Annotated in this window: 149 protein-coding genes and 2 pseudogenes; 96 read left to right on the forward strand and 55 right to left on the reverse strand. The window is 65.8% G+C overall.

The window, feature by feature from the left end; all coding sequences use genetic code 11:
- Positions 1 to 71 precede the first annotated feature (71 nt).
- Positions 72 to 1001 carry a LysR substrate-binding domain-containing protein gene (locus ACV229_RS24145; RefSeq protein WP_448085618.1) on the reverse strand — a complete coding sequence of 310 codons (930 nt, stop codon included), beginning with the start codon at positions 999 to 1001 and terminating at the stop codon, positions 72 to 74.
- Positions 1002 to 1206: 205 nt separating this feature from the next.
- Between ACV229_RS24145 and ACV229_RS24150 the strand changes: the two genes are divergently transcribed.
- From ACV229_RS24150 to ACV229_RS24170, 5 genes are all read left to right on the forward strand, one after another.
- Entirely contained in the window at positions 1207 to 2646 is a 1440-nt protein-coding gene (locus ACV229_RS24150) for an amidase family protein (protein ID WP_448085619.1), read from the forward strand.
- Positions 2647 to 2650: 4 nt separating this feature from the next.
- A complete protein-coding gene (locus ACV229_RS24155; protein ID WP_448085620.1) occupies positions 2651 to 2860 on the forward strand; it encodes a DUF3311 domain-containing protein in 210 nt (69 codons plus the stop codon).
- A 16-nt stretch (positions 2861 to 2876) separates the two neighbouring features.
- Entirely contained in the window at positions 2877 to 4268 is a 1392-nt protein-coding gene (locus ACV229_RS24160; protein WP_448085621.1) for a sodium:solute symporter family protein, read from the forward strand.
- 355 nt (positions 4269 to 4623) lie between these two features.
- Complete coding sequence (locus ACV229_RS24165) at positions 4624 to 5058, forward strand: GNAT family N-acetyltransferase (RefSeq protein ID WP_448085622.1); 435 nt, start codon at positions 4624 to 4626, stop codon at positions 5056 to 5058.
- Between the two features lie 146 nt (positions 5059 to 5204).
- The gene (locus ACV229_RS24170) at positions 5205 to 5672 is read left to right on the forward strand and encodes a YaiI/YqxD family protein (RefSeq protein ID WP_448085623.1); all 468 of its coding nucleotides are present in this window, start codon (positions 5205 to 5207) and stop codon (positions 5670 to 5672) included.
- A 158-nt stretch (positions 5673 to 5830) separates the two neighbouring features.
- Here ACV229_RS24170 and infA read toward each other — a convergent pair whose 3' ends face one another.
- Positions 5831 to 6097 (reverse strand): translation initiation factor IF-1, encoded by a 267-nt coding sequence (infA, locus tag ACV229_RS24175; RefSeq protein ID WP_448085624.1) that lies wholly within the window; start codon positions 6095 to 6097, stop codon positions 5831 to 5833.
- Positions 6098 to 6556: 459 nt separating this feature from the next.
- Positions 6557 to 6760, reverse strand: coding sequence for a cold-shock protein (locus ACV229_RS24180; RefSeq protein WP_448079959.1), 204 nt, complete (start codon positions 6758 to 6760; stop codon positions 6557 to 6559).
- A gap of 52 nt (positions 6761 to 6812) precedes the next feature.
- Here ACV229_RS24180 and ACV229_RS24185 point away from each other — a divergent pair, with 52 nt between their 5' ends.
- Complete coding sequence (locus ACV229_RS24185) at positions 6813 to 7115, forward strand: hypothetical protein (protein WP_448085625.1); 303 nt, start codon at positions 6813 to 6815, stop codon at positions 7113 to 7115.
- Here the strand turns inward: ACV229_RS24185 and ACV229_RS24190 are convergent.
- The 3 genes from ACV229_RS24190 to ACV229_RS24200 all read right to left on the reverse strand — a co-directional run bounded on the left by ACV229_RS24190 (position 7079) and on the right by ACV229_RS24200 (position 10660).
- Complete coding sequence (locus ACV229_RS24190; protein WP_448085626.1) at positions 7079 to 8563, reverse strand: aldehyde dehydrogenase family protein; 1485 nt, start codon at positions 8561 to 8563, stop codon at positions 7079 to 7081. The genes ACV229_RS24185 and ACV229_RS24190 overlap by 37 nt on opposite strands.
- A gap of 23 nt (positions 8564 to 8586) precedes the next feature.
- The gene (gene speB / locus ACV229_RS24195) at positions 8587 to 9537 is read right to left on the reverse strand and encodes an agmatinase (RefSeq protein ID WP_448085627.1); all 951 of its coding nucleotides are present in this window, start codon (positions 9535 to 9537) and stop codon (positions 8587 to 8589) included.
- Positions 9538 to 9784: 247 nt separating this feature from the next.
- On the reverse strand, positions 9785 to 10660 hold the full coding sequence (locus tag ACV229_RS24200) for a helix-turn-helix transcriptional regulator (protein ID WP_448085628.1): 876 nt from the start codon (positions 10658 to 10660) through the stop codon (positions 9785 to 9787).
- A gap of 188 nt (positions 10661 to 10848) precedes the next feature.
- On the opposite strand from ACV229_RS24200, the gene ACV229_RS24205 reads away from it, so the two are divergent.
- The 4 genes from ACV229_RS24205 to ACV229_RS24220 all read left to right on the forward strand — a co-directional run bounded on the left by ACV229_RS24205 (position 10849) and on the right by ACV229_RS24220 (position 14216).
- Positions 10849 to 11193 carry a cupin domain-containing protein gene (locus ACV229_RS24205; RefSeq protein ID WP_448085629.1) on the forward strand — a complete coding sequence of 115 codons (345 nt, stop codon included), beginning with the start codon at positions 10849 to 10851 and terminating at the stop codon, positions 11191 to 11193.
- A 201-nt stretch (positions 11194 to 11394) separates the two neighbouring features.
- Complete coding sequence (locus ACV229_RS24210) at positions 11395 to 12849, forward strand: NAD(P)/FAD-dependent oxidoreductase (protein WP_448085630.1); 1455 nt, start codon at positions 11395 to 11397, stop codon at positions 12847 to 12849.
- Between the two features lie 154 nt (positions 12850 to 13003).
- Positions 13004 to 13168, forward strand: a complete 165-nt coding sequence (locus ACV229_RS24215; protein WP_448085631.1) for a hypothetical protein — start codon at positions 13004 to 13006, stop codon at positions 13166 to 13168.
- A 127-nt stretch (positions 13169 to 13295) separates the two neighbouring features.
- Positions 13296 to 14216, forward strand: coding sequence for a LysR family transcriptional regulator (locus tag ACV229_RS24220; protein WP_448085761.1), 921 nt, complete (start codon positions 13296 to 13298; stop codon positions 14214 to 14216).
- Between the two features lie 235 nt (positions 14217 to 14451).
- Here the strand turns inward: ACV229_RS24220 and ACV229_RS24225 are convergent, their stop codons facing one another.
- On the reverse strand, positions 14452 to 15288 hold the full coding sequence (locus ACV229_RS24225) for a helix-turn-helix transcriptional regulator (protein ID WP_448085632.1): 837 nt from the start codon (positions 15286 to 15288) through the stop codon (positions 14452 to 14454).
- 321 nt (positions 15289 to 15609) lie between these two features.
- Here ACV229_RS24225 and ACV229_RS24230 point away from each other — a divergent pair, with 321 nt between their 5' ends.
- From ACV229_RS24230 to ACV229_RS24245, 4 genes are all read left to right on the forward strand, one after another.
- On the forward strand, positions 15610 to 17367 hold the full coding sequence (locus ACV229_RS24230) for an amidohydrolase (RefSeq protein ID WP_448085633.1): 1758 nt from the start codon (positions 15610 to 15612) through the stop codon (positions 17365 to 17367).
- A 202-nt stretch (positions 17368 to 17569) separates the two neighbouring features.
- Positions 17570 to 18688, forward strand: a complete 1119-nt coding sequence (locus ACV229_RS24235) for a polyamine ABC transporter substrate-binding protein (protein WP_448085634.1) — start codon at positions 17570 to 17572, stop codon at positions 18686 to 18688.
- Between the two features lie 87 nt (positions 18689 to 18775).
- Positions 18776 to 20365, forward strand: a complete 1590-nt coding sequence (locus tag ACV229_RS24240; protein ID WP_448085635.1) for a DUF3138 family protein — start codon at positions 18776 to 18778, stop codon at positions 20363 to 20365.
- Between the two features lie 172 nt (positions 20366 to 20537).
- On the forward strand, positions 20538 to 21614 hold the full coding sequence (locus ACV229_RS24245) for a C45 family autoproteolytic acyltransferase/hydolase (protein WP_448085636.1): 1077 nt from the start codon (positions 20538 to 20540) through the stop codon (positions 21612 to 21614).
- A 219-nt stretch (positions 21615 to 21833) separates the two neighbouring features.
- On the opposite strand, the gene ACV229_RS24250 is transcribed toward ACV229_RS24245, so the two are convergent.
- A complete protein-coding gene (locus ACV229_RS24250; RefSeq protein ID WP_448085637.1) occupies positions 21834 to 23219 on the reverse strand; it encodes an MFS transporter in 1386 nt (461 codons plus the stop codon).
- A gap of 313 nt (positions 23220 to 23532) precedes the next feature.
- The gene (locus ACV229_RS24255) at positions 23533 to 23874 is read right to left on the reverse strand and encodes a winged helix-turn-helix transcriptional regulator (RefSeq protein ID WP_448085762.1); all 342 of its coding nucleotides are present in this window, start codon (positions 23872 to 23874) and stop codon (positions 23533 to 23535) included.
- Between the two features lie 137 nt (positions 23875 to 24011).
- Between ACV229_RS24255 and gstA the strand changes: the two genes are divergently transcribed.
- Positions 24012 to 24644 carry a glutathione transferase GstA gene (gene gstA / locus ACV229_RS24260; RefSeq protein WP_448085638.1) on the forward strand — a complete coding sequence of 211 codons (633 nt, stop codon included), beginning with the start codon at positions 24012 to 24014 and terminating at the stop codon, positions 24642 to 24644.
- Positions 24645 to 24757: 113 nt separating this feature from the next.
- Here gstA and ACV229_RS24265 read toward each other — a convergent pair whose 3' ends face one another.
- From ACV229_RS24265 to ACV229_RS24275, 3 genes are all read right to left on the reverse strand, one after another.
- Complete coding sequence (locus ACV229_RS24265; RefSeq protein ID WP_448085639.1) at positions 24758 to 25789, reverse strand: 4-hydroxyphenylpyruvate dioxygenase family protein; 1032 nt, start codon at positions 25787 to 25789, stop codon at positions 24758 to 24760.
- Positions 25790 to 25925: 136 nt separating this feature from the next.
- On the reverse strand, positions 25926 to 26342 hold the full coding sequence (locus ACV229_RS24270; RefSeq protein WP_448085640.1) for a RidA family protein: 417 nt from the start codon (positions 26340 to 26342) through the stop codon (positions 25926 to 25928).
- 100 nt (positions 26343 to 26442) lie between these two features.
- Positions 26443 to 27426 (reverse strand): Crp/Fnr family transcriptional regulator, encoded by a 984-nt coding sequence (locus ACV229_RS24275; RefSeq protein WP_448085641.1) that lies wholly within the window; start codon positions 27424 to 27426, stop codon positions 26443 to 26445.
- On the opposite strand from ACV229_RS24275, the gene ACV229_RS24280 reads away from it, so the two are divergent.
- The 10 genes from ACV229_RS24280 to ACV229_RS24325 all read left to right on the forward strand — a co-directional run bounded on the left by ACV229_RS24280 (position 27308) and on the right by ACV229_RS24325 (position 38658).
- Positions 27308 to 27682, forward strand: a complete 375-nt coding sequence (locus ACV229_RS24280; protein ID WP_448085642.1) for a hypothetical protein — start codon at positions 27308 to 27310, stop codon at positions 27680 to 27682. The genes ACV229_RS24275 and ACV229_RS24280 overlap by 119 nt on opposite strands.
- A 93-nt stretch (positions 27683 to 27775) precedes the next feature.
- A complete protein-coding gene (locus ACV229_RS24285) occupies positions 27776 to 29068 on the forward strand; it encodes a TolC family protein (protein WP_448085643.1) in 1293 nt (430 codons plus the stop codon).
- 11 nt (positions 29069 to 29079) lie between these two features.
- Positions 29080 to 30615: an efflux RND transporter periplasmic adaptor subunit gene (locus tag ACV229_RS24290; protein WP_448085644.1), complete on the forward strand. Its 1536-nt coding sequence runs from the start codon at positions 29080 to 29082 to the stop codon at positions 30613 to 30615.
- The gene (locus ACV229_RS24295; protein ID WP_448085645.1) at positions 30612 to 33818 is read left to right on the forward strand and encodes an efflux RND transporter permease subunit; all 3207 of its coding nucleotides are present in this window, start codon (positions 30612 to 30614) and stop codon (positions 33816 to 33818) included. Before ACV229_RS24290 ends, ACV229_RS24295 begins: the two co-directional genes overlap by 4 nt.
- Positions 33815 to 34177 carry a copper-binding protein gene (locus ACV229_RS24300; RefSeq protein WP_448085646.1) on the forward strand — a complete coding sequence of 121 codons (363 nt, stop codon included), beginning with the start codon at positions 33815 to 33817 and terminating at the stop codon, positions 34175 to 34177. The genes ACV229_RS24295 and ACV229_RS24300 overlap by 4 nt, the downstream gene beginning before the upstream one ends.
- Before the next feature lie 184 nt (positions 34178 to 34361).
- Positions 34362 to 36329 carry a phosphatase PAP2 family protein gene (locus tag ACV229_RS24305; protein WP_448085647.1) on the forward strand — a complete coding sequence of 656 codons (1968 nt, stop codon included), beginning with the start codon at positions 34362 to 34364 and terminating at the stop codon, positions 36327 to 36329.
- A gap of 283 nt (positions 36330 to 36612) precedes the next feature.
- Positions 36613 to 36948 carry an ArsR/SmtB family transcription factor gene (locus ACV229_RS24310; protein ID WP_448085648.1) on the forward strand — a complete coding sequence of 112 codons (336 nt, stop codon included), beginning with the start codon at positions 36613 to 36615 and terminating at the stop codon, positions 36946 to 36948.
- The gene (locus ACV229_RS24315) at positions 36945 to 37415 is read left to right on the forward strand and encodes an ArsI/CadI family heavy metal resistance metalloenzyme (protein ID WP_448085649.1); all 471 of its coding nucleotides are present in this window, start codon (positions 36945 to 36947) and stop codon (positions 37413 to 37415) included. The genes ACV229_RS24310 and ACV229_RS24315 overlap by 4 nt, the downstream gene beginning before the upstream one ends.
- Positions 37412 to 37912, forward strand: a complete 501-nt coding sequence (locus ACV229_RS24320) for an arsenate reductase ArsC (RefSeq protein WP_448085650.1) — start codon at positions 37412 to 37414, stop codon at positions 37910 to 37912. The genes ACV229_RS24315 and ACV229_RS24320 overlap by 4 nt, the downstream gene beginning before the upstream one ends.
- Entirely contained in the window at positions 37909 to 38658 is a 750-nt protein-coding gene (locus ACV229_RS24325) for an aquaporin (RefSeq protein WP_448085651.1), read from the forward strand. The genes ACV229_RS24320 and ACV229_RS24325 overlap by 4 nt, the downstream gene beginning before the upstream one ends.
- A 92-nt stretch (positions 38659 to 38750) precedes the next feature.
- Here ACV229_RS24325 and ACV229_RS24330 read toward each other — a convergent pair whose 3' ends face one another.
- The 3 genes from ACV229_RS24330 to ACV229_RS24340 are packed head-to-tail and all read right to left on the reverse strand — an operon-like array spanning position 38751 to position 42455.
- On the reverse strand, positions 38751 to 40097 hold the full coding sequence (locus ACV229_RS24330) for a sigma-54-dependent transcriptional regulator (RefSeq protein WP_448085652.1): 1347 nt from the start codon (positions 40095 to 40097) through the stop codon (positions 38751 to 38753).
- 14 nt (positions 40098 to 40111) lie between these two features.
- Positions 40112 to 41566 (reverse strand): ATP-binding protein, encoded by a 1455-nt coding sequence (locus ACV229_RS24335; RefSeq protein WP_448085653.1) that lies wholly within the window; start codon positions 41564 to 41566, stop codon positions 40112 to 40114.
- 10 nt (positions 41567 to 41576) lie between these two features.
- On the reverse strand, positions 41577 to 42455 hold the full coding sequence (locus ACV229_RS24340; protein WP_448085654.1) for a PhnD/SsuA/transferrin family substrate-binding protein: 879 nt from the start codon (positions 42453 to 42455) through the stop codon (positions 41577 to 41579).
- 175 nt (positions 42456 to 42630) lie between these two features.
- Here ACV229_RS24340 and ACV229_RS24345 point away from each other — a divergent pair, with 175 nt between their 5' ends.
- The 4 genes from ACV229_RS24345 (at position 42631) to ACV229_RS24360 (ending at position 47073) form a co-directional block, all read left to right on the forward strand.
- On the forward strand, positions 42631 to 43155 hold the full coding sequence (locus ACV229_RS24345; protein ID WP_448085655.1) for an arsenate reductase (azurin) small subunit: 525 nt from the start codon (positions 42631 to 42633) through the stop codon (positions 43153 to 43155).
- 16 nt (positions 43156 to 43171) lie between these two features.
- Entirely contained in the window at positions 43172 to 45649 is a 2478-nt protein-coding gene (locus ACV229_RS24350) for an arsenate reductase (azurin) large subunit (protein ID WP_448085656.1), read from the forward strand.
- A 78-nt stretch (positions 45650 to 45727) separates the two neighbouring features.
- Entirely contained in the window at positions 45728 to 46855 is a 1128-nt protein-coding gene (moaA, locus tag ACV229_RS24355) for a GTP 3',8-cyclase MoaA (protein WP_448085657.1), read from the forward strand.
- Positions 46855 to 47073 carry a helix-turn-helix domain-containing protein gene (locus tag ACV229_RS24360; RefSeq protein ID WP_448085658.1) on the forward strand — a complete coding sequence of 73 codons (219 nt, stop codon included), beginning with the start codon at positions 46855 to 46857 and terminating at the stop codon, positions 47071 to 47073. The genes moaA and ACV229_RS24360 overlap by 1 nt, the downstream gene beginning before the upstream one ends.
- A gap of 91 nt (positions 47074 to 47164) precedes the next feature.
- Here ACV229_RS24360 and ACV229_RS24365 read toward each other — a convergent pair whose 3' ends face one another.
- From ACV229_RS24365 to ACV229_RS24385, 5 genes are all read right to left on the reverse strand, one after another.
- Positions 47165 to 47641 carry a YbaK/prolyl-tRNA synthetase associated domain-containing protein gene (locus ACV229_RS24365; protein WP_448085659.1) on the reverse strand — a complete coding sequence of 159 codons (477 nt, stop codon included), beginning with the start codon at positions 47639 to 47641 and terminating at the stop codon, positions 47165 to 47167.
- Positions 47642 to 47728: 87 nt separating this feature from the next.
- A complete protein-coding gene (locus ACV229_RS24370) occupies positions 47729 to 48697 on the reverse strand; it encodes a threo-3-hydroxy-L-aspartate ammonia-lyase (RefSeq protein ID WP_448085660.1) in 969 nt (322 codons plus the stop codon).
- A gap of 25 nt (positions 48698 to 48722) precedes the next feature.
- Positions 48723 to 49694 carry an ornithine cyclodeaminase family protein gene (locus tag ACV229_RS24375; RefSeq protein ID WP_448085661.1) on the reverse strand — a complete coding sequence of 324 codons (972 nt, stop codon included), beginning with the start codon at positions 49692 to 49694 and terminating at the stop codon, positions 48723 to 48725.
- A gap of 118 nt (positions 49695 to 49812) precedes the next feature.
- The gene (locus ACV229_RS24380; RefSeq protein WP_448085662.1) at positions 49813 to 51144 is read right to left on the reverse strand and encodes a dicarboxylate/amino acid:cation symporter; all 1332 of its coding nucleotides are present in this window, start codon (positions 51142 to 51144) and stop codon (positions 49813 to 49815) included.
- Between the two features lie 29 nt (positions 51145 to 51173).
- Positions 51174 to 51584, reverse strand: coding sequence for a RidA family protein (locus tag ACV229_RS24385; protein WP_448085663.1), 411 nt, complete (start codon positions 51582 to 51584; stop codon positions 51174 to 51176).
- A gap of 380 nt (positions 51585 to 51964) precedes the next feature.
- Here ACV229_RS24385 and ACV229_RS24390 point away from each other — a divergent pair, with 380 nt between their 5' ends.
- The gene (locus ACV229_RS24390; protein ID WP_448085664.1) at positions 51965 to 52597 is read left to right on the forward strand and encodes a helix-turn-helix transcriptional regulator; all 633 of its coding nucleotides are present in this window, start codon (positions 51965 to 51967) and stop codon (positions 52595 to 52597) included.
- Positions 52598 to 52644: 47 nt separating this feature from the next.
- On the opposite strand, the gene ACV229_RS24395 is transcribed toward ACV229_RS24390, so the two are convergent.
- The 5 genes from ACV229_RS24395 to ACV229_RS24415 form a co-directional block, all read right to left on the reverse strand.
- Positions 52645 to 53775, reverse strand: coding sequence for a DSD1 family PLP-dependent enzyme (locus ACV229_RS24395; RefSeq protein WP_448085665.1), 1131 nt, complete (start codon positions 53773 to 53775; stop codon positions 52645 to 52647).
- 128 nt (positions 53776 to 53903) lie between these two features.
- Complete coding sequence (locus tag ACV229_RS24400; protein WP_448085666.1) at positions 53904 to 54830, reverse strand: LysR family transcriptional regulator; 927 nt, start codon at positions 54828 to 54830, stop codon at positions 53904 to 53906.
- 190 nt (positions 54831 to 55020) lie between these two features.
- On the reverse strand, positions 55021 to 55713 hold the full coding sequence (locus ACV229_RS24405) for a DUF4336 domain-containing protein (RefSeq protein WP_448085667.1): 693 nt from the start codon (positions 55711 to 55713) through the stop codon (positions 55021 to 55023).
- Between the two features lie 281 nt (positions 55714 to 55994).
- The gene (locus tag ACV229_RS24410) at positions 55995 to 56396 is read right to left on the reverse strand and encodes an FKBP-type peptidyl-prolyl cis-trans isomerase (RefSeq protein ID WP_448085763.1); all 402 of its coding nucleotides are present in this window, start codon (positions 56394 to 56396) and stop codon (positions 55995 to 55997) included.
- A gap of 171 nt (positions 56397 to 56567) precedes the next feature.
- On the reverse strand, positions 56568 to 57152 hold the full coding sequence (locus ACV229_RS24415) for a TetR/AcrR family transcriptional regulator (RefSeq protein ID WP_448085668.1): 585 nt from the start codon (positions 57150 to 57152) through the stop codon (positions 56568 to 56570).
- 241 nt (positions 57153 to 57393) lie between these two features.
- On the opposite strand from ACV229_RS24415, the gene ACV229_RS24420 reads away from it, so the two are divergent.
- From ACV229_RS24420 to ACV229_RS24445, 6 genes are all read left to right on the forward strand, one after another.
- Positions 57394 to 58056 carry a DUF3313 domain-containing protein gene (locus tag ACV229_RS24420; protein WP_448085669.1) on the forward strand — a complete coding sequence of 221 codons (663 nt, stop codon included), beginning with the start codon at positions 57394 to 57396 and terminating at the stop codon, positions 58054 to 58056.
- 123 nt (positions 58057 to 58179) lie between these two features.
- Positions 58180 to 58398, forward strand: a complete 219-nt coding sequence (locus tag ACV229_RS24425; protein ID WP_448085670.1) for a hypothetical protein — start codon at positions 58180 to 58182, stop codon at positions 58396 to 58398.
- 222 nt (positions 58399 to 58620) lie between these two features.
- The gene (locus ACV229_RS24430) at positions 58621 to 60081 is read left to right on the forward strand and encodes a PqiB family protein (protein ID WP_448085671.1); all 1461 of its coding nucleotides are present in this window, start codon (positions 58621 to 58623) and stop codon (positions 60079 to 60081) included.
- A gap of 794 nt (positions 60082 to 60875) precedes the next feature.
- Complete coding sequence (locus tag ACV229_RS24435) at positions 60876 to 61775, forward strand: dienelactone hydrolase family protein (RefSeq protein WP_448085672.1); 900 nt, start codon at positions 60876 to 60878, stop codon at positions 61773 to 61775.
- Positions 61776 to 61916: 141 nt separating this feature from the next.
- The gene (locus tag ACV229_RS24440; protein ID WP_448085673.1) at positions 61917 to 62456 is read left to right on the forward strand and encodes a hypothetical protein; all 540 of its coding nucleotides are present in this window, start codon (positions 61917 to 61919) and stop codon (positions 62454 to 62456) included.
- Between the two features lie 185 nt (positions 62457 to 62641).
- A complete protein-coding gene (locus ACV229_RS24445; RefSeq protein ID WP_448085674.1) occupies positions 62642 to 63472 on the forward strand; it encodes a class I SAM-dependent methyltransferase in 831 nt (276 codons plus the stop codon).
- A 7-nt stretch (positions 63473 to 63479) separates the two neighbouring features.
- Here ACV229_RS24445 and ACV229_RS24450 read toward each other — a convergent pair whose 3' ends face one another.
- The 6 genes from ACV229_RS24450 to glmS form a co-directional block, all read right to left on the reverse strand.
- Positions 63480 to 63611, reverse strand: a complete 132-nt coding sequence (locus ACV229_RS24450) for a hypothetical protein (RefSeq protein ID WP_448085675.1) — start codon at positions 63609 to 63611, stop codon at positions 63480 to 63482.
- Complete coding sequence (locus ACV229_RS24455) at positions 63608 to 64159, reverse strand: hypothetical protein (protein WP_448085676.1); 552 nt, start codon at positions 64157 to 64159, stop codon at positions 63608 to 63610. Before ACV229_RS24455 ends, ACV229_RS24450 begins: the two co-directional genes overlap by 4 nt.
- 178 nt (positions 64160 to 64337) lie before the next feature.
- Entirely contained in the window at positions 64338 to 65507 is a 1170-nt protein-coding gene (locus ACV229_RS24460) for a Vgb family protein (protein WP_448085677.1), read from the reverse strand.
- Positions 65508 to 65608: 101 nt separating this feature from the next.
- Positions 65609 to 66382: a hypothetical protein gene (locus tag ACV229_RS24465; RefSeq protein WP_448085678.1), complete on the reverse strand. Its 774-nt coding sequence runs from the start codon at positions 66380 to 66382 to the stop codon at positions 65609 to 65611.
- Complete coding sequence (locus ACV229_RS24470) at positions 66379 to 66576, reverse strand: hypothetical protein (RefSeq protein ID WP_448085679.1); 198 nt, start codon at positions 66574 to 66576, stop codon at positions 66379 to 66381. Before ACV229_RS24470 ends, ACV229_RS24465 begins: the two co-directional genes overlap by 4 nt.
- A gap of 1049 nt (positions 66577 to 67625) precedes the next feature.
- Entirely contained in the window at positions 67626 to 69455 is a 1830-nt protein-coding gene (glmS, locus tag ACV229_RS24475; protein WP_448085680.1) for a glutamine--fructose-6-phosphate transaminase (isomerizing), read from the reverse strand.
- 156 nt (positions 69456 to 69611) lie between these two features.
- Here glmS and ACV229_RS24480 point away from each other — a divergent pair, with 156 nt between their 5' ends.
- On the forward strand, positions 69612 to 70103 hold the full coding sequence (locus tag ACV229_RS24480; protein WP_448085681.1) for an Lrp/AsnC family transcriptional regulator: 492 nt from the start codon (positions 69612 to 69614) through the stop codon (positions 70101 to 70103).
- A 27-nt stretch (positions 70104 to 70130) separates the two neighbouring features.
- Here ACV229_RS24480 and ACV229_RS24485 read toward each other — a convergent pair whose 3' ends face one another.
- A complete protein-coding gene (locus ACV229_RS24485; protein ID WP_448085682.1) occupies positions 70131 to 70658 on the reverse strand; it encodes a methylated-DNA--[protein]-cysteine S-methyltransferase in 528 nt (175 codons plus the stop codon).
- Positions 70659 to 71062: 404 nt separating this feature from the next.
- Here ACV229_RS24485 and ACV229_RS24490 point away from each other — a divergent pair, with 404 nt between their 5' ends.
- Complete coding sequence (locus tag ACV229_RS24490) at positions 71063 to 72352, forward strand: MFS transporter (RefSeq protein WP_448085683.1); 1290 nt, start codon at positions 71063 to 71065, stop codon at positions 72350 to 72352.
- 88 nt (positions 72353 to 72440) lie between these two features.
- Here ACV229_RS24490 and ACV229_RS24495 read toward each other — a convergent pair whose 3' ends face one another.
- Positions 72441 to 73490, reverse strand: coding sequence for a LacI family DNA-binding transcriptional regulator (locus tag ACV229_RS24495; protein WP_448085684.1), 1050 nt, complete (start codon positions 73488 to 73490; stop codon positions 72441 to 72443).
- Between the two features lie 125 nt (positions 73491 to 73615).
- Between ACV229_RS24495 and ACV229_RS24500 the strand changes: the two genes are divergently transcribed.
- Positions 73616 to 74449 (forward strand): NAD-dependent epimerase/dehydratase family protein, encoded by an 834-nt coding sequence (locus ACV229_RS24500; protein WP_448085685.1) that lies wholly within the window; start codon positions 73616 to 73618, stop codon positions 74447 to 74449.
- Between the two features lie 89 nt (positions 74450 to 74538).
- Here ACV229_RS24500 and ACV229_RS24505 read toward each other — a convergent pair whose 3' ends face one another.
- Together ACV229_RS24505 and ACV229_RS24510 are read right to left on the reverse strand one after the other, a co-directional pair.
- Positions 74539 to 75747, reverse strand: a complete 1209-nt coding sequence (locus ACV229_RS24505; RefSeq protein WP_448085686.1) for a glycosyltransferase family 87 protein — start codon at positions 75745 to 75747, stop codon at positions 74539 to 74541.
- A 212-nt stretch (positions 75748 to 75959) separates the two neighbouring features.
- Positions 75960 to 76136, reverse strand: a pseudogene (locus ACV229_RS24510) (NADP-dependent glyceraldehyde-3-phosphate dehydrogenase); the annotation flags it as partial.
- A gap of 426 nt (positions 76137 to 76562) precedes the next feature.
- Here ACV229_RS24510 and ACV229_RS24515 point away from each other — a divergent pair.
- Positions 76563 to 77447 carry an endo alpha-1,4 polygalactosaminidase gene (locus tag ACV229_RS24515; protein WP_448085687.1) on the forward strand — a complete coding sequence of 295 codons (885 nt, stop codon included), beginning with the start codon at positions 76563 to 76565 and terminating at the stop codon, positions 77445 to 77447.
- Between the two features lie 88 nt (positions 77448 to 77535).
- Here the strand turns inward: ACV229_RS24515 and ACV229_RS24520 are convergent, their stop codons facing one another.
- Positions 77536 to 79164 (reverse strand): NADP-dependent glyceraldehyde-3-phosphate dehydrogenase, encoded by a 1629-nt coding sequence (locus ACV229_RS24520; RefSeq protein WP_448085688.1) that lies wholly within the window; start codon positions 79162 to 79164, stop codon positions 77536 to 77538.
- A 597-nt stretch (positions 79165 to 79761) separates the two neighbouring features.
- Here ACV229_RS24520 and tsx point away from each other — a divergent pair.
- The 6 genes from tsx to ACV229_RS24550 are packed head-to-tail and all read left to right on the forward strand — an operon-like array spanning position 79762 to position 85831.
- Positions 79762 to 80676: a nucleoside-specific channel-forming protein Tsx gene (tsx, locus tag ACV229_RS24525; protein WP_448085689.1), complete on the forward strand. Its 915-nt coding sequence runs from the start codon at positions 79762 to 79764 to the stop codon at positions 80674 to 80676.
- Between the two features lie 51 nt (positions 80677 to 80727).
- Complete coding sequence (locus ACV229_RS24530) at positions 80728 to 82002, forward strand: NupC/NupG family nucleoside CNT transporter (RefSeq protein ID WP_448085690.1); 1275 nt, start codon at positions 80728 to 80730, stop codon at positions 82000 to 82002.
- A gap of 12 nt (positions 82003 to 82014) precedes the next feature.
- Entirely contained in the window at positions 82015 to 82803 is a 789-nt protein-coding gene (deoC, locus tag ACV229_RS24535; RefSeq protein ID WP_448085691.1) for a deoxyribose-phosphate aldolase, read from the forward strand.
- Positions 82804 to 82814: 11 nt separating this feature from the next.
- Positions 82815 to 84134 carry a thymidine phosphorylase gene (deoA, locus tag ACV229_RS24540; RefSeq protein WP_448085692.1) on the forward strand — a complete coding sequence of 440 codons (1320 nt, stop codon included), beginning with the start codon at positions 82815 to 82817 and terminating at the stop codon, positions 84132 to 84134.
- Between the two features lie 15 nt (positions 84135 to 84149).
- Entirely contained in the window at positions 84150 to 85400 is a 1251-nt protein-coding gene (locus tag ACV229_RS24545) for a phosphopentomutase (RefSeq protein WP_448085693.1), read from the forward strand.
- 38 nt (positions 85401 to 85438) lie between these two features.
- Positions 85439 to 85831, forward strand: a complete 393-nt coding sequence (locus ACV229_RS24550) for a cytidine deaminase (RefSeq protein ID WP_448085694.1) — start codon at positions 85439 to 85441, stop codon at positions 85829 to 85831.
- A 78-nt stretch (positions 85832 to 85909) separates the two neighbouring features.
- Here ACV229_RS24550 and ACV229_RS24555 read toward each other — a convergent pair whose 3' ends face one another.
- The 3 genes from ACV229_RS24555 to ACV229_RS24565 all read right to left on the reverse strand — a co-directional run bounded on the left by ACV229_RS24555 (position 85910) and on the right by ACV229_RS24565 (position 88069).
- The gene (locus ACV229_RS24555; protein ID WP_448085695.1) at positions 85910 to 86635 is read right to left on the reverse strand and encodes a DeoR/GlpR family DNA-binding transcription regulator; all 726 of its coding nucleotides are present in this window, start codon (positions 86633 to 86635) and stop codon (positions 85910 to 85912) included.
- 61 nt (positions 86636 to 86696) lie between these two features.
- Positions 86697 to 87131 carry a hypothetical protein gene (locus ACV229_RS24560; protein ID WP_448085696.1) on the reverse strand — a complete coding sequence of 145 codons (435 nt, stop codon included), beginning with the start codon at positions 87129 to 87131 and terminating at the stop codon, positions 86697 to 86699.
- The gene (locus ACV229_RS24565; RefSeq protein WP_448085697.1) at positions 87128 to 88069 is read right to left on the reverse strand and encodes a LysR family transcriptional regulator; all 942 of its coding nucleotides are present in this window, start codon (positions 88067 to 88069) and stop codon (positions 87128 to 87130) included. The genes ACV229_RS24560 and ACV229_RS24565 overlap by 4 nt, the downstream gene beginning before the upstream one ends.
- A 227-nt stretch (positions 88070 to 88296) precedes the next feature.
- Between ACV229_RS24565 and ACV229_RS24570 the strand changes: the two genes are divergently transcribed.
- From ACV229_RS24570 to ACV229_RS24600, 7 genes are all read left to right on the forward strand, one after another.
- Positions 88297 to 89325 (forward strand): 2-oxoadipate dioxygenase/decarboxylase family protein, encoded by a 1029-nt coding sequence (locus tag ACV229_RS24570; protein ID WP_448085764.1) that lies wholly within the window; start codon positions 88297 to 88299, stop codon positions 89323 to 89325.
- A gap of 2 nt (positions 89326 to 89327) precedes the next feature.
- On the forward strand, positions 89328 to 92246 hold the full coding sequence (locus ACV229_RS24575) for an FAD-binding and (Fe-S)-binding domain-containing protein (RefSeq protein WP_448085698.1): 2919 nt from the start codon (positions 89328 to 89330) through the stop codon (positions 92244 to 92246).
- Between the two features lie 279 nt (positions 92247 to 92525).
- On the forward strand, positions 92526 to 93677 hold the full coding sequence (locus ACV229_RS24580) for a branched-chain amino acid ABC transporter substrate-binding protein (RefSeq protein WP_448085699.1): 1152 nt from the start codon (positions 92526 to 92528) through the stop codon (positions 93675 to 93677).
- Positions 93678 to 93984: 307 nt separating this feature from the next.
- Positions 93985 to 95157 carry an NAD(P)/FAD-dependent oxidoreductase gene (locus ACV229_RS24585; protein WP_448085700.1) on the forward strand — a complete coding sequence of 391 codons (1173 nt, stop codon included), beginning with the start codon at positions 93985 to 93987 and terminating at the stop codon, positions 95155 to 95157.
- Between the two features lie 305 nt (positions 95158 to 95462).
- Positions 95463 to 96662, forward strand: a complete 1200-nt coding sequence (locus ACV229_RS24590; RefSeq protein WP_448085701.1) for an aminotransferase-like domain-containing protein — start codon at positions 95463 to 95465, stop codon at positions 96660 to 96662.
- A gap of 12 nt (positions 96663 to 96674) precedes the next feature.
- A complete protein-coding gene (locus ACV229_RS24595; RefSeq protein ID WP_448085702.1) occupies positions 96675 to 96863 on the forward strand; it encodes a hypothetical protein in 189 nt (62 codons plus the stop codon).
- A 74-nt stretch (positions 96864 to 96937) separates the two neighbouring features.
- The gene (locus ACV229_RS24600) at positions 96938 to 97534 is read left to right on the forward strand and encodes a pyridoxamine 5'-phosphate oxidase family protein (RefSeq protein ID WP_448085703.1); all 597 of its coding nucleotides are present in this window, start codon (positions 96938 to 96940) and stop codon (positions 97532 to 97534) included.
- Positions 97535 to 97576: 42 nt separating this feature from the next.
- On the opposite strand, the gene gcvA is transcribed toward ACV229_RS24600, so the two are convergent.
- Complete coding sequence (gene gcvA / locus ACV229_RS24605) at positions 97577 to 98473, reverse strand: transcriptional regulator GcvA (RefSeq protein ID WP_448085704.1); 897 nt, start codon at positions 98471 to 98473, stop codon at positions 97577 to 97579.
- Positions 98474 to 98608: 135 nt separating this feature from the next.
- On the opposite strand from gcvA, the gene ACV229_RS24610 reads away from it, so the two are divergent.
- Positions 98609 to 99313 carry an SDR family oxidoreductase gene (locus ACV229_RS24610; protein ID WP_448085705.1) on the forward strand — a complete coding sequence of 235 codons (705 nt, stop codon included), beginning with the start codon at positions 98609 to 98611 and terminating at the stop codon, positions 99311 to 99313.
- Between the two features lie 126 nt (positions 99314 to 99439).
- On the opposite strand, the gene ACV229_RS24615 is transcribed toward ACV229_RS24610, so the two are convergent.
- From ACV229_RS24615 to ACV229_RS24625, 3 genes are read right to left on the reverse strand one after another with little or no spacing between them, the layout of a single operon-like run.
- Positions 99440 to 100045 carry a disulfide bond formation protein B gene (locus tag ACV229_RS24615; protein ID WP_448085706.1) on the reverse strand — a complete coding sequence of 202 codons (606 nt, stop codon included), beginning with the start codon at positions 100043 to 100045 and terminating at the stop codon, positions 99440 to 99442.
- A 12-nt stretch (positions 100046 to 100057) separates the two neighbouring features.
- Positions 100058 to 100234, reverse strand: a complete 177-nt coding sequence (locus ACV229_RS24620; protein ID WP_448085707.1) for a DUF5993 family protein — start codon at positions 100232 to 100234, stop codon at positions 100058 to 100060.
- 12 nt (positions 100235 to 100246) lie between these two features.
- On the reverse strand, positions 100247 to 101371 hold the full coding sequence (locus tag ACV229_RS24625) for a TDT family transporter (RefSeq protein WP_448085708.1): 1125 nt from the start codon (positions 101369 to 101371) through the stop codon (positions 100247 to 100249).
- A 121-nt stretch (positions 101372 to 101492) separates the two neighbouring features.
- Here ACV229_RS24625 and ACV229_RS24630 point away from each other — a divergent pair, with 121 nt between their 5' ends.
- Positions 101493 to 102371, forward strand: a complete 879-nt coding sequence (locus tag ACV229_RS24630; protein ID WP_448085709.1) for a LysR family transcriptional regulator — start codon at positions 101493 to 101495, stop codon at positions 102369 to 102371.
- Between the two features lie 86 nt (positions 102372 to 102457).
- Here the strand turns inward: ACV229_RS24630 and ACV229_RS24635 are convergent, their stop codons facing one another.
- Complete coding sequence (locus ACV229_RS24635) at positions 102458 to 102709, reverse strand: DUF4148 domain-containing protein (protein WP_448085710.1); 252 nt, start codon at positions 102707 to 102709, stop codon at positions 102458 to 102460.
- 679 nt (positions 102710 to 103388) lie between these two features.
- On the opposite strand from ACV229_RS24635, the gene ACV229_RS24640 reads away from it, so the two are divergent.
- Entirely contained in the window at positions 103389 to 104444 is a 1056-nt protein-coding gene (locus tag ACV229_RS24640) for an alpha/beta fold hydrolase (RefSeq protein WP_448085711.1), read from the forward strand.
- The gene (locus ACV229_RS24645; RefSeq protein ID WP_448085712.1) at positions 104444 to 105004 is read left to right on the forward strand and encodes a cytochrome P460 family protein; all 561 of its coding nucleotides are present in this window, start codon (positions 104444 to 104446) and stop codon (positions 105002 to 105004) included. Before ACV229_RS24640 ends, ACV229_RS24645 begins: the two co-directional genes overlap by 1 nt.
- Before the next feature lie 390 nt (positions 105005 to 105394).
- On the opposite strand, the gene ACV229_RS24650 is transcribed toward ACV229_RS24645, so the two are convergent.
- The gene (locus ACV229_RS24650) at positions 105395 to 106243 is read right to left on the reverse strand and encodes a LysR family transcriptional regulator (protein ID WP_448085713.1); all 849 of its coding nucleotides are present in this window, start codon (positions 106241 to 106243) and stop codon (positions 105395 to 105397) included.
- 93 nt (positions 106244 to 106336) lie between these two features.
- Between ACV229_RS24650 and ACV229_RS24655 the strand changes: the two genes are divergently transcribed.
- The 7 genes from ACV229_RS24655 to ACV229_RS24685 all read left to right on the forward strand — a co-directional run bounded on the left by ACV229_RS24655 (position 106337) and on the right by ACV229_RS24685 (position 112811).
- Entirely contained in the window at positions 106337 to 106720 is a 384-nt protein-coding gene (locus tag ACV229_RS24655) for a tautomerase family protein (RefSeq protein ID WP_448085714.1), read from the forward strand.
- Positions 106721 to 107419: 699 nt separating this feature from the next.
- Positions 107420 to 107746: a DUF4148 domain-containing protein gene (locus ACV229_RS24660; protein ID WP_448085715.1), complete on the forward strand. Its 327-nt coding sequence runs from the start codon at positions 107420 to 107422 to the stop codon at positions 107744 to 107746.
- An 81-nt stretch (positions 107747 to 107827) separates the two neighbouring features.
- On the forward strand, positions 107828 to 108619 hold the full coding sequence (locus tag ACV229_RS24665; protein ID WP_448085716.1) for an alpha/beta fold hydrolase: 792 nt from the start codon (positions 107828 to 107830) through the stop codon (positions 108617 to 108619).
- Between the two features lie 204 nt (positions 108620 to 108823).
- Positions 108824 to 109753, forward strand: coding sequence for a TauD/TfdA dioxygenase family protein (locus ACV229_RS24670; RefSeq protein ID WP_448085717.1), 930 nt, complete (start codon positions 108824 to 108826; stop codon positions 109751 to 109753).
- Between the two features lie 58 nt (positions 109754 to 109811).
- Entirely contained in the window at positions 109812 to 110867 is a 1056-nt protein-coding gene (locus tag ACV229_RS24675) for an ABC transporter substrate-binding protein (RefSeq protein ID WP_448085718.1), read from the forward strand.
- 136 nt (positions 110868 to 111003) lie between these two features.
- Positions 111004 to 111927: an ABC transporter ATP-binding protein gene (locus ACV229_RS24680; RefSeq protein ID WP_448085719.1), complete on the forward strand. Its 924-nt coding sequence runs from the start codon at positions 111004 to 111006 to the stop codon at positions 111925 to 111927.
- Positions 111924 to 112811 carry an ABC transporter permease gene (locus ACV229_RS24685; protein ID WP_448085720.1) on the forward strand — a complete coding sequence of 296 codons (888 nt, stop codon included), beginning with the start codon at positions 111924 to 111926 and terminating at the stop codon, positions 112809 to 112811. Before ACV229_RS24680 ends, ACV229_RS24685 begins: the two co-directional genes overlap by 4 nt.
- 169 nt (positions 112812 to 112980) lie before the next feature.
- Here ACV229_RS24685 and ACV229_RS24690 read toward each other — a convergent pair whose 3' ends face one another.
- Positions 112981 to 113649 carry a TetR/AcrR family transcriptional regulator gene (locus tag ACV229_RS24690; protein ID WP_448085721.1) on the reverse strand — a complete coding sequence of 223 codons (669 nt, stop codon included), beginning with the start codon at positions 113647 to 113649 and terminating at the stop codon, positions 112981 to 112983.
- A 96-nt stretch (positions 113650 to 113745) separates the two neighbouring features.
- Here ACV229_RS24690 and ACV229_RS24695 point away from each other — a divergent pair, with 96 nt between their 5' ends.
- The 3 genes from ACV229_RS24695 (at position 113746) to ACV229_RS24705 (ending at position 116570) form a co-directional block, all read left to right on the forward strand.
- Entirely contained in the window at positions 113746 to 114762 is a 1017-nt protein-coding gene (locus ACV229_RS24695; RefSeq protein ID WP_448085722.1) for a zinc-binding dehydrogenase, read from the forward strand.
- A 155-nt stretch (positions 114763 to 114917) separates the two neighbouring features.
- Positions 114918 to 115895, forward strand: coding sequence for a zinc-dependent alcohol dehydrogenase family protein (locus ACV229_RS24700; RefSeq protein ID WP_448085723.1), 978 nt, complete (start codon positions 114918 to 114920; stop codon positions 115893 to 115895).
- Positions 115896 to 115970: 75 nt separating this feature from the next.
- Positions 115971 to 116570 (forward strand): NADPH-dependent F420 reductase, encoded by a 600-nt coding sequence (locus tag ACV229_RS24705; protein ID WP_448085724.1) that lies wholly within the window; start codon positions 115971 to 115973, stop codon positions 116568 to 116570.
- Positions 116571 to 116640: 70 nt separating this feature from the next.
- On the opposite strand, the gene ACV229_RS24710 is transcribed toward ACV229_RS24705, so the two are convergent.
- The gene (locus ACV229_RS24710) at positions 116641 to 117594 is read right to left on the reverse strand and encodes a LysR substrate-binding domain-containing protein (protein WP_448085725.1); all 954 of its coding nucleotides are present in this window, start codon (positions 117592 to 117594) and stop codon (positions 116641 to 116643) included.
- A gap of 136 nt (positions 117595 to 117730) precedes the next feature.
- On the opposite strand from ACV229_RS24710, the gene ACV229_RS24715 reads away from it, so the two are divergent.
- The 3 genes from ACV229_RS24715 (at position 117731) to ACV229_RS24725 (ending at position 121138) form a co-directional block, all read left to right on the forward strand.
- Entirely contained in the window at positions 117731 to 118912 is a 1182-nt protein-coding gene (locus ACV229_RS24715; RefSeq protein WP_448085726.1) for a M20 aminoacylase family protein, read from the forward strand.
- Positions 118913 to 119005: 93 nt separating this feature from the next.
- The gene (locus ACV229_RS24720; protein ID WP_448085765.1) at positions 119006 to 119788 is read left to right on the forward strand and encodes an ABC transporter substrate-binding protein; all 783 of its coding nucleotides are present in this window, start codon (positions 119006 to 119008) and stop codon (positions 119786 to 119788) included.
- A 153-nt stretch (positions 119789 to 119941) separates the two neighbouring features.
- Positions 119942 to 121138: a porin gene (locus tag ACV229_RS24725; RefSeq protein WP_448085727.1), complete on the forward strand. Its 1197-nt coding sequence runs from the start codon at positions 119942 to 119944 to the stop codon at positions 121136 to 121138.
- 160 nt (positions 121139 to 121298) lie between these two features.
- Here the strand turns inward: ACV229_RS24725 and ACV229_RS24730 are convergent, their stop codons facing one another.
- Positions 121299 to 122231, reverse strand: coding sequence for a LysR family transcriptional regulator (locus tag ACV229_RS24730; RefSeq protein WP_448085728.1), 933 nt, complete (start codon positions 122229 to 122231; stop codon positions 121299 to 121301).
- 205 nt (positions 122232 to 122436) lie between these two features.
- On the opposite strand from ACV229_RS24730, the gene ACV229_RS24735 reads away from it, so the two are divergent.
- From ACV229_RS24735 to pdeR, 4 genes are all read left to right on the forward strand, one after another.
- Entirely contained in the window at positions 122437 to 123210 is a 774-nt protein-coding gene (locus ACV229_RS24735) for a putative hydro-lyase (RefSeq protein WP_448085729.1), read from the forward strand.
- Positions 123211 to 123393: 183 nt separating this feature from the next.
- The gene (locus tag ACV229_RS24740) at positions 123394 to 124692 is read left to right on the forward strand and encodes an MFS transporter (RefSeq protein WP_448085730.1); all 1299 of its coding nucleotides are present in this window, start codon (positions 123394 to 123396) and stop codon (positions 124690 to 124692) included.
- Positions 124693 to 124919: 227 nt separating this feature from the next.
- A complete protein-coding gene (locus ACV229_RS24745) occupies positions 124920 to 128558 on the forward strand; it encodes a hydantoinase B/oxoprolinase family protein (protein ID WP_448085731.1) in 3639 nt (1212 codons plus the stop codon).
- Positions 128559 to 129410: 852 nt separating this feature from the next.
- Complete coding sequence (gene pdeR, locus ACV229_RS24750; protein ID WP_448085732.1) at positions 129411 to 131414, forward strand: cyclic di-GMP phosphodiesterase; 2004 nt, start codon at positions 129411 to 129413, stop codon at positions 131412 to 131414.
- 42 nt (positions 131415 to 131456) lie between these two features.
- Here the strand turns inward: pdeR and ACV229_RS24755 are convergent, their stop codons facing one another.
- Positions 131457 to 132323, reverse strand: a complete 867-nt coding sequence (locus ACV229_RS24755; protein ID WP_448085733.1) for a crotonase/enoyl-CoA hydratase family protein — start codon at positions 132321 to 132323, stop codon at positions 131457 to 131459.
- A 30-nt stretch (positions 132324 to 132353) separates the two neighbouring features.
- On the opposite strand from ACV229_RS24755, the gene ACV229_RS24760 reads away from it, so the two are divergent.
- The 17 genes and pseudogenes from ACV229_RS24760 to ACV229_RS24840 all read left to right on the forward strand — a co-directional run bounded on the left by ACV229_RS24760 (position 132354) and on the right by ACV229_RS24840 (position 156381).
- Complete coding sequence (locus ACV229_RS24760) at positions 132354 to 132821, forward strand: hypothetical protein (protein WP_448085734.1); 468 nt, start codon at positions 132354 to 132356, stop codon at positions 132819 to 132821.
- Between the two features lie 703 nt (positions 132822 to 133524).
- On the forward strand, positions 133525 to 134250 hold the full coding sequence (locus ACV229_RS24765; protein ID WP_448085735.1) for a response regulator: 726 nt from the start codon (positions 133525 to 133527) through the stop codon (positions 134248 to 134250).
- Between the two features lie 4 nt (positions 134251 to 134254).
- Entirely contained in the window at positions 134255 to 136864 is a 2610-nt protein-coding gene (locus tag ACV229_RS24770; RefSeq protein ID WP_448085736.1) for an ATP-binding protein, read from the forward strand.
- A gap of 154 nt (positions 136865 to 137018) precedes the next feature.
- Complete coding sequence (locus ACV229_RS24775; RefSeq protein WP_448085737.1) at positions 137019 to 138296, forward strand: ABC transporter substrate-binding protein; 1278 nt, start codon at positions 137019 to 137021, stop codon at positions 138294 to 138296.
- Between the two features lie 78 nt (positions 138297 to 138374).
- Positions 138375 to 139331: a carbohydrate ABC transporter permease gene (locus tag ACV229_RS24780; RefSeq protein WP_448085738.1), complete on the forward strand. Its 957-nt coding sequence runs from the start codon at positions 138375 to 138377 to the stop codon at positions 139329 to 139331.
- A gap of 1 nt (position 139332) precedes the next feature.
- Positions 139333 to 140163, forward strand: coding sequence for a carbohydrate ABC transporter permease (locus ACV229_RS24785; protein WP_448085739.1), 831 nt, complete (start codon positions 139333 to 139335; stop codon positions 140161 to 140163).
- A gap of 311 nt (positions 140164 to 140474) precedes the next feature.
- Positions 140475 to 141620: an ABC transporter ATP-binding protein gene (locus tag ACV229_RS24790; RefSeq protein ID WP_448085740.1), complete on the forward strand. Its 1146-nt coding sequence runs from the start codon at positions 140475 to 140477 to the stop codon at positions 141618 to 141620.
- 94 nt (positions 141621 to 141714) lie between these two features.
- On the forward strand, positions 141715 to 142524 hold the full coding sequence (locus tag ACV229_RS24795; RefSeq protein ID WP_448085741.1) for a ThuA domain-containing protein: 810 nt from the start codon (positions 141715 to 141717) through the stop codon (positions 142522 to 142524).
- Complete coding sequence (locus ACV229_RS24800; protein WP_448085742.1) at positions 142521 to 143669, forward strand: Gfo/Idh/MocA family protein; 1149 nt, start codon at positions 142521 to 142523, stop codon at positions 143667 to 143669. Before ACV229_RS24795 ends, ACV229_RS24800 begins: the two co-directional genes overlap by 4 nt.
- A gap of 148 nt (positions 143670 to 143817) precedes the next feature.
- Positions 143818 to 145236 carry a carbohydrate porin gene (locus ACV229_RS24805; RefSeq protein ID WP_448085743.1) on the forward strand — a complete coding sequence of 473 codons (1419 nt, stop codon included), beginning with the start codon at positions 143818 to 143820 and terminating at the stop codon, positions 145234 to 145236.
- Positions 145224 to 146165 (forward strand): aldo/keto reductase, encoded by a 942-nt coding sequence (locus ACV229_RS24810; RefSeq protein WP_448085744.1) that lies wholly within the window; start codon positions 145224 to 145226, stop codon positions 146163 to 146165. Before ACV229_RS24805 ends, ACV229_RS24810 begins: the two co-directional genes overlap by 13 nt.
- Before the next feature lie 39 nt (positions 146166 to 146204).
- Positions 146205 to 147356, forward strand: a pseudogene (locus ACV229_RS24815) (glucokinase); the annotation flags it as partial.
- Between the two features lie 347 nt (positions 147357 to 147703).
- Positions 147704 to 150157 carry a nitrite reductase large subunit NirB gene (gene nirB / locus ACV229_RS24820; protein ID WP_448085745.1) on the forward strand — a complete coding sequence of 818 codons (2454 nt, stop codon included), beginning with the start codon at positions 147704 to 147706 and terminating at the stop codon, positions 150155 to 150157.
- Between the two features lie 29 nt (positions 150158 to 150186).
- A complete protein-coding gene (locus tag ACV229_RS24825; RefSeq protein ID WP_448085746.1) occupies positions 150187 to 150594 on the forward strand; it encodes a nitrite reductase (NAD(P)H) small subunit in 408 nt (135 codons plus the stop codon).
- A complete protein-coding gene (locus ACV229_RS24830; protein WP_448085747.1) occupies positions 150591 to 153440 on the forward strand; it encodes a nitrate reductase in 2850 nt (949 codons plus the stop codon). Before ACV229_RS24825 ends, ACV229_RS24830 begins: the two co-directional genes overlap by 4 nt.
- A gap of 340 nt (positions 153441 to 153780) precedes the next feature.
- Positions 153781 to 155754: an APC family permease gene (locus ACV229_RS24835; protein ID WP_448085748.1), complete on the forward strand. Its 1974-nt coding sequence runs from the start codon at positions 153781 to 153783 to the stop codon at positions 155752 to 155754.
- A gap of 306 nt (positions 155755 to 156060) precedes the next feature.
- Complete coding sequence (locus tag ACV229_RS24840) at positions 156061 to 156381, forward strand: DUF1840 domain-containing protein (RefSeq protein WP_448085749.1); 321 nt, start codon at positions 156061 to 156063, stop codon at positions 156379 to 156381.
- 306 nt (positions 156382 to 156687) lie between these two features.
- On the opposite strand, the gene ACV229_RS24845 is transcribed toward ACV229_RS24840, so the two are convergent.
- The 3 genes from ACV229_RS24845 to ACV229_RS24855 form a co-directional block, all read right to left on the reverse strand.
- Positions 156688 to 156846, reverse strand: a complete 159-nt coding sequence (locus tag ACV229_RS24845; protein WP_448085750.1) for a hypothetical protein — start codon at positions 156844 to 156846, stop codon at positions 156688 to 156690.
- A 71-nt stretch (positions 156847 to 156917) separates the two neighbouring features.
- Positions 156918 to 157193: a hypothetical protein gene (locus tag ACV229_RS24850; RefSeq protein ID WP_448085751.1), complete on the reverse strand. Its 276-nt coding sequence runs from the start codon at positions 157191 to 157193 to the stop codon at positions 156918 to 156920.
- Positions 157194 to 157385: 192 nt separating this feature from the next.
- A complete protein-coding gene (locus ACV229_RS24855; RefSeq protein ID WP_448085752.1) occupies positions 157386 to 157571 on the reverse strand; it encodes a hypothetical protein in 186 nt (61 codons plus the stop codon).
- A gap of 223 nt (positions 157572 to 157794) precedes the next feature.
- On the opposite strand from ACV229_RS24855, the gene ACV229_RS24860 reads away from it, so the two are divergent.
- On the forward strand, positions 157795 to 159786 hold the full coding sequence (locus ACV229_RS24860; protein ID WP_448085753.1) for a DUF3857 domain-containing transglutaminase family protein: 1992 nt from the start codon (positions 157795 to 157797) through the stop codon (positions 159784 to 159786).
- A 44-nt stretch (positions 159787 to 159830) separates the two neighbouring features.
- Entirely contained in the window at positions 159831 to 159998 is a 168-nt protein-coding gene (locus ACV229_RS24865) for a hypothetical protein (RefSeq protein ID WP_448085754.1), read from the forward strand.
- Positions 159999 to 160139: 141 nt separating this feature from the next.
- On the opposite strand, the gene ACV229_RS24870 is transcribed toward ACV229_RS24865, so the two are convergent.
- On the reverse strand, positions 160140 to 161210 hold the full coding sequence (locus ACV229_RS24870) for an AraC family transcriptional regulator (protein WP_448085755.1): 1071 nt from the start codon (positions 161208 to 161210) through the stop codon (positions 160140 to 160142).
- 58 nt (positions 161211 to 161268) lie between these two features.
- Between ACV229_RS24870 and ACV229_RS24875 the strand changes: the two genes are divergently transcribed.
- On the forward strand, positions 161269 to 162480 hold the full coding sequence (locus tag ACV229_RS24875) for an MFS transporter (RefSeq protein WP_448085756.1): 1212 nt from the start codon (positions 161269 to 161271) through the stop codon (positions 162478 to 162480).
- A 36-nt stretch (positions 162481 to 162516) separates the two neighbouring features.
- Here the strand turns inward: ACV229_RS24875 and ACV229_RS24880 are convergent, their stop codons facing one another.
- On the reverse strand, positions 162517 to 163428 hold the full coding sequence (locus ACV229_RS24880; RefSeq protein ID WP_448085757.1) for a LysR family transcriptional regulator: 912 nt from the start codon (positions 163426 to 163428) through the stop codon (positions 162517 to 162519).
- A gap of 103 nt (positions 163429 to 163531) precedes the next feature.
- On the opposite strand from ACV229_RS24880, the gene ACV229_RS24885 reads away from it, so the two are divergent.
- On the forward strand, positions 163532 to 164266 hold the full coding sequence (locus tag ACV229_RS24885; protein ID WP_448085758.1) for an SDR family oxidoreductase: 735 nt from the start codon (positions 163532 to 163534) through the stop codon (positions 164264 to 164266).
- Between the two features lie 23 nt (positions 164267 to 164289).
- On the opposite strand, the gene ACV229_RS24890 is transcribed toward ACV229_RS24885, so the two are convergent.
- Entirely contained in the window at positions 164290 to 165144 is an 855-nt protein-coding gene (locus tag ACV229_RS24890) for a helix-turn-helix transcriptional regulator (RefSeq protein WP_448085759.1), read from the reverse strand.
- A gap of 240 nt (positions 165145 to 165384) precedes the next feature.
- Here ACV229_RS24890 and ACV229_RS24895 point away from each other — a divergent pair, with 240 nt between their 5' ends.
- Positions 165385 to 166506 carry a polyamine ABC transporter substrate-binding protein gene (locus ACV229_RS24895; protein ID WP_448085760.1) on the forward strand — a complete coding sequence of 374 codons (1122 nt, stop codon included), beginning with the start codon at positions 165385 to 165387 and terminating at the stop codon, positions 166504 to 166506.
- Positions 166507 to 166619 lie beyond the last annotated feature (113 nt).

Here is a 166619-nt window from a genome sequence, read left to right on the forward strand (position 1 = left end):
GTTGAGACGGACACGCTCGTTGCCGGAGCGTGATGCAAACCGGGCGGCGGGCACGCAGCGTGCCCGCCGCTTCAGTTCCCGAATTCCTGTCTGAACAGCTCGACCAGCGTTTCAGCGGCGATTGACAGCGGCGCATCGCGCAGCCTGAGAATGCCGAGCGTCAGCGACGGGAACGCCATGCGCAGCGGTATCCGGCACGCTTGAGCCGCATAGGGCTCGACGTCGAGCATGGCGGCCGGACACGACAGCAGCGCATCGCTCCGGGTCATCAGGTTCCAGCCGACGCCAAACGTATTGACCCTGACGACGGACGACGGCAGCGCATGCCGGGTTCTTCGCAGATGTTCGAGCAGGTTGCTGTGCTGGCTGCCTGGCGACAGGTTCATCACCCACGTACAGTCGACGAGTTGATCCCATTCGGTGGCCATCTCCAGGGGATGCCCGCGCCGGCACGCCACCACGATCTCCACGTTCTTCAGCGGCTCGAAATGGAACTCGCTTCCGATTTCACTTTCTACCAGCGCGGCCACTGCAAAGTCGATCGAGCCATCGCGCACCGCGTGCAGGATATGCGGCATCATCCCGTCGTCGACCGTGAGCCTCGCCAGCGGCATGCGCTTGCGAAAGCGCTCGATCACGGCGGGCAGCTCGCTGATGAACACGATCGGCGTCACCGCGATTGATACGTGTCCATGCTTGCCGCCGAGAATCTGCCGGATATCCTGGCGAGCAAGCGCCAGTTGTGCATGGGCGAGCCGTGCACGCACGGTAAGCTGCTGACCGCACTCCGTTAGCGTGACGCCGCGCGTGCTGCGCGATATCAGCGGCGCCTCCAGATCCTGCTCCAGTTCGCGGATCGCCTTGGTGATCGCCGCCTGGCTCAAGTGAAGATGACGTGCGGCGCCGCGAATGCTGCCGGTTTCAACCAGCGCAAGCCACGCTCTCAAGTGGTGATCCTTCATGTCCCCTTCCACGTGTCTGAATGCCGGCGCGCACTGCATGGCATTGCCGCCGACCGGACACCCTGTCGTTTGCCTCCGATTCTATCCGCATGTCCGGCCCGGCGGCGCTGACAACTACGGGTTGTCTTCGCCGAAAAGCGTTCGTCTTATGCGATCGAAACTGTCCGGTTAGGCTTCCTTCAACGCGAACCCGGCTGGGCATGCGCGGCAATCCATTGCGATGAAGAACAAGGAGGAGTCGAACGTGGAACAGCAATTGTGGCGCCTGAGCGCGACCGACATGACGGCGCTCGTCGCGCGCCGCGACGTGTCTTCGAAAGAACTCGTGCAGAGCTGCCTTCAGCGGCTCGAGGATGTCAATCCGCGGATCAACGCCATCGTCGATGTGCTCGCCGACTGCGCGCTGTCGGCCGCCGCGGCAGCCGACGATGCGATTGCGCGACACGAGCCGGTCGGCCCGCTGCATGGTGTGCCTGTCACCGTGAAGGTCAACGTCGACATGGCGGGTTTCGCGACGACCAACGGCGTGAAAGCCTTCAGGGATCTCGTCGCGCGCGAGGACAGCCCCGTGGTGTCGAATCTGCGCAAGGCCGGCGCTATCATCATCGGACGCAACAACGCACCGGCGTTCTCGTATCGCTGGTTCACCGACAACGACCTGTATGGCCGCACATTGAATCCGTGGCGTCCGGAGCTGACGCCGGGCGGCTCCAGCGGTGGCGCTGCTGCGGCCGTTGCGGCAGGCATCGGGCCGATCGCGCACGGCAACGATCTTGGCGGATCGATCCGCTACCCGGCCTACGCGTGCGGCGTTGCAGGGCTGCGACCGACGACCGGACGTGTGCCGGCTTACAACCCGACACAGTCGCATGATCGGACGCTCGCCGTCCAGCTCGCGTCGGTTCAGGGGCCGCTCGCGCGCACGGTCGGCGACCTGCGTCTCGCGTTGTCGGCGATGGCCGCGGATGATCCGCGCGACGCGTGGTGGATGCCCGTCGCGCCGGCTGGCGCCACCGCGCCGTTTCCGACGCGCGTTGCCGTATGCGCGTCGCTTCCGGGCGTGCCGACCGACGGCGCAGTGACCGATGCGGTGTGTCAGGCCGCGCGCTGGCTCGAAGACGCAGGATGCGTGGTGGCGGAGGTCGCGCCGCCGAGGCTGAACGAGGCGCGCGAACTGTGGCTGGCCCTCGTCACCAGCGAAGCAGCGGGCGGATTGGGCAAGACGATCGAAACGCAAGGCGACCCGGCGATTCGCACCGCGTTCGCGAGCCAGCGCCGCCTCGCGGCACCGCTCGACATGGCAGGCTACATCAACGGTCTCGCGCAACGCACGGGACTGCTGCGCGAATGGCAGGCTTTTTTCCAGCAATATCCGTTGCTTCTGATGCCCGTTTCGTGCCAGCGTCCGTTTGCGATCGACGAGGATCAGCAGGGAGACGGCGCGTTCCGGCGCATCCTCGACGCGCAAGGCCCATTGCTTGCGACGGCGCTCCTCGGCCTGCCGGGGCTCTCCGTGCCGACCGGCATCCGCGACGGTGTGCCGACCGGTGTTCAGATTGTCGCGGGCCGGTTCCACGAGGCGCTGTGTCTCGCAGCCGGCGAAGCGATCGAAGCGCGCGCGGGCATCTGCACGCCGATCGATCCGGTCGGCGTGATCGACGCGGCAGCGCAGGAGACGCGATAAGCCCATGGTCAAGTTCCTGATCGGCCTCGCCGTGCCTTATCTCGGCGTGCTGGGCTTGCTGCCCTGGGTCTCCTCCGTCGATGCCTACGTGTTCGGCGTGCCTTTCGTCTATGCGTGGATGTTCACGTGGTTCGTTCTGACGTCCGCGTGCCTGTTCGTCTGCTGGCGCTGTTTCGACAAACCGGCGGCCGAAGCGGCCCGGCTCGAAGTCTGATTTCGCGGAGGCACACATGTCGACAGTTGTATTCGTGGGATTCGTCATCCTGTCGTTCTGCCTTGCGCTTTACTCGCGCCGGGGCGTGGGCAAACAGAGCGTGCACGACTTCTTCGTCGCATCGAGGCAATTCGGCGCGTTTCTCGTCTTCTTCCTGGCGGCGGGCGAGATCTACAGCGTCGCAACGATGGTCGGCTTCGCGGGCGGCATCTATGCGAAAGGGCCAACCTACGGCATCTGGTTTCTCGGCTACATCCTGCTCGCGTATCCGCTGGGCTACTTTCTGGGGCCGAAGATCTGGGAAGCGGGGCAGCGCTTCAACGCGATTACGCTCGCGGACCTGTTCGGCGGCCATTTCCGCAGCCGCTCGACCGAGCTCGTCGTCGCGCTGTCGTCAATCGTGTTTCTGCTGCCGATGGCCCAATTGCAGTTCACGGGCCTCGTTGCCGCATTTCGCGGGATCGGCTGGCAATTCGAGCCGCTGCACATGGTGCTGATCGCCGGCGTGTTCGCGTTCGCCTACATCATGATCGCCGGGATCCGTTCGTCGGCCTACGTGGCGGTGTTGAAGGACATCCTGATGGTCCTGGCGATCGTGGCAACGGGCCTGGCAGTGGCCGGACACGTCGGCGTCAAGGGGATTTTCCACGCGGCAAGCCTGCGCGTCGGCAACCAGATGAACGCAGAACAACTGCGCTTCGCGATGAGCACGATCATGCTGCAGTCGCTCGGCTTCCTCGCGATGCCATTCGGCGTGCAGATGTTCTTCACCGCGAAAAGCGCCGACACGATCCGGCGCTCGCAGATCGCGATGCCGCTCTACATGCTGATGTATCCGTTCCTCGTCATCGCCGCGTATTACGCGATCAGCCAGAACGTACACCTGCGCTCGCCGAACGAGGCATTCTTCGTCGCGGCGAATGCGCTGCTGCCGTCGTGGCTTATCGGGCTCGTTGCGGCTGCCGCCGCGCTCTCCGGCTTGCTCGTGCTGACCAGCATGTGTCTCGCAATCGGGCCGATCGTGAGCCGCAACCTGCTGCCTTCGCTTCCGGCACAGCGGCAGACCGGCGCGGCGAAGATCGTCATCGTCGTCTATCTCGCGGTGTCGATCGTGATGACGTCTGCGATGCCCACCCTGATGCTGACGCTGATCAACGTCACGTACTACGGCGTCGCCCAGTTCTTCCCGGGCTTGATCGCGGTGCTGTTCTCGCTGCGCATCCGGCCGCTGGCAGTGACGGCAGGCATGCTTGTCGGACAAGGCCTCGCGCTGATGTTGTATCTCGGCAAGTTCCAGCTCGGCGGCATCAATCTGGGGCTGCCCTGTCTGGCCGTCAACGTCGCCTCTGTCGCGGCGATCCATTACCTGCTCGGCGCAGCCACGCCACGCGCGTTGGTGTCGCGGTAGGTGCGCCGGCGTCGGCGTGTCCGATTGATCGGCAGTTGTCACCTCGTCGACGGCGCGTCGCGGCCCTTCGTAGCTCGGCCTGTCGATCTGCCGGGCCGGACACTGACAGCGGCCGGCTCCGCCTGCCTGAACAAGCGCACGTTACTTTATGCGAGCATCGGCACCGCGCGGAACGAAGGACGCAGTTCGCTCGGCGTGAACAGTTACGCGTCCGTCGGTCAACCAGGCCACAGTCAGCTCGGCGTCTCGGTCGGTATCGATCAAAAGTTCTGAGCGGACTGGCATGGCAGAATAGCCGGGCTGAACAAAGGCGGGCCCGACGGCCCGGCAATCTGTCGTTTACTTGCGCACTTACATGACCGCTCATTCCGACATCGAAATCCGGCTGACCGCCGTCGGGCAGCCGACCGCCCGAGACCTCATCAGCAGCAAGCTCAACGACTACAACAACGCGATTACCAACCAGCCCGACAACACGGCGCTCGACGTCTACGTGACCGACCCGAAGACCGGGGAAGTGCTGGGCGGGCTGGTCGGTCGCACGTCGCTGGGGCTGTTCTTCGTCGATCTGCTGTACGTGCCCGAATCGCTGCGCAAGGACGGTCTCGGCAGCCGGCTGCTGCATGCGGCCGAAGCGGAGGCGAAGCAGCGCGGTTGCGCGCGCGCCGTGCTCTACACGATCTCGTTCCAGGCGCCCGCGTTCTACGAGAAGCACGGCTATCGCGTGTTCGGCGAAGTGCCGTGCGAGCCATCCGGGGCCGCGCGCGTGTTCATGGTGAAAGAACTCTGAGTGCCGGCGAAAGCGGGATGACGCGCACTGGCGGACCTTCGCGCGCGAATCCGCGCGGCGGCTTTCGGTAGTGTCGTCCTGAGCCGCGGCAAGACCGCCGACGCCGCTGGTATATGATCGTCTTTTAACGCAGCGGAATTGCCTTCATGCAAGTACTGGTCGACGCAGACGCCTGTCCCGCCGTCATCAAGGACATCCTGTTTCGGGCCGCACGTCGTGCCGAAATACCGGTGACGCTGGTTGCGAACCAATATTTGCGTACGCCGCCGTCCCCGTTCATCCGGTCGATCCAGGTGCCGGCGGGTTTCGACGTGGCAGATGCGCGCATCGTCGAGCTGGCCGAGTCAGGCGATCTCGTGATTACCGCCGACATCCCGCTCGCCGCCGCGGTACTCGACAAGGGCGCACATGTGCTCGATCCGCGCGGAAGCTGGTTTTCACGAGAAAACATCAAGGAACGACTGTCGGTGCGCGACATGATGGATCAACTGCGCAGTGCCGGCATCGATACGGGTGGTCCGCCACCCTTCAGCGCGCGCGACGGCAAGGCATTTGCGGGCCAGCTCGATCGCTTTCTCGCGCGTCACGGCACGCCGCGTCGCGGAGCGGATTGATATTCGTCGTCGTTCGTACGCATTGGCGCGCTACCCGATGCAGCAACTCGCGCCGCCAAAGCCGCGAGGACGGGTCGCGGCTTTGGCGGCGCTCGCCACGCAGGCGCCGTCTGCGATCATCGCGGGCGACGACCTTCTGGCGTACGTTCCGCGTACGCTTAACGGCGGCGCATGGCGGTGCGCGGCATCCCGCCAGTGGCACGCTCGTCCTTGTGCCGGAAGTTGATGCGTCCTTTCGACAGATCGTAGACCGACAACTCCAGCGTGACGCGGTCACCCGCGAGAATGCGAATGTGATTCTTGCGCATGCGGCCCGATGCGTAGGCGTTCACCACCACGCCGTTCTCGAGCGTGACACGGTATTTGCTGTCCGGCAGCACTTCGTCGACGACCCCGTCGAGTTCCAGCAACTCTTCCTTTGCCAAATCAATTCCTCCAGTGAGCGTAATGCCGCGTCAATGCAGGCTGTCGGCACATGCCGCCGATCACTGCATCGCTTCTACGCGGGGTGATGTTGCAACTTGTGGATGTCCGGCGCATTTCACACATGTGACGCATGCGGATCTGCGCGAACAACCCGGGCCAGCAAGCAACGACGCACTCAGGGCACCGTAACCTGGCGATCCGATACGGCTTCAGGTTTTCCGGGATGCATGCCCGATCGACGTGCGCGATGCGTGCGCGTGGTTCGCAGCCTGTCGGCAGGAACCTGATGTCGAACAAGCAACAAACACCGGCTGAGCCATTGACACCACGCCTTCAGCCTGCGGGGCAGGAAAGCATGGATGCAAGAAAAGAAAGCGGGCACGCGTGGCGTATGACTGCCACGGTTCGAGGCGAGAGAATCGCGCCGCCCCGGGCGGGGCGGGCGCGATCCGGAAACGTTACAGCGGCGTAATGTTCGAAGCCTGGAGACCTTTCGGGCCGCGCTTCGTTTCGTAGCTGACCTTCTGGCCTTCGGCGAGCGTCTTGAAGCCCGTGCCGCGCACTTCGGAGAAGTGTGCGAACAGGTCGTCACCGCCCTTGTCCGGCGTAATGAAGCCAAAGCCCTTGGTGTCGTTGAACCACTTGACGGTACCGGTTTCCACTAGATATTCCTTAAACAGACAAATAAGAGACACGCCCTCGAAAAAAGGGCGAATGAAGAATCAAGAAGGAGAGACCAACGAGAGCCGCGAGTGGCGGCAAAGGATGAGCAATCGTGCGTCTTGGATGCTTTGGCTGCCGACCATACGCGATGTGCGGTGTTTTGTCAAGGAAATGCTCGAACAAGCGGGCCCGAACGGGCTGCCTCCAGGCTTTTTCTGCCGTCTCGTTATGGAGGTCGTACCCCGTCAGCATGATGCGCGTCGGCGCCGCGCTGTCACGCGCGGCGCCGCTGGCGGCTTGCTGCGCGAAGCCGACGATCAACCGATCGCCCGCATCGCGTGGCGCAACTCCTGATAGCTGCGCAGCCCGGCCATGCCGAGCTCGCGCCCGATCCCGCTGAGCCCGAACCCGCCCCAGCACACGTGCGGATAGATGAGCTGCGGCGCGTTGATCCACACGAGCCCCGCGCGTACGCGCGCCTGGAATTGCTTCGCGATCTCCGCATCGCGCGTGACGACGGTCGCGACGAGCCCGTAGCGCGTGTCGTTCGCGAGCGCGATCGCCTCGTCGTCGGTGCGGAACGATTTCACGCTCGCGACCGGGCCGAACACTTCATCGGTCCACAGCACGTTGTCGGCGGCCGGCTCGGCGATCACGACGGGGGCCATGAAGTAGCCGTCGCCGCCCGCATCCACGACGCGGCCGCTGAACGCCACCTGCGCACCGCTGTCGATGCCTTGCTGCAGCAGCGCCTCGACGCGCGTGCGCTGCGCGGCCGAGATCAGCGGCCCCATCGCGACCTGCGCCGTGTCCGGCGGCGCGACGACGAGCGCGCGCACCGCCGTCTCGAACGCGGCCATGAAGCTCCGATACAGGCTGTCGTGCACGAGAATGCGCGCGGTGGCCGAACACATCTGGCCCGCGTTCGTGAACGCGCCGGCCACGGCGAGCGGGACGGCGACATCGAGATCGGCGTCGTCGCGCACGATCAGTGCCGACTTGCCGCCGAGCTCGAGCGTCACGCGCTTCATCTCGTCGGCCGCGGTGCGCATCACCTTCTTGCCGGCGGCGGTGCTGCCGGTAAACGAGATCTTGTCGATCAGCGGATGCGCGGTCAGCGCCGCGCCGACGTCGGCGCCGCCGTTCACGATGTTCACCACGCCGTCCGGCACGCCGGCCTCGGCGACGATGTCGATCAGCGCATGTTCGGCGAGCGACGTCAGCTCCGACGGCTTGAGCACGACCGTGCAGCCGGCTGCGAGCGCCGGCGCGAGCTTCCATGCGGTCGTGACCATCGGGAAGTTCCACGGCACGATCAGCGCGGCGACGCCGACCGGATCGTGGAAGCGCTCGGCCGTGACCGTGTCGCTCGGCAGCGCGACGGGTTCGGCCGCGAACGCCGCCGCGTCGTCGCACAGCGCCGCGTAGTACGCGAACGTCGCGGCGACGTCGCCGACATCGGCGTCGGCCTCGAACGGCGGCTTGCCGCTGACCTGCATCTGCAGCGCCGCGAGTCGCGCGCGGTCGGCTTCGACCAGTTCGGCGATCTTCGCGAGGATCTTGCCGCGCGCGGCGGGCGGCGTGTCGCGCCAGCCGGCGAACGCGTCGCGCGCGGCGCGTACCGCGCTGTCGACCTGCGCGACGGACGCGAATTCCTGCCAGCCGATCGTGGCGCCGGTCGACGCGTCGTGAAGTGGCGCGCCGACGTGGCCGGCGTGCGCATGCACGTGCCGGCCGGCGACGCGGGCGGCCGGCAGCACGAGCGTCGTGTCGGCGGCGTGTGAAAGCGGTGCGGTGGACATGAGTGTGATCCTGTCGGTCGGGTTCAACGGTAGGCGACGCCCGGCATCACGCAGAGCATCTCGAACGCGAGGTTCGCGCCGACGAGCGCGGTCGTGCCGACCGGGTCGTAAGGCGGCGACACTTCGACGAGATCCGCGCCGACGATATTGAGGCCCTTCATGCCGCGCACGATCTCGAGGCCCTGCTGCACGGTCAGCCCGCCGACTTCCGGCGTGCCGGTGCCCGGCGCGAACGACGGATCGAGGCCGTCGATGTCGAAGCTCAGATAGACGGGCGTATCGCCGACGCGCTCGCGCACCTGCGCCATCAGCGGCGCGAGCGACGTGTTCCAGCATTCTTCCGCCTGCACGACGGTGAAGCCCTGCTGGCGGCACCAGTCGAAATCGTCCGCGTGATAGCCAGTGCCGCGCAGGCCGATCTGCGTGACCTTGTCGCACTGAAGCAGGCCGTCCTCCACCGCGCGGCGGAACGGTGTGCCGTGCGCGATCTTCTCGCCGAACATCGTGTCGTTCACGTCCGCGTGCGCATCGACGTGCACGACGGCGACCTTGCCGTACTTGCGGTGCAGCGCGCGCAGGATCGGCCACGCGATCGTGTGGTCGCCGCCGAGCGTGATCGGCCGGCAGCCGTTCGCGACGATCGCGTCGTAGGCCTCCTCGATGCGGCGCACCGAGTCCTTCAGGTCGTACGGGTTGGTCGCGACGTCGCCGATGTCGGCCACCTGCAGCGAATCGAACGGCGCAGCGCGCGTCGCCATGTTGTACGGGCGCAGCAGCACGGACTCCGACCGGATCTGGCGCGGGCCGAAGCGCGAGCCGGAGCGGTTCGACGTGCCGAGATCGAGCGGCACGCCGACGAAGCAGACGTCGAGCCCGTCGGTCGTCGTGGCCTGCGGCAGGCGCATCATCGTGGCGATGCCGCCGAAGCGCGGCATCTCGTTGCCGCCCATCGGCTGATTGAATTCGCGGTGCATCGGGGCCGTCTCCTCTGTCTGGTGAAAAGCGATCGGCCGATGGTAGAGGAGAACCCGCGCGCGAAGATTTTGAAGTCGCAACGTTTACATCGACGGGTCTCGATGCAAGCCGATGCGTCGCGACCGTCTGCCGATCCGGCCCGCGGCGGGATTCGTCCGGCGCCTTGGTGCGGCTGGTCGCGGCTTGCCGTGGCTTGCCGTGGCGATGCGCGGCGATGTGCTGCGCCGCTGCGGCCGACGGCGCGGCTCAGCCCGTGATCGACGCGCCCACGATCGGGTCGATTGCGACCGGGCCCGGCGCGGCGCTGCCCCATGCGGCGAGTTCGCGCTTCGTGCGCACGCCGAGCTTCGCGAATGCGCGCTTCACATACGACTCGGCCGACGCAACGCGCACGCCGAGGATGCCGGCCGCCTCGGGCACGGTCTTGCCGGACAGCAGGTGCTTGCAGGTTTCGTATTCGCGCTTCGACAGGTGGATCCCGTCGGCCGCGAGCCGCGCGTCGAACAGCGCGAGCGGATGGGTATCCGGCATCGGATGGGCGACGCGCCGCGCGGCGGTGGTCGATGCATGCAGCTCGAGCAGCGGGAACAGGAAGTCGCTGACGCTGCGAAAGCGGTTCATCTCGGCCAGCGTGAACGGCGGCTGGTCGCGTCCGCGCTCGATCGCGATCGAATGCTGCGAGTAGCGGGTGCCGCGCGCGAGCACGCATTCGTGTGCGATCCGCACGTCGTCGAACAGGCGCTGACGGAATTCGCCGGGCGGGATCGCCGCGATGTCGCGCACGACGAGCAGCGTGCCCGTCTTGCCGCGCAGGTCCGCGAACAGCGGGTCGCTGTCGAGGAAGCGCTCGTAGTAGAGCGTCATCACGTCCGAGATCTCTGCCGATTCAGTGCCGATGCCGCTGCTGCCGATCCATTCGCAGCGGTAGCCGGTCGGCATCGACACGTCGACGCGCGAGCGCTCGACGTGCGCGACGGCGAGCGGAATCACCTGGTTCAGCAACTGGGTCAGCCGCGGCACGAAATGCGGCGTGCCGACGGTTTCGATCAGGTCGCCCAACGACTTGAACGACACGTTGCAGGTGTCGTTGTCGCGATGAAAGGGGTTCACGTTGAGCAGCATGCGGTTCCCCGGGGTGAAAAGCCCGGGGATTGTAGCGTTCGCGACGGCACGCGTCTGTCAGGGGAAATACCGCCATGCACCGCCCGATCCGGAAAACGCCGCTTGTCCCCCCTGAAGGGGGGCATACCGGGGCAGCGCAAATGCGTAACTTTGTCTCTGCTTCTTCAATCACGAGACGAAAGATTCAGATGACTAAATTGATCAAGGACATCCTGCCGCTCGGCGCGAACGTGGGCGAATTCACGAAGCTGGACTTCGGCATGGACGAAAGCGACTGGCGCGCGGCGGAAGGCAAGAGCGGCAACTACATCATCGGCTGGTGGGAAGGCAAGGTCGGCTCGGTGGACTTCCCGGAGACCGCCGCCGACGAAGCCGTGTGGCTCGTCGAGGGCCGGATCGCGCTGACCGACGTCGAGGGTAACCGCAAGGAATTCGCGCCGGGCCAGGGCTACCTGCTGCCGGCCGGTTTCGCGGGCCGCTGGGAAACGATCGAGGACGCGAAGAAGTTCTACGTGCTGCTCGAAAAGGCGTGATGCCCGCGATCGCCGCCGCGGTGATGTCGTCCGTGTGACGCGCGCCCGGCGACGGTTGCGCATTCGATCCTTTGCAAGCGAAGTCTGTCGTGCCGCGCCCGGCAGGACTCGCCCGTTCATGCGGTGCGGGATGCGTCGATGCTGCGTATCGACGCATCCCGCAGTGCAGGCGCCGGGATGCAATGTGTGATGGTTGAGATCATGAAAATGGAAGTGCAGGAAGCGAAACAGACGGCACCGGCCCGCGCGACGCGTGGTGCGCCGGTCGCATTGAGCGTCGAAAAGGCGCTCGCCGACACGAAGCTGTTCCCGTACTGGCTCGACAACCCGGCCGCGCCGGCGGCCGAGCCGGAACTCGTCGGCGACACGACGGCCGACCTGCTGATCATTGGCGGCGGCTTCACGGGGCTGTGGTCGGCGGTGCAGGCGAAGGAGCAGATGCCGCACCTGAACGTGGTGCTGATCGAAGCGGGCAAGGTCGCGCACGGCGCGTCGGGCCGCGCGGGCGGCATCATCTCGACGTCGGTGATGCATGGCCTGCCGAACGCGGTGCGCGTGTTTCCGAACGACATCGCGCAGCTCGAGGAATTCGGTCATCACAATCTCGACGGCTTCGAGGAGACGCTGAAGCGCTACGACATCGATGCCGACATCGAATGGAACGGCGAGATGACGGTCGCGGTCGACCCCGACCACGTCGCGCACCTGCGCGGCGACTACGACCTGCACCGCCAATACGGACACGACGTCGTGCTGCTGAACGGCGACGAGACGCGCGCGCAGCTCGATTCGCCGCTGTTCGCGGGCGCGCTGTGGTCGCGCAACCGCAGCGGCATCGTGCATCCGGCGAAGCTCGCGTGGGGGCTGAAGCGCGCGGCGCTGTCGCTCGGCGTGCGGCTCTACGAGCACACGCCGCTCACGACGGTCACCGACGAAGGCGACACCGTGCGCGTGACGACGCCGAAGGGCAGCGTGCGCGCGCCGCGCGTCGTGTTCGGCAGCGGCACCGCGAAGGTCGGGATTCCCGACATCAACCGCCGCGTGATGCAGGTGCGCGACCACGTGCTCGCGACCGAGCCGCTCACCGGCGAGCAGCTCGCGCGGATCGGCTGGAAGAACCGCCAGGGCATCTACGACACGCGCACGCAGCTCAACTATTTCCGCCTGACGAAGCGCAACAACATCATCTTCGGCGGTCTCGTCAGCTATCACTTCGACGGTCATCCGGATCCGCACCAGGATGGCCAGCGCGACACCTACCACCGGCTCGCGCAGGCGTTCTACCGCACGTTCCCGCAATTGAGCGACGTGCGCTTCTCGCACGCGTGGGGCGGCCCGATCGACTACTGCTCGCGCGGCTCGGTGTTCGCGAAGCGCTATCTCGGCGGCAAGGCGGTGTTCGTCGCCGGCTACACGGGGTTCGGCGTCGCCGCGAGCCGGTTCGGCGCGTTCATGGGGCTCAACATCCTGTTCGATCGCGACAGCCCCGAACGCAAGCTCGACATCGCGAACCAGAGCCCGAGCTACATCCCGCCCGAGCCGATGCGCTGGGTCGCCGCGAAGATCACGTTCCATGCGTTCGACGGCGCGGATGAAGAAGGCGGCTGGAAGCGCGCGTGGATCAACGGCATCAAGGGGATGGGTTTCCCGATGTAATGCGTGCGGTGGCCTGGGCCGGGCCGCCGCGAGAGAAGATGGAGGAGACTGCCCGCACGACGGGCAGCGAGAGTAGGTCGGCTCGGGCAGCCTGAACGGCATCGCGCTGCGCTACCTGTCGTACTCGCGCGCGCCGGAGCGCAACCTCGGCACGATGCTGATGGGGCAGGTGCTGTGGAGCATGCTGCTGCTCGCATACGTGTTCCCGGCGCTCAGCGCCGCATGGGGCGCGCGGGGCGCGCTCGCGTTCCTCTGCTACGGGCGGCTGCGGCCCGCGGCGTTCGGCGTCGCCCCCGCGCTCGCGGCAACACCTGAATGACGGATGCGGCGCGCGCCGATGCCGATGGCGGCGCGCGGCCGAACGGTTTCATCGGCGGCGGCAGCCGGCGGTGCGCGCAGCAAGCGCGCCGGGCCCGCAAACGCGCGGATGCGCAGTGGCAGTCAGCATGTTCTCGAATACGACCGATCTCGATCTCCGGCTCATCCGGGTGTTTCTCGCCGTCGTCGACGCACGCGGCATTACCGCCGCCGAAGCGTCGCTCGGCGTGCGGCAGTCGACGATCAGCACGCAGCTCTCCGCGCTCGAGGCGCGCGTCGGCTTCAAGCTCTGCGAGCGCGGACGCGGCGGCTTTCGCCTGACGTCGAAGGGCGAGCGCTTCGCGGCGACCGCGCGCACGCTCGTGACGGCGACGTCCGAGTTCGTCGCGCGCGTGCGCGACATCGACCGCAAGCTGGTCGGCACGTTGTCGATCGGCCTGATCGGCCAGGCGCCGCTCGTCGAGAACGCGCGCGTCGCGGAGGCGATCGGCGCGTTCCGCAAGCGCGACCAGGCCGTGCGCTTCGCGATGAAGGTCGCGTCGCCGCAGGAGCTCGAGGAAAGCCTCGTCAACAACCAGCTCGATCTCGCGATCGGCTATTTCTGGCATCGCGTGCCGGGGCTCCTGTACACGCCCCTCTTCACCGAACGACAGGTGATCTACTGCGGGCGCGGGCATCCGCTGTTTCACGCGTCGCGTCCGGTCACGGCCGACGACCTGCAGGCGTACGACTGGGTGTGGCGCACCTACCCGGTGCCGGAGGAGCAATGCCCGCTGCCCGAGCGGCACGTGACCGCGAGCGCGGACAGCATCGAGGCGGCGACGATCCTGATCCTGTCGGGCGGGCATCTCGGCTACCTGCCCGCGCATCATGCGGAGCCGTTCGAGCAGCGCGGCCTCGTGCGGGCGGTCGGCCGCGACACGTTCGGCTTCGACGTGCCGCTGCATCTCGCGATGAAGCGCAGCGCGACCGACAAGCCGATCGTCGACGCGTTCTGCGAGGACCTGCTGCGCGCGTTCAATATCAAGGCGGTGCTGCAAGCCGCGTAGTGCGGCAACGAAGGCTGCGACGAAGGGCTGCGACGAAGGCTGCAACGAAGGGCTGCGACGAAGGCTGCAACGAAGGGCTGCGACGAAGGCTGCAACGAAAGGCTGCAACGAAAGGCTGCGACGAAAGGCTGCAACGAAAAGCTGCGACGAAGGGCAGCAGCGAAGGGCTCGAACAAAGGGCTGCAGCGGAGGGCTGCTACGCAGCGCGGCGCGTTGCGCGTGCGCCCGCCGCCCGTCAGCCGTCGACCAGCACCCAGTCGAACAGCTCGCGGCGCGTGCGCACGCCGAGCTTCGCGAACGCGCGCTTCACATACGACTCGGCGGTCGACAGCTTCACATCGAGCTGTTGCGCCGCTTCGGGCACCGAGCGCCCGCACAGCAGCAGCTGGCAGATGTCGTGTTCGCGGCGCGACAGCCGCACGCCCTGCCGCTCGAGCCGCGCATCGAAACCCGCATGCGATGCGGCAGTCGTCGACACCGACGCAATCCGGCGCGCCGCGCACGTGCGCGCGTGCAGCTCGAACATCGGGAACAGCAGGCCGACCATCTGCCGGAGGTGAAACAGCTCGTCGGTGCTGAACGCAGCCTGCCCGCCGACGCGCGCGAGCCCGAGCGCGTACTGGACGTGCGCGTTGCCGTGCACGAGCACGCATTCCTGCGCGATGCCCGGTTCGTCGAAGATCCGGCGGCGGAAATCGCTTTCCGCGAGGCCGTCGATATGGCGCTGCACGAGCAGCGTGCCGGCCTTGCCGCGCAGCGGCGCGAACAGCGGATCGGCGTGGCAGTAGTCCTGGTAGTAGAGGTCCATCACGCGCAGCGTGTCCGCCACGTAGCGCGTACTGCCGCTGCCGCTTCCGAGCCATTCGACGAGAAAGCCCGATGCGCTGTCCGTGCTCGCGCGCCAGCGCTCGAGATGCACGGCGTCCGCGGCGATGCTGTCGTTGACGAACGCGGCGACCGCGCCGACGAAGCCGGTCGTGCCGACCGACTGGATCGTGGCGCCGAGCATGTCGGGACGGATGCCGATCAGGTACTGGCCGGAGCCGGCCGGGTCGGGTTGGAGGAGTCGCATGGTCGAGGGCAGACGGACGGAAAACGGGGTGACATTACGCGAGTCGCGCGTGCGCGTCAGCCGGGAATTTACCGGATACGGCCGTGTCGCTGCGGCCAGAAGCTGTTTACCTATGGAACGCGCATGCGTTGTCACGAGAGAGCGGCCACTCGCGCGGCGCGTGACGCTGCGAATACGCTTGTCGCTGCTGGCAGAGGGGGCGCATGAAATCGCGGCGAGCCCCTGCATTGGGGGGGCAGACCCGTCGCATTCGTCTGTCTATAGTCGAAAGCACTTCGAAACTTCGACACCTCGATACCTCTGTACAGAAAGGGACCCGGCATGCAGATTCAATCCACTGGCGGCACCGCGGCGCACGCGGATGTCGTCCTGACCAACGCGAAGATCTACACCGTCGATGCGCACCGGCCGTGGGCGCAGGCGATCGCCGTGCGCGACGGGCGGATCGTGTTCGTCGGCGATACGGCGGCCGTGCAGGCGCATGTCGGCGAGAATACGAAAGTCGTCGACGCGGGCGGCAGGCTCGTGCTGCCGGGCTTCGTCGAGTCGCACTGGCACTTCGAGACGACCGCGTTCGCGTACCAGGCGTTCGTGAACTACGAGGATCCGCAGCAGGTGCTCGCCGCGCTGCGCGACTACGTCGCGTCGCATCCGGACGAGCCGGCGATCACCGGGATGGGCTGGATCCAGGCGACGATTCCGCCCGCGATGCTGCGCAAGGAAACGCTCGATGCGATCTGCGCGGATCGCCCGGTATGCCTGCTGTCCACCGATTTCCATTCGATGTGGGTGAACTCGAAGGCGCTGGAGATTGCCGGCATCGATGCGTCGACGCCGCCCGTGCAGGAGGGCGCGAGCTGGTTCGACAAGGATCCCGTCACGGGCGAGCCGACCGGCCTCGTCGTCGACGGCGCCGCGTATTCGCTGCTGATGCAGCGCCTGAGCGCGGCCGGCCTGCTGCCGACCGGCATCGACCTGTACCTGAAGTCGATTCCGCCGTGGCAGAACAAGCTCTGCGCGGCCGGGGTGACGACGGTGTTCGACGCGGGCTTCTTCGACGCGAGCGGCGACCAGTCGCTGCTGTTCGAGACGCTGCAGACGATGGAGCGCGCGGGCGACCTGAAGCTGCGCGTGGTCGGCAGCGTCGCGGTGATCGGCGAGATCGACGATCCGGTCGGCACGCTCGTCCGGTATCGCGCGCAATACGACTCGCCGCTCGTGAAGGCGCGCGCGCTGAAGCTGTTCCTCGACGGCACCGAGGCGAACCACACCGCGTACCTGCTCGAACCGTACGCGGACCGCCCCGACACCTGCGGCGCGCCGACGATGCCGGCCGCCACGTTCAACCGCTATCTCGTCGAAGCCGATCGCGCGAATGCGAACGTGATGGTGCATTGCGTCGGCGACGCGGCCGTGCGGATGGCGCTCGACGGCTTCGAGCAGGTCAACCGGTCGAACCCGCCGCGCGACCGCCGCCATGTGATCACGCACGCGTTCCTCACGCATCCGGACGACATCCCGCGCTTCCGCCGCGCAGGCGTGATGGCGAACACGCAACTCCAGTGGGGCGTGGTCGACGCGTATACGGAGCAGCTGCGCGACCATTACGGCCATGAACGCTGGAGCAACATGTACAAGTTCCGCACGTTCCTCGACGAAGGCGTGACGGTGTCGATCGGCATGGACGGCCTCGCGTGCCAGTGCCGCTGCCAGCACAAGCCGCTCGAGCATATCGAGTCGGGCCACACGCGGCAGCTCGCGGGCGAGCCGCACGCGCCGGTGTTCCCGGACATCGCCGAGCGTCTCAGCATCCCGCAGCTGATCGCCGCCTATACGATCCACGGTGCTTACCAGCTCGGGATGGAGCACGAGATCGGCTCGCTGACGGTCGGCAAGCGCGCGGACCTCGTCGTGCTCGAGAACGACCTGTTCGAAGTCGGCCAGTACGACATCGGCCGCATCGACGTCGCGCTGACGATGATGGACGGTGGCGTCACGCACGTCGGCGCGGCGTTTGCCGAGCAGGCAGCTATTGTCGCTATTGCCGATATCACGGCGGCTGCGCACGTGGCAGCCTGACGGCATCATGACCCATTCTTTCGTGTTCCTTTCTGTTTTTCCGTGTGTCCGTGCATCGCGCTTGGGCATGCGGCGCCGATTCTGCGGCGTGTCCCCCTATTGGCAGGGCAGACCGGCCGATTTCCTCTGGCTAAATTTTCCAGACCGAAACAACGTGCCGTTCGCCACGAGCGGCCGATGACATCCACGGAGGAAACCCGAAATGGCAGGGGATTGGAAGAAGCAACTGAAGACCGCATGCGCGGCGCTCGCGCTCGGCGGTGTCGCATGGTTCGGCGCGCCGGCCGCGCGGGCGGCCGACCAGGTCGTCAACGTGTACAACTGGGGCAACTCGATCGGCAAGGACACGGTCGCGAACTTCGAGAAGGCGACGGGCATCAAGGTCGTCTACCAGGAGTTCGACTCGAACGAGACGCTGCAGGCGAAGCTGCTGTCGGGCACGTCGGGCTACGACGTCGTCGTGCCGTCCGACATCTTCTGGGCGCGCCAGATTCAGGCGGGCATCTTCCGCAAGATCGACAAGAGCCAGGTGCCGAACTACGGGCTGCTCGATCCGGAGATCATGAAGGCGCTCGCGAAGGACGATCCGGGCAACCAGTTCGGCATTCCGTGGACGTGGGGCACCGACGGGCTCGGGATGAACGTCGAGAAGGTCAAGGCGGCGCTCGGCAACGACGCGCCGACCGACAGCTGGTCGCTGCTGTTCGACCCGAAGTACGCGCAGAAGCTCAAGCACTGCGGGATCTCGGTGCTCGATTCGCCGGTTGACGTGTTCGGGATGGCGTTCGTCTACATGAAGAAGGATCCGAACACGACGAACCCCGCTGACTACCAGGCCGCGTACGAGCTGCTGAAGACCGTCCGGCCGTACATCACGCAGTTCAACTCGAGCAGCTACATCAACGACCTCGCGGGCGGCGACATCTGCCTCGCGCTCGGCTGGTCGGGCGACGTGAACTCGGCGCGCATCGCGGCGGCCGGCGCGCACAAGCCGTATCACATCAAGTACGTGATTCCGAGCGAAGGCAGCGCGCTGTGGTTCGACATGATGGCGATCCCGAAGGACGCGCCGCATCCTGACGCCGCGCTCAAGTTCGTCAACTTCGTACTGTCCGAGAAGGAGAGCGCGAACCTGACCAACGACACGTCGTATGCGTCCGCGGTGCCGTCGTCGAAGCGCCTCGTGCGCGCCGAAGTGACGAGCGATCCGGCCGTGTTCCCGCCCGCCGACGTGATCCGCAAGCTGAGCCTCAGCAAGCCGATTCCCCCCGATCTGATGCGGCTCCAGAACCGTCTCTGGACCAAGCTGAAGACCGACTAAGCCCGCCCGATTCCCCGAACTTCCTTTGCGTGCCCCGCCGCCCCCGGCGGCGGGCAGGGGCGCGCTCGTCCCTACGACCACCTCGACATGAAAATCAGACACATGACGGCGCTGTGCGTGCTCGCGTTCGAAGCCGCGTCGGCATTCGCGCACGAACCCCGGCAGACCACGGACGCGAGCAGGATGAAGGCGATGGCGGCGCAGATCGCCGCGCTGCAGCAGCAGGTGAACGAACTGCGCGCGAGCATCGTCGCATCGAAGGCGCCGGCGGCGGGCACGACTGCCGCTGCCGGTTCGGGCACGGCACAGATCGGCTCCGTGAGCACCGCGGCGGGCGTCGCTTCCTCGTCGGCGTCAGACGCAGCGCCCGCGTTCTCGAACGACGACCTGCAGCAGATGCGCGAGCAGATCGCGAACGCGTCGCTGAAGGTCGACACGCTGCAGGAAGCGGCGACGACCGGGCCGCTCGCGGGCCTGAGCATCACGGGCTACGTCGATCCGCTATACGTGTACAACCGCGCGCAGCACACGTCCGGGTTCCAGTTCCTGAACCACGATCCGGGTGCGTACGACTACTACAACAGCACGATCGGCGACGTCTATCTCGACATCAAGAAGACCTTCGGCGTCGGCCCGATGGCGCCGTCGGCCGAGATCGTGATCCAGCCGAACCGCGGCTTCGGCAACGTGTTCAGCAACGCGCACGGCGGCGTCGGCAACAACATCGTCACGCAGGCGCTGGTGACGGTGCCGCTCAGCACGACGAAGACGTTCGAGGTCGGGATGATGCCGAGCCTCGCCGGCTACGAGGTGCAGCCGTCGAACCAGATGCTGACGCTCACGCACGGGCTGCTGTACGACTTCAGCGAGCCCGGCAACCTGATCGGCGTCGGCCTCAAGGGTTCGAACGCCGCGCAGACGCGCTTCTGGCAGGTGGTCGTCGGCAACGAAGTGCTGCGCACCGCCGGCGCGATCGCGAATGCGGCGAACAACACGACGAAGACCAACTGGACGCCGACGATCACCGCGCGCTTCGACAACGCGACGTCGACCGCGTACGACTTCGGCATCTCCGGCATGCTCGGCCGGCAGACGCTGTTCTCGCCGTGCGCGCAGGCGGGCGGCTACGGCTACCAGTGCAATGCGTCGTCGCCGTTCGGACTCTACAAGTACGTCGAGGCCGACATGACGTACACGCACGACAAGACGCAGATCAACGCGCAGGTCGACTACGGCGAGCTGCAGAAGGGCGCGTGGAACGGCGGCACCGCGCGGTGGTACGGGATGTCGCTGCTCGGGCATACGAAGTGGACGTCGTCGTGGGTCGGCCGGATGGGCGCGACGCTGCGCTTCGACTACCTGAACGACACCGCGAACGGCGGCGGCGGGACCAACATCCAGTACGGGCTCGCGGGCGGCAACCCGTCGGTGAACGGAACGAGCGGCTTCGGCATCGATCCGGCGTGCTTCCGGAGCTCGGCGACCAACGGCACCGAGTGCAAGGGCGCGCAGCGCTATGCGATCACGGCGGACCTGCTGTTCTATCCGACGCAGCAGATCACCGTGAAGCTCGAGTATCGCCACGACGCGGCGAATCATCCGGTGTTCCTGAAGAGCAACGGCGACTACTCGCGCAGCAACGATCTCGCCGGCATGCAGTTCATCTACTCGTTCTGATCGTTCTGACGCCGTTGCCGGACGGCGTGCGGGCGCGGCCGGCGGCGGCATGCCGGCCTGCGTCTGGCCGGCGGCCGGCATCGGCGCGTACCGCCGCGCCGCGCGCGGCATGCTCCGGTCGGGCACGAAACGACGTCAACCCCGACCGTCATTCAATACAGGAGTTTCAAACGTGAAGTTGCACACCTTCGTGACCGACACCGCCGATCCACGCGCGCGCGGCCGCCAGATCGGCGAACGCTTTGCGGACGAGATCCGGCAGACGGTCGCGCTCTACCTCGACTTTTTCCCGAAGCTCGGCATCGATCCGCGGCGCGTTCGCACGATCGGGGAAGGCAGCCTCGCATCGCTCGACGCGTGGTGTCCGGACCTTGCAGACGAAGTCCACGCGATCGCGGACGGCGCCGCGCTGCCGCGCTGGCAGCTCGCGAGCCTGAACGCGCGTACCGAGATTCTCGCGACCGCGCCCGCGTCCGCCGAAGGCGAATGCACGACGACCGTCTACGCGCCGGCCGGCCCGCACGCGCCGCGCACGCTGCAGACCTGGGACTGGCACGACAGCCTCGCGCCGCAGGGGCTGCTGCTGAAGCTCGCGACGCGGCGCGGACATACCGTCAAGCTGTTCTCCGAATTCGGGATGCTCGCGAAGCTCGGCGTGAACAGCGCAGGGCTCGGGCTGCACTTCAACATCCTGCATCACGCCAGCGACAACGACAGCGCCGGCGTGCCGGTGCATGCGATCGCGCGGCGGATTCTCGAAGAAGCGACCACCGTGCGCGAAGCGATCGAGCTCGCGCGCAGCACGCGCGTGAGCGCGTCGACGGTGCTGACTGTGTTCTCGCGGCACGACGCGAATCCGCGCGCGGCGAGCATCGAGATGAGCCCGGCCGGCGTCGGCATTGTCGTGCCGCGACCGGACGGCTGGCTGCTGCATACGAACCACTTCCTCGACCGCGCGCTGAGCGCCGGCGAATGCATGCCCGACAGCTCGACGACGCGCGAACGCTTCGCGCACCTGAACGACGTCGTGACGGGGATGACGGGCGCCGACGTGCGCGCGCGCGCCGAAGCGATGTGCGGCGCGGCCGGCGACCAGGCGGTGGTGTGCTTCCACCCGGACATGACGATGCCCGATACCGAGCGCTGGGAAACGCTGCTGACGGTCGGAATCGATACCGACGGCTGCGCGCTCGACTACATCGCGGGGAATCCGCACGATCTCGCGCGGGACGGTTTCCGGCGGTTCTGACGCGGGTGGGCTGGTGATGGCGATGTGCCGCCGCAAGCAATGCGGCAGCACATCGGGACGAGGCGGCAACGAGGCGGCAACGAGGCGGCGACAAGGCTGCCACAAGGCGGCCACAAGGCGGCCACAAGGCGGCTACACGGCGGCTACACGGCGGCGAGGCATCAACGAGGTAACAACGAAGCACCAATGAGGCGAGGACGCGTGCGCCGCCCGCGCCGCTTACGCGTCGATACGCTCGACCTTGCCGACGAGCAGCACGTAGGACAGGCTGCCGGCGAATGCCATCGCGGCGATATACGTGATCGCGCGCGAGAAGTCCGCGCCATTGACGAGCAGCCCGATCACGATCGGCGTCGCGATCGCGGCGAGGTTGCCGATCAGGTTGAACATGCCGCCGGTGAGGCCAATCAGGCGCGCAGGAGCAAGCCCCGACACGAGCGACCACGTGATCGACGCGAAGCCGTTGCCGAAGAACGCGATCGTCATGAACGCGATCACCCAGCCGGTCGAGCTCACGTAGTTCGCGCCGATGATGCTGGTCGAGATCAGCAGGCCCGAGATGATCGGAAGTTTGCGCGCGAACGCTTGCGACGCGCCGCGGCGGATCAGCCAGTCCGACAGGAAGCCGGAACACAGCACGCCGACGAACGCGGCGAGGAACGGCAGCGACGCGAGAAAGCCGGACTTGATGAAGTCCATTCCACGGTACTTGACGAGATAGGTCGGGAACCACGTCAGGAAGAACCACAGCGTCGAATTGAGCGCGAACTGGCCGAGATAGACGCCCCACAGCTTGCGTTGGCTCAGCACGAGGCCGAGGTCGCGCCACGTCGACGTCGCACGTTCGCTGCGGGCAGAGATGCGGTCGTCGAGATCGACGAGCCCGCCGCCGTCGCGGATCAGGCCGATTTCCGCCGCGTTGACGCCGCGCATCGCGCGCGGTTCGCGATAGAGCGCATACCAGATCGCGGCCCACGCGATGCCCGCGAGCCCCGTCGCGACGAACACCATGTGCCAGCCGAGATGCACTTGCAGCCACGCGAGGACCGGCGTCAGGAACGCGAGGCCGACAAACTGTCCTGACGTGTAGCAGCCGATCGCGGTCGCGCGTTCGCGGGTCGGGAACCACGTCGTGACGACGCGATTGTTGATCGGATATGCAGGCGCTTCGAGCGCGCCGACCGCAAGCCGCAGCACGATCAAGCCGACGAACGAGCCGGCGAGACCGAGCAGCAGCGTCGCGGCGGACCACAGCACGAGCGCGGCCGCATAGAGCACGCGCGGCGACACCTTGTCGACGAGCCAGCCGCCGGGAATCTGCATCAGCGCATAGGTCCAGCCGAACGCCGAGAAGACGAGGCCCGCATGCACGGCATCGATGTTCAGTTCGCGAAACAGCTCGGGCGCGGCGATCGACAGGTTGCTGCGGTCAAGATAGTTGATCACGACGGTGATGAACAGCAGCGCGAGGATCAGCATCCGCTTACGGGTGGGCGGCGCGGTTGTCGAGCGGGTTGCGGTGGTTGCGATGCCGTCGGGTGCGGCGGTGTGCGCGTGCCGTTCTTCCGGCGGCGCGACGCGTGTGCGTGACGCGAGGTTGGCCACTTGTCGTCTCCAGATATTTTGATGCGCAGCCGGGAGCCGGACGGTGTCCGGTTCCCGGCGGCATGCGATGTCGTGGAGCGAACGTTAGAGCCGTGGGCTCGCGAGCGTCAACATCTGGATAGGCATCCCTATAAATGGGATGAAGACGTTTCAATATTTGGGAATGGCCGTGTGCGGCGATCGGACGATCCTGTTGAAGACGTGCGTGACCGATGATGCGTTGCCGCCGCCGCCGCCGCCGCCGCCGCCGCCGCCGCCGCCGCCGCAGGACGCCGGACGCTGTGCTATCCGGCGGTCGTGCGCGCCATCGTCATCAGCCATCCGCGCATGCCGTTTCGGCATCGCGCGCCTTCAACCACAGACCGAACTCGCGCATGACTTCGACGACAGGTCTCATCCGGTTGCCGTCTTCGGTCAGGTCGTACTCGACCTTGACCGGCACCTCCGGGTGCACGGTGCGTCGCACCAGTCCGGCATCTTCCAGCGCGCGCAGGTCGAGCGTCAGCATCCGCTGCGAGATGCCGGGCACGTCGCGGCGCAGGTCGCTGAAGCGCTTCGGTCCGTCCAGCAGGTAGGACACCAGCAGCAGCCGCCAGCGGCCGCCGAGCAGGCGCATCGCTTCTTCGACGGAACATCCGGTCGCACTCGTTTTCATTCGTTCAGGCTGGGTCGGTAATGTTTTTGTGACTACGGCACAAACTACTGCCGTCTTTTCTTTGGCGCTTCGATGCGTAATATTAGCGCCCGCGTCGCGACGAATCGAAAAACGGACCTCGAAACCCAAGGAAAGTCATGAAGCTCTATCACGCCCCCGGAAGCTGCTCGCAGGCCATTCGAATCGTGCTGCGCGAACTGGAACTGGACGCGCAGATCGTCAACGTCGATGCGCGCAAGCACCTGATCGAAGACGGGCGAAGCTATTACGACGTCGCCGAACTCGGTTACGTGCCGCTGCTGGAACTGGACGACGGCACGCTGCTGAGGGAAGGCCCCGTCATCGCGCAGTATCTCGCCGATCGGCGGCCGGAAAGGGAACTGGCGCCGGCCCACGGCACGATCGAACGTTATCGGTTGCTGGAATGGCTCAATTTCCTGACGGCCGAGATCCACAAGGGCTTCATTCCGCTGCTCTACGCGGTGCAGGCCGGCAAGTATGTCGACCCGGCGCGCACGAAGCTCGACAGCCGCTATGCATGGATCGACCGGCAACTGGCCGGGCGGACGTTCGTGATGGGCGATGCGTTCAGCATCGCGGACGCGTATCTGTTCGCATTGACCGGATGGGGAAAGGCGGCGTGGATGCGATCGGTCTACCACGCGGACATCGATCTCGGCGCGTACGCGCATCTGCGGGCATGGTACGAACGCGTGCGAGCGCGGCCGTCGGTTCGGCATGTGCTCGCCGCGGACGGCTTGCTGGGCTAGCGCGTGCCGCTTCCGTGCCCGCTCCACCGCCTGCATCCGCGCGATCGGGCCGGCCGGAAGCGGCCCGGCGCGCGCGAGCGCAACGCGGGGGAAGGGGCGGGCGCCGTCGACCGCTACCGCACGGCGCCGCGTTCCTGCTGGTCCTTCTCCTGCGATTCGAACAGCGCCTTGAAATTGCCTTCGCCGAATCCGTCTTCGCCGCGACGTTCGATGATCTCGAAGAACACGGGGCCGATCTGGCGCCTGGTGAAGCGCTGCAGCAGGATGCGCTGCGGACCTTTGCCATCGACGAGAATGCCGCGCGTCGCCAGGCGATCCACATCGAGGCCGTGGCCGGGAAGGCGTGCGTCGATGCCGCTGTAGTAGTTCGGCGAAGGCGCTGCCATGAACGCGATGCCGGCGTGCGTGAGTGCGTCGATCGTCGCTTCGATGTCCGACGACAGCAGCGCGATGTGCTGGATGCCTTCGCCGCCGTAATCGCGAATGAACTCGTCGTTCTGGTTGAGCACGCCGGGCTTGTCGTGGGCGGCCGCCGCGACCGGAATCGACACGCGTCCGCACGGACTCACCATCGAGCGTGCGCGCATGCCGGACATGTGACCCTTGACTTCGAGGTACTGCCTTTCCGCAAAGCCGAAATTGTCCCGGTAGAAATCCGCCCAGCGGTCGAGATTGTCGGGGCGGACGATGTTCGACGTGTGATCGACGGCGACGATGCTGGCGTCGCCCGCCGGCACGTCGCGTTCGTCGACCGGCAAGTCGAATGCCTCGCGAACATCCGTGTCGACGAAATACACGAGACTCTCCCCGATACCCAGGATGGTCGGGGTATCGATGACGAATGCGCCTTCACTGTCGGGCGATGCGGCGCGCGCGCCACCGGCGAGCGCCTGGGCTTGCGCGGCGCGCGCGTCGTCGACCCGAATGCCGATCGCTCGCACCGATGCGCCGTGCCGCGCCTCGAACGAATTCGGATTGCCGTTGACGACGAACGTCGCCGCGCGTTGCGTCATCAGGTACATGCCGTGCGCGGACCGGCCGCGCACGCGAAAGCCGAGGCGCTCGAAAAGCTCGACGAGTTCGGCAGGCTTCGACGAAACGAATTCGACGAATGCGAATCCGTCCGTTTTTACTCGGGTATTCATATCAGATGTCCTAAATACAGGCGTGCCATTGCATCAAGGAACGGGCTCGTTACTGCACGCAAATGCCCGTCCGACGATGCACACACCCGATCCGTGGATCGCCGTCCCCGGGGGCCGGCGTTGAAGCGGGGCGCGTCTACGCCGTGCGTGTTGCCGCGACGACCTTGATCTCGACGGCGAACTCGGGGCGAGCCAATGCCGCGACACCGAGAATCGTCCACGCAGGAAAGTCCGAGCGGATGTACTGCTCCTTCACTGCGCGGAAGTCCGCCAGTTGCGAACCGACATCGACGTGATAGGACACGAGTTCGACGACGTCCGAGAAATCAAGATCGAGATGCGCGAGGATGGCTTCGATCCGCTTGAAGGCCATGTCGATCTGCTCGTTCGGCGACTCGGGAATCGAGCCGTCGGCGCGCAGGCCGACTTGTCCGGCAATGAACACGAGGCCGTTGGCCGTGACGGCGGGCGAATACTGGAACAGGTCGAAAACGCGGTTGCCGCCAAACGTTGGGTCGTCTTCCGGGAGACGCAATCGTTCGATGTTGCTCATGACTTTTCCTTGTCGTGACGTAGCGGGTTTGCGGCGGGATTGCCGATGTACCGGACTCTACTGAACGCGACGACGGAAGTCTGTATATGCGTTTACCAAGTCAGCCGAGAAGTTTCGAGGGGTCGATCACCCAGATGCGGCGCTGTTTGATCTCGATCGCGCCGACGTCCGTCAACCGCTTCAGCGCGCGGGTGACGGTGACGCGCGTCGCCCCGGTCATCGCCGCAATCTGTTCGTGCGTCAGGGCGATCGTGATGAGCGTGCGGCCTTCGTGCTTTTCTCCATACAGGTCGGAGAGGCGTCCGAGCAGTTCGCCGATCCGCATTTCCGGCTTCGGAAGCGCCAGATACTGGATGCGCGACGCCAGGATCCGCTGCTTGAGCGCGATCACGCGCATCAGCGAAATCGCCAGTTCCGGGCATGACGGGATGGCGCCGGTGATGACCCGGATATCGAACTCGAGCAGCTCCGAGTCTTCGACCGCCACGGCGGTCGCGATGCGCGGATAGCCGTCGACGGCCGGGCTTTCTCCGAACATCGACCAGCGGCCCATCACTTCGAGAATGAACTCGGTGCCGTCGTTCTGGATGATGGAGACCTGCACGCGGCCCGACAGCAGGAAGTAGAAAGTCTGACCCAGCTCGCCTTGCCGGTAGATCGTCGCGCCTTTGCCGATCTTCCTGCGGCGGCCGAGATGCGCGGCGCGTATCCACGTGCCGGCCGTGGCATCGTCCATGTGCCAAGTCTCGGTCGTGAGCGTGTCGTGTTTTTTCATCGGTCGTTCCTTTGTGCCGGAGCATGACTCGCGCCGGCCTGCGCAAACCGGCGCATGTTCCGGAAGCGGATTGCCATACGGTTGTAAGCGTTCGCCGCGCCGATTGCAATCGTGAGAACCACGTGTGCCTGCTCGTCGGACACCGTATACGCATCGCGATGACTCGAAAAGCCGCGCTATAATTTCGTGCATGAAACTGCTTCGGACCATCTTCGTCTTGCTGCTTTGCGCGGTGCTGCCCCTCAGCGGGCTGGCAGCCAGCGGCCTGACCGGTGAATGTCCGATGCAGCAGCCGATGGCCATGACCATGGGCGCGGACACCGGCATGTCAGCCGACATGGCCGGTTGCGATTCGATGAAATCGTCGTCCACCGATAAAGCCAAGGGCAAGGGTGCGTTCTGCAAGGTAACGGCCCAATGCCAGTTCGGCAGTCTCTACCATCCGGCAGCCAGGGCCGACGTCAGCCGTCCGCTGGCGCTCGCTCGACCCGTCGTCTTCCATTACGTCCAGTCCGTTCCGGTCCGCGACCCGAACGGGTTGTGGCGACCTCCGCGCCTTATCTAACCCCGATCCGACAGGTTCACCGCTGCCGCGGTGAGATTCGTCCTTTTGCCAGGACGTGGAATCCCTATGGGGTTCCGACGTTGGGGTTAGACCATGTCATTCACTTTTTGCGCGCCGCTCGGCCGGCGTGCACGTTGGCGCGCGCGTACGCTTTTCGTCGCGCTCGCATTCGCGGGCGTCGCTCGCGCCCAGCAAGCCCCCTTCACGCTCGACGCTGCGCTGCAGTCCGCGAGCGACCACTCCGCATCGATGCAGGCGGCGCAAGCGTCCGTGCGTGCCAGCTCGGAGGCCGCGGTCAAGGCAGGACAGCTGCCTGACCCGATGCTCAAGGCCGGCATCGACAACCTGCCGGTGAACGGGTCGCAGCGGCTCACGATCGGTCAGGACTTCATGACGATGCGGCGCATCGGCATCGAACAGGAATGGGTATCCGGCGACAAGCGGCGGCTGCGCTCGGCGCTCGCCGACGAAATGGTCGGGCGTGAGCGCGCCGGCTACCTCGTGCAGCTCGCGAACGTGCGCCAGCAAACCGCGAGCGCGTGGCTGAACGCCGTGTATGCGAAACAGGCACTCGCGCTGCAGCAGTCGCTGCTCGACCACATGCGCCACGAGCTGGCTGCGACGAAGGCATCGTATCGCGGCGTCAGCGCGAGCGCGGCCGACGTCGTGCAGGCGCAGGCGATGCTCGCGCAGACGCAAGACCAGGTGCTCAAGGCGCAACAGACTTACCAGACCGCGCTCATCGGGTTGTCACGCTGGACGGCCGTCCCCGTGTCCGACGTGACCGGCGAACCGCCGGCGCCCGAGTCGTTCGTGTCGTCGCTCCCGCCGGATGAACTGCGCCTGTCGCAGCCGACGCTCGTGGCCGCAGCGGACGACATCGCGGTGGCCGAAGCCGATACCGCGGTCGCCAACAGCGAGCGCAGCCCGAACTGGACGTGGGAGGTCGCGTACCAGCAACGCGGCGGGGCGTACTCGAACATGGTGTCGGTCGGCGTCTCCATTCCGTTGCCGCTGAACCGGAAAAACCGTCAGAACCGCGACGTCGCCGAGAAAGCGGAACTCGCGACGAAGGCGCGGCTGATGTACGAGGACGCGCTGCGACAGGTTCAGGCCGACATCCGCGCGCAATCCGCCACCCTGGCGAGCGGGCGTGAACGCATCGCCAATCTGGGCCAGTCGTTGCTGCCCGCCGCGGACCAGCGCGTGCAGCTCGCGAATGCCGCCTATCGCGCGGGTAGCGGCTCGCTCGCGGACACGTTCGCGGCCCGCCGCGCGCAACTGGAAGCCCGACTGCAGGTGCTCGACCTCAAACGCGACGTGTCGCAGACCTGGGCGCAGCTTGAATATCAGGTCGTGCCGTCGACGGTGGCCGCCGCTCAGTGAAGGAGAACAACATGACCAGGAAACCACTGGTGCGCGCGGCATTGGCACTGTTCGCCGGTGCGGTGCTGCTCGGCGCCGGATACTTCGCGGGAACGCGCAACGCGGCGACAAGCGCTGCGGCAGCGCCAGCCGTCGCGGCTTCGTCAGGCGACAGGATCGACCCCAAGACCGGCAGGAAGGTGCTGTACTGGCACGACCCGATGGTGCCGAACCAGCATTTCGACAAGCCCGGCAAGTCGCCTTTCATGGACATGCAGCTGGAGCCCGTCTACGCGGATGAAGGCGGCGGTTCCTCCGGTATCCGGATCGACCCGGGCCTGCAACAGAATCTCGGCATTCGCTATGCGACCGTGCGTCGGCAGGACACGGCGGGCGGATTTGACGCCGTCGGCACGACGCAGTTCGATGAGTCGCGCACCGACGTCGTACAGTCGCGCGTGACCGGCTATATCGACCGGCTGTATGCAAGCGCACCCATGCAACGCGTCGCGAAAGGCGCCCCGATCGCGTCGCTGTTCGTTCCGGACTGGCTCGCGCCACAGGAGGAGTACCTCGCGCTCAAGCGTGGCGGCATGGACGGGAGCCTGCTCGATGCATCGCGTGCGCGGATGCGGGCGCTATCGATCCCCGACGGCATGATCGGCGCGCTGGACCGGACCGGAAAAGCACAAACGCACATTGTGCTCACCGCACCCGAAGCGGGCGTCGTCAGTGAACTGAATGTCCGGGATGGCGCAATGGTCACGCCGGGACAGACGCTCGCGAAAATCTCGGGCCTGTCGACGCTCTGGCTGATCGTCGAGATTCCGGAAGCGCTTGCGCTGAATGCGAAACCCGGCATGACGGTCGACGCGACGTTCTCGGGCGACCCGACGCGGCATTTCACCGGGCGAATTCGCGAGATCCTGCCGGGCATCAGCACGACGAGCCGCACGCTTCAGGCGCGCCTGGAAATCGACAACGCCGCGCTTCAGCTGACGCCGGGCATGCTGATGCGCGTGCGCGTCGGCGGGCAGAAGGCCGTGTCGCGGCTGCTGGTGCCGTCGGAAGCGGTCATCACGACCGGCAAGCGCTCGGTCGTCATCGTGAAGAACGGCGACGGTCGCCTTCAGCCGGCGTTGGTGATGGTCGGCAACGATGTCGGCGACGAAACCGAGGTGCTGAGCGGGCTGCGCGACGGCGACACGGTCGTCGCGTCAGGCCAGTTCCTGATCGATTCCGAAGCGAGCCTCAAGTCCGTTCTGCCGAAGCTGGAGGGTGTCACTGGCGCAACTGCAACCGCAATCGCGCCGGCGTCCGCGCCTGCTGCCGCCGCGCAGACCTACGAGACCACGGGCAAGGTCGAGAAAGTGACTGCCGCGGACATCACGCTGTCGCATCAACCGGTTCTTGCACTTGGTTGGGGCGCGATGACGATGACGTTCAACAAGCCGGCGCCCGATGCTTTTCCGGACGTGAAGTCCGGACAGACGGTGCACTTCGTCTTCAGGCAGACAGATGACGGCTACCAGTTGACGGGTGTCGAACCGGTCGGAGGTGGCCAATGATTGCGCACCTCATACGCTGGTCCATTCGCAACCGGTTCATGGTGTTGCTCATGACCGTCCTCGTCGCGGCGTGGGGTATCCACTCGCTCAAGGAGACGCCGCTCGACGCGCTGCCGGACCTGTCGGATACCCAGGTCATCATCAAGGCGTCGTATCCGGGCAAGGCGCCGCAGGTGATCGAGGACCAGGTCACGTATCCGCTGACGACGACGTTGCTCGGCGTACCCGGCGCGAAAACGATCCGCGCGTACTCGTCGTTCGGCGACGCGTTCGTCTATGTGCTGTTCGACGACAAGACCGACCAGTACTGGGCGCGTTCGCGCGTGCTCGAATACCTGAACCAGGTGCAGAGCCGGCTGCCGCAAGGTGCGACGGTGTCGCTCGGACCGGACGCCACCGGCGTGGGCTGGGTGTACGAGTACGCGCTCGTCGATCGCACCGGTCGGCACGATCTCGGGCAACTGCGCGCACTGAACGACTGGTTTCTCAGGTTCGAGCTGAAGTCCGTGCCGGACGTGTCGGAAGTGGCGAGCATCGGCGGCATGGTTCGCCAGTACCAGGTGGTGCTGGATCCGGACAAGCTGCGCGCCTACGGCGTCACGCAGGCGACGGTGGCCGACGCGCTCGGCAAGGCCAACCAGGCATCCGGCGGCTCGGTCGTCGAGCTGGCGGAGTCCGAGTACATGGTGCGGTCGTCCGGCTATCTGCGCTCGCTCGACGACTTCCGGAACATCGTGCTGCGCACGAACGACGCGGGCACGCCGGTGCTGCTCGGCGACGTCGCGCGCATCCAGATCGGCCCGGAGATGCGGCGCGGCATCGCGGAGCTGAACGGGCAGGGCGAAGTGGCCGGCGGCGTCGTCGTCATGCGGTCGGGCAAGAACGCGCTGACCACCATCGACGCGGTGAAGGCCAGGCTCGCCGACCTGAAGCGCTCGCTGCCGCCCGGCGTCGAGGTCGTCACGACCTACGACCGTTCGCAGCTCATCGAACGCGCGGTGGACAACCTGAAGGACAAGCTCATCGAGGAGTTCGTCATCGTGGGGCTCGTCTGCGTGGTGTTCCTGTTCCACTTGCGCAGTGCGTTCGTCGCGATCCTGTCGCTGCCGCTCGGCGTGCTGGCCGCCTTCATCGTGATGCGCTACCAGGGCGTGAACGCGAACCTGATGTCGCTGGGCGGCATCGCGATCGCGATCGGCGCGATGATCGACGCGGCCATCGTGATGATCGAGAACGCGCACAAGCACCTGGAGGCGTACGAGCACGCGCACCCGGACGTGCCGATGACCGGTGCGCAACGGTGGGAACTCATCGCGACGTCGGCGGCGGAGGTCGGGCCGGCGCTGTTCTTCTCGCTGCTGATCATCACGCTGTCGTTCGTTCCGGTGTTTTCGCTCGAAGGACAGGAAGGCAAGCTGTTCTCCCCGCTCGCGTTCACGAAGACGTACACGATCGCCGCGGCGGCGGGCCTGTCGGTGACGCTCGTGCCGGTGCTGATGGGGTATCTCGTGCGTGGCCGCATCCCGCACGAGGATGCGAACCCGATCAACCGCGTGCTGATTCGCGTGTACCGGCCGCTGCTCGATGCGACACTCGAACGCCCGTGGGCCGCGATCGGCATCGCCGCCGTTGCGCTCGTGCTGACGCTCGTGCCGTTGTCCCGGCTCGGCGGCGAGTTCATGCCGCCGCTCGACGAGGGCGACCTGCTGTACATGCCGACGGCGCTTCCGGGCATCTCGGCCGAGAAGGCATCGGAACTGCTGCAGCAGACCGACCGGCTGATCAAGACGGTGCCGGAAGTGGCGACGGTGTTCGGCAAATCCGGGCGCGCGGATACGGCGACGGACCCGGCGCCGCTCGAGATGTTCGAGACCACGATCCGCTTCAAGCCGCGCAGCCAGTGGCGGCCGGGCATGACCCCGGAGAAGCTCGTCGACGAGCTCGACCGGACCGTGAAGGTGCCCGGCTTGTCGAATGTCTGGGTGCCGCCGATCCGCAACCGGCTCGACATGCTGTCCACCGGCATCAAGACGCCGGTCGGCGTCAAGATTTCCGGGCCCGACCTGACGCAGATCGACCGCATCGCGACGCAGGTCGAAGCGGCGGTGAAGCACGTGCCCGGCGTGACGTCGGCGCTGGCGGAGCGGCTGAACGGCGGCCGCTACATCGACGTCGACATCGACCGGCTCGCGGCTTCGCGGTATGGCCTGTCGGTGGCCGACATCCAGTCGGTCGTCACGTCGGCCGTGGGGGGCGAGAACGTCGGGGAGGTGATTGCGGGACGCGAGCGTTTCCCGATCAACATCCGCTACCCGCGCGAAGTGCGCGATTCGCTCGAGAAGCTGCGGCAACTGCCGGTCGTGACGGACCGTGGCGCGCAGCTCCGGCTCGGCGACGTCGCGCACATCACGATCGCCGACGGCCCGCCGATGATTCGCAGCGAGAACGCGCGGCTGGCCGGTTACGTGTACGTCGATATCCGCGACACGGACCTGCAATCGGCGGTCCGCGCGATGCAGAAGGCCGTTGCGCAGCAGGTCGCGCTGCCGCCCGGCTATTCGATTGCGTGGTCCGGACAGTTCGAGTACCTGGAGCGCGCGGCGGCGACGCTGCGCACGGTCGTGCCCGTGACGCTCGTCGTCATCTTCGTGCTGCTGTTCCTGACCTTCGATTCGGCGGCCGATGCGCTGCTGCTGATGTCGACGGTGCCGTTCGCGCTCGTCGGCGGCTTCTGGCTCATCTGGCTGCTCGGCCACGCGGTGTCCGTCGCGACGTCCGTCGGTTTCATTGCGCTTGCCGGCGTCGCGGCCGAATTCGGCGTCGTGATGCTGCTGTACCTGAAAGGCGCGCTGAACCGCAGGCTCGACGCCGGTGAACCGCTCACGGAAGCGTTGCTGCTCGACGCGATCCGCGAAGGCGCCGTGTTGCGCGTCCGGCCGAAGGCGATGACGGTGGCCGTCGTGCTGGCCGGCCTCATCCCCATCATGGTCGGGCATGGCGCCGGTTCAGAAGTCATGCAGCGCATCGCCGCGCCGATGGTCGGCGGAATGGTGACGGCGCCGCTCCTGTCGATGTTCGTGATCCCCGCAGCGTGGTTACTGCTTCAGCGCCGCCGCGCGCGAAGGGCAAGCCACGTGCGGACGTCTGATGCAGTTCCTTCCGGCATGAAAGTGCCTTCAACCCAACCAGGAGAATTTCAATGAAGAAGCTTTTTGTTATGGCTGCCGCCGTTTGCACGATGGGTGTGCTTGCCGCACCGGCGTTCGCCGATGACGACATGGCCGGCATGGACATGTCCGGCATGAAGATGTCGGGCATGTCGTCGGCAACGTCGAATTCGGCGCTGACGGATGCCGAGGTGAAGAAGATCGACAGCGCAAGCGGCATGGTCACGCTGAAGCACGGCGCGCTCGGGAACGTCGGGATGCCGCCGATGACGATGGCGTTCAAGGCCAGGGACGCGGCGATGGTCAAGCAGGTTCACGAGGGCGACAAGGTCAAGGTCAGGATCGAGCGCGTGAACGGCACGCTTACCATCGTGAAGCTGGTGAAGCAGTCGTGATGGTGGATTGAGCGGCGGGCGGGCCGGTCAGGGTGACTGGCTCGCTCGTGGCTGCTTGCGCTTGCAACGTCCCGATTCAATCGTGCTTTGTGCTTACCGAAACTTTCTTAATTCTTTCCCGTATCTTTCACAAACTAACCATATCGTACGCGCTTTCTTGACAACTCGTAGGGAATACCAAGTCATGTCAGCGCATCGCCGGATCACCCCTCACACGCTCGCCGTTGCCGTTTCCGTTTCGTTCCTCGTCGCCGCATGTGGCGGCGACAACGTCAGCAGCAACGAGCCACCGTCCATCGTCGCCCAGATTCCCGCGGCGCCCGCTGATCCGGGCTTCGTCGACAGCGCGCCGGTGCAGGCGTCGGTGCCCGCGTTCGTCGACAACGCGGCGACCAACCAGCGCGGCGATGCACGCTACGCGACGATGAGCACGAACGCCGGCGTGCGTGTGCTGAGTGGCTTTCGCGCGTTGTGGCAGCCGCTCACCGATCTCGTCGACGCCGGCGTGAGCGCCCCCGCGGTGGGCAGCTTCCCGGCGATCACGCCGTCGCTGTGGACCGGCCTGCCGAACGACGGCACGCCGGGCGGCACCGCGCTCAACCCGACAGTGCTGAACGCGAATGTCCAGTATGTGGTCAACGCGACCACGCAGCGCACCGCGGCGCAGGCCGATGCCGCGTACTACGACGATCGCCGCGGCAAGGGGTACAGCGTGTCGGACGGCATGGGCCCGCTGACGAACGTGTGGCGCAGCGCCGCGCAGCAGACGACGAGCATCACCTCGGTGCCCGCCGATGCCACGACGAAGCTCTACAACGACACGGGCAACAACACGGGCGTCGGCGGGAGCGCGAATGCGCAGTTCGGTCCCGTCGTCGATTTCATCAACACGATGGGGAATAACGGCTCGACCGAGCCGGCGAAGCGTTTCTACAAATATGCGCGACCGTATCGTTGGAGCACGAGCGTCGTCGTCGCGCCGACGCTCGTGCCGGCCGAGAGCTCTGCGCCCGCCACCGACGGCGGCTTCCCGAGCGGTCACTCGGCCGAGGGGATGCGCGATGCGCTCGCGATGGCGTACGTGCTGCCAGAGCGCTTCCAGGAGATGCTCAGCCGCGGGCTCGAGCTTGGCGAGAACCGCATTCTCGCCGGCATGCATTCGCCGCTCGACGTGATCGGCGGACGGGTGCTCGCCGAGGCGGTGGTCGCGGCGAACCTCGTCGATGCGACGAACGCGACGCTGAAGCAGACGGCATTCAAGCAGGCACATGTGACGCTGTACGCGCTGACGAACACGACGGCAACGACATTCCCCGCCGCCGCGCATGCCGGCACGACGGCGACCGACCGCTTCGCCGACTACGCGACCAACAAGGCCAACTACGCGCGCCGGCTGACGTTCGGCTTTGCACCGATCGGCACGACGACCACCGGCGCGGTCGTGCCGAAGGGCGCGGAAGTGCTGCTCGAAACGCGGCTGCCGTACCTGAGCGCGGACCAGCGGCGTGTCGTGCTGAAGACGACCGCGCTTGCGTCCGGGTATCCGGTGCTCGACGATGCCGAAGGCTGGGGGCGGCTGAACCTGTTCGCAGCCGCCGACGGCTACGGGGTCTTCACGGGCAACGTCAGCGTGACGATGGACGCGTCGCAGGGCGGATTCAACGCGGCCGATACGTGGCGCAACGACGTCGGCGGCGACGGCAAGCTGACGTTTGCCGGCACGGGCACGTTGACGCTCGCGGGCGCGAACAGCTATCGCGGCGGCACCGAGGTTCGCGGCGGGACGCTCGGCGCGGGGTCGGCGCAGGCATTCGGGGCGGGTGACGTGTATGTCAGCGGCGGCACAGTCGCGATCAAGGCGGCGGCGCGCACGAATATCAACGGCAAATACACGCAGTTGAAGAGCGGCACGCTCGAACTCGATCGCGGTGCGGGCGATGCCGGACGGCTCGCGATCGCCGGCCTGACGACGTTGTCCGGCGGCACGCTGCACGTCACGTTCGCGGCGGGCGCCGTGCCGAAGGTCGGCGACGTCGTGTCGCTCATCGACAGCAGCCAGCTGCAAGGGCGCTTCGATTCGGTTGTCGTGGACGGGTTCAAGGCGACCGCGCTTTACAGCGCGTCGGGCGTTGCGATTCGTATCGACGGCTGATACACGTTGTGCTCGTGAGGGCGAGATCGTAGCGGCATGCGGACTGCCTGGTCGAATTGGCTGAGCGACCAGGCGGTCCGGGCAAGGAAGGCGCCGTTGTTCTTCGGCGCACGCTCATTCACGTGCGGCACCGCCGTTTCGTCCAGATTTGTTACTCCACCATCGCAGCGGTGCGTGTTGAATGTGCCGCCAGCGCGCCACTCCGCGCTATGGAGCACGTGAAGCGCATGCATCATTTCAATGATTCTTGAAATGTTGAAGTGGCGGCACTATCATGCATGTCATGGACTCGAACATCGCTGTTCGCTCGCTCGCCGCCCTTGCTCACGAATCAAGGCTTGCCGTGTTTCGCTTGCTCGTGGCTGCAGGCCCCAATGGCCTGCCTGCGGGAGAAATAGCGCAACAGCTGAACGTTTCACCATCAAGCCTTTCGTTTCATCTGAAAGATTTGTCTCATGCCGAACTCGTGTCCGCACGCCAGGAAGGGCGCTACGTGTTCTATTCGGCGAACTTCGACTCGATGAACGGCCTCATCGGGTTCCTGACCGAAAACTGCTGTGCGGGCGCATCCTGTGCGGTTGTCGAGGCCGCAAAGCCTTGCTGTGGAGAGGAATCGTGAAACGCATGCACGTACACGTGTCCGTCGAAAATCTCGAGGACAGTATTCGGTTCTACTCTGCGCTGTTCAATGAGCAACCGGTCGTGACGAAGGTCGACTACGCGAAGTGGATGCTCGATGACCCGCGCGTCAATTTCGCCATTTCGCAGCGCGGGCTGCAGGTCGGCGTGGACCACCTTGGCATCCAGGTGGAATCGGAAGAGGAACTGGCCGAAATGAATGCGCGTCTCGACGCGGCGGCGCTTCCGAAGGACGCACAGATCGGCACAGCGTGCTGCTACGCCAGATCCGACAAGTACTGGACCGTCGACCCGCAGGGCGTCGCCTGGGAGACATACCACACGCTGGACACCATACCGACTTTCGGCGAGTCACGCGGCGATTCACGCGCGAACCCCGACGACGATACGACGAGCGCGTGCTGTGCATCCGCGACCGCAACCGGCGCGTTCCGGAGCCGGTCATGAGCGAGCGAACGTACAACGTGCTGTTTCTCTGCACGGGAAACTCTGCACGAAGCATACTCGCCGAAGTTCAATTGAACGCATTGGGCGGTGGCCGCTTCCGGGGCTACTCGGCTGGCAGCCACCCCAAGGGTGAAATCAACCCGTTGACGCTGCAGCTAATCCAGCAGATGCGGCTTCCCACGGACGGACTCCGAAGCAAGTCGTGGGACGAGTTCGCCGTCCCTGGCGCGCCGGTGATGGATTTCGTCTTCACGGTGTGCGACAAAGCCGCCGGCGAACAATGCCCGGTGTGGCCAGGACAACCCGTCACTGCACACTGGGGTGTTCCCGACCCGGCAACTGTCGAGGGCTCTGACGACACCAGGATGCGTGCATTCAAGGATGTCGCGGCGACATTGCGCAAACGCATCGAACTCTTCAAGAGCCTGCCGCTTTCGTCTCTGGACCGCCTTGCTCTCAAGAAGGCGGTCACTGATATCGGGAAAGCATCGCCATGAGGTTGCGTCGCGCTTTTGTCGGGGAATTCTTTGGCTCTGCGTTGCTGCTCGCGACGGTCGTCGGATCGGGCATCATGGGCGAACGCCTTGCCGGCGGCAACGTGGCAATCGCACTGCTCGCGAATACGCTCGCGACGGGAGCGGGTCTCGTGGCGCTCATCGCGACCTTTATCGATATTTCGGGCGCACACTTCAATCCGTTGGTCACGCTTGCCGAGGTCTGCCTCGGCAAGTTGCGGTGGAAGCACGCGGTAGCCTATATCGCCGCGCAAGCCTTGGGGGCAATTGCCGGCGTGATAGCCGCACACGGAATGTTCGACCTGCCGCTCATCGAGGCGTCCCGTCACGTTCGCACCGGTGCGTCGCAATGGTGGAGTGAGGTGGTCGCTTCGTTCGGTTTGCTCATGGTCATTCTGAACGTTGCGAAACGCCGGATGGAATTCATTCCTGTAGCGGTCGGCAGCTATATCACGGCGGCATACTGGTTCACGGCATCGACTTCATTCGCCAATCCGACGGTCGCGATCGCTCGTGCGCTCACCGACACCTTTGCGGGCATCCGGCCAGTTGACGTGCCCGGGTTCGTCGTCAGTGAACTGGTCGGTGCTGCGCTTGCAGTCATCCTGTTCCGTTGGCTGGAGTACTCGCATCAACCGGCGGAGAGCATACCCGATCGTGGCGAGAAGAATGATGCAACCGCCAAGGCTCCAGGCTTGCACGTGGACACTGCCGACGAGCGGCGATAGCACCAATCCATGCGGTGTCGGCCGTGCTTGCTGAATCGGGTCGCAAGCATGTCGTCATGGACACGCATGCAATGCTTCACACAATGCTGATGCTATTTCGCCGCATCGGCGTGAGATTCGGCCGCAATCGCATGCCTGCGCATTTTTTCCCAAAGGCTTTTCCTCGAAATACCAAGCGCATGGGCCGTTTCCGAAATGCGCCCTTGATGTTGCAATAGCGCCGCCCGGATGAACGCGCTCTCGCAAGCGGCCATATAGCCGTCCAGCGTGGCATCCATGTTCGTCGCTACCGACTGAGTACTGTCTTCTTCGAAGATGTCGGTCGAGAAAAGCATGTTCCGGGGGCAAACGATGCAGGCACGCTCAAGCCGGTTCAGCAGTTCCCTCACGTTGCCAGGCCATCCGTACGTGGCAAGCCGTGCCTCTGCAGACGGATGAAAAAGCTTGGTTGGCTCGCCAAGCTGGCTGCCGATTTCGCGCACAAACCGGTGTGCAAGCCAGAGTACGTCGTCGGGTCTGTCGCGCAGCGCGGGAACACGCAGTTGCAGGATGTTGATGCGATAGAACAGGTCTTCACGGAAATGTCCCGCCCCGACAAGCTCCGCGAGGTCGCGATTGGCCGCGCAGATCAACCTGAAGTTGGTTTCGATCTCCCTTTCTCCGCCGACTCTCGTGATGCGACGCTCCTGAAGTGCCCGCAGCAGTTTCACCTGCATCGGCAGGGGCAGCTCGCCTATCTCATCCAGAAACAGCGTCCCCCCCTCGGCCTGTTCGAAGTACCCCTTCTTCTGCCGCTCCGCTCCGGTAAACGCGCCCCGCTCATGCCCGAAGAACTCGGACTCGAGAAGGGTCTCGGGAACGGCACCACAATTGACGGCGATGAACGGTAACGGCTCCCCTGGTGCGTGACGATGGATGAATCGTGCGAGAACCTCCTTGCCGACACCCGATTCACCGGTAATCAGGATTGCCTTTGCCCGTCCGGCGACTCTCGGGACCAGTTCGGCGAGACGACGCATCGCTTCAGATACGCCCAATTCGCTTTGTGGCGGAATGGCCTGCTCGGGGATGCCGGCGCCGGTCAGAAGACGCACCTTTTCAACCAATGCACCAATATCGAACGGCTTCGTGACATAGTCGGCAGCGCCTCGCTTGAGCAGCGATACGGCGGTATCGACCGACGCGTAGGCGGTGATGAACACGAACGGCGGCGTGGACACACGCGTTGCGGTCAAGCGCGAAAAGAGGTCTTCACCCGAAATGTCCGGCAATCGGATGTCGCTGATGACAGCCTGATAGGGGCGCGCGTGAAGCGCATTGAACGCGGATTCGCCTTCCGTATGCCAGTCGACGTCGAACCCTTCGAGACGGAAGCGGTCTGCCAATGACTCTCCCATGATGGGATCATCTTCGACGACACAGATGAGCGCTTTCGACATTGCCGTCTCCCACGTCACGCGGTTACGGGCAGCAGGACGACAAAGCAGGTTCGTCCTGGCTCGCTATCGACAGAAATCGTACCGTCGAGCTGGCGGACAATCTGATAACTGACCCACAGGCCGAGCCCATACGGCCGCCGTCCTTCAGCCATCCTCGCCGCCGAAAATGGCTCGAACAGATGCTCCATGACCGCACCGGAAATGTATTGGCCTGTGTTCGATATCGTGATTTGAAGTCCGGCCTGCAGTTCTTCCACGCGGCAGTCGACCCGACCGCCATCCTCGACTGCCTCGGCAGCATTGAGCAACAGATTGAGTACAAGCTGTCGCACGAGGTGAGCGGGCAATTCAACGACCTGCACGACGCGCACGTCCCAGTGAAAACTGGCCATCTTCACATGCAGCTGGGGCGCTATCAGCATTCTCAAATCCTGCCAGTCTGACGGAGTCATCGCCGGAGAATCCAGGTGCGCTTCAAACAGCAAGGCTCCGACGATCGACCGGATTTGGCCGAGCCCTCGCTCGAGCAGGCCGAGCGTCTTCTTCGTTTGCGCATCGGGCTTGCTATGTGTCTTCAATGTGTCGATGGCATTCAGCATGCCGCCCAGCGGATTGTTGATTTCGTGGGCAATGCCTGCTGCAACGCGTCCAACGGCCGCGAGACGCTCGGAGACCAACACTTCGCGCTCGAGTGCTTGCTTCTGCCCAAGTTCCAGCAACATCGTCTGGAATTGGCGTCCCAGTTGCCCTATCTCGTCGTTCCCCTGAACCGTGATACCGGCTCCAACCGACCCTGGCGGCTCTTTGCCGATCCGGGCCATGGCGCTGCTGAGTCGAAGCAACGGTTTGGCCATCCGGTCACCCCATAGCCATCCTAACGGAATGAGAAGCAGCAATGCGGGACCCGTTGCCAACGCCAGTTTGACGAGTGCGGACTTCACGCGGCTATAGACGACACTGGCGTCGTAGACCAGTACCACGTAGCCGAGACGGCTCCCATCGTCGGAATTCACCGGCATACCTGCAGTGATATCCCGTGGGTCGAGCAGTGCCGGAAAGTCGAAATAGAACGGGACGCCGCCATCGGCGAGATTCGCGATTGCCGTGCCATACAATGCCGGAAGCTTCGCAACCACTGTCTGGACTCGCTCCTTCCGGGGAGAGGTCGACGCGTACACCCGCTTGTTACCGTCGAAGAGGATGATTTCCTTCAAGGGATTCGAGGGTTCACGAACTGCCACCGGCGTTCGAATCACTTCGAAAGCTCGCCACAAATCATCCTTGACCATCGGGTCACGAACTGAAAGCGTGAGTACACGGCATAGATTTTCGGCACTGCTCTTCAGGTCGTTCTTTGCGTCCGTTACCGCAAGACTGATCAGCGCGACCGTGACGACGAACTCCGTCAACAGGATGACCGCGCTCAACGCCAGCGGAATCTTGTAGCGATAGCTGAGGCGGGAAAACATGCCGAGCACCCTAGACCGGACCGGTCGCCAGAATGGCGACCAAGTGCCGGATACCGTCGAACACATGGTCATTGCCCGCCACAAAGCCGTCGAGATTCAATCGACTCAGGACGTCGCGCCCACCGGGCTGGTCCTTCATGCCGAGCAACGCGTGCCTGACACGCCGAAATGACGCTTCATCGAGCGAGCTGCGCGCCACAATCGGCGGAAAGCCATACTGGGGGGACCGCCACGCCACCCGCACATCGCGCGTGCGTTCGGGATATTGCTTCTCTATGGTGTCGTAGACGTAACCATCGATCTCACCCGCATCAGCGAGACCGGAACTTACCGCATCGACTACCTTCCGGTGCGCGAATGTGAAGAAGGCCTTTTTGAAGAACAGGCTCGGCCTCGCACCGGACCGAATCAGCTCGGTGACCGGAACGAGATAGCCGGAATTTGATTGCGGGTCGCTGAAGGCGAACACGCGGTCCCTGAGTTGCGTGATGTGCGTCGTAAGACTGTCGGACTTCGGAACAATCAAGTACGAGCGATAGAGCGGCTGGCCCCGGTAGTTCGGTATGGCCATGAGCCGCATGGTGAGCGTGTTCGTGACGTATGGAAAACCGCACACCCATGCGACATCAACTTCATTTGCCGCAAGCAGTTCATCGATCTCACGATAGCTGTTGCGTTGCACAAACCGGACGTCGGTGCCGCATGAATTCTCCAGCTCACGACTCCATTGGCCCAGCAAGCCGATTTCGTTATCGAGAAATACGGCGGTTGTGCCGAACGCAAGTGACGGGTTCCTGGCGCCCGCTGAGAGCCGGACGGGCGAAAGAAAAGGCATGCTCATCGCGAAGCGCAGGATTCGCCGTCGACCGATGTTACGAATGGGTGACATAACGGTTCACTCCTTTCCGCAAACCGTTACCGGACGGTAATCGCATTCGGCATCTCTGCACCATCTGTACCAGCCCCACACGCGCCCGACCTGTCGCGCAGTGGCTTGGCATACGTCTTGCCGCTCAATTGATGCTAACGACAACACGAGCAAGATTCAAGCAAAGGAGGGGGCCATGTCTGACCTGAAAATCCGCCGCCGCACGTTCCTGAAAATCGGCGGTGGCTCGATTGCCGCAACTGCCGCGTCCGCATGGGTTCCACGAGCCGCCTCCGCTGCGAACCCGGTCGACACGAGCAGAACGAAACTTCCATACCCGACTCGACCCGTGTCACTCATCGGAAGAATGGCGTTGAACACGCCGGTCTCGTTTACGTATCCGGATGCCGCGTCGCCATGCACTGCCATCAAGCTCGGCAGTCCCGTGCCGGGGGGCGTTGGCCCGGATGGAGACATCGTGGCCTTCAGTTCCATGTGTACGCACATGGGATGCCCCGTTGTGTACGAGCCCGCAACGAAGATTTTCAAGTGTCCGTGCCATTTCAGCATGTTCGATGCGGAGAAAGCCGGACAGATGATTGCGGGACAAGCCACGGAAAATCTGCCACGCGTCCGCCTGCATTACGACGCAAAGACAGGGATGGTGTCTGCAGTCGGCGTGGACGGCCTGATATACGGCCGCCAGGCCAACATACTCTGAGTTCGAGGAGCTGAAAATGGCTACCGACAAGGACCGCATCGTGCTACCGCCGGTCACGGCCCAGCGAACCAACATGACCTGCCACTTCTGCATCGTTGGCTGCGGCTATCACGTGTTCAAGTGGCCGGAAAACCAGGAAGGCGGGCGGGCGCCAAATCAGAATGCGCTCGGCGTCGATTTCCGCAAGCAGGTGCCGCCGCTTACGCTGATCATGACGCCCGCGATGGAAAATGTCGTCACTGACCGCGACGGCTCCCGTCACACCATCATGATCGTCCCGGACAAGGGTTGCGTCGTGAACAGCGGCCTGAGTTCGACCCGTGGCGGCAAAATGGCGACGTACATGTACGCGCCGGACGGACTGACCAAGGAGCGCCTCGCGAATCCGCGCATCTATCTGAGTGACCAATGGGTCGACACGAACTGGGATCAGGCAATGGCGTTTTACGCCGGGCTGATGAAGAAGGTGCTCGACAAGGATGGTCCGAGCGGCATCGTGTTTTCTGCATTCGACCACGGCGGTGCAGGTGGTGGATTCGAAAATACCTGGGGCAGCGGCAAATTGATGTTCACGGCGCTTCAAACGCCGATGGTACGCATCCACAACCGGCCTGCCTACAATTCCGAGTGCCACGCCACCCGCGAGATGGGTATCGGCGAACTGAACAACTCTTACGAGGACGCCGAACTGGCCGATGTCATCTGGTCCATTGGCGCCAACTCGTACGAAACGCAGACGAACTATTTCCTGAACCACTGGATTCCCAATCTCACGGGTGCGACCGCCGACAAGAAAAAGAAGCGGTTCCCGGGAGAAGCGACGCCAAGGACGAAGGTGATATTCGTCGACCCGAGGCGCACGCCGACGATTGCGATTGCCGAGCAGGTCACCGGCAAGGATAACGTTCTGCACCTCGACATCCAGCCGGGGACCGATATCGCGCTGTTCAACGGCATTTTCACGTACGTGGTCGAGCAAGGATGGATTGACCGCGACTTCATCGCCGCTCATACGAACGGATTCGATGACGCCGTGAAAGCGAACAGGCTGTCTCTGGACGAATGCAGCAAGATTACCGGCGTGCCGGTCGAGAAGATCAGGACGGCAGCCGAATGGTCGTACAAGCCGAAGGCGCCGGGTCAGATGCCAAGAACGATGCACACCTACGAAAAGGGCATTATCTGGGGCAACGACAATTACCTGATTCAGTCGTCGCTTGTCGATATCGTCCTTGCGACCCACAACGTCGGCCGGCGCGGCACGGGCTGCGTTCGCATGGGAGGCCATCAGGAAGGCTATACGAGGCCCCCCTATCCCGGGAACACCAAGATATACATCGACCAGGAACTGATCCACGGCAAGGGCCGAATGATGACCTGGTGGGGATGCAACAACTTCCAGACAAGCAATAACGCGCAAGGGCTGAGGGAGGTCGTGCTTCGCCGCTCGCAGATCGTCAAGGAGGCGATGCAGAAGGCACGCGGCGCGACCAGCGAGCAGATGGTTGACGTGGTGTATGACGCGACAACCAAAGGCGGCCTGTTCGTCGCAAGCATCAACATCTATCCGACCAAGCTCGACGAAGCCGCCCATCTGCTTCTGCCCGCCACGCACCCGGGTGAAATGAACCTGACGTCGATGAACGGTGAACGCCGCATGCGTCTGTCCGAACGGTTCATGGACCCGCCGGGAACGGCGTTGCCGGACTGCCTGATTGCGGCCCGTATCGCCAACGCATTGCGCGACATGTATCGCAAGGAGGGCAACGCCAGGATGGCTTCCCGGTTTGAAGGTTTCGACTGGAAATCCGAGGAAGACGCGTTCAACGACGGATTCCGTCGCGCCGGGCAACCGGGTGTCGAGAAAATCGACAGCCAGGGCGGCAATACCGGCAACCTGGTGACCTACGAGCGACTCAGGGCAATGGGCAACAATGGGGTGCAATTGCCGGCAAAGGCGTGGGAGGGCGGCAAACTGGTCGGCACTGAAATGCTGTACATGGACAACAAATTCGATACGGCGGACGGCAAGGCGCAGTTCAAGCCGTCGCCATGGCCGGGGCTGCCGAAGACGGTGGCCGACCAGAAAGCCAAATATCGGTTCTGGATCAATAACGGCCGCACGAACGAGGTATGGCAGACGGTCTATCACGACCGGTATAACGACTTCGTCCGGATGCGCGACCCGATGGCCTACATCGAAATCAATCCGGCGGACGCGCAAGAACTCGGAATCGGCGCCGGGGATATCGTCGAGGTCTACAACGATTTCGGGTCCACTTTTGCGATGGCTTATCCGGCAGCCGAGCTGAAGCACGACCAGACCTTCATGGTGTTCGGCCACGTCAACGGAATCCAGGACAACGTCACGACGACCTGGACGGACCGGAACATCGTCCCGTACTACAAGGGCACGTGGGCGAACATCCGTCGCGTCGGCACGATGGAAGACTACAAGAGGACGGTCACCTTCAAGAGCCGTCGGTACACGTAAGTGACAGCGGCCGGCATCTTGCCGGCCGCGCGCCCTTCCCGAAACTGGCGTCGGTCTGGGCACCGGAGTTGATAGACGATGAAGTCATTCCATCTGGCACGCGTCATCCCGCTCGTGGAAGTCGGTTCCACAGACACGGTCGTCAGTGCCATCAGCGCTCCGGAAACCGTCCAGGCCGCGTCGCCTGTCCGGGATACGCGACTGCGACCGCTACGAGACCTTCGCATATCGGTCACCGACCGATGCAACTTCCGCTGCGTCTATTGCATGCCGAAGGAAGTGTTCGGTAGCGACTATCCATTCCTTCCCCGGCAAGCGCTATTGAGCTTCGAGGAAATTGAAAGGGTCGCACGCGTGTTCGTCGATCTTGGTGTCGAGAAAATTCGCCTGACAGGTGGCGAGCCGTTGTTGAGGAAGGACCTTGAAATCCTCGTCGAAAGGCTTGCCCGCTTACGCACTGCTGATGGCGAGGATGTCGAGCTTACCCTCACAACCAACGGTTCGCTGCTCGGTCGCAAGTCACAGTCGCTGCGCGACGCGGGACTCAGGCGAATTACCGTCAGCCTCGACGCGCTGGATGAAGCGGTGTTTCAAAGCATGAATGGAGTCGGCTTCTCGGCCGCGTCGGTTCTGGATGGAATCGCAGCTGCGCAACGTGCTGGTCTTTCACCCGTAAAGGTCAACATGGTGGTGAAGCGCGGCGTGAACGACACGCAAATTCTGCCGATGGCCGACCATTTCCGCGGCACGAGTGTGGTCGTGCGATTCATCGAGTTCATGGATGTCGGCATGACCAACGGCTGGAACATGGATTCGGTCGTGCCCTCGTCCGAAGTCGTTGCGGTCATTAATGACGTGTTTCCACTCGCACCCTTGGGGCGTGACAAGTATTCCGATACATCGCTGCGCTACAGATATACGGATGGACAGGGAGAGATCGGTGTCATCTCGAGCGTTACGCAGCCCTTCTGTGGCGGCTGTACGCGAATGCGGCTGTCGGCGGACGGTCAGCTGTTTACCTGTCTGTTTGCATCGCACGGCCTGGACCTCCGGGCCCCGCTGCGCAGCGGGGCGTCGGACGATGTGTTGAGCCGGCTCATCGCCGTCCTGTGGGCAAGAAGGGCCGACCATTATTCGGAACTACGCAGCGGACGCAACGCTGCCGATGGCGAGGCCCGAGTCGAAATGTCGTTTATCGGCGGCTAGTGTCCCGTTCCGTTTATGTGGGGGTGACGCCGAAGTGGGTGATCTGCCGCTACCGCCTGCATGAAGCAGCCGACAAGCTCGCCGGCGGCGAGCCGATCGACCTGGCGGAGCTGGCCCACGCGCTCGGCTATTTCGACCAGGCGCATTTCATGCGCGACTTCCGCAAGCGGGTGGGCAAGGCGCCGGCCGCGTACCGTCGCGATGACAATCAGGGTTGATGCCGTGATTCCACGCCGCCATGCATGTCGGGCTGACCGCGCCGATGCCCGAAATTGAGCGCCGTGGTTGCGCGGCAAGCGGATGCTTTGCCTACGCGCATAACGGCTGAAGGAGCGGACGTGCAATCCGCACGTAGTCGGCCGAGCTCAGGACGATGGACTTGTCGAGGCGAGCGGCGTTGAACGCGATTTCGTCAAAGCCGGCCACCAGATCCGGGTCGACGATCAGCTTGATATTCGCAGAGAACGAGAACGGAGGGATGGCCCCGATAACGCACCCCGTCTCGTGTTGTGCTTCTTCCGCAGAGGCGAGTGTGGCCTTCTTGAACCCGGCTGCGGCCGCGACCTTCTTGAAGTCCAGCTTCCTGTCCCCGGGGAGGATGGCGAGAATCAACGCCTGCCCGTCATCTTTGCTCTTGCAGAGCATGGCTTTTGCGCCTTGCCCCGGCGACGTCCCTCGAATAGCCGCTACGAGGTCGGACCGCCCCTCGGCAGGGTGTTCGATAACCCGATACGCGGCCTTCTCACGCTCGAGCAATGCGACCAGCTTTTCGTATATGGATGACATGGTGTTCGGTTACTCCGACGTCTCTCAGGTCGCGTCACAAAGACTGCCGCCCAGCGCCGACGCTGCGCATGGACGGCGAGTGGAAGCTCAAGCCGCCACCAGGGCGCAGAACCGCTCGAGGTCGATATTGCCCCCGCTGATGATGATGCCGACGCGCTTGCCTTTGAGCGAGTCCTTCAAATTCAGTGCAGCGGCCAGTCCGAGGCACCCGGTCGGCTCGACGACCATCTTCATGCGCGTCGCGAAGAACTTCATCGCGTTCACCAGATCGGTATCCGGCGCCGTGAGGATGTCGTTGACGTCGCGCTTGATGATGCCGAACGTGTAGTTCCCGAGGTGCTGGGTCTGCGCGCCGTCGGCAATGGTCCTGGGCGTATCGATATGGACGATCGTCCCGCTGCGCAGCGACTGCTGTCCATCGTTCCCGGCTTCCGGTTCGACGCCGTACAGCACGCATTGCGGCGCGAGTGCCCGAGTCGACAGCGCAGTACCCGACAGCAGTCCACCGCCGCCCAACGGCACAAACAGATAGTCGAGCGCGCCCACTTCCTCGAACAGCTCCTTCGCGGCAGTACCTTGTCCGGCGAGCACGTCCGGGTGGTCGTAGGGCGGAATCAACGTGAGGCCCTGTTCGTCCGCGAGACGGCGGCCAATGGCTTCGCGATCCTCGGTATAGCGGTCGTAAATGACGACGTTGGCGCCATACCCCTTCGTTGCTGAGACCTTCGCTGCGGGGGCGTCATGCGGCATGACGATCGTTGCCGGCATGCCCAGGATCTTCGCGGACAGGGCAATCCCCTGGGCATGGTTCCCGGACGAGAAGGCAACGACGCCGGCCGTGCGCCGTTCCGGCGAAAACTTCGAAAGCGCGTTGAACGCGCCGCGAAACTTGAAGGCGCCCATGCGCTGAAAATTCTCGCACTTGAGGAACACCTCCGCGCCGACAAGCTCGTTCAGCGTGCGCGACGTGTGAACCGGGGTGCGATTTGCGATGCCGTCGATGCGTGTTGCCGCTGCCTCGACATCGGCATAGGTCGGATATTCAAAATCGGTCATGTGAGACTCGCTAGTCAGATGTGATTCACCAAGGCCATGGAACGGAGATTCCGGCTCCGTCCTCGATGGCCCGCTCGTACAGGAAGCGCGCGACCGTCAAGTCCTGGAGCGCGAGCCCGGTCATATCGAACACCGTGACATCGCTCGAGGCACGGTCGATCGACGCCGTTCCAGCCAGCAGGTCGCCAATCTCGGTACATGGCAGCGCCGGGGCCCATTGACACTCTCCAATGCTGCGCGCCTGGTCCTGGTCGTCCACGAAAATGCGTGCACGTTCCAGCACGCCCGCCGGAAGTTCGCGCTTGCCCGCAGTGTCGGCGCCCACGCAGGTCAGATGGGTGCCGGGTTGAACCGCATCGGCGTCGAACAGTGCGCCCGCGCCCGGCGTTGCAGTGATGACGACATCGCTGCAGGCGACGGCATCGTGACGGTCTCGGGCCACACCGATGATGCATCGGTCCTTGAAGGACGATTCGAACGCAGGCTCCGGCTCTCCAGCGACATTCACGTATTGCACCGTGCACCGTCGCGGCAGTTGCTTCAGCGCGTATTCGAGCTGGACGCGCGCCTGCACGCCCGTGCCGAAAATGCAGATCCTGGTGCTGTCGGGGCGCGCGAGCAGTTGCAGTCCCAAGCCGCCAGCCGCACCTGTCCGCGCGGTGGTAATCGCATTGCCGTCCATGATGCAGAGGGGGCGGCCCGTGTGAGGGTCGAACAAGGCGACGGTTGCCTGGTGAGGCTCGCCGCCTAGGTCTCGGTTTCCTGGCCAGAATCCGGCTGCTTTGAAACCGAGAAGGTCCTGACTTGCGACGTCGCCGGACTTGATTCCGAATACGCCGCCCGTATGCAGCTTCTCGCGGACCACCGGAAAAACCCGCCCGGCCCTTCGACTGTGCAACACAAAGGCTTCGCGAACCGCAGCCATGACTTGCTCGGCTTGAAGGGCAGGCTCGACCGCATTCCGGTCGAGGAGAAGGAGTTGGGCGTCTGTCGGCATCTTCAGGTAAGCCTGTCTGGCTCCGTGCCAGTCGAGAGATGTTGATATTTTGTCTAACTGTGGACAAATAGTCAATGGCTAGGCGCCGTGGCGTGACGCGTACCGCGCCCACGAACGATCAAGACGAGCGAGCATGGCCATATCCGGACACGGAGGGCGTCTCCGCGCCCCGTCCGGCCGAGGCAGCCACCGTTTGCTCATCCTCCTCCTTCGTGCCGGCAGCAGACAGTTCGCCCTCCCACTTTGCCACCACGGCGCTCGCAATGCTGTTGCCGAACACGTTGGTGGCAGTTCGCCCCATGTCCAGAATCTGGTCGATACCCATCACCAGCAGCAATCCGGCCTCGGGAAGCTTGAACATCGGCAAGACTGCAGCAACCACGACCAGCGACCCCCTGGGGACAGCGGCCATGCCTTTGCTGCTCACCATCAGGATGAGAAGCATCGTAATCTGGGTGCCGACAGGCATATGCACCCCGAATGCTTGCGCGATGAAAATCGCTGCAAACGCCTGGTAGACCATGGAGCCGTCAAGGTTGAAGGAATATCCAAGAGGCAGGACGAAGCCGACGAGACGCTTGCGGACACCGAATCGCTGAAGCACTTCCATCAGCACCGGATAGGCGGCCTCACTGCTCGCCGTCGAGAATGCAATCATCATGGGCTCGCGCACGGCCTTCAGCAGTTCCGGCATGCGGCGACCGAGAACGGCCCGACCAGCGAAGTAAAGAACGGTCCACAACGCGAACAGCGCGACGTAGAACCATCCAATGAGCTTGCCGTAGGTCACGATAACGCCAAGGCCTTGCACGGTGATCACGCCCGCGATGGCGGCGAAGATGCCGACCGGCGCGAAAGCCATCACGGCGTTTGTGGCGCGCAGCATGACGTCCATGAGGCCGTCGATCGAGCGCTTCAGGAACTCGCCAGCGGCACCGGGCACCTTGCCCAGCGCAATGCCGAAGAACAGCGAGAAGACCAGGATCTGCATGATCTGGTTTTCCGCCATGGCCTCGGCGATGCTGCTCGGGAACATGTGGGTGACGAAGTCCTTGAAGTTCAGTGCAGTCGTTTTCAGGTTGGTCGCAGCATCCGCCGCCGGCAAGGGCATGTTGAGATGCGCACCCGGCTGCGCAAGGTTGACGAACAGCAAGCCGATGCTCAGGGACAGCAGTGAGGCGACGACGAACCAGCCGATGGCCTTCGCGCCGATTCGTCCGATGGCCTTTCCGCTTTCCATGCTGGAAATGCCCGAGACCAGCGTCGCGAAAACCAATGGCGCGATAATCATTTTGACCATGCGCAGGAATATCGTCGTCGCTACGCCGAAGTTGCCGGCGATAGACTTGGCGGCAGCTTCGTCAGCCGCGTATTGATGGCAGGCATAGCCAACCACTACGCCGAGGACCATGCTGAGCATGATCCAGCGGGAAAGGTTCCACTTTTTCATGATGGTGTCTGTTCCGGTGTCTGTGGGTGTCAGTGAGCGGGTGCCAACGCGATGGCTTCCACTTCGACGGCGGCGCCGTAGTGCAAGGAGGCCGACTCCGCGACGGCGCGGGCTGGTTTGTGAGCGCCAAGCCACTCCGCATACAGTTTGTTGAATAGCGGCCAATGCGCGATGTTCGACACGAACACTCGAACCTGCACCAGGGTGTCGCGCGTTGTGCCGGCAGCTTCCAGGCACGCGTCAACGTTGCGCAAGACCTGTCTGGTTTGCGCCTCGAACGGCAGGCCGCTCAGCGGCTTTCCTTTCTCATCAATCGGCAACTGTCCGGATACGAAGACGAAGCCGTTCGCAACGCTGACGTGAGCGTAGTGGCCGGCCGGCGGAGCGATGTCAGAGGCATTCGTACACGTGAGGCGCGCAGCCTGGTCTTGAGTGGACATTCGATTTCCCGAGTTAAGCGCAGTCGTCTCGAAAGACATTGGTGAATGGGGAGTACTAAAGGCGAGTTGCAAGGAAGGCACCCCGCCGTGCGACGGACCTCAGTACGTTGCGCTGAAAGCCTTCTGCACGTCCAGCAGCGCCGCGAAGAATCCTCGCAGCACGACGGTCGGGCGTACATTCGTCACTTTCATGGGATGGCTCCTTGCAGTGGTGTGTTTCCTGACCGCGCGCCGCGGCCCGGAAGGGGACGCTGTGCCGACGCATGGTCTGGATTAATTATCTAACATTGGATAATTAGTAAAATTCGGGAAATCACGAGTTCCCACTCGCTGCGCAAAGAACCTATACAATGTGACCAAATGTAGATGAAGAGTCCAACATGGCTAAGGGAAGACTGACCGGCGAACAGCAGACGATTCTTGAGCAGGTCAAGCAAATCGCGGCGGGGCTGGGCGAGACATTGGCGCCTTTTACGGAGGTGGTGGTTCACGACCTTCGCTCGCCGAAGCACGCCATTCTCGCGATCCACAACAACCTGTCCGGGCGCGAGGTCGGCGACCCTGCTACGGAACTCGGCCTGGCTCGAATTGCGGACGACAACTACCCGCAAGTTCTCGCGAACTACGCGAACCGGTTCAGCGACGGGCGCCAGGCCAAAAGCACGTCAATCGGAATCAAGGATTCGGAAGGGCATTACTTCGCGGCGCTCTGCCTGAACGTCGACGTGACGCTGTTCCGCAGCATCACCACACTGCTGGAACAGTTCTCGGTTCCCAATGGAGATGTGCTCAAGGAATCGCTGGACCCGTCCACCGCTGACTCGCTTCGCGATCGGATCGACCGGTTTGCGGTCAATCTGGCGACTACGCCGCAGGCGCTTCGTACTGACCAGCGCAGGGCGCTGATGCAGGCGCTCAAGGAAGAGGGATATCTGGACTTGCGGCGGTCGATGGAGACGATTGCGCAGCACCTGGGCGTGTCACGCGCAACCGTGTACAACGACGCCAGGTAACGGCGAATGCCGCGTGCCGCGGCATTCGTCCCGGCTCGGGATTCCGCTTACCACCCGTAGAATCGCGGCCAGGTCCGTACGGCGCCGTCATCGCCTACAGCGTGATACTCAGGATGTTGCGCGCCGGTGGCACACGCGTGGTTCGGCAGAATTCGCAGGCGGGTTCCGATGGGAAACGTCTTCGCGATGTCTGCGTCGGGCGTGCCCAGATGCGATACGATTCCGTGCTCCTGGTTGGCTGCGCTCACGACGTATTCTCCGAGCACCTCGCCGTCTTCGGAGCATACCTGTCCGTAGCCGAAATCCCGGGCCTGACGTTGCGTTCCCCTGTCCCGGCTCATGGCCATCCAGCCCGCGTCGATAATCGCCCAGCCTTTCTCTTCCTGATGTCCGATGACGGTGGTCAGCACCGAGAGCGCGATGTCGGAAAGGTCGCAAACGCCGACGTTGTGCATGACGAGGTCGAACATCACGTACACGCCGGCCCGAACTTCAGTGACACCCTCGAGGTTTTCTGCCGAGAGTGCAGTGGGCGTCGACCCGATGCTCACGACGGGGCAAGGCAACCGGGCAGCCCTGAGGCGCTCGGCGGCTCGCACGGCGCGGCTGCGCTCTTGCTCGGCCATCTTCACCAAAGCTTCCCTGGTGTTGTATTCGTAGCTGGAGCCGGCGTGAGCCAGCACACCGCCCAGTATCATTCCGCCGTCGACGAGTGCGCGGCCCACGTCGATCAACAGGTCGTCCTCCGGCTGGATACCCGAGCGATGACCGTCGACGTCGACCTCGATCCAGACCTCGAAGCGCTCGTCCTGCTCGCGTCCGAAGTCGGCAATTGCGTTCGCGGCCTGCAGGCTGTCCGCGACAATCTTCAGGTCGCAGCCCTGCCGGCGAAGCGCAAGCGCCTGGCCCAGCTTGGTGGGCGCCATGCCGACAGCGTAGACAATGTCTCGGACACCGCCGGCGAAGAACTGCTCGGCCTCCTTGAGCGTCGAGACCGTGACGCCTTGCGCGCCTGCCGCGATTTGTGCGTCGACGACATGCTTGCATTTGGTCGTCTTGACGTGTGGACGGAAATTGACCCCATGCCTGTCCAGATGCGCTTGCATACGGTCGATGTTATGACGCATGCGCTCGACATCAATCAATGCGGCCGGGGTGTTGAGAGTCTGAATGCTCATGATGCGTTGCCTCGATGTGTTACCGACGCGAACACTGTAGGCCCGACGATTGCCGATGTGTTTAATGCGTATCTAATCCATCATTAAGCGTGGTTTAATCGGCAGAATTGCCCGAGCACGGGGACGGCTCATGCCTTGCTTCGCCACGGTGGCGGGCTGAGGAACTGCGTCGCGGCTTCGAGAAAGATCCGTTGTCGGACGGACCTGCCGGTTCGTGACGGCAGAAGCGCCGTCACCGGCGCGGATGGCAAGCGCCAGTCAGGCAGCAACCTGACGAGCTTGCCGTCCGCCAGCAACTGTGCAACGTCCCACTCGGAGCGTTCCACGATCCCGAGCCCGGCCATTGCCCATTCCGTGATGACGGTGCCGTCATTGGAGGAAAGGGGGCCCGTGACGCGGATGACAGCGGAGCGTCGAGGGTCGCTTTCACCGTCGCGCGCTTGCGAGAAGCGCCATCGCGGTACGTCCTCGTCGTTCTCCCGCAGGCATATGCAGTTGTAGCGTGCCAGGTCGGACGGATGATTCAGTTCTTTTATGCGACGTGCGTACGCCGGGCTCGCACACAGGAATCGCTCGTTGGGTGCCAGCGGATACCCGACCCAGGATGAGGACTTGAGGTTGCCAACGTGCACGACGACGTCGGCCCCCGACGCATTGGCCAATGGGCTCTCCGACAGTTGCAGCGCTATTTCAAGTCTCGGATGAGCACGCTGCACTTCGCGCACTATCTGAGAGACGTACTTTCGCCCGAAGCCGAAAGGGGCGACAACGCGAAGCTTGCCTTGCACCTCGCCGTGGTCCCCTGAAATTTGGGTCGGCAGTGCCTCCACCCGTTCGAGAATATCAAGGGCTTCCTGGTACAGTCGCTGCCCTTCGTCAGTCAGGGAAATTCCCCTCGACTGCCGCACGGCGAGCCTTACGCTCAATCGCTCTTCCATTCGCTGCAGGCGAATCGTGACAGCAGGCGGGGTGAGATCGAGCAATCGCGCGGCAGATGCCAATGAACGCGACGCCCCTATGGCACGAACGAGGCGAAGGTCTTCCAGATCGAGCATTTTGCGTTCCTTAATGCTGGCTTCGCCTGGCATTAAACATCACATTACGCTGCGAATCCATATCGGTGCGCTTCCGCGATACGCGCAGCGCGCGTCGACGTCGACCGACTTGCCAGGGCGACAGCAGACACCAGGTTGCAGAGAATGGAGAACACGCGCCATTCCTTGATATCCGTCTTTGTCGGCACACTCAAAGCCAGGCCATTCCTTGCCGGACCGAGTCGTGTGCGTTCTCGGTCAGCGGATCGCCGTGGGCAAGCACCACACGCTCGAAAGGCCATTCCAGCAGTTTGTCGACGCATGTCCGGGCAAGCTGTCTGTCCCGATAGACCACGCGCAGCAACGGATGCCAGCCGACGCGCCCGAGGACGCCGCCGATGCGCAGGTAGTTTCGCGTCAGCCAGTGCGGCGACTGCCGGAAGTTCTCGACGAGGTCGCAGGCAATCAGCGTGCGTGTCGCCGGGTGGTAGAACACCGTCTCACCCAGCATGCAGCCTTCGATCGTCAGCAACTCCAGGTCGCCTCGCCACTCCGGGTGCGGTGCATCCGTCAGCATCGCGCTGAAGCGCAGATCCTTGCGCTTGCGTTGCAGGCCGGCCGGGCCGTGCAGCAACGCTTGCGGATAGGCCGCTGCGGCCTGGGCCGCATACAGGTGATGAAACAGGTTCGGGCAGACGATGTGCGCGACTTCCCCGAGCGCATCGATCTCGGACCGCAGCCCGCTCTCCAGCGGCACCGGCGAATGAAGCAGCAGCCTGCCGGACGACAGCCGGATGACGGTCATCCGCGTGCCGATATGCAGGCCTATGAAAGAATGAGGGACCGATACGGTCCAGATATCCTTCGCAAATGAATCAAGTCCGGACATCGCCGAATCCGACAATGTTTGAGTTGCAAACATTGTCGACCGTGCCATTGAATACCGTCAAAGGAGTAGAAACCCCGGGAATCAGGAGGCGGGCTACCGGCGAGCGACGAGACCGATATCGAGACGCGGGCCTAAGCCGCCATTGCATGCTCGATGCATGCGTTTCCCGACATTGGGCGGTGAAGCCAGGCTGTCCGTGAAATCAGGCGCGGCAATCGCAGAGACGCGCTCGCGAGCACGAGCGCGTTCCCGAAACATTCACCGTCGGAATTTTTGCGTGTTCGGAGCGGGCAGCCTTACTTGACGATATCGACCAGTTCGACTTCGAAGTTCAGCGTGCTATTCGGAGGAATGGGGCCGACGGTCCGGTCGCCGTATGCCGTTTCCGGCGGGCAAGTGAGCTTGGCCTTGCCGCCGACGCCCAGCTTCTGCACGCCTTGGGTCCAGCACGGGATGACTCGGTTGAGCGGGAAGGTGGCGACGTCACCGTGCTTGGCCGAGTTGTCGAACTCCGTTCCGTCGGCAAGCGTGCCTCGATAGCGGACCTTGACGACGTCGCTCGCGCTCGGGTGCGGGCCGCTTCCCTGCCGTGTGATTTCCACTTTGACGCCCGACGGCAGCGTTTCGACGGTTCCGGCTGCGTGCGCTGCCGAAGCACAAATCGCCAGGACACTGACTGCAAGCAATGACTTTTTCATACGTTCTCCCTCGTTGACAATGGAAATCGACGTTTTGCACGGTCGTCGGTCGAGGCCAGTTTCGGCGTCACGCTCATTGAAAAATTCATCGATGTCGCAGAAGTTTCCAGCCTCGATGTCTGCCGTTCGACAACTGCGATGTGGTTGCCCGGCAGAATGCCACACGCTATCTCATTTCCGCGGCTTCCGCTTGACTGTCGGGCTCTTCCAGCTGTCGTCATCCAGCAGGCGAGCAAACAGTCGATCCTGCATGGCGTCGCTCAACGGCGTCAAACCAAGCAGCACGTTGAACGCAATGCCGCTGGCTGCGAAGTAACGCAGCAGCGACAACTCGATGTCGTTCGACTCTTTCTCCAGTGCCTTCAGCCTGTCGGCATCGGCGACCTTCCTGCCTTCCAGCAAATCCGGACTTTCGATGATCGCCGCCAGCACAGCCCGTGCGACCGAATTCGGCTGATTGATGGCCTCCCGATAGATGGCGATCTGCGAGGAAAGAGTCGGTTCGGCCTTCGACGCGCCCTCGTTGAGCAGGTAATCGCGTCCAATCTGCTCGAATTGCTGCTGCTGGAATTCGAGCAGCGCCTTGAGCACGCCTTGCTTGGTGCGGAACTGGTGCAGCAGACCGCCCTTGCTGATACCGCTCTCGCGTGACAGCGAGTCGAATGTCAGGCCGCCGACACCGTCGCGGGCAAGGATGCCGAGTGCGGCGTCGATCGCCTTCTTGCGGGAAATTTCTGAGCGGGTCTGGTTGTCCATGGACTGATCGTGATGGCGTCGCGGTCGGGCGCTGACGCGTCGTGACGGTGGCAGGAGGGCGGCGCGAGCCCACAGGCGGGGCCCGGGCTGCAGATCGCGAATTGTACATGGTCGGTCATTCCATAAAAACAAACCGGGTAGACGGTTTACATCCGGGGAGGGCGGTGCTACGCTTCGGCCACGTCAAACCTCTCGACATTTCACCCACGGTGGCGCCAGGCACCTTTTCAAGGAACCCGACATGTTCAGGACCCCATTCATTCCTTTTTTCGTCTCGAGCGCCACGGTGCTCACATTGACGGCGTGCGCCGGTGTGCAACCCGTTGCGTATTCCGGTCTTGCATCGTCGTCGCAGCTCGCGCAGAACCAGGCCAGCGACGCCGCAAAGGTGCCGTACCGGTACGCAGCGCAAGTGGCCTGGTCGACATATCGGCAGGTCATTGTCGATCCGGTCGTCATCTACGCTGGCCAGGACAATCAGTTCGGCGACTTGAAGGCCGAGGACAAGGCCGCGCTTGCCGACTACATGCACAAGACGTTCACTGAAAAGCTCGCGAAGCGCTTTCAGGTTGCTTCGCAGCCGTCGCCCGCGGCGCTGCGGGTCCGGCTCACGCTCACAGGTGCTGAGAGGACGACGGCGGTGGTCGGGCAAGCCATGCACTTCGACATCGCCGGCAACCTCTATAACGGCGTGCAGGCCATTCGGGGCGGCAAGGGTGCGTTCAGCGGCTCGGTCACGTATGCGGTCGAGGTCTACGACAGCGCGAGCGGCCGGCTTCTGAATGCATACGTGACGAAGCAATACCCGAACGCGATGAATCTGCCCGCGGCATTCGGCTCCCTGAGCGCAGCCAGGACAGGAATCGACAAGGGCGCGGATGCGCTCGTCAGCCAGCTGCAATGACCGTCAGGCACGTGACGATGCGCGCTGCATCCACGCACGGGTTTGCGACGCATGTCATGCAAGAGGCGAATCGCCATTCAGCCGGATCGTCAAGCCGGTCGCAACCGCCAGGGAGCCGGAAACATGCGGGAAATTGCACATCTTGTTCTGAACACGCCACCACCGCTGATGGTTTCGATCGTGTTCGTCGCGGCCTATCTGGTGATCGGGATCCCCGCTCACGTCATCCGGGGTGCGGTAGCGCGGGATGTGTTCGGCACCATGGCCGGCGTGTTTGCTGCGCTCTTCTATCTGACCATCGTGCTGGGGTTCCAGGCCGACATCCAGGACTTCTCCCGTTGAATTCGCGAGCGACTTCGACAGGCGCATGCAAGCGATGGAAATCGTGCGTTCAGAACCCGGGTAATGAAGCAGTCCGCACGTTGCGGGGAGGGGGCATGAAGCCACGCATCGTGGGGGATGTAGCGGCATGACGTGCGACATCATGCGCCAACTGAGGCAGCATCGGATACGCGTCATTCGGATCGTGAAAGGCATCCGCGACCTCGTCACCGGGAAACTATAGTGTCGGGTGCGCGCTGGCTGCTGGCCGCATGTTGTGCTCCGCTTGCAGCGCTGCTCGTCGTCCTGGGGATCGAAGCGGGGATGCCATCGGAAGCGGATGTGACGGTCGGTTTCGTCAGCGCCGAGGGTCTCATGCCGGGCAGCACCCTCGTGCGCTACCGGGGTGTCGAGATCGGCAGACTGACCGCCTTGAACATGTCGGCCGACAGGACCCGAGTGCTGGCCTCCGTCAGGCTCGACACCGCTGCGAATCGCTTTACGACCTGCGACACGAGGTTCTGGATCGTGCGCCCGAGCATTGACCTGACCGGCATATCTCGCCTCGACACTGCATTCTCGGGTTCGTATATCGGCGCCGACATAGGGCGCGCGTCCCGGCGATGTCGCGTCTTCGACGGGCGCGAGACACCCCCCCTCGTGCTGCACGACTCCAACGGTACGCGATTCGCCCTTCACGCCGCTTCAATGGGTTCGTTGGCGGCGGGGGCGCCCGTCTACTTCAAGCAGATGCGAGTCGGGAGCGTGCTCGACACATCGGTGTCGGCAACGGGAGACGGTGTCGATATCAGCGTCTGGATTGGTTCGCCGTTCGACCGCTACATTATGGCGAACACGCGTTGGTGGCATGCGAGCGGCATCGACGCACGGTTCGATTCCGGCGGCTTCAGGACGGACATCGCGTCGCTGTCGGCGGTTTGGGCCGGCGGTGTTGCGTTCGAGTCTCCGGTTCCGGTGGGCGATGTGTCACGCGGATTGCCGCGTCGAGCACCGTTCACGCTGTTCGCTACCCGAGACGACGCGCTGCGTCGGGCAGACGATGGTCCGGCCGCATCGGTTCGCATGCGGTTCGCTGCGTCGGCTCAAGGTTTGTCCGTCGGTGCTCCCGTCGACTTTCATGGCGTTGAAATCGGCGAGGTCAGTGCAGTCGCAGTCGAATTCGATCTGGCTCTTCAGCGCACGGACATGATCGTTACGCTCGATCTGTACCCTGCACGACTTGGCGAAACCTACCGGCGTGCATTGGGTAGCGGTGACAGCGCGGCGGGCCGGAATCTGTTGCACGAACTGGTTGCACAAGGGTTGCGCGGCCAGTTGCGCATCGGAAACCAGCTGACCGCGCAGCGCTACATCGCACTCGATTTCTTTCCGCATGCGGCGCCGGTCAGTATCGATACCAATCGTGCACTGATCGAACTGCCCACTGTGCCGAATACGCTGGAAACACTGCGGGAGCAGGCCGTCAACATAGGCGACAAGATCGGCCGTCTTCCGCTTGACGAAATCGGGCGCCGTTTCGACGAGACATCGCGGTCAGCCGATTCGTTGTTTCGACAGGTCGATAGCGAGTTGGCGCCGGATGCGGGGTCTGCGCTGACGGCCGCAGAGCGGTCGTTTCGTCTCGCGATAGAGGCGCTGCCGAAGGGTGTGCAAGACAATTCATCGAGTCGTGAGGCTCGCTGAGTTGCCCCGGCTCCGATGAAATTGCATGGCGACATCGATCCGGGTCCGTGGCGCTGGAATCGGGTATGCCGAGGCTTTCTCGTCCGGACCGAGCCCGGTCACTGACTGGGCTCATGTCAACGCTGCCGCATCCGGTCATCGCAATCGAGAGCACGATTGCCTAAGTCGGTAAGGCTCTCCTCAGGCGCGCGCCCCAGCCCTCCATGGTGAGCACCGACCTGGTTCAACGCATGCTTCGAGTTGGCCGTGGGCCGTACCACGATATTTTGAAATGGGCACTCCATGTCGGCATGTTGCTTCGGCCGATTCATTGACTGATGCGAGAGACGTGCCTGAGCTGGTCAGGTTTGGCGTGGTTCAGTTGGAGGATGCGAAAGGAGCCGAAAGCGCAAAAATCGTTTCTCTTTTGAAACATGAATCCGCGCCATGCCAATAGAACTTGCAGGGCTTATCGGTTGATTTCGACAACTGCTTCAACGCTTCACGACCGTCTACGTCGAATCGTGCTGCGCATGTGCTGACAAGGTGCAAGACGACTGACACATGCGTTGGCAACTGCCTGAAGCGATGCGCTCGATTCGGCATGCCGTCGTGTTCACCAATGTCAAAGCACGTTGTAGTTGGCAACGGATGCACTACGCTACGAACAGGAGGGTTGCGAGCAATACGTGCGTAAAAGGGACTCCGCCATGCTTACCCGTGAAAGCTGTTGCACAAGCTTGCGCTATCTACTTCTTATCGTGATCTACGTGGTCGCTGCCTTGTGGTCTCCCACGTACGCGCAGGTCGCACGCATGGAAGTTATCCCCTTTGAATCGCTCACGCTGACAGACCAGGAGTTCCTGGCTGGCCGCGAGGACGGCAAGCCCGTGACCATCGCCGGTGAACTGCGCCTGCCGCGCGCCGGTGACGAGCGATTCCCGCTGGTCATTCTGCTGCATGGTTCGTGCGGCGCCTGTGGCTATGTGGTCGATTGGGAGCGGGAATTTCTTGCAATGGGCGTTGCCACCTTCGTCATTGACAGTTTTACGGGACGCGGCATCGCCAATACGAACGATGACCAGGGTCAGCTCGGTCGGCTCGCGCAAGCCGAGGACGCGTACCGCGCGCTCGCACGGTTGGCCAAGCATCCCAGAATCGACCCGAGCCGAATCATGGTGATGGGGTTCTCCAGAGGCGGCCACACCGCGCTCTATGCGAGCCTCACGCGGTTTCAGCGGATGCATGCCGCGGCATCGGGGTCCCATTTCGCCGCCTACATCGCTTTCTACCCGGGCTGTAACTACAGATACCGCGACGACGAAGACATCGGGACACAGCCCGTGCGTGTGTTTCAGGGTACTGCCGACAACTACACCTCGATTGGTCCGTGCCGAGCATACGTTGAACGGCTGAAAGCCAAGGGAAAAGACATTCGGCTTGTCGAGTATCCCGGAGCCGGTCACGTTTTCGACGGGCGAGCATTCAATCCGCCGCGCGTCATGCCGCATGCGCAATCGATGCGGAACTGTCGGTGGGTGGAGGAAGATGACGGGCAATTTTTCAACGCCGATTCCAAGCAGCCATTCTCGTACAACGACCCCTGTATCGAACGTGGTGCGACCATTGCATACGACGAGAAGGCGGCGATGGAAGCGAGAAAGGCCGTGGCGGAGTTCGTTGCGGCGACGCTCAAGCCGGCACGCGCGCCATAGTGCTACCACTTGACCCGCCACGAGAAGAACTGCCCGATACGCCTGCGCAACGGCTGTGGCACATAACTAGCGTCGCGTGGCAATGCTGGCGAACTCGCATGAAATTCCGGCAACACGCCCGGAATTTGATAGGGGAAGGGAATGGGACACTTGCAGAAACTGGCGGCAGTGTTCGGGGTGCTCGCAGCCTGCTGCCTATCGGCGAGCTGGCCGACCCTGGCGAAGCCGTTTACTGCCGAGCTCCGATTTGATGTCAAGAAAGGCGAGCCCGGTCTGCCGAACGAATACACAAAGCTGGAGTTTGCCGACGGCAGCAATCGCTATGTTGCGCTGGTGCGTCGTTCGGGCAAGGTGGTAAGCGAGGGAGCGCTTCATGGCGCGACAGTGCAGGAATGGGGATTCCACGAGGTGACGTTGGGCCCGGATACCAATGGTCGAGGAACAGGTTACCTCGTCATCACTGGCGGCCCTGGTGACATCCTGTACCTGAAGACGCGGCTGCGACAAGTCTCGTTGCCAGGAAAAGCGGACGAGGCACGCTCAGTCTTCAATGGTCTCTGGGAAGTCAGCGGGGCAACAGGAAAATTCAAAGGCCTGCAGGGTGCCGGCACACTTCGAATTAACCCGCTGTCTGAAAAGGAGCGTCAATGGATTTTGGAGGGCGAGCTAAGTGAGCCGTAACCTTTAGAGAACGCGGCGCAACTATCCGAAGGGGTCGCAAGGTCGCGCGACAGCTTGGAGGCGTGAGCGAGGTTGAGGGGGCGGTCGCGCCTGCTGCCCGTACGTCTCTACCTTGACCACGCCGTCGAACAAGGGCTCGTAGTCGCAGCCGTCGTGTGACGGCTATCTCAATCTCGAAGGCCATCATGGACCAAGACGAATTCACGACATTTGAGCACGAGGGCTGGGAGCACGTCGTCGCGCGCTATCAGGACGACTTTGAACGACTGACCGTCCAGGCTGATATTCCACTGCTCGACGCTCTCGGTGTGAGCGACGGCACACGGTTTCTTGATGTCGCCACGGGTCCCGGATGGCTCGCGGCGGCGGCCGCCTCCCGTGGCGCGACCGTCACCGGCGTGGACTTCTCGGCGGCCATGATTGCGCAGGCGCGGCGCCGCTATCCGGGCATCGAGTTTCAGGAGGGGAGCGCCGAGGCCTTGCCGTTCGCCGACGAGAGGTTTGATGCCATCGGCATCAGCTTCGGGATGCTGCACTTTGCGGATCCCGACAAGGCGCTCTCGGAAGCGTATCGCGTGCTCCGCTTCGGCGGAAAGCTCGCCTTCACGGTGTGGGCGGTACCCGAGCGGGCCGTCGGGCTCGGCATGATACTCGAGGCGGTCGGCGCGCACGGTACGCTGGACGTGCCGATTCCGCCGGGGCCGCCATTCTTTCGCTTCAGTGATGCTGACGAATCGTCGCGGGCGCTACGCGACGCGGGTTTTTCGGACCCGGACGTTCGCGAGGTCAGCCAGACCTGGCATATTGCTCTCCCCGAAACGCCTTTTGATTTGCTGAAGCGCTGTACGGTACGTACGGCCGCCATCCTGAACGCGCAAACGCCTGAGGCACTCGCCAGGATTCAGGCCGCGGTGGCCGAGCGCGCCGCCCCTTATCGGCTGGGGGATGAACTCCAGATTCCGATGCCCTGTGTCCTTGCTTCGGCAACAAAGCGCCAAGATGAGCGACACGCATGAGGTGCAATTACCGGGGATCGAGGCGCTTCGACACGAAGTGGTCGCGTTCGACGAGGTCTTGCAGCGTCGACATCGACCCGCTCCAGTACATGCCGGTGCAGCCCGCACCCCGCCGCACCGAGCGTGTAGCGCCGCTCAATCCTTGTCGAACCAGTACTCGCCTTCGGTCTTCGATTCGTTGTAACCCTTGGCAGGGTCGACTATGGTCGTGTAGTGCAGCACGCCGCGAATTCCGCGAAACTTTCCGGTGCCTCCGGTGAGGAGAAGATTGCCTACGACGTTTCTTCTTCCCTCTGACTTGCCTCCGGCGGCTTGCGCCGTGGCCTCGAGCTTCCCAAAAATCTTGTCGCCGTTTTCCAGGTTGAAAACGTAGTACGACAATACCCCCCCATTCCCGCTCACCCAATCACTCCCGCCTCGCACCCAGGAATCTTTCACCGGGACGCCAGCAAACACGGGCGGGTCCTTGGGGTACGTGCGATGAATTTCGTATGTACGTAACTGGTGGCCCGGAATGTCCCCTACGTCGAGTGTGAGTTGTTGCGTGTATTGCGTATTCTGCGCAGGCGTTTGAAAAGTCAGCGTGTTTTTCTGCTGAGCCCAGCCTTGCGGAGTCGCCAGCGACAACGTAACAACGGCGGTGAACGCTAATATGACGTGGGCCGTGAAGGGGGTTGCGGTTTTCATCGAGTGCCTCCATTTGGAGTGCTATTAAATCTTGAGTGCAGGGTTCTGCTTCGTCAGGTCATCATGGGTGAGGCTCGGAAGCAGCAAGTCAAAGTAATGCAGCCGTACCCCTCGCTTTCCAACTTTGCAAGGTACCGAGACTCACCCTGGTGAACGATGCGCAACGCGCCCGTCGCATTCAGTCTTCGTTGTAGTTGAGCGTCGCGGGGTCGCTGTTTCTAAAGATCGGGTACCACGGCTGTATGAGCGTGCCGCCATCGGCGTGGGTCGGGACGATGACGTCGCAGGCCTTGGTCGCCGGGTTGCAGCGCCGCAACTGACCAGTCGTCTGGGGCTCATTGCCGGTGATGGGGATATACAGATTGCCACCCGGCCCGAAAATGATGGCCTGCGCATACGCCCTGTTGGTGTGCGGCTTGGATAACACGAGTTCGTCGAGAAGATGGCCGTGGCTGTCAAGCTTGAGGATTTTATCGGTGTCGCTTGCGTCGCTCACATTGCGAAAGCTGGTCACCCACAAATTGCCTACGCTGTCGAACACCAGACCCTCAGGGCGGTGCAAATCGGGGATCTTGGAGTTGGACGCGAACACATCAACGAATGCGTTGGTGCGTGGGTTGAAACGCAAGACGTAGCCAATGAGCGGTGTGTTCGCGTCGGTTGCGAGCGGGCAGCCCCTCGCAGAGACATACAGCAGACCGTCAGGTCCGAAGACGACGCCGCGCGGATAGAACGCCGCCGGGAAATTATGTCGGTCGAGATTGCCTAGAAAGTCGCCCTTATCGCTGTATTTCTTGACGTCGCCTTGATTGTCACAAGTATTGGCCCGGGTACCGTCATCGGCGACGTAGAAGGCGCGGTCCGGTCCTCCGCGCACGATGCCGCGCGGCGCGAAGGGGGCATTCGGGTCACCCGAGGCGACTAAGGGGGCGAGCGGTTTTCCGGTCGTGCCGTCAAAGCGCAAAATCTCGCCGGGGATATTGGTTTGTGAATTCTGGTTGACGACGACGAGCTGACCGTCCGTAAATATCATCCCCTTGGGCCCGTTCAGCCCGGCACTTCCCGATGCAACGAAGGGGGCAGGTTTCGTGGTCGCATTCGAGACATCGAGTTGCTTGACCGAGTTGTCCCCGCCGTCGCCGACGAACAGTGACTGCGCTTGCGAGGCTTGGGTGAGCGACAGCGCACCTAACCCCAACGCTGCGGACAACAGCGCTGACCGCATTACACGACGACAAATTGACCGGCGTTTTGCCTGCAGGAAGCCGGAGTGTGAAGAGATGAGATTTCTTGCAATCATTTTGGTGCCTCCATTTGATAGGGTGCCTGCTGAAATCAACACTTCCATCACTTCTTGTATGTTGTCGGTCGTGTAATCGGGTAAGGCCACAGCGCCGCCGCCGGAGCCTTCCCTGAAGAACCGTACCGTATCGCAATCACGTCTCAGCGCTATTTCACCGTGAGGTAGTAGAGGTTGTTGATTCCGCCCGGACCGCCGGCGGAAAAACTCAGGGTATGCTGGCCCACTCGCAATGGCTTGATTGCAATCCAAAAGCCATCCGACACGGAAATCGGTGTGCCGCCGGGGGGAGAATTGATGTTCGAATAAAAGACAAAGTTGCTGATCGGCACAGGTGTCGCGAAAGAGAAAACAGGCGATTCAAAACGGAAATGGTCCAAAAAATTAATGCTTACGCCGTCAAGTGAGACATTCATAGTGCTGGATTTTGGAAAAGCTCTTTTCGAACCGGATGCCGGTGCGAACCCCTGGAACAACTGGAACACCGCCGCACGGAGATCGGCACCGCTGGGATTGTTCAGGACGGCCTCGCTCGGGTTGTTGGCAATTTCGAGATTGGAGAGTTCGGCATTAATGACGGGAAATAGAATCGGGCTCCCCGCCGGCACGGTGCAATATCGAATGACGGGCGACGACGTTGGCGCGAAAACGCCCGCCAGGAAGTAAACGGGCCCGGCGGGCTGGCTGCCGTCAGACAGGTTGCCGTTATGACACGCGTTATCAGGGGTGTTGGCCGAAAACGGGTGATTGGGACCCGCAGGGATTTGGAAATAGAATTGCCACCAGGCGACTGACCATTCGCCGTAGGTGTTGCCAAGAATAAGCTCATCCGGCGCGTAGATATGGCTGTCGAACGTTTGCGCATGGGTGATTGGATTGGCGCATAGTAGGGCGAGTGCCAATGCAATTCTGCGTGCCTTCATGATGTAGCCTCCTGATTACTCGTGTGTGGACAGTCGCGCACCGGCTTGGCAGAAATTGTCTGGATAACTGACGACTTCGCTTCGCGTTGGCTACGGATGCGAACCAACAGCGCAACGCATGCGATGCGCGTGCGAATGACCAACGACATCAAAATCAACTGAGCTAACAGCGAGCGGTGGTTCTTGCTGTTCACCCCTTTGCTCCTTGTCAGAATTCGAGGCGCGCGACGTCAAACAGAAACGAACCGCCGTGCCTCGCAAGTGGACGGCATTGAGTTCACCCCAGGTGACCGAAAAGCGGCGAAAAGAAGGACTGTGGATTGAAGTACTTTTGTCTGGGCAGTCCGTCGGTTCACGCATGCGCAGCTGGGGCGACGCGCGAACTGGTGTAGGGCTCGTGGCTGTCGGAATCGCGAGCGGGCACACAGAGGACCAATGTGGTCTCGGGTGCGCGGACAGCATCGTCAAGCATGCGAGGAGCGTGCCGAGCGGCGGGGCCGCTTCAGTGGCCTCGCGCCCGCGCACGTTGAGCTAGCTGCACTGCACCAAAGCGAGCCAAAACGTTGCATGCGTGATACGCACAGCGGCGCATGGCGCACGCCGAACCGTCATGCGGCCCGGCCGTTCCGTGTGCGAGCGACGCTCGATGACAGAGACGGTCTCCACATTGAAAGCAAAAACCCGGCGCGGTTGCGGAGTTGACGGGGGCCCGTAAGCCCGCGGGGCGGCCCCAGTCTCGAGAGGACACGCAAAGTAACGCGTGGTAACGATTGGTAATGGCGCGTAATAAATTGATTCACTCGTGATACGCACCCATTGACGCATCAGAGGCGTGATTGCGTGTCGGTAGTAGAGTCTCCCAGGACAGCCCCTCCTTGCCCTCATCCGCACGAGTGAGGACCTGCTCCGGTAGCGCGCGCTTAAGCGAGCAGCAAGAACCTCCATACGTAGACGGGGCGGCAAATCAACGCCGGGCAGCGTTCAGGAGATGCATCGCAGGAGTAGTTGGGCCGTCGGCACGACGAGCCGCGCCTCGCGAAAGAATTGAAGTGCTGCCGCAAACTTCAGGTAGCTCGCCCCCGCTTCGGGGGGGGGGCGTCATCGATTGATTTCGTTTGCGCCTCGTTCCGCAAGGCTCATCAGCCCCGACTCTTTCGCCCCGACTCTTCCGCGTAAACAAGACTTTTGCGACCGGCGTATACGAAACGAATTGACGTCTACACCGCGCCGCAACCCCCACCCGTTATTCCACCGTCACCGATTTCGCAAGATTCCTCGGCTTGTCAATATCCGTCCCCCGCGCAATCGCCGCGTGATACGCCAGCAACTGCATCGGGATCGTATGCAGGATCGGCGACAACGGTCCGTAGTACTCATTGAGCCGAATGACATCGATCCCCGCACCCGGCGACAGCCCGCAATCGACATCCGCAAACACGAACAGCCTGCCATTGCGCGCACTGACTTCATGCATGTTCGACCGCAGCTTCTCCAGCAGCGCATCGTTCGGCGCCACCGCAATGACGGGCATCTCATTGCTCACGAGCGCCAGCGGCCCATGCTTCAGCTCGCCGGCCGGATACGCCTCCGCGTGGATGTACGAAATCTCCTTCATCTTCAGCGCGCCTTCGAGCGCGATCGGGTAGTGCATCCCGCGCCCGAGGAACAGCATGTTCTCGCGGCGCGCGAGCTGCTCGGACCACGCGATGATCTGCGGCTCGAGCGCGAGCACCTTCGACATCGCGTCCGGCAGGTGACGCAGCGCACGAAGATGATGCTTCTCGTCATCGTCGCCGAGCCGGCCGCGCACTTGTGCGAGCGCGAGCGCCAGCAGGAACAGCGCGACCAGTTGCGTGGTGAACGCCTTCGTCGACGCGACGCCGATCTCGATGCCCGCACGCGTCACGAACTGCAGCGCGCATTCGCGCATCAGCGCGCTCGTCGAGACGTTGCAGACCGCGAGCGTGTGACGCATGCCGAGCTGCTTGGCGACATGCACGGCGCCCAGCACGTCGGCCGTCTCGCCGCTTTGCGACACCGCGACGACGAGTGTTTTCGGATTCGGCACGCTGTCGCGATAGCGGAACTCGCTGGCGATCTCGACGCTCACCGGGAGCCTCGCGATGCTCTCGATCCAGTACTTCGCGGTCAGCGCCGCGTGATAGCTGCCGCCGCACGCGAGCAGCAGCACGGAGTCGACGTCGTTGAACACGCGCCACGCGGCATCGCCGAACAGCTCCGGCATGATCGACGTGACGTCGAGCAGCGTATCGGCCACCGCCTGCGGCTGCTCGAAGATCTCCTTCTGCATGTAGTAGCGGTACGAGCCGAGATCGGCCGCGCCGCTGTGCGCGGCCACGCGCTGCACGGGGCGCTCGACGCGCCGGCCGTCGGCGTCGACGATCCAGAAGCGATGCAGCTGGATGTCGGCGACGTCGCCGTTCTCCAGGTACGCGATCCGGTCGGTGATGCCCGACAGCGCGATCGCGTCGGACGCGAGGAAGTTCTCGCCGCCGCCGACGCCGACGACGAGCGGCATGCCGTCGCGCGCGCCGACGATGCGGTGCGGCTCGTCGCGGCACATTACGGCGATCGCGTAGCTGCCGCGCAGCCGCGCGACCGCGCGCCGAACCGCGTCGAACAGGTCGCCGTCGTACAGATGATCGATCAGGTGCGCGATCGCCTCGCTGTCGGTCTGGCTCGCGAACACGTAGCCGTGCGCTTCGAGCTCCGCGCGCAGCGCGTCGCAGTTCTCGATGATGCCGTTGTGCGACAGCGCGATGCGCGCGTTGTCGTCGCCGGGCGAGAAGTGCGGATGCGCGTTGTGCGTGACGGGCGCGCCGTGCGTCGCCCAGCGCGTATGGGCAATGCCCGTGTAGCCCGACAGCGCGTGCACGGCAATCTCGCGCTGCAGGTTCGCGACGCGGTCGACGCTGCGCGCCCGCGCAAGCGCCCGGTCGCGGTACACGACGACGCCGCACGAGTCGTAGCCGCGGTATTCGAGCCGCTTCAGGCCGTCAACGAGGTTCGGCAGGATGTCCCGCTGGGCTACCGCCCCGACGATTCCACACATATCGCGCTCCCTGGAAGGTGCTGTTTCGATCAGTGATAGCGATGGTATGGGCGGTGCGATGGAATTAAATTTCAAAAATCGTCGACTATTGAAATTGATGTGTGGCGACGTATCATGTTGAAATTAAATTTCACACATGACTGACCGGAGGCGCCCTTGGCGAGCGTGACCCTCGACGATCTCGACCTGCGCATCCTCGCGATCCTGCAAGCGGACGCGTCGGTGTCGAACCTGGAACTCGCGGAGCGCGCGCTGTCGTCGCCGCCGACCTGCATGCGCCGCGTGCGCCGGCTGCGGGAGGCGGGCGTGATCCGCCGGCAGGTCGCGATCCTCGATCAGCAGATGATCGGCTCGGCCGTCACGGCGATCATCGAGATCAGCCTCGACCGGCAGACCGCCGAAGACTACGACGCGTTCGAGGCCTACGTGTGCGCCGAACCGGCGGTCACGCAGTGCTATCGCGTGTCGCCGGGGCCGGACTTCGTCGTGCTCGCCGATCTCGCGGACGTCGCCGAATACGACGTGTTCGCGCGGCGGCTCTTTACCGGTGCATCGAACGTGCGGAACGTGCGCACGTTTTTCTCGACGCATCGCGCGAAGTTCGAGGCGAATGCGCCGGTTGCGCATGCGCTGCGCAACCGGGGGTGACGTCCGAATTCGGCGACAGCCCGCGCGTCACAGCGCCAGTGTGTGCTGGGCCGGATCGTGCCGGCCGCCCGCATGTCCCGCGCCTTCGAGCGCCAGCAGCGCACGCTTCCTGTCGATCCCGCCCGCATAGCCCGTGAGGCTCCCCGTCGCACCGACGATGCGATGACACGGCACCATGATCGACACCGGATTGCGGCCGACCGCGCCGCCGACCGCGCGCGCAGCGCTCACGGGCAGGCCGACGCGCTGCGTCAGCTCGCCGTACGACATGAGCGTGCCGAACGGAATCGACAGCAGTTCCTTCCACACGCGCTGCTGGAATTCGGTGCCCCTCAGATGCAGCGGCACCGAGAACGTCGTGCGCGCACCCGCGAAATATTCGGCGATCTGTTCCTGCGACTTGCGCGCGACCGGTGACGCCGGCCGCTCGCCGCTCGCGACGCTCATCGACGGGAAATACTTCTGTCCGACGAAGAAGAGACCGGTCAGGCAATCGTCTTCGATGCGCATCACGATGTCGCCCAGCGGGCTTGCAATCAGGTGGCCGGGTGTCATTGCAGGTATCCGGGGTCGAGGTTCATGCCGCGACTGTAAACCATCGCGGCGGCGGATTCCGGCCGGATTCGGACACGAGTCCCGACAACTGCCCTGACGGCGGCGCGCCGCTTGCGCAGACCGGCCGGCGCTGGCCAGCTGGCCTCGCCCGGCAAGTAAAAAAACGATTAACCCCGCTAACCGGATAGGTCATCTCTTTTTCCTGTCCTTTTAGAGATGACTCATCGAAATCCCGCACTGGTCAGACGTCCGAAAACTCCCTATTCTTTGAAAAACGTTTTCCAAACCAATTGGCGGGATGCGGCGCGGCAGGCAACGCGCGGCGGCGCCTCCCGCCCCGGTGCTCGTCGCCGGCGACACACAGCGTGCGGTGCGACGAGCGACGCCGCGCAACGGAGACATTCATGCAATCTGCCGTCGTCGGCGTCGCGCGCGTCGCGAGCCGCTACCGCTGGGCCGTTTGTGGGCTGCTGTTCTTTGCGACCGTCATCAACTACATGGACCGGCAGATTCTCGGCCTGCTCGCGCCGATGCTCCAGCACGACATCGGCTGGAACCAGATCCAGTACGGCCGCATCGTGATGGCGTTTTCCGCGTTCTATGCGATTGGCCTGCTGTGCTTCGGCCGCGTGGTGGACTGGCTCGGCTCGCGCGTGTCGTATGCGCTCGCGATGCTGTTCTGGAGCATCGCCGCGATGCTGCATGCGGTGGTGGGATCGGTGATGGGCTTCGCGGTCGTGCGTGCGCTGCTCGGCATCGGCGAGGGCGGCAATTTCCCGGCCGCGATCAAGACGACGGCCGAGTGGTTTCCGCGCCGCGAGCGCGCACTCGCGACCGGCATCTTCAATTCGGGCTCGAACATCGGCGCGGTGTTCGCGCCGGCGATCATTCCGGCGATCGCGGTCGCGTACGGCTGGCGCGCGGCATTCGTGATCATCGGCGCGATCGGCTTCGTGTGGCTCGCCGTGTGGCTCGTGTTCTACAAGCCCGCCGATCCGAAGGCGCTCGCGCAGGAATTCGACGAGCCGCGCGACGAAGTGGAAGCGCTCGACGCCGCCAACGCGAACGCGGGTTCGCCGGGCTGGGGCATGCTGATCCGCAAGCGCGAAACGTGGGCGTTCCTGATCGGCAAGTTCCTGACCGACCCGGTCTGGTGGTTCTACCTGTTCTGGCTGCCGAAGTGGCTGAACGAATCGCGCGGGATGGACATGCAGCACATCGGCATGCCGCTGGTCGTCATCTATGCGCTGACGACGGTCGGCAGCATCGGCGGTGGCTGGATCTCGTCGACGATGCTGCGTTCCGGCTGGAGCCTGAACGCCGCGCGCAAGACCGCGATGCTGATCTGCGCATGCTGCGTGCTGCCGATCGCGTTCGTGTCGCAGGTGCAGAACCTGTGGATTGCGGTGCTGATCGTCGGTCTCGCGGCCGCCGCGCACCAGGGCTGGTCGGCGAACCTGTTCACGACCGCGTCGGACCTGTTTCCGCGCCGCGCGGTGGGGGCGGTGGTCGGCATCGGCGGGATGGCCGGCTCGATCGGCGGCGTGCTGTTCTCCGAAGTGATCGGCCAGGTGCTGCAGCGCACGGGCCACTACTGGGTGCTGTTCGCGATCGGCGCGCTCGCGTACCTGCTCGCGCTCGCGGTCATGCATGTGCTCACGCCGCGGATGAAGCCGGCGAAGCTCGATGCGTGATTGCATCAGCCGCAGCGGCCGAGCCAGCCGTACCGGCCACTGCGGCGGCGCGCATCCGTGCGGGCGGCGGTGCCGCCCGCCGTCGCGCTCACGTGCAGGCGGCCGTCGATGCGCGGACGATCAGCCGCGGTTCGAACGTCGAATAGCTGGCGTCGGTGTGGCCCGCGAGCGAGTCGATCAGCTTCTGCATCGCGAGCTCGCCCATCTTCTCGCTCTGGATGTCGACGGTGGTCAGCGCGGGTGCCGCGTATTCGCCGTACGGCACGTTGTCGATGCCCGCGACCGATACGTCCTGCGGCAGCCTGAAACCGAGCGACGCGGCTTCCTTCATGAAGCCGAGCGCGATCAGGTCGTTGTAGCAGATCACCGCCTGCGGGCGCTGCGGCCCGAGCATCACGCGCGAGCATGCGCGCTCGCCGGCTTCGGCGGTCGGCGCGTGCGCATCGTGCACGTCGAGCGTGAGCCCCGCTTCGGCGAGGCAGTCGCGCGCGCCCTGGATGCGTTCGTCGTTGATGCGCGCCTGCCCGAAGCCGAGATAGGCGATGCGCCGGTGGCCGAGATTGAGCAGGTGGCGCGCGAGCATGTAGGTGGCCATCCGGCTGTCGATGCCGACGCCCGGAATCGGCAGGTCCGGGCTGTGCCGCAGCAGCACGAGCGGCTTGTGGAGGTCCAGCATCCACCGCACCTCGTCGTCGGGCAGGCGGGAGCTGACGATCAGCCCGTCGACGCGCGGCGCGAGCGCCTCGATCAGCGTGCGCTCGCGCGCCTGGCTCTCTTCGGTGTCGACCAGCAGCAGCGTGTAGTCGTGCTGCAGCGCGATGCGGTTCGCGCCTTTCACGATGTTCGTGAAGTGCGGGTTGCTGATGTCGAGGATCACGAGGCCGATGGTGCGCGTGCGCCCCGTGATCATCGAGCGCGCGAGCGGGTTCGACCGGTAGCCGAGCTTGTCGATCGCGGCCTTGAGCCGCGCCTCGACCGACGGCGAGAAGCGCTGCGCGCCGTTGACGAATTTCGACACCGTCGCGACCGACACGCCGGCTTCGGCAGCGACGTCGCGGATCGTCGTGGAAACTTTTTTCATGCGAAGGGTAACGTTTTCTTCCGGTAGCACCGGATTGTGGCAGAAAAAGGTTGGCATGCGGCGCGGCGCCGGGTTAGGGAAACACCGGGGGCAAGTCGACGCGGCGTCGATTGACGTCGTATCGGTGTCGACGCTATAGTAGGAAAACGTTTTCCATCCCAGGCAAGATTCAAGGAGACTCAATGAACGCGTCAACTACTGGAGCGCGCAAGCCTTTCGGGCGCCTGCTGCTGACGGGGGCGGCCGGCAATCTCGGCCGCCAGGTGCGCGGCGCGCTCGCGAACTGGGCCGACGTCGTGCGCGTCAGCGATATCGAGGCGGTGGGCGAAGCGGCGGCGCACGAGGAAACCCGCGTCGTCGATCTCGCGGACCGGCAGGCGGTGATGGCACTGGTCGACGGTGTCGACGCGATCGTGCATCTCGGCGGCATCTCGGTCGACGCGCCGTTCGACGACCTGCTCGAAGCGAACATCCGCGGCACGTACAACCTGTACGAGGCGGCGCGCAAGCACGGCGTCAAGCGGATCGTGTTCGCGAGCTCGAACCACGCGATCGGCTTTCATCCGGTGACGGAAGTGCTCGATGCCGACTCGCCGCAGCGTCCGGACAGCCTGTACGGCGTAACGAAGTGCTTCGGCGAGGCGCTGTCGCGCTACTACTACGATCGCTTCGGGATCGAGACGGTGTGCCTGCGGATCGGCTCGTCGTTCGAGGCGCCGAAGAATCCGCGCATGCTCGTCACCTACCTCAGCTATCGCGACTTCATCGAGCTGGTGCGCTGCTCGCTGTTCACGAACCGGGTCGGGCACGCGATTGCGTATGGCATGTCGGACAACCCCGTGAAGTGGTGGGACAACACGAAGGCCGGCTTCCTCGGCTTCCGTCCGAAGGACAGCTCCGAGCGGTTCGCCGAGCAGTTCCCGGCTTCCGCGCCGACTGCGGACTACGACGATCCGGCGCAACGCTTCCAGGGCGGCGGATTCGTTGTCGGCGAGCCGATGGAGCGCCGCGAGTAGGCGCGGCGGACGATTCGGGGCGCGTGGAAACGTTCGCGGGTGGCGAAGCCGTGTCGTTGACGGTCACGTCCCGGGGGGCCGGGCAACCGCTACGACGCGGGGGTTGCGCGACGCACGTCAATGTCGGCCGGCGCGCCGGCCTCGGCGCGGCGCACGATGAACCACAGCAACGCGATCAGCACCGGAGGTCCGATCTGGATCGGCAGCAGGTTGCCGATCGGCGCCATCACCATCGGCAGCACCCACGCGGCCAGCAGCGTCTCGCGTTCGCGGTGCTGCCAGCCGTTGCGCAATCCGGCCAATGCCAGCCACGCGATCGGAAACGCGAGCCACGCGAGGTCGTAGTCGTAGACGTACGGGCTGATCAGGAACGTGGCCGTCATCAGCGATGCACCGCGCAGCGCCGGATCGGCGGAGCGCCGCCACACGCGCCAGACGACGCAGGTTGTGCCGAGCGCGACAACGGCGTGCACGACGTATGCACCGGTGACCGGCACGCCGGCCATGCGGGCGAGTGCAAACACGGTCGGCATCTTGGCCCACGGCAGCGCGCCCGTTTCCACAAATGTGCGGGCCTGCTGGACGCTCGCGAAGAACGCCTTCAACGTGCCGATTCCGAGCGCGGCGGTGCCGGCTGCGGTGACGGCGATGGCGGTTGCCGCGGCGGCGGCGCTGGCCAGCCATGCGCGCTCGGCGAGCAACGCGACTGGAAACAACAGGGCCAGGTGAGGCTTGATCGCGAGCAGCCCGACGAACACGCCCGCGACAATCGGGCGGCGCTCGAGATGCAGCAGCGCGGCGCCGGCCAGTGCGGCGGTGAGGAATGCATTCTGGCCGTGGAGCAGGTTGGACCACAGCCCGGGAAAGGCCGCGACGCACCAGAGCGCCGTGCGATTTCGGCCGATCACGCGCAGCAGCACGAACACATACGCTGCCAGCGTCGTGCCGATGAACACGCAGTAGGAGAGCAGATACGGCATCAGCGCCAGCGGCAGGACGACCAGGTAGAACGCGGGAGGGTAGAACCACGCGAGAACGCTGCTTGTGCCCGGTACGGCGACCTTCGCGGACTCGACCAGCAGCCGGATGTCGTATGCGTCCAGCGCATGGCCGGCGAGCGCGAGGCGCGATGCTGCCCAGAACGCGATGAAGTCGTAGCCGAGCGGCTTGCCTTTCGGGTCGACGAGATGCTTCGACATCGAAAACCACGTGACGCAGAGGATCCCGAGCATCAACAGGACGATGCGCGGATAAACCTTGACGCGCTCCGCATTCAGCCAGTGTTCGCCGGATTTCATCAAGGGCTCCCCGCGTCCCGGTCTGCGCCGGCGTCGTCGCGCGCGGCTGATGACAGGCATCTTAGTTCAGGCCGACGGCAGACGATAGACAGGAAAGACCGCATGCGTCGGGAAGGCGTAAGCCGGGAGCCGGCAGGCAAGAAAAATCCGCTGCATGCGCATGCAGCGGATTGCGTGTTGTCAAGAGCGGCTCGCCGCGCACGCCGTCCGCGTCAAAAAATGAATCCGGTGTTCGCGAACTTCGAATGGTGATCCGACACGATCGCGTCGAGCAGGTGCTTGCTGCTGTCGGTCTGCTTCGCGGCGACCATCGAGCGGATCGAGAACGCGCGCGGATCTGTGCCGGGTCCGAACCGAAGATGCCGGCGTGCTGCATTGGGTCCGACGTCGTTACGTGGATGACGGTCAGATGACGGTCGGACAAGCCAAGCGAAAGCCGGCCGGCAGACTCGAAAATCGGCTTGTCATTCAACGATGCGCCACCTAGGATAAACGCATCAAATTCCGATAAAGCGATGACGTCACGGATCATGGCGTCATCGCACACACTTCAAGCACACGATCTTGACGTGCAATCCGTCGCCGGACCGTCGCGACGGACCTTCCCTTCCTCGCGTTGCCCGCGGCCGAATCGTGCCGGTTCGGTTGTGTCGCACGCCCCATGATTGCCGTATCGACGATGTCCGGGGGCGTCACCAACCATCCTGATGTGGATGTGCGCGGGCGCCCGTTCCGAATCGGCTGAACAGGGCTACCTGCGCGATCCGCATTGAATCACGTGCATCGACTCAAGCGCATTGAGACAGGTGAAGCCCATGAACAGGAAACTCGCATTTGCGAAGGTCCAGTCCGTCGCCGTGTTGTTTGGCGCGGCGTTGGCGTTGGGACTGGCGTCACACCCGGCAGCGGGCGCCGGCTGGCCGCCCATTCTTGATCCGAATCCGGCGGTTCAGCCGCCGAAATGGGATTGGCAGCTCGCATCGCCGATCACGATCAATCCCGACACGACGATCCGGATCTATGACATCGACATGTTCAACAACGAGCAAAGCGGCGCCGTGCAGGCTTTGCACGGCAATGGGTACAAGGTGATCTGCTACGTGGATGTCGGCTCGTGGGAGAACTGGCGCGACGACGCCGGCCAGTTCCCCGCCAGCATTCTCGGCGCAACGTATTCGGGCTTCCCGGACGAGCAGTGGCTCGACGTGCGCGACGTCAATCCGGCGAAATCGCAGACGGGCATGGCGCTCGCGACGATACTCGGCGCGCGCTTCGACCGCGCGAAGAATATGGGGTGTGACGCGATCGAGCCCGACAATATCGACGGCTACGACACGACCGCGCACGAATCGAGCGGCTTCCCGCTGACCTACGATGACCAGCTCTATTTCAACCTGTGGGTTGCCGGCGAGGCGCAAAAACGCGGCATGCTGGTCGGGCTCAAGAACGACATCAACCAGGCGCAGGACTCGCAGATCGTCAACGCATTCGATTTCGTGGTCAGCGAGCAGTGCTTCGAGTATGGTGAATGCGGTTTCTTCTCCAGCTTCCTCGCGCTGAACAAGCCGGTGTTCGAAGCGGAGTACGACCTCGACCTGACGCAGTTCTGCCCGGATGCCAAGGCGAGCAGGATCAGCGCGATCAAGAAGAACAACTCGCTCGACGCAGTACGGCAGGATTGCAGCGCGTACTACCACTAGCGTGCGGGGGCACCGCGAAGAAAAAAATCCGCTGCACGCATGTGCAGCGGATTTCGTGCCGGCGCGGCCGCATGCGCCGGCCACCGCCTCAGAAAATGAAGCCGGTATTCACGAACTTCGAATGGTGATCCGACACGATCGCGTCGAGCAGGTGCTTGCTGCTGTCGGTCTGCTTCGCGGCCACCATCGAGCGGATCGAGAACGCGCGCAGCGCATCGCTGACCGACAGCGTGCCTTCGGCCGAATCCTTGCGGCCGGCGAACGGGAACACGTCGGGCCCGCGCTGGCACTGGCAGTTGATGTTCACGCGGCACACCTGGTTCACGAGCGGATCGACGAGCGCGCCGATCTGCGCCGGATCGGAACCAAAAATGCTGACCTGCTGCCCGTGGTCCGACGTCGTCACGTAATCGAGCGCGGTCTCGACGTCGTCGAACGGCGCGACCGGAATGATCGGACCGAACTGTTCCTCGCGGTACAGCTTCATCCCTTCCGTCACCGGATACACGACGGCCGGATAGAACAGCGTCTTGCTGAACACACCGCCCGATTCGTTGACGACCTGCGCGCCGTGCGCCTTCGCGTCGTCGATCGCGTCGGTCATGTACGCGGTGCGATGCATGCCGGGCAGCGGCGTGATGCCGACGCCTTTCTCCCACGGCATGCCGATCTTCATCTTCGCGAGCGCTTCCGTGAAGCGCTTCAGGAACGCGTCGACGATCGACCGGTGCACGAGCAGCATCTTCAGCGCGGTACAGCGCTGGCCGTTGAACGATAGCGCGCCCAGCAGGCACTCCTTCACGGTCAGGTCGAGATCGGCGTCCGGCAGCACGATCGCCGCGTTCTTCGCGTCGAGGCCGAGAATCGCGCGCAGCCGGTGCGACTTCGGGTGCTGCTTCTTCAGGTGATCGGCGACCTTGCTCGACCCGATCAGCGCGAGCACGTTGATCTTGCCCGACGCGAGCATGTGCGGCACGACCACCGCGCCCGGCGCGTAGATCGTGTTGATCACGCCCTTCGGGAATGCGTCGCGGAACGCTTCGAGCAGCGGCTCGAACAGCAGCGTGCCGTACTGAGGCGGCTTGAACACGACGGTGTTGCCCATCAGCAGCGCGGGGATCAGCGTCGCAAACGTTTCGTTCAGCGGATAGTTGTACGGCCCCATGCACAGCACGACGCCGAGCGGCGTGCGGCGGATCTGGCCGATCGTGCCTTCGGCGATCACGAAGCGCGAGTTCGTGTTGTCGAGCTCCTTCAGCGCGTCGATCGTCTGCAGCATGTAGGTGACGGTGCGGTCGAACTCCTTCTGCGAATCCGCGAGGCTCTTGCCGATCTCCCACATGATCAGGTTCACGACCAGCTCGCGCTGCGCAACCATCCGCTTGATGAAGTCCTGCATGCACGCGATGCGCTGCTCGACTTTCATCGTCGGCCACTCGCCGCGGCCGGCATCGTACGCGCGCACCGCGGCGTCGAGCGCCGCGTCGCTTTCCGGCTCACCCATCACCGGGTAGCTGCCGATCTCGAGCTGCTCGACGCTGCCGTCGGGCTGCCGCACGCAGACGGGCGACAGCACCGTCTTGGTCGCGCCGTCCCACGGTTTCAGTTCGCCGTCCACGAGCGACACGCGCTGGTGGATCGGGGCTTTCAGCCGGACGTCGGCGGGGATGTCTTCGAGGGCGGGAAAGAGCTGCTGCAGGGCGGCGGAATCGGGCATGACGGTCTCGTTTGACGGGGTGTCCTGGATGGACGGGCGACGCGGAATCCTCGGCTGGGCGATCCTCGATCCTGAATCGTCATGATGACGCGCACGCGACGAAGCGTCACGCGGAGGCATCAGCGAAACGGCGAATGGAACCAGTTCCATTAAAAGACAACACCGGAGTGAATGCAAGACGCGAATGACAGGATCGAAACACGGGCAGCCGAATCGGGCCCGGCTGCTGCGTGCAACCGAATCACTGCGCAAGGCCAATGCGCGGGTATTCCCTGTATATCCGCCGGTTCGTGAAATTTGTTAATGTTACGAACATAACAAATAGTGTTAATTACATCTCAAGTCGATGAGATGTAATCAACAACCTGGACGCATGTCAGGCGGACGCTCGAACGTATCCGGCACGACACCGCCCCGGAGGGCCACGGTACGAAGGGTTGCGACCGGTCCCCGAGCGCGTGGTGCGTGCGGCGCTGCCGGCACGGGCCGTTACTTACCGTGAAGGGAAGCACAACCTTGGACCCAATCAGGAGACCGTCGCGCGAAGCGGTGCGTGCGGTGCGCGCATGTCGTTCGCGTAGCTCGCGTCGTTTCGGCGTGGCCGGCATCGCGGCCGTCGTTGCATTGAGCGTGTCGCCGGCCCGCGCGGACACGCTCGCCGAAACCGGCGAAACGCCGCCCGGCGTCACGGGCACAGCCACGCTCGAGCGCCCCGCAACCGGCACGCGGTATCTGTCGGACTGGCTGCACCAGAGCATCGCGATCGTCGGTTCGAAGAACATCCGCTTCGGCCCGTACCGCACCAACGACCTGTATCTCGAATACGAGTACTTCGGCAGGAAAGGCCCGTTCGACCTGTACGGCTATGTCGACGTCCCGCGCGCATTCGGCGTCGGCAACGGCTACGACACCGGCGTGACCAACAAGGGCTCGCCGCTTTTCAGCGAGCAGGAGCCGCGTGTGTCGATCGACCACCTGCTGGGCCGCAGCCTCGGCTTCGGCCCGTTCAAGGAGTGGTATGCGGCGTTTGACTGGATCTACGACCAGGGGCATAGCGTCGCCGGCCGCCAGAACACGCTGTATGCGGGAATCGGCACGGACATCGCGACGCCGCTGCCGGTCTACCTGTCGGCGAATCTCTATGTGCGCCGGCAGTGGGAAAACTACGGCGCGGCGAACGCGAACAGCTGGGACGGCTATCGCGCGCAGATGAAGGCCGTGTACCCGATCGGCACGTTCGGCGGCGGGCACCTGACCTTCGTCAGCTTCTTCAATTACGACTTCGGCTCGCGCCTCGCCGAAGAGACCGGCGGCAACACGCGCAGCGACACCGCATTCGTGTCGACCAACGTGCTGATCTACGAATTCGATCGATGGCGCTTCTGGACCGCCGCGCGCTATTTCCACAACGGCGGCCAATGGAACGGCACCGGGCTGAATTTTGGCAACGGAAGCTTTGAAAACCGTTCGACCGGCTGGGGCTACTACGCCAGCATCGGCTACCGGTTCTGACTCAGGGCCTGTCATTGGCATGAACAGGCCCAAATCCTTCGAGGACTCAACGTGGATATTCTGCGCAGTGTGTGCGGCATTCTGGTACTGCTCGTCGTCGGTTACTGCCTGTCGATGAACCGGCGCGCGGTGAAGCCGCGCACCGTGATCGCGGCGCTCGCGACGCAGCTCGTGGTCGGCGCATTCGTGCTGTTCGTGCCGATCGGGCGTCACGTGCTCGCGTCGATCGCATACGGCGTGAACGGCGTGCTCGACATGGGCAAGCACGGGCTGATGTTCCTGTTCGGCGGCCTGGTCGGCGACAAGATGTTCACGCTGTTCGGCGCGGAAGGGTTCGCGTTCGGCCTGCGCGTGTTGCCGATGATCATCTTCGTGACGTCGCTGATCGCCGTGCTGTACTACATCGGCGTGATGAAATGGGTGATCGCGATCGTCGGCAGCGGGCTCGCGAAGCTGCTGGGCGTGAGCCGCATCGAAGCGTGCTCCGCGGTCGCGACGATCTTCCTCGGGCAAAGCGAGATGCCCGCGTTCGTGAAGCCGTTCGTGCGCCGCCTCAGCGGGCCGGAGATCTTCGCCGTGATGTCGAGCGGGATGGCGTCCGTCGCCGGATCCGTGCTCGCGGGCTATGCGGGCCTAGGCGTCAGGATGGAATATCTGCTCGCCGCGTCGTTCATGGCGATTCCGGGCGGGCTGCTGTTCGGCAAGATGCTGTGTCCGTCGGTGGAAGCGAGCCACGTGGAAATCGGCTCGCTCGAATTCGACGAGAAGCGCCCGGCGAACGTGATCGAGGCCGGTGCGTCGGGCGCGAGCGTCGGCCTGAAGATCGCGGTCAATGTCGGCACGATGCTGGTCGCGTTCATCGGCCTCATCGCGCTGCTCAACGCCGGCGTCGGCGTCGTGGCGGGCTGGCTCGGCTTCGCGAACGTGACGCTGCAGTCGTTGCTCGGCTCGCTGTTCGCGCCGCTCGCGTGGATGATCGGCGTGCCGTGGCAGGATGCGTCGGTCGCGGGCAATTTCATCGGGCAGAAGCTGATCCTGAATGAGTTCGTCGCGTACAGCGGGCTGTCGCCTTACCTGCAGGACAGCGCGCACGTCGCGGCGGCGGGGCTGCAGGTGCTGACGCCGAAGACGATCGCGATCGTGTCGTTCGCGCTGTGCGGCTTCGCGAATTTTTCGTCGATCGCGATCCTGACGGGCGGCTTTACCGCGGTCGCGCCCGAACTGCGCGGCGACGTCGCACGCTATGGCCTGCGCGCGCTCGCGGCCGCGACGCTGTCGAACCTGATGAGCGCGACGATTGCCGGGCTGTTTCTTTCCCTTACCTGACAAGGCTGCTTGATGACTCACGCATTGACCCGTAACCCGCTTGCCGAGGCAGCGCTGAAAGCGTTGCATCTGATCGATCTCACGGCGCTCAACGACGACGACACGGACGCGTCGATCGACGCGCTCGCCGCGTCGGCCGACACGCCGGTCGGCACGCCGGCCGCGTTGTGCGTGTACCCGCGCTTCGTCGCGACCGCGCGCGCGGCGCTGGCCACGCGCGGACTTGCACTGCCGGTCGCGACCGTGACGAACTTTCCGGGCGGCGCGGCCGACCCCGACGCAGCCGCGCGCGAGACCGCCGACGCGGTCGCGCTGGGCGCCGACGAAGTCGACGTCGTGTTTCCGTATCGCGCGCTGCTCGCGGGCGATGCGCGCGTCGGCCGCGAGCTGGTTGCGTCATGCCGCGTCGCGGCGGGCGATAAGTGCCTGAAGGTGATCCTGGAAACCGGCGAGCTGAAGGATCCGGCGCTGATCCGCCAGGCGAGCGAAATCGCGATCGACGCGGGTGCGGATTTCATCAAGACGTCGACCGGCAAGGTCGCGGTCAACGCGACGCTCGAAGCGGCTGAAGCGATGCTCGCGACGATTCGCGATGCCGGGCGCGCGGTCGGTTTCAAGGCGGCGGGCGGCGTGCGTTCCGTGCACGAGGCCGCCGCGTACCTGGCGCTCGCGGAACGCGAGCTGGGCGCGGGCTACACGGTGCCCGCGACGTTCCGCTTCGGCGCGTCGAGCCTGCTCGGCAGCCTGCTCGCGACGCTCGGCCACGGCGCGGCCGCGGCGCGGCCGGCCACTTCTTACTGACTGGAGGGCACATGTTTCTGCCGCAGGAATTCATTCGCAAGGTGCGCGACCGCCTGCCGCTGGACGGCGGCGAGATCTCGCAATTCGTCGATGGCGTCACGACCGGGCAGGTCACCGAAGGCCAGATCGCGGCATTCGCGATGGCCGTCTATTTCAACGAGCTGCCGCTCGACGCGCGGGTTGCGCTGACCCGTGCGCAACGCGATTCCGGCGACGTGCTCGACTGGCGCGCGATGAACCTCAACGGGCCGGTGGTCGACAAGCACTCGACCGGCGGCGTCGGCGACCTGACCTCGCTGCTGCTCGGGCCGATGGTGGCCGCGTGCGGCGGCTACGTGCCGATGATTTCGGGGCGCGGCCTCGGTCACACCGGTGGCACGCTCGACAAGCTCGAGTCGATTCCCGGTTACGACGTCGCGCCCGAGCCCGACGCGTTCCGCCGCGTGGTGAAGGACGTGGGCGTCGCGATCATCGGCCAGACCGCGCGGCTCGCGCCCGCCGACAAGCGGATCTATGCGGTGCGGGACGTCACGGCGACGGTCGAGTCGATCTCGATGATCACCGCGTCGATCCTGTCGAAGAAGCTCGCGGCGGGGCTCGACGGGCTCGCGATGGACGTGAAGGCCGGGTCGGGCGCGTTCATGCCGACCTACGAGAAATCGGTCGAGCTGGCGCGCAGCATCGTCGACGTCGGCAACGGCGCGGGCATGAAGACCACCGCGACGCTGACCGACATGAGCCAGTCGCTGGCGCCGTGCGCAGGCAACGCGCTCGAGATCCGCTGCGCGATCGATTACCTGACCGGCGCGGCGCGCCCCGCGCGGCTGCACGAGGTGACGATGGCACTTGCCGCGCAGATGCTGCTGATCGGCGGGCTCGCGGCGAACGAAGCCGATGCGCGGGCCCGCTTGCAGGCGTCGCTCGAATCCGGGCAGGCGGCCGAGCGGTTCGCGCGGATGGTGACGGCGCTGGGCGGCCCGGCCGATCTGCTCGAACGGCCGCAACAGCATCTGGCCGCCGCCGACGTGATCGTACCGGTGAGCGCGCCGCGTGCCGGCCGGGTCGAACGCGTCGATGCGCGCGCGCTCGGGATTGCCGTCGTCGGCCTCGGCGGCGGGCGAATGAAGACGACCGACACGCTCGACTATGCGGTCGGCCTGTCCGGGCTGGTCGAGCTCGGCGAGCACGTGGCGGAGGGGCAGCCGCTCGCCGTCGTGCACGCGAGCAGCCGCGAGGCCGCGGAGCGTGCGGCGGCCGACGTGCGGCGCGCGTACGGGATCGGCGACGAGGTGGGTGCGTTGCCGCCGACCATTCACGCGTTGCTCGATTGAGCGCAGGAGGTTCGTATGCGCGCAATCGTGCTGGTGATGGACTCGCTCGGGATCGGCGCGGCGCCTGACGCCGCGCGCTTCGGCGATACAGGTTCGAATACGTTCGGCCACATCGCCGAGCAGTGCGCGCTCGGCGCGTGCGATATCGACGGCCACGACGGCCACGACGGCCGACGGGGCCCGTTACGGGTGCCGCAGCTCGAACGCCTGGGGCTCGCGCTGGCGAGCGAGCTGGCGACGGGCACGCTGCCCGCCGGGATGTCGGCCGAGCCCGAACTGACCGGCGCTTACGGCGCGGCACGCGAGGAGTCGTCGGGCAAGGACACGCCGTCCGGACACTGGGAGCTGGCCGGTGTGCCGGTCCGGTTCGACTGGGGCTATTTTCCGCGGGCCGACGCATCGTTTCCGCCCGAATTGCTCGACACGCTGGTGCGCCGTGCGGGCTTGCCCGGCTATCTCGGCAATTGCCATGCGTCCGGCACCGACATCATCGCGGCGCTGGGCGACGAACACGTCGCGACCGGCAAGCCGATCTTCTATACGTCCGCCGATTCGGTGTTCCAGATTGCGTGCCACGAAACGGCCTTCGGGCTCGACCGGCTGTATCGCCTCTGCGAGATCGCGCGCGAGGAGGTCGATCGCTACAACATCTGCCGCGTGATCGCGCGGCCGTTCATCGGCGAGCGTTCGGCGGATTTCAGGCGCACCGGCAACCGGCGCGACCTCGCGGTGCCGCCGCCCGCGCCGACCGTGCTCGAAAAGCTCGCGGCGGCGGGCGGCCACGTGATCGCGATCGGCAAGATTTCCGACATCTATGCGGGCGTCGGCGTGACGCGCAAGATCAAGGCGGACGGCCTCGCCGGCCTGTGGGACGCGACGCTCGACGCGGTGCGCGACGCGCCCGATGTCAGTCTGGTGATGACGAACTTCGTCGATTTCGACCAGCTCTATGGACATCGCCGCAATGTCGCGGGCTATGCGGCGGAACTGGAGCGCTTCGACGCGCGGCTGCCGGAGCTTTATGCGTTGCTGCGCGACGACGACGTGCTGATCCTGACCGCAGACCACGGTTGTGATCCGACCTGGCCGGGCACCAATCACACGCGCGAACACGTGCCGCTGCTCGCGTACGGTCCGCGGATCGCGCCGGGAAGTCTCGGTGTGCGTGCATCGTTCGCGGATCTCGGGCAGAGTCTTGCGAACTGGTTCGGGCTGGAGGCGTTTGCAGACGGCACCGCGTTTCTCGACGCGCGTGCCGCGCGATGAACGTGCGCCGGCAGGTTTCGTGAAAACAGGATGAGAACATGGAAACACAGGCATTGATCGACGCGGCGAAGGCCGCGCGCGAAAAAGCGTATGCGCCGTATTCGCGCTTCAAGGTCGGCGCGGCGCTGCGCACAAAGGACGGCAAGGTCTTCCACGGCTGCAATGTCGAGAACGCGTCGTATGGCCTCTGCAATTGCGCGGAACGCACGGCTATGTTCGCGGCCATTGCGGCGGGGTATCGCCCCGGCGATTTTTCGGCGATCGCGGTCGTCGGGGAGACGGAAGGCCCGATCGCGCCGTGCGGCGCGTGCCGGCAGGTGATGATCGAACTCGGCACGCCGTCGCTCGACGTGGTGCTGGCAAACCTCACGGGCGACGTGCGCGTGACGCGTGCGGATGCGTTGCTGCCGGACGCGTTCTATCTGGAGTAACTGGAGTAACAGCGAGCGACGGTGCGGCGCGCAGTCGCCGCATCCCGTGCGGCACCCGGTGCCGCATTCCATGTCGCGTCAGGTGCGCGACCGCACGGTCTGTCCCTGCTCGGTGATGATCGAATCGAAATCGCCGAGCTGCGAAAAGCGCACCGCCTTGACGACCCCGAACTTGCTGGAGTCGACGACCAGATGTCGTTCGACCGCGCTGTCCATCGCGGCCTGCTTGATCGCGACTTCATGGAAATTCCAGCACGTGACGCCGCGCGTGTCGTCGACGCCGCCCGCCGACACGAACGCCTTGTTGATCCCCATCCGGCGCAGCATGTCGAGGCTCTCGTCGCCGGAAAACGAATCGGACGACGGCACATAGACGCCGCCGAGCAGGATCATCCGCACATTGGGCTTGCGGCGCAGGATTTCAGCGACGTTCAGCGAGTAGCAGACCACGGTCACGTGCAGGTCGGCGGGAATCAGCCGCGCGAGCGTCGTGAGCGTGCTGCCGCAATCGATGAAGATCGTCTCGTTCTCGACGATCAGCCTGGCGGCGATCGCGGAGGCTTCCGCCTTGGCCTGCGCGAAGTGATCCTTTTCCAGTTCGAGCGAGTAGCCGGCGCTGTTTTGCACGTCGGTCGCGCTGACGATGTAGCCGCGCAGGTAGGTGAACTGATCCGGGCTCGCTGCGATGTCGCGGCGCACCGTCATTTCCGACACGCCGAGCAGGGCAGCCGCGTCGCGCAGGTGCATCACGTTGCGTTGTGCGAGTGCGTCGGCGAGCGTGCGCAGACGTTCTGATTTCTGCATGGAAGTCCCGGAGGGCGGTGGCGCGGGCGGATGTGAGGCTTTGTGCACTGCAATGGTGAAATTATAACAACACGAACGCGCCGCGCCGATGCGCGGCCGGCGTCCGATCGCGCCTGAAAGACAATCGAAGGCTGCGCCGGCGATGGCGGAATTGCACCGGATCGGCTTCGACGAAACCGTGCGCAAACGTTTCACTTGCGCCGGATTGAGCAGATAATGGCAGCACGCGAAAGCGTTTAAAAAGAACCAATAGAGCCTGAGAGATTACGAGGCGCAGTAGAAAAAGAAGAAATAAAACAGCCACGACGCCGGTACGGGTTCTGGCTGCCGGTGCGCCGGGCCGGGGTTGCCCGGTTCGGCGCGCGCCGGACGCGCATCCGCTTCCCTGCGACATTCGACGTCTTCCCCGTGCTTCCGGGGCGCGATTCGATGCGTGCGTGCGTTTCGCGATCCAGCACGAACCCGGCACGCCGATCGAGCCGCTGCCGCGCGTCATTCGACGTCTTCGTCGTCCTCGTCGAAGTCTTCATCACGCCCCGGCGACGCATACGCGCTCGCCTGCTCGAGCAGCCACGCGCGGAACAGCTCCAGCGGCTTGCTGTGGCTGAATTCCGTCGGATACACGAGGTAGTACGCGGAATCCTCGACCGTCGCCGCGTCGAACGGCACGATCAGGCCGAGATGCTGCAGCTGTTCCTCGACGAAGAACTTCGGCACGAGCGCGATGCCGAGCCCGGCCGAGGCGGCGCTGATCAGCATTGTATGCAGTTCGTAGCGCACACCCTGCATCGTGCGGGTGTCCTCGACGCCGAGCGCCTCGAACCACTGCGCCCATGCGCCCGGCCGCGTCGTCGAGTGCAGCAGCGGGTACGCGAGCAGGTCCTGCGGCGCCTTCACGGGCCCGTCGAGCAGCGCCGGCGAGCAGATCGGCACGACTTCCTCGCCGAACAGGTAATCGGACGACGTGCCGGGCCAGGTCGGCTTGCCGTAGTGGATCGCCGCTTCGAAGTGGGTGCCCTCGAACGAGAACAGGTCGGTGCGGCTGCCCATGTTGACACGCACGTCGGGCGTGCGGTCATAGAAGCTCTTGATGCGCGGGATCAGCCAGTGCGACGCGAAGGTCGGCAGCACCGCGAGCTCCAGGTAGCCGCCGCCGCTGCCGTGCGCGATGATCGACAGCGTGTCGCGGTCGAGCGACTCGAGCGCGCGCCGCACCTGCGTGCCGTACAGCTTGCCGGCGCGGGTCAGCACCACGCGCTGCTTGACGCGCGCGAACAGCCGCACGCCGAGGCTCGCTTCGAGTGTCGCGATTTGCCGCGACACCGCGCTTTCGGTCAGGAACAGCTCCTTGGCCGCGTGCGTGAAGCTCTCGTGGCGCGACGCGGCTTCGAAGGCCACGAGCGCGCCCATGTTCGGGATCTTGAATTTACGCATGAGGGTCGATTCGTCAGACGAACGGGCCGGCGCCGGACGGGGCGGCGCACCGGGCAAACAATCGTCGATAGTTCCAAAAACTCATTACGTGTCAATTTAATCTCGCTTTACGCCCGCCTGCAACCCTTTGAATAATGCATCCCACGCAAGGTCAGGCGTCCAACGGGCGGCTGGCCGACGAGTTGCCGGCACCGCTTGCCGGCCGGTCCCCCCGACGAGAACCCATGATGCGCAATCCGAATATCGAGAGCTTGCTGACGAAGCTGCTGGGACAGGCGAAAACCGACGCCCTGTTTGCCACCCTGAACATGCCGGCCATCCTCGACGAGTGGGAAGACGGTGTCGTGACGCGCGCGGAAATCGCGCAGGCGATGAACATGGCGCTGTTCGAAGGGCTGCTCGAACGTTCGGAGAACGGCCGCGCGTACACGGCCGATGCGATCGGCAACGGCGGCTCGGTGTATTTCGATCACGGCGCGCTGCGCACGGTGCGCTGGCCGCACACCGGCGCCCTGCCGCCGGGCGAAGCCGCGTTCACGCGCATCCTGCGCCCGCTCGGCTTCCGCCTGAACGGCCGCTATCCGCTCGACAAGCTCGGCATGACGGGCCGCGCATACGCGCACGAGGACGCGCCCGACGAGATCGCGCAGTTCTTCGTCAGCGAGCTGCATCCGGAACGCTTCTCGAAGGAATTCCAGCAGGCGGTGACGAACGTCGTGAGCTCGTCGCGCGATCCGCTGAGCCCGGCCGCCGTCGCGCTGCTGTGGGAAATCGAGCGCGAAGGCTGGCTGTCGCTCGACGCCGCGCACGCGCTGCTGCCGGAGATCGTCGGCGCATTCGCGCGCCAGCACGACGTGCCGGGCGAACTCGACTACGAGACGCTGCTGCTCGAATCCGCGGAAATGGCGTGGATCGCGACCGAAGGCAACGCGTTCAATCACGCGACCGACCGCGTCGCCGACGTGTTCAAGCTGTCCGACGACGAGAAGGCGAAGGGCCGGCCGATGAAGCCGGAAGTCGAGCGTTCGCGCTCGGGCCGCGTGTTCCAGACCGCGTATCGCGCGGACGTCGTCGAGCGCGAGTTCCGCACGCGCGACGGCGCGATCGCGAAGCGCAACGTGCCCGGCTCGTTCTACGAGTTCATCACGCGCAAGCGCACGTTCGACCAGGCGCAGCGCCGCTGGGTGACCGACCTGCGCTTCGATGCCGGCAACGCGCAGGGCATCTTCAAGATGACCGCGAACGCCGCGAAGTAACCGTGAAGCGCGCGACTCCGATCGAAGTCGGGCAGGAACTGCTCGACACGCTTGCCGCCGACCTGCGCACCGCCGTGCGCGGCGAGGTGCGTTTCGATGCCGGCTCGAAGGCGCTCTATGCGTCCGACGCGTCGAACTACCGGCAGGTGCCGCTCGGCGTCGTGGTGCCGGCCGGCGCGGACGATCTCGCCGCGGCGCTCGGCGTGTGCCGGCGCTACGACGTGCCGTTCCTCACGCGCGGCGGCGGCACGTCGCAGAACGGGCAGTGCGTGAACGTCGCGGTCGTCGCCGATACGAGCAAATATTTCAACCGCGTCGTATCGGTCGATCCGGACGCGAAGACCGCGATCGTCGAGCCGGGCGTCGTCTGCGACACGCTGCGCGACGCGGCCGAGGCGCACGGGCTGACGTTCGCGCCGGACCCGGCGACGCACAGCCGCTGCACGCTCGGCGGGATGATCGCGAACAACTCGTGCGGCGCGCATTCGATGATGGCCGGCAAGACGGTCGAGAACGTCGAGGCGCTCGAAATCCTCACGTACGACGGCGCGCGCTTCTGGGTCGGCCCGACCCCTGAGCACGAGCTCGACGCGATCATCGCGGCGGGCGGCCGGCGCGGCGAGATCTACCGCCAGCTGCGCGACCTGCGCGATCGCTACGCGGACCGCATCCGCAACGAGTTTCCGCAGATCAAGCGGCGCGTGTCCGGCTTCAACCTCGACCAGCTGCTGCCGGAGAACGGCTTCAACGTCGCGCGCGCGCTGGTCGGCACCGAAGGCACGTGCGCGGTCACATTGCAGGCGAAGGTGCGGCTCGTGCACAGCCCGGCGTGCCGCGTGCTGCTCGTGCTCGGCTTCACCGACATCTTCACCGCGGCGGACGCGGTGCCGCATTACAACCGCTTCTCGCCGATCGCGATCGAGGGCCTCGACCGTGCGATCATCCGCGGCCTGCAGGCGCGCGGGTTGAAGGCGGACGAAATCGCGCTGCTGCCGCCGGGCGACGCGTGGGTCGTGCTGGAGTTCGGCGCGGACACCGTCGACGCGGCGCTCGCGCAGGCGCGCGACGCGGAAGCGCATTTCAATGGCGGCGGCGCGGGGCCCGACGTGAGCGGCTTCGTCGTGGCCGACAAGGCGAAGCAGCAGAAGATCTGGTCGATCCGCGAAACCGGCGCGTCGGCCGTCGCGCTGTCGGTCGATCCGTCGAAGCCCGATCCGATCGCGGGCTGGGAAGATGCGGCCGTCGATCCGCTGCGGCTCGGCGATTACCTGCGCGCGTTCCAGGCGCTCGTCGACCGCTACGGCTACGAGACCTGCCTGTACGGCCATTTCGGCGACGGCTGCGTGCATGCGCGGATCACGTTCGACCTGCGCAGCGCGACCGGCGTGCAGATCTGGCGCGGCTTCCTGCGCGAAGCGGCGCAACTCGTCGTCGACTTCGGCGGCTCGCTGTCCGGCGAGCATGGTGACGGCCAGGCGAAGGCCGAGTTCCTGCCGATCATGTACGGCCCCGAGCTGATGCAGGCGATGGCCGAGTTCAAGGCGATCTGGGATCCGGCGAACCGGCTGAATCCGGGCAAGGTGATCAACGCGTACCGCGCCGACGAGAACCTGCGCCTCGGCCCCGCTTACAAGCCCGTGACGCTGCAGACGAAGCTGACGTTCGCGAGCCCCGAAGGCGACGGGATGCAGCGCGCGATCGAGCGCTGCATCGGCATGGGCAAGTGCCGTTCGCTCGACGGCGGCACGATGTGCCCGAGCTATCGCGCGACGCGCGAGGAGAGGTTCTCGACGCGCGGCCGTGCGCACCTGTTCTGGGAGATGCTGCAGGGCGACGTGATCAAGGACGGCTGGAACAGCCCCGAGGTCAAGGAGGCGCTCGATGCGTGTCTCGCATGCAAGGGCTGCAAGTCCGATTGCCCGACGCATACCGACATGGCGTCGTACAAGGCGGAATTCCTGTCGCACTACTACGAAACCCATCGCCGGCCGCGGCAGGCGATGTTCATGGGGAGGATCGGACAATGGGCACCGCTGGCGAGCCGTTTTCCTCGGCTTATGAATTTTATGACCTCGACCCCGCCCTTGGCGCGTATCGGCAAGTGGATCGCGGGCGTCGCGCCGCAGCGGGCGCTGCCGACGTTCGCGCCGCGCCCGTTCCGCGCGATGGCGAAGCGGCGCGGGATCGGGCAGCGCACGGGCATGGCGCCGGCCCGCAAGAAGGTCATTCTGTGGGTTGATACGTTCAACGAGCATTTCTCGCCCGACATCGCGGGCGCGGCGGTCGACGTGCTGACCGCGCTCGGCTTCGACGTGACGTTGCCGGAGAAGCGCCTGTGCTGCGGCCGGCCGCTCTACGACTACGGGCTGCTCGACGAAGCGCGCGCGCTGCTGCGCACCGCGGTCGACGAACTCGCCGGCGAGATCGGCGCGGGCGTGCCGGTCGTCGGGCTGGAGCCCGGCTGCCTGTCGGTGTTCAAGGACGAGCTGCTGAAGCAGTTGCCCGACGAGCCGCTCGCGAAGCGTCTCGCCGCGCAGACGTTCCTGTTCTCCGATTTCGTCGCGCAGGCGGATTTCGCGTGGCCGACGCTCGATGCGGACGTGATCGTCCACGGGCATTGCCACCAGAAATCGCTGTTCGGGATGAAGGGCGAGACCGCGCTGCTCGACAAGCTCGGCGTGCGCTGGAAGCTGCTCGATACGGGCTGCTGCGGGATGGCCGGGTCGTTCGGGTTCAATGACGAGCACTACGACCTGTCGATGAAGATCGGTGAAGGCAAGCTGCTGCCGCTGGTGCGGCAGGCGAGCAAGGACGCGATCGTCGTCACCAACGGCTTCAGCTGCCGCGAGCAGATCGAGCAGGGCGCGGGCCGCACGCCGCTGCATATCGCGCAGTTGGCGAAGCGGGCGCTCGGCGTGTGATGCGGGTGGGCCGGCGGCGCGCATGCGCCGGTCTGCTCGCCCACCGGAACTTGATGACTATTGCTCACAACATTGTTCCGATAATTCGTTTGCTGCGCGGGTATTGGCTACCCACAATCCTTTCACCTCTTTCGCGGTGAAAGGTTCTTCGGAGACGGAACCCCGGCCGCCGCGGCCGCTACGGTGCGCCGGGCGGCACGTGCGCAGGCCGGCGCGACGGAGGTTGCCGGTGCGCGATCCGCGCGCCGCATCCCGACCCACAGACCAAAGGAATGCCCGATGAAATTCCGAATTCGCGCGCTGTCCGGCGCGGCGCTGGCCGCAGCGATTCTCGCGCTCCCGACGAGCGCGGCCCTTGCGCAGGAGACGGTCGTCAAGGTCGGCGTCGCCGGTCCGCTGACCGGTAGCGGCGCCGCCTACGGCAAGGACATCGAGAACGGCGTGCGGATGGCGGTCGACGAGGCGAACGCGACGCATCCGACGATCGGCGGCAAGCCGGTCAAGTTCGTCGTCGCGTCGCAGGACGACCAGAGCGATCCGCGCGCGGGCGTGCAGGCCGCGCAGCAACTGACGGACGCGCAGGTCGCGGTCGTGATCGGCCACTTCAATTCGGGCACGACGCTGCCGGCGTCGAAGATCTACGCGAAGGCGGGCATTCCGATGATCACGCCGTCCGCGACCAATCCCGACATCACGCGCGCGGGCCTCGGCACCGTGTACCGCGTGATCGCGACCGATACGCAGAACGCCGGCAACGCGGGCGCGTATGCGGCGACGGTCACGAAGGCGAAGCGGATCGCGATCATCGACGACCGCACCGCCTTCGGCCAGGGCGAAGCCGACGAGTTCGAGAAGGCCGTGAAGGCGAACGGCGGCACGATCGTCGCGCGCGAATTCACAAACGACAAGGCGGTCGACTTCAGCGCGCAGCTCACGAAGATCAAGAGCGTGAACGCCGATCTCGTGTTCTTCGGCGGCCTCGACGCGCAGGCCGCGATGCTCGTCAAGCGGATGCGCCAGCTCGGCATCCGTGCGCAGTTCCTGGCCGGCGGCGGCGTGATGAACGCGAACTTCATCAAGCTCGCCGGCAATGCGGCCGAAGGCGCGTCGGTGTGGGAATACGGAATGCCGCTGTCGCGGCTCGACAAGGGCAAGCTGTTCGAGACGAAGTTCAGGCAGAAGTACGGCGTCGACATGCTCGCGTATGCGCCGTTCGCGTACGACGCGACGTGGATCGCGATCAACGCGATGCAGAAGGCGAACTCGGTGAAGCCCGCGGACTTCAACGGCGCGCTGAAAAGCACGCGCTACGACGGCATCACGGGCACGATCGCGTTCACGAGCACGGGCGACCTGAAGAACCCGAGTTCGACGCTGTATGAGGTGAAGAGCGCCGCGTGGCAGCCGGTGACGACGAAGTCGGCCGACTGAAGTCGTGCGGCCGGTTGCGGCACGCTGCGCTTCCGGCGAGCGGCGAGCGGCTGTCGCGCGTGTCCGACGCGGATCTACAGCACGAGGCTTTCGCGTGGAGGCCGTCCGTGCTGAAATACCCTGACGCGTCAGGTGCGATTGCGGCGAGCCATACGGTCGCGCCGTTCACGCGGGAGATCGGTTCCGGTTTCGACGCCGGCCTCGAACCAAGCGGACGGTCCGCGCAGCGGACCCGACGCCGGGCGGTGAAGATTTTGATCGGTTGCGGCCGGCGTGTCGCGCCAACCCTTGCAATCTGGAGTCAGTCGTGAGTTCTCAAGTCGTAATCGTCGGCGGCGGCGTCATCGGCAGCTCGATCGCCTATTTCCTGCGCGCATCCGACCCGACGGTCGCCGTGACCGTGATCGAACGCGATCCGACCTATGCGAGATCGTCGTCGGCGCTGTCGGCCGCGTCGATCCGCCAGCAGTTCTCGACGCCGCTGTCGATCCAGATGTCGCTGTTCGGCATCGATTTCCTGCGCACGATCGGCGAGCGGCTCGAAGTGGACGGCACGCGGCCGTCGATCGACCTGCACGAAGGCGGCTACCTGTTTCTCGCGACGCCGGCAGGCGAGGCGACGCTGCGCGAGAACCACGCGCTGCAGACGCGCCTCGGCGCGAACATCAGCCTGATGGACCGCGATGCGCTGCGCGTGAAATTCCCGTGGCTGAACGTCGACGATCTCGTCGCGGGCGCGTACGGCGTGAGCGGCGAAGGCTGGTTCGACGGCTACGGTCTCGTGCAGGCGCTGCGCAAGAAGGCGCAGTCGCTCGGCGCACGCTACGTGTCGGCGGACGTGACCGGCGTCGTGCGCGACGGCCGCAAGGTCACGCACGTCGTCACGGGTGACGGCGAACGCTACGCGTGCGACACGCTCGTCAACGCGGCCGGCGCGTGGGCACGCCCGCTGTCCGCGATGATGGGCATCGACATTCCCGTGCACGCGCGGCGCCGCAGCATCTTCAACGTGTCGTCGCCGGCGAAGCTGACGGCCTGCCCGCTGCTGATCGATCCGACGGGCGTGTATTTCCGGCCGGAAGGCAATACGTATATCTGCGGCACGTCGCCGAGCCCGGACAGGGACCCGGACGACCTGCCGCTCGACGAGGTCGATCACGCGCTGTTCGACGACGTGATCTGGCCGACGCTCGCGCATCGCGTGCCGGAATTCGAGGCGCTGCGCGTCGAGAACTGCTGGTCCGGCTACTACGAATACAACGTGTTCGATCACAACGCGATCATCGGCTATCACCCGGACCTCGACAATTGCGTGTTCGCGAACGGCTACAGCGGGCACGGACTCCAGCAGGGACCCGCGACCGGACGCGGCGTCAGCGAGCTGATCCTCGGCGGGCGTTATGCGACGCTCGACCTGTCGTCGCTCGGTTGGGCGCGCGTGCTCGAGAATCGGCCGATCGTCGAAAAGAACGTCGTGTAGTTGAGACGGCGTAGCCGTTCCGTGTGGTGGACGGCTTTCTCCTTGTGTCTCACCGATTGGCCCGACTTCGTCGGGCCTTTTTTCTTTGACGTCTCCGCAGCATGCCGTCGCGTGATCGCGCCGGTTAATGACCAAACCGCAAGACCTAGTGCATAGATATCGTTTGCGGCGGCGTTAATGGCTGTCGACAATCAGGGCTTGAACTCGCCGTCGGCGCGCGGGAAGCGCGCACCGACGGCCGGCACGCCGGCGGCCAGCGCGGCCAACACCGCAGCCGCCACCTTCGCCCCTCAGCCCACGATCACATGTACGCGTTCACACCTTCGTTCCAGCATCCCACCGGCTCGCCGATCCGCGAGCTGTTCAAGTATCTCGGCGAGCCCGGCATGATTTCCTTCGCGGGCGGCTACCCCGCGAGCGACCTGTTCGACGTCGACGGCCTGGACGCCGCGGCCGCGCGCGCGTACGCGCAGCCGACCCGCTGCCTGCAGTACGGCCCGACCGACGGCCTCGCGGAACTGAAGAACGCGCTGATCGCGCTGATGGCGCGCCGCGGCGTTGCGTGCACGCTCCCCGAACTGCTCGTCACGACCGGCTCGCAGCAGGGCCTCGATCTGCTGCTGCGCGTGATGGTCGCGCCGGGCGACGTCGTGCTGACCGAACAACCGGCGTATCCGGCGACGCTGCAGGCGATGCGCCTGCAGCAGGCGCGCATCGTCACGATTCCGGTGGATGGCGACGGCCTCGATGTCGACCGCCTCGACGCATTGCTCGCGTCGGGTGCGATCGCGCAGCCGAAGCTGCTGTACACGGTGCCGACGTTCGCGAACCCGACCGGCGCGACGCTCACGCGCGAGCGCCGCCTGAAGCTGCTGCGCCTCGCGGTGCGCCACCGTTTCCTGATCGTCGAGGACGATCCGTACGGCGACCTGCGCTTTGCGGGCGAAGCGGTGCCGTCGATGCTCGCGCTCGCCGCCGAAGTGGACGGCGCGCGCGACTGGATCGTGCATTTCGCGAGCCTGTCGAAGATCGTCGCGCCGGGCCTGCGCGTCGGCTGGACGATCGCGCCCGCCGAAATCGCGCGGCGCTGCGTGATTGCGAAGCAGACGGTCGATCTGTGCAGCACGCCGTGGACGCAGGCGGCGGCCGCCGAATATCTCGCCGACGGCGCGCTCGAACGCCATCTGCCGCGCATCACCGACGCGTACAAGCGCAAATGCGATGCGATGTGCGATGCGCTGCGCGACGGGCTCGGCGACGCGATCGAGTTCCATCGCCCCGAAGGCGGCATGTTCGTGTGGGCGCGGATCGGCGCGGTATCGTCGGCGCAACTGCTGCAGCACGCGATCGCGAACAAGATCGTATTCGTTCCCGGCAACGCGTTCTTCGCGGACAACGTCGACGACGCATCGCTGCGCCTGTCGTTCGCCGCACCGGACGTCGACGCGATCCGGGAAGGCGTCGCGCGCCTCGCGCGCGCGTATGGTGCGGCGCTGGCCGCTTGAGGAGACACCACGATGAACATGACCGTCAACGAAACCGCATGGATCGATGAAGCGCCGGGCATGGCCGACATCCGGCCGATCGCGCATCTGTCGTCGCAGATCAGCGCAGGCCCGCAATACGTCGCCGACGTGCTCGGGCGGCTGGGCGCGGCCCCGGCCGATTCCGGCGACGCGGCGTCGGCCGTGCTCGGCTACAACTGACGGCAGCCGCGTCGAAGCCGGAACAGGTAAGCTTGCACGACCGACACCACGCATCGCGCAGCAACGCACCCATCATGTCCGACCCCGGCTTCGAATCGATCGAACACACGTACACCCGGCTCTGGGCCTGCCTCGAGTCGGGCGTCAGCGTGAAGCGTTCGCCGTTCACGATGCTGCAGGCCGCAACGCTCGGTCTCGACGGCGCGCCGAAAGTGCGGACGGTCGTGCTGCGCGCCGTGCGCCGCGCGGACCGCGTGCTGTCGTTTCACACCGATGTGCGCTCGGAGAAGGTCGCGGAGATTCGCCGCGATCCGCGCGTCGCGCTCGTCGGCGTCGATCTCGATGGCCTCGTGCAGATCCGCATCGAAGGCATCGCGTCGATCTGTACCGACGAAGCGGAACGGCGCGCGGTCTGGCAATCGAGCCGCCCGCACACGCTGCTGCTGTATCGCGCGCCGCTGCCGCCGGGCACGCCGGTCGCGTCGCCTGCCGATGCGCATCCTCCGTCCGGCGCAACCGTCGATCCGACGGACGACGGCTATGCAAATTTCTGCCTGCTCCACGTCAAGGCGACGCGGCTCGACTGGCTCGAGCTTGCGCCGTCCGGGCACCGCCGCGCGGTGTTCGACCTGAGCGATGACGGCTACGACGGTCGGTGGATCGCGCCTTGACGTAAGGCCGCCCGTCAGCGCCGCTGCGCAAGTGCGCGCGCATCACGGCTGCCCGTCCAGCTCCGCCTGCCCGATCAACCAGTCGCGCATCATCGCGAGCTCGTCATCGTCGCGCCGTTCGCCCGGATACACGAGATAGAACCCGACCGCCAGCGCAAGCGCGACGTCGAACGGCTTGCACAGCCGTCCGGCGGCGATGTCGTGCTCGACGAGCGGATCGGCCGCAAGCGCGATGCCCTGGCCGGCGACGGCCGCATCGATCGCAAGCGACGTCTGGTTGAAGCGCAGTCCCTTGTGCGGATCGACGTCGACGGGCTCCGGCAACGCGGCGAGAAAATCCGGCCACAGATCGTGCGCGTCATGCAGCAGCACGTGGCCGGCCAGCGCGTGCGGCGCCGCCGGCGCGCTCAGCAACGCCGGGCTGCACACAGCGCTGACGTCGAGCGGAAACAGCGGATGCGCGGCGAGGCCCTTGCCGAACGGCGGCTTGCCGAACCGGATCGCGAGATCGACGCCGTCGTGACGGAACGTCGCAAGCTGCTGGTCGGCGATCACGCGCACGTCGATATCGGGGTGCGCATCGGTGAAGCGCGCGAGCCGCGGGATCAGCCATTTCGACGCGAACGACGGCGTCGTGCTGATCGTCAGCGTCGCGCGCCGTTTCACGAGCTTGTCGGTCGCATCGGCGATCGCGTGCAGCGCGCGCTGCACGTCGGAAAAATACGCGGCGCCGTCGTGCGTCAGCGCGAGGCCGCGCGGCAGCCGCTCGAACAGCTTCAGGCCGAGCACGTCCTCGAGATGCCGCACCTGCTGCGCGACCGCGCCCTGCGTAACGCCGATCTCGTCCGCGGCGGCGCGGAAGTTCAAATGCCGCGCGGACACCTCGAACGCACGAAGCGCATTGAGCGGCGGCAGGCGGGAAGGGCGGCGGATCGGCATTGCAAGACAGTAGAAAATCTATTGGTGGAAGGCAGAAATACTGGTTCGACAGCGAGGGTCGACGCGCACTACATTACACCAGTGCGCGGCCGACAGGCGGACGCGCGATTGTTTGAATCGGACGAGGAGCACATCGTGACTGTAGAAAAAGTGGCGCTGATCACGGCGGCGGGCAAGGGCATGGGCGCGGCGATTGCGCGGGAACTGGCGGCGACCGGCTATCGGGTCGCGCTGATGTCGCCGTCGGGCAGCGCGGTTGCGCTCGGCGAGGAACTGGGCGGGTTCGGCATCCAGGGTTCCGTGACCGACGACGCCGACATCGAGCGCCTGGTGAGCGAAACGATGGCGCGCTATGGCCGGATCGACGCGGTCGTCAACAATACCGGCCACCCGCCGAAGGGCGACCTGCTGTCGATCACCGACGAGAGCTGGCACGGTGCGCTGGACCTGATCCTGCTGAACGTCGCGCGCGTGATGCGCCGCGTGACGCCGATCTTCCAGGCGCAGGGCGGCGGCGCAGCGGTGAACATCTCGAGCTACGCGGCCGATGCGCCGGAGCAGGCGATGCCCGTGTCGTCGACGCTGCGCGCGGCGCTGGGCGCGTGGACGCGTCTGTATGCGGAACGCTATGCGGCGGAGAACATCCGGATGAACGCGGTGCTGCCGGGCTTCATCGACAGCTGGCCGGAAACGCCGGAGATCGTCGCGCGCATTCCGGCGGGCCGCTTCGGCAAGACCGGGGAGATCGCGAAGACGGTCGCGTTCCTGCTGTCCGACGGCGCGGGCTACATCACCGGGCAGAACATCCGCGTTGACGGCGCGATCGTGAAGGCGCTCTGAGGGCCGATCCGGCAGGCGGCCGCGCCGGGCTGCCTGCCGTCGAGAACCGTTTCCTCACGGGACGCTGCGATACCGTGTTGACGTGTGTCGTGAACCGGATGCCATCGGCGCAATACCCGATAGTCGTTATCGACAGCTCGTCGAACCAGGAATGGCGGGCGATTCCGGATCGCCGCAGTACAGCAAGTGGTAGTGCTGCGGATCGCTATAGAGGGCGTGGAAGCCTGTCTCGACAAACACCGATATCAGGTTCGCGATCACCAGGGCCGCGAACAGCCAGACTGCGAGCTTGACGAATGGTGACCGACCCGCTTCGCCGGACCGCGGCGCACCGACGTGGATCGCCTGCAGGCGCGTCCGGAAGGCGAGCATCAGCACGCAATAGATGAGGCTTGCGGTCAGTGCGACATAGGACGCGGTGTACATGTGCATTCCCAGAATCGCACCGCCATAGGGCGGCGTGCCGGGCAGCACGTGCAGGAACATCTGCGTCAGCCCGATCAGGCTGCCGACCAGGGCGCCGACTGCGCTCAGCGCATAGTTGGCAGGTGAAGGATTGCGGCTCCACACGTTCGACAGCAATCCCGCGCCGACCAGCATGAACGCGACCCGCTGGAGATTGCAGAGCGAACACGGCAGCTCACCGTGCGCCAACTGGAAATAGAACGCGACGAGCAGCACTGCATTGACGCCGTATAGCGCCAACAAATCGATCAGGCGATTGGCTTTCATTCTTTTGACCTCTTACCAGGACCCGTAGGTGGCGAACTGCGGAATGTGATGCGACCCGTGATGAATGGCCCATACCGCGACCAGCAGCGTGGTCAGCCACCAGGTCGCACTCGCTGCTCTGTCGCGCCCGAACAAGGACAGCAGGAGCGCGACGGCGGCGGACAGAAATGGAATAAACCCGATGAACATGATCTACCTCGATTAATTTGAAATTGTCGCCAGGCAAGGCGCATGGAACAGGCCGCCGTGCAGCATTCCTCGGCACGTCCGCACGATCACCATGGCCCACAATCCGCCGAGCAACATCGCGAGCGCCGTGCCGAATACGGCGAATCCACCAAAATCGGTCGCGTGGTACAGGCTCAGCGACGCGGCGGTATAAACTCCCAGCGGAAATGTGAAACCCCACCAGCCGAGATTGAATGGCAGTCCTTCGCGGCAATAGCGCATCGTGAAGAGCGCGGCGCAGGCAAGCCACCAGAGACCGGCGCCCCAAATCAGGAGCGCGCCGGCAATGCCGAAGTCCTGCGCCAGCACCGCCACGCTGGCCAAAGGCGTACCGGCGAATGCGACAGGCGCGGCCTGACCGAGTGTCAGCAGGCCGAGCGCCCCGGTACCGATCGGGCCGAGCGTCAGCCAGCTCGACGGACCGAGGTCGCGGTGCGGCAATTTGTGGATGACGAGCCGGAAGAACACGATCGTCAGGATCGCGAACGCGAGCGGTACCGAGATCGCCCACAGCACGTACCCCGCGCCGATCAGCAGACGGGCCTGCGCGCCAACGAAATGCGGCGCGAGGGTGGCCGCGCTCGATGCCGCCACTTCCGGTGCGACGATCGGCAGCAGCAGGACCGCGGTCACGCGCTCGAACGCATGTCCCTGCTCGGTGAACATCATGAACGGCACGCCGATCGCGACGACGACCGACAGCAGCGCATCGAAGCACCACAACGCGTATGCGAGCGCGTTGGCCTCGGCATGCCCGCCTGCGAACAGGACGATGCCGTTGATGATCGGCACGAGGCCCATCGGCACCGCGCCGAGAAACATCGACTGGACCGGATGGTGCAGTAGCGGCCGGATCGTTTCGGGGAACCGGATCGCTCGGGCTGTCAACATCGCCGCAAAGGCGAGATACAGCACGATGTCGATGGCCCACAACGCCGACGCCAGCGCGCGTTGTCCGCCGAAGTGCAACGGCAGCGCGGCGAGCACCAGCGACACGATGCCGTTTCCCATCGTCACCGCAAACCAGTTCGGCGTGAATTGCCTGACTTTTTCGGAAAGGCCACGCGGCGCGTGTGCCGTCAAGTTCATCTTGGTCATTGAAATCTCCCGTGTCGAGGAACTGTTTGACTCGATTCTAGGGAGCGGCTTTGTATAATAAAAATACATCGTTTAGATACTTCCTATATCACTGGAATATACGTCGATGAACTTCACCCACTTGGCCGCGTTCTACGCGGTCGTCGAAACCGGCAGCGTCACCGCAGCATCGGAAAGACTGCACGTCAGTCAGCCCGCGCTTACACGAGAGATTCGGGAACTCGAGGAACGGCTGGGCACGACGCTGTTCGACCGCATGCCGCGCGGCATGCGGCCCACGGAAGCGGGCCGGCTCCTCGCCGAATATGCGGCGCAGATTTTTTCGTTGGCCAATGTGGCCGAGGCGGCAGTCAGCGAGTTCGCGGGCCTCGCGAGAGGTCAGCTCGGCATCGGTTCGAGCCGGACGATCGGCGTGTATCTGCTGCCGGCCGTGTTGAACGAATTCCGCACGCGCTATCCGGGCATCACGGTCGATCTCAGGATTTCGAACAGCGAGAACATCGAAAGCGCCGTCCTCGCAAACGAGCGCCAGATCGGCATGATCGAAGGGCCTTACGACAACACGGCATTCGATGCCGCCGTCATCGGCCGGGACGCACTGATAGCGGTCGCTGCGCCGACTCACCCGCTGGCCCGCAAACGTCAATTGACCGCCGATGCAATCGGAACAGCCGAGCTCGTCATGCGGGAACCCGGTTCGGGAACGCGAACGGTCGTCGAGCAAGCCTATGCGCAGCAGGGTTTGACGCTGGCGCCGAAGCTGTCGGTCGGCAGCGCCGAGGCGATCAAGCAGCTGGTGCGGCTCGGCAACGCGATCGCCTGGGTCTCGCGCAGCACCGTGACCGAGGAACTCTCGTCCGGCGCGCTTGTACAACTGCCCGTCAAGGACCTGAAGATCGAGCGCAATCTCTGCATGATCTGGCGAAAGGGGGGCAGCTTGAGCCCGAGCGCGCGCGCGTTTCGCGAACTCGCCACGGACTTGTTCAAGCGTAAGCGGTGACGGTAGACGGCATCGCGCGAGGCAAGTCGCGGCGCACGCTGCGTGCTGACTCGGGATGTCCCGGCGCGGTTCGCCCGCGCTTGCCGTCAACGACCGGCCTGGACCGCGTCACGCCGCTGCGCGGCGGCCTGCGCCGCGACCCTCGCTTCGGCCGCCTGGATGTCGTCCGGGTAGTGCGGGTCGTCGCCTGCCGCGGGCTGGTAGCCTGCCTGCTCGAGGCGCACCAGGTCGGCAACGACGTCGGCACGGGTCAAGGGGGCTGAAGTCGTTTGCGCGTAGCTTGCGGTGGCACCTGTCAGCGCGGCGGCAGCCAGCGCGAAACAAATGAGCGATTTCATTTTCTTCTCCTGAAAGCGTAAAAAATGGGCGCGCGCGGGTTTGCGCGCTGCTGGCCCGACTGTCGGCTCAACTGCCGAAAATTCCTCAGAAACCACTGGGCCCGATGCACGGCGCCTGCCCCCTTTCATGGTGGCCGGCGTTCGCACGATCTCGCGGGGGCGCTTCGACGGCGCGATCTCCGAGAATGAAACGCCGGCGAAGAGTCGCGTATTAATATCGGTATCCTTAATAAAGACGAGCGGAGATGGAACGATCCATCGAGTCCGAACGCGTCGATCAAGCAATGGGCACGTTGATCACGTCGCTGATCTGGAACACCGTGAATCGCGTCAGCGGGTCAAGGTCGATATCCTAGGCGGAGGATACGAAGATGAAAAATATATAGCTGGCATTGGTTGCATGCGTTTTTGATATATGAATATCAACGCGGCTGCACGGTATCGAGAGGAAACGCCCCCGGACGGCGTCGTTTTACGCGGAAATTTGAATCGCTGTGTATCGCAGTGAAATACAGATACGTTGAGATACAAAGCATTCGGCCGGGTCGGATATAAAGCCGGTGACGGATTTCGCGAGACGGCGCGGTTCACCGGCGCCGTGTTCGCGAACAGCAGTTCCCGCGCGCTCGCGCCGTTGCAGCGGGCACTTTCCTCAGCGATCCACAATGGAGAACGAGTCATGCCTGATTCCGTGAACACCCGACGCCGCCTGCTCCTGGGCACGACGCTGGCCGGCCTGAGCCTGGTCGACCTCGGCTTCGGCAACCTTGCGCGCGCCCAGTCGGCGCCCGACGCACCGGCGGCGAAGCGCGCGGCTGGCGGCGCGTCGTTCGGCGCCTCGTTTGGCGAAATTCGCCAGATCGACGCGGGCGTGCTCAACGTCGGGTATGCGGACGTGGGACCGAAGGACGGCCCCGTCGTGTTCCTGCTGCACGGCTGGCCGTACGACATCCACAGCTACGCCGAGGTCGCGCCGCTGCTCGCGGCCGCCGGCTATCGCGTGATCGTGCCGTACCTGCGCGGCTACGGCTCGACGACGTTCCGCTCGGCCAACACGTTGCGCAACGGCCAGCAGGCCGTGACGGCGGTCGACATCGTCGCGCTGATGGATGCGCTGAAGATCGACCGCGCGGTGTTCGGCGGCTACGACTGGGGCGCGCGCACGGCCGACATCATCGCGGCGCTGTGGCCGCAGCGCGTGAAGGCGCTGGTGTCGGTGAGCGGCTACCTGATCGGCAGCCAGGAGGCGAACCGCAAGCCGCTGCCGCCGCAGGCCGAATTGCAGTGGTGGTATCAGTTCTATTTCACGACCGAGCGCGGTGCGCTCGGCTACGCGCAGAACCGCGACGCGTTCAACAAGCTGATCTGGCAGCTTGCATCGCCGAAGTGGCAGTTCGACGACGCGACCTACGCGCGCACGGCGGCGTCGTTCCAGAACCCCGACCACGTGGCCGTCGTGATCCACAACTACCGCTGGCGTCTCGGGCTCGCGAAGGGCGACGCGCAATACGACGACATCGAGCGGCGTCTCGCCGCCGGGCCGGCGATCACGGTGCCGACGATCACGATGGAAGGCGACGCGAACGGCGCGCCGCATCCGGAACCGGCTGCGTACGCGAAGAAGTTCACGGGCAAGTACCAGCATCGCACGATCAGCGGCGGCATCGGGCACAACCTGCCGCAGGAGGCGCCGCAGGCGTTCGCCGATGCGATCCTGCAGGTCGAGCATCTGTGATGCGGACAGGAAGCAGTATTGGGCGTCGCGGCCCGGCTCTTGGCCCGCATCGTGGCCCGCTTCGTGCGTTCGTCGCGGGCGCGCTGCTGCTCGGCGCGCTGGCGGCGGGCGGCCCGGCCGTGTGCGCGGAACCGGCGCAGCCGGCCGCGTCGCCGATCTACGGCGTGACGATCCCGCCCGGGTACCGGAAATGGGAAATGGTCGCGCCGGCCGAGGAAGCCGCGCCGCTCGACGAGCTGCGCGTGGTGCTCGGCAATCCGGTCGCGATCCGCGCGCTCGAGCAGGCGACGCTGCCGTTTCCGGATGGCACGATCCTCGTCAAGCTCGCGTACAAGCGCAAGCAGTCCGATGAGTTTTCGTCGGCGACGGTGCCCGGGCAGGCGACGACCGTGCAGGTGATGGTGAAGGACTCGCGCCGCTACGCGGCAACCGGCGGATGGGGTTTCGGACGCTTCATCAACGGTGTGCCGGCGGACCTTGACCAGCATCAGACCTGCTTCGCGTGCCATCAGGCACGCGTGAAGAACCATGACTTCGTGTTCACACGGCTCGCACCATGACGTGAAGCGTGAGCGAGCGAATGGCGTGCCGTGTTTGGCATGCTTTTTTGAGGGGCTTCGTGGGTTTCCGTGGCTGTTGTTTACCGACTCGAAGCGGACGACTGAAGGCTATGACCGCTTACTTGCGAGAAGCGGACAAATTGATCCGCCGAACCGCACGGAGTCTGTCGAAGAGGAGATACGAGCGCTTAAAAGGACCTTCCCCGATCAAACATACATGCCGATGCGCTGGCTCGTGTCGACATCGAAGCCGTGGGGCGGCGACATCCAATACATCGGTGATCGGACCTTGCGTGACTCGGGCGGCACGCTTCGACGCGAAGAAGGCGTGCCCTGGAGGCCGAAGCCGCTTCATGGAGCGAAGAGGTTCTGACCTTGTCCACATCACGCTCACATTTCTTGCAATGCGGCCAACGACCCGAGGTGCGAAGTCATTCGGCCCCCCGCAAGCCCGGAGGCACTGCCGCCCTGTCGTCGCTCTACGATTGAGTAGGCGATTTCCGGCAGTCGAGGCAGAGCTGTGCCGCTCAGCGCCGGAAGCCCGAGTCCGGCCTCCGTGCGGCACGTGATGCCCAAACCAGCCTCGACCGCTGCGCGCAACCCGTCGAGGCTCGGCGTCGTGAGCGCCATGCGCCAAGGGCAACCAGCGTCATCCAGCACCCGTTGCGCCGCGTGGAGGAACGGGCAAGGAGGTGCGATGCCGACCAGCGATACGACCTCACTGTTCAACAGGTCGGCATTGCCGAACCATTGCATCGGGAGGCGGATCACGACGTTTCCGCCGAATGGCTCGCCAGCGCACAGCGCGACGTCTATGCGGTCCTCGCTCATCGCCTGCAACAGTTCCGCAGTGCTGCCGATAACGATCGCAAATGCGGCGTCAGGGGTGGCCGCCCGGACATCGGCGAGCGTTGGGCGGAGCACAGTCGCCACGAAGTCCTGAACGACGCCGATCCGAACGGGCGCTACTGCGTTCGGTGCGAGCTCTGTGCGTGCGGCATCGATGCGACCGAGAATCGCGCGCGCATGCGGCAGCAGCAGGCCGCCAAAGCCGTTCAAGCGGAGCGCCCGGCCATCCCGATCGAATAGTGGCTGCCGAACGATTTCCTCGAGCCGCGAGATTTGCAGGCTCACTGCCGACTCACTGCGGGCGATGCGTTTGGCTGCAGCGGCCAATGAGCCGCAATCGACCACGGCGACGAAAGTGCGGAGCAGAGGTGAAGGGAGATCCGAAATCATGAGAAAAACTCAATTCTGATGTCGAAAAGATTGCAAGTATACTTTCGATTTTCTCAATTACGATTCGAACTCCAACAACCATGGAGTTCGAAAATGCCTTTCGCCAAACTGACGCTGTCGATCAATCCTTCACCCGTCGACGCACATCGCCTTTCCAGCGAGCTGACGGAACTGATTGCAAGCGAACTTGGAAAGCGCCGCGAACTCACGTCTGTGCTTATCGACGTTCCGTCCGACTATCTGTGGACGATTGGCGGCAGCCGTCGGCACATTGCTGCACATCTCGAAGTTTGCGTGACCGCAGGGACCAACTCGGAACAGGAAAAGCGGACCTTCATCGCAAGTGCGATGGCGCTCCTTCGCCGAACGTTCGCGGACCTGGACCCCGCGACTTATATCGTCGTGAACGAGATCACGGCGACTGATTGGGGTTACGACGGAATGAGTCAGGCGGATCGAGCGCGGCAGAAGACGTAAGCGGGCCTCGATTTGACGATCGCAATCCCGAAGCGCGCCTCGCGTTCTTCCCGGATTCCCATGGTCGTCGTACGGCGGGATGAATGCGGGCCGAGGCTGGGTGATTGGCGAACAGTCCGCTGTCAGGCGCGCAATTCATGGCGGAAGGCCCAGGCTCGCCAATTGCTGCGGCAGGGGTGATCAGTATGGCGTCAATCATGATCGACTCGTCCGTTGAATCAACGCGAGCCAGTTGAGCGCGTATAACCCGTGGCACTCCTGTTGCTCCTCGTGAAAGATCGATCGGCAGAAAGAACCCCCGACCTGTCTTCAACGAAAAGCCGTCATTGGCTTGCAACCCCGCGGACGACCGAAACTGCCCGAACGCCGACGGTCGCCCCGCGTGCCCCGGTAAACCTCGATGAACCTCTTTTGCGCGGTTTCGGGATGCGGTGCAGCGGGGCATGTGTGCTGTATGTCGGCCGCATGACGCGGGCGCCGGCGCCTGAGCGACAGTCGAAGAGAGGGCGGCACAGCATCACTCGATTTTGTATCCCACTGTATCTGCGGCCACCCGGGAAACATTGACATGCGCTGGCCCCTGTTGCGGAAACATGCGCGATACGTTGCCGGGTTCTACTGTCGACACGCAAGCTGATCTGCTAACCGATATCGAATCGGAAGCCGAACGATCTGCTTGCCAACCTCAGGAGAACGCTCATGAACACCGCCCGAATCCTCGCCGCAGCCGTGCTTGCCATTGCGCCCGCCTTGTCCTTCGCCGATGCCGGACACGGCCTCACGCGCGCCGACGTGCGCGCCGAACTGGCCCGGCTGGAGCAGGCCGGCTACAACCCGGCCCGCAGCGAACCGCACTATCCGGACGACGTTGTCGCCGCCGAGCAGCAGGTCGCACGTGCCGACCAGAACGGCCCGTCGAAATCGGACGGCGACAACATGGCCGGCATGTCCGCGCAGGACCGCCATCACGACGAGATGCCGGCGCGCTCGGGACGCAGTGCCGACGACCTCTATGCGCATTCGTGATCCGTTGCCGCGCCGTCGCCGCGTTCGGACGGCGACGGCGCGGCACACCATCTGTACAACACGACACCAAGGAGCTTCGAGATGATTCGTTTGATGAAACGGGTTCTGGTATCCGCGGCGGTACTGGGTGGGCTGCTGGGCGCAGTCGCCGCGCATGCCGCGCCGCAGGACGACCTGAACGGCACCAATGTCGTCCTCGTGCACGGCGCGTTCGCCGACGGTTCGAGCTGGAACCGCGTGATTCCGCTGCTCGAGGCGCGCGGGCTGCACGTCGTGTCCGTGCAGAACCCGCTCAGTTCGCTCGCGGACGACGTGGCCGCCACGCGGCGCGCGATCGACCAGCAGCAGGGCCCGGTCGTACTGGTCGGTCATTCGTGGGCCGGCGTCGTGATCAGCGATGCCGGCAACGACGACAAGGTGAAATCGCTCGTCTATGTCGCGGCGTTCGCGCCCGACAACGGCCAGTCGATCGCCGACGTCACGCAGGGGCTGCCGCCGCCGGCGTGGGCGGGCGAGCTGCGCAAGGATGCGGGCGGCTTCACGCGGCTGTCGGACAAGGCGATCGCGGAGGACTTCGCGCCCGATCTGCCGGCGGCGCAGCAGCACATCGTCGCGGCGACGCAGGGGCCGTGGTACGGCGGCTGCATCGCGGACAAGGTCGCGCAGGCCGCGTGGCACGCGAAGCCGTCGTCCTTCGTCGTCACGACGCAGGACCGGATGATCGATCCGAGGCTGCAGCAGGCGATGGCCACGCGGATCGGTGCGACGGTGACGCGCGTGGACGGCAGCCACGTCGCGATGCTGAGCCAGCCGAAGGCGGTGGCCGATGCGATCATCGCGGCCGCGGTGCGCGCGAAGCAGGATGCGCAGTGAGCGAACGCGGCGCCGTGGCCGGAGCTTTTTCCATCGATCGCGCGACAACCCGAGGTCTCGGCGAAGCCGGGACGGCCGCTGCCGTATGCAGCAGTAGTCGTCCTTATCGCTTCAGCAGATAAAAGTATCGAATATGCTTCGTTGACGGGCCGCGACGCGCGATCGTAGATTCGCGTTTTCATCGCACTCGACGGGGCCTGCTTCGTGACCATCATTGCTACCCACACTGCTGCGGACAGGCCGTCCGTCCGGATCGCCGCACCGTCGCCGGATGCCGAGCCGCAGCACTTCGAGATTCGCGCTTTCGATGGGCCGCTGGGCGCCGAGGTGATCGGTCTCGACCTGTCGAAGCCGCTCGGCGGCGCCGACTTCGCACGCATCCACCGCGCGCATCTCGACCATCACGTGCTCGTGTTCCGCGACCAGCGCATCACGCCGGAGCAGCACATCGCGTTCAGCCGCCGCTTCGGTCCGCTGCAGATCCACGTGCTGCACCAGTTCGCGCTGGCCGGGCATCCGGAAGTGCTGGTCGTGTCGAACATCGTCGAGAACGGCAAGCCGATCGGGCTCGGCGACGCCGGCCACTTCTGGCATTCCGACCTGTCGTACAAGGAGAAGCCGAGTCTCGGCTCGCTGCTGCACGCGCAGGAACTGCCGTCCGAAGGCGGCGACACGCTGTTCGCGAACATGCATCTCGCGTGGGAGACGCTGCCCGCGCATCTGCGGCGCGCAGTCGAAGGCCGGCGTGCCGAGCACACGTATCTCGCGCGCTATGCGGAACTGCAGGCGCGCAGCCCGTGGCGGCCGAACCTGTCGGCCGAGCAGATCGCACAGGTGAAGCCGGTCGTGCATCCGGTCGTGCGCACGCACCCGCAGACGGGGCGCCGCGCGCTGTTCGTCAGCGAGCACTTCACGACGCGCATCGTCGGCCTGCCCGAAGACGAAAGCCGCGCGCTGCTCGACGCGCTGTTCGCGCACAGCGTGCGCGACGACCATCTGTACCGGCACGCGTGGCGCGACCGCGACCTCGTGTTCTGGGACAACCGCTCGTTGATGCACCTGGCGGCCGGTACGCCGGATCACCTGCGCCGCAAGCTGTATCGCACGACGATCGAAGGCGACGCGCCGTTCTGACCGGCGCGCCGCTTCATTGCCTGCACGCCCGCTTTCCCCTTTTCCGACCGGAGTTCCGATGTCGTTTTCGATTCGCGCGGCGCTCGCCCGCACGACGTTGTCCGCACGCCGTGCGGTCGTCACCACGCTTGCCGCGGCGATCGCCGTCGCGGGTCTCGGGGCCGCGCGGCCCGCGCTCGCCGAAGGGCAGCTCCGCATCGCCGAGCAGTTCGGCGTCGTCTACCTGATGCTGAACGTCGCGCGCGACCAGCAGCTGATCGAGAAGGAAGGACGCAAGGCCGGCCTCGACATCAAGGTCGACTGGGTGCGCCTGTCGGGCGGCGCGGCCGTGAACGACGCGCTGCTGTCGGGCGCGGTCGACATCGCGGGCGCGGGCGTCGGCCCGCTGCTGACGGTCTGGGACCGCACGCACGACCGGCAGAACGTGAAGGGCGTCGCGTCGCTCGGCAACCTGCCGTACTACCTTGTCAGCAACAATCCGAACGTGAAGACGATCGCCGACTTCACCGCGAAGGACCGCATCGCGGTGCCGGCCGTCGGCGTGTCCGTGCAGTCGCGCGTGCTGCAATACGCGGCCGCGAAGCAGTGGGGCGACAACGCGTATGCGAAGCTCGACGGTCTCACGCAGGCGATTCCGCACCCCGACGCGACGGCCGCGATTCTCGCGAACGGCAGCGTGATCACCGCCCACTTCGGCAATCCGCCGTTCCAGGAGCAGGAGCTGGCGGGCAATCCGAACGCGCACGTCGTGCTGAATTCGTACGACGTGCTGGGCGGCCCGAGCTCGGCGACCGTGCTCTATGCGACCGAGAAATTCCGCATCGAGAACCCGAAAACCTATCGCGCGTTCGTCGCGGCACTCGCGGAAGCCGCGCGCGTGATCGCGGCCGACCCCGAGCGCGCGGCGGACGCCTACATCCGCGTGAACGGCTCGAAGATCGACCGCGCGCTGCTGCTGACGCTCGTGCGCAATCCTCAGGTGCAGTTCAGGACCGCGCCGCAGAACACGTTCAAGCTCGCGCAGTTCATGTATCGGATCGGCGCGATCCGCAACGAGCCGAAGTCGTGGCGCGACTACTTCTTCGACGATCCCGCGACGGCGGGCGGAAGCTGAACGCCGGCCCATCGGCGGCCGTTCGAGCAGCGCAATCGACACTTATGCGCCGCAATGGTTTGAATATGCGCAATGATTGGTTGGTGCGTGTTCGGGCTGACCGTATGGTGACGTTTTGCTTGCAGGAATCCTTATCGTGAACGTCACCACGTCCAGAAGCTGGGCGCTGCCGGCCGCGGCGCGTCAGGGCGCGTTGCCCGTTACGCGGGCTGCGGCCGAAGCGCCTGACGCCGACGTCCGGCCGTCGCCGAACGTTGCCGCTTTCTCCGCGCCCAGCGAGTGCCTGCTCGCGATCGACCGCGTCAGTCTCGAGTATCGAAGCCAGGCGCGCATCGTCCGCGCGACGAATCAGGTGAGCTTCGACGTCTACGGCGGCGACCGCTTCGTGCTGCTCGGGCCGTCGGGTTGCGGCAAGTCGACGCTGCTGAAGGCGATCGCGGGCTTCATCGAACCCGTGTCCGGCACGATCTCGCTCGGTGGCGAACCGGTGCGCGGCCCCGGCGCCGATCGCGTCGTCGTGTTCCAGGAGTTCGACCAGCTTCCGCCGTGGAAGACGGTCGCCGAGAACGTCGCGTTCCCGCTGCGCGTCGCGCAGAAGCTGCCGCGTGCGCAAGCGCGCGAGCGTGCGCTGCACTACCTCGACAAGGTCGGGCTGGCCGCGTTCGCCGATGCGTATCCGCATACGCTGTCGGGCGGCATGAAGCAGCGCGTCGCGATCGCACGTGCGCTCGCGATGCAGCCGCGCGTGCTGCTGATGGACGAACCGTTCGCGGCGCTCGACGCGCTGACGCGCCGCAAGATGCAGGAAGAGCTGCTGCGGCTGTGGGACGACGTGCGGTTCACGCTGCTGTTCGTCACGCATTCGATCGAGGAGGCGCTCGTCGTCGGCAACCGGATCCTGCTGCTGTCACCGCATCCGGGCCGCGTGCGCGCGGAGCTCAACAGCCACGACTATTCACAGGACAGCCTCGGCCGCGCCGATTTCCGCGACAGCGTCGCGCGCATTCACCGGCTGCTGTTCGAGACGGACGCGGCACGGGAACAGGAGGCCGCACGATGAGCACGCCGCATCAGGTCTTGCCGCCGCTGCCACCGGTGCGCGCCGAATACGAACTGCCGCTCGAAGCGCCGGCAGAGGCCGAGCGCGCCGCGCCCGTGCCGTTCGCGCGTCGTGTGCTGGACGCCGGGTGGTTCCGCCGTACGCTGATTGCGTTGGTACTGATCGCCGCATGGGAGATCACTGCGCGGCTCGTCGCGAACGATCTGCTCGTGCCGACGTTCGGCGCGACACTTGTCGCGTTCGTACAGGGCATTGCGTCGGGCGAACTGCTCGTGAAGACCGGTATCTCGATGTCGGTGCTGCTGCGCGGGTATGCGCTCGGCGTCGTGCTCGCGTTCGCGCTGACGTCGATCGCGGTGTCGACGCGCTTCGGCCGCGACTTGCTGTCGATGCTGACGTCGATGTTCAATCCGCTGCCGTCGATCGCGCTGTTGCCGATCGCATTGCTGTGGTTCGGCCTCGGCACCGGCAGCCTGCTGTTCGTGCTCGTGCACGCGGTGCTGTGGCCGCTCGCGCTGAACATGTACACGGGTTTTCTTGGCGTGCCCGCGACGCTGAAGATGGCCGGCCGCAACTACGGGCTCACGGGGCTGCGCCTGGTCGCGCTGATCCTCGTGCCGGCCGCACTGCCGTCGATTCTTGCGGGCCTGCGCGTCGGCTGGGCGTTTGCGTGGCGCACGCTGATCGCCGCCGAGCTCGTGTTCGGCGCGAGCGCCGGGCAGGGCGGGCTTGGCTGGTACATCTTCCAGAACCGCAACGAGCTGTATACGGATCGCGTGTTTGCGGGGCTCGCGGCCGTGATCGTGATCGGGCTGCTGGTCGAACATCTGGTGTTCGATACGCTCGAGCGGCTGACCGTGCGGCGGTGGGGGATTCAGCACTGAACGCGTGGAAGGGTTGCGTAGCGTCGGCGCTGGCTTGATCAGGCGTCGGGTTACGCAAACGCATTCAGACTCTCCACGGCGTCTTGGGTTGAACCGGAGATTCTTGACGATCGGCCCGGGCTGGCGCTTTTCGGCCGAGGCGCCGGACCCATCCCCGCAGCCCGGCCTGTCAGACAACGCGAGTCCCCCGGGGCCTTGCAGATCTTGCCCGACCCTTTGGAGCCGGCCATGCCTGCATGGCGACATCCGCGATCGCCTTCAGCTTTTGCGGCCCGCCTCCGTCTCGTGCCTGGACGGCCATTCCGCGGGTCACGGCGCTGTAGAAGGCAGCAAGCGCGGGCACGTCGGTGTCCGGCGGCAAGTCGCCGTCTTCGACCCCCTTGCGCAACCGCTGCGCCATCATCTCTTCGGCGTTTGCGCGGTGCCCGGCCATCGTCTGACGAATGGACGCGAGATCGGGGGGCACGTGAGTGCCGGCCAGCGAGATCATGCAGCCCGATGGATGGCTGTTTCGCGTGAATTCCGCGACGGTTGCCTCGAGCAGCTTCTCGAATGCCTCCCGCGTGTCGGCCGTGCCGAACAGCCTGCCGGCGAACCAGACTTCGGACAGGCTCAGGTAGGCGTCGGTCGCTTCGTTGTAGAGCTGCTCCTTGCTGCCGAACGCGTTATAGAAACTCGAGGGACTGATCCCCATCGCCTGGATCAACTGGTCGAACGAGGTGCCTTCGTATCCCTGCTCCCAGAAGAGCTTCATCGCCCGGTCCAGCGCTTCCGCACGATCAAAGGTCGAGGGCCTGCCGCGGCCGCGCCGGGCTGGCGTATCTTTTTTTGTAGTCATGGCTCCAAAAATAATTGACAGGCTGTAGAGACGATCCTATTCTGCCATAACGGAGCGATCGCTCCAATAATCAAGTCCTTGCAGAAGGAGTTCGTGATGCAGCGAATTGTTCACACCCGCCATGGCGAGCCCGCCGAGGTGCTCACGCTGGACGCATTTTCCGACGCCCCTCCGCTCGTGGGCGGAGGGGCGCTTGTGCGTGTGTCTGCCGCACCGGTTCATCCGGGCGACTTGCTGGGTATTGCCGCTTCCCCGGCCTTCGGGGCGGCTCCCGCGATCCCGAGGGGAGGTCGAGTGCCCGGCGTCGAGGGTGTCGGCGTGGTCGAAGCGCTGGCCGCCGACATCGCCCCTTCGCACCGGATCCAGGTCGGCACACGGGTGGCTTTCTTTCCCGTCAACGGCGCCTGGAGCGCCAGGATCGCCGCGCCTGTCCAGTCGCTGATACCCGTGCCCGATGAAGTGAGCGACGAGGTCGCCGCGCAGATGCTGGTCAACACGTTGACTGCACGCGTCGCGATGCGGGCCGGTCACAATGCGTTGCCTGAAGACAAGCGCGAAGATGTCACGGTGATTCAGACAGCGGCCAATTCCGCCGTCGGAAAGCTGCTCACGCATCTGCTCGTCGAAGCGGGCGTCAATCCGATCCTGCTCGTCGGCTCCGCTGCGAGTGCGCAAGCGCTCAAGACTGCTCGCCCCAACCTTTCCGTCATCGTCACGGAGAACCAAGGCTGGAGGGACGAGCTTCGCGATGCGGTGGCGAACAAGTCCGTCTACGTGGCGTTCGATGGCGTCGGCGGCGCGCTGTTGCCCGACGTCGCGAGCTTCCTCGCTCGCGGTGGAACGATCGTCAGCTACGGCTCCCTGGGCGGTGCTGCGACGGACATTCGCGCCATCGCCCCGCGCGCGCTGACCATCAAGGGGGTGTCGCTGTTCAACTGGCAATTCGAACCTGCGGCGGTGCGCGATGCAGACGTCGCCAAGGCGCTCGAGCTCGCACGCAACTTCCCGAACCTTTTCCCCGTAGCGGAACGCTATCAGGCGACCGACTACCTCGAAGCGCTCGAACATGCGCACCGCAGGGGAAGGACCGGCACGGTGCTGCTGACGTTCTAGCGCTACGCATGCTGCGAGTGCGAGGCGCCCCTCGTCATGACGGGCGGCTCGGTAACGTTCACCCCGGCTTTTTGCACGATTTCGAAACGCGCCTCGAGTGCGGAAGCATCGCCTCCCGGCTCTCCAGCCAAGCATCTCATGAAAGGACGCAAGCCATGCGTGCCATCCAGAACACCGCTTTCGGCGACCCCGTCGAGACGCTGAAACTCGTTGACCTTCCGGAACCGGCCGACCCCGGCCCGGATGAAGTCCTGATCGCGATGGAGTATGCCCCCATCAACGGCAATGACCTGGCCGTCATCACCAATCGCTTCGCCTATTCGACGCCGTTGCCCTCGATCGTGGGCAACGAAGGCGTCGGGCGAGTCCTGCAGGTCGGCTCGGATGTCTCGAACGTGAAGGTCGGCGACCGCGTGTTGCCCTCGCTTTATGCGTTGACCTGGCGCGAGCGCCTGACGATCCCGGCCAAGGGGCTGACTGCGCTGCCTGCCAACGTCGATCCGCATCAACTGGCCATGTTGCGCATCAATCCTCCGACGGCCGTCCTTCTGCTCGAGCGCTTCGTCGACCTCAATGAAGGCGACTGGGTCGTGCAGAACGCGGCCAACTCCGGTATTGGCCGCACCGTGATCGCGCTGGCGAAGAAGCGCGGCTTGCGGACCGTCAACTTCGTCCGTCGCCCGGAACTGGTCAAGGAACTGGAACAAGCGGGCGGGGACGTCGTTCTCGTCGATGAGCCAGGTGCCATCGACAAGGCCAGGGCCGCGGTCGGTCCGGGCAACGTCCGTCTGGCCATCGACGGCCTGAGCGGTTCGGCTGCGGCGCGCCTGATCGACGTGCTGTCGCAAAACGGAACGCTGGTGAGCTATGCATTCACGAGCGGCGAGACGGTCACGCCGCTCAAGGTCGTGGACCTGCATCTGCGCGGCATCGTCGTGCGCGGCATATACATCGACCTTCCCGAATACCAGCCGTATATCGCGGACGCAATCAACGCGTCTGCTGACCTGATGGCGCGCGGCGAGCTTGACCTGCCGGTGGCCGCCGTCTATCCGCTTGCGGACTACCAGGAGGCCGTCGCGCACGCAATCCAGGGTGGCAAGGTGCTGCTCGACTTGCGCGCATCGAACTGACCTGGCCGTTCTCGCAAGTGCCGTGCTCGCGGACGAGCATGGCTTCGTTCACTTACGTTGCCGCCGAGGTGCGAAATGAAGATTGGTTTTATCGGAGCCGGTGCTGTCGCGCAGTCGATCGCCAGCAGCGCCATTCAAGCAGGACACGAAGTTGTCTTCAGCGCTCGTCGCGGGCCGCAGGCATTGGGCGATATCGTGGCCGGACTCGGTCCGAAGGCGTCGGCCGACACGGTCGAGGAAGTGGCCCGGCTCGAACTGGTCATGCTCGCCGTTCCATGGCTTCAAGTGCCGTCGGCCCTGGACGGGTTGCCCCAATGGGCAGGTCGCATTCTGGTGGATACCACCAACCCCTTTGTGCAACTCGAGCCGGAGCTCGTTCTTGCGGACCTCGGGGGCACCGGCGCCAGCGAGATCGTCGCGGCACACGCGCCAGGGGCGCGCGTCGTCAAGGCGTTCAATGCCATCCGCATGGAGCACTACGACAAAGGCCCGAAGTTTCATGACGGAAAGCGCGTGATCTTCGTCTCCGGTGACGACAACGACGCAAAGGCAGTGGTGATCGGACTCGTCAACGATTTTGGCTACGCACCCGTTGATCTTGGCGGTCTGGTTTCGGGCGGTCGCATGCAGCAGGCGGGTGGTCCGATTGCTGGCCGCGATTGGGTCGTCGCGTAGAACACTTCGAACGGCGGAAACGGGGCGGCAAGCGCCGCCCCATCTCCCCGCAAATCCGCAGAGATTCGCGTCAGATCAACAGCGTCAGCGTGCGGAACAGCGCAAGGTCCTCCTTGCGCGCCGAGCGCGCATGCCGCCGGATCACCTGCAGCAGGCAGTCGATGAAGCAGCGCGCCGCGTCGCTCAGCGTGCTGCTGCGGCGCGTGACGATGCCGAGGTCGCGCGGCTCGAACGTCTCCTTCAGCGCGAGCACGCGCATCCGCTCGCCGGACGGCGGCACGGCGGCGAGGATCGTCGGGCACCACGTGCACATGTCGGCCTGTTCGAGCATTGTCTGCAGCATCGCGACCGATTGCGCGCGGACGATGCGCCGCTCGTCGATCTGCGCGCCGTGCTGCGTGAACAGGTAATCGACGAGCGCGGCCTGGCCGTCGGCCGTGAAGTTCAGCACCCAGTCCTGGTCGAGCAGGTCGTGGATCGAGCGGGCGCGCTCGCGCGGGTGGCCCGCGCGCACCATCACCGACGTCTCGTAGGTCAGCACCGGCTCGCACGCGAACTCCTGCGCGGCGGCGCCCGGCTGCACCTGCCCGAGCGCGAAATCCATGCTGCCGTCGCGCAGCAGCGGTTGCGTGACGGCCATCAATCCTTCATACAGTTCGAGGCGCACGTCGGGCATCCGCTCGCGGAACAGCAGGACCGTCTCGGCGAGAAACGTCAGCGTGAGCCACGGCGTGACGCCGACGCTCAGGCGTCCCTCGACGCGGCCGCGCATTTTCGCGAGATCGCTCTGCGCGTGTTCGAGTTGCTTGAGCACGAGCTTCGCGTGCGTGAGCAGCGCCCGGCCGTAGTCGGTGAAGCCGATCCCTTCCGGCGCGCGCACAAGCAGCGGCAGGCGCTCGCTCGCCTCCAGTTCGCGCAGCGCCCGCGTGACGGCCGCCTGCGACAGCCCGAGCGCGCGCGCCGCGCCGCGAATGCTCCCCGCTTCCGCGCTCGCGACGAGCGCCTGCAGCTGATGCAGCTTCATGGTGACAAACCCGACAACGAAAGGTTGTCATCATAACGAAACCGGGGCTGTTCCAGCGGATTTTTGCCGCATACGATCCTTCCACGATTCGCCGTCCCGGCGATCGGCAGAGCAACGGAATCGAGGAGTGTCGGTGGTGGGTCCGGAACGTATTTATCCCGAAATGGCGGCGATCGAAGCGGAAATGACTGCGCTGCGCCACCGGCTGCACGCGCATCCGGAGCTCGGCTTCGACGAGCACGCGACGAGCGACCTGGTGGCCGGATGCCTGACAACGTGGGGTTATCGGGTGACGCGCGGTCTCGGCGGCACGGGCGTGGTCGGCACGCTGACGCGCGGCGCCGGGCGCCGGCTCGGCCTGCGCGCCGACATGGACGCGCTGCCGATCCGCGAGACGACCGGGCTGCCGTACGCGAGCCGGATCGACGGCGTGATGCATGCATGCGGCCACGACGGCCATACGGCGATGCTGCTGGCCGCCGCGCGCTGCATCGCCGAGCGGGCGCGCTTCAGCGGCACGCTGAACCTGGTTTTCCAGCCGGCCGAGGAAGGGCTCGGCGGCGCGAAGCGGATGATCGACGACGGCCTGTTCACGCAGTTCCCGTGCGACGCGGTGTTCGCGATGCACAACGTGCCGGGCCTGCCGGCTGGCAAGATCGGCTTCTGCGACGGCGCGTTCATGGCGTCGGCCGACGAGGTGCGCGTGCGCGTGACGGGCCGCGGCGGGCATGGCGCGGTGCCGCATGCGACGGTCGATCCGGTCGTCGTCTGCGCGTCGATCGTGATGGCGCTGCAGACGATCGTGTCGCGCAACGTGAACCCGCAGGATCTCGCGATCATCACGGCCGGGTCGATCCATGCAGGCACCGCGTCGAACGTGATTCCGCCGCACGCGGACCTCGAGCTCAGCGTGCGCGCGCTGTCGCCCGACGTGCGCGCGCTGCTCGAGCGGCGCATCCGCGAAACGGTCGCGGGGCAGGCGGCGAGCTACGGCGCGACGGCCGAGATCGACTATCGCCATGCGTATCCGGTGCTCGTCAATCACGCGGCCGAGACGGCGTTCGCGCGGCAGGTCGCGCACGACTGGGGCGGCGACGATGCCGTCATCGACCATCTGCAGCCGATCGCGGCGAGCGAGGACTTCGCGTTCATGCTGAACGCGTGCCCGGGCAGCTATCTGTCGATCGGCAATGGCGATGGCAATGGCAATGGCGCTGCCGGATGCGCGCTGCACAACCCCGGCTACGACTTCAACGACGCGTGCCTGCCGATCGGCGCGAGCTATTGGGTCGCGCTGGCGGAACGGTTTCTCCGCTGACGCGCGGCGCGCGCAGCGGACGGGGGCGGCGCCGGATGCCGCGACGATTTCGGTTGACACGGGTTCACATCAGTTCACACAAGGAGACACATGATGAAACAGTGGATGGCGGCGCTCGCGGTGGCGCTGGCGGCAGGATCGGCGCATGCCGGCGACTGGACGGGCAAGGAGATTCGTCTCGCGGTCGACCCGACCTATCCGCCGCTCGAATACAAGCTGCCGGACGGCACGCTGACCGGCTTCGGCATCGACATCACGAATGCGCTGTGCGCGGAGCTGCATGCGCGCTGCGTGTGGGTCGAGACGAGCTTCGACGGGATGATTCCCGGCCTGCTCGCGCGCAAGTTCGACGTGATCGCGTCGTCGATGACGATCACGCCGAAGCGGGAGCAGCAGATCGCGTTCACGAACCGGATCTCGAACGCCCCCGCGCGTCTCGTCGTGCGCAAGGGCTCGCCGCTGCTGCCGACCGCCGAATCGCTGAAGGGCAAGCGCGTCGGCGTCGAGCAGGGCTCCGCGCAGGCTGACTACGCGATCGCGAACTGGCAGCGCGCCGGCGTGCAGATCGTGTCGTACCAGAACCAGGACCAGGTGTACTCGGATCTCGTGACGGGCCGGCTCGATGCGGCGTTCCAGGCGTCGATCGCGGCCAGCGACGGGTTCCTGAAGAAGCCGCAGGGCAAGGACTACATGTTCGCCGGCGCGCCGATCGACGACGTGAAGTATTTCGGCCAAGGCGACGGCCTCGGGCTGCGCAAGCAGGATGCCGACCTGCGCGAAGCGTTCAACCATGCGCTCGCGGCGATCCTCGCGAACGGCACGTACGCGCGCATCAACAACAAGTATTTCGACTTCGACATCTACGGCGCGAAGTGAGCGGCGGTCCTGCGCGCCCGTCGTGGCGTGCACGGAGCGACGAGGCGCGCGGCAGGTGGCACGTCGCAGCGGAAAACGGAAAAGCGGTCGCGCAAACGGCGGCCGGCGCGCCGGGAAATGCCGGTGCAGGACATAATCACTAAGGACCACATAATGAATTGGAGATCGATTCGACTCGTCGTGCCGGCACTGTGCGCGGCGCCCGTGTTCGCGTTCGCGCAGAGCAACGTCACGCTGTACGGCCTCATCGACGCGGGCATCGACTATACGAACAACGTCGGCGGCCACAGCGCGTGGCAGATGGCGAGCGGATTCGCGCAGGGCAGCCGCTGGGGGCTGAAGGGCAGCGAGGATCTGGGCGGCGGCTACAGCGCGGTGTTCCAGCTCGAGAACGGCTTCAACGTGAACAACGGCACGCTCGCGCAGGGCGGCCGCGAGTTCGGCCGGCAGGCGTACGTGGGTCTCGCCAGCACGCGCTTCGGCACGCTCACGCTCGGCCGGCAATACGATGCGGTGGTCGACTACCTCGCGCCGACGACCGCGAACGGCAGCTGGGGCGTCTATCCGTTCTCGCATCCGCTCGACAACGACAACACCGGCAATACGTTCCGCGTGAACAACACGGTCAAGTATGCGAGCCCGGATTTCTCAGGGTTCTCGTTCGGCGGCACGTACAGCTTCAGCAACGACACGAACTTCGCGAACAACCGCCAATGGAGCGTCGGCGCGCAGTATGAGAACGGCGGGCTGCTCGTCGGCGCCGCGTTCCTGAACGCGAACAACCCGGGCGCGAAGTCGGGCGGCGCGATCGCGGGCTCGGGATCGGGATCGGTCGGAGCCGACGCGAACTTCGTGTCGTCGCGGTTGCGGATCTTCGGCGCGGGCATCAACTACACGGCCGGGCCCGCAACGGTCGGGTTCGCGTACACGAACAGCAACATCAGCCGCCCGAGCGCGAACGTCGGCTACCTGTTCGGCGACGAGACGATCCAGCCGGTGACGGGGCCGCTCGCAGGCGGGACCGTGACCGCGCTGAAGTACCAGAACTTCGAGGTGAACGGCAAATACCAGTTCACGCCCGCGTTCTTCGTCGGCGCGCAGTACGTGTACACGCTCGCGCACTACGATGCGACGACGGGCAACGTGAAGCCGAAGATCCATTCGATCGGGCTGATGGCCGACTACAACCTGTCGAAGCGCACCGATGTCTACCTGATGGGCGCATACCAGAAGGTCGCGGGCGACGCAACCGGCTCGTCGCTCGATCAGGCGCTCATCCCGGGCGCGGCGGACCTGTCGTCGACGTCGAAGCAGCTGATGGTCCACGCGGGGATCCGGCACAGGTTCTGAGCGAGCGATGCCGCCCGACGTCAGGCGGGTGGCGCGCGCGGGCGGCAGATGCGGCGCGACGATCCCTGTCGTCGCGCGTCAGCACATATTCCCGCACCTCACCAGCATGTGGCGATTCCGACTTTGGGTGCTGCGCGGGCGCAGACAAGATCGCTTTCCATCACAGCGCCTCGACGAGCCGCCGGTTGCTCTTTTCGCAATACTCGTGACACGCGGCGCGTGCCGCGATCGACGCGCCGTGCACGAAGCGCGGCGCGTCGGCCCGCCGCGACATCGACACGACGATCGACGGCGGCGACGGCTGCAGCGGCAGCTCGACCACTTCGCCGCTTTCGATCAGCGCATCGACGAACAGCCGCGGAATCGCGGCGACGCCGAACCCGTCGCGCACGAGCTGCACGATCACCGAGATCGACGGCGAGCCCGTGATGCGCGTATCCGACAGCGGCACGCCATGCGCGTGCGCGAGCGTGCGGACGATGTCCTCGAGCGCGCGATGCGGCGCGGTGCCGCGCCCGAACGTCAGGATCGGCTGGCGCAGCACCTGCCGCGCGAGCCCCGTGCGCGTGTTCGGCAGCAGGCCCGCGCGCGCGATCCAGCGCACCGGGTAATTCGCGAGCGCATCGCAGACGACCGACGCCTCGTCGCTGCCCTCGACGCGGATGATCAGGTCGAGCTCGCCCGCCATCAGGCGGCGCTGCAGCACGACGCTGACATCGACGGTCAGGTCGATCTCGAGCTGCGGACAGTCGGCCGCGAGGCGCCGCATGTAGTGCGGCAGCCAGCTATGCACGACGGTCTCGATCACGCCGAGCCGCAGCTTGCCGCGCAGCGCGCTTTCGCCGGACGCGGCGGCCTGCAGCTGCTGCGTCGCCTCGACGACGGCCTTCGCGTAGCCGAGCAGGTATTCGCCGTTCGGCGTCAGGCGGAATTCGCGGCTGTCGCGATCGACGAGCACGGTCCGCAATTCGTCCTCGAGCACCTTCACCCGCTGTGAAATGGCGGCCGGCGTCGCGTGCAGCGCCGCCGCCGTCGTGCGGAAGTTGCGGAGCTTGGCGAGCGTGACGAAGGTCTCGAGAAAACGCGTGTTCATGGCGATCGGCAAGGCAATGGGCGCGCAGATTGCCTCGCTGAAAAAATGAACGGGAGTGGGGAAAACCCGGCTTCTTGTTAAGGAACTCTATACACTGGCCGTAAAAAAACTCGTTGGCGGCAATTTTTTTTCTTTCCTATCCTTCGCCGTATCCGATGAGCCAACAGCGTCATCGCACCGACACCCTGATACGCCACCGACCATCATGACGCCTTCCGAATTCCGCCAGTCCGTGCGCCGCGGCGCGTTCCGCGGCCCGACCGCCGGCCATTGCGGCCCGTACGCGCAAGCGAACCTCGCGATCCTGCCCGATGCGTACGCGCACGATTTCCTGCGCTTTTGTCAGGCGAATCCGAAGGCGTGCCCGCTGCTCGCCGTCGGCGAACCGGGCGACTTCCGCGTCGACGCGCTCGGCCGCGACATCGACATCCGCACCGACGTGCCGCGCTACAACGTGTATCGCGACGGCCGGCTCGCCGAGCAGGTCGACTCGCTCCACCCGCTGTGGCAGGACGATTTCGTCGTATTTGCGATCGGCTGTTCGTTCTCGTTCGAGGACATGCTGGCGCGCGAGGGCATCGGGCTGCGCCACGTCGAGGAAGGGCGTAACGTGCCGATGTACCGGACGTCGATTCCGAACCGCCGCGCCGGCATCTTCGGCGGCAACCTCGTCGTGTCGATGCGGCCGATGCGCGGCGCCGACGCGATCCGCGCGGTGCAGATCACGAGCCGTTTTCCGGGCGTGCATGGCGCGCCGATCCATATCGGCCACCCGCAGGAACTGGGGATCGACGATCTCGGCGCGCCCGAATTCGGCGACGCGGTGACGATCCGCGACGGCGAGCTGCCGGTGTTCTGGGCGTGCGGCGTCACGCCGCAAACCGCGCTGATGGATGCGAAGCTGCCGCTCGCGATCGCGCATGCGCCGGGCCACATGCTGATGACCGACATCACGAACGCATCGCTCGCGGTGTTTTGACCTGCGGGGCGGCCAGCTTCGCGCAGCAGCGGCCGCCGCGTTCCCGATTCCGTCACGGCGGCGCGGCCGCCGTGACTGTACACCATCCGCCTGCCCGGAGGGCGACGCCCATCCGCGTCCCGGCATCCGGCGGCACATGACGATACGACGGTTCTTCCGGCGCACTTCGACAGGAGCGACATGATGGACAGCAAGACCCTGACGGCATCCGCCGCCGACCCCGCGGACGGCGAGCGTGGCGGACTCTTCTCGTGGTATGCGGATGCGGGGCCGCGCGAGCGCCGCGCGTTCTGGAGCTGCAAGGTCGGCTACATGCTCGACGGGATGGACACGCAGATGCTGTCGTTCGTGATCCCGACGCTCGTCGCGACGTGGGGCATCTCGCTCGCGGACGCGGGCTTCATCGGCACGCTGACGCTGCTCGCGTCCGCGCTCGGCGGCTGGATCGCCGGGATCCTGTCGGACCGGATCGGCCGCGTGCGCACGCTGCAGCTCACCGTGCTGTGGTTCGCGGTGTTCACCGGCCTCTGCGGGCTCGCGCAGAGCTATCACCAGCTGCTCGCCGCCCGCGCGCTGATGGGCTTCGGCTTCGGCGGCGAATGGACGGCCGGCGCGGTGCTGATCGGCGAGGTGATCCGCGCGCGCGACCGCGGCAAGGCGGTCGGCCTCGTGCAGTCGGGCTGGGCGATCGGCTGGGGGCTGTCGGCGCTGCTCTATGCGTTGCTGTTCTCGGTGCTGTCCCCAGAATATGCATGGCGCGGGCTGTTCCTCGTCGGCCTGCTGCCGGCGCTGCTCGTCGTCGTGATTCGCCGCTACGTGAAGGAGCCGGACGTCTACGAGAAGGAGAAGGCCGTGCAGGCGGACGTCAGCGACACGCCGCGCCTCACCGAGATCTTCGCGCCGAAGCTGCTGTCGACGACGTTGCGCGCGGCGCTGCTGACGACCGGCGCGCAGGGCGGCTACTACGCGATCACGACGTGGCTGCCGACCTTCCTGAAGACCGAGCGTCACCTGACCGTGATGGGCACCGGCGGCTACCTCGCGACGATCATCGTCGGCTCGTGGGTCGGCTACCTGGCGAGCGCGTACCTGACCGACCGCCTCGGCCGCAAGCCGAACTTCATCGTGTTCGCGCTTGGCTCGATGGTGATCGCGTTCGCGTACACGTCGCTGAACCTGACCAATGCGTCGATGCTGTGGCTCGGCTTCCCGCTCGGCTTCTTCGCGTCGGGCATCTTCTCCGGGATGGGCGCGTTCCTGACCGAGCTGTTCCCGACCCGCGTGCGCGGCTCCGGCCAGGGCTTTTGCTACAACGTCGGCCGCGCGGTCGGTGCGCTGTTCCCGTTCCTGATCGGCGCGCTGTCGAAGCACTATGGCCTCGGCGCGAGCATCGGGATCTTCGCGGTCGCCGCGTACGGCGTGTTGATCGTCGCGGCGCTGACGCTGCCCGAGACGCGCGGCCGCGAACTCGACGCGGCGTAAGCGCCGGCCGATCCCTCCACGGATTTCCGGCGCGGCGACGCTGCGATTGAATGCGGTAACCAAGCGCAGCGATTGAACGCAGCAGCCAGGCGCAGCGATTCAACGCCGCCCAAGCGCCGCGCGAGCGAAATCCGATTTCCGATTCGATACGCATGATGCCGCGCGGCGTTCGCGCTGCGCGGCCGGCGTTCGCCTTTCCGATTCAACGACGCAGTGATTCCATCGCCATGACGACTCGACACATTCCTTCCGTTCCCTCCGACGCGCAACGCTGGCAGTTCTGGATCGACCGCGGCGGCACGTTCACCGACATCGTCGCGCGCCGGCCCGACGGCTCCCTGACCACGCACAAGCTGCTGTCCGAGAACCCCGAGCAGTATCGCGACGCAGCGGTCGCGGGCATCCGTCACCTGCTCGGCCTCGCGGCCGGCGAGCCGATCACGCCCGAGCGCGTCGAGATGGTGAAGATGGGCACGACGGTCGCGACCAACGCGCTGCTCGAGCGCAAGGGCGAACGCACCGCGCTCGCGACGACGCGCGGCTTTCGCGACGTGCTGCGGATCGCGTACCAGAACCGGCCGCGCCTGTTCGATCTCGACATCGCGCTGCCCGAGGCGCTGTACGAGACGGTCGTCGAGATCGACGAACGCGTCGGCGCGCATGGCGACGTGGTCGAGCCGCTCGATCTTGCGTCAGCGGAAACGGTGCTGCGGCAGGTGTTCGACGCGGGCATCCGCGCGCTCGCGATCGTGCTGATCCACGGCTACCGCTACACCGCGCACGAACGTGCGCTTGCCGATCTCGCGCGCCGCATCGGCTTCACGCAGGTGTCGGTGTCGCACGAAGTGTCGCCGCTGATGAAGATGGTGTCGCGCGGCGACACGACCGTCGTCGATGCGTACCTGTCGCCGATCCTGCGCCGCTATGTCGAGCAGGTCGCGCGCGAGATGCCGGGCGTGAACCTGCAGTTCATGCAGAGCAACGGCGGGCTGACGCGCGCCGACACGTTCCAGGGCAAGGACGCGATCCTGTCGGGCCCGGCGGGCGGCATCGTCGGGATGGTGCGCGCGGCGCGCGCCGCGGGCTTCGGTCACGTGATCGGCTTCGACATGGGCGGCACGTCGACGGACGTGTCGCATTTCAACGGCGAATTCGAGCGCGTGTTCGAGACGCAGGTGGCCGGCGTGCGGATGCGCGCGCCGATGATGAGCATCCACACGGTCGCCGCGGGCGGCGGCTCGGTGCTGGGCTTCGACGGCGCGCGGCTGCGCGTCGGGCCCGAGTCGGCGGGCGCGAACCCGGGGCCGGCCGCATACCGGCGCGGCGGGCCGCTGACGGTGACCGACTGCAACGTGATGCTCGGCAAGATCCAGCCCGACTACTTCCCGCGCGTGTTCGGCCCGCATGCGGACGAACCGCTCGACCGCGACGGCGTCGTCGCGAAGTTCGAGGCGCTTGCCGACGAGATCCATGCGGCGACCGGGCGGCGCGAGACGCCGGAGACGCTCGCCGAAGGCTTCCTCGAGATCGCGATCGGCAGCATGGCGAACGCGATCAAGAAGATTTCCGTGCAGCGCGGCCACGACGTGTCGCGCTACGTGCTGACGACGTTCGGCGGCGCGGGCGGCCAGCATGCGTGCGGCGTCGCCGACGCGCTCGGGATGACGCAGGTGTTCGCGCATCCGCTCGCGGGCGTGCTGTCCGCATACGGGATGGGTCTCGCCGACCAGACCGCGATGCGCGAGCGCGCGGTCGAGGTGGTGCTGTCCGATGCGTCGCTGGCGACGCTGAACGCGGCGCTCGACCGCCTGGCCGACGAGGCGGTCGGCGCGCTGCTCGAGCAGCGCGTGCCGCCGGAGCGGATCGCGACCGAGCGCCGCGTGCACCTGCGCTACCAGGGCACCGATTCGGCGCTCGCGGTGCCGGCCGGCAGTGTCGACGCGATGCAGCAGGCGTTCGAAGCCGCATACCGGCAGCGCTACGCGTTCCTGATGCCCGGCACGCCGCTCGTCGCGGAGCTCGCGTCCGTCGAGGCGATCGGCCGGTCCGACGCGCCGGTCGACGTCGCGCCGCTCGCGCCGCGTGAAGCCGGCGCGCCGCAAGCCGACACCGCCGTGCGGTTCCATTCGGGTGGCCAATGGCACGACGCGGGCCTCTACGTGCGCGACACGCTGCTGGCAGGCGACACGATCGACGGCCCGGCGATCGTCGCCGAAAAGAACGGCACGACTGTCGTCGAGCCCGGCTGGCGCGCGGAAATGTCCGTGCAGGGCAACCTCGTGATGACGCGCATGACGCCGCTGCCGACGCGCCGCTCGCTCGGCACCGAAGCGGACCCCGTGCGGCTCGAGATCTTCAACAACCTGTTCATGTCGATCGCCGAGCAGATGGGCCTGCGGCTGCAGAACACCGCGTACTCGGTGAACATCAAGGAGCGGCTCGACTTCTCGTGCGCGATCTTCGACGGCCACGGCAACCTGATCGCGAATGCGCCGCACATGCCCGTGCACCTCGGGTCGATGGGCGAGAGCATCCGCACGGTGCTCGAACGCAACCGCGGGCGGATGCGCGACGGCGACGTGTTCATGCTGAACGATCCGTACCACGGCGGCACGCACCTGCCGGATGTGACGGTCATCACGCCGGTGTTCGCGGATGGCTCGGACGAGCCGCTGTTCTACGTCGGCTCGCGCGGCCACCATGCGGACATCGGCGGCACGACGCCGGGCTCGATGCCGCCCGATTCGACGCACATCGACGAAGAGGGCGTGCTGATCGACAACTGGCAGCTCGTGTCGGCCGGCGTGCTGCGCGATGCCGACACGCGCGCATTGCTCGCGTCGGGCCGCCATCCGGCGCGCAACGTCGAGCAGAACATGGCCGACCTGCGCGCGCAGATCGCCGCGAACCAGAAGGGCGTCGACGAGCTGCGCCGGATGGTCGCGCAGTTCGGCCGCGACGTCGTGCTCGCGTTCATGCGGCACGTGCAGGACAACGCGGAAGAAGCAGTGCGGCGCGTGATCGGCGCGCTGCAGGACGGCGACTACCGCTATCCGCTCGACAACGGCGCCGAGATTCGCGTCGCGATCCGCGTCGATCGCGCGGCCCGCGGCGCGACGATCGATTTCACGGGCACGTCCGCGCAGCTCGACAACAACTTCAACGCGCCGAAGGCCGTGTGCATGGCGGCGGTGCTGTACGTGTTCCGCACGCTCGTCGGCGACGACATCCCGCTGAACGCGGGCTGCCTGAAGCCGCTGACGGTGATCGTGCCCGAGCGCTCGATGCTGAACCCCGTGTATCCGGCGGCGGTCGTGTCGGGCAACGTCGAGACGTCGTCGGCGATCACCAATGCGCTGTACGGCGCACTCGGCCGCGTCGCGTCGAGCCAGGGGACGATGAACAACTTCACGTTCGGCAACGCGCAGGTCCAGTACTACGAGACGATCGCGGGCGGCAGCGGCGCGGGCGACGGCTTCGCGGGCGTCGACGCGGTGCAGACCCACATGACGAACTCGCGGCTGACCGATCCCGAGGTGCTCGAATGGCGCTATCCGGTGCGGCTCGATTCGCACCGCATCCGCGCGGGCTCGGGCGGCGGCGGGCGCTGGCGCGGCGGCAACGGCGCGATCCGCCGGATCCGCTTCCTCGAGCCGATGACCGCGTCGATCCTGTCGAACAACCGCATCCATGCGCCGTTCGGCGCGGCGGGCGGCGACGCGGGCGCGCTTGGCCGCAACACGATCGAGCGCGCGGACGGCACCGTCGTGACGCTCGACCACATCGGCCGCGCGCAGATGGCGCCGGGCGACGTGTTCGTCGTCGAGACGCCGGGGGGCGGCGGGTTCGGGACCGTCGCCGGCTGACCGGACGACACGCTGCACGCGCGCTGAACGCGCCCGGCTCGCGAACGACGCGGCCGGGCGCGTTTGCGTTTCGACGCGGCTTCGGTCCTGGTCTCGGCCCCGGCACCGGCCCGGATCGGATCGGATCGGATCGGATCGGATTCAATGCGCGAAGAATGTGCGCATGCGCACTGAATGACGCGTGTGGCTCATTCAATGTGACGATTGGAAAGACTTGTCGGTCCGATTATTTTCGCAACGGGATTGCCATGAACGCGTCGATGACGGCGGTGATGCCGCAATTGCGGTAAATCCCATCCCGGTAATTGGGATGACGACATGAAGCCGCAAAAAATGCCTGTCAAAAACGCGCATTGCGGATACGGGAATGCAATATTTTCCTGATGTCGAATTCGGGAGGTGATCTGGCCCTGACCTCAGTATCCGCCAATCAATCCCTTCCATCATGGGCGGAAGGCCGCCGGAACAGGGTTCGAGCCCGGCTGGGCGCGCGGGTGCCAGGGACCGTTTCCATCGTGTCCCGTGCGCTCGGGCACGCCCTTTTTCGACGAATCTGCCGGGAAAATGCAATATCGGTCAACGGCCCAATTGCTTGACACCCATTTGAAATTGTGTGTGCATTTCGCGTCCTTCATTTGATAAGATGAGCCATCATTCTTCTGTGGGAATCCGGGCGCGACATGCATCAGACATGCGCGAACGCCGGATCGGAGCAGTCGGGCACGAAAGCGGGGCGAGGAACGTCATTTCTGCACGACCGGACGTCCGGGAACGCGATGGCGCGTCCGGGCATGCGGCCGGAAGCATGCGCCTCCGTCTACACTTAGCGGTTTTTTTGGTCGGGGCTCGTCCATGGATGACGAAAACGAAAGCGCGGTAATCGAGCTGCACTTCGGCACGCGCAGTCCGTGCTGGCGCCTGGGCAGCGACAGCAATGCGCTCGAGCTGGCCGCCGTGCGCGGCCTGACCAACGTCAGCGTCGCACTGAGCGCCGAGCAGGCCGCGCGGATTCGCGCGCTCACCGGCGTGACCTCCCACCTCGTGCTCGAGATATCGCTGTTCGGCGAGCCGGTCAGCCTCCATCTCGTCGGCAAGAAACTCAGCACGACCGACTGGGCCGGCACCGCGTGCGCGTATTCGGACGCCGTGTCCGTCGCGGAGGACCTGTCGCACGGCCTCGCGTTCGCGGAGCAGGTGGTGTCCGAGGTCAATTCGCTCGTCGTGATCCTCGACCGCAACGGCATGGTGCAGCGCTTCAACCGGCTGTGCGAGGAAGTCACCGGCAAGCGCGAGGTCGACGTGATCGGGCGCAGCGCATTCGAGCTGTTCATGAGCGCGGACCAGGGCGCGCAGTCGCGCACCAACATCACCGGTTTCTTCGCGAGCAACAAGCCGTTCTCGGTCGAGCGCTACATCAACACGGTCAACGGACCGCGCCTCTTCGAGTTCCGCAACAAGTTCGTGCAGAGCGGCAGCGGCGTCGACGAGCAGTTCCTGATCTGCTCGGGCATCGACATCACCGAGGAGCGCAACGCGCAGCATCGTCTCACCGAACTCGCGAACACCGACGTGCTGACCGGGCTGCCGAACCGCCATGCGATCAGCGAACGGATCAAGACCGTGCTCGATGCCGGCGGCGACGACACGCTGCGCCAGGTCGGCATCCTGTTCCTCGATCTCGACAACTTCAAGCGCGTCAACGACCACTACGGCCATATCACCGGCGACCGGCTGCTGAAGGACGTGTCCACGATCATCAGCGACTGCCTGCCGCAAGGCGCGACGCTTGCGCGTCTCGGCGGCGACGAATTCCTCGTGCTGTTCGAGCACGGCTCGCGTCCGCTGCTGGAGGCGACCGCGCAGATCATCCTCGACCGGCTGCGCACGCCGATCCATCTCGGGCTGATGGAGGTGTACACGAGCTGCTCGATCGGCATCGCGATGTTTCCGCAGCACGGCGACACGCTCGAAACGCTGATCCGCAGTGCGGACACCGCGATGTATGTCGCGAAGGAAGCCGGCAAGCACACGTATCGCGTGTTCACGCTGGAGATGAACCAGAAGGTCGCGAAGTACATGTGGCTCGACACGAACCTGCGCAAGTCGCTCGAGGAAGAGCAGTTCGTGCTGCATTATCAGCCGGTCGTCGACATCGCGACGGGCGACGTGCACAGCGTCGAGGCGCTGGTCCGCTGGCAGTCGCCGGACCGCGGGCTCGTCGCGCCGGTGGAATTCATCCAGTTCGCCGAGGAGTCCGGCCTGATCGCGCCGCTCGGCCGCTGGGTGATGCGCACCGCGGCAGCGCAGGCCGCCGCATGGAAGGCGATGGGGCTCACGACGCGCATCGCGGTCAACGTGTCGGCGCGGCAATTGCAGGACATGAACGTCGTGCGCCAGTTCGCGACGATACTCGAGGATGAGGGGCTGAAGCCGGGCCTGCTCGACATCGAGCTGACCGAGAGCTGCTTCATCGAGGATGAAGGCTCGGCGATCAGCCTGATCAAGCAGTTCCGCCATCTCGGCGCCGAGATTCATCTCGACGATTTCGGCACCGGCTATTCGTCGCTGTCGCAGCTGTCGCGACTGCCGCTCGATTCGATCAAGCTCGACCGCAGCTTCATCACCGGCATCGACCGCAATCCGCGTTCGCAGGCGCTCGTGAGTTCCGTGGTGTCGCTCGCGCGGGCGCTGAATTTCTCGGTGGTCGCCGAAGGCGTCGAGACGCGCGCCGAGGCTGAGTTCCTCAAGCAGATCGACGTCGACCAGGCGCAGGGCTATTACTACGCGCGTCCGATGGCCGCGCACGCGTTCGAGGCATGGCTCACGGAAAAAAGAAAGTTCAGGCTCATCGCCTGAACTTTCCGGTCATGCGGGGCCGTCAGGCTGCGACGGCACGCATCAGGTCACCGTGCGCAGCTTCGACACGCGACGGTTCTGCAGCATCACGAGGCGTTCCATGAACGCGAGATCCTTCGTCTCGATCGTGAACGCCGCGCGCACCCACTCCTCGGTGATGTCCATCAGCTCGGCGCGCGTGAGCGGGAACACGCGCTGACGCGCGCGCAGCATCGCGCGCACGCCGTTCAGCTTCGGCCGCAGCACGTCGATGAACGTGCGCGTCGCGAGATACGCGTCGCCGGGTTCGAACGTCTGCTCGACGAGCCCGTGATCCTCATACCATTCGGCGACGTGCGGCTCGCCGCTCGCGATCAGGTCCTCCGCGACGCGCCGGTGCGCCTTGCGCGCGACGAGCGAGTAGCCACCCATCCCCGGGAACAGGTTGAACGCGATCTCGGGGAAGCCGAGTTTCACGCCTTTCTGCGCGAGCACGTAATGATGCGCGAGCGCGGCTTCGAAGCCGCCGCCGAGCGCGCTGCCCTCGACCATTGCGATCGAGACCGCGCCGGTGCCGAAGCCCGTGTAGATCTCATAGACGCCGTCGATGCACGAGCGCGCGTAGGCCATCAGCTGATCGCGCCTGCCGCTGCGGATCGCGTCGACGAAAAAGCTCAGGTCGCCGCCGACGTTGAACAGCTCGGGCACGAGCGAACCCGTCACCCAGAAGTCGAACGTCAGTCCCGAATCGCGCGCGATGCGCGCGAGCTGGATGATCTCGGTGACGAGCTGCTGGTTGAAGCACGGCCTCGGTTCGGAGCGAAGCATCATCCACATGACGTTGCGGCCCTCTTCATAGAACGCTTTCAGTTGCGTCATTTCGCCAGCTTCGTAAAACGGCCGGCATGCGGGGTGTGATTGGAGTTGCATGGATGGGTCCTCGATTTAAGAGTGGTTTGCTTGGGTAAAACCGTCGCGCACCTGATCCATGCGAATGCAAAACGGCCGCATGGCCCCGGGTCGCGCGGCACCGCCATTGTTGCGCGCACAAACTCGGCCGATGTGTGGAATGGATCACCTGATTGCGCGGCCCGCGTGCGCGTGACGGACGCGATTTCCGGTGCAAGCGGTCGCGCCGGCACGCGAAATCGGCGCAATGCCGAAGAGCGCTTGACGGCGGATTTCGCGACGGAATTGCACGAATCGCAGCGACGCAAACGTTTTGTCTGTGGAATGAGCAAGATGGCCCGGACGCTCGCGCAACACGCGGGTTCCGGCGTGGATCGCCGCGCGGGTTGCGGGCCGATGCCGGTCATTCGCACGCGAATTTTTTTTGCGGAACCGGCAATGCCGGCAACGCAGCGGGACTCGCGTTACGGCGGAATTCCGGCGGACCGCAATAGCGTGACCATGCGAATGGCGCGGTAATGCCGGATTCGGCGTTGGCAATCTCAACGTCTCGTTGGCAATGCACGGCAGATTTCGTTTGTGATGCAGACGAAACGCGCATTCGACGCAATGCGGCGTGTGACCTGCGCATGTGGAGACATGCCTGCTCGGTGAAATCGTTTCGACAGCAGATCGCATGCTTGGCTGCCCCGCGATGCGTTGGCGCCGATGTGCATGCCGCTCGCGTGGCTTTCATCGTGCCGTCGTCGGCGAATCGTTCCGGGGCGACGCGATGACATGCGCCGCGCGCCGCGGCTCCATGCTGCCGAACGCCGAACGCCGAACGCCGAACGCCGAACGCCGAACGCCGAACGCTGAACGCTGAACGCCGAACGCCGAACGCCGAACGCCGAACGCCGAACGCGTGCCGGCAGGCCGACGCCGAATCGACACGTCTGCCGGATACCGCTGCCGCGCGCAGGCCATTGACGCGACGTCGCGCATTCCCGGCGGAATTTTTCGGCGTTAGAATCGCGCGCGCGATTTTTGCGGCGCCCGGCCTTCCTCCGCACGGCCCGCACTCGCCGGCCTTGCCAGGGTCGGCCGGTATCGGCCACCATTCGATTCCGGCGCGACTGCAATTGCCGACCGCAGTCGGCCTCGCACGGATATAAAATGCCCGCCCGCACCCGGCGTCCGACCACCGGATCGGCGCGCGCGGCAGGCTTGGAGGAGAACACGCATGTCAGAAAAACATCGGATCCTGGTACTGGACGACGATCCGGAGGTGCGCACCTGGCTGAAGGGCGTGCTGGAGGAGGCGGGCTTCGACGTATCGGCGGCCGACAGCGCCGCTCAGATGCAGCAGCAACTGGCGGCCGCGCCACACGCGCTCGTCATTCTCGACCTGAAGCTGCGCGGCGAGGACGGCCTGACGGTCGCGCGCGAACTGCGGCGGCGCTCCGACGTGTCGATCATCATGATCAGCGGCCTCGGCGACGAGACGGACCGCGTGCTCGGCCTCGAGACCGCGGCCGACGATTTCGTCACGAAGCCGTTTTCGGGGCGCGAACTGATCGCGCGGGTGCGCGCGCAGCTGCGGCGCACGACCGAGCTGTCGATGCCGCGTCCCGCGTCGAACGGGGGCGGACCGCGCTTCTGCTTCGACGGCTGGACGTTGGACCTCGCCGCGCGCACGCTGACGCACAACGGCAACGGACCGTGCGCGCTGACGCAGGGCGAGTTCGAGCTGCTCGCCGCGATGGTGCAGCAGCCGTCGCGGGTCTGGTCGCGCGACCAGCTGCTCGAACACACGCGCGGCTTCGGGATCGACGTGTACGACCGCACGATCGACGTGCTGATCCTGCGCCTGCGCCGCAAGATCGAACCGAACCCCGAGCAGCCGACCTATATCCGCACGCAGCGCGGCGTCGGCTATGTGTTCGCGGTGCCGGTCGTGCGCGTGTGACGCGATGCGCACCACGTTCAGGCTGTTGCCGCCCTGGAGTGTCCGGGCCAAGCTGATCGCGACGTTCCTGCTGCTGTTCGGCATTACGCTCGCGGTCGTGGTGGTCGGCGTGCTCGGCATGCGCGCGAACCAGAACGCGCTCGACGAATACGAGGCGAACGTCGTGCCGGAGATCGCCCGCGCGCTCGAGCTGTCGGACAAGGTCGCGCAGCTCGCCGCGGTCGCGCCGAGCATGATGCTGACCGATTCGCCGGACCTGCTGCACAGCGATACCGAGCTGCTGCGCGGCCTGCTCGGCGACATCCGGCGGCTGTCGCCGGGCTTCGGCATGCCAACCGGACCGGCGACAAAGGCCGGCGAGCGGCTCGCGGTGATCGACGATCTCGACGCGGTCGACCAGGATCTCGCGCGGCTCCTGATCGTGTCGGGCCGGCAGCGGCAGCTCAAGGAAGAGCTGGGCGCGCTGCGTGCCGCGAACGACCGCCTCGGCGACGGCATCGCGCGCGAAAAAGGCCTGATCGCCCGGCAGGCGCCGACGCTGCTCGAAATCTGGGCACGCAACGCCGGCGCGTTGCAGGCGGCGAACGCGGCGGAGCTCGGCAGCGCGGAAAGCGACAACGAGGCGCTGTGGCTGCGCGTGCGCGAACGCGGCGAGGATCGGCTGCAGCCGGCGCTCGCCGACGCGCTGCAGCAGCTCGACGGCGGCGCGCGCAGCGTGTTCGCGGTGCGCCGCGAGTTCCTGTCGAGCGAAGCGCAGACCGGCTATCTCGTCACGCTGCTGCGCGGCCACGCGGACCACCTGAGCGGCAAGTCCGCGCGCTATGTGGAGCGGCTGCGGCAGATCGCCGGCGAACGCAGCGACAAGGTGCGCAAGGTCGCGGTCTCCAGCCAGTCGGGCCTGCTGCTGCTGGCGTTCGCGGGTGTCGCGGTCGCGCTGCTCGGCGTCGCGTACGCGAGCCGCATCCTGCACAAGCTGCAGGCGATGACGCGCGTGATGGCGCGCCTCGCGAAAGGCGTGACGTCGGACCGAATGCCGTCGACGCACCGGCCGGACGAAATCGGCGAGCTCGCGCGCGCGTTCGAGGTGTTCCGCACGAACCTGATCGAGAAGGAGCAGCTGACACACGGGCTCGAGTCGCAGCGCCGGCTGCAGGAATCGGTGCTGAACTCGATGAACGACGGCGTGTCCGTCCACGATACGCACGGCAGCCTGATCGCGTGGAACCCGACCTTCGCGACGCTGCTCGGCATCGATGCCGCCGCGCTGCATGCGGGCCTGCCGCTCGCGGCGCTGCGGCGCGCGGTCGCTCCGCCCGCGCGCTGGCGCCAGGTGTCGCGCGAGACCGCGACCCGCACGTCGGACGGCGCGCGCATCGCCGCGTCGGCCGAGCTGCACCTGCGCGACCAGCGAACCCTCGAATTCCACTGCCAGCCGCTCCCGGACGGCGGCTGGGTCGCGGTCTGCCGCGACCTGACGAGCCGGCGCGCGGTCGAGGCGGAACTGCGCCAGGCGCAGAAGATGGACGTGCTCGGCCAGCTGACGGGCGGCGTCGCGCACGATTTCAACAACTTCCTCGTCGCGATACTCGGCAACCTGGAGCTGTTGCTGCCGCGGCTCGACGGCCAGCACGACGCGCAGACGATGGCCGAGCGGGCGCGCCGCGCGGCCGAACGCGCGTCGCGGCTCACGCGGCGGCTGCTCGCGTTCGCGCGGCGCCAGCCGCTGCAGGCCGAGCGCGTGTCGGTGCGGGCGATGCTCGCGGAGATGCTCGACCTCGTCGAATACTCGGCGGGACAGCGGGTCACGGTCGTGCTGGAACCGGCTGCCGACACGATGTGGGTGAACGTCGACCGCGGGCAGCTCGAGAACGCGATCCTCAACCTGACGCTCAACAGCGCCGCGGCGATGCCGGATGGCGGCACGCTCACGCTGGCCGCCCGCCTTGCACCGGCGCCGGCGCAGGACGGCGCGGCCGCGCCCCGGGCGGTCGTGCTGAGCGTGACCGACACCGGCTGCGGGATCTCGCCCGTGCTGCTCGACAAGGTGATCGAGCCGTTCTTCACGACCAAGGCGGCCGGCGAGGGCAGCGGGCTCGGGCTCAGCAGCGTCTACGGGTTCGTGCGCCAGAGCGGCGGCGATCTGCGGATCCACAGCGACGTCGGGCGCGGCACTTGCGTCGAGCTGTGGCTGCCGGAGAGCGCGCCGCCCGAGCGCCGCGGCGCGCCGGCTGCCGCGATTGCGCCGCCCGCGGCCCGCCCGGCCGGCGCGCGCGTGCTCGTCGTCGACGACGATCCCGAGGTGCGCGACACGGCGCTCAGCCAGTTCGCGGCGCTCGGCGCGCACGCCGACGCGGTGCCGAGCGGCGAAGCGGCGCTGCACTGGCTGGCCGAGCACGGCCCCGTCACGCTCGTGCTGTCGGACATCTCGCTCGGCGCGGGCGGCAGCGGCATTGCGTTCGCCGCGCGGCTCGCCGAGCGCTGGCCCGCCCAGCGCGTCGCGCTGACCTCGGGCCTGCCGCCCGAAGTCCATCAGGCCCACCCCGACTGGCGAGCGGACCTGCCGTTCGTGCCGAAGCCGTTCGATCTGGCGGCGCTCGCCGCGCTGCTGGGCTGACGCCAATTGTTTCGATTGTTAATGGCGCGTCGCATTTCCGAAATTTTCGATTAACGGGACTGGAGTCTCATACACCCACGGCACCCGGTGACGCACTCGCGGCACCGAGGGGCACGATTCGAAAGACAGCTCTGCATGGGACTGGAGACACCCGATGATGAAGATCAAGACAGGTTTGCTGACGATGGCGCTCGCGATGACGGCTGCAACGGCCGCCACGGCAAGCGCCGCAACGCTGCGGATCGCGTGCGGCGCGGCCGGCGTCGATCAGGACATTTGCCAGGTTTCGGCGAAGCGCTGGGCCGAGAAGACCGGCAACGAGGTCGAGTTCATCAGCATGCCGAACAACTCGAGTGAAACGCTGGCGCTGTACCAGCAGTTGCTCGGCAGCGGCTCGGACAAGATCGACGTGATGCAGATCGACACCGTCTGGCCGGGCATCCTCGCGAATCACCTGATCGACCTGAAGCCGTACAGCAAAGGACTGGAAAACCAGTCGTTCCCGAGCATCGTCGCGAACGACACGGTGAACGGCAAGCTCGTCGCGATGCCGTGGTTCATCGACACGGGCCTGCTGTACTACCGCAAGGACCTGCTCGACAAATACCGCATGAAGGTGCCCGCGACGTGGGACGAGCTCGATGCCGCCGCGCGCAAGATCCAGGCGAGCGAGCGCGCCGCCGGCAACGAGAAGGTCTGGGGCTACGTGTGGCAGGGGCGTGCGTATGAAGGGCTCACCTGCGACGCGCTCGAATGGATCGCGAGCCACAACGGCGGCACGGTGGTCGACGACAAGGGCCGCGTGACGATCGACAACCCGGGCGCGGCCAAGGCGCTCGAACAGTCCGCGAAATGGGTCGGCACGATCAGCCCGAAGGCGGTGCTGAACTACGGCGAGGAAGAGTCGCGCGGCGTATTCCAGGCCGGCAACGCGGTATTCATGCGCAACTGGCCGTATGCGTGGGCGATCGCGAACCGCGCCGGCAGCCCGATCAAGGGCAAGGTCGGCATCGCGCCGCTGCCGAAGGGCGGCGCCGACGGCCGTCCGGCCGCCGCGCTCGGCGGCTGGCAGCTCGCGGTGTCGCGCTACTCGCCGAACCCGAAGCTCGCCGCCGATCTCGTGATGTACCTGTCGAGCGCGGAAGTGCAGAAGATGCGCGCGGTGCAGGGTTCGTACAACCCGACGATGCCGGCGCTCTACCACGACAAGGACATCCTGCAGGCGAACCCGTTCATGGCCGACCTGCTGCCGACCTTCAGCACGGCCGTCGCGCGGCCGTCGACGGTCACCGGCGCGAAGTACAACCAGGTCAGCAACCAGTTCTGGAACGCCGCACACGACGTGTTGTCGGGCAGCGATACGGCGTCGGGCGCACTCGCGCGCCTTGCCGCGTCGCTGAACCGGCTCGCGCCGGGCGGCGTGTGGCATTGAGCGCGACGCTTCACGATTGATCGACCGGGCCGCGCGCTGCAACGTAACGTTACGCGCCGGCCCCGCAGGAGACATCGCATGAGAACCGGAAGCATCCAGATCGATAGCAGTCCTTCATTTGTGGCGGCGCCAGCTCGCGCTGGTTCCGGGATCGCGCAAGCGCGCCGCCGCCAGGCGTGGCTGCTGGTCGCGCCGGCGCTGCTCGCGCTGGTGGCGATCGCCGGCTGGCCGCTGTTGCGCACCGCGTGGTTCAGCCTGACCGATGCGCAGCTGTCCGACCTGTCGCAGCGCCATTTCGTCGGCCTCGGCAACTATCTCGGTGCGGCGGGCGTGCTGCGCGACCCGGCGTGGTGGCAGGCGGTCGGCAATACGGTGCTGTTCGCCGTCGTGTCCGTCGTGCTCGAAACGGCGGCGGGCCTCGGCGTCGCGCTGCTGCTCGACGTGCCGTCGCGGCTGCGCACGCTGCTGCGCGCCGCGGTGCTCGTGCCGTGGGCGATTCCGACCGTCGTGTCCGCGAAGATCTGGAGCTGGATGCTCAACGACCAGTTCGGGATCGTCAACGCGATGCTGATGTCGATCGGCGCGATCCACGAGCCGCTCGCGTTCACCGCCGATGCGCAGCTCGTATTCCCGACGATCGTGCTCGTCGACGTCTGGAAGACGACGCCGTTCATGGCGCTGCTGATGCTCGCCGCGCTGCAGACCGTGCCGCGCGACTGCTACGAGGCCGCGTGCGTCGACGGCGTGCCGCGCTGGCGCGTGTTCCGCTCGGTGACGCTGCCGCTGATCCTGCCGGGCGTGCTGGTCGCGATGATCTTCCGGTCGCTCGACGCGCTGCGCGTGTTCGACCTGATCTACGTAATGACGTCGAACAGCCGGGTCACGAAAAGCATGTCGGTCTATGTGCGCGAGCAGCTGATCGACTTCCAGCAGGTGGGGTTCGGGTCGGCATCCGCGATGCTGCTGTTCTTGACGATCGTGCTGTTCACGGTCGGCTACATGGCGGTCAGCCGCCGCCGGATGCAGGAGGCATGACATGAAGAAGCATCCGCTCGAGATCGCGATCCACGGGCTGCTGTCGGCGCTCGTGCTGGTGATCGCGCTGTTCCCGTTCGTCTACATGATCGGCACGTCGATCAAGCACGGCGACGCGCTGTTCGAAACGTCGCTGTTCCCCGCGAGCCCGTCGCTCGACAACTACCGGCAGCTGTTCCGCGACCAGCCGTTCGGCGCGTACCTGCTGAACTCGGCGTTCGTCGCGGGCGGCGCGGTCGCGCTGTCGCTCGCGGTGTCGGTGCTCGCCGCGTATGCGCTCGGCCGCGTGTCGTTCCGCGGGCGCGGCGTGCTGATGATGTGCATCCTCGGCGTGTCGATGTTCCCGCAGGTCGCGATCCTGTCGGGCCTGTTCGAGCTCGTTCGCGCGCTCGGCCTGTACGACCATCTCGGCGCGCTCGTGCTGTCGGACCTGGTCTTCACGCTGCCGTTCACGATCTGGATCCTCGTCACGTTCATGCGCGAGCTGCCGCGCGAGCTGGAAGAAGCGGCGCTCGTCGACGGCGTCGGCGTGTTCACGCTGATCTTCCGGATCTTCCTGCCGCTGCTGCGGCCGGCGCTCGCGGCGACGTCGCTGCTCGCGTTCGTGTCGGCGTGGAACGAGTTCCTGTTCGCGCTCACGTTCACGATTTCGTCGGAGCAGCGCACGGTGCCGGTCGCGATCACGATGATTTCCGGCGCAAGCAGCTTCGAGCTGCCGTGGGGAACGATCATGGCCGCGTCGGTGATCGTCACGGTGCCGCTCGTGCTGCTCGTGATGGTGTTCCAGCGGCATATCGTGTCCGGCCTCACGGCCGGCGCAGTCAAGGGTTAGGGCCTGTTCCCGCTAATAACGGGCTTGCGCTGGCCGCCAGAAGGGCCGAGCGCAAGGAATGGGACGCAGCGAATACCGGGCGTATTCGCAAGGAGCATGACGCGGCGATCGGCCCTTCTGGCGGCCAGCCCCAAGAAAGATTTTTTTTAGTTACGGGAACGTGCCTTGCCGGCCGTATTGCGGCGTCGCGCGTCGCTTGTTTGGCTCGGCCAAACGGCGCTCCTTGCTCCTTGCACTACGACCGGCAAGGCACGTTCGCAAGCCCGTTATTAGCGGGAACAGGCCCTATACGCATTCGCAGGAGCAAGAGCATGAGTCAGATCAAGTTGAACGGTCTCCACAAGCAGTTCGGCGCGACCGCCATCCTCAGCGACGTGAATCTCACGATCGAACCCGGCGAGTTCTGCGTGTTCATCGGTCCGTCGGGCTGTGGCAAGTCGACGCTGCTGCGGATCGTCGCCGGGCTCGAGGAGCAGAGCGCCGGCGACGTGTGGATCGACGGCCGCTGCGTGAACACGCTCGCGCCCGCGAAGCGCGACATCGCGATGGTGTTCCAGAGCTACGCGCTGTATCCGCACATGTCCGTCTACGAAAACATGGCGTTCGGGCTGCGTCACCTGCGCTTGCCGAAGGACGAGATCGACCGGCGGGTGCGGCAAGCGTCGGAGTCGTTGCGTCTCGGCGAACTGCTCGAGCGCAAGCCCGGCGCGCTGTCCGGCGGCCAGCGGCAGCGCGTCGCGATCGGCCGCGCGATCGTGCGCAAGCCGAAGGTGTTCCTGTTCGACGAGCCGTTGTCGAACCTCGACGCCGCGCTGCGCGTGAAGACGCGCGTCGAGATCGCGAAGCTGCATCGCAGCCTCGACAGCACCAGCATGATCTACGTGACGCACGACCAGGTCGAGGCGATGACGCTCGCGGACAAGATCGTGCTGCTGCGGCCGCTCGAAGGGCGCAGCGGAATCGCGAGCATCGCGCAGATCGGCACGCCGCTCGACCTCTATCACCGGCCGGCAAGCCAGTTCGTCGCCGGCTTCATCGGGTCGCCCGCGATGAACTTCCTGCCGGCGACCGTCGCGACTGTCGCGTCGCCCGGCAGTGGCGAAGTCCGCGTGCTGGCCCGCGAGCACGCGCTGGGCGCGCACGTGTCCGGCGACGGCCTCGAAGCAGGCAGCAGCGTGACGCTCGGCATCCGGCCCGAGCACGTGCGGGTCGGCACCGGCAGCGTGACCGGCGAAGTCGCGCACGTCGAGCAGATGGGTGAACACACCTATCTGTACCTCGATACGCCGCTTTGCGCGCAGCCGATCGTCGCGAAGACCGATGCCGCCGGCGCGCGGATCGGCGAGCGCGTGCGTGTCGAGCTGCCGGCCGGCGCGCTGCATCTGTTTCACCCGGACGGTCGGGCGGCCGCGCGGATGCCGCGCGACGCCGCGATGCCGGCGCTCGCGACTGCCTGAGCGCGGCGAATCGGTCTACCGGTCTACAGGTTTCAGGCGGCCGCGGCGCACGGCCGCTGTCGAATCGGCGCCAAATCATCGATAAAGGATAGTCATGCTAAACAAGAAGCTTTCAGTGATCGTCTGGAACGAGTTCGAGCACGAGCGCGAAAACGCAGGCGTGCGCGCGATCTACCCGGACGGCATTCACCAGGTGATCGCGAGCGCGCTGGCCGAAACGCCGGCGCTCGGCCACGGCGCGCTGCCGCTCGAGATCGGCACCGCGACGCTCGACCAGCCCGAGCACGGGCTCAGCGAAGCGCGGCTCGCCGCGTGCGACGTGCTGGTCTGGTGGGGGCACAAGGCGCACGCGAAGGTCTCCGACGAGATCGTCGAGCGCGTGCAGCGCCGCGTGCTCGAGGGCATGGGGCTGATCGTGCTGCATTCCGGGCACTTCTCGAAGATCTTCCGCCGCCTGCTCGGCACGAACTGCTCGCTGAAGTGGCGCGAGGCGGCCGAGAAGGAGCGGCTGTGGGTCGTCGAACCGTCGCATCCGATCGCGGCCGGGCTCGGCGAGTACTTCGAGCTGCAGCACGAGGAGATGTACGGCGAGCGCTTCGACATCCCGCAACCGGACAGCACGGTCTTCATCTCGTGGTTCGAGGGCGGCGAGGTGTTCCGTTCGGGCTGCTGCTGGGAGCGCGGCCACGGCCGGATCTTCTATTTCCGTCCCGGTCACGAAGCGTATCCGACCTATCACGACCGCAACGTGCAGCGCGTGATCGCGAACGCGGTGCAGTGGGCCGCACCGCGCGTGAACCTCGCCGACCGCTGCCCGAACTCGCCGCCGCTCGAGACGCTCAGCGAGAAGAGCCAGCAGTTCGCGCACGTCGGCATCCAGCAAAGCGCAGGAGATATCGCATGAACGACGACTACAAGGTGGAGCTGCCGGAAGCGGCGGCGGTTGCACGCGGCCGGCGCCTGCGCGTCGGCGTGATCGGGCTCGGGATCGGCCGCAAGCATATCGAAGGCTGGCGCGAGCATCCGGACGTCGACGTGGTCGCGATTGCGGACCCCGATGCGAAGCGGCTCGCGAAGGTCGGCGACGCGTTCGACATCGATGCGCGCTACGCGTCGGCCGATGAAATGCTCGTCGCCGAGAAGCTCGACGTCGTCAGCGTGTGCACGCCGAATAAGTTCCATCGCGAGCTGACGCTCGCCGCGTTCGACGCCGGCTGCCACGTGCTGTGCGAGAAGCCGATGGCGCTGAATGCGGACGAGGGGCGCGACATGCTGATCGCCGCGCAGCGCGCCGGCAAGCGGCTGATGATCAATTTCTCGTACCGCTTCAGCGCGCAGTCGCGTGCACTGAAGGCGCAGGTCGACGGCGGGGTGTTCGGCGACTTCTATTTCGGCCGCACGATGTGGCACCGCAGGCGCGGGATGCCCGGCTTCGGCGGCTGGTTCGGCACGAAGGCGCTCGCGGGCGGCGGGCCGCTGATCGATCTCGGCGTGCACCGGCTCGACCTCGCACTGTGGCTGATGGGGTATCCGAAGCCCGTGTGGGTGATGGGCAGCACGTACGACCCGATCGCGCGCGAGCTCGCGACGCGCGCGGGCAAGACGTTCGACGTCGAGGATCTCGCGGCCGCGTTGATCCGCTTCGACAACGGCGCGACGCTCGCGCTCGAGGCGTCGTGGGCGACCAACATCCAGGAAGCGGAGCTGATGGAGACGCGCCTGCTCGGCACGCGCGCAGGGCTGCTGCAGAAGAACCTGAACGAAGGCTACACGTTCGACGCGCACATCTTCATCGAGCAGAACGGCGCGCAGTTCGACATGCGCCTGAACCCGCCCGCGGACGGCGCGCATTCGGCGATGTACGACTACGCGGAAGCGATTCTGTGCGACGTCCCGCATCCGGCGCCGGGCGAGGAAGGGCTGATCGTGATGGAGATCCTCGACGCGATCTATGCGAGCGCGGCCGCGGGCGAGCCGATCCGTATCCACGCGCCGGGGCCGTCGGCTGCCGCCGCGGCGCCGGTGCTCGATCTCGACGTCGCCGACTGACGTCGCGGGCTGACTTCGCACGGGGCCGGCGCGCGGATCGTCCACCGCGCCGGCCCGTCAGCAACATGACGGACGACGCAGCACACACACCAATTCGATGACGCCGCGCATCGCACGCGGCGCACTGACAACGTTTGGAGACACGTTCATGATCGACGAAGCAGGCCGCGCCGCGCGCGGTCCGGTACGCACCCCGTTCAGGCTCACGCGGCTCGCCGCTGCTTTCTCGCTGGCCGTCGCGTCGGCCGCGCTGCACGCGGCGCCGGATCCGGCAACGACGGTCGCCGCGGACAATGCGCCGGGGGGCCTCTCGCAGGCCACCGGCGTCGTGCCGGCCGACACGAGCCCCGCCAACGTGGTGACGCCGACGCCGTCGTCGGCCTGGAACCAGTTGACGCCGTGGACCCAGTTCCACGGCTATCTGCGGGCCGGTGTCGGCACGAGCGACGGCCATTCGCAGGCCTGCTTCCAGTTGCCGGGGGCGCAGAGCAAATACCGGCTCGGCAACGAATGCCAGGTCTACAGCGAGCTGGAGATCGACCAGACGCTGTACAAGTTCTCGAACGGCATGCAGCTGTCGGCGGTCGGCATGGCGAGCCTCGTCAACGATCTCGACCGCACGCCGACCTTCGACGGCAATCACGGAAGGGTTCGCCTGCCGCAGTCGTACGTACAGCTCACGAACTTTCCGGGGCTCGACGACATGCGGATCTGGTTCGGGCGCATCTACTACCGGCGCAATGACGTCCACATGAACGACTTCTACTACTGGAACCCGAGCGGCCTCGGCGCGGGCGTCGAGAACGTGCCGATCGGCGGCGGCCTGAAGCTCAGCTATGCGCTGTTCCGCGAGGACTACATCGACCAGCCGAACTACGCGACGCGCCACGACCTGCAGCTGTCCGGCGTGCATCCGAACCCCGGCGGCGAACTGCAGTTCGGGCTGTCGTACATCCCGGCCCGCGCGCCGGTGCTGAACGGGAACGGCGTGCTGCAGGACGCGCACAGCGGCTGGTCGTTCACGGTCCAGCACGTGCAGACCAACCTGCTCGGCGGCAAGAACAAGCTCGCGTTCCAGTATGGCGTCGGCCCGGGCACGGGCCTCGGCTACACGGGGACGCTGACCAACGACAACCGCTACAAGAGCTTTCGCGTGCTCGATGCGTTCGACTGGCAGGCGACGCAGAACTTCAGCGGCCAGGTGGTCGGCATCTACGAGCGCGACATCGCGCCGTCCGGCGGCTCGCAGACGTGGGTGTCGATGGGCGTGCGGCCCGTGTATGCGTTCACGCAGCATGTGAAGCTGCAGGGCGACCTCGGGCATGACCGCGTGACGCCGTCCGGCGGCCCGACGCGCACGCTGTTGAAGGCGAGCGTCGCGCTGACGCTCGCGATGGACCGGTCGTTCTGGTCGCGGCCCGAGTTCCGCGTGTTCTATACGTACGCGCGCTGGAACCAGGCGGCGCAGGACGCGGCGGCGCCCGGCGATCCGCTGTCGACGACGGGCATTTTCGGAACCTCGCGCTCGGGCTCGACGGTCGGTGCGCAAGTCGAATGGTGGTGGTGAGCGACATGACGGAACGCTGTACGACGATCTCGACCGGAAGCGATGCGCTCGTGTTGTCGCGCATCGTGTTCGGGATGTGGCGCATCGCCGACTGGCGGCTGTCGCGCGGCGAGCGCCGCGCGTTGATCGAGGCGGCGCTCGAACTCGGCGTGACGAGCTTTGATCATGCGGACATCTACGGCGACTACACGGCCGAGCGGCTGTTCGGCGAGGTGCTGGCGGATGCGCCGCACCTGCGCGAGCGGATGCAGCTCGTGACGAAGTGCGGGATCCGGCTCGTGTCCGCGCAACGGCCCGAGCACCGGATCAAGCACTACGACACGCGGGCGGCGCATATCGTTGCGTCGGTCGAGCAGTCGCTGCGCGCGCTGCATGCCGACCGGCTCGACCTGCTGTTGCTGCATCGCCCCGACCCGCTGATGGATGCGGACGAAGTCGCCGAGACATTCGCGGCGCTGCGGCGCGACGGCAAGGTGAGAGCATTCGGGATATCGAACTTTACGCCGGCGCAGGCGGCGCTGCTGCAGGACCGGATGGCCGCGCACGGGATGGCGCTCGCGACGAACCAGGTCGAATGCTCGCTGCTGCATCTCGCGCCGCTCGACGACGGCACGTTCGACCAGGCGCAGCGCTGGCGCTGCCCGCCGATGCTGTGGTCGCCGCTCGCGGGCGGGCGCGTGCTCACCGACGCGTCGCCCGCCGCGACGCGCGTGCGCGCCCGCGCCGAACGGATCGGCGGCGCGCTCGGCGTGCCCGCGACGACGGTGCTGTTCGCATGGCTGCTCGCGCTGCCGTGCCGGCCGCTGCCGATCGTCGGCTCGAGCCGGATCGCGGCGCTGCGCGAGGCCGTGGCGGCGACGCGCGTCACGCTCGAACGCGAACACTGGTTCGAGCTGCTGCACGCGGCGCGGGGCGCGGACGTGCCCTGAACGACGCAATCGACACACGATGACAACCTGGGAGAACCGATGAGCGAAGCGACCCTCAACGATCATCCGGTCGCACGGCATGCGGTGCGACCGGTGCACGCCGGCGGCCCCCGCCTGCTGGCGGACATCGGCGGCACGCATGCGCGCTTCGCGCTGGAAACCGCGCGCGGCGAGATCGGCGGCGTGCGCGTCTATCGATGCGGCGACCATGCGGGCGTGGCCGACGCGGTGCGAGCGTATCTGCGTGACGTGGGCGCGGTGGACGACGAGGGCGGGCCGGGCGGCACGCGGGTCCGGCATGCGGCGTTCGCGATCGCCAATCCGGTCGACGGCGATACGGTCAGCATGACCAACCACGACTGGCGCTTCTCGATCGATGCGACGCGCCGTGCGCTCGGCTTCGACACGCTGCACGTGGTCAACGACTTCACGGCGCTCGCGATGGCCGTCCCGCATCTGTCCGCGGACGAGCGGCGGCAAGTGGGCGGCGGCCACGCGGCGCCCGGCGGAACGATCGGCGTGCTCGGCCCGGGAACCGGGCTCGGCGTGTCGGCGCTCGTGCGGGCCGGAGGCGCGGGAGGTGCGGGAGGTGCCGGAGGCGCGGGAGGTGCGGTAGGTGCGGGAGGTGCGGGAGGTGCGGGAGGCGCGGGAGGTGCGGGAGGCGCGGGAGGCGCGGGAGGCGCGGGAGGCGCGTGGTTGCCGCTGTCCGGCGAGGGCGGGCACGTGTCGTTCGCGCCGGCCGACGCGCGCGACGACGATGTGCTGCGGTACGCGCGCACGCGCTGGCCGCACGTGTCGTTCGAGCGGCTTGCGGCCGGCCCCGGCATCGCGGTGATTCACGCGGCGCTCGCCGCGCGCGACGGCATCGACACGGCCGGCGCCGACACGGCCGCGATCATCGAGCGAGCGCTCGCCGGCGACGCGCGCTGCGTCGCGACCCTCGACTGCTTCTGCGGGATGCTCGGCACGTTCGCGGGCAACCTCGCGCTGACGCTCGGCGCGACCGGCGGCATCTATATAGGCGGGGGTGTCGTGCCGCGCCTCGGCGCGCTGTTCGACGCGTCGCCGTTTCGCGCGCGCTTCGACGCGAAAGGCCGCTTCACCGGCTATCTCGCACGGATTCCGACGTTCGTGATTACCGCGCCGCATCCGGCGTTTACCGGCGTGTCGAGGCTGCTCGCCCGCGCGCTGGGCGAAGGCGGCTGATACGACGGGCTGGCCACCGCGCACCTGCGCGACGGCATGCGATCGGCCCGCGCATTGTTCGGACGATAGGCGCCGTTTGCGCGCTTCGTTGCGCACGGCGTCGTCACCGCCATGCACCACGCCGTTGCACCGAGCGGGCATCCGCACCCGACCCCGTGCACCGGGTTGTGCTGTATTGCACCAATTTCATCCGCGCCGCGCGTGAATCCGGTGCGCCCGGTCGCGCCGGCGCCGCGCCGCATGGCGACCTGCAATATGTGGCACGCCGTTTGCTTTTTTGTCTGCTTGACACGCAGGGCAACCTGCACGCTCAGGGTCAGGGAGACATCGGAATGCGGAAGATGAAGCTGGTGATGGTCGGCAACGGGATGGCGGGCGTGCGCACGCTCGAAGAGCTGTTCAAGCTGGCCCCTGATCTGTACGACGTGACGGTGTTCGGCGCCGAGCCGCATCCGAACTACAACCGGATCCTGCTGTCGCCGGTGCTGGCCGGCGAGCAGACGCTCGAACAGATCGTGCTGAACGACTACGCGTGGTACGAGGAACACGGCGTCAGGCTGCTGACCGGCAAGAAGGTCGTGAAGATCGATCGCGTGCGCCGGATCGTGATCGCCGACGACGGCACCGAGGCGCCGTACGACCGCCTGCTGCTCGCGACGGGCTCGAATCCGTTCATGCTGCCGATTCCGGGGATCAACCTCGGCGGCGTGCTCGGCTATCGCGACATCGCCGATACGCAGGCGATGATCGACGCGTCGTCACGCTACCGTCACGCGGCCGTGATCGGCGGCGGCCTGCTCGGCCTCGAAGCCGCGAACGGGCTGAAGGTGCGCGGGATGGACGTGACCGTCATTCACCTCGCGCCGACGCTGCTCGAACGCCAGCTCGACGCGACCGCGGGCGAGCTGCTGCGCCATTCGCTCGAGGCGCGCGGCCTGAAATTCCTGATGTCGAAGCAGACCGCCGCGCTGGAAGGCGACGGCGCGGATGGCGGCGGCCGCGTGCGCGCGGTGCGCTTCGCCGACGGCGATACGCTCGAGGCCGATCTTGTCGTGATGGCGGTCGGCATCCGGCCGAACACCGAGCTCGCCGAAAGCACGGGCCTCTACTGCAATCGCGGGATCGTCGTGAACGACACGATGCAGACCTACGATCCGCGCATCTACGCGGTCGGCGAATGCGTGAGCCATCGCGGGATTGCCTACGGGCTCGTCGCGCCGCTGTTCGAGCAGGCGAAGGTCGCGGCGAATCATCTGGCGGAATTCGGCATCGGCCGCTACGCCGGCTCGGTCACGTCGACGAAGCTGAAGGTGACGGGCATCGACCTCTATTCCGCCGGCGATTTCCTCGGCGGCGAAGGCACCGAGGACATCACGCTGTCCGATCCGCTCGCGGGTGTCTACAAGAAGATCGTCATCAAGGAAGACAGGATCGTCGGCGCATGCCTGTACGGCGACACCGCCGACGGCGCGTGGTACTTCAAGCTGCTGCGCGAGGGGCGCAACATCTCGGACATCCGCGATACGCTGATGTTCGGCGAGACGAGCCTCGGCGACACCGGGCACAGCGGCGTCACGCACGCCGCCGCGATGCCCGACACCGCCGAGGTATGCGGCTGCAACGGCGTCTGCAAGGGCACGATCGTCGGCGCAATCAAGGCGAAGGGGCTCTTCACGCTGGAGGACGTGCGCAAGCACACGAAGGCGTCCGCGTCGTGCGGGTCGTGCACGGGCCTCGTCGAGCAGATCTTGATGTCGACGCTCGGCGGCGACTATTCGGCGTCGCCGAAGGCGAAGCCCGTGTGCGGCTGCACCGATCGCACGCATTCGGAAGTGCGCGCCGCGATCCGCGAGCACAAGCTGCTGTCGGTGCCCGCCGCGATGCACTTCCTCGAATGGCGCACGCCGAACGGCTGTGCGACGTGCCGTCCGGCGCTCAACTACTACTGCATCAGCACGTGGCCGCACGATGCGAAGGACGATCCGCAGTCGCGCTTCATCAACGAGCGCGCGCACGCGAACATCCAGAAGGACGGCACCTATTCGGTCGTGCCGCGCATGTGGGGCGGCGTGACGACCGCGGACGAGCTGCGCCGCATCGCCGACGTCGTCGACAAGTACGCGATTCCGACCGTGAAGGTCACGGGCGGGCAGCGCATCGACCTGCTCGGCGTGAAGAAGGAGGATCTGCCGGGCGTCTGGAAGGATCTCGGGATGCCGAGCGGGCACGCGTACGCGAAGGCGCTGCGCACGGTGAAGACCTGCGTCGGCTCCGAATGGTGCCGCTTCGGCACGCAGGACTCGACGCTGATGGGCCAGCAGCTCGAGCGTGCACTGTGGCGCATGTATGCGCCGCACAAGGTCAAGCTCGCGGTGTCCGGCTGCCCGCGCAATTGCGCGGAATCGGGCATCAAGGACGTCGGCGTGATCGGCGTCGATTCGGGCTGGGAAATCTACGTCGGCGGCAACGGCGGCATCAAGACCGAAGTCGCGCAGTTCTTCTGCAAGGTGAAGACGCACGACGAAGTGCTCGAATACGCGGGCGCGTTCCTGCAGCTTTATCGCGAGGAAGGCTGGTACCTGGAGCGCACCGTGCATTACCTCGAACGCGTCGGCCTCGACTACGTGAAGGCGCGCGTGCTCGACGACGCCGACAACCGCCGTGCGCTGTGGGAACGCCTGCAGTTCGCGCTGAAGGACGAACCCGACCCGTGGCACGACACCGAGAACGCGCAGGTCGACCTGCGCCAGTTCACGCCGATCGCGGTCGAACCGGCCGGCCACTGAAGCCGGCGCAATAGCCAGGAATCCATACGATGTCCACTCTCGAACCCGACTGGATCGCGGTCTGCCGGATCGACGACATTCCCCCGCTCGGCGCACGCGTCGTCAAGCGGGCCGAGGGCGCGCCCGTCGCGCTGTTCCGCACCGCGGGCGACCGCGTGTTCGCGCTGCTCGACCGCTGCCCGCATCGCGGCGGCCCGCTGTCGCAGGGGATCGTGCACGGCGAACAGGTGACCTGCCCGCTGCACGGCTTCAACGTTGCGTTCGGCAATGGCTGCGCACTGCCGCCGGACGACGGCTGTACGCCCGTGTTCAGCGTCGCGTGCGACGGCGGCGCGGTGCATCTCAAGCGCAGCGAACTCGTGTCGCTCGCCGTCGGCGATGACGCGGCCGATGCATCCGGCGCGCCCGCGTGCGCCGAACCGGGACACGCTGCATGACGGGAGCGGCAGCGACACTCGACGGGCGACCCGAAGCGGACTTGCGCGAAACGCGTTCGACGTGCTGCTATTGCGGCGTCGGCTGCGGCGTGATCATCCAGACGCGTGCGGAAGCCGACGGACGGCACGCGATCGTCGGCGTGCGCGGCGACCCCGATCATCCGGCGAACTTCGGCCGGCTGTGCTCGAAGGGCAGCACGCTGCACCTGACGGCCGCGCCCGAGCGCTATGCGCAGACGCGCGCCGCGCATCCGGAACTGCGGCTGTCGCGCGATGCGGCGCGCACGCGCGTGTCGTGGGACGACGCGCTCGACCACGTCGCGGCGCGCTTCGCGCGCATCGTCGAGCAGCACGGCCGCGATGCGGTCGGCATCTACATTTCGGGCCAGCTGCTGACCGAGGACTATTACGTCTTTAACAAGCTCGCGAAAGGGCTGATCGGCACCAACAACATCGATTCGAATTCGCGGCTGTGCATGAGCTCGGCCGTGGTCGGCTACAAGAAGTCGCTCGGCGCGGATGCGCCGCCGTGCAGCTACGACGATCTCGATCATGCGGGCACGGTGCTGATCGCCGGCGCGAACCCGGCGTTCGCGCATCCGATCCTGTACCGCCGGCTCGAAGCCGCGCGCGAGCGCAATCCGGCGATGAAGGTGATCGTCGCCGATCCGCGCCGCACCGACTCCGCGAGCGACGCGACGCTGCACCTCGCGCTGCAGCCCGGCACCGACGTCGCGCTGTTCAACGCGATGCTGCACGTGCTGGTGTGGGACGGCGCGGTCGATCGCGCCTTCATCGACGCGCATACGAACGGCTTCGACGCGGTGCGCGACAGCGTGCGCGAATGGTCGCCGGCGGTGGCAGCGCAGGTGTGCGGCCTGCGGGCCGACGACATCGTGAAGGCCGCGCGCTGGTTCGCCGACGGCCCGTCGCTGTCGCTGTACTGCCAGGGGCTGAACCAGTCGGCGGACGGCACGCACAAGAACGTCGCGCTGATCAACCTGCACCTCGCGACCGGACAGATCGGCAAGCCCGGCGCGGGCCCGTTCTCGCTGACCGGCCAGCCGAACGCGATGGGCGGCCGCGAAGTGGGCGGGATGGCGACGCTCGGATCCGCGCACCGCGACCTCGCGAATCCGGACGATCGCGCGGAAATCGCGCGGCTGTGGGGCGTCGACGACGTGCCCGCGCAGCCGGGCCTGACTGCGGTCGAGATGTTCGATCGGCTCGCCGAAGGCGACCTGAAAGCCGTGTGGATCGTCTGCACGAACCCCGCGCATTCGCTGCCGAACCAGGCGGCCGTGCGTGCGGGGCTCGCCCGCGCGGAATTCGTCGTGCTGCAGGACGCGTATGCGCACACCGGCACGGCGCCGTACGCGGACGTGCTGCTGCCCGCCGCGACGTGGGGCGAGAAGGACGGCACCGTGACCAATTCGGAGCGGCGCATCTCGCGCGTGCGCGCGGCCGTCGAACCGTATGGCGACGCGCGCGCTGACTGGCGGATCGCCGCCGACATCGGCCGCCGGCTCGAGGCGCGGCTTGCGCCCGGCCGCCCGACGCTGTTCCCGTACCCGGACGCGGAAGCGGTCTGGAACGAGCATCGCGCGACGACGGCCGGACGCGACTGCGACATCGGCGGGCTGTCGTGGCCGCTGCTCGCCAGCGACGGCCCGCAACAGTGGCCGTTCCCGGCAGGCGCGGCGCGCGGCGCCGATCGCCTGTATGCGGACGGGCGGTTCCCGACCGCCGACGGCCGTGCGCGCTTCATCGCGACGCCTTACCAGACGGTCGCGGAAGCCGTCGATTCGCGTTATCGCTTCGCACTGACGACCGGCCGGCTGCGCGACCAGTGGCACGGCTGCAGTCGCACGGGCAGCGTGCCGAAGCTCTTTGCGCATGCGCCGGCGCCGACCGTCGACCTGAATCCCGGCGACTGCGCGCGGCTCGACGTCGGGCCGCACGATTTCGTGCACCTGACGTCGCGCCGCGGCAGCATGCTGCTGCCCGCGCGCGCCGACGACGCGATCGCGCCCGGCCAGGCGTTCACGCCGATGCACTGGGGCGACGAGTTCGTGTCCGGGGTAGCGGGAAACCGCGTCGGCGCGGGCGTGAACACGGTGACGTCGCCTGCGCTCGATCCGTCGTCGCGCCAGCCGGAACTGAAGCATGCGGCGATCAAGCTGCTGAAGGCCGACCTGCCGTGGCGCTGGCTGATCGCCGTGCGCCTGCCGGCCGACGAACTGCTTGGGCGGCAACGGCAATTGCGCACGCTGTTCGCGCGGTTTCCGTATGCGAGCTGCGTGCCGTTCGGCACCGACGCGTACAGCGGGCTCGCATGGCGTGCGGCCGCCTACGAGCCGGCGCCGGCCGAACTGCAGCGCGAGATCGAGGCGCTGCTCGGCCTGCCCGAGCAGTCGGCCGACGTGATGAGCTACGGCGACGCGCGGCGCGGCACGGGCCGCCGCATCCGCATCGTCGACGGCGCGCTGACCGCGTTCTCGGTGTCGGGCGCGGCCGGCGCGACCGAGGACAGCGCCGCCGTGTTGCGCGATTACGTCGACAGCGGCGCCGGCGTCGGCGCGATCGGGCGGATGCTGCTGTTCGCGGGCCGGGTGCCGCTGCAGGCCGCGCCCGCGCGCGGCCGTGCGGTGTGCAACTGTGTCGGCGTCAGCGAGCGCGACATCCGGACCGCGCTCGCGGCCGCGCCCGCGGCCGCGACCCCGGCGGAGCGGCTCGCCGGGCTGCAGACGCAGCTCAAATGCGGGACGCAGTGCGGTTCGTGCGTACCCGAGCTGCGGCGCATGATCGCCGAGACCACCGCCGCGGCGGCGCCCGCCGCGATGTGACCAGTGCGCGCCGGCCGGCGCGCACGCCCTTCCTTTGGCATGCGAACGGCCGCCGCCCGGCGGCGGGCTTCGGGCGCGCGCACCGTCGTGCGCCTGACCGATGCGTCCGCATCTTCTTGCGTCGTGTCATCGCCGCGTCACGTCGCATCCGAACGATGCGATGCACCGTGACGTGCGGCCGATCGTGTTGTAGTCGAGCTGTCTGCGTGATGTCGGTGTTTTGAAAGAGATCCGCGCATACCCGACATGGCACTATGGAATACGCCGACTGGCGGCCGTCCCGGAACTCATTTACCTTTTATTGATGTGATGGCGGCGCATTGCGCGATCGGGAGGGAACATGACCGCACTCCAGAAGGTGTGGCAGCTGCTCGTCGGAAAACCGCTCGACCCGATGGATCCGCGCACGCGCCACGCGATCGCGGTGACGCCGCTGCTCGCGTGGGTCGGACTGGGCGCCGACGGCCTGTCGTCGTCGTGCTACGGCCCGGAAGAAGCGTTCCTCGCGCTTGGCCAGCACCATCCCCTTGGTCTGTTCCTCGCGCTCGCGACCGCCGCGACGGTGTTCATCATCGCGCTCGGCTACAACCAGGTGATCGAACTGTTCCCGACCGGCGGCGGCGGCTACCGCGTCGCGACCGCGCTGCTCGGGCCGAAGCCGGGGCTCGTGTCCGGCGCGGCGCTGCTGGTCGACTACGTGCTGACGGTCGCGACGTCGCTCGCGAGCGGCGTCGACGCGTTCTTCAGCCTGCTGCCCGTCAGCGCGCAGGCGTTCAAGCTGACGACCGAGGTCGTGCTGATCCTGATGATGACGGGGCTCAATTTCCGCGGCATGCGCGAATCGATCATGGTGCTGCTGCCGATCTTTCTCGGCTTCGTCGTGCTGCACTTCGCGCTGATCGTGTACGGCGTCGCGGTGCATGGCGACCATCTCGCGTCGGTCGTGCCCGACGCGGTGCACGAGGCGCACGGGATGTCGCAGTCGCTCGGCACGTTCGTGATGCTCGCGCTGCTGATGCGCGCGTTCTCGCTCGGCGGCGGTACGTACACGGGCCTCGAGGCGGTGTCGAACAACGTGAACATGCTCGCGGAACCGCGTGTGCCGAGCGGCAAGGTGACGATGTGGTACATGGCGACGTCGCTCGCGTTCACCGCGGGCGGGATCATCCTGCTGTACATGCTGTGGCACGCGAAGCCGGTCGAAGGGCAGACGCTCAACGCGGTCGTGTTCGGCAGCGTGATCGACCACATGGGCCTCGGTTCGTCGTTCGCGCGCAATGCGCTGCTCGCGGCCGTGCTCGCGTTGGAGGCGGGGCTGCTGCTGGTCGGCGCGCAGACCGGCTTTCTCGACGGCCCGGCGGTGCTGTCGAACATGGCGTCGGACTCGTGGGTGCCGCGCCACTTCCGCGACCTGTCGACGCGGCTCGTGCGGCAGAACGGGATCATCGTCGTCGGGCTGTCGAGCCTGCTGATCCTGCTGTGGACGCACGGCAACGTCGACGTGCTGGTCGTGCTGTACAGCATCAACGTGTTCCTCACGTTCAGCATGTCGCTGCTCGGCATGAGCACGTACTGGTGGCGCCAGCGTCGCAAGGACAGCAGCTGGTACAAGCATTTCTTCCTGACCACGCTCGGACTGCTCGTGACGTCGACCGTGCTCGTGATCACGCTGATCGAGAAGTTCACGGCCGGCGGCTGGCTGACGGTGCTCGTGACGAGCGCGGTGATCGCGCTGTGCTTCATGATCAACCGCCACTACGCGTACACGCGCGCGCAGCTCGCGAAGGAGGATGCGCTGTTCTCCGGTGCGCCGCCGATCGTCGACGAGGCGAAGGCCCCTGGCAAGCCCGATCCGTCGCAGCCGACCGCGGTGCTGCTGGTCGGCAAGCATCGCGGCGCGAGCATGCATGCGCTGCTGTGGGTCAACCGGCTGTTTCCCGGGCACTTCCGCAACGTGATCTTCCTCGCGGTCGGGGAGGTCGACGCGAAGGCATACGACGGGCACGAGCACCTCGAACGATTGCGGCACACGATCACCGAGGCCCTCGACTACTACGTCGCGCATTGCCGGCGCAACGGCATCGCGGCCGACTACCGGATCGCGTTCGGCACGAATCCGGTGATCGAGTTCATGAACCTGACGTCCGCGACGCTCGAGGCGTTCCCGAACAGCGTGTGTTTCGCGAGCAAGCTGATCTTCCGGCGCGTGAATTTCCTGACGGCGTGGCTGCACAATCAGACGCCGGTCGAGCTGCAGGCACGCCTGCATGTGGAAGGCAAGCAGATGGTGCTGCTGCCGATGAATGTCGGGTAGCGGGGCGGATGCTGTCGTCCGGTGCCGACTCGCCGACGCGCCGACGCGCCGAGTCCCGGGGCCGCGCACTTGAATACATCACAACGTGATATAAAATCAAAACAGGCCTTCGGGCCGTTCGAACACGATACCGGCGACGAACCGGGCGACGCTTGAAGCGCACCTTGCCGGGCGAATGCCGGGCCCAAGAGGGCCGGACCGCGCCGCGGCCTCGTGACGGGACGGCTGGAGGGCCTCGCCGCAACCGGTGGTCACGAACGCGGGCGCGGCATCCGGCATCCACGACAACGACACAAGGAACGAGCGATGATGGTGACGTTTCGTTCACCCGCTTCCCCCGCCATCGTGATGCTGCCCGATCTCGCGCAGTATCTGCTTGGGCTGGTCGGCAAGGGGCTCGACGTCAGGGGCGTGATCCTTCCCGACGACCTGCCGGCCGCCATCGCGCGCCTCGAACAGGCAATCCGGGAAGAAGACGCCCGCGAGCATGCGCATGAGCGTTCGACGCAGATGCTGCACGCGGACGAGCAACCGCTGCCGGGCGGGCTCGCGCAACGGGCATGGCCGCTGCTGGACATGATGCGCGAGGCCAGCAGGCAAGGGTGGCATGTGATGTGGGGCGTATAGGCAGCATAGGCCGCACGCGTGCACCGATACGCGTCCAGGTAGGAATGCACGGGGCACCGCGAGAATCGAACCTCCACCTCGAAGGCCGACGGTCCGTCGTCAAGTTGCGCGGCAACCGCCGGCCGTTCTTTATGCCGGCGGCATTCGTGAATCTTGCTAGCGCTGCGAGCGACGCAGATCGTTCTGCATTCCGGATCGTCGTGACGGACGCAATGCGCAGTGCGCGCGAGGGCCGCACGTGCCGGCGCCGAATCCGTGCAGACGTGACGTATCCGGCGCGAGATTGGCGAGATGCCGACGACCGGCTCACGGATGACGATGCGTGCGCGAGCGATGCGGCCGCCGCACAGGCTTGTGGTGCACCCTGTTGCGCAGCCGGTCGCGGCCATTCCGTCCGATGAAGAACAGCAGCGCCAGCGCCAGGATCGCGACAAGCACGACGGTCTGCACGATGCCGTGTTCCATGTTGCCTCCGGCAGGAATGGCTGACGAACCGGCAGCGCGTATGCCGCAAGCGCGCGATGCGGCGGCCGGGGTCAGCCCGCCGGCACGTCGGTGCCGGCGAGTGTCGTATCGATGAAGCGCTTGGCCAGCGCGATCGAGATCTTCAGCGCGTCCCTGTCGCTGCGGAACACGTGGTGTTTCGGGTCGAGCAGATGCGCTTCGTGACGCCCGCCGGCGTCGCGCCAGCGGACGACGGCCAGCGGCTGGTACAGCGCCCCGAGTTCGAGGCCTTCGCCTGCCACCGGATCGATCAATGCGCTCGCGCAGATCTCGCAATGCTGATAGATCAAGCGTAACGGTGCTTCCATTCTAGGTGCTCCTGCACGGCGCGGCGGTAACGGCGGCGTGCCGACGGTGCCCGCATGCGCGCGGACGCCGGGTGGTCGACGGACGCTTTCGTCGGAAGAATCGACAAGGCGCCAGGCGTCCCGGTCGATCGGGATCTCGCGTCGCGCGGGCGATGCTACCCCGCAGGGAACGGGGCCGCGCCGCAATTCGCGTCAGGACATCATCGGCAGCGCTTCGATCAGCGCGATACCGATCAGCGCGCCGATCGCGGCGCCGACCAGCTTCGGATGCCAGCGTTCCAGATGCAGCGCCGTCAGCAGTGCGCCGAACAGGATGATGCCCAGCAGCGCGAACGCGATGACCAGATAGCCGATTTCGAAGTCGTTGTTGATGAGCATGACGCCTCCTTGCCCGCTGCGGACGTGTCGTTTCCGACGATCCATCGGGCGTGCACGGTGAGCGAGGCCTGTCCGAATTATATATCACGACATGATATAAATCGCGACACCGGACAATCCCTCGGTCGTGCCGCGCGGCGGTGTCGGGCGCCGGGCGGACCGACGATCCGGCACGCGCGGGCGTCGCTTGACGGGTGCGGGTACGTCACACACACTGGCCTGCATGGGGACGGCATGGCGCGGTTCCCGTGCACGGCATGCCGACGCGAACCGCGCGAAGAGGATCGATGTGGCGCGTTTTAATTTCAGGCTGATCGGTTGCGCGCTGGCGTGCGCGGCGGCGTGCTGCGCAAGCGCGTCCGCGGCACCGTCCGGCGCCGATGCCGAGGCCAACATCAGCGACGAAGCGCCGGCCACGCTCGAAAGCGACGTGCACGTGTTCGTGATCCAGCACGACGGCTCGCTCGACGAGCACGACGACGCGACGCTGCGCGCGAACACCGCGAGCGGGATCGACGCGATCGCGCAGCGCTACGTGTGGTACGACAAGGACCTCGAGAAGGTCGAGCTCACCGCGGCCGAGACGATCGATCCGGACGGCGTCGCGCATCCGGCCGGCCCCGACGCGATCCGCGACGTGCAGGAGCCGCGCTCCGCCGGCGCACCGACGTTCCAGGACGGCGTGCTGCGCACCGTCGTGTTCCCGGGCGTCGAAGCCGGGTCGCGCACGCGCGTCGCGTTCCGCAAGGTGCGCACGAAGCCGCTCAATCCCGGCTATTTCGGCTACTTCGTCGAGCCGTCGCGCGAGCCGGTCGACAGCCAGCGGTTGATCTTCGACCTGCCCGCCGACATGCCGCTTCATGCCGATGCGCGCGGCTACGTCGCGCTGCCGCCGGTGACCGCGAACGGCCGCACGCGCTACGAATTCGACTACCGTCACGGCCCGTATCCGCGCATCGAGAACGGCGCGGTCGGCTATCCGACCGACGGCGACCGGCTGATGGTCTCGACGCTGCCCGACTATGCGTCGTTCGCCGCGCGCTACGGGCGCGAGGCGGCCGACCCGACCGCGCAGGATCCCGCCGTCGTGCAGCTCGCGCAGGCGCTGATCGCGAACGCGCCCGACCCGCACGATCCGTACGACAAGGCGCGCATCCTGTACGACTGGGTGCATGCGAACGTGCGCTATGTCGCGCTGTTTCTCGGCGAGACCGCGGCCGCGCCGCATCGCGTGACCGACATCCTGCGCAACCGCTACGGCGACTGCAAGGATCACGTCGCGTTGTTCGGCGCGCTGCTGGCCGCGGTCGGCATCCGTAGCGAGCCGGTCCTGCTGAATCTCGGCGCCGTCTATACGCTGCCGTCGGTGCCCGGTTACGGCGGCGGCGCGATCAATCACGCGATCACGTGGCTGCCGGACCTCGGGCTGTATGCCGACACGACGACAGGTGGCATCGCGTTCGGCTTTTTGCCGCCGATCGTGATGGACCGCCCGGCGCTGCGGGTGGACGATGGCGTGCTGGCGCGCACGCCGGCGACGCAGCCGCGCACGCGCACCGCGCGCCTGCTGATCGATGCGTCGCACATCGATGCGCAGCGCTACCAGTCGTATGTCGAGGACGGCGGCTGGACCGCCGAGCTCGAACGCACCGTGTTTCGCCGGGCGACGCACGACCAGGTGCGGCAGCTCGCCGCCGAGCGCTTGCGGCAGAGCGGGCTGCGCGGCACCGCGCAGCTCGTCACGACCGATCGCGCGGCGACGGACGGGCCGTTCGGCGTGACGATGACGGGCACGCTCGACCACGCCGTGTGGCCGGACGGCACGACCGCGGTGCCCGCGCTGTCGAGCCTGACGGGCGGCATCGCGACCCAGGTGCAAGGCTGGCTCGCGGAGCCGGTGCGCACGCAGTCGTGGGTGTGCATCGGCGGCGAGTTCAGCGAGACCGCCCAGATCGCGCTGCCGGACGATGTCGCCGTGACCGACGTGCCGGCCGATGCGGCGGTGCGCGACCGCTTTGTCGATTTCGCGTCACACTATGTGTTCGACGCGCGTGCGAACGTCGTGCAGATCACGCGGCGGCTGCGTGCGCGGTTCGGCGGGCAGGTGTGCTCGCCGGACGATTACGCGGCGATGCGCGCGTCGCTCGAACGGATCGAGCGGGATACGCAGGCGCAGATCGTCGTGCGGGCGAAGGCGCGCCGGGCGCCTGGCTGACGTGGATGCGCCCGTCCGGCGGGTGGGCGCGCAGGAGGTGAATCATGACCGAACGTGACTACGAGATCGGCGATCTCGCGAAGGAACTGCTGTGCCGGATCGTACAGGGCACCCTGGCGGCCGGCGGGACGGTGGATGCGGAACGGAGCGTGGATCTGGCAATGCAGTGCGCGACGACGCTGATCGACAAGCTCGAGGAAAGCTCGCACTGACCGTTCGCACGCGACGCGGGCGCAGGCGGCGGGTGTCACGATCAACACAAGGTATACCCGCAACACCGGAGGCGCGTCCGATGCCGGCCGAAATCCGGTACCTGCGTCCGCAGCCTGCCGGCGGGCGGGCCGTGCGTCGCGTCATTCGCCGGCAAGCGCCTTACGCGGTGTGCCGCCCGCGTCGCCGCCGGCCCGCACCGCGCCCGGCGGCCGGCCGACCACCCGCTTGAACGCGCGGCTGAACGCGGCGAGCGACCCGTAGCCGAGGCGGTACGCGACCGTCTCGATCGCTTCGCGGTCGCGCGCGATCCATTGCGCGGCAAGCCGCATCCGCAGCTCGGTCAGGTAGCGCACGGGCGTCATCCCGGTGGCCGCGAGAAACCGCTCGGCGAACACCGAGCGCGACACGCCGGCCTCGGCCGCCAGCTCGGCGACGCTCCAGTTGCGGCCCGGGTCGCGATGCAGCGCGATGATCGCGCGGCCGAGCTTCGGCTCGCGCAGCGCCTGCACCCAGCCCGTCGCGTCGCCGCATCCGCATTCGACCCAGCCGCGCACGATGAACGCGGCGACGACGTCCGCGAGCCGCGCGAGGATGCCCGCGAAGCCCGCGCGCGCGGTGCAGGACTCGCGCTCCATCGCGTCGAGCATCGGCCGGATCTCCGGATAGCGGGCGAGCAGCGTGCCGACGTGCATCACCTGCGGCATCGTCGTGACGAGCGGCTGCATGCCGCCGAGATCGAGTTCCATGCAGCCGCTGAAGATCAGCGCGTCGTCCGCGTCGACGGCGGCGCCGCACGCGTGCTTCGCAGTGTCGACCGACGCGACCGTGTCACAGATCTTCGCGGCGGCGAAGCCATCGATCGCGCGGCACGACGCGTCCGGATCGGACACGAGCGCATGCACGCCGCCGTGCGGCAGCAGGATCGCGTCGCCGGCTTCGAGCCGGACCGTCGTGCCGAGCGCATCGCGCAGCAGCACCGGCCCGCGGCCGACGAAGTGGAACTGCGCGCGGCCCGGCGCGTTGTCGAAGCGCACGCCGAACGGCCGCGCGACCTGGATGCGGCGGTACTCGACGCCGCTCAGGCGCATCCCCATCAGCAGCTCGCTGACGAGGTCGTGCACGTTGTCGGGGGCGGACAGGGGGACGGATGCGGAGACAGGATCGGCCATCGCTTTCGGACGATTGATCAAGATTTGCGGATTGTATGTCATAGACCGTCCCGACATCGTCCCTTACGATGCGCTGTCACTGGCACTCTTTTTTCTCCGAATGGAACAACGAATCAATCCAGGCGCCGCCGCCGCCGTCTCGGCGGCCGTCACGCGCGAACCGGCCTGGGGCGCGGTATTTGCGATGACGCTCGGCGTGTTCGGGCTCGTCACTGCCGAATTCCTGCCCGCGAGCCTGCTCACGCCGATGGCCGACAGCCTCGGCGTGACGGAAGGCGTCGCGGGCCAGGCGGTCACGGCGACCGCGACGGTCGCGCTCGTGACGAGCCTGCTGACCGCCGCCGCGACGCGCACGATCGACCGGCGGCGCGTGCTGCTCGTGTTCTCGGTGCTGCTGGTCGTGTCGAATCTCGCCGTCGCGTTCGCGACGAACCTCACGACGATCCTGATCGGCCGCGTGCTGCTCGGGGTCGCGCTCGGCGGTTTCTGGACGATGGCGACGGCCACCGCGATGCGGCTCGTGCCGGCGGCGATGGTGCCGCGCGCGCTGTCGATCATCTTCAGCGGGGTGGCGGTCGCGACGATCGCCGCCGCGCCGCTCGGCAGCTATTTCGGTCACCTGATCGGCTGGCGCAACGTGTTCCTGGTCGCGTCCCTGCTGGGCGTCGGTGCGTTCGCGTCGCAGGTCGCGACGCTGCCGAGCATGGCGCCGTCCGGCACGACGCGGCTGCGCACGCTGGTCGACGTGCTGCGGCGCCCGACGGTCGGCCTCGGGATGTTCGCCACGACGCTCGTGTTCACCGGGCATTTCGCGTTCTTCACATATCTGCGGCCGTTTCTCGAACAGGTTGCCGGTGTCGGCGTGAACGGGCTGTCGGCGATCCTGCTCGGCTACGGCATCGCGAACTTCGTCGGTACGTCGCTCGCCGGCCGCGTGCTCGAGCACCGGCTGCGGCCGATGCTGATCGCGATGCCCGCGGCAATGGTCGTGCTCGGCATTGCGCTCGTCGCGCTCGGGCGCGCGCCGATGATCGACGCGGTACTGGTCGCGCTATGGGGCATGGCGTTCGGCGGCGTGCCGGTCGCGTGGTCGACGTGGGTCACGCGCACGGTGCCCGATGAGGCCGAGAGTGCGGGCGGCCTGATCGTCGCGGCGGTTCAGCTCGCGATTGCGACGGGCGCGGCGGCGGGCGGCGTGGTGTTCGACGCGAACGGCGCGGCGGGCGTGTTCATCGGCGCGGCGGTCGTGCTGGCCGTCGCGGTCGCGACGATCGTGTCGGGGGTGCCGACGCGGGCGGAGGCGGCGTCGTAGCAGCGCAGACGCCGGGCCCCGGCGCTGCTTGCGCATTCAGGCGTCCGGCGCATGAAACCCGGGCAGCCCGGGAATGTGCTCGGCCATGAATTGCAGGAACACGCGTGCCCGCAGCGGCTGGTAGCGGCGCGACGGCGAGATCAGGTGGACCGGATGCGGCTGCATCTGCCATCCGGGCAGCAGCCGGACCAGCCGGCCCGCGTCGATCAGGTCCTGCACCAGCCATGCCGGCGCACTGCCTACGCCGATCCCGGCGAGAAAGCACTCGCGCAGCGCCGGCGAGCTGTTGACGCGGTATCGTCCCGCGGCCGGCATGACGATTCTCTCGGCCCCTTTGCTGAATTCGAGCCGGCTGCCGACCACGTGGCGCGCATAACCGACGTGCTGATGCGCGAGCAAGTCTTCCGGCCTGCGGATCCGGCGCGTGCGTTTCACGTAGTCGGGCGTCGCGACCAGCACGCGCGGCGACCACGCGACATATCGCGCAACCGCGTGCGGCGGGAGTTCGTTGCCGAGGCGGATCGCGACGTCGATGCCTTCCTCGACGAGATCGACGATGCGATCGGTCAGGTTCAGCTCGACTTCGATCTCGGGATAGGCCGCGAGGAACGCGAGCACGAGCGCGTTGAGACGGAGCTCGCCGAGCCCCATCGGCGCGCTGACGGTCAGCAGGCCGACCGGCCGCTGCGCCTGGCCGCGCACGTCGGCCACCGCATCGTCGTACGCTTCGAGCATCTGCTTGCAGCGCTCGTAGAAGCGCCGGCCTTCTTCCGTCGGCGTCAGGCTCGTCGTCGTCCTTTGCAGCAGCCGGACACCGAGCTGCTTCTCCATCGCGGAGATGACCTTGCTCATCGTCGGCTGGCCGATCTGTTCTTCGCGGGCAACCGCCGAGAAACTGCCCAGCTCGACGGCACGCGTGTACAGCCACATCGATTGAAGCGAGTCCAAGTCATTCCCCCTTGGCATAGGCGATATGCGATTTTCGTGCATTCCATCCGGATTTGGAATGACGTAACGTGCGATCACCTCAACTTCCTTCGACGAGTACACCATGCAATCTGTCACGCAATCGACCCTCGACGGCGCTCATGTCGTCGTATTCGGCGGGAGCTCCGGCATCGGTCTTGCGGCCGCCAAAGCGGCCAAGGCGCGCGGCGCCGACGTCACGCTCGTCGGACGCACGCCCGCGAAACTCGACGCGGCAGCGCAATCGATCGGCGGCGCGCGCACGGCAGTCGCCGACATTGCCGACCGACGCGCGGTGGAAGCGGTGTTCGGCGCGATGACTCGCGTCGATCATCTGGTCATTACCGCAGGCAGCTTCGTCGCCGGCAAGCTGGCCGATTCGGATCCCGAACGACTGATTGCCACCGTGCACGAGCGCATCGCGGGGCCGGTCTACGCGATCCGGGCCGCGTTGCCGCTGATGCCGCCGACCGCGTCGATCGTGCTGACGAGCGGACAGCTTGCCGATCGTCCGTCGGGGCAGGGCACGTCGGTGATCGCGGCGGCGGTCAGCGCCGTCGAAACGCTGGCCCGGTCGCTCGCGCTCGAGCTCAAGCCGATTCGGGTCAACGTCGTTTCGCCGGGCCTTGTGAATACGCCGCTGTTCGATGCGTTCGGTCCGGAAGGGCGCGATGCGTTGTTCGCTCACGCGGCGGCGACATTGCCGGGCGGCCGCGCAGGGGAACCGGACGAAATCGGCGACGCAATCGCGTTCCTGCTGGGCAACCGCTATACGAATGCCGAAGTGCTGCATGTCGACGGCGGCGGGCGCTTCGCCTGAAGCCGTCCCGTCATTCCGTACCGCTATGCGCCGCCGCCGTCATGCCGAAGCGGCGCGCTCTTCAGCACGAGCGCCATCAACTGCCGCCGCGACTCGACCCCGAGCTTCGCGAACGCCCGCTTCGCATAGGTGTCGACCGTCGACGGCTTGAGCCCCATCGATTGGGCGATCGCCGGCGTCGTCATGCCCTGGATGAACGACGAGCACACGTGCATCTCGCGCGACGTCAGCTTGCCGTGCGAATTCGGCAGCCACTGCGCGAGCAGGCTGTTGTCCGACATGTCCTGCCCGCCGTCGTCGAGCGAGATCGAGCCGAGCAGCCGCTTGTGGGCCGCCGCGAGCGGCAGCACCACGTGCGCGAGCTGCTTCAGCAGGCTCAGCTCCTTCAGCGAGAACGGCGGCAGGCGCCGCGAGCGCGCCATCGACAGCGAATAGCGCGTGCCGTTCGTCACGCCCGCCACCACGCACTCGTCGTGAATGTCCCCGATGTCGAAAAACTGCTGGCGCAGTTCGCGCGTGACCTTCTGTGCGGAAACCTGCAGCAGCTGCATGTCGCGCTCGCCGCCGATGCTGTCGTACGTCGCGTCCTCGCTCGCGTAGCTGCGGTAGTAGTGGCGCATCACCTGTGAAACGAGCTCGGGCTCGCGGCCGAAGCTTCCTATCCAACCGACGCTGCGCTGCCCGGATGGCGCGAGCCTTCCGGCGAGCCGCTCGTAGTCGACGTGCACGGCATCGAAATCCGCATAGCGCACGAGGCTTTCGTACACGGCCTGCATGAACTGCGGCGTGCCGACCGCCTGCGCGACGTCGCCGAGCGTCTCCGTCACGAATGCGACCTGACTGAGCTGGAGATCGGGGGAAGAGGGCGCGGAATTCATGACATCGGTGTGGGCGGGGTTCGGGTGGCGCTACAGGTATCACGAAAAATTTCACGTGCCTACACGGGAATCCACCCAAACGGCCGTCTGGGACGACGACACTTGTCCTTCCTTTCCGGGACAGACGGTGCGGACTGCGATCCCTAAAGTACCTCACACGCTTGCATCACACGACGAACCTGCCTGCCGGCCGCCTCCGTATCGGCCGGAGCAGCCGGTTCACCTCACAGGAGATTTCCCATGCGTGCCCGTCTTCGCCGCTGCGCGGTCATCCGCACCGTACTCGCCACTTCGGCCGGCCTCGCGTTCGCGGCGAGCCAGCCCGTCCACGCCGGCGACACCAACCTGAACGTTTACAACTGGTCGCTGTACATCGCCAATGACACGGTGCCGAACTTCCAGAAGCAGACCGGCATCAAGGTCCGTTACGACAGCTACGACAGCGACGACACGCTGCAGACCAAGCTGCTCGCCGGCAGCTCGGGCTACGACATCGTCGTGCCGACGTCGAACTATCTCGCGCAGCAGATCCAGGCCGGCGTGTACCAGAAGCTCGACAAGTCGAAGCTGCCGAACCTCGCGAACCTCGACCCGGCGCTGATGAAAATGCTCGCGAAGTCCGATCCCGGCAACCAGTACGGTGTGCCGTGGGCATGGGGCACGACCGGGGTCGCCTACAACGTCGAGGCGGTCAGGAAGCGGCTCGGCGACAAAGCGCCGACCGACAGCTGGGCGTTGCTGTTCGATCCGGAGAACGTATCGAAGCTGAAGGGCTGCGGCGTGTCGCTGCTCGATGCGCCGGATGCGGCGTTCGCGGCGGCGCTGCAGTACCTGGGTAAGGACGCGAACAGCAAGAATCCGGCCGACTATCAGGCCGCGTACGACGTGCTGAAGAAGATCCGCCCGTACGTCACGCAGTTCAGCTCGGCGGGCTATGGCGACGATCTCGCGAACAACGACGTGTGCGTGGCGCTCGGCTGGTCGGGCGACGTCAGCGTGGCGCGGCGGCGCGCGCAGGACGCGAAGCGCATGTACGAGATCCGGTACGTGAATCCGAAGGAAGGCGGCCTGCTGTGGTTCGACGTGATGGCGATCCCGAAGGATGCCCCGAATCCGGAGGCGGCGCTGAAATGGATCAACTACATCGAGGACCCGAAGACCAACGCGGCCATTACCAACGAAATCTTCTATCCGACCGGAAACAAGGCCGCGCGTGCGTTCGTGACGCCGGCGATCGCGCAGGATCCGGGCGTCTACCTGTCCGACAGCGTGATCGCGAAGATGGCGCTCGCGATGCCGCGAAGTGCCGAGATCGCGCGAATGCAGAACCGCCTGTGGCTGCAGTTGAAGTCGGGCGGTTGACGGAGCCGGTCATGAACCACACCCTGCTCGATACGCCGGCTGCGGCCGGCGCCCGCCACGGCGACCGGGGTGCGCACGACGCGTTCGTGCGCATCGAAAACGTCGTGAAGCAG

The organism is Burkholderia sp. MR1-5-21, from assembly GCF_053427715.1.

Coding starts and splice junctions, on each gene's coding strand:
- ACV229_RS24565 (WP_448085697.1), bottom strand. CDS start 88,069: ATGCGTAAATTCAAGATCCCGAACATGGGCGCGCTCGTGGCCTTCGAA.
- ACV229_RS24365 (WP_448085659.1), bottom strand. CDS start 47,641: ATGTCATCCATATACGAAAAGCTGGTCGCATTGCTCGAGCGTGAGAAG.
- ACV229_RS24655 (WP_448085714.1), top strand. CDS start 106,337: ATGCCTTTCGCCAAACTGACGCTGTCGATCAATCCTTCACCCGTCGAC.
- ACV229_RS24520 (WP_448085688.1), bottom strand. CDS start 79,164: ATGCCCGATTCCGCCGCCCTGCAGCAGCTCTTTCCCGCCCTCGAAGAC.
- ACV229_RS24465 (WP_448085678.1), bottom strand. CDS start 66,382: ATGAAGGCACGCAGAATTGCATTGGCACTCGCCCTACTATGCGCCAAT.
- ACV229_RS24810 (WP_448085744.1), top strand. CDS start 145,224: ATGGTGGTGGTGAGCGACATGACGGAACGCTGTACGACGATCTCGACC.
- ACV229_RS24845 (WP_448085750.1), bottom strand. CDS start 156,846: ATGGAACACGGCATCGTGCAGACCGTCGTGCTTGTCGCGATCCTGGCG.
- pdeR (WP_448085732.1), top strand. CDS start 129,411: ATGGATGACGAAAACGAAAGCGCGGTAATCGAGCTGCACTTCGGCACG.
- ACV229_RS24170 (WP_448085623.1), top strand. CDS start 5,205: ATGCAAGTACTGGTCGACGCAGACGCCTGTCCCGCCGTCATCAAGGAC.
- ACV229_RS24620 (WP_448085707.1), bottom strand. CDS start 100,234: ATGTTCATCGGGTTTATTCCATTTCTGTCCGCCGCCGTCGCGCTCCTG.
- ACV229_RS24385 (WP_448085663.1), bottom strand. CDS start 51,584: ATGTCCACTCAAGACCAGGCTGCGCGCCTCACGTGTACGAATGCCTCT.
- ACV229_RS24755 (WP_448085733.1), bottom strand. CDS start 132,323: ATGCAACTCCAATCACACCCCGCATGCCGGCCGTTTTACGAAGCTGGC.
- ACV229_RS24490 (WP_448085683.1), top strand. CDS start 71,063: ATGCAATCTGCCGTCGTCGGCGTCGCGCGCGTCGCGAGCCGCTACCGC.
- ACV229_RS24840 (WP_448085749.1), top strand. CDS start 156,061: ATGATGGTGACGTTTCGTTCACCCGCTTCCCCCGCCATCGTGATGCTG.
- ACV229_RS24325 (WP_448085651.1), top strand. CDS start 37,909: ATGAGGTTGCGTCGCGCTTTTGTCGGGGAATTCTTTGGCTCTGCGTTG.
- ACV229_RS24380 (WP_448085662.1), bottom strand. CDS start 51,144: ATGAAAAAGTGGAACCTTTCCCGCTGGATCATGCTCAGCATGGTCCTC.
- ACV229_RS24740 (WP_448085730.1), top strand. CDS start 123,394: ATGGACAGCAAGACCCTGACGGCATCCGCCGCCGACCCCGCGGACGGC.
- ACV229_RS24445 (WP_448085674.1), top strand. CDS start 62,642: ATGGACCAAGACGAATTCACGACATTTGAGCACGAGGGCTGGGAGCAC.
- ACV229_RS24375 (WP_448085661.1), bottom strand. CDS start 49,694: ATGCCGACAGACGCCCAACTCCTTCTCCTCGACCGGAATGCGGTCGAG.
- ACV229_RS24710 (WP_448085725.1), bottom strand. CDS start 117,594: ATGAAGCTGCATCAGCTGCAGGCGCTCGTCGCGAGCGCGGAAGCGGGG.
- ACV229_RS24300 (WP_448085646.1), top strand. CDS start 33,815: ATGAAGAAGCTTTTTGTTATGGCTGCCGCCGTTTGCACGATGGGTGTG.
- ACV229_RS24395 (WP_448085665.1), bottom strand. CDS start 53,775: ATGAGCATTCAGACTCTCAACACCCCGGCCGCATTGATTGATGTCGAG.
- ACV229_RS24675 (WP_448085718.1), top strand. CDS start 109,812: ATGTCGTTTTCGATTCGCGCGGCGCTCGCCCGCACGACGTTGTCCGCA.
- ACV229_RS24435 (WP_448085672.1), top strand. CDS start 60,876: ATGGAAGTTATCCCCTTTGAATCGCTCACGCTGACAGACCAGGAGTTC.
- ACV229_RS24205 (WP_448085629.1), top strand. CDS start 10,849: ATGACTAAATTGATCAAGGACATCCTGCCGCTCGGCGCGAACGTGGGC.
- ACV229_RS24790 (WP_448085740.1), top strand. CDS start 140,475: ATGAGTCAGATCAAGTTGAACGGTCTCCACAAGCAGTTCGGCGCGACC.
- ACV229_RS24295 (WP_448085645.1), top strand. CDS start 30,612: ATGATTGCGCACCTCATACGCTGGTCCATTCGCAACCGGTTCATGGTG.
- ACV229_RS24555 (WP_448085695.1), bottom strand. CDS start 86,635: ATGCAGAAATCAGAACGTCTGCGCACGCTCGCCGACGCACTCGCACAA.
- ACV229_RS24210 (WP_448085630.1), top strand. CDS start 11,395: ATGAAAATGGAAGTGCAGGAAGCGAAACAGACGGCACCGGCCCGCGCG.
- ACV229_RS24165 (WP_448085622.1), top strand. CDS start 4,624: ATGACCGCTCATTCCGACATCGAAATCCGGCTGACCGCCGTCGGGCAG.
- ACV229_RS24850 (WP_448085751.1), bottom strand. CDS start 157,193: ATGGAAGCACCGTTACGCTTGATCTATCAGCATTGCGAGATCTGCGCG.
- ACV229_RS24500 (WP_448085685.1), top strand. CDS start 73,616: ATGAACGCGTCAACTACTGGAGCGCGCAAGCCTTTCGGGCGCCTGCTG.
- ACV229_RS24200 (WP_448085628.1), bottom strand. CDS start 10,660: ATGCTGCTCAACGTGAACCCCTTTCATCGCGACAACGACACCTGCAAC.
- gcvA (WP_448085704.1), bottom strand. CDS start 98,473: ATGCCGATCCGCCGCCCTTCCCGCCTGCCGCCGCTCAATGCGCTTCGT.
- ACV229_RS24455 (WP_448085676.1), bottom strand. CDS start 64,159: ATGAAAACCGCAACCCCCTTCACGGCCCACGTCATATTAGCGTTCACC.
- ACV229_RS24855 (WP_448085752.1), bottom strand. CDS start 157,571: ATGCTCATCAACAACGACTTCGAAATCGGCTATCTGGTCATCGCGTTC.
- ACV229_RS24725 (WP_448085727.1), top strand. CDS start 119,942: ATGAATTGGAGATCGATTCGACTCGTCGTGCCGGCACTGTGCGCGGCG.
- ACV229_RS24800 (WP_448085742.1), top strand. CDS start 142,521: ATGAACGACGACTACAAGGTGGAGCTGCCGGAAGCGGCGGCGGTTGCA.
- ACV229_RS24495 (WP_448085684.1), bottom strand. CDS start 73,490: ATGCCAACCTTTTTCTGCCACAATCCGGTGCTACCGGAAGAAAACGTT.
- ACV229_RS24505 (WP_448085686.1), bottom strand. CDS start 75,747: ATGAAATCCGGCGAACACTGGCTGAATGCGGAGCGCGTCAAGGTTTAT.
- speB (WP_448085627.1), bottom strand. CDS start 9,537: ATGCACCGCGAATTCAATCAGCCGATGGGCGGCAACGAGATGCCGCGC.
- ACV229_RS24835 (WP_448085748.1), top strand. CDS start 153,781: ATGACCGCACTCCAGAAGGTGTGGCAGCTGCTCGTCGGAAAACCGCTC.
- ACV229_RS24830 (WP_448085747.1), top strand. CDS start 150,591: ATGACGGGAGCGGCAGCGACACTCGACGGGCGACCCGAAGCGGACTTG.
- ACV229_RS24795 (WP_448085741.1), top strand. CDS start 141,715: ATGCTAAACAAGAAGCTTTCAGTGATCGTCTGGAACGAGTTCGAGCAC.
- ACV229_RS24580 (WP_448085699.1), top strand. CDS start 92,526: ATGAAATTCCGAATTCGCGCGCTGTCCGGCGCGGCGCTGGCCGCAGCG.
- ACV229_RS24685 (WP_448085720.1), top strand. CDS start 111,924: ATGAGCACGCCGCATCAGGTCTTGCCGCCGCTGCCACCGGTGCGCGCC.
- ACV229_RS24305 (WP_448085647.1), top strand. CDS start 34,362: ATGTCAGCGCATCGCCGGATCACCCCTCACACGCTCGCCGTTGCCGTT.
- ACV229_RS24255 (WP_448085762.1), bottom strand. CDS start 23,874: ATGAAAACGAGTGCGACCGGATGTTCCGTCGAAGAAGCGATGCGCCTG.
- ACV229_RS24640 (WP_448085711.1), top strand. CDS start 103,389: ATGCCTGATTCCGTGAACACCCGACGCCGCCTGCTCCTGGGCACGACG.
- ACV229_RS24290 (WP_448085644.1), top strand. CDS start 29,080: ATGACCAGGAAACCACTGGTGCGCGCGGCATTGGCACTGTTCGCCGGT.
- ACV229_RS24590 (WP_448085701.1), top strand. CDS start 95,463: ATGTACGCGTTCACACCTTCGTTCCAGCATCCCACCGGCTCGCCGATC.
- ACV229_RS24665 (WP_448085716.1), top strand. CDS start 107,828: ATGATTCGTTTGATGAAACGGGTTCTGGTATCCGCGGCGGTACTGGGT.
- ACV229_RS24860 (WP_448085753.1), top strand. CDS start 157,795: ATGGGGACGGCATGGCGCGGTTCCCGTGCACGGCATGCCGACGCGAAC.
- ACV229_RS24745 (WP_448085731.1), top strand. CDS start 124,920: ATGACGACTCGACACATTCCTTCCGTTCCCTCCGACGCGCAACGCTGG.
- ACV229_RS24515 (WP_448085687.1), top strand. CDS start 76,563: ATGAACAGGAAACTCGCATTTGCGAAGGTCCAGTCCGTCGCCGTGTTG.
- nirB (WP_448085745.1), top strand. CDS start 147,704: ATGCGGAAGATGAAGCTGGTGATGGTCGGCAACGGGATGGCGGGCGTG.
- ACV229_RS24330 (WP_448085652.1), bottom strand. CDS start 40,097: ATGTCGAAAGCGCTCATCTGTGTCGTCGAAGATGATCCCATCATGGGA.
- deoA (WP_448085692.1), top strand. CDS start 82,815: ATGTTTCTGCCGCAGGAATTCATTCGCAAGGTGCGCGACCGCCTGCCG.
- ACV229_RS24335 (WP_448085653.1), bottom strand. CDS start 41,566: ATGTTTTCCCGCCTCAGCTATCGCTACAAGATTCCGCTGGCGTTGAGC.
- ACV229_RS24560 (WP_448085696.1), bottom strand. CDS start 87,131: ATGACGCGCGGCAGCGGCTCGATCGGCGTGCCGGGTTCGTGCTGGATC.
- ACV229_RS24770 (WP_448085736.1), top strand. CDS start 134,255: ATGCGCACCACGTTCAGGCTGTTGCCGCCCTGGAGTGTCCGGGCCAAG.
- ACV229_RS24345 (WP_448085655.1), top strand. CDS start 42,631: ATGTCTGACCTGAAAATCCGCCGCCGCACGTTCCTGAAAATCGGCGGT.
- ACV229_RS24145 (WP_448085618.1), bottom strand. CDS start 1,001: ATGCAGTGCGCGCCGGCATTCAGACACGTGGAAGGGGACATGAAGGAT.
- ACV229_RS24280 (WP_448085642.1), top strand. CDS start 27,308: ATGAAACTGCTTCGGACCATCTTCGTCTTGCTGCTTTGCGCGGTGCTG.
- ACV229_RS24225 (WP_448085632.1), bottom strand. CDS start 15,288: ATGCGACTCCTCCAACCCGACCCGGCCGGCTCCGGCCAGTACCTGATC.
- ACV229_RS24805 (WP_448085743.1), top strand. CDS start 143,818: ATGATCGACGAAGCAGGCCGCGCCGCGCGCGGTCCGGTACGCACCCCG.
- ACV229_RS24625 (WP_448085708.1), bottom strand. CDS start 101,371: ATGACCAAGATGAACTTGACGGCACACGCGCCGCGTGGCCTTTCCGAA.
- ACV229_RS24235 (WP_448085634.1), top strand. CDS start 17,570: ATGGCAGGGGATTGGAAGAAGCAACTGAAGACCGCATGCGCGGCGCTC.
- ACV229_RS24615 (WP_448085706.1), bottom strand. CDS start 100,045: ATGAAAGCCAATCGCCTGATCGATTTGTTGGCGCTATACGGCGTCAAT.
- ACV229_RS24240 (WP_448085635.1), top strand. CDS start 18,776: ATGAAAATCAGACACATGACGGCGCTGTGCGTGCTCGCGTTCGAAGCC.
- ACV229_RS24650 (WP_448085713.1), bottom strand. CDS start 106,243: ATGATTTCGGATCTCCCTTCACCTCTGCTCCGCACTTTCGTCGCCGTG.
- ACV229_RS24785 (WP_448085739.1), top strand. CDS start 139,333: ATGAAGAAGCATCCGCTCGAGATCGCGATCCACGGGCTGCTGTCGGCG.
- ACV229_RS24885 (WP_448085758.1), top strand. CDS start 163,532: ATGCAATCTGTCACGCAATCGACCCTCGACGGCGCTCATGTCGTCGTA.
- ACV229_RS24705 (WP_448085724.1), top strand. CDS start 115,971: ATGAAGATTGGTTTTATCGGAGCCGGTGCTGTCGCGCAGTCGATCGCC.
- moaA (WP_448085657.1), top strand. CDS start 45,728: ATGAAGTCATTCCATCTGGCACGCGTCATCCCGCTCGTGGAAGTCGGT.
- ACV229_RS24595 (WP_448085702.1), top strand. CDS start 96,675: ATGAACATGACCGTCAACGAAACCGCATGGATCGATGAAGCGCCGGGC.
- ACV229_RS24390 (WP_448085664.1), top strand. CDS start 51,965: ATGGCTAAGGGAAGACTGACCGGCGAACAGCAGACGATTCTTGAGCAG.
- ACV229_RS24425 (WP_448085670.1), top strand. CDS start 58,180: ATGCGGGAAATTGCACATCTTGTTCTGAACACGCCACCACCGCTGATG.
- ACV229_RS24735 (WP_448085729.1), top strand. CDS start 122,437: ATGACGCCTTCCGAATTCCGCCAGTCCGTGCGCCGCGGCGCGTTCCGC.
- ACV229_RS24645 (WP_448085712.1), top strand. CDS start 104,444: ATGCGGACAGGAAGCAGTATTGGGCGTCGCGGCCCGGCTCTTGGCCCG.
- ACV229_RS24875 (WP_448085756.1), top strand. CDS start 161,269: ATGGAACAACGAATCAATCCAGGCGCCGCCGCCGCCGTCTCGGCGGCC.
- ACV229_RS24160 (WP_448085621.1), top strand. CDS start 2,877: ATGTCGACAGTTGTATTCGTGGGATTCGTCATCCTGTCGTTCTGCCTT.
- ACV229_RS24890 (WP_448085759.1), bottom strand. CDS start 165,144: ATGAATTCCGCGCCCTCTTCCCCCGATCTCCAGCTCAGTCAGGTCGCA.
- ACV229_RS24370 (WP_448085660.1), bottom strand. CDS start 48,697: ATGACCGATTTTGAATATCCGACCTATGCCGATGTCGAGGCAGCGGCA.
- ACV229_RS24420 (WP_448085669.1), top strand. CDS start 57,394: ATGTTCAGGACCCCATTCATTCCTTTTTTCGTCTCGAGCGCCACGGTG.
- ACV229_RS24695 (WP_448085722.1), top strand. CDS start 113,746: ATGCAGCGAATTGTTCACACCCGCCATGGCGAGCCCGCCGAGGTGCTC.
- ACV229_RS24275 (WP_448085641.1), bottom strand. CDS start 27,426: ATGGTCATGGCCATCGGCTGCTGCATCGGACATTCACCGGTCAGGCCG.
- ACV229_RS24765 (WP_448085735.1), top strand. CDS start 133,525: ATGTCAGAAAAACATCGGATCCTGGTACTGGACGACGATCCGGAGGTG.
- ACV229_RS24230 (WP_448085633.1), top strand. CDS start 15,610: ATGCAGATTCAATCCACTGGCGGCACCGCGGCGCACGCGGATGTCGTC.
- ACV229_RS24780 (WP_448085738.1), top strand. CDS start 138,375: ATGAGAACCGGAAGCATCCAGATCGATAGCAGTCCTTCATTTGTGGCG.
- glmS (WP_448085680.1), bottom strand. CDS start 69,455: ATGTGTGGAATCGTCGGGGCGGTAGCCCAGCGGGACATCCTGCCGAAC.
- ACV229_RS24460 (WP_448085677.1), bottom strand. CDS start 65,507: ATGGAAGTGTTGATTTCAGCAGGCACCCTATCAAATGGAGGCACCAAA.
- ACV229_RS24550 (WP_448085694.1), top strand. CDS start 85,439: ATGGAAACACAGGCATTGATCGACGCGGCGAAGGCCGCGCGCGAAAAA.
- ACV229_RS24895 (WP_448085760.1), top strand. CDS start 165,385: ATGCGTGCCCGTCTTCGCCGCTGCGCGGTCATCCGCACCGTACTCGCC.
- gstA (WP_448085638.1), top strand. CDS start 24,012: ATGAAGCTCTATCACGCCCCCGGAAGCTGCTCGCAGGCCATTCGAATC.
- ACV229_RS24220 (WP_448085761.1), top strand. CDS start 13,296: ATGTTCTCGAATACGACCGATCTCGATCTCCGGCTCATCCGGGTGTTT.
- ACV229_RS24635 (WP_448085710.1), bottom strand. CDS start 102,709: ATGAAATCGCTCATTTGTTTCGCGCTGGCTGCCGCCGCGCTGACAGGT.
- ACV229_RS24485 (WP_448085682.1), bottom strand. CDS start 70,658: ATGACACCCGGCCACCTGATTGCAAGCCCGCTGGGCGACATCGTGATG.
- ACV229_RS24720 (WP_448085765.1), top strand. CDS start 119,006: ATGAAACAGTGGATGGCGGCGCTCGCGGTGGCGCTGGCGGCAGGATCG.
- ACV229_RS24870 (WP_448085755.1), bottom strand. CDS start 161,210: ATGACATACAATCCGCAAATCTTGATCAATCGTCCGAAAGCGATGGCC.
- ACV229_RS24775 (WP_448085737.1), top strand. CDS start 137,019: ATGATGAAGATCAAGACAGGTTTGCTGACGATGGCGCTCGCGATGACG.
- ACV229_RS24190 (WP_448085626.1), bottom strand. CDS start 8,563: ATGTCCACCGCACCGCTTTCACACGCCGCCGACACGACGCTCGTGCTG.
- ACV229_RS24155 (WP_448085620.1), top strand. CDS start 2,651: ATGGTCAAGTTCCTGATCGGCCTCGCCGTGCCTTATCTCGGCGTGCTG.
- ACV229_RS24310 (WP_448085648.1), top strand. CDS start 36,613: ATGGACTCGAACATCGCTGTTCGCTCGCTCGCCGCCCTTGCTCACGAA.
- ACV229_RS24185 (WP_448085625.1), top strand. CDS start 6,813: ATGAAGAATCAAGAAGGAGAGACCAACGAGAGCCGCGAGTGGCGGCAA.
- ACV229_RS24415 (WP_448085668.1), bottom strand. CDS start 57,152: ATGGACAACCAGACCCGCTCAGAAATTTCCCGCAAGAAGGCGATCGAC.
- deoC (WP_448085691.1), top strand. CDS start 82,015: ATGACTCACGCATTGACCCGTAACCCGCTTGCCGAGGCAGCGCTGAAA.
- ACV229_RS24285 (WP_448085643.1), top strand. CDS start 27,776: ATGTCATTCACTTTTTGCGCGCCGCTCGGCCGGCGTGCACGTTGGCGC.
- ACV229_RS24570 (WP_448085764.1), top strand. CDS start 88,297: ATGCGCAATCCGAATATCGAGAGCTTGCTGACGAAGCTGCTGGGACAG.
- ACV229_RS24545 (WP_448085693.1), top strand. CDS start 84,150: ATGCGCGCAATCGTGCTGGTGATGGACTCGCTCGGGATCGGCGCGGCG.
- ACV229_RS24350 (WP_448085656.1), top strand. CDS start 43,172: ATGGCTACCGACAAGGACCGCATCGTGCTACCGCCGGTCACGGCCCAG.
- ACV229_RS24690 (WP_448085721.1), bottom strand. CDS start 113,649: ATGACTACAAAAAAAGATACGCCAGCCCGGCGCGGCCGCGGCAGGCCC.
- ACV229_RS24700 (WP_448085723.1), top strand. CDS start 114,918: ATGCGTGCCATCCAGAACACCGCTTTCGGCGACCCCGTCGAGACGCTG.
- ACV229_RS24270 (WP_448085640.1), bottom strand. CDS start 26,342: ATGAGCAACATCGAACGATTGCGTCTCCCGGAAGACGACCCAACGTTT.
- ACV229_RS24825 (WP_448085746.1), top strand. CDS start 150,187: ATGTCCACTCTCGAACCCGACTGGATCGCGGTCTGCCGGATCGACGAC.
- ACV229_RS24340 (WP_448085654.1), bottom strand. CDS start 42,455: ATGTCACCCATTCGTAACATCGGTCGACGGCGAATCCTGCGCTTCGCG.
- ACV229_RS24400 (WP_448085666.1), bottom strand. CDS start 54,830: ATGCTCGATCTGGAAGACCTTCGCCTCGTTCGTGCCATAGGGGCGTCG.
- ACV229_RS24440 (WP_448085673.1), top strand. CDS start 61,917: ATGGGACACTTGCAGAAACTGGCGGCAGTGTTCGGGGTGCTCGCAGCC.
- ACV229_RS24320 (WP_448085650.1), top strand. CDS start 37,412: ATGAGCGAGCGAACGTACAACGTGCTGTTTCTCTGCACGGGAAACTCT.
- ACV229_RS24730 (WP_448085728.1), bottom strand. CDS start 122,231: ATGAACACGCGTTTTCTCGAGACCTTCGTCACGCTCGCCAAGCTCCGC.
- ACV229_RS24410 (WP_448085763.1), bottom strand. CDS start 56,396: ATGAAAAAGTCATTGCTTGCAGTCAGTGTCCTGGCGATTTGTGCTTCG.
- ACV229_RS24600 (WP_448085703.1), top strand. CDS start 96,938: ATGTCCGACCCCGGCTTCGAATCGATCGAACACACGTACACCCGGCTC.
- ACV229_RS24265 (WP_448085639.1), bottom strand. CDS start 25,789: ATGAATACCCGAGTAAAAACGGACGGATTCGCATTCGTCGAATTCGTT.
- ACV229_RS24660 (WP_448085715.1), top strand. CDS start 107,420: ATGAACACCGCCCGAATCCTCGCCGCAGCCGTGCTTGCCATTGCGCCC.
- ACV229_RS24215 (WP_448085631.1), top strand. CDS start 13,004: ATGCTGATGGGGCAGGTGCTGTGGAGCATGCTGCTGCTCGCATACGTG.
- ACV229_RS24865 (WP_448085754.1), top strand. CDS start 159,831: ATGACCGAACGTGACTACGAGATCGGCGATCTCGCGAAGGAACTGCTG.